Consider the following 230,686-nt stretch of genomic DNA (forward strand, 5'->3'; position numbering starts at 1 on the left):
GAAAACAAAAAAGTAAAGGGAACTTTCGATAAAAATCTAGTTCTTGATTTTGGAACTGTAATTCTTCAAAAAGTTCCGGGTCTTACCTTTAAAGATAAATATAAAATTGTCTTCTGGAATCCTATAGAGAAGGTGAAATCTTTGGAAAAAAAGATCCAGGTTGATCTTCCGGATCAAAAGGCTATGCTTATGGACATTAAGATCGTAGGAACTGTTCCTGAAAAATCAGAGGCTATTCTTAATGAGGTAACCAAACAGTATAATCTGGATGGGCTAAGAGATAAAAACTTACAAGCTCAAAATACTCAGGAGTTTATCGACAAACGATTAGAGGTTATTTCACGAGATCTTTCCGGAGTGGAGAATCAGAAAGAAGATTTCCAGAACCGTAACCGAATCGTAGACTTACAGGCGCAGGCACAGCTGGCGCTTCAGAATACAAACGATAACACAAAACAATTTCTTCTGCAACAAACCCAGCTGGATCTTCTTAACTCTCTTCAAAATGAAGCTTCAAAAGGAGATAATCAGCTTATGCCTTCTAATTTAGGACTTAATCCTTCTTTGGAACAGGCTATTTTACAGTATAATAATCTTGTTATCACTAGAAATAAAACTTTGAAGCAGGCAACGAATGAGAACCCTGCAGTGATAGAAATGAATAAAGAAATTTCTTCACTAAAAGAAATTGTAAGAGATAACATCCGTCAGCAAAAAGCAACTGTTCAGGCTTCTATCGCACAGATAAACAGCCAGATTTCTGCCAGCACAGGCATGATTGAAAAGGTTCCCGGACAGTCAAAAATCTATAGAGGTATCGAACGTCAGCAGAATCTTAAAGAACAGCTTTTCCTTTTCCTTTTACAGAAAAGAGAAGAAAATGCAATTAATCTTTCGGTAAATGTTCCGAAAGCTAAAATTGTAAACCCTGCTTATACTGATGATATTCCGGTTTCACCTAAAAAAAATATTATTCTTTTAGCAGCGGCTTTATTAGGATTAATGTTACCGTTGGGAGTATTCTATCTTTTCTTTATGTGGGATGATAAAATCTACAGCCGAACAGATATTACGGAAAATTCGCCACTTGGAGTGTTAGCAGATATACCATCGTTGAAGGACAATCAGAATCATTTGGTACAGAGAAATGATTTCTCCGAATTGGCGGAATCGTTTAGAATACTGGTTTCCAACCTGAAATTTCTACTTCCTAAGAAAGATTCGGCGAAAGTCATACTGGTAACTTCTTCAGTGAAAGGAGAAGGTAAAACACTGGTTTCAGTGAATCTTGCTCTGACATTGGGAAGCAAAAACGGAAGATCATTACTAATTGGTTCGGATGTTAGAAATCCACAGATACAGAGATATGATGATGAGCGTGTTAAGAATGCAGGTCTTACGGAATATTTATACGATGAAACAACAGATGTAGAAGATCTTATACATACTTCCGATACCAATCCTGAATGTGATGTAATTTATGCGGGATCTATTCCTCCAAACCCCCAAGAGCTTCTTTCCAACGGTCGTTATCAGAATCTTATCAGTGAAATGTCGTCCCGTTACGAATATATTGTGATCGATTCTGCTCCACTGATGCTTGTTTCAGATACATTGAGTATTTCTGACACAGCAGACGCTTCTTTATACGTTGTGAGATCGGGAGTGTCAAGGAAAATATTAATAGATTTCGCAAATAAACTGGTTAAAGAATCAAAAATATCAAACGTCTCTTTTGTAATCAATGATGTTTCTAAAAATGTTGGTGGTTATGGGTATGGATACAACTATGGCTACGGTTACGGATATACCACTGATAAGGAGAAAAACTGGTGGCAAAAGCTTTTCAATAAATAATCAATTTATCTTCAAAATATACATTAAATAAAGTAAGAACATCACATATAATATGAATATACAGAATAAAATTGGGGTAATCGGATTGGGGTATGTTGGATTACCTCTGGCCCGTTTATTTGCAACAAAATACGCGGTAGTTGGTTTTGATATCAATCAAGCCAGAATTGCAGAACTTAATAGTGGAAAAGATTCTACTTTGGAGGTAGAAGATGACGTATTGCAGCCGGTTTTAGTAAAAGAGAATCCCTTTTCAAGCTCATCAAAAGGATTATTTTGCTCATCTAACCTAGAAGATATTAAAGATGCTAACATCTATATCGTAACTGTTCCTACACCGGTAGACAAACATAACCGTCCAGATCTAACGCCTTTATACAAAGCGTCTGAAACAGTGGGAAAAGTATTGAAAAAAGGGGATATTGTTATTTATGAATCTACTGTTTATCCCGGCGTTACAGAAGAGGAATGTATTCCTGTGCTGGAAAAAGTTTCAGGACTGAAGTTTAACGAAGATTTTTTTGCAGGATATTCTCCTGAAAGAATCAACCCGGGAGATAAAGAACGTACTGTAGAGAAGATTTTAAAAGTAACTTCAGGTTCTACACCAGAAATTGGTGAAAAAGTAGACGAATTATATAAATCTGTAATTGCAGCAGGTACACATTTGGCACCAACCATCAAAGTAGCCGAAGCATCAAAAGTGATCGAAAACTCACAGCGTGATATCAATATTGCTTTTGTGAATGAGCTTGCAAAGATATTTAATCTCTTGAATATCGATACACATGCCGTTTTGGAAGCTGCAGGAACAAAATGGAATTTCCTGAAATTCAAGCCCGGTTTAGTAGGAGGGCACTGCATCGGGGTAGATCCTTTCTATCTTGCCCAAAAAGCGCAGGATGTAGGATATTATTCTGAGCTTATCCTTACAGCAAGAAGATTGAACGATTCTATGGGGCAATTTGTAGCCTCCGAGGTTGTAAAAACGATGATTAAGAAAAGAATCAACATTCCTGATGCCAAAGTGCTGAATCTTGGGATCACATTTAAGGAAAACTGTCCGGATGTAAGAAATACAAAAGCAGCAGATGTTATCAAAGCACTGGAAGACTATTCTATCGAAGTTACAACATACGATCCGTGGGCAAATCCGGAAGAAGTAATGCACGAATATGGTATAGGATCTACAAGTTCTCTGGAAGATGTGAATGAAAAATTTGATGCAGTTGTTCTCACTGTTTCTCATAATGAGTTCCTGAATATTGATCTTTCTCGTTATCTGAAGGAAGGAGGAATTGTATATGATGTTAAAGGAATTTTAGAGAAATACGATAATCGTTTATAAAAAAAGTAGAAAATGAAAATAGCAGTAGTAGGAACAGGATATGTAGGTTTGTCTAATGCCGTCTTATTGGCCCAACATAATGAAGTTGTAGCTTTAGATATTGTTCAGGAAAGAGTAGAATTGCTTAATTCTAAAAAATCTCCTATTGAAGATGAAGAGATTAACATGTTTCTAAGTACTAAACCACTTAATTTCAAAGCCACTTTAGATAAAAAAGAAGCTTACGATAAAGCTGAATATATTATTGTTGCTACACCCACAGATTATGACCCTACTACTAACTATTTCAACACAAGCAGTGTTGAAAATGTAATAAAGGAAATTGCAGAGTATAATTCTGATGCTGTAATTATTATTAAATCTACAGTTCCGGTGGGTTATACCGCAGAGTTAAAAAGCAGAATGCAGCTAGATAATGTGGTGTTTTCTCCTGAATTTTTGAGAGAAGGTAAAGCTTTGTATGATAATTTATATCCTTCCAGAATTATTGTTGGGGAGCAAAGCGAGCGAGCAAGGATTTTTGCAGAATTACTGAAAGAAGGAGCGGTAAAAAAGGATATTCCTGTTTTGTTTACTAATCCTACCGAAGCAGAAGCAATTAAATTGTTTTCAAATACCTACTTGGCATTGCGAGTTGCCTATTTTAATGAATTAGACAGCTATGCGCAGATCCATGAACTGGATACCCGCCAGATTGTAGAAGGTGTTGGTCTGGACCCAAGAATTGGTTCGCATTATAATAATCCTTCTTTTGGATACGGAGGATACTGCTTGCCTAAGGATACCAAACAGCTTTTGGCAAATTATAATGCAGTTCCCAATAATATTATTCAGGCAATTGTAGATGCCAACAGAACCCGTAAGGATTTTATAGCAGATTCTGTACTAGCAAAAAAACCAAAAAAGGTAGGAGTTTACCGTCTTATCATGAAAGCAGGCTCCGACAACTTCAGAGCATCTGCCATACAGGGAGTAATGAAAAGAATTAAAGCTAAGGGAGTGGAAGTGGAAGTGTTTGAACCTGCTCTTAATGAGGAGTTTTTTTTCAGTTCCAAAGTGGTAAAAGATTTAGAGCTTTTCAAAAAAGAATGCGATGTCATTATTTCTAATCGTAATGCGTCTGAACTTGCTGATGTACAGGAAAAAGTGTATACAAGGGATCTATTTGGTAATGATTAAAAGTAAATAAATTGTCAAGTACAAAAAAGATCGCAAAAAATACAATATTACTCTACATAAGGATGATAATCAATATGGCTATCTCCTTATATACTTCAAGGATTATTTTACAGAAGTTAGGTGTAGAGGATTTTGGGATATATAATTTAGTAGCTGGAGTAGTTGTATTATTTTCTTTTTTAAATAATGCCATGACAAGTGCTACTCAACGATTCTTAAATATTGAACTGGCTTCAAATATTAAAGAAAAAGTTAATAGAGTTTTTTGTATGAGTCTCAATATTCATATAATTATCTCAATTATTGTATTGATTTTGTCTGAGACTATTGGATTGTGGTTTTTAAATTACAAATTAAATATACCTGCTAACCGGCTTAATGCTGCAAATTTTGTATTTCAGTTTTCTATTATTACAACAATAATCAATATCATTAGAATACCCTTCAATGCTACCATATTGGCGAATGAAAGAATGTCATTCTATGCCTATTTGGGTATAGTGGAGACTGTACTAAAACTAGCTATTGTATTTTTATTATCGCTTTTTGTTGAATATGATCAGCTCATAGTTTATTCATTTTTGTTATTACTGGTCAACCTTATAGTGAATATAATTTATAAAATTTATTGCTATAAAAACTTTAAGGAAGAAACTGCTTACCACTATTTTTCTGACAAAAAACTGTTCAGAGAATTATTATCCTTTTCTGGTTGGAGTTTATTCGGGCAAGTTGCCGTTTTAAGTTCAACACAAGGATTGAATATGATTATGAATATATTCATCGGTGTTACTGTAAATGCAGCCTTAGGTATTGCGAATCAGGTAAACAGTGTTTTGTATAGTTTTGTTTCAAATATGCAGGTAGCATTTAATCCACAAATTACGCAAAGTTATGCCTCAAATGATTTAGAAACACATAAAAAATTAGTGTTAAATACTTCGAAATATTCAGTATTTCTATTTTTAATTTTATCAGTACCGATTTTATTACATACAGAATTTATTTTAAAACTATGGCTTGGTGTTAATTTACCTCAATATCTTGTAAGCTTCACTCAAATAGTTATAATAGGCTCTATTATTAATGCTATAGTGGGACCATTCTGGATGTCTGCTAATGCCATTGGAAATATCAGAAATTATCAATTAGGGGTTTCATTGATATTATTATTAAATCTTCCACTGGCATATATATTTTTAAAGTTAGGTTTTTCTCCTGTATACATTATGAGTTTAAATGTTATTTTAAATTTATGCACATTCGTATTTCGTTTTCTTTATGTTAATTATAAATTGAAATATGATTTGCAAGATGTACTGCTTTATTTAAAACAGACATTCTTAGTTATTTTCTCTTGTTTTGTTCTGATATGGCTCATCAAAAAAGTAGAGGTTAACAGCTACTTCTTTGCAATATCTTCAACCATTGGTTCTGAGATTATTTTGTTTGTATTAATTATTCTTATTGGTATTAAGCGGGAAGAGTATTTACAGTTTAAGAAAAAAATCATTAAAAAAATAAAGAAATAAATATGGATTTATTTAAGAGAATAAAAAATAAAACAAATTCAATTATTAATAATATACAGAATAATGCCAGAGTAGACAAAATTGCTAATGAAATTAATAATTGCAAGTCGAAGCGATTATTTTTGTTTCAAACTCCTACCCATACTAATATTGGAGATCATGCTATTGCGGAAGGGCAGTTGAAATTTTTTAAAGAAAATTTACCCGGGCATCACGTTTTCGAGATCAATCAGTCTCAAATGAAGTATTTTATTGAAAAGTACAGTAATACTATTAATCCTGATGATTTGATATTCATTCATGGTGGTGGTAATTTTGGGAATGAATATATGAGGGAAGAAAATTTAAGAAGAATGGTAATTCAAAACTTTCCTGAGAATAAAACGATATTGTTTCCACAAACTATCTATTACTCTAATGATCAGATTGGTGAGTCTGAATTAAAAAGGACACAGGATATTTTTGAAAAGCATTCAAATTTGATTTTGACAGCCAGAGAGGAAAAATCATTTGAATTAATGAAAAAATATTTTCCAAAAAATAAGGTAATTCTGACTCCTGATATTGTTCTATACACTGAATATAGTTTTGAAAATGAAAGAGAGTACGCATTAGAAGTAATCAGAAATGATCAGGAATCAATACTAACAGCAAACGATAAAGATAAAATTACCCAAATTTTAGAAGGTAAATTTGACAAAATAATTAAATCTGATATGCATTGTGATAAAATAACAGATTTAGATATTGAGTCAGTGAGAAAAAAAGTATTGACTAATAAGTTATTACAATTTTCTAAGGCAAAAATAGTTGTCACTGATAGATTACACGGAATGGTTCTTTGCATCATTACAGGAACACCGTGCGTCGTTTTTTCAAATTATAATCAAAAAGTTATAGGAACTTATAATTGGATTAAGTATTTAAAATATATAAAGTTTGTTAAAAATATAGATGAAGCAAACAAAGCAATAGATGAGTTATTAAGTAATGATAACTATGAAAAATATAATCCTCAGGAGATAAGGAAGTTTTACCTACCATTAATAGAGAATATAAATGAATGATGTTTTTTTATCAATTATTGTCCCAATATATAATGTTGAAAATTATATAGAAAAATGCATTGCCAGTATAGTGCAAAATACTTCTGCTAATTTTGAATTGATCCTGGTAATTGATGGCTCTCCAGATAATAGTATCAGTATTTGTAATAAATATAAAAATGTAGATAAAAGAATTGTCGTCCTGGAAAAAGAAAACGGAGGGCTTTCTGATGCCAGAAATGCGGGATATAAAATAGCGAAAGGGGAATATATTTGGTTTGTGGATGGAGATGATTATATTGAAAGTGAAAGTATTGACGTCTTTTTAAAAAAAATTAATACAGAAACAGATATTTTATTATTTAATTATCAGGAAATTTATGAAAATAAAATTGTCAAATTTGAAAAATTTGAAAATGAAGAAAAAATCAGTGGTCACGATTTGTTGTTAAAATATAATAACTATGGTATTCAGGCGTGGACACAGATCTATTCAAAAAAATTCTTAGATAAACATCAGATTATATTTGAAAAAGGGGCAATATATGAGGATGTATTATTTAATACACAAGTATATAGTAAAAATCCTGTTCTGCAGGTTATTGACAATATCTTTGTAAATTATGTACAGAGGGGAGAGTCAATTATGAAGAAAAAACAAACTATAAAAAATATAGAATCAGTATTAAAAATTTTAGAACTCTATAATAAGAAAGATATAATAGATTTTTTTCCAAAAAAGTTCATAATAAATAGACATCACTATTATTTTAGCCTGTTATTCATTTTTTTACATAAGAGTAATATGAAAAAAGATGAAATTATGGATCTCTTGAATAATATTAGTACCAAAAACTTTTTTGTTTTTACAAGGCAGTATGATTCTTTTATTGTGAAATATATTAAAAGAAAACTATTTCCTTCCCAATCGATTTTTATTTATAAGAACTGGAATTTTATTTTCCTTCTGATAAGGTTGGATAATTTGATTAATAGATGAATTACTTAAAGAAAAATATAACCCCAATATTAATCATTTCACAAATATTTGGTTTATACGGTGGTATGCTACAGGCACCGAGACTTCTTGCTATTTTATTTTTACCATTACTGATACAGGATTTAAATAAAAAGCTTATTAAAGGGAAAGAGTATTTATTGTTTTTCTTTTCTTTTATTATGTATTGTGTATTGTCAATGTTATTTTTAACATTTAATAATGACCAATCATTAAAAGAGTTTGCATATGCGCTGATAAATTTTATCATTTTCGTTGAAATAGTAAATTTTAGCAAGTATATAAGTTTAAATAAACTGATAAATGGCTGGGTTATATTTGTATTACTAAGTATTCCAATTGCAATTATAGAAATTAATTTCAATTTACATTTTTCTAATTCAAAGTTTGGAGATGATACGGTATTAGGAGGTGTGGGAACTCTTAGAAAATATGCAGCTATTACTTTTGGAAATTATAATTTGTATAATCACCTTTTGGCGATTTCATTTCCATTTATTTTAGCTAAACTTAAATTTATTTCAAGCAAATTATTTAAAATATTTTATATCCTTTTTATTTTAGCTATTGTTTGGGTTGTATTAACCAATGCAAGTCGTGGTACTATGCTGTGCTTATTAATATCTACTATTATATATATTATTTTTTATTCCAGCAAGTCAATCAGCAAAACCATTATGTACACATTCATTTCAATAATAGCATCTGTTGCAGGGTATATATATGTAATGAATAATGCATCATTTTCTTATTTAAAGACAAGAATAGAACAAAAAGGACTGGAAGATAATTCTAGGAAGGAAATGATTAATGTGGGTATCGACATGTTTGTGGACTCAAAATTTTTGGGTGTAGGAGCTGGAAACTTTTCTGATACAGCTAGTAAAATGACAAATAATCCTATCCTGGTACCCCATAATTTATTTATAGAATTACTCTCTCAATACGGGATTGTTGTATTCTTTACATTTCTTTTATTGTTATTTAAAATTTTTAATCCCAAAAGGATTTTTAAAAAGCGTGAAATTCCAAACTATATTTTATTAGGATCATTACTGGTAATGCCATTAGCATTTACAATTAATAGTGTTTATTTAAATAATCCGTACATGTGGATTTGGCTGGCAAGTCTTTATTGTATATCATCATTTTATAAAACGACAACTAAAAATGTTAATTGATTATATAGATAGAAAGTATTCATCGTTAAGAAAAATTTCTAAGGCTCAGTCTTTAGCAAGATTTTCTATAAGGAAGTTTTCAAATTTTGTCTTCCCGATATATCTTAAAAATACTATAAAAGAAGTAGTACTACCCGAAAAAGTGTCGGAAAATATTATCGTGTCACTTACAACATTTCCAGGAAGGATATCCAAATTATGGATGGTTGTGGAGTGTATGTTACGCCAAAGTCTGCTGCCAAACAAAATTGTATTGTATCTGGCAAAAGATCAATTTCCGAATGAGTTGAAAGATATACCAGATAATCTGATCGGTTACTATAAAAAGAAACAATTGGAAATAAGATTTGTAGATGAAGATTTAAGGTCTCATAAAAAATATTACTATGCCTTTAAGGAATATCAAAATGATGTTATCATAACCATAGATGATGATATTTTTTATCCGTCAAATATCATTAAAGACTTAATGGATTTACATGCAAAATTTCCTGATGCAATTTGTTGTCATAGAGCCCATAAAATCGTAAGAAATGATGATAATACAATAAGCAAATATTCCAACTGGAAAAAAGTTTTTGGAAATTTTGGACCGGCATTTGATCTATTTCACACAAGTGGGGGAGGAACTTTGTATAAGACTAACTTTTTTAGTGAAGAAGTTTTAAACAAAAATGCTTTTGTCAGCTTATGTTTTATGGCAGACGATGTCTGGCTGAATACGATGGCTCAGTTGAATAAGACAAAGACCGTGAAATCCAATTATTTTTCAAACTTAATTCCCATTGAAAATAAAAATTCCCTCTTTAAGCTAAGTCAGGAAAACGTGGCGGATGGAGGTAATGATAAGCAGTTACAGAATCTGATTCAAAATTATAATATTAATAATTATGAAATATTTAAGTGATTTTATAAAGCTTAGTGCGTTATTATTATTTAGCTTTTCTTTTGCTCAGCAAAACAGAGTAAGCAGGTATAATGCAGATATGCAGGCATCCAAAAGTTATGGTTTGCAGAAAATGGAACTGTCATCGAAGAGTAAAAATACTTACGATTTCATGGCATTAGGATATTTTATCAATGCAAATAACAATATGTATCTTAAAACAAAAGATAAAAAATACATTGATACTAATATTTCTGTCATAAAACCAATCCTGATTGATACCAATTCAAATACCTCATACCAAAAAAATGGCTGGGTGATGAATGTAGCAAAAGGAAATCAGAATGCAGCAGTGAACGGGCAGGAACATTTAATTTCAGAAGGCTATTTTTTCAGATACATCGGTGAGTTTTTGGATATTCTAGCCAAGAATAAATTATATACGAATTATCAACCGGCGATAGAAAGTGGTTTAAAATATTCCTTCGATAAATGGAAAGCCAGAAGCTTCAGTCAATATGGAGATTATTCATTATTGTTTCATCAAAGGCTTCATACAGGAGCAAACTGGGCTGTTGTTGCACTCTATCTCATGAAATATGACGAATCTGAAAAAAATTCATATGCCTTATTTGTAAATCAGTTTGATCAGCAGCTGAAAAAAGCGTTGGTTTTAAACAAGAGCGCAGGTAGCGTTTTGTATTACACGTGGAACAGTACATATCCTGATACTTTTTGTAAGGCGTTACAGAAAATTAAAAATTATAAACCGGTTGTACAGGATGTATCGCATGGAAATCATGTCGTATTATATTTAATAAAGGCAAAAGAACTGGGAAATGCCAATTGGGCTGACTTTAATTTCAGTTACCTCTGCAATACCTTGAAGCTTAAGATTCTTAAAGGAAGCAGTATTGCCGATAATGTAGATGGCTCTACAGATCCAAGTGTACAGAATACGGGATGGAAAATATCGGATGGCTGGATGAAACTTATCTATTTTGATACAAGTTTATATCCTTTAGTCGAAAAAAACCTTGCAAATTATAGTAATAAAATTAACAACTCTTCTTTAGAGCTGCAGTTTAATTCAATTTATCCATAATGATACTTCACATTACAAACGATTACTCAGGATCTACAGTTTATAAAAATTTAGTGAGGGAGCTGGATAATAACGGGCTAGAGCAGATTGTATATAATCCATTTCGAGAATCTTCCAGAATAGGGAAAAATAAAATAGATTTTAAAAGTACCCGCTCACAGATTATCTACAGCCATATTTTATCAAAATATGCAGATCGGGTTTTGTATAAGAAAAAAATTAAAAAAATAGTACAAGACATTGAAGCAAAAGTAGACCTCAAGACCGTCAAATTTATTCATGCTCACACATGGTATAGCGATGGCGGAGTGGCCTATGAGCTTCATAAAAAATATAATATCCCATACATATTGGCAGTGCGCAATACGGATCTTAATGTGTTTTTGAAGTATTTTCTTCACGAAAGAGGCTACGGACAAAAAATACTTCAGAATGCAAATAAGATCATAACCATTTCTGCAGTCTATAAAAAAAGAATGCTTGAAGATTCACGCCTGTCTCATATCATGAGCGATGTACAGCAAAAACTAATGGTAATTCCAAATGGTGTAGACCCTTTCTGGATAGAATCAAAGGTTATGAACAGGAAAATTGTTGAGAATGAAAAAAGCATTCAGTTGCTTTATATAGGGAAATTCAATAAAGGCAAAAATGTCTTTAACCTTATTAATGCTGTTAAGAATCATAATCACAAAATTCAGAATAGGATAAAATTAACACTGATTGGAGGAGGAGGAAATGACGAGAAAAGAATCCTGGATTCTATTAAAAACGATCATTCCTTTGAGTTTGTAGGAAAAGTAGACAGCCTGCCTGTTCTAAAATCCTATTACGAACGAAGTGACTTCTTTACAATGCCTTCCAAAGCAGAAACTTTTGGCCTGGTCTATATAGAAGCGCTTCTGCAGGGCTTACCGGTAATGTACACGCAAAATGAAGGGATCGACGGTTTTTATGATGATTCTATTGGAGAAAAAGTGGAAGACACCTCTGTTTCTGCTATCGAACGAGGGCTTGAACGGTTAATCCAAAAACGAAATCATTATAGTTTTGATATTGAACAATTGTTAGAAAATCATGACTGGAAGAGAATAGCTGAAGTATATCAACAATTATATATAGAAAAAAAATAATGAATATATTATACATCCACCAATATTTCGTAACTCCTCAGGAGCCAGGAGGAACAAGATCGTACTGGCTGGCACAAGAACTTATTAAAAATGGGCATAAAGTTACCATGCTCACCTCATCATCCAAATTTTCAGAGGATATTAAAATTGTAGAAATTGATGGTATTGAAGTCGTTTATATAAAGGAAGACTACGACCAGAATATGAGTGTTTCAAGAAGGTTAAAGGCTTTCTTGAAATTTATGTACAAATCATCTGTGCTAGGATTGAAACAGAAAGATATCGATTTGGTGATTGCTACATCTACTCCTCTTACAATAGGTATTCCGGCACTTATATTAAAGTGGTTTAAAAAGAAGCCTTTTGTTTTTGAAGTAAGAGACCTCTGGCCGGAGGTGCCAATACAGATGGGAGCCATAAAAAACAGTTGGACAATAAAAACGACACGTCTGCTGGAAAAAGTGATTTATAAAAATGCTTCCCGTGTTATTGCACTTTCTCCCGGTATGCAGGCCGGAGTGGTAAAATATATTCCAAAAGAAAAAACATCCATGATTCCTAATATGGCTAAAATGGACGAATTCTGGCCTAGGGGAAAAAATGATCAACTGATGGAAAAGCTCGGCTTAAAAAAAGATTCCTTCAAAATAGTTCACTTTGGTTCTCTGGGATTGGCAAATGGTGCTCAGACAATTGTTGAATCCGCCAAATTATTAAACAATAGAGAAGATATAGAATTTTTGTTTGTAGGAGGAGGGTCTACCGAAAAAGATTTGGTAGATGAAGTAGAGAAAAACAACCTTAAAAATGTGAAATTTCTCGGAAAGTTCCCTATGACTGACGTATCCGAGATTGTCAATTTTTCGGATGTTTCGATGATTTCCTTTTTGGATATCCCGATTTTGTATACCAACTCTCCAAACAAGCTTTTCGATTCGTTGTCTGCAGGAAAACCAATTATTGTAAACTCTGCAGGATGGACGAAAGACATAGCCGAAAAATACCATTGCGGATATTATGTAAATCCAAACCGTCCTGAAGAGCTTGTACAAAAAGTACTCTATCTGAAAGACAATCCTGAATTGGTAAAGGAAATGGGACAGAATGCAAGGGAATTGGCCGAAACAGTTTATGACAAATCCATTTTGTGTAAAAAATTTGTTGAAGTTATCGAGCAAACAGAATAAATGATCAAGAGAAAGAATCTATTGATGTACAAATGATAGATAACGGGTCATCTTAGAATTTAAAGTAACAAGAATGTTGATTTTGTGTGTGTTTTTATAATCGACTTTCCTAAATTTTCTAAGTAAAATAGGGCAGAATAGTATTAACTGCAGCTATATATTGAAATTTTTATATTTGACAATCTGTATCTTAACAATAGCTTTGAAAGAAAAGAAATACGTTTCTTTGGAAAATTTAAAAAAAGCTATATATTTGCACCAGTTAAAAAGCAAATGCTACCTTAAAAATTGATCCGGTAGTTCAGCTGGTTAGAATGCCGCCCTGTCACGGCGGAGGTCGCGGGTTCGAGTCCCGTCCGGATCGCAAAAAGTCTTCTAGAAATAGAAGACTTTTTTATTTTCCCTTATTGATAAACAGATTGGAAATAATAACCGATTCTTATCAGAAGGGATGCAGAGGTGGTGCAAGATGGCATCAGGATGTTTATCGCTTTGGTAAAAACGGGACTTTAGAATGGATTTCTACAAAAGAAAATACGGGCGAATAATGCTTTTTTTAATTCTGGGAATACCTTTAAAACCTATGTTTTTTTTGAAATTGTAAATTATAACTCCTCATTTACAGTGATAAAGCCTCCGTTTTTTTACGGTATTTTTAAGAATGTCTTTTAGGATTCAAATTTAGGTCTGATATTTGTACTGGGTAGCCAAACTAAATGGCCGATTTATTTATGAAAAACATATCTGTGAAAAAATTCTTTTTTTATGCCTGTTTATGTGCTTTTTCTCTGGTTTCCTGTAAAAAGGAAATAGAAAAAATAAGTGATACTTTTAAAGATACCGTTTCTTCTTCGGAAGTTCCGGAGGTAGAAAAGGATTCTATAAAGAAAGATTCTGTTCCTGTCGTTAAAAAAGAATCTGTTCCGCCTGTCATGCAGGAGAACGGTTTTTATAATGCCTTTGTTCTTCCAAAAGATAAAAAAATGCGTGATTCTATTTACGCAGAATTCAGCAAGAAATATAGTGTAGAAGAAAGAACAGCTATTTTAGCCTTAAACAGATTAGATTCTAAAAGTAAATGGAATGCCGACACCTTGGTAGTTCCTGCGAAAATAGATACCACACTGATGGCCTACTCACCGTTTCCAATGCAGCTGGATGTATTAAGCGGAGTGAAAAAGTTTGTCATTTTCTCATATCCTATACAGGCTTTTGCCGTATACTCTAATGGAAGCCTTGTAAAATGGGGCCCAACAAGTATGGGTAAAAAAGCAGCCCAAACTACAAGAGGACTTACCTTTGCCAACTGGAAAAAGAAACTGGCTATTTCCACCGTGAGCAGCGAATGGAAACTTCCTTATAACTTTAATATTCATAACATTGGCGGAATCGGATGGCATGAGTATACGCTTCCCGGATATCCTGCTTCACATTCATGTTTACGATTGCTGAGAAAAGATGCCCAATGGTTGTATTCCTATGCAGATACCTGGATTTTGAATCCGGGTGGTGCTACTACTAAAGCCAGAGGTACAGCAGTAATGGTATTCGGAGATTATAAATGGGGAGGAAGAAAACCATGGAGAAATCTTTTGGATGATCCTAATGCCAACAATATTTCCGTTGAAGAATTGACGAAACTCTTAGAACCGGATGTTCCGAAAATGCTAAAAGAACAAAGCAACAGAGAAAAAGTAGCGGATTCTATCAAAGCAGCAAAAGCAGCAGCTCCTATTCAAAATGAAAAGCCTGCAGAACCCCTGTCTAATTAATTTTTTTTTCAAATTGTAAAGTAGATTCTTCAGCAAACTTTCTAAGTTTAAGCATTTCCTCTTTACCTTTATGCTGGCCGAATCTGGCGGCAATATAAGTAAGAAGAATAAATAATAACATGATAAAAGAAGCGCTCAGTGCCCAAGGGTATTCGGCGCTTTTTATTTGCTTTTCTACGTAATACATCGTGAAAAAGGTCATCCAGAGAATAGAAAAAGAAAAATACAGGAACATAAAGAATGTCCATACAGCAGAACTAGGACCAAACACTCCACGTATTGCTATATGCTCATCCTCCATTTCTATCCGTAAAGCAAGGCTGGGTTTCCAGTAATTATCATATTCTGTTTTTACCCAGATAGTAGCCACTTCTTTATTGATATTGCCTGAGAATTCATCTTTATGCTCTTCCATATATTTTTTCAGATTTTCAGCATACTCTTCCTTGGTAAGATGAGTAAACATTTTAAACCGGGGTCTGGTTCTTATCCTGTCTAAAGTGGTTTCTTCGGTATTCATATTGTTATTCTTGATAAGGAATAGGATCCTGAAGGGTGAAACTTAATATGAGTTTTTCATTTTTTCTTTGAATGAGCATATTGATAGTTCGGCCTTCATTAGATTTCATAAGTTCTACAATTTTTTCCAGTGTCATCTCAGAAGTAGGGTCTCCATTAATACTTAGAATTCTGTCTTCCTTTTTCAGACCTGCTTCATAAGCCGGTGAATCTTTTCTTACTCCGGCAATAGAAAATATAGGTTTCAAACTGAATTTATACTGGAAAGCATCTTTATAAGCACCGTTTACTATGGTTGTAGATTTTTGGGTTTCTATATTTATTCTATCCTGCTGCCATTCCAGCCCATCCTGTTTGAAATCCAATCCACTCATATTAAAGTGAAAAGGATCATTAAAGTATCTGTTTCTTTTCAGATATAACTTTTTGTTAGAATAATCAAAAATCACTGTAAACCTGCGCATAATTTCACTGCCTATAGAGCCTTTCCTGTTTTCCACTAAATTGACGTGTTGTATAGAGAATTCATCCGGCATAGAAGTGAGAGGTTTTTCAAACTTAAAATTTCCAAGGTAAAAATTATGAATACGGCTTCTTTTACCATAAATATCTCCATTGAAACCACGACCAAGAAAATCGTCAATATTAGGTCTGTTATAAACAAAATTTTTAATCAGCGTGGGGAAGAGCCATATGGCATCACTATTTCCAAGATCAATCAGCAGTTTTGAGTCTTTCTTTTCATTTGTCATTTCTACACCTGCATACAGATAGGGCTTATCTCTTTCAATGGTAATGGGGAATTCTTCAAATTTTCTCATTTTCTTTTCTAAAAGAGCAGCATTTTCAAATACAGTTATTTTCTTTGATGAATAATCTATATAAATAGGATGGTTTTTGAAGAAATGATAGCCGATTACTCCATTTACGGGAATTCCTACATGAGGCGAAATATTAAATTCTTCATCAATAATGATATAAAGAGACATAGAGGTATTGATAATCCCATCACCTATTTTGCCTATATTACGTTCAGACTTCAGCCCATCAATACTTAAACTCCCTCCAAGTCCTGAAAATTTTACTTTTTCAACATTGCTTAACTTCACTTCCTTGTTTTCCAGGCTGAAAAGAATGGTTTCAGAAACCCCCGTATCCAGAAGAAAGGTGAGCTCAGCACCATTAACATTGATCGGAATAAAGATAAGATTGTTGATAAACTGAAAAGGAATAACTGCTTTTTTAGTATTGATCAGTTCAAAAGTATTCTGGGCATTTACAAAAATGCTTAGAAATAATCCCAGTAAAAGCAATTTAAAATTCATTTACTGAATTTAGTGAATTTATCTATATGATAATAAAAAAAACATTCCAAAAGCTGGAATGTTTATATAAGTTACAATGAAGTAGTGTTTTTTATTGAATTTGTTCTAAAATAGGTTTTATTTATTTTGAAAAGAAGTCCATCAAATCCATATAATTCTTTTGATTTACCCCATGTCCGCTCATATATTCTCTGAACGTAAAGTAACAGCTAAGATCATAAAGAAGATCTGCCGCTTTTCTTCCCCATTCAAGCGGGATCACAGCATCATCCGTACCGTGAGAAATGAAGAAACGAAGTCCCTCCAGTTTCTTTTTATCTTTTACAATACCGTCCAGAATTTTATCTTCAGGATAACTGCTCATACAGGCAACACGATTGAAAAGATCAGGATGTTTTAAGGCTAGTGCATAACACAATATTCCTCCCTGGCTGAAACCACAAAGATGTGCTTTGCTTTCTGTAAGTCCATAGTGGTTGATAATCTTTAACATACTTTCCAGAACTGCATGTAAAGATTCATTGGCCTGGGGAACATCAATGAAGTTTTCGGGATCATTAAAGTTGATATCATACCATGAATATCCTTCAAATTGAGTATCACGCGGAGCCCTGAAACTTACAATGATCCAGTCATTGGGAAGAGTTTCTCTAAAACTGAAAAGATCCTGTTCATTGCTGCCATATCCATGAAGCATAAAAAGAATGGGAGTTTGGGAAGTAATATTTTCCGGCTCTCTTACTAGATAATCTAAATTCATACAGCAAAGATAATTAAATTACCTACAGAATCTTAACTTTTATTATTCATACAATGAACTTCCGTTGCATGATAGTTTATGTGTAATGATTAATTATTTGGAGTATATTTTTGAATTTTTCCGGGACTTTCTGTTTTTATTAATTTGATATTATTTGGAAATCTTTATTGGAAATTTTTCATAAAAGTTATTTTTATATTAATAAAAAACTTATATTTGAAACATTAAAAAATCTATTTGGAGAAATGAAGCAATTTTACAATTCAAAAAGTTTACTTAGACTTTCTTTTTTATTCGTTTTATTATTTTCTGTAATCACCGTTGTTAATTCTTGTAAAAAAGATGACGATGAAGAATTTCAGGATCATGTGGTTCAATTCGAAGTGAAAACCACTGCCGGAGGAAACATTATAAGTGTTGTAACACAGGTAGGTACAGCTCAGAATACCATATACAATACTCCGCAGTCTCCTGTAACTTCACCATGGACAAGTGGAGAATTCTTTGTGAATTCCAGCCAGGCACAGCTTAATCTTGATGCTAACGCTTCAATGCCGGATGATAATTCTGAATTGACAATCAATCTTTACATTGATGGTGAGATAGCAAGAACAGTGAAGAAGAAAGGTAAAGGGGTTTTGGTTGCTTCTATTGATTATAGCTTCTTAGAACCTTAAATTACTTTAACAATATAAAAAAACCGCTTTCAAAGCGGTTTTTTTTATTCTTCAATCATATGTTGCTGTATAGCTAGGTTGATCAATTCTGTTGAGTTCTTTGCATGAAATTTCTGTAGAAGATTCTTACGGTGAGTGTCCACGGTAAGAGGACTTAAAAAAAGTTCTTCAGCAATTACATTACTTGTTTTTCCCTGTGCTACCATCTGTAGAATTTGTTTTTCCCTTTTAGTCAGTCTTGGAATAGGAAGATTAGTCTGAGACGGAAGACTGATAATCTGTTTGGTTTCATTGCAGAAAACAATATCTCCCGAAAGTGCTCCTCTGATACCTATCACAAGATCATCAATAGAAGTATTTTTGAGAAGATAACCGCTTGCTCCATTTTGTATAGATTGCATAATAATGCTTCGTTCCGAACGGTTGCTGAACATTATTACAGAGGTATTTGGCGATATTTTTTTAATTTCTCTGCAGAGTTCTGTTCCATTGGAATCTGGGAGCGTAATATCCAGAAGAACAATATCTACTATTTCTGAACGGATGAAACTCAGTGTTTCTGCACCGGATGCAAAACTTCCTGCGACATTGAAGAAAGGCTGGCTTCTCAGCATCATTCTTAATCCTTCAATGACAATAGGATGATCATCTACAATAACAATATTTATTTTTTCATTCTCCATGGATGTTGAGTTCTATATTAATTGCTGTTCCTTGATCATCAGAATTGATTTCCATTTTTCCTTTCAGGTAGTTGACTCTGTTTTTCAGATTACGAAGTCCCAGACTTTTAGTGGTGTTTTCTATATGTTTATCAAATCCTTTTCCGTTATCTTCAATCGTTATCAGAAAATTTTCGCTGGCTTGGGAGCATTGAAGCAGAATATTGCTGGCTTCGGCATGTTTTACAGCATTGGCCAATAACTCCTGTACAATTCTGTAAATATTAAGCTGGATATTTAAAGGTAATTTTTTGTCAATATCAATAGCCTGAAAATCAATTTCAAGGTTTTTTCTGTTGTAAAATTCACACAGGTCGAGTATAGCAGTTTCCAAGCCAAAATTAAGTAATGATTCTGGCATTAAATTTCTCGCTACATGCCGGAGTTCACTTACAGAACTGTCCAGCTGACCCAATATCTTATAAAACTCCTGATCTTTTTCAGGGTTTAAATGGCTGGAAGACCATGTAGAAAAGTTGATTTTTACGCCGGCAAGCATTCCGCCAAGACCATCATGAAGATCCCTTGCAATACGTTCTCTTTCTCTTTCTTCACCATCAAGAATAGCTTTGGTTAATGATAGTTCTTCCTTTTGCTTAATATCATTGAGTTTCTGCTCGTTTATTTTTTTGTTTTTTCTGAAAATAATAAACAGGAAGATCAGAAGACTTAACGCCAGCAATAAAACAAGTCCCATTCCCCATAAATAAGAGTTTTTCTTGTTGACCTCCAGATCTTTTTGGTTTTTCTCAGCATTTAAAGTTGCTATTTTTCTTTCTTTTTCGGCAGTATTGAATTTAGATTCCAGTTTGTTGATTTCAATTTTTACATTCTCTGTATTAAGGCTGTCATTCAGCTTGGAATAATTCTTTTCCCATAGAAGAGCTTCTCTGGTATCTCCTAATTCTTCATTGAGTAAAGAAAGCTGTTTATAAAAAGTCTTTCTGTTGTTAACATCTATGGCCAGAGATTTTTCTGTTAAAACATTTTCCAAAGTAGTTTTGGCTTCCTTATATCTTTTAAGTTTCTTTAAAATATCATATTTGTTGAAATAAAACATTTGAGCCAGAAGATTCTGATTGTACTTTCTGGTATAGAAAATTCCTTTTTCTATCACAGGAAGGGCTTCTTCATTTTTCTGACGGGTAATATATAACAGTGTTTTACTGTAATAATAAAAAGCATTGGATGAAGATTCCGGATAAACCTTGATGAGTTTTTCGGCTTTATTTAAAAACTTTTCAGCTTCATCTCCATTGGCCTGGTAACAGAAATTGTTGGCAGAATTAAGATAGGTAAAAAACAATTCTGCAGAATCCGGATAGTTTTTTTCAAGAATTTCCAGGGCTTTTTTATTGTATTCTTCAGCTTTCTTAAACTGAGCATTATACGTAAGAATAACTGCAAGTTGAGTATATAAGAAACCCAGATTTCTGCTGTTTTCATATTTTTTAACCAGTGGGATACTTTTTTCAAGCATTATCTTGACCAAAGGAATATAGCCCTCTTTATCCTTTTGAGAAACTCCGTAGCTGTACCAGGCAAGAGCTTGAAAAAAATCGGACTCTTCATTTTTGAATTTCGATAAAGACCGAATAGCCTGTTGATAGGAAATTGCAGCTTTCTTTTTATTCCTATCCAGATGATATTGTCCTTCGTAATAATAATATTTTGCTGAAATAAATGAATTATTTTGAGCCAGTATTTTTCCTTTTGCCAGATATTTTTTACTCAAAACAGAATCACTGTTCCTGTAATAATTTGATAGAAGGAAAGAGGCTGTTGCTTTTGAAGTATCCGGATGGTTATCCTTTGTAATACTTTGTAAACTATCTATATAAGCTTTCTCATTAAGCGGAATGATTTGTTGGGATTGTAAAGCAAAAGACAAAAATAGACTTAACAGGACAAGTAATCTCTTCATTATGGATCAATTCTGTAAAATGTTTTTTAAAACGTTCAATTTAATTAAAAATTTTAGCATAAAAAATACCTGAATTTAGGTAGAAAAAATTACTGGTTTTTAAGGATTGATAGACGTAGGTGATGCTCATAGCTTTGCAAATATCAAATCATGAATCATAGAATATTCAATATAGTAACTAAAATTTAAACAAAAAGATTATGAAAAAAATGAGAATGAATCAGCTGTTAAGAGGAGCATTGGTTGCAGTAATAACAGCAATGTTTATTGGATTTACGGCTTCATGCAGTAAAGATAATGACGACAATGAGAATGGAGCAGGGAAAAGTCATAAAGTGGTTTTTAAAGCAATCGCTTCTTCGGGAAGTAATATTGACGTAGCGGTGTACGGAATTGACGGTAACCCAACTACAGCATCAAGTCTGAGTGGATCAACATGGTCCAGCCCTGAGGTGACATCAGAATCAGGAGCATACAGTGCCAATGTTGCCGTAAACGCAGTTGGACCGAATGCTTCTGCAACGTTGAAGGTTCAGATCTGGGTAGACGGAGAATTGAAGAAAGAAGGAACTTCCAGCGGACAGTACTTGTCAGCTTCTACAAGCTATACATTTTAATATTAAATTATTTTAGGACATAAAACGGGCGCTGAGATTCATCTCAGCGCCCGTTTTTATATGTATCTTATACTAGTTTGCTCTTACAATAAAGTAGCTTTTTTTACCTTTTTGTAATAATAAGAACTTACCATCGATAAGGTCAGCTTCATTAGCTGTAAAAGTATCATTTACTTTTTGCTTGTTGACAGAGATTGAATTTCCTTTAATCTCTCTTTGAGCTTCACTCTTAGATTTTAAGAATCCTGATTTTTCAGAAAGAAGATCAATAATATTCACTCCTAAAACATCAGCTTTTGCAATTTCTTTCTGAGGAACTCCGTCGAAAACTTCAAGGAATATTTCTTCGTCAAGACTTACAAGATCTTCAGCAGTAGAACGACCGAAAAGGATTTCAGAAGCTTTCAATGCTTTTTCATACTCTTCTCTTCCATGCACCCAAACCGTAACTTCTTCTGCAAGTTTCTTCTGCAATTTTCTTTCGTGTGCTGCAGTTTTGTGCTCTTCAATTAAAGCATCAATCTCTTCTTTTCCTAAGAAAGTGTAGAATTTAATGAATCTCTCAGCATCTTCATCAGTAGCATTCAGCCAGAACTGGTAGAATTTGTAAGGAGAAGTTTTCTTTTTATCCAGCCAGTAATTTTCTCCGCTTTCAGACTTTCCGAATTTGGAGCCGTCCGCTTTGGTAATCAAAGGAACCGTTAATGCAAATGCTTCACCCTGCGCTTTTCTACGGATCAATTCTGTACCTGTAGTGATATTTCCCCACTGGTCAGAACCTCCCATCTGTAGCTTTACATTATTGTTTTGATATAAGTGAAGGAAATCATATCCCTGGATGAGCTGGTACGTGAACTCTGTAAAACTCATTCCGTCTGCACCCGATTCTCCTGAAAATCTCTTCTTCACAGAATCTTTAGCCATCATATAGTTGACCGTGATATTTTTCCCGACATTTTTAGCAAAATCAAGGAAAGAAATATTCTTCATCCAGTCGTAATTGTTCACTAATTCCGCTTTGTTGGGCTCGTTTCCTTCGAAATTTAAAAATTTTGAAAGCTGATTTTTTAAACAGTCAACATAATGTAAAAGAGTTTCCTCATCCAAAAGATTTCTTTCAGCAGATTTCCCGGACGGGTCTCCGATCATTCCTGTTGCTCCTCCCACCAATGCAATCGGCTTGTGGCCATGAAGCTGGAAGTGAGCTAAAATTTTTATCTGGATAAGACTTCCGATATGTAAAGAATCGGCAGTAGGATCAAAACCAATATATGCAGTAGTTACCTCTTTATTCAGTTGTTCATCGGTTCCTGGCATCATATCGGCAAACAGACCACGCCATTTAAGTTCTTCTATAAAGGAATTCATTGATTTTTAACTTTAAAATTTTAAGATGCAAAGATAGTAAATTCATAAGTATTAAGGGTAAAAGCGAAACAGCAAAAATGTAGAGAAAAGAAAGTCACAAATCATGAAAACCTTTGTTAACCTTAAGAATTGAACAAGTTCAGACTTTTGCCCTTTTACTCCTTTGTTTTTCACCCCAAATAATCTATATTTGTTATTAATGAACGACGAACAGCTATTCCTGCTCATCCAGAAGGCCAAAGATAAAGATCAGAAGGCCCAGACTAAACTCATCAATATTTTTTGGGTAGATGTTTTCTCTTTTGTCATGAAAAAGGTAAGAGATGAAAATGATGCGGATGAAATTACCGTGAATGTTTTTTCAAAAGTACTGTCGAAACTGGATATGTTTGATCCTCATTTTCAGTTTAAAACCTGGATATTGACCATTGCCCAGAATACCGTTATTGATTTCTGGAGAAAGAAGAATCGTGATAATGAAGATGCTGTTGAAAACCTTGATGAGGTCAAAAACCAGTATGCAAAATCTCCTGAAGAACTTCTCATTTCTGAAGAAGAACAAAAGAAAATCATCAAAACCATAGAATCTCTGGATGCTAACTATCAGGATATTATCAAGCTGAGATTTTTTGAAGAAAAAAGCATCAAAGAAATTGCTGATGAACTGGGAATTTCTGTTGCCAACACCAAAGTAAGGGTAATGCGGGCCAAAAAAGTCTTAGCAGAACTCCTGAAAAATAACGAATTTGATGATCATTAAGCTAAAATTCAATATATACTATTCAATAGAAACGGGTTTTAACCCGTTTACTAAAAATACAAATTCAAAATTGGCTTTAGCCAAAACTTAAAAATAAACCTCTTCTTTTGTTTTCGGAAGAACTATTTTTTGCTGCTTTTCCTGATTTCTGTTCTGCAGATTAATCTTCAGCCCTTTTTTAATATAAATTTCTTTTAAAGATTTACCATATTCAGCAGTATTTTCTACCTCTTTTGAATAGTTCAGATGCCCTGTTGAGAGGTTGAAATCTACATCTTTCCAGTAATCTCCCGGTCTTCCCGAAGTAGAGGAGGTTCCTATAAGTTCAAAATGCCCGTTCTGAAATCTGTATTTGTCTGTAACATCCCATTTCCAGCTGCTTCCACCGTTTTGAGAAATGATCAGAATACCTTTTTCTATTTTAGTTTCTCTGTAAGGATCACCCATCATGCCTCCACCATTGCTTTCCATAACAGCATTTCTGGATTTTTCAAGAACGGTCCATGTGCCACCTGCCTTTTTCAGAATCTGAATTTCACGGATGTTTCCCATATCTGTGGTGTCCTTTGTATTGTAAATAATTACTTTTTCAGGAATTTTATCTCCATCAAGATCTCCATCTACTGTTTCAATGATTGTAGAACCTGTGGGTTGAAATTGTTTTTGGGCAAGACAAAATGTTCCGCATATTGCGAATAAAAGGAAGAATATTTTTTTCATAAGAATATTTTGAAGAGATAAATATACAAATGAAATTTCGAATTATAAGTTTCATCAATATATCCGGTTGATGGTTTCCATTAAAAAATCCTTAACTTTGAACTTCAATTTTAGAAATGGAAAATTCAGTTCAAGACACTACCGTTCAAAAACCAAAATGGATCCGCGTAAAACTTCCTACCGGAAAGAATTACAGAGAGCTGAGAACTTTGGTTGATAAATATAAATTAAATACCATTTGCCAAAGCGGAAGCTGCCCGAACATGGGAGAATGTTGGGGTGAAGGTACAGCTACTTTCATGATTTTAGGAAATATCTGTACAAGAAGCTGTGGATTCTGTGGTGTAAAAACAGGAAAACCACTTGATGTAAACTGGGATGAACCTGAAAAAGTAGCAAGATCCATCAAATTAATGAAGATCAAACATGCCGTTCTTACTTCTGTAGACCGTGATGATCTGAAAGATATGGGTTCTATTCTTTGGGGAGAAACAGTGAATGCTGTCAGAAGAATTTCTCCGGGAACGACAATGGAAACTTTGATTCCGGATTTCCAGGGACTTACAAAACACCTTGACAGATTAGTAGATGTAGCTCCTGAAGTGATCTCTCACAACATGGAAACTGTAAAACGTCTGACCAGAGAAGTAAGAATTCAGGCTAAATATGAAAGAAGCCTTGAAGTATTAAGATACCTGAAAGAAGCCGGACAAAGAAGAACCAAAACAGGAGTAATGCTTGGATTAGGGGAAACTAAAGATGAGGTTTTCCAGACGATCGAAGATATCAGAAATGCCAATGTAGATGTGATTACACTTGGACAATATCTGCAGCCAACTAAAAAACATCTTCCGGTAAAGAAATTTATCACTCCTGAAGAATTTGATGAATTCGGGGATTTTGCAAGAAGCTTAGGTTTCAGACACGTTGAAAGTTCTCCTCTTGTAAGAAGTTCTTACCACGCAGAAAAACATATTCATTAAAAATACAAACCGTTCAGCAATGAACGGTTTTTTGTTTGTTAGGGATCAGGTAGCAGATTACAGGTGACAGGTATCAGCTGTGAGAAATTAGCCTGTGAGGGATTAGCTAATGAATGTGGCAATCTTTACAATAACGGCTGCCATCATTCCCATCCTTTGAAGGGGTGGCAAAAATTCAAAGAATTTTTGACGGGGTGGTTCATAACACTCATCAAAGCCTACTTAACAAGTCGTATCCTTTTTAATCACTCCAATCCTCCCATTAATTTCAATCGGTCTGAAATGTTTCTTCTTAAACTCAGAAGGCGTTTCTCCTGTATGCTGTTTGAAAAGTTTATTAAAATAAGAAAGACTTTCAAAGCCCACCTGAAAACAAACTTCTGTCACAGACTGATCTTTCAGCAGGAATATTTTAGCCTGATTAATCCTGTAATTGTTGACAAAATCTGTAAACGTCATATTCGTCTGCTTTTTAAAATACCGGCAGAAAGCAGGAGTACTCAAACTGACAACCTTGGCTACTTCGTTTACGTTGGGTTTTCTGTCGTAATTTTCATGGATATAATCGTAGATGGTTCCCATTCTGATTTTATCATTCAAAAACCATTTAATTCTGGTATCATCTTTATTAAGTTCTTTTACTTCAGTAGAATCGGCCAGGATTTGTAGTATTTCAATCAATCCCATCAGGGATTCAAAAGAGCCTTTATTTTTAATAATCTGTAGTTTTTCAATAACAGTATTTTTGGTTTCTCCGGAGAATGAGAGCCCAAGATATGAACGTTCTAAAAGGGTTTTAATATTTTCAAATTCAGGAACAGGAAGGATGATATCCTGAAGGAAACTTTCCCGCATCTGCAATACAAGCTGCTTGCATTCGGTCTGAATCCCATAATCAAAATTAAGATGGGGAACATTGGAACCAATCAGCAAAAGATCACTGTCTGTAAAACCTGAAATATTTTTTCCCACATGCCGGATTCCATTCACCGCTTCTACATAGACCAGTTCAATTTCCGGATGATAATGCCAGAAAAAACAGTTTTTCAGAGAAGGAGCAAATAGTTTAAACGATTTCCCTTTTTCAAACTCGATAATTTCTTTCTGGATCTTCATTTTGTTCTTATTTGATTGTTTCTGAATTTAAAATTAAGTAAAAAGGTTAATACGGAGCAAATTTTTATCATTCAAAGAGGTGTGAAATTCAAACTTTCTTTCGATTTTTGCACTTTCAAAATAAAGATACTCAAGTGATCCTTTAATTTGAACAGAATTAATTCAGAAAAAGATTTAGATACAATGAAGATTGATAAAAGAATAATACCACTGGCTATCGGTGGTTTAGGGATAGGAACTACGGAATTTACCGTCATGGGACTGTTGCCGGATATCGCAAAAACATTACAGATTACCATTCCTCAAGCCGGACATTTAATTTCTGCTTATGCCATGGGAGTGGTTATCGGAGCTCCAATTTTGATTGGATATTCCGTAAAGTTTCCACCGAAAAAAGTGCTAATGGCTTTTATGATCCTTTTTACATTATTTAATGGGCTTTCTGCTATTGCTCCCGGGTACAATAGTATGTTGGTTATCCGCTTTATGTCCGGACTTCCTCACGGAGCATTCTTCGGTGTAGGAACAGTAGTCGCTTCAAGAATGGCCGGAAAAGGAAAAGAAGCATTTTATATATCCATGATGTTTACAGGGCTCACGGTTGCCAATCTGGCAATGGTACCTCTGGTCACCTATATCGGACACACTTTCCACTGGAGGCTGTACTTTGCTATAGTAGCAGTGATTGGGCTTTTTGCCATCTTATTTTTAAAACTATGGCTTCCTGCAATGGAATCCAATCAGAATACCCATTTCATGGAAGAGTTGAAATTTCTTAAAAATAAACAATCGTGGCTGGTATTGGCCATTACAGCGATAGGATTTGGAGGATTGTTCACATGGTTAAGTTATATTACTCCTTTAATGACCGTAGTTGCAGGAATCAAAAGCAGCCAAATGGCTTACGTAATGGTTCTTGCCGGAGCGGGGATGGTTGTTGGAAACCTGGTTGGAGGTATTGTTTCAGATAAATTGGGCCCGGAAAAAACCTGCGCTCTTCTGATTTTCCTGATGATGATCTCTCTTGGAGGTGTTTTCTTCCTTGCAGAGTATAAAAATATAGCTCTGGTACTGACATTTATGTGTGGTGCTCTATCCATGTCTATTGCTTCACCTATCAATATTATGATGATGAAAGCTGCCCCAAGAAGTGAAATGATGGCTGCCGCTTTTATGCAGGCAGGTTTTAATATTGCCAATGCAATGGGAGCTTTCCTTGGTGGAATTCCTCTAGAATACGGCTACTCATTCAATTATCCATCATTGGTAGGAGTAGGGATGACTTTTATTGGAGTGGTTATCAGTGTAAGATATATGTATCTGTACGGCTCAAAAACTCAAAATGAAGAAGAAGTAGCCGCTGAATGTGTATCATGTGATAAATAAAAAATGTAATTAATTCATTTAAACATACAAAATAGCCTGTTTCACACTGAAACAGGCTTTTTTTATAACATAAGTTTTTACGCCTCTACTTCATCTCCGTTTTTGCACCAATAGAGGGCATTATATAAATTTTCTTTGGGGAAAGATTTAAACTCTCCCGGCATCAGAACACTGAAAACACTGGTGAAATTGCGTATTCCTTCTTTATCCGTAACAATAGCTGAACGATTCCAGTTCGTAAGATTTTTCAATCCTAACAGCAAATCTTCAAGCCATGCGCCCACAGTAAAATTATCCAGATCGGTATCCAAATACAATAAATAATTCAGTTCACCGAATTGCTCTACCTTCTCTTTTACACGCGGAATTACCAGTCTTTCAAAATCCTCTTTCGTTACTTCTCCCGTTGCATTAAATGCTGCAACATTCTCCGGAGCTTCTGGAATAATTGTTATCATAAAAAATATTTTTTGGTGGTTTGAGTTTATAATAACAACAATAATTACACCATTATTTGGTGAATAATTGTTAAAAAAGGTATAAATATTGTTATTTTAAATGTAAAATAGTAATATGAATCTAAAATCAAATGAACCTTTTTGGCTTTTAAAAAATGGATTGTTAGCATCTTACCCTTCTCTAAAGTCGAATGAAGAGTGCGATGTTCTAATTATAGGAGGTGGTATTACAGGAAGCCTTATTGCTCATCAGATGATAGAAGACGGCTATAAAACAATTCTTATTGATAAAAGAGAACTCTGTAACGGAAGCACTTCTGCTACAACTTCAATGCTGCAGTATGAAATAGATGTTCCCCTCTATGAACTGATAGAAAAAATAGGAGAGAAAGGTGCTGTCTTAAGTTATAAAGCCTGTAGCAATGCTATTGATATAATAGAAAAACTGACAAAAATAATAGGATCTAAAGCAGGTTTCAAAAAAAAGAAATCACTGTATTTTGCTTCAAAAAAGAAAGATGCAGAATGGCTGAAGAAAGAATATGAGGCCAGAAAACAAAGTGGATTTGAAGTAGAATGGCTGGAATCAGAGGATATTTTTGAAAAATTTGAATTTGAAAATACCTACGGCGGAATTTTATCAGAACAAGGAGCAAGTATTGATGCTTTTCAGTTTGCGCATGAGATGTTCATGTATAATGTGAAGAAAGGACTGAAGATATTTGATAAGACTGAAATGGTAAAAGTAGAGGAGCACAGGGGATTTAATGTGATTACTGTAGACAGTGGATTTGAGATTAAAGCAAAAAAAATTATTTACTGTATAGGCTACGAAAGTAAAAATCTGCTGAAAGAAAGCTTTGTCAACCTGAAAAGTACCTATGCGGTAGTTTCTGAAATAGATGAAGAGAAGTTCAAAAATATCAGCAGCACCTTAGTATGGAATACCGATGATCCTTATCTCTACATGAGAACTACCGATGATGGAAGACTTCTGATTGGAGGAGGTGATGAAGATTTTTATGATGCAGAAAAACGTGATGCAATACTCCATAAAAAAGAAAACGAGATTCTCAAGAACTTAAACAAAATAAAACCTGATTATCATTTTTATACAGATTTTGTATGGGCAGGAACTTTCGGAGAAACCAAGGATGGTTTACCTTATATCAGCGAACATGAAAATTTTAAAAACTCCTATTTCGTACTGGGCTTTGGGGGAAATGGAATTACTTTTTCAATAACAGGAATGGAAATGGCTTCATTGTTTATGAAAAATAAAAAACATCCACTGTCAAGATATTTTAAGTTTGGAAGATGATTATGTTTTTACCACAATTTTTTTAAATAAGAATAAAGGTTATTTACATTCCTACGGAATGACAACTGCCTGGATAAATCGTTATTCCAATTGTGTCATTCCGTAGGAATCTAGGTTAAACTCTTTGTTGGATAAAAAAAAGGATAAAATAAAAGCGGGCCTCAACCCGCTTACACTACAAACTATACCCATTCTTTTTCGCAAGTTCAAGAATTGAACTCTCAATGGCTTTCCCAAGATCATCAGAATCATCAGTTCCTCTTTTTTTCATTTCGGAATCTATATAAGTCTGGCGTTTTTTGGAAAGTTCCTCTATTTCTTTTTGAATTTTATCACGTGCTGCTGATTTGGCGGCAATTGTTTTTTGAATTTCTTCTTTACTTTTTCCTTTCAACTCCGCTGGAAGTTCACTTTCTTTGACATTGTCGATAAATCCCGCATCTTTTTCAGCTTTATCTACCAGATCCCAGTGGTCATTTTTGTAAGCATTCTTTTTAGATTTGGCAACTGTTCTTTCCACTAAATTGGATGCTGATTGTGCTTCTGCATTCTTATCCTGAGTGATCTGCTTAAGCCGGTATTCCGAACCGTGATTTCCGTAGTAGATATACGTATCATTCAGTTTTGCATTACATTCTGAAATTCTGATATCATAAGGTGTTTCAATATAAAGAACCTTTCTGTCACTGTCGATATTGAAAAACTTTCCACCTCCTAATGAAGCTCCGTTTTGCCAGAAAGTCTGGATTCCTTCCTCCCTGCTTCCACAGAAAATGGTGTTGGTGTAAATATTTTTACCTTTTGCTTTCGAAACAACATCTTTATAATTTATTTTCCCCTGATCAAATGCTTCGTTACCTGCAATGTAAATCAGCTTCATACTTTTTTCATTTCCGTCCCAGTTGAGGTTGGCAGAGGCATCCCGAATGACAGCACCACAATATTCACTACCACCGTTGGTTCTTAAGGCAAACAGCTTTTCAGAAACCAGGTCGAGATCCTGAGTAAGAGGAGTGACCTGACGGATGTAGTTTTCATCACGGATTCCGTCATTGCCATATTCATAAAGGGCAATTTCAATCTCAGGAGCCTTTCCGTTGTACTTAAGAGTGGTCAACGTATTCACAATATTCCAGAGTCTGGATTTTGCCTGATCAATCAATCCGTCCATACTATTGGAAGTATCCAGTAAAAGAGCGACCTGAATTTTATTATCCTTTACCGTTGAGTTTACCGGAATCAATGTCGTTTTTTCTACGGGTAATTTATTGTCAGTATTACTATTGGAGCGGTTATCCGGAATATTACCAGAGCTTAAGAAAGCTGTACCTGCTGCAAGTGCTAAGATTTTTAAAGTTGTCATATTGTTATTTTTTTATAAGTTATAATTAGGGAATAGTGTTTCGTTGTTTATTATTTTGAGTTCCTAGAAGTAAAATTATCTCTATTTAAGGCTGGAAATCGGGAAACTTGGTGAAACAGAAGTTTGACTTGGTGGATGACAAAATAAGGAAGGCTCTAATTATATGTTTAGTGTGATAGTACTAATCTAATGTGTAATTTCAATACTGTCGGAATTGTCAGGCTGAGCGGAGTCGAAGCTTTTACCATTAATCATATTTTAATAGATCGGTATGTATTGTCTTCAGTCGGAAAACCAATAACCTAATAGTACAAAACAAAAAAGCTGCCCCAAAGGCAGCTTTCTTAAATCTGTTATTTTAAAGGATTTCATATTTTGTTTTGATGCTGTATTTCAGCTTGATGTTTTCGATATTATCAAAAGAAAAATCTACCGGAGCATCAGCCATTTCCAACTGAATATTGCTTGCTCTTCCTTTGTAAGCTACCGGCATGATCATATCGCTGGTGTAATCTTCTATTTCTACAATTTCAAGAGCATTTCCAGTTTTTTTACCCATGCTTTCCAATAAGTAGTCTGCTTTTTCTTTAGCGGCTTTCAAAGCATTGATCTTAACTGCTTTTCTGAAATCTGCAATTTTAGTATTCTTTACTTCTGCAATGTTCAGGCTGCTTACCCATTTTTGATTCAGATCTTCAAAGATTTTGCTAAGGCTTGATTTTGTACTGGCTTTAAACTGATAGTTCTTAGAAAACCTAGCTGTCTTAGAATAGATATTCTGGTACATGGATTTGAACTTGATATCCTCGTTCTTTACTCCTGCGTTTTTTAAAATATCAAATAACTTCTTTTCATTATCTGCCAGATCGTTTTTATTATCAGCTTTTATCCCGATGCTGAAGATAATTTCATCCGGTTCTACTTCCATTTCGGCAACACCTGTAACTTCAATTGCATTTTTCTTTACTTCCTGAGCATTTACAAAGCTTCCAAGGGTTAAAATTCCGATTAATAAAAAATGTTTCAATTTCATAATTTCCTGTTTTAAATTTTTAATTCTGATGTAAAATTACACTGACTGGAAACCAGATTCCGGGAGACTTGGTGAAATGGAGGTTTCACTTGGTGAATAGTTTTTGAGCAGACTATATATATGTATATCTTTGTTTTATGAAAATGCTTAAACTCTTTACGACCTTTTTACTTGTGCTTTTGGGAAATATAATCTATTCCCAAACCACTACTAACAGCCCTGCTGCTGTGGAAGAAGTACAGGTAGAAACGAAGAAGCTGAAAAAAGCAATGGACAAGAAAAATGAACCTGCCCAGGCGGATTCTTATTATAATATCGGAGAAACATTCTTCAATGGCGGAAACTTTGCGAAAAGTGAAGAATATTATACAAAAGCCAAAAAGCTGTATGAAAAGCTTAACGACAAACCCAATATTGAAAAAGCTACCCGAAGATTAGCCCAGTCACAGGAAAAGCAGAATAAAATAACGCCTGCGATCAGCAATTACAGCATGGCAGCGCAAGTGAGTTACAGTGAAAAAAGCAAAGCTGTCAATGCTAATGATGTGGCAAGACTTTCTTCTCCCACACCGGAGCTTAAAGCAGAAGCCATCCAGAATAATATCAATCTGACCAAAAAAGAAAACGAACAAGGCGATCTTGCAGAAAGTTACAGCCAGCTTGCAGATGTTAATTTGAAACAGAAAGACGTTTCCAGCGCCGAAGAAAACCTGAATACAGCCTATAAAATTTCTAAAAAAGAAGCTCCTCAGCAAGCCCTTGCCATTAATCAGAAACTGGCAGATCTTTATGTGGAAAATAAGAATTTTGAAAAAGCTATTGAAGCCAAAAAGAAAGTTCTGAAGGAGGATTTTGTGAAAGAAAATTCTCAGGAGAAAGTCAACCAGATTCAGGAATTGGCCGATATCTATATTAAAAAGAATGATCCTAAAGAAGCTGTGGACCTTTTGAAAAATGCCTACGGAATTGCTTTGGACAAAGGTCATACGCTGGAAGCACAGAGAAGTGTAAAAAAACTGGATAGCCTTTATGCGATTTCAGGAAATGTGGATGCTTCAGTTCAATTGTACAGAGATTTTTTGGGAAAACTTCCGAATCTTGTTTCCAAAGATAGAAGTCTTGTTGATAATAAAATTCTGGAAGACACAGAACAGCGAATCTCACAGCTGGAAAAAGAAAAAGAACTTAAAGACGAGCTTATACGAAAGAAAAATGTGTTTAATTATGGACTGATCGGAGCTTTGATTCTGTTGACAGGATTAATCATTTTCATTTTCAGAACCCTGAAAAAGGTTCAGACTAAAAATAAGAAAATTGCCCTTCAGTCGTTGCGTCGTGAGATGAATCCTCATTTTATCTTTAACAGTTTGAATAGTGTCAACCACTTTATAGCAACCAATAATGAACTGGAAGCCAATCAGTATCTTACAAAATTTTCGAAGCTGATGCGTGGTGTAATGGAAAATTCCACTGAAGATTTTATTCCCTTTCAGCAGGAACTGGATCTCCTTCAGAATTATCTTGCCCTTGAGAAAACACGTTTTGCAGATAAATTCGATTATGAAATTGAAGTAGATGAAAGCCTGAATATGCAAAACCTTCATGTTCCGGGAATGCTGATACAGCCGTTTCTGGAAAATGCTGTATGGCACGGACTCCGCTACAGAACTGATAAAGGATTTTTAAAACTAAGCTTTGAAAAAAATGAATCACATCTGAACATCCTTATTGAAGACAACGGAATAGGTATTGAAGAAAGTAAAAAGCAGAAAACCCAGCACCAAAAAACGAGAGAGGGCAGAGGAATGAAAAATACGCTGGAAAGAATTCAGCTTCTGAATGATCTTTACAAAAAAGAGATCACCTGCTCCGTAAAGGATCAGGAAAATAACAGTGGTGTTTTGGTAACCATCCAGATTAATCTGAAGTAATTGAATCCAGATTGATCTGTGTTTTTATTTGATATATTTTTTCTCCAAAACAGAAAAATTCTTTTTGATATAGTTCAGTTCATAGTGGGCAGGAATGATTTCAGTACCTGAACGGTTAATAAAACCATACGTTCCCGTTATATTTTTTACAAGCGCCAGATCATCGGAATACTCACCGAATTTATTAATCTTGGAATATACAGGCTGGGTGATGATTCTTCCGCTTATATCTGAAATTCCATACGTTCCGGCATTGGTTTTTGTAAGTCTCCAGTTTTTATTGATCTTACTGATATCCTCTCTTTCTGAGATTTTCATCTGTGAAAAAGAAAAACTGAATACACTCATGCAGCAAAGAATTAGAAGTTTTGATTTCATATGATTTTGTCTGGTTTATTAATTTTAATCTCTAAAATAATTCTTTTGCATCTTTCTTGCAATAAAAATGACCAAAAGTATGGTTGGAGAACTTGTGTCGGCAAATTGTAAGGTTGATTAAATATTCCTAATTTGCACCTGCAACCTAATTATCTGCCACCTAAAATCTGATCTGATGAAAATAAAATCTGTAATTGTAGATGATGAGCTCATAGCAAGAGAAGTTTTACGAAGTTATCTTACCAAATACTGTCCGCAAGTGGAAATTTTGGGTGAAGCTGAAAATATTAAAGAAGCTGTTCCATTAATCGCTGAAAAGCGACCTCAGCTGGTATTTCTGGACGTAGAAATGCCTTTTGGAAATGCTTTTGATGTTCTGGAAGCTACCAAAGATTTCTCCTATGAAACTATTTTCATTACAGCATTTTCACAATATTCTTTGCAGGCTTTGAACAAGTCGGCAAGTTATTACATTCTAAAACCTATCGATATTCAGGAACTGATTCTTGCAGTCAATAAAGTGGCTGAAAGTCTTGAGAAAAAAGATGAACTCAACCGAAATAAGATCCTTCTTGAAAACCTGAAATTAAAACCTGAAAAGCAGCAATTGATTTTGCCAACTTTACAAGGGTTTGATGTGGTAAAAACAGAAGATATTGTAAGACTTCAGGCGGATGGAAATTTTACTCAGGTGTATCTTACAGACGGCTCAAAAAAGATGGTATGCCGTTTTCTGAAACATTTTGATGATCTTCTGGAAAATCCGTTTGTGAGGGTTCACCGTTCCCATATTATCAATACAGGTTTTGTAAAATCCTATCATAAAAGTGGAACAGTGATGCTGTCTGACGATACGGAAATTGAGGTTTCAGGAAGCTTTAAAGATAATTTCCTGAAAGTATTTTTATAGAATTTATTGTACCTTAACAGACTTAAGGCATTATTTTTGACGTTTTTATAACAACCACACAAAATCTTTCTGTCATGAAAACTATTCATAAAATTATACTTCCTGTTTCGTTAGGAGCATTGGGGCTTATCGTTTTCAATTCCTATTCTGTAAGGATTCCCAGAGGAGCATCTGCCGTAAAGAATTTTGATCTAAAAAAATACCTGGGCAGATGGTATGAGATCGCTCGTTTTGATTACAGGTTCGAGAAAAATATGGATAATGTTACTGCAGAGTATACAGAGAATCCGGATGGAACAGTTCAGGTCAGAAATAAAGGGTATGATTACGTTAAAAAAGTATGGAACGAATCAATCGGGGAAGCAAAATTTGTAAAAGACCCGACAGAAGCACGTCTTAAAGTTTCATTTTTTAAACCGATATGGGCGGGTTATAACATCATAGATATTGATGAAGACTATCAGTATGCTCTGGTAGCTGGAAGCAGTTTAAAATATTTATGGATACTTTCCCGTACTCCCAATATTCCTGAAAGTATTCGTCAGCGTTTCATTCAGAAAGCAAAAAAAATCGGCTATAACACCGAAGAACTGATCTGGGTAAAGCATAATTAATAAAAAACAAAATCGCAAAAGGGTCAATTTGTAAATCAGCCATTTTGCGATTTTATCTTTTCATTATTAGCTATTAATGTATTCTTTCCATTCTTCAAAACGGTGATCAATAACCTGTTTCATCAGATCGTAGTTTTCGTAGGTATCTTCGATGTGATAAAATGTCTCATATTCATAGTCACTTTCTTCAGCTTTAGCATCAAAAATATTCACATAATCATCAGCAAATGAGCTGTAGCGGTTACCGAAATCTGTGTCATCTGCATAATAGTCTTTGGCAAAAAGATTTCCCAGTTCATTCAGATCATATTCAGAAAATTTTCCGTCGCAGGTATCCATGACAAACTCTGCCCCGGTCATCTCTCTTCGTTTTACTTTTTCTATTTCTTCTGCAGCATCTTCTTTCAGTTCTTCGGAAATCAGATCGTTATGGATACACCAGTTCAGGAACATTCCTGTATGTGTTGCCCCATTTTTCTGAGGAAGTCCTTCCGGAAAATCACCACCATAATGCCATGAAGCATCATCATATTTAGACATAATTTGTATTGTAGTTTTTGATAATTCAGGCAAAAATAGAAAAAATCAATTTATATTGCCGCTGCCACAGAATTTTCCGTCATTTGCATAGAATTTTTTTCAACAAAAAAACATATGGAAAAAGCTGTTCTGATTACTATCGGTGATGAAATCCTTTCCGGAAATACGGTAGATACCAATTCTAACTTTATTGCTACCGAACTTAAAAATATAGGAATAAAAGTTACTCAGATTCTTACGATCTCAGACGAAATTGAAACCATTAAAAATACATTGAGCACGGCCTTTGAAACTGGCGATTTAGTTATTACAACAGGAGGGCTCGGGCCAACAAGAGATGATAAAACCAAAAAGGCACTGGCTGAATATTTCAATGATGAAATTGCCTTGGATGAGGTAACCTTCAATCATTTGAAAGGCTATATGGAAAGAAGAGGACGGGCAGATATTCTTGAAAGAAACAAAGAACAGGCTTTTGTACCTACCAAATCCATCGTTTTTCAGAATCATTACGGAACGGCACCCTGTATGATGATGGAGCAGGATGGAAAACTATGCTACAGCCTTCCAGGTGTTCCTTATGAAGTGAAACCACTGATTAAGGATCAGATTATTCCTTATTTACAAAAAAGATTCAGTCTTCATTATATCCATACCAGAATTGTTTCTGTAGTGGGAATTCCTGAGAGTATTCTTGCAGACAAGATCGAAGACTGGGAACTGGCACTTCCGGAAAATATTGCATTATCTTATCTTCCGGTAGGAACACGAGTGAAGCTTCGTCTGACGGCTTCCGGTGAGAATGAAGAACAGTTGAAGCAGAGAACGGAAGAAGAAATTCAAAAATTGCTGCCTTTGGTAGAAGGTCACGTCATTGCAGTATCTGAAGATAAAATCGAGAATATTCTGGCAGAAATGCTTACGGAAAGGAATCTGACAATTTCTACAGCAGAGAGTTGTACAGGAGGCGAGCTGGCCAAAATGATCACTTCGGTTTCCGGAAGCTCAAAATATTTTCTGGGCGGAATGGTGGCTTATGCTACAGATAAAAAGATTAAAATTTTAAATGTTTCCAGAGAAACCGTTGATGAGTTCACAGTAGTGAGCGAGCAGGTGGCCCAGGAAATGGCAAAAGGCTGTCAGCAATTGTTTGAAACCCATATTTCCCTTTCTACAACCGGTGTTGCAGGACCTGGAAAAGGAGAAGATGGTAAAGATGTAGGAACGGTTTACTACACGATCAGAATCAATGATCAGGAAGTAACCTCCAAATTATATATGCCTCATCTGGAAAGAGTAGACTTTATGGATTTTGTTTCCCAAAAGGTGATTCAGGATTTGGTAAGCCTTCTTGTAAACAGTTAAATATGAGCGTGTTTTTTTAATTTTTTTTTAATTAATTTTTGTACAGTTTTTCACGCTTTTTGAAAGCCCTACAATAAATTTCAAAAATCGTGGAAAATTCCAAACAGATTTTTCAGACCAGCAGCAAAAAACGCTGGAAAAGTGTACAATGGGGAAGCCGTGTTTTTATTTTTATAGGAATACTGCTTCTGCTTGCTTTAGGTCTGATGATGACTCTGGACAGAAGTCCTAAAATACCTTTTAAAGAAGATTATAAAGCGGTAATTACAGCCAATAAACCTTATCTTCAGGAGAATAAGATTTCCAAAGAATATAAAGGCTTCAGAAGCTTTATCTCCGAAAAAACAATCCATACCAGCCTCGACAAAATTGAGAAGGCAAGAGCAGAAAGATATCAGAATCAAAATCGAAACTGGGCTCAGTTTCCGGGAGGAATCCGTTCTGCATTTTATGTAGCCTGGGATCCTCAGTCACTGATGTCTTTGAAAAGAAATATCAGACACGTCAATCTTGTTTTCCCTGAATGGTTTTTCCTTGATCCCAAAACGGGTGACCTGAAAACCAATGTAGATCCGGAAGGATATAAAGTGATCAAAAGAACAGGGGTTGCCGCAATGCCGATGTTGAGTAATAACTCAGACAGAGAATTCCGCTCCGAAGGGCTGGTGAAAGTTCTTAATGATCCACAAAAAAGAACCCATCTGATTCAAAAGATCACCCAGCAATGTAAAAAATATCATTTCAAAGGAATTAATATTGACTTTGAGGATATGAACCTGAATTCTGATGATAATCTGATTGCCTTTATGAAAGAACTTTCAGAGACCTTCAAAAAGAATCAGTTGCTGGTTACCATGGATATTATGACGGATAACGATGATTACAATATCCCAAGACTGAATCCTTATGTAGACTACTTTGTGCTGATGGCTTATGATGAGTATTCTGCAGGAAGTGATGCAGGTCCCGTTTCTTCTCAAAAATGGATTGAAGAGCAGGCGGGAAAAATTGTAAAACAAACCTCTCCTCAAAAGATTATTTTAGGGTTGGGAGCTTACGGTTACGACTGGAGTTCCAATAAGGATGATAATACCTCCGTTACTTACATGCAGGCGATTACAAAAGCAAGTGCCAGTAAAGCAGTTATTGATTTTAATGACAATACTTTTAATTTAAATTATTCTTATACCGATTCTAAAAATTTAACCCATACTGTATTTTTCAATGACGCTGCTTCTATTTTCAACACAATGCGTTTCTCTTCAGAATATCCTCTGGCCGGAACAGCGCTTTGGAGACTGGGAAGTGAAGACAGCAGAGTCTGGAATTTTTATGATAAAGACCTTACGTTTGCAGGACTTTCCAAAGTGAATTTGAAATCGCTTGAAAATGTAAAAGGGCAGACCATGGTGGATTACATCGGAGACGGAGAAGTACTGGATGTTCTGAACACCCCTCATGACGGAAAAATTGCACTGGAAATTGATCCGAAAGAGAAAATTATCACAGACGAAAATTATGTCACTTACCCAAGTTCTTATGAAGTAAAAAAATATGGAAGTGCTCCTCAGAAAGAGCTTGTTCTCACTTTTGATGATGGGCCGGATGAAACCTATACACCACAGGTGTTGGATATTCTGTCCAAGTACCACGTTCCGGCAGCTTTCTTTTTAGTAGGACTCAATGCCGAAAAAAATCTTCCGCTTGTGAAGAGAATTTATCGCGAAGGACATGAAATAGGAAATCACACCTTTACTCACGAAAATGTAGCAAAAGTAAGCCCTGAAAGAGCATTGTTGGAAATGAAGCTTACAAGACTTCTTATCGAATGTATTACAGGGCACAGCACAATTTTGTTCAGAGCTCCCTATAACGCAGACTCTGAGCCTACCACTTCAGAAGAGATTATTCCGGTAGCTTTGGCAAGACAGCAAAACTATCTTGATATCGGGGAAAATATAGACCCTGAAGACTGGCAGCCGGGAATAAAAGCAGATGAAATTGTAAAACGTGTAATGGCTGGAATCAAGCAGCAGAGAGGAAATATCATTCTTCTTCATGATGCAGGCGGAGATACCAGAGAAGAAACGGTAAAAGCTTTAAAAATTCTGATCCCGACTCTTCAGAAACAAGGCTATCATTTTACGAACCTAACGAATATTCTGCACAAAAGCAGAAGCGAGCTGATGCCTGAGGTTCCTAAAACGAGATCGTATTATATCATGCAACTGAACCTTGTGTTGGCAACGGTTATCTATGGAATAAGCCACTTCCTGGTTGCCTTGTTTACTATTTTCATTGTGCTGGGACTGATCAGACTATTGCTGATGGCGTACTGGGCTTTTAAAGAAAGAAAAAAAGAAAAAAAACTGGGAGGATTTCCGGTGTTGGAATCCTATCCGAAAATTTCCATCATAGTTCCTGCTTACAATGAAGAAGTGAATATTGTTTCTTCCCTGCAGAATTTATTGAAACAGACTTACCCTAATTTTAATATCATTATGGTAGATGACGGAAGTAAAGACTCTACTTATGAAAAAGCATTGGAAGCATTTCCGGATCATCCGAAACTGAAAATCTTTACCAAAGGAAACGGTGGGAAAGCCACTGCATTGAATTTTGGGATATCTCAGACGGATGCGGAATATGTAGTATGTATTGATGCCGATACCAAATTACAGCAGGATGCCGTGAAATATCTTATTGCAAGATTTTTAAACTCAAGTGCGGAAGAAAAAATTGCAGCCGTAGCAGGAAATGTAAAAGTAGGAAACATAGTCAACTGGCTTACCAGATGGCAGGCTATAGAATATACAACAAGTCAGAATTTTGACAGACTGGCGTATGCTCATATCAATGCTATTACGGTTATTCCGGGAGCTATCGGAGCATTTAAAAGATCTGTAATTATTGAAGCTGGAGGTTATTCATCCGATACTCTGGCAGAAGATTGTGATATTACGGTGAAAATATTAAAAGCCGGCTATACCGTAGCGAACGAAAACAGAGCAATAGCAGTAACGGAAGCTCCTGAAACTACGAAGCAGTTTTTAAAACAACGTTTCCGATGGACCTATGGAATCATGCAGATGTTCTGGAAGCAGAGACAAACCTTCCTTAACCCCAAATATAAAGGATTGGGACTTTGGGCAATGCCAAATATTTTATTATTCCAATACATCATCCCATTTTTCTCACCATTGGCAGATGTGATTATGTTCTTTGGAATCCTGTCTGGAAACGGAGATAAAATATTCACCTATTATCTGATCTTTCTTTTGGTGGATGCCTCATTAGCATTAGTAGCATTTATCATGCAGCGGGAAAAACTGATCAATCTCCTGTATATTATTCCACAGAGATTCGGGTATAGATGGCTGATGTATATAGTATTGTTTAAAAGTTTAAGAAAAGCATTGAAAGGTGAAATGCAGTCCTGGGGATTCCTGAAAAGAACCGGGAATGTAAAAGAGATCGCAACTTCTTAATGAGGTTGGAGGCTGGAAGAGTGAGGCTGGAGGTTGTTTTCTCAGTTATCATTTTTTTACGATTCTTATAACTTCCAGCTTCTACCTCCTATTGTCCGATTTATCCAGTAAAGATTTGGACTAAAAAAATATGATCATGTAGCTGGAGCCTGTTTTATGACTTTAATAACTTCCGGCTTCCTATTCCCACCTTCCCATTTGTAATACTTTCATGTTATTTATTTAAATTTGTTTTCATATTAAAGTAACAAATACGAAATAAATCATACATATTCTAAAAATTGTTATCATAATGAAAAAAATAACGCTTTCTTTGTTTTTAATAGCAGGGATCTGCACTCAAACTACGATGAGTGCACAAGCTAAAGCTGCTAAAGTAGCAGTGAATAACACAGACAAAGGTTTAGACCTTAGCTTGATGGACACTTCGGTGCGCCCTCAGGATGATTTTTACAACTACGTAAGTGGAACTTGGATGAAAACAGCCAAAATTCCATCTGACAAACCAACTTGGGGAAGCTTCAACAAACTGGCTGAGGATACGGATAACAATTCCATGACAATCCTGAACTCTCTTCTGAAAGATAAATTTGCTGACGGAAGTGAAGGGAAAAAAATTCAGGATCTGTATGCTACTTATATGAACATGCAGAAGAGAAATGCTGACGGAATTAAACCAATCCAGGAAAACCTGAACAAGATTGATGCTATTAAAAATATGGCTGATCTTCAGAACTACCTTACTTCTGTAACGAAAGAAGGGGAAAACGTTTTCTACGGATGGGGAGTAGATGCAGACCTTAAAGATTCTAAAATGAATGCGGTTTACTTAGGTAATGCTTCTCTAGGTTTAGGAAGAGATTACTATCAGAAGGTAAATGAAAAAAATACTGAAGCTATTGCTGAATATCAGAAATATGTAGCTTCTATGCTAAAAGAATTAGGATACAAAAATGCTGATGAAGCAGCAAAAGGTATCGTTAATTATGAAAAGAGCATCGCACAAACTTACCTGACCAATGAGCAGAGCCGTGATAATACGCTTCAGTACAATCCTAAGACGATGGCTGAACTTTCTGCTTTGGTAAAAAATGTTGACCTTCCGGGTTATCTTAAAAAAGTAGGCGTAAATTCTGACAAAGTAATTATCAGCGAATTAGGATTCTATAAGAACTTCGATAAATTGGTAAACGCTCAGAATCTTCCTGTAATCAAAGATTATCTGAAATTCCACATGATCCACGGAAGTGCTTCTTACTTAAGTGAAAACTTAGGAAACATGAAGTTTGCTTTCTATGGTAAATACCTGAGAGGACAACAGGAACAAAGAGCTCTTAACAAAAGAGGATTTGAGTTGATTAATGGTTCTTTAGGAGAGGCTTTCGGAAAATTATATGTTGAGAAATATTTCCCTGCTGAAGCAAAAGCTCAGATGGTGGAATTGATCGACTACTTAAAGAAAAGTTTCGCTGTTCACATCAACAACTTATCTTGGATGTCTTCAACAACGAAGGAAAAAGCAATGCAGAAGCTGAACAAGTTCACTGTAAAAGTAGCTTATCCGGACAAATGGAAAGACTATTCAAAATTAAATATCGTTTCTGAAGCTAAAGGAGGAAATCTATATCAAAATCTTCAGAACATCGGTGAATGGCAGTACAACAAAGATTTGGCTAAAATCGGTAAGCCTGTAGATAAAACAGAATGGGGGATGACTCCACAGACTGTAAATGCATATTACAACCCGGTAAACAACGAGATTGTATTCCCTGCAGCGATCCTTCAGCCGCCATTCTTCAACCCTAAAGCTGATGCAGCTGTAAACTTCGGAGGTATTGGTGCAGTTATCGGTCACGAAATGAGCCACGGATTTGATGATTCAGGAGCACAGTTTGATGCAGACGGTAACTTAGTAGACTGGTGGACTCCGGAAGATAAAGCGAACTTCGAAAAAGCTACAAAAGCCCTTGCTTCTCAGTATGACAAATACGAGCCTGTAAAAGGAACTTTTGTAAATGGTACTTTCACAAACGGTGAAAACATCGCTGACTTAGGAGGAGTAAACATCGCTTATGACGCTCTTCAAATGTACTTAAAAGACAAAGGAAACCCAGGGAAAATCAGTGGATTCACTCAGGATCAGAGATTCTTCTTAAGCTGGGCAACCGTTTGGAGAACATTATCAAGTGAGAAATATATGGTGAATCAGGTGAAAACTGACCCACACTCTCCAGGATATTTCAGAAGTTTTGGTCCGCTTATCAACGTTGACGCTTTCTACAAAGCATTCGATGTGAAACAAGGAGACAAATTATACAAGACTCCGGAAGACAGAATCAAAATCTGGTAAAAATAACAACCGCTCAGCAATGGGCGGTTTTGTTTTTTTAGGTGGCGGGTGATGGGTAGTAGATGGTAGGTAATAGGGATTAGGGATTAGGGAAAATAGGTAATAAGTAATAAGGAACCGGAGGAATAATAGCTATAATAACGGCTTCCATCATTCCCCTCCCTCGGAGGGGTGTCAAAAATTCAAAGAATTTTTGACGGGGTGGTCTAACCCATAACACCAAACATTAAACTATGAACTTTAAATCTTAAACTTTTAACCCAAATCTTCAATTTTTCACCCATATATAAATATCATTCATAACATATCATTAAAGTTTGTATATTTGATAAGTTTGTGTAAAATCAAAAATTATCTTTAATGAAAAAGCTAAATATTGGAATACTTGCCCTTTCGGGAATTGTGTTTCTTAATTCGTGTGGAGCAGCTAAGACTGCAGGGACAGAGAATAAAAAAGAAGCTACAGCAAAAGTGGCTGAACCGGTAAAAGAAGAAGGGATTAATTTATCGTATATGGATACCAGTGTCCGTCCACAAGATGACTTTTTTAGCTATGTGAACGGCAATTGGGTGAAGACTACTCAGATTCCTTCCGATAAAGCAAACTGGGGTTCTTTCAATGCATTGAGAGAAAATGTGGATGATGCTTCATTAGATATCTTAAACAAAATTCTTACAGAATCATATCCTGCCGGATCAGAAGGACAGAAAATCCAGAATCTGTATGCCTCTTTTATGGATACCAATAAGAGAAATGCAGAAGGTCTGGCTCCTATCAAAGCTGATCTTGCTAAAGTAGATGCTATTAAAAGTCTTGGTGATCTTCAGAAATATCTTTTGGAAGCTACAAGATTAGGGGATAACTCTTTCTACGGATGGAGAGTAGGTGCTGATATGAAGAATTCCAATATGAATGCGGTATATCTTGGCGGTCCGGATTTAGGTCTGGGAAGAGATTACTATCAGAAAGTAAACGATGCCAATACTAAAACACTGGCGGAATATCAAGCCTATGTTGGAAAGTTATTCGGAGTTTTAGGATATAAAAATACTACTCAGGCTGCACAAAATGTAGTTGACTTTGAAAAACAGCTAGCCAATTATTTATTGACTCTTGAGCAAAACAGAGATGCTAATTTAAGATACAACCCTAAAAATGTATCAGAATTATCCGGTCTTGTTAAAAATGTAGATCTTGCAAAATATCTGAAAGATGCTGGCGTAAATACAGACCGAGTGATCATCGGTGAACTGAAATACTACCAGAATATGGATCAGTTCATTACCCAGAAAAACCTTCCTTTACTGAAAGATTATCTGAAATACCATATCATCAACGGAAATGCGAGCAATCTGGATGACAGTTTAGAGCAGATCAGATTTGATTTCTATGCTAAATATCTACAAGGGCAGAAAGAACAGCGTCCAATGAACAAAAGAGGGCTTACCCTTGTCAATGGTGTTCTTGGTGAAGCTTTCGGAAAACTGTATGTAGACAAATATTTCACTCCTGAAGCTAAGAAGCAGATGGAAACGTATATTGATTATCTTTTAAAATCATTCAAAACACACATCGCAAACATAGACTGGATGTCTCCTGAAACCAAAGTAAAAGCTCAGGAAAAGCTATCTAAGTTTACCGTGAAAATTGCTTATCCGGATAAATGGAAAGATTATACTCAGTTGAAAGTAGAATCACCAAAAGAAGGTGCTACCCTATATTCTAATCTTCAGAATGTTGCTGCATGGCAGTATCAGAGAAGTTTAGATAAAGTAGGAAAACCTGTTGACAAAACAGAATGGGGAATGTCACCTCAAACTGTAAATGCTTATTACAGCGGATCAAACAACGAAATTGTATTCCCTGCAGCCATTCTTCAGCCACCTTTCTATAATCCTTTAGCGGATGCAGCAGTAAACTTCGGAGGTATTGGTGCCGTTATTGGTCACGAAATTTCTCACGGATTTGATGACAGTGGTTCACGTTTCGATGGAGATGGTAACCTAAACAACTGGTGGACAGATGCTGACCGTAAAAACTTTGATGCAAAAGTAGGTCAGTTAGCCGCTCAGTACAGTGCTTATGAACCTGTAAAAGGAAGCTTTGTAAACGGTAAATTCACAAGTGGTGAAAACATCGGAGACTTAGGTGGTGTAGCAGTGGCTTACGATGCCCTTCAGATGTATTTAAAAGATAAAGGAAACCCAGGAAAGATCAGCGGATTCACTCAGGATCAGAGATTCTTCATGAGCTGGGCTACTGTCTGGAGAACTAAAGCTACCGATCAGTATATGATTAATCAGGTGAAAACAGACCCGCACTCTCCTGGAATGTTCAGAGCCTTTGGTCCATTGGTCAATCAGGACTCATTCATCAAAGCATTTGATATCAAACCGGGAGACAAATTGTATAAAGCTCCTCAGGACAGAATAAAAATCTGGTAATTTTACCCGAAATTGTTAGAAAAGAAAGAATCCGCCTCAATATGAGACGGATTCTTTTTTAATATTCTTTCTTATAATTCCGGAGAACAAACTTTATTCCGGTTTCCATTATGTCTCCCATCGTTTTACAATACTTGAAATTGATATCGTAGGTAAGTTTTTGTAGAGCGGTCCTTAGTTCTATGACATTGGCTTCTGGTGCAAGATTGTCTTTTTTCATAATAGAAATGAGTTCATCAAATCTGTTTTGACTGCTGGTTACTCTTTTTACAATTTGTGAACGTACCTCCTTGCGGTATTGCTCTATAGAACTTGGCTTCAGTTTTTCCAATACCATGGTCACCATTTGATTGTTTTCTTTGAAATACTGTGGAAGATAAACTTTCAGATTTCCCTCATACGTTTGCTGGTCAAAATCGATAGGGCGGATTCTGTAAATAACCTGGTCGAAATCATGGATGGGAATCACCACATAATTATAAGAACGCATGTCACCAAGAAGTCCAATGAGACAACGCTCATTAAATTTCACAAATTCTTTGGAAATCTGCGCCTTTTCAAGATCTGAACAGTTGGATAAATGTTTCTGAATAAAAACATCTCCGGGAATTCCTAAAATATGTTCCTCTATCAAAGTATTTTTATACACCAGAAAATTAATCCGGTTAGGAGAAAGCAGATCTTCAAGCTCCAATCCGAATATCCGGGAAGCATCGGCCTGTTTAATATAAAAATAAGTATAATTATCATTCAGTACATTTCTCACCCTAATTCTGAAAGGTTTAGAATTTCCGAAAGTACAAAAGTCGATGGTGTCCACTTTCAGGTAGGGTAAAGTAGCGGTATCTCCATCAGAATGAAGAAGGGTATAAATTTTATTTAAATTGGCCTCTATTTCTTTAAACTCATATTCAGAATACAGCACCCCAAGCCATAAAGTGTCTTTGCCATCTTTATCCAGAATTCTCACACTGTCACTAAACCTTAAAAGGTCTTCATACAGAAACTTAATCTTGGTAGTTCTGTTATATTTTTCCAAATATTGTTGTAATGCTTCTGAAACTGGAAATATCGGTTTTCTGAACGCTATTTTTACATCTTTCATGACACTGTTCACTTTGTTTAAATATAAAGAATATTTTTTTGTGAAATTTTAGGAATTCTCATTTTAACATTCATCAGGTATCTTTATAAAAGAGTAGAGTGAACAAAAATTTTATTTTATTTTTCTTGGAAGACTTTATTTATTTTTTCATAGCTTAGTGATATCGTAATATGGTGATTTTATGTTGAATAAATGTAAATAGATTTAGATGATTCAAGAAAAATCTTAGTAAAATTTTGTATGTTACAGTTTTTTTTTAAATTTAAACATTGGATTGGTAATTTATTTGATTCATCGGTAAATTATTCAAAGACAGATCCAAACCAAAATAGTAAATCTCAAAATAACAATAATATGGCAATGTTTAATTATGGTGTTGGCGGAAACGAGGTAAAAGTAGACGCTAATGAAGCTATTCAGGAAATACAGGAAAATAAATCACTGATAGTAAGCCAACTTACAACAGACGAGTCTTATACCCCTGAAATCGTAACAGGATTAAAAACAGTGGAAGACGTTTTCAAACATTTTCAGCCTTCAGTATCGGTACAACACGAAACAGAAGATGGTGGAATGGTAGAAGAGGAATTCCGTTTTCAAAACCTTGGAGACTTTACCCCTAAAAGCCTTACTCAGAAGTCAGATTATCTGCAGCAATTGAGCATGGAACAGGAGCAGTACAATAAAATCGTACGTCAGCTGAAAACAAACAAAATTCTACGCAATATGCTGGAGAACGATCAGACAAGAGCAGCGTTCATAGAAGTATTGAAAGAAGTGGCACAAGAACTTGAAAAATAATTAAAGACTTACATTAAATCATGGATAGCAAATTACAGGCACAAGAAAGCCAGCAGCAGGGGCAGCAGCAACACGCAGGGCAGCCGAAGGGTAACCCGCTTGCAGAGCTCAATAAAATGGGAGGATTTGGCTTTGTTGAATCCGTTGTAGACGGTATTGCCAATATGAACCCAACAAGAAAGGCAAGAAAAGAAATCTTCCTGAACGACAGCAATAAATCCGACGAAAGAAAAGAACTTCTTCAGAAGATCAATCTTTGGGTAAACCTTTTAGAAGGTAGCGAATCTGCAGATAAAATGGCCGATACTTGCAAGAGTAAAGCACAACAGGCCGACCAAAACCTAAAAACAAACTTAAAAAATACACTGGACGCTGTTCGTATGTTGGAAACCAACTACAGAACAGTAGCACAATTCTACAAAAATACAGAATTGGATAAAGTGGACAACGTAAGTATCGTCAATGCAAGCCTTGATCAGGTTTCTGATCTGGATAATCCTTTGTTCATTGATGCGATCTCAGAAGAATTCAAAAACTATTACGACCGTCTTGATCTTAGAGATAACTATTCAATCCTTGCAATACCAGGATATTTAGGATCAAATAAGGTCATTGAGAAATGGGCAAAAATCTGTAACGAAAACAAAGTAATGATGGTTACAGACTTCGCCAACCTTGATAAACCGGATGATGTGGTAGATTTATTTCACTCTGCAAACCTTACAGGAGGTGAGCTTCACAGAAGTAACGTTATTATGACGTGTAACTGGCTGGTAGGACGTGGTAAAGCTGAAGAAGTAGGGGAAGAAGAAAACGTAGAACTTCCACCTTCCACTTCATTAGCAGGAAAGATCCACAAAACACTGATGTCTCAGGTAGCAGCAGGTAAAAAGCACGGTAACATCAACGAAGTAGACGCTGTAAAATTCGAATTGAAAAAAAGTGAAATTTCTCAATTGGAAAAAATGGGTCTTGTACCAATGGTTAACGAATATGGAAAAATTATGGCTTTCTCGGCGAAGACCTTATTTACAGGAGACAATATTGGTCTTCAGACGTATTCCGTAGTTCGTGTATTCGACTATGTAACCAAGGTATTACTTGACTTCCTTAACAGAAGAGCTTTCGAAAACTGGAATGCTAAAAACGAAGACGATTTGAGAAGACAGATTGTAACGTTCCTTGACAATATCAAAGGACCGGACAAGTTGATCGAGAAATTCAAAATTGTTCGTTTCGAGCAGGATAGAGTAAACAAAGACAGAGTATGGCTGGATATCCGTATGACCCCTTATTTCCCTACAAAAAGTTTCGTTATTAAACTGGATGGACACAAAGGAGATGATGGTAACGAATGGGATGCAGAATACACTCAGGAGTAGCATAAACGTACTTTATATAACAAAAACCGATGCAATATTACATCGGTTTTTTTTCAACCAACACCTATGAAATTAAATATGAATAAAACACTTATTATTGGATTGCCCTTTATGTTAATCATCCTTTTGATAAGTTGTGAAAAAAAATACCAAAGTCCAGGCACTTACGAAAATGATCTTTTCGCACAGGAACGTCAGGAAGGAAAAGCATACATCATGAATAGAGATGAATGTTTTGATGGCAGTGAACTCGTACTTGCAAGTTCAGAGGTAAAATTAGCAGACAGTTCCAAAGGCCGTGGAAAATCTTTCTTTCTTTATAAAGTAAAATCAGGAAAAGTATTGAAAACAGTAAGGGATTCTACGGTAGAAATGCCAATGATGTTTTTATCTCAATACAAACTAAAGATCAAAAATACGGATTCTATGTATGTGTATCTGAAAAAGCTTGAAGGATACCGTTTTATAGCCAAAGACAGAAATCTTAAGTACCAATGGTTGAAAGCTGCTCCCGTATATTCTGTTGAGAAAAATTAACTTTAAATTCAAACTTTTTATATCACTGTATTATGATTTTTTTTATTTTTGTTTTTGAACCAACACAAAAACACGATGAAAAAAAATGTAAGCCTGTATGAGGATATAATCCTACATCCTCTCCAACCATTTAATCTGAAAAGTAGTACCTGTCTCAATAGCTTCCGACTGGAAGTTCGTTAAATTCTATCAGCCATGACAGGGAATATTGCCGGGGATCAGAATCCTCGGGTTGGAACAACATGTTCCTACGAAATAAAACCTTCAGGACTTTCATTTATACTGAATGGAGACTATGAATGGTATCTTTTTAAGAAACAAAAGAACGGAAGCTGGAAAGATATCACCGGAAAGCCCAAGACCGGTGAAAAGGTAACGTACAACTTTGGGGAAATAGCACTGGGAATAGAGTTTCAAATGAAAGTCTATGAGATTAAAAAAGGTATTTTACCTGGTCTTCCCTCTACCAGAGAACTGGCTGGCAGCCTTATAATTATTCCTGTCAGCAACAAGGTTCCAAAGATCGATAAAGTAGTACTCTTCAACAGAGGAGTAAAAGATTTCAATACAGCCAGTTATCATGATACTCTTATTGCGCAGGCTCACTGCATCGCGATGTTTAATAAAGAGATTGAGTTTCATCTTTGGGAAGATGACGCTCCTGGAAAAGGCCACGATGCCAGTATTAACAAAAACAACCGTCACACCCGCAGCTATAAGGCTCGCGTCAATGAAAAAGGGATTGCAGAAGTGTCAATACCTCTGATGTCTGATGAAAAAATCCTTCGTCATATGGCCAATCAGTTTCTGATGAAAGGTGACAGGAATGAAGGTGCGAATCATGAATATTATATTACAGCCACCTACTCCGGGAAAATTCAGGGAGCCAGCCAGGTGAATGTAGATGTGGCCAATCCGGATTATAAAGGACAGCCCCAAAATCAGCCTAAACCCAAGCCGCAACCTGAGAAACACACCCCAAAATTCCCGGCCGGACAAGGAGGTGGTCTCAAACAGCCGGATCCCAAAGGCAATATTATAGAAGCTGTTTTCATAGATGATACAGGAAAAGAGCTTTCCAAAGTCGCTGTAGGTGATAAAGTAAGGGTAAGAATCCACTCCAAAAATATGGTGGGAAAACACATCCAATATGTCATCTGGGAATCTGATTCGGTATTCCACGATGAAGTCTACCGAAGCAGAATGATTAAAATACCCGCAGATATATGTGACACTTCAGGATTTATCATTACCAAAGATATTTTTCAAAAAGGAACAGGCTCTCGTACCGGCGGTCCGGACTCCTATACACAAAACTATTTTATAGAAATTATCTCCAAAGATCTTTCTGCGGAATCTCAGAAATTTGGGGTAAATTCGGAAGGGCTGATGGAAGTGGAGAAGGTGAAGAGTGCGGTGGGGGTGCAGAAGCAGCCAGAACCGGAGAAGCCAACTGATGGAAAGTGTCCTAATTGTGAAAAAGATATAACTGTTGAACAATTACAAAGGATATATTCAGAGGTTAAAGATAAAACTTTATTATCTGAACTTGCAGAAACTTTAAACAAATACAAAAAGATCTATAAATTAGATACTTGTGCACGGAAAGCTCATTTTTTTGCTCAATCGATTGAAGAATCTGGGCTAGATTTATCGGGTGCAATACATGGAGAAGGATTAAATTACTCAGCAGAAGCATTACCAATTCAGTTTAAAGCATTTAGAAAAAGAAATGCTCAAGGAAGAGCAGTTGATAAACATGGAAATCCAACAGATGATAATTCTAAAACAGTTCCAAATGATCTAGCCTATGAGTACGGAAGAAGCTCAAGGAATGGATATGTAGCGAACCAAAAGAAAATTGCAGAAATAGCATATGGAAATCGGCCAGAGTTAGGTAACAAATCTGCTGAAGACACTTGGAATTATAGAGGAAGAGGACTGCTCCAAATAACAGGTAGAACTACATATGGCGAAATTCAAAAAAGGATTGATAAATTTGCCTCATCTGAGAATATTAAAATAAGTGATGGAATTGATAGAGACTATACTCCAAAAGAGGCAGCCTTAACAGGTATGGCAGATTGGTATAAAGAGGATATGTTTGATAAGGCAGATGAAACAGGAAAATTAAAAGATGATGATGTTGTAGATTTGATTGTTAATATTATAAATAGAAATACCAATTCAAGAAAGAAAAGAAAGGATCATTATAAAATAACTAAAGTAGTTTTTGAAGTTGATAAATGTCCGGAAGTTAAGCCACAAAATAAAACTGATGATGATAAAAATGCTATCTGGAACAACCCATTAGAGAATCCCCAGATTACTATATATACGTTCGGTGGATTAAAACGACCATGGCGATCTGCTTTCGGAAGAGTAAGAACAGATATGCCTGGAAGTGACAATGGAAAAAGGCCTCATCATGGCATTGATTTGTTTGCAGAAAAGGGAACTCCCGTATATGCATGCCTACCTGGCAAAGTAGTTAGCTTGTCTCCTGGAACTGGATACGGAAAAGGTTTAGTTTTAAAAGTAGATTCTCAATATTTAGAAATATTTAAAAAACAACGTCAAGCTTACGAACCATACTATGTAAAATCGAAAAGAACTTATGATAAAAACAAATATGATATAGAAGGATATGGTGATTTTGACGAATATGAAGGAATTACAGAAAGTAAAGATGTTTATTTGATGTACGCACATTTAAGTGAGCTAAATGTCTCACAAAATGAAGAAATTGCAATTGAAAATTATAAAACAAAAAGATTAGGAAAAACTGGCGATACTGGAGCAACTGGCACTAAAGGGCCACACCTTCATTTTGAAATAAGAAGTGCTCAAAATCCATCTGGATATTCCGAACGTTATAATCCAGCTTTCTATGTTAATTATAAGAATGAGACTCAGCTTTCGGAAACAGAAAGAAAAAAACAAGATAAAACAGCAGGTAAGTAATATGAAAAATTTAACAAATCTATTTATACTATTATTTTTCTTTAATCTATTATCATGTAAGGGAAATAACCCTAAACAAGAAAAGATAGATAATCTCACAACATTATATTCTATTGATTTTAAACAAGAACCAGTAGACTGTACTGGTGAAAAGTATAGTTCAAATAAGTGTGTTGATAAAAATAAAAACTTATCAATTTCTTTTGATAAAAATTCGATCCTATTTACCTATAATAATCAAAATTACATTGATAAACTGAATAATTCAAGTGATCTTGGATATGAAACTTTTTTATTTGGAAGCAGCAATGATGAAAAAATTATTTTAATAGATAATTTTTTAGAAAATGGACACCTATTTCTTGTCTATTATGCTAATAATAACAATATAAAGTTCTTAGGAAAAAATGAAGTAATCAACAATACCGAAGAGAACAATGCATATAATTTTAAAATAAAAAAAACAGACCGTAAAGTTGATATATTCTTAAATCCTCAGCTTGGCAACTTTTCACTTGATATAGGAAAAGCAGTTAATCTTAATAACAATGATGGTAAGAAAGCTATCTTAAATATTAATTTTCTTAATGATAATATTGCAACTCCAGATAAGATTACCAATGAATTAATTTTCACAAAAGACAAATCGGGAAAATTAATAATTAATACTGATATTCTAGATTATATACAAAAAAACACAACTAATAGTAATAATTCATACTCCATGTCATTATCGAAATATGTAACCCAACTTATTATTAATTTTTATGATAATGAGAGTACAGAATGGAGGGAAGAAGACTTATTTAGAATAATTGGATATGCTGCAAATACCACAGATCCATTGTTTAAGAAATACTGGAAAAATAATCCTGGAAAATGGAATAATGGACAAGAGGGGTATATTTTAGGTTTTTGTAATGTTGCATATCATGATCAAATCTGGGCTAAACTAACTAATAATTTCAAAAAAAACAAATATTATAATTTACCTTATTTAGAAGAAATGGTGTGGTATGGAAGCGATTTTGATAAAGTAAGAGCGCCTTAAGATTAATCCATAAAGCTTCAACTAATGATGAAACCTTTTTTAATTCTTTTAATATTATCATTCCACGCCTTTTGGAGTTGTAAAGAAAATTCTACTCAAAATAAGGAATCGTCTACAAGTATAAAAAAAGAAAATATAATATACACTGAAATTTCTTTTGATAAACAAGAATTTGTTTTATATCAAAATGTAACACAAAATGAATCTGCTGATTTTTTCCCTGCATTATATGTAACAAAACTAGATGAAGAACCAAAAACATTTTGTTTAACATCAACAACCGAAGAGTCCTTCACGGATAAAATTATTATTAATGACAAAAAAATCATACTTAGAGAAAATTATTGGGATCCAAATGAAGAAAGGAGAAAAAATGATAGACTAAAAGAATATAATTTTGATTTTGTTGAAGTGAATTCCAGTTTTCCTAAAAAAGAAATAAATCATACTACCAACAAAGATCAGAGGATTATGTTTAATACTGCTGACAGCCTGATCCTAAGTAAAGAATGTGATCTAAATATGGATAATATAAAAGACAAGATTCTTATAATTTCACCTAAAAATTCAAATACAGAAAACAGATTTTCAAGCGTTTATGTATTGATTTATAACAAAAAAGGAGAATTTAAAGAATATCATAATAATAAAATTATAAACTCATTCAATCATAGTTCTTATGCAGAAGGATTTCAAAACTTAACAATTAAAAATAATTTTTTTACTATTGAAGAAAACATTTCCTCACAACCCATACAGGATAAATACACAACATTCATTTTTGATAAAAAAAACAATTCTATTTATTTGCATAAATTAGGATTTTCAACAACATATCCTGATTCTAACCAAGATAATAGTATAACTTATTCATCTAAAGATTTTGGTATAATTAAATTTGAGAAATATGATCCAAAAACGGTAAAATATTGACATTTCTATACATGATGAAACCCTTTTTAATTCTAATATCCCTATTTTCCCTCAGCTGTAAAGAAGATAACTCAAAACAAACACAAAACATTTCAAATTCTCAAAAGACAAATGTAGAAATTAATAAATCTTTTGTTATTAGTTGTGGTTCCGGTTGTGCATTGACTTATACTGCTGAAAATATTCTACAGAATGATGATACTTCAATAAAAGTTAAATTCAAAGTAGAAATGCATACTGACGAGAAGCTATCAGATAGCTATTATGAAAATTATCTTTTTTCTTACGATAAAAATAAAGAAATTGAAAAAATAACTATTGAAGGAAAGAATGAAAACATTCTAAGCAATCTTATGCCTGATGCGCAAGATTCTTTTAGAGAGTTTGCCGCGGAAATTATTAATAGAAGCATTCATGTTTCACAACAAAAGGGAAAGCCTGCAAATAAAACAGATCTTTCAACAGCTAAATCATGTGAGTTCAAAAACCTGTCAAATAAGTATAAATTTATTTTAGAAGCCGAAGAATATAAAAATGAGAAGGAACAAAAATATCCAACTTCAGCGTGGATTATTGTAACAAATAAAAAGAATGGTAAATCACAGGAGATTCATTATGAACCAAATTCATGGACGTCTTATCAAGATTTGCCGTGTACCAACTTTTTTGTAAAAGATTTTAATTTTGACGATTTAGAAGATTTTGCAATTGTTTGGGATCAGGGCGGTGTGGAAAAGTTATATGAATATTATCTCCAAGATAAAAATGGAAATTTTTCTGCTGTAGAAACTTTCCCTTTACAACATGGAATTTTAGCAGAAAATATTGATGTAGCAAACAAAACAATTACAACACAAAGTATTATAGGATGTTGTCATATTAATATAAATAAATATAAACTTAATTCTAATACTACCTGGGATATTTCTTCGGAACAGCAGGAGCTAAAGAAAAAATAATTTAGAATAGATGAAATATGATTAGCAACTGATTAAGTCCTTTTTACCTTCATGATTATTTTTTTTTTCATACGCAAGTAGTAGGAAGAGATAAGAGCAGAAAAATAAATTTATACAATAACGGATTCACAAAAAACTCCTTCAACATCAAAAACAGGAAAAATAAAATAAACTTATCTTTGCAGTATAGAAACAATGTTCAGGATGAAGAGAAAATTATCTTTTCAATGATTTAAAACAAGATTGGTTTTTGGGAAAAAATAAAACAGCCTCAGATTTTTTGCATATTGGCATCAAAATCCTGGAATGGTATAAAAATAACGCAAGAGATCTGCCCTTCAGACAGACAAAAGATCCGTACAAAATCTGGATCTGTGAAATTGTATTTCAGCAGACAAGGATCAATCAGGGATTAAACCATTATAATAATTTTATTAAAAGATTTCCCGATGTAAAAACATTGGCAGAAGCTGAAGAAAATGAAGTTTTATTATATTGGAAAGGATTAGGCTATTATTCAAGAGCCATCAATATTCATAAAGCTGCTCAGCAGATTATGAGTGATTATCAGGGCGTCTTTCCAGATCAGTATGAAGAAATTTTAAAATTAAAAGGAGTTGGAAAATATACTGCTGCAGCTGTTTCGAGTATCTGTTTCGGTGGAAGAATGCCAGCGGTTGACGGGAATTTCTACCGTGTTCTGAGTCGTCTTTTTGCCGATGATTTTGATATTTCAAATTCAAGAGCATTTACGTATTTTTCTGAGCTGGCTGCTTTGGTAATGCCGGAAAATGTCGGAGATTTTAATCAGGCTATGATGGATATTGGTTCAGAAATCTGTAAACCCAAAAATCCACTGTGTGAAGAATGTCCTGTGAATAAAGACTGTCTTGCATTTTCTATGCAGAAAATTTCATATTATCCCGTTAAAACAAAAAAAGTAAAAGCAGAAGATCTTGCGTTGACTTATTATTTTGTTCACAGAAACGGACAATTTCTGATCCGCCAGAGAGCAGATGACTTTATCTGGAAGAAATTATTTGAATTTCCCACAGCGATTCCTGCTGATATGGAAACTTATATTACGGGATCAAAAACGGTTACTCATAAACTGACCCATAAGAATTTAAGCATTGAAATCTGGAATGTTGAGGTTACTTCTGAGAAGATATGGAATGATTTTATCACTGAGAATCAATACCTGATTACAGACGTTGAAGGCTCTCATGAAAAATCGTTTCCGAAGCCTCTGGAAAATTACATTCAAAACTCTCTGAAAGACTGAAATTTGTCTTCCGAAATCTAAAATCTAATTTGTACTTTTGCAAAATGATTAAAAAAGTCATTTTTATTTTTGTATCGCTGCTTTTAATTTCATGTGGAAAAGACCCTTCACCAAAACCTTATGGAGAATTGCGTCTTGAATATCCGGCACCGAAATACCAAAAGTTTGAAAACGATTGTGCGTATACCTTTGAATATTCGGACTTTGCTTCGATTGCACCAGCTAAAAAACCTTGCTGGTTCTATCTGAACTATCCGAAAATGAAAGCGAAGCTTTTCGTTACCTATTATCCGATACAGAACGACTTTGCTGACCATATCAAGGAAGCCGAGAAAATGGTATATGAGCATACCATCAAAGCCAGTTCCATAGATACGAAATCCTTCGAATACCCTGAAAAGAAAGTCTACGGGAACTTCTATGAATTGAAAGGACAGAGTGCTTCCAACCTTCAGTTTTACATTACAGACAGTACGAAACACTTCGTGACTGCTTACTTATACTTTAATACGAGACCGAAACCGGACTCTCTTGCTCCTGCAGTAAACTATATCAAAAATGATATGAAACATCTGCTGGACACTTTTGAATGGAAAAAATAATTACTTTTAATATACATTGAAAAATATATGAAACTTTTAGTTGTAGGAAGTGTTGCATTTGATGCAATTGAAACACCATTTGGTAAAACGGACAAAATTTTAGGAGGTGCAGCCACGTATATCGGAATCACTTCATCAATTTTAGGCGTTAAATCCGGAATTGTTTCTGTAGTAGGAGGAGACTTTCCACAGGAACATCTTGATATGTTCACAGACAGAGATGTAAATATCGAAGGAATTGAAATCGTGAAAGAAGGAAAAACATTCTTCTGGTCTGGAAAATACCACAACGATCTGAATACAAGAGATACTTTGGCTACAGAAGTAAATGTGTTGGAAAATTTTGATCCGAAAATCCCGGATTCAATGCAGGATGCCGAAATTTTGTTACTTGGAAACCTACACCCTGGAGTTCAGTTATCTGTACTTGAAAAAATGAACAACCGTCCTAAACTGGTTATTCTTGATACCATGAATTTCTGGATGGATTCTGCATGGGATATCTTAATGGATATGATTGCAAAAACAGACGTGATTACCATCAATGACGAAGAAGCAAGACAGCTTTCAGGAGAATATTCTTTAGTAAAAGCAGCTAAAAAGATCCACACAATGGGTCCTGAATATGTAATTATCAAAAAAGGAGAGCACGGAGCTTTACTATTCCACGACAATAAAGTATTTGCTATTCCGGCACTTCCGTTAGAAGATGTTTTTGATCCGACAGGAGCTGGAGATACTTTTGCAGGAGGATTTGCTGCATACCTTGCTAAAAAAGGGAAAATTGATTTCGAAACGATGAAGTCTGCCCTTATCGTAGGATCTGCAATGGCTTCATTCACAGTAGAGAAATTCGGAACAGAAAGAATAGAAGAAGTAAACGAAGCGGATATGTTCAGCAGATTGAGACAATTCAAAGAATTAACAACATTTGATGTTGAACTGCAGTAAATAAGTCTTTTTAAGAAATATTTATAATAAAAAATTGAGTGAAATTCGTTAAGAATTCTAAATTTGCAACTTGTTAAAATAGTAAAATGACAAATAAACTAAAAATCACTTTTCTTCTTGGGATTTTCATCATGATATTCTCTTCAAATATGATGAATGCCCAGCTAAAACAAGGAGATTTGGTGGATGGTATTGCCGCTGTTATCGGGGATGAGATTGTATTGGAATCTGATGTCCTGGAGCAGATGAATTATGGTAAACAACAGGGAGCTGCCAACACAGACAAATGTGAGTTCCTGGAAAATCTTATCAGCAATAAGCTTCTTGTATACGAAGCAAAAAAAGATACCTTAATTGAAAATCGTTCTGCAGCAATAAAAGAACAGGCAAATGCAAAATACCGTCAGATGCTTTCTCAATTTCCGGATGAAAAAACAATGCTTGCAGCCTATAAGTTCAGAAATGCTTATGAACTGAAAAATGCTATTGAAAAAATAGATATTGACCAATATTACGGACAGGCAAAGTACCAGAGAATAACTGATAAAGCGGACGTAACTCCTAATGAGGTAACTGATTTTTACAATATGTATAAAACACAGCTGCCACAGGTAAAAGATGAAGTTACTTTAGCTCAGATTATGATCTACCCGTCACTTACGGAAGCTCACAAACAAGAACTTATCAACAGGTTGAAAAAAATCAAACAGGATATTATCGGAGGTGAGACTTTTGAAAGCCAGGCAAGAATTTATTCTGAAGATGAAGGATCTGCTGCTAATGGAGGATTATATAAAAATATCAATAAAGGGCAGATGGTGAAGCCATTCGAAGCTGCTGCATTGAACCTTCAGGAAAATGAAATTTCAGACCCTATTGAATCTGAATTCGGATTCCATATTATTCAGTTAGTGAAAAGATCAGGTAAAGTATATGATGCAAGACACATCTTGTTGAAAGCTGTTCCTACTGATGACGAAATTAAAACTGCAAAAGCTAAATTAGACAGTATCAGAGGTCTTATCGTTGATGGTAAAATGACGTTTAAAGATGCTGCTTTTAAATACTCAGACGATAAAAGAACAAAATTCAATGCAGGAATTATTCCTGGAGCAGACGGTTCTGATAAAATTGAAAGAGAAAGTATCCCTGGAACAATCAGTTATGAATTAGCAGGATTAAACAAAGGTGATATCACTACTGCTTTTGAAGACGAAGAAAACAAGAGAAAACAAATCAAGATCATCAAAGTTGAAGATGTGATTCCTTCTCACCAGATTACCCTGGAAACAGACTTCAGCAGAATCAAGCAGATGGCGCTGAATAAAAAGAAAAGTGAAATGGTTGAAAAGTTTGTCAACTCTAAGTTGCCGACAACCTTTATTTCAATTGACGGACGTTACGACAGTTGTAACTTTAAGTCTAACTGGAAGAAACAATCCATGACAAAATAAAATCAAAACCTTCAGAATTTCTGAAGGTTTTTTTATGATTAGTAGTTTTAAAGAATGAAAGGCAATGATAGAAAATATTGACATATTTTCCCCGGAAAACCGTTGTTTTTATTATTTTTACACATGAGCAATTTTATAGATTTTAACGCTGCAAAAAAACTTCATGACATGGAGGGAACACAAAATAGAATTTCACACCTTTTTAATATTAAATACCCGATTATTCAGGCAGGGATGATCTGGCATTCGGGATGGAGACTTGCTTCTGCAGTTTCCAACTGTGGGGGATTAGGAATAATAGGAGCGGGAAGTATGTATCCTGATATCCTGAGAGAAAATATCCAGAAATGTAAACAGGCAACAGATAAACCATTCGGGGTAAATGTACCGATGTTATATCCTAATATTGAGGAAATTATTCAGATTATTCTTGAAGAAGGAGTGAAAATTGTATTTACGTCAGCCGGTAACCCGAAAACCTATACGGAAACCCTTCAGAAAGAAGGAATAAAAGTAGCTCACGTCGTTTCATCCACCAAATTTGCTGTAAAATGTGAAGATGCCGGAGTAGATGCCATTGTTGCAGAAGGTTTTGAAGCCGGAGGCCACAACGGAAGAGATGAGACAACAACATTCTGTCTTATTCCTAATGTTAAAAAACATATTTCCAAGCCGTTAATTGCTGCCGGAGGAATTGCTTTAGGTTCACAGATGAAGGCTGCTATGATTCTTGGTGCAGATGGTGTACAGATTGGTTCCCGTTTTGCTGCAACAACTGAAGCAAGTGCCCATGAAAACTGGAAAAAGAAAATTACAGAATTACAGGAAGGAGATACGCATCTTACTTTGAAAGAACTGGCACCTGTGAGAATGGTTAAAAATAAATTCTTCAAAGAACTGGAAGATATCTACGTGAATGGAAGAGATAAAGAAGCATTGATTGCTTCATTAGGAAGAGCCAGAGCAAAGCGTGGAATGTTTGAAGGAGATATGGAAGATGGCGAGCTGGAAATAGGCCAGGTTTCTGCTTTAATTGACGAGATTCTTCCGGTGGAAACTGTTTTCAGTCACCTTTTAAAAGAATTTGAAGCAACAAAAATGCCTGTTTTTTAATATAATTTTATTTGATGGAAGGAAGAATAATTGATGTAAAGGGACAAAAATTATATATTGAACACAATAATCAATTTCAAGACAGACCTACTATTGTTTTTCTGCATGATTCATTAGGTTCAGTACAGCTTTGGAGAGATTTTCCAGCCAAACTATCCGAAGCCACACATTGTAATACTTTGGCTTATGACCGTTTAGGTTATGGGAAATCATATCCAATGTCTACTCATATAAGACCGGTAAATTATATGGAGCTGGAAGCAGATCTTTTGAATGATGTATTGACTGAAATAAATATTGATAAGGTGATTCTGTTCGGGCACAGTGATGGGGGAACAATAGCTTTGATCACCGCTGCGAAATATCCTGAAAGAGTAGAAGCTGTCATTTGTGAAGCAGGTCATATTTTTGTAGAAGAGGTAACTTTAAAAGGGGTTTATGATGCCTGGGAAGCTTACAAAACGACCAATCTTCCTGAACGTTTACAGAAATATCATGGCGATAAAGTAGAAATGCTTTTCAAGGCCTGGACAGAGACCTGGACGCGTGAAGATTACAGAACCTGGAATATTGAATATCTCTTAAAAAATATTACTGCTCCATTATTATTTGTTCAGGGAGAAGCTGATGAATATGGTACATTGGATCAGGTAGAAAAAACGATTACTCAGGTGAGTGGAAGTGCGGAAAAATACATCATTCCCGGAATAGGACATACACCACATAAAGAATCTCCAGAGCTTGTATTGGAGAAAGCAGCAGAATTTATTGGTAAATATTTTTAATCTGAACCTATAAAATATAGAAATAAGACACCTTGTAATCAGGGTGTCTTATTTTTATGTGAAAATTCTAATGTGAAAGCTTAAAAAATTACAGTAATTGAAGTTCTGCTGCAATGTTTTCCTTTGCCTGAACCTCATATTTTTCCTTAAAATACTCTGTTTTAAAGATACTCTCTAGCTCGAGAAAATGCTTAAGCACTTTTTTTCGTCCCGGTTTATAAAGGAAGTCAGGATAAATGGAATACTCTTTTCTAATATTCTGAGTATATTCTGAATAAGTTTTAAAATCTTTGCCCAATACAGAAAGGTCAGCATCCAGAAGATAATTGGTATCCTCATCATCAGAGCGTTGGTGAGATTTTGTAGCCAGAATCTGTGCAGAAATTAATGAAATTTTATCTTGATTGATATGAAGTTCGGTAAGTCTTTTTTCTGCCTTGGCAGCACTTTTCTCTTCATTGGATTTTGAAGAAGCATCATAGATAATGTCATGGTAGAATACAGAAAAAGAAATCGCTGTCACATCTGAGATATTACTTTTTACATATTCAAGTTCATTCAACATGTTTTCAAGATGAAGAAGATTATGATAGTATCTTCCTTTTTCAGAATATTTAGTTTCAATCTCCTTCCACAGATCACGGATGAGTTGAGGATCTTCTGTAAACGAAGAGCAAAGCTGTTCAAATTGATTTTTCAGATTCATAGAAATAAAGATATAAAAAAAGGAACTTTTAAAAAGTTCCCTGATTTGCTTCCAGTACAGCCTTTAGATCAGCCCAGCCTCCGCCGTTATAGCCGTCCTTTAATCCCTGAGCGTTAAGATAATCCAATGCTTTTCCGCTTCTGTTTCCACTTCTGCAGAATAAAATTACTGGTTTTTCAACAGATAGAATTTCATCCTGTCTGTCTTCTACTTCACCTAGAGGAATATTCTTAGCACCGTCTATATTACCGTCCATTTCAAGCTCCATTGGCTCACGAACGTCGATTAATTCATAGTTTCCGGATTGTATTACTTCTATTAAAGACATAGTTGTTGGTTTAAATATTAAATTATAAACGAAATTACGTAATTTTTTTTTGAAAAAAATCCTAATGAAAACATAATTTTTCAGAAAAGAAACCAGTTGTACTGCGAACTTACTCCAAAATCAGAAGATTGATAAAATAATCTTAATTTTGCAGTGTGAAATTAATGAATGCCGGTGCCGAAAAATATTCCCAACTGATCAAGTCCAAAGCAAAAAGTTTTGGATTTCAGAATTGTGGCATTTCCAAAGCTGATTTTCTGGAAGAAGACGCTCCTCATCTTGAAAAATGGCTGAAAAATAATTTTAACGGCGAAATGAAGTATATGGAAAATCATTTCGACAAAAGACTTGATCCGAGGCTTCTGGTGGAAGGTTCAAAATCTGTGATTTCACTTTCTTATAATTATTTTCCTGAAGAAAAAATATCCATTCTGGAGAATTTTAAAATCTCAAAATATGCCTACGCAGAAGATTATCATGAAGTAATTAAAGAAATTCTCCGTGAAATGGTTGCCGAACTTCAGGAAGAAATAGGAGAGTTCGGATTCCGGGTTTTTGTAGATTCTGCACCGGTTTTAGAAAGAGCCTGGGCCAAAAAATCAGGAATAGGCTGGGTAGGGAAAAATGCCAATCTCATCACCAAGCAAAGCGGTTCTTTTTATTTTCTGGCAGAAATTATCTGTGACCTGGAGCTTATTCCCGATCATGCAACCACAGATCATTGCGGAAGCTGCAGGAAATGTATAGATGCCTGTCCCACGGATGCCATCGTTTCTGAAAAAATTATAGATGGAAGCCGCTGCATTTCTTATGCAACCATAGAACTCAAAAATGAAATTCCGGATTATTTTAAAGATAAAATGGAAGACTGGATGTTCGGATGTGATATCTGTCAGGATGTTTGTCCCTGGAACAGATTCTCAGCGCCTAATAAACAGAGCCGTTTCCAACCCAATGAAGCACTGAAAAACTTCAAAAAAGGAGAATGGAAAGAACTTACCCAGGAAATTTTCTCGGAAATCTTCAGAAAATCTCCTGTGAAAAGAACCAAATTTGCAGGACTCAAAAGAAATATTGAGTTTTTGCAGAAACCTTCTGACTGATTTTTCTTTAAACTTTTGGTGACAATCCCTCTTTTGGAATTTTTTGAAGTTCCAAACCAGAGCTGATAGTTGACCATTCCTTAAATTTTTCGCTTTAAGGAGGTGAAGATTTACATCAATAAGTTTCTTAAAAAGCTTTTCCTATAAAGAAAAATTGATTTTCAGGAGATCAAAATCTCACCGAAAATCAACGTCTTTTTTGTATTCTTTTAGGAGCAGTTTTTACTCTTACTTTAAACCTTTTTTGGGATTTAGTATTTTTACGCATATTTGTGAATATTTCGTAACTAAATATAGTTAATTTTTCGATTAAAACAAATACTTTTACTAAAAATTAAAGATTAAATTTTATTAAAAAACATGACTGTGAAAACGATATTAATGTATCTCCTGAAAGTGGTAGGAATTATTGTAGGAATTGTGATTATTTATGTGATCCTTGGGTTGTTGATTCCCTATATTCCCGTTTCTGCAAAAGATGACGGACAAAAGAAAGAAATTCCCATCTATATTTATACCAACGGGGTGCATACCGATATTGTAATGCCTGTGAAAAATGATTTGCAGGACTGGAGCCAGAAAATTCCTTTTGCCAATACAAAATCAAAAAAAACAGACTATCAGTATATAGGAATAGGATGGGGAGATAAAGGTTTCTATCTTGATACACCTACCTGGGCAGACCTGAAATTTTCAACAGCTATAAAAGCAGCATTCTGGCTAAGTGATTCTGCTATGCACTGTACTTATTATAATACAATGAAAGAAGGGAATGACTGTAAAATGATCATGATCAGCAGAAGTCAGTACGAAAATCTGGTGAAATATGTGGAAGATAAATTTGACAGAGATCAGAACGGAAATTTCATGTTGATCCCTACCAATGCTGTTTACAGCGATAACGATGCCTTTTATGATGCAAAAGGAACTTACAGCTTTCTGTATACCTGCAATACCTGGTCAAATAACGCTTTGAAAGCTGCAGGACAGAAAGCTGCACTTTGGACACCTTCTGATTTCGGAATCTTTCAGCATTATAAATAAAATATGAAAAGGATTTTTTGGTTTTTCGCCATCTTTTGGATCTGCTCATGTTCTCAGGAGAGGAAAAATAATTCAATAAGAACAGTAGAAACATCAGTAGTCGAAGAAAAGAAACCTGAAACTGATTTTTCTAAAATAAAATTAAAGGCAGAAGAAGCCTTAAAATTCTGTGCTTCAAAGAATCTTAGCAAAGATTTCTGTATTCTCATTGATATGAGCCTTCATTCAGGCGTTAACCGTTTTTTTGTCTGGGATTTTAAAAATAATAAAATCTCAAAAAAATATCTGGTAGGGCATGGGTGCGGTTCCAATTCCTGGAGTAAAGATAATTCTAAAGCCAATCCGGGCTTCAGCAATGAAGACGGAAGCCATCTTTCATCTTTAGGGAAGTATAAATTGGAAGGAAGAGGCTACAGCGACTGGGGAATCAATATAAAATACCTGATGCACGGCCTTGAAGAAACCAACAGTAATGCTTTAAAAAGATTTATTGTCTTTCATTCCTGGAATCTGATGAGTGATACTGAAACTTTCCCTAACGGATCTCCTGAAGGTTGGGGTTGTCCCACTATTTCCAACAACGCTATGAAGGAAATTGATCCGATGATTCAAAAATCAGAAAAACCGGTACTGATGTGGATCTATAATTAAACCTTTGTTATACCTTTGTTTTCATAACAATCCTGTTAACTGATTTTGCTTTATGAAACATACCCTTTTCCGTGAACAACAGCTCAATTGTGATATAGAAACAGCCTGGAAGTTCTTTTCCTCAGCCAATAATCTTTCAGAAATTACGCCGAAGGATATGGGCTTTATTGTATTAACGGAAATGGAAGATGATGAAATTTATGAAGGAATGATCATCGATTATTATGTTTCTCCATTATTCGGTATTAAAATGAAGTGGCAGACCGAAATCACCCATGTTGATTTCCAGAAAAATTTCATTGATTTTCAGAGAAAAGGGCCATACAAACTCTGGAATCACCATCATGAATTTATTCCCAATGAAGAAGGTGTTCTGATGAGAGATACCATAGATTATGAACTTCCTATGGGATTTTTAGGTGAAATTGCTCACCACCTTTTCATCAGAAAGAAACTGGAACATATCTTTGATTATCGTTTCAGAGTTCTCAGCAAATTGTTCTAGATATTCAATAGAAACGGGCTTTACCCCGTTAATAATAAACCAAAATTCATCTGGCTTTAGCCAAAACCTAGTGCCATTTTTCATTCAGAATTTTAGAAGTTTGATTCCTTCGGAATGACAGACTGCATGAATAAACTTCGCGTTCTATTTGTCATTCCGTAGGAATCCCAATACGAATGAATGAGTAGAATTATTCCTCTATTGTTTAAGTTTTTTTAACAGTTCAATGGCTGGATTTCCCAGTAAAAATCACTAATTTTGCCAGATTATCGTTTTTTACTGAAAAACTAATGTGTTCTGGTTGACATGGCAAGTCTGAGGTCATTTTTCTTATTCTATATCATACTGGTTTTTTCCCTTTTCAATTCGAATTGGGCAGAAAAATCATTGAGAAATATCCCTCATGTTCCTCCTGTAACAAACATTCATGTTCTGGATGTTTACGAAGAAGCAGATATGAATACGCATGCATTGCCTGCAGCTGCCAAAATTGTAAAACATTCGGTTAAAAAAAATGATCCTGCCATTGCAGATTTTTCAGGAATTTTAAAAGTTATTCCAAAAGTTACGCTTCCTGAAATCGCAATTTCTATTATTTGTGGAGTTAAATCTTTTCTCCATCTCCTCCAGTTGTACTAGGTTTAAGTTTCTGAATACCAAATCATTTTAACGGAAATTTTATAACTTAAACATTTAAAAATGTATTTTAAAACTGTAATAATTTGCCTTATGGCAACATTATTCGCTGTGTCATGCAGTAAAGACAAAGAAAAAAATAATCAGAAAGATAAAGAAGTTCCCGTACTGGAAATCAAAGAAAAAGATACATTGGTGAGCAACCAGTTTGTGACCGATATCCAGGCTAAAAAAAATGTAGAAATGCGTTCAAGAATCGGAGGTATTATACAGCATATTTATGTAAATGAGGGACAGTTTGTCCATCAGGGACAGGCTTTATTCAAAATCAATGATGCCGAACTTCAGATGGAACTCCTGAAAGCCAATGCGGCGTTAAAGCAGACTGAGGCAGACGTTCGCATTGCAGAGGTGGAATTGAAACAGATTCAGAGTCTGCATGCCAAAAAATTTGTGGCTAACAATGAGTTGGAAATGGTAAAGGCAAAACTGTCTTCTGCCAAAGCAAAACATGCATTTGCCGATGCAGAAAAGAGAACGGTTCTTCAGAAAATAAGCTTTACAAGAATTACAGCACCTTTTGACGGAGTAATTGATGTCATTCCCCATAAAGACGGAAGTTTGGTGGAAAATGGAACCCTATTGACCACACTTTCCCAATTGAATGAAGTGTATGCCTATTTCTCTATTCCTGAAAACTTATATTTTGAGCTTTTAGCTAATGATAAGATCGGAAGTCATCAGAAGATTGAGCTAACACTTCCCAACGGAGTTAATTACCAGTTCAACGGAGCTTTGAAAACAGCCGAAGGGGAAATCGACAGAACCACAGGTTCTATTCGTTATAAAGTGCTTTTCCCGAATCCGGACCGTTTGATCAAACACGGTACTTCCGGGAAACTTATCATTTCAGAGCAACAGAATAATGCGATCCTTATTCCACAAAAATCTACCTTTTCCATTCAGGATAAGACCTATGTTTTTGTAGTAGATAAACAGAATAAAGTGAAAATGACCAATATTAAGATCGGAACTACCTTAAGAGACTCTTATATGGTAGAAAGTGGTCTTAAAAAAGGAGATTTAATCATTTATGAAGGGACTCAGTCTTTGAAAGATGGTGATATTATCAAAATCAAAAAGAAGTATTAACCCTTCATAATCTTTAAATCAACTAACTATGGTAGAAATGTTTATAAGACGAAAGGTTCTTTCGTTGGTTATTTCCATATTATTTGTATTGCTGGGAATCATGGCGCTGCTAAAAATGCCCATTACCCAGTTTCCCGATATTGTACCGCCTTCAGTAACCGTTACAGCAAAATATACAGGAGCAAACGCCGAAGTATCTGCCAATGCGGTAGCCCTTCCTTTGGAACGTGCAATCAATGGAGTTCCGGGGATGACTTATATGTCAACAGTAACCTCTAATGATGGTCTTACGCTTATTCAGGTTTTCTTTGAAGTAGGGACAGACCCTGATGTGGCAGCGGTAAACGTTCAGAACAGGGTAACAACAATTCTTGATGAGCTTCCTGAAGAAGTAATCAGAGCCGGTGTAACTACTGAAAAAGAGGTGAACAGTATGCTGATGTACCTTAATATCACAAGTACAGATCCGAGCCAGGATGAACAGTTCATTTATAACTTTACGGATATCAACGTCCTTCAGGAACTGAAACGTATTGATGGAGTAGGGCGTGCTGAAATCATGGGGCAGAAAGAATATTCAATGAGAGTATGGCTGGATCCTCAAAAAATGGCAGCTTACAATATTTCAGCAGATGAAGTAATTACTTCCTTGCAAAAGCAGAATATTTCTGCTGCTCCTGGAAAAGTAGGTGAAACCTCAGGTAAAACCTCAAGCCAGCTTCAGTATGTAATCAAATATAAAGGAAAGTTTTTTGAGCCTAAACAATATGAAGAAGTTCCCATCAGATCTGATGTGGACGGGACTATTTTAAAGCTTAAAGATATTGCGAAAGTAGAATTCGGAGCGATGAACTACGGAATGGTTTCCAAAACAGACGGAAGACCTTCTGCATCCATCATGATGAAACAACGTCCCGGTTCCAATGCTTCTGAAGTGATTGAAAGCGTAAAGACAAAAATGGAAGAATTAAAAGTTACTTCTTTCCCTCCCGGAATGGAATATAATATGGCTTATGACGTTTCCAGATTCCTGGATGCTTCTATCAGTGCGGTACTGACAACCCTTATCGAAGCCTTTATTCTGGTAGGAATTGTAGTATTTATCTTCCTTCAGGACTGGCGTTCTACATTAATTCCTGTACTGGCTGTACCGGTAGCATTGGTAGGAACTTTTGCCTTTATGAATATGCTGGATTTCTCTGTTAACCTTTTAACATTGTTTGCGTTGGTTCTTGCGATAGGTATTGTAGTGGATAATGCCATTGTCGTCGTTGAAGCCGTTCACGTGAAAATGGAGGAAGGAATGAATGCGATGGATGCCACCATCAGTGCCACCAAAGAAATTGCGGGAGCTGTAGTAGCGATTACCATTGTGATGTCTGCTGTATTTATTCCTGTAGCATTCCTGGATGGTCCGGTAGGAGTTTTTTACCGTCAGTTTTCATTAACGCTGGCCATCAGTATCGTAATTTCTGGGGTGAATGCATTGACGCTTACTCCGGCACTTTGTGCGATTATTTTAAAACCTCACGATCACAATAAAAAGAAAACCATTATTGACAGGGCTTTCCAGAGTTTCAATACAGGATTTGAAAGACTGACGAATGGTTATGTAGGTATTTTATCAAAATTTGCCACAAGAACTACAGTAACTTTCGGATTACTGTTTTTATTCGTTGGACTTACTTTTGTGACCAGTAAATTCCTGCCAACCGGATTTATTCCCATGGAAGATCAGGGAATGGTATACGTAAGTGTGACTACTCCACAGGGAGCAACAGTAGAGAGAACAGAAAAAGTACTGGATGAAGTGACGGTTATTGCTAAAAAAATTAAAGGCGTAGAAAACGTAACCACTCTTGCTGGGTACAGCATCGTAACAGAAATTGCAGGTTCTTCTTACGGAATGGCGATGATTAACCTTAAAGACTGGAAAGAAAGAAATATTTCAGTGAATGATCTGATCGCAGAACTTTCAGACAAAACAAAAAGCATTGCAGATGCCCAGATTGAAATTTTTGCTCCGCCAACGGTCCCGGGATTCGGTAATACCAGCGGTTTTGAATTACGTTTATTGGACAGAACCGGAGGAAAGATCGAAAATACAGATAAGATCACTAAAGACTTTGTTAAGAAATTAAACGAAGCTCCCGAATTGCAGAACAACTTTACCAGCTTTGATGCTACTTTCCCTCAATACATGATCAATGTAGATTATGATATGGCAGCGAAGAAAGGAGTATCGGTAGATAACGCAATGTCTACGCTACAGACCATGCTGGGATCTTATTACGCCACGAATTTTATCCGTTTCAGTCAGATGTATAAAGTGATGGTGCAGGCAAGTCCGGAGCACAGAGACACTCCGGAAAGTATTCTGAATTTATATTTAAAAAATGATAAAGGAGAAATGGTTCCGTTCTCAACTTTCATCACTATCGAGAAGGTATATGGCCCTGAAGTACTGACAAGGTACAATATGTATATGTCTGCGATGATCAATGGAGAACCTGCAGACGGTTACAGTTCCGGAGATGCCATTGCAGCCGTAGAACGTGTAGCTAAAGAAACCCTGCCCAGAGGATTCGATATTGAATGGTCAGGAATGACAAGGGAAGAGATCTTATCAGGAAACCAGACTGTTTATATCTTTGCAATCTGTCTTTTATTCGTGTATCTTTTATTGGCGGCACAATACGAAAGTTTCCTTCTTCCAATGCCTGTATTATTAAGCCTGCCAACAGGAATTTTCGGTTCTTATATCGCTTTGGTACTGATGGGATTGGATAATAATATTTATGCACAGGTAGCATTGGTCATGCTGATTGGCCTTTTAGCTAAAAATGCCATTCTTATTGTAGAATTTGCAGTGGCAAGAAATAAGCAGGGATTTGATATTATTCCGGCCGCTATTGAAGGGGCGAGACAACGTCTAAGACCGATTCTGATGACTTCTTTTGCATTCGTAGCAGGGCTTATTCCTCTATGTATTGCATCAGGAGCGGGAGCAATCGGTAACCGTTCCATTGGTACAGCAGCAGCAGGAGGAATGTTGATAGGAACTATTTTCGGATTAGTAGTCATTCCGGGACTGTATATATTCTTTGCAAAACTTGAAAATAAGAAGAAAGATGAAAAGATTAAATCATAGAAATATATTGTATGGAATAGCGTCACTGAGCTTGGTTTCTTGTGCTGTTCCCAAAGTAACGGACCTGAAAAAAGCCCAGGAATTACCAGAAGAGATCATCAAAGCTGACAAAAGTAAATCGACGGATGAATTCCAGCAGATCAATCTGAAAGCGTATTTTACAGATCCTCAGCTGCTTGAGCTTTTTGATAAAGTAGTTCAGGCTAATCCGGATTTTCAAATTGCCCAGCAGAGAGTGGAAATTGCCAATAGCTTCCTTCAAAGATCAAAGATGGATTTATTGCCATCTCTTGAAGTGGGAATACAGGCTTCCGGTGACCGCTACGGAAAATATACAATGGAAGGCGTTGGAAACTATGATACCAATCTTTCCCCTAATATCACGGAAAATCAGAAAATCAACAGAGATTTTACTCCTAATTACTGGCTGGGAGCAAGAAGCAGCTGGGAAATTGATGCCTGGGGAAAACTGAAAAATAAGAAGATTGCGGCTCAGAAGAAATATCTGGCTTCCACAGAAGGATTAAGATTATTACAGGTAGAGCTTTTCACAGATATTGCCAATCTGTATTACCAGTTGGTAGCGTTGGATAATCGTCTTGCCATTTATCAGAAGAACTATAAACTTCAGCAAAGAGCCTTTGAAATTGTTCTGGCTCAGCGTGAAGTGGGAAAAGCCACGGAGTTGGCAGTTCAGCAATTCAAAGCTCAGAATAACAACTGGTTGGCAGAGATTGAACACATCAGGGTAGAAATAGTTACAGTAGAACAGGCGATTACAACATTAACAGGAAGCTATGGCGGAGATGTTAAACGTGGGAAAATACTGATGCCTACCAATATGGAAGTTTTGAATAAAACCATTAATGTAGAAAATGTGATCCATTCAAGACCGGATGTAGCCGCAAACTATTATGTGTTGGAAGCTTCTCAGGCTGATGCGAAAGCTGCAAGAGCCGCTTTTTATCCTAAAATTGATTTGGGTGCCGGTTTTGGACTGAATTCCTTTTCCGTAGAAACGTTCTTCAAGCCAAGTTCACTGGCAGGGCAATTGTTGGGGGGATTAATGGTTCCTGTATTCAATAAAGGGCAGTTGAAATATGAATTTAAAGTAGCGAGCAAAGAGCAGGAAATTGCCTTTTTAAATTATCAGAAAAGTATTACCACTGCTTTTAATGAACTTCAGTCTATTTTGAAACAGACGAAGATCTATGAACGTGTTCTGAAACTGAAATCAGAAGAAGTAGGTTTCCTTGACCGTGGTGTGGAGGTTTCCAACGATCTGTATCTCACAGGCTACGCAAACTATTTTGAACTGATCAATTCTCAGAAAAGCAAACTAACTGCTGAGCTGGATTTACTGCAGTTTCAGCACCAGAATACCAGAAATAACGTCCTGTTGTTTAAAGCATTGGGAGGGAAACTGGATTAATTTTTTACTTTTTTTTACGATGAAGGAAGCTGTCTTTTTAGGCAGCTTCTTTTATGTTTTAACCGGATTCTACGGATTCCCGTAATGCTAATTGAAATAATTCCAGGATCTTGCATTAGAATCTAACTTTTTAAAAGTTGAGTTAACTTTTTTTATATGTCCCTAAAAAAAGAGACTGTCCTAACGGGCAGTCTCTTTGTATATGGTTTAAAATGAATCTGCTTTTAAGACAGAAGTATTTTATAAGTACATATTATTTAACAATCTGAATTTCAACAGCAGAAAATCCTTTAGGAGATTTCTCTTTTTCAAAAGATACCTTATTCCCTTTTTTCACCGGTTCTGCACAGTTGTTGTTGTGGAAGAAGATGTTTTCTTTGGAATTATCTTCCGTAATGAAACCATATCCTTTTTCGCTCAGGAAAGTAACAATTCCTGTTTTTCTTGGATCTTCTTCAATAATAGGTGCAGCACCCAATTGAATATCATCAAGATTTACTTCCTGTCTTTGTTCAGGTGGAGTAGATGTTAATCTTCCAAATTCGTCTACATACATGAAGACATCCTCCGCTCCTTTGTTGTTGTTCGTTTTACGTTCTTCGCGTCTTAGCGCCTTTTCTTTTTGCTTTTGAATTTTTTTCTTGAAATTTTCCTTTTTAGAAAAAGAATCTGCCATAAATTATTTTTAGTATTTAGTTTCTATAAATTAAATTGGTTCAATCTGGTCTGCTTCAGACCTATAAAGCCTGCCGATGTTTCCTGTTTTGGATATTTCCAATCATACAGAGCTTTAAAATTCCGACAAGTATTGTTCTTTAATAGAAGAATAAAAGTTAAAAATATGGCTGCTCAAGAGGCAAAGACTGAATAAAAAATATTCGGGTCGTTACAGAAAACAAAGTAATGACTTGGTTAATAATATGCAAATATACAACAATAAAATGAATAATCAGGTTTTAAATGATTGATTATCAGAAATGGTTTTAAGTGATATTTTATATTCGTAAGGAAGGGGTAAAGAAAGTTGTAATAATTGTATAAAAAAATCCTCAGAAGCCTGAGGATTATAAAAAAATATATTAAAAATGAAGTGGTGGTGCATAATACGGGAGGAAGGTATCAAATGTTATGCCTAAAATTGAAGCGAGTTTGTGAATTATCCAAAAGTGTTTAACTGAAAAGGCCCGTATCAAAGCGTATCTGGTTGGTAAATAACATTCTATTGAAAAATATTGTTTATATAAAATAATAAACATTTTTCCTTCGGTTTAAAAATAATAAAAAGAAATTCCGAAAATTTCACCATGTTGAAGCGGTTTTTATGATTGATCTTTGTCTCATTAACATTTAAATATAAAAACATGTCAACACAAAATGTACAGGGAAAAGTTGTTTTAATTGCCGGAGGAGGTAAAAATTTAGGCGGATTATTAAGCAGAGATTTTGCATCCAAAGGGGCAAAGCTGGCCATCCATTATAACAGCGAAAACTCAAGAACTGAGAGTGAGAAAACACTGGCTGAAGTGCAGGCATTAGGAGCTGAAGCATTTTTATTTCAGGGAGATCTTACCAAAGTAGATCATATCACGAAGTTTTTTGATGAGACCATTTCCCGTTTCGGAGGAATTGATATCGCAATCAATACCGTAGGAATGGTACTTAAAAAACCATTTTCAGAAACTACAGAAGCTGAATATGATACCATGTTCAATGTCAATTCAAAATCTGCTTACTTCTTTCTTCAGGAAGCTGGTAAGAAGTTAAACGATCATGGGAAAATCTGTACCATTGTAACTTCATTATTGGCGGCCTACACCGGATTATATTCCACATATGCAGGAGCAAAAGCACCGGTAGAGCATTTTACAAGAGCCGCTTCCAAAGAATTCGGGGCAAGAGGAATTTCCGTCACAGCTGTAGCACCCGGACCAATGGATACTCCTTTCTTCTACGGGCAGGAAACAGACGATGCCGTTGCTTATCATAAATCTGCATCTGCATTAGGAGGACTTACGGATATTAAAGATATTGCTCCGCTGGTAGAATTTCTGGTAACAGAAGGCTGGTGGATTACCGGACAAACCATTTTTGCCAACGGTGGCTATACAACGAGATAGCATATTATAAAATCCATTCAAAAAAGAAACTCACTGAAAGTTGTTTTCAGTGAGTTTTTTATGGTAAAAGAAATAAGAAAATTAAGTAGTTTTAATCTTTCTTTTCTCCAGGATACTTTTGATGATAAAGAATAATCCAAGAAGAACAAATGGAATACTCAGAAGTTGTCCCATATTCATACTCATTCCGTGCTCAAATTCTACCTGATCTACTTTGATAAATTCAATCAGAATTCTCATAATAAAGATCAATAGAATACTGATTCCAAAGTAAAACCCTTTTCCGATCTTAAAAATATTCTTCCTGTAAATAAAATAGACAGCAAGGAAGATAATAAAATAAGAGATAGCTTCGTAAAGCTGGGCAGGATGCCTCGGAAGATCATCTACCTGACGGAAGATAAAAGCCCATGGAACATCGGTAGGAATTCCTATAATTTCAGAGTTCATCAGATTGGCAAGCCTGATAAAAGTACCACCTAACGGAAGTACAATCGCTATGGCATCCAGAACGGTCATGAACGGGATAGAATACTTTCTTGCATAGATGAGAAGCATAATTACCAGACCAATACCGCCACCATGACTCGCAAGACCCGCAAATCCTGTGAAATGGTAGGCTCCATCCGGCCCTTTCTGAATTGGTAAAAAGATCTCAAGCGGGTGCTGCGAATAATAATCAAAATCATAAAAAATACAGTGACCTAATCGGGCTCCCACCAAAATTCCTATTAATGCATAGGAGAATAAAGCTTCGTGTGCCTGTGAACTAAGACCTTCTTTTTTATAAATTCTTTTTAAAATATTGAGAGATAAAACAAGTCCCGCAAGGAATAGTAATCCGTAATATTTTATGGGAAGTCCTAAGATATTGACGATTTCGGGATTAACATCCCAGTTGATATATAATAAATTCATTGCTGCAAAGATAAGAAAATAGGATTTTCTGAACAGAATGGTGTGCTTTGAAGAGGTTATATATTGAACTGTAATCTGTTACCCGAACTTTTTGCCATTTTACAATAGACTATAAATGCCATACTATCAAAATTGAGAATCATTTAAGTAGAAGCTCTGTAAATGAGTTCTGCATCCATCAATACTGCTCTGCTTGGGAGACTATTGTTTTTGATCTTTTCCAATACCAGCTCTGCGGCAGTTTCACCCATTTTTTCCAAAGGCTGCTGTACACTGGTCAGCTGAGGATACACCATCGTTGATAATTCCGTTCCGGAAAAGCTTGCAATAGAAACTTCGTCCGGGATTCTTACTTTTTGTTCAAGAAGAAAATTCATAGCTCCCATGGCGAGGGTATCACTAAAGGCAAAAATACTGTCGAACACTATATTCTTATTTAATAGTTGCTTAACTGCTTTTTTTCCATGCTCGAAAGTCATTCCATCGGTCTGTACGATCAGGTTTTCATCAAAAATATTGTATTTCATAAGAATGCGCTTATAACCATTTACCCTTTCTACAGCATTTCGGATGGTTGAAGGTCCCATGAGATGAATGATTCTTTTTCTTCCTGTCTTAATTAAATATTCTACCATTAATGAAGCTTTAATAGCATCATCAATAATAACCTTCGATACATCCAGAGATTTGTGAGGAATCCTGTCGAAAAAGATTAAAGGAGTTCCTCTATCCATAATACTTTGATAAATATCATTATTAGAGGTTTCATGACACAGGTTAATAATAATAGCATCCACATTAAACTCTTCCAGAAGCTGAAGATTTTTTCTCTCAATAAGAGGATCTTCATCAGACTGAGTAATAATGATACGGTATCCGAGAGGGTAAAGAATATTCTGAATTCCTTTCAGTACAGTGGAAGAAAAAGGAGTAATCATTTCTGGCACTACAAAGCCAATTGTCCGAGATTGTCCCGATTGTAAATTCAAAGCGGTAAGGTTCGGTTTATAGCCCAATTTCTCTGCAGCATCCAGCACTCTTTTTCGTGTCTCTTCATTCACATTTTTATCATGAAGCAGTGCTCTGGAGATGGTAGAGGTAGATAATGACAAAAATTTGGACAGATCTTTAATCGTAATACGTCTCATCAGCCTTGTTTTTGGACTAAAAATAATAAAAAAATAGACAATTGGGAACGTTCCCTGATTTTTGGGAACGTTCCCAGCTTGAAATTTGTAAAAAAAATATCCGGTTAACCATTTGTTAATATAGTTTTAACGAATCGGTTAATATGATAACAATTTTATGTTTATAAGTATGATTTATTACAACTATGATGTATCGGAAATCCACACTGGAATTTTACATATTGGAGTAGGGAACTTTCACAGGGCGCACCAGCAGTTTTATACCAATATGCTGCTTAATGACAAGGATCAGAAAGATTGGGGAATCTGCGGAGTATGTCTGCTGCCTTCAGATGAAAAGATCGTAAAGAATTTAAGAGCTCAGAATCTTCACTATTCTCTTACCGTTTGCGGAAGAAACGGAAATGATGAGGTGTATAAAATAGGCTCTTTGAGAGAGTTGATCTGGGGAATAGAAGATCCTGACGCTGTGGTGAAAAAAATTGCAGACAGCACTGTTAAGATCATCACTTTAACCATTACAGAAGGTGGTTATAACCTTGATAAAGAAACGGGAGAATTTATATTGGAAGATGAAAAAATACAGCATGACCTGAAAAATCCTTCCATTCCTAATACTGTTTTCGGCTTTGTTGTAGAAGGACTGCGCCAGAGAAAGATTCAAAATGCAGGACCAGTTACAATTCTTTCATGCGATAATCTTCAGCATAATGGAAATACGGCAAAGAGAGCTTTCATCTCATTTATAGAAGCTCAGGATGCAGAACTGGCAATATGGGTAAAGGAAAATGTAACCTTCCCAAACAGTATGGTAGACCGTATTACTCCGGCCACAAATCCGGAAGATGTGGAAAGATTAAATAAGTTGAATGGAACGGATGATCATGCTCCTGTATACTGTGAAGACTTTACACAATGGGTGATAGAAGACAACTTTATTGCAGGAAGACCGGCATGGGAAAGAGTAGGGGTACAGTTTACCAATGATGTAACTGCATTTGAAAATATGAAATTAAGCTTATTGAATGCTTCCCACACCCTTTTATCCTATCCGGCTTTCTTAATGGGTTACCGTAAAGTAGATCAGGCTATGGAAGATGAAAATCTTGTGAAATTCATCAGAGATTTTATGGATACAGACGTTACCCCTTTCGTCCCGGCTCCTGAAAAAACAGATCTGGAAAAATATAAACAGACATTAATCGAAAGATTTGCCAATCACAGTGTAAGTGATCAGGTAAGCCGTTTGTGCTTCGATGGGATTTCAAAATTCCCCGTTTATATCATTCCTAATCTTGGTAAAATGATCAAAGGATGGAAAGATCTTACCAGACCGGCTTTTCTTATTGCTTCCTACAGACATTATCTTACATATAAAAAAGATGATCAGGGCAACACCTTTGAGACAGCAGAACCCTGGATTACCGAAAATGATCAGAAGCTTATTACCAGTGAAAATCCACAGGACTTTCTGGAATTGTCAGCGTTTAAAGGAATTCAGCTAAAAACTTCTGAATTGTTCATCAAACAATACAGCCGTTTTGTAGAAGATATAAAAAACTCAGGAACCGCTTCGGTTTTACGATCCATCATAAAATAATTCAGCCATGCAGATAAATCCAGGGATAACCTCTTCAGACCATAAAACAAACAATGCTATACTGCCGTTTGTCATCATTACGTTTATCTATTTTATTGTAGGTTTTCTGACCACAGTGAATGAACAGTTACAGGCTCCTCTGAAATTTACTTTTTTGAGTCATGCAGGCAGTCTTAAAAATACATTCACTACCCTGATTTCCTTTTTCTTCTTTTTAGGCTATCTTCTGAATGGAACTCTGGGAAGCAAATGGGTGAATGCCTTTGGATATAAGAATACAATCCTGCGAGGGCTTTTCTTTATGATTTCAGGTCTTTTTATGTATCTGTGTTCATCATGGGTTGGTGACCATTATCCTGATTTGAAATTTAATATAAAAGATGCTGTTATTCCTTATGGATTTATCGTCTTTGTTATGGGGTCCTATTTAATGGGAACCTCAGCGGCAATCATTCAGGTAGTTGTCAATCCTTATGCAGCATCCTATGAACTGAAAGGGACACAACCTGTACAACGTCTGAATATTCTGACTGCAATCAATTCTATCGGAACAACTTCCGCCCCTTTTTTTGTTACCGTAGTGATGTTCAGTGGGATTTCCATTGAAAATATAGAAATCAGGCAGCTTTTGTTTCCACTTTCTATCTTGATTGTCTGCATTCTTATGGTCATGATCATTACAAAAAGACTTCACCTTCCTGACCTTGCTCATACAAGAGTGGTAGGAGAAGAAAAACTGGAGAGAAGCATTTGGTCATTCAGACATTTTGTGCTGGGCGTTTTGGCCATCTTTTTTTATGTAGGAACCGAAGTGGCCATTGGTGCTAATATTAATCTGTATGCTTTTGAGCGCATGGATTCAGGGTATCCAATTACATTTTTTGGCAAAACAGATATCATTGTCGGAGGGATGGATTTAGGAATTCATGCATTGTTGTCTACATTATATTGGGGTGGTTTTCTGGTAGGAAGAGCAGTGTCCAGCTTCTTCAGTAAGATTTCTGCAAGAACACAATTGATGGCAACCACAATACTTGCAGCAATACTTGCTTTAATATCGATGATTACCCAGAACCTTTGGTTTCTTGTAGCAATCGGCCTTCTGCATTCATCCATGTGGAGCTGTATTTATACACTTTCTATTAAAGGTTTGAACAAATATACCTCAAAAGCATCAGGTATTTTTATTTCTGCCGTATTTGGTGGAGCTGTATTTACGCTTATTCAGGGAGGTTTGGCAGATATTTTAGGCTCATGGAGATGGACGTGGTGGCTTACCGTAATCTGTGAACTGCTTATGCTTACCTATGCGCTGTTCGGATCGCGTATAAGAGAAAAAGACCTTATTCACTAATTATATAGTTTCTTTCAATTCATGTAAATATCCTGTAGACTATTACCGGATGCAGGATACTTACTGCCTTAAAAAAACACTTGAATCATGGTAAAAAACTATTTATTACCTTGTTTCCTGATTATAGGAAATTGTCTGGGTGCGCAGGAAGTGCATTCAGCGTTGCAGCTTCGCAACAGCCATTTATGGCGCGGAATTGAAGTCTCAGCAGGGCTTATTTATACCGGAGATCTACATCTTGACTATAAGAATTTTTATGCAGGATTCTGGGCAGGTGGAAATGTTGATGGTTCTTATAAAGAATTCAACAACTATATAGGATATAAGAATAAGTATCTTACACTGGAGGTATGGGATATCTATAATTTTTCACCGGGAGCGGCCTATAACAATAAGGAGTTTTTTAATTATTCTGCGAGAGAAACCGGACGTTTTTGGGATTTCAGGTCTTATTACACCATAAGTGAGCAATTTCCTTTAGTACTCAGCTGGAATACAGTTATTTTCGGAAGAGACCGAAACAGTGAAAATACAGGGAACAAGTATTCTTCATTTGTTTCGGGAGAATATCCTGTATACAAGAAGGATAACCTTGAAATAAGAGGAAGAGTAGGTTATGCTTTTGCTTTGGACAGTCATGGAGAAAAGAATAATTTCTTTGCTAAAGATTCTGGTTTCAATGAGATAAGTCTTATCGTTTCGAAAAGTTTTACCATTGAAGGCTATAAAATTCCTATGGGAATATGGGGAATGTGGAATCCGGTTAACAATAATGCATTTCTTCAGTTTTCTGTGCAGGTTTATTCATTCTGAAGCAAGGAGATTCAAAGAGTAAATTTTTTATAAACTCAATACATTTAATTACTTTTATATAATGGAATACAAAAAAAATAAAGCAGTATGTTTTGGCGAAGTGCTCTGGGATATTTTTCCGGGAGAGCAGAAGAGAGTAGGAGGTGCTCCTTTTAATGTAGCCTACCATCTTTTCAAAATGGGCGTAGAAGTCAATATGATAAGCAGTGTGGGAGATGATCAGCTTGGGCGTGATCTTTTGGATAAAATGAAAAACTGGAATATTCCCGCAGATCATGTTCAGATCAATACAGAGTATCCAACAAGTACAGTCATTGCTACAGTAGATGAAAATAACGATGCTCATTATGATATTGTGGAAGGAGTAGCATGGGATTATATTGAAACAACCCCGGAAAATATGGAAATCTTTAATACAACAGATGCGTTGGTATTTGGAACGCTGGCAGCCCGAAATGAGAAATCCAGAAATACCCTGTTTCAGCTGCTTGAACTCAGCGATTATAATGTCTTTGATATCAATCTCAGAGAACCTTATTATGAGGTTGGAATGATAAAAGATTTGCTTCACAAAACCCATCTCGCTAAATTTAATAAAGCAGAAATGCGAATGATGCTTGATTTTTTAGGAAAAGCATACACTACAGAAGAAGACGGAATGAAATATCTTCAGGATCAGTTTGATCTTAAAGAAATTATAATCTCCAAAGGAAGCAAAGGCGCTCTGTATGCCTCAGAAGACCATTTTTATCTGTATCCTACCATACCGGTTACTGTAAAAGATACTGTAGGGAGCGGAGATTCATTCCTGGCAGGATTTCTTTCCAAAAGATTGGAAAAAGGAAGTACCATCCCTGAAATTATGACTCAGGCTGTCTCTCTCGGAGCATTCATCACCTCACAGGAAGGAGCATGCCCGGAATATTCATTAGAAGATTTTATCAGATTTAAGAACGAACATCCAGTATCAGTTGTAAGCTAAGATGGTAGAATCTCATGTTAATTTAAATTGATTCTTGATGAAATATTGGGTAACTTTAGCCAACCACCAAAACAAAAGTTATGCATCATCAGCTGGAGAAACATTATGTAAACAGAGTAGGCTGGCTTCGTGCAGCTGTGTTAGGAGCTAATGACGGATTATTATCCACCACAAGTATTGTTATAGGAGTTGCAGCTGCGGAACCGGATCGGCATATTATTATTCTTGCAGCACTGGCGGGTATGATTGCCGGGGCAATGTCTATGGCAGCCGGTGAATATGTTTCCGTAAGTTCACAGGAAGATACAGAGAAAGCAGATTTGATCCGCGAAAAGCGTGAACTTGAACAAATGCCGGAGGTAGAACTTAGAGAATTGGCCAAAGTGTACGAAAAAAGAGGCTGTACCAAAGAAACAGCGATGCAGGTAGCCATTGAATTGACAGAACACGATGCACTGGGAGCACATGCCCGTGATGAACTTGGAATTAATGAAATAACACAGGCTAAACCTTTACAGGCAGCAATGGCTTCTTTCGGTTCATTTGCTGTAGGAGCTTTATTACCATTTGCAGTTTCTCTTTTGGCTCCAATTAAACAGATGGTGTACTTCCAATATGGATTCTCCATCATATTCTTGATGCTTTTAGGAGCAATTTCTGCCAGAGCGGGAGGTTCAAGTATCAAAATAGCTGTATTGAGGATCTGTTTCTGGGGAACTGTTGCCATGGGAATTACAGCATTAGTGGGAAGGCTTTTTGGAGTGAGTGTAGCGTAAATTTTTATTTATATATGAATAATTGTTAGAAGATTATTCAGTAAGGTTGCAATTCCGTATTGCTATATTCATCTGGACAAGAATTTTTGATGACTTGGTTTTTCTTATTGATTTTCAGGTGTTTATTTTTAGTGATGTATATGTGATGTACCCTTAGTGTATATTTGATGTATTCCTTATCTCGTAGTAAGGCTTGTTTTGTGTTTATTTTTGACGAATCGAATTTAGAATTATCGAATTTAGAATTGTTAACATTAAAACAAGAATTTATGAAAAAAAAAGTATTACCATTGGCCATATTACTGCTTACTTTTTGCAAAGTGCATTCGCAGGTAGGTATTAATACGACAAGCCCTGCAGCTACTTTGGATATCACTGCCAAAAATGCTACAGGCACCTCTACCAGTGTAGACGGAGTTTTGATTACCCGGCTAGACCGTCAGAGAGCCCAAAGTATGACCGGAGTTCCTGCTTCCACCTTAATTTATGTCAACAGTGTAGCTACCGGATCACAAACGGGAACAGCTGTCAATATTGATACCGTGGGGTACTATTATTATAATGGAAGTGCATGGGTAAAACTGCATAATCCCACCAATTCAGCAACGGGTAATATCTACAATACAGATGGTACTCTTACAGGGAACCGTACCGTTTCGCAGGGAAGCAATACCCTGGCATTTACGGGAACACAACCCAATGCGTTTTCTGTAAACGGAAGCACTTTTTCTGTAGATGCAGCCAATAGCCGTGTTGGGGTTGGTACAGTATCACCCGCTAATAAATTTGTGGTAAAAGGTTTTAATGCACAACCTTCAGCGTTAGGCTTAGAACCTACCAATGCTACACTTAGAGTTGACGGGGACAGCAACCATGCTATGGATTTTGGAACCTATCTAAACGCTCCTTATGGGACTTATATTTCCAGTCAGAACAAAACTTCTGCTACAGGTCTCCCTTTAGTCTTAAATCCAGTGGGAGGAAATGTGGGGGTTAACACAACTCCTAAAACAGCACTGGATGTGAATGGGGCTATTACCAATCGTGAAACCGTAGTTTCCGTTTCTGGCAATGCAGCTTCCGTACCTTCCAATGTAAGCCAGATACAGCTAACAGGTTCTGCAACAGGAACAGTAACGATTACAGCCCCCGCAGCTCCTAATGCAGGGCAGCGTCTTATTGTGTTTAATAATACAACAGGAGGATTTGGGGCTACACTAGGTGGAGTTACTGTTCCCAACGGGAAAGCCCTGGAATTTGTTTACAGTAATTCGTCCTGGGTCTCTACGGAAGGCGGTCTCTTGGGAGCAGCTCCGGTGAATATCTACAATACAGATGGTACTCTTACAGGAAACCGTACTGTTTCGCAGGGAAGCAATACCCTGGCATTTACGGGAACACAACCCAATGCGTTTTCTGTAAACGGAAGCACTTTTTCTGTAGATGCAGCCAACGGCCTTGTTGGGGTGGGTACAACCACACCTAGTACTAAGTTGACGATCAGTACCCCTGATAGTAATTTCGGGCTGAGTCATACCAACGGTACCATCAGTCTAAGAACGTATATTGGGGGAGGAGCTGGTTTTGTGGGAACCAGTACGGCAAATGATCTGAAGTTGATGACTAATAATACTGCAAAAATGGTTGTTACCTCTGGTGGTACTGTAGGTGTTAATGTGTCTTCTCCAAGTGCCGTGCTTGATATCATGAGTAATGGGGCTACTAATGCAACCAAAGCCCTGGAGATTAATGACAATACCAATAAGGAATTGTTACAGGTAGCAGACGACGGAAGCGTCCGGCTTGAAAAATACAAAAATATCGGGGTATTAGGTACAGATGCTAATGGATTTTTGGTGGACGGAAGCGCATTGAATATTCCTGCTATTTCTACAATAGGTTTTTCCAATGCTTCTGCTGATCAATCGGCAAATTCTGAGTATACTGTAACTTTTAGTATCAATAAAAATAATGCAGCGAATATTACGTATAGTAATGGCCTTTTTACCATCAATAAAGCGGGATATTATAATTTTTCAGTATATGTACGTTATGATATCTCCATGAACTCATCCACCGGAGGAACAGCCATAACACGATTATATAAAAATAGTTCTTTTTTTACATATTCTATTACGGGGCATGGGGACGGAACACTAGATGTAGGGCATAATCTGTCAGGAACCCGGTTTTTCAATGTAGGTGATGTTGTTAAAGTTGGAACAGTGTATACCAGGACTTTTAAAATAACTGATGGATCAATTTCTATTGTGTATTATGGTACCTAGTAATACTATTTTGTTTGTAGTATAATAAGGGAGGTTTGGGATGTATTCCAAACCTTTTTTTATTATCATCAGTGAATTTTAATGATAATGAGGTTGTTACAGAGAAAATATGAGCTGTTGAAAAAGAAAACCTCTGAAAATCAAAAGATTTCAGAGGTTTTGTACCCATAAACGAAGAGATATCGAAACATTTAGTGGAAGATTTAGAAAGAATCGTAGAATTAAATAATCCTTTAATGTGACCAAGACTAGCGTATCTTCAAACACTTTTATCAATGATTTGCTACGTTTGAGGCAAATTAAACAAGAATTATATTGCAATAGTAAGTCTTTATTTGGCTGTGCTTTTCTCTATATTAATTGAAAATAAAATAGAGGTATTTGGTATGAGAGTTAGAAAATTTTTGACTTCCAAATAAAAAGTAAATAATTATTGTGATAACAGATTTAATTCAAACTTCTATATTCATTAGGAGTGACACCCGTTCTCTGCTTGAAAAGTCTGATAAAATGCTGTGGATATTTGAATCCTAATTCACAAGCAATCTGAGCAATAGATTTATCAATGTTGAAAACTCTTTCCTTGGCAACATCAATAATTTTATTCTGAATATATTCCTGCGCAGTTTTTCCTGTTTCTTTCTTAATCAGATCTCCAAAATAGTTGGGTGAAAAATGTAATTCATCTGCACAATAAGCCACAGATGGAAGCCCTACGGTATTAGGTTTCTCAGATGAAAAGTAGTTGTTTAGTAATTCTTCAAATTTTTCTAAAATACCCTTATTTATATTTTCCCGCGTAATAAACTGCCTGTCATAAAAGCGGTCACAATGATTAAGAAAAAGCTCAATATTTGATGTGATGACTTTTTTACTGTGTTTATCTACTGGTCGGCTCAATTCAGATTGAATATCAACGAACATTTCCAAAACCATTTGCTGCTCTTTTTTAGAGAGGTGCAATGCTTCATTGGTTTGATATCCGAAGAAACCGTATTCAGAAATACTTTTAGCTAAAGAAGTTCCCTTGATTAAATCCGGATGAAAAACTAATCCGTGTCCCAAAGGCTGATAGATGTCAATTTTATTTTCTACATCAACAATTTGTCCCGGAGAAACAAAAACCAACGTTCCTTCCTGGTAATCATAAGTTGCCCGACCGTACTTGAGGTCACCGCATTTCACATCTTTTAAAAAAATACAGTACAGATTAAAGTACATTTTAGACCCGGTCCTTTTATGCGCTTTTGAAAAATCTATCACACTTACCAAAGGATGTAAAGTTTCGTGATTATTAAATTGATTATAATCATCCACTGTCTCAAAATTGATGGAATTGCTCATTGCTGTATCATTTTCTAATGCAAATCTAAAGATAAAAATAACCTTTTTTTACAATCAGAATCAGAACAGTAATATTGGTTATCAATTCCGTAATCTGTCTACCAATATGCTTGTCAATAGGTTGGAAATTTGCAATAACAAGTTGATAAACAATATTAACTTCTTTATGAAGCAATAATTTAAATTAAAATCAAAAATGAAAAAAGTAATATTAAACAACGGATTAGAAATGCCAATTTTAGGATTTGGAGTATTTCAGGTACCGGATCCTTCGGAATGTGAAAAAGCTGTTATTGATGCTATCGACACTGGATATAGATTAATAGATACTGCTGCATCTTATGGAAATGAGCAAGCTGTTGGTAATGCGATCAAAGCCAGCCAGGTTGCAAGAGAAGATTTATTTATAACAACAAAGCTTTGGGTGCAGGATGCTGGATATGAAAATACATTAAAAGCTTTTGAAACATCATTGAAAAAACTTCAGTTGAATTATCTGGATTTATACCTTATTCATCAACCTTATGGAGATGTATTTGGTTCTTGGAGAGCAATGCAGGAATTGTATAAACAAGGAAAAGTAAGGGCTATAGGTGTTTCCAATTTTCATCCAGACAGGATTGCCGATTTAATTGCCAACAGTGGATTTACACCGGCAATCAATCAGGTAGAGACACATCCTTTCCATCAACAGGTTGAAACACAAAAATTCCTAATTGAAAATAATGTACAGATAGAATCCTGGGGACCCTTTGCAGAAGGAAAGAATGATATTTTTAATAATGAAGTTTTAAAAACAATCGCAGAAAAATATAACAAATCTGTAGCTCAGGTGATTTTGAACTGGTTAACAAGCAGAAATGTTATCGTTATTCCAAAATCGGTAAGAAAAGAAAGGATGGCTGAAAATTTCAACATTTTCGATTTTGAACTTTCTTCTGAAGAGATGAATGCTATCGCCACTTTAGATACTGCTTCCAGTCTTTTCTTTGACCATAGAGATCCCAATATGGTTAAATGGCTTAGTGAAAGAAAATTGGACTTTTAATCAAATTTCATTAGTAAAAATATGATCAAATGAATAGAAGAGATATAATAAAGACAGTTGGTTTAGCAGCCGTTGGAAGTACATTGCAAACTTTCAATTCCATACTTAAAGCAAATACAATTGATCATAAATTGTCAGAAGGAATATCACCTTTTGTACAGCAATTTTCCGATGTGGAAGCGCCTTTAAAAACAAAATAAAATTTAGTAAAAATGGAAAAAAGATTATTAGGAAATAACAAATTAGAAATTTCCGCATTAGGATTAGGATGTATGGGATTAAGTTTTGGTTATGGAAAAGTAACCGAAAAACAGGAAGCGATTCAGTTAATAAGAACCGCTTTTGAAAATGGAGTAACTTTTTTTGATACAGCCGAATGTTATGGTCCATTCACTAACGAAACATTGGTAGGAGAAGCATTGAAACTCTTTAGAAAAGATGTTGTAATTGCCACCAAATTCGGATTTGAAGATGGAGATTCTACAAAGGGCTTAGACAGTAGTCCTGCAAGAATCAGAAAAGTGGTAGAGGATTCTTTGAAAAGACTACAGACGGATTATATTGATTTATTTTATCAGCATAGAGTTGACCCAAATATTCCGATTGAAGATGTTGCCGGAATGGTAAAAGATTTAATTACGGAAGGTAAGGTCAAGCATTTTGGTCTTTCGGAAGCAGGTGTGGAAACGATTCGCAGAGCACACAAAGTACAACCGGTAACCGCTTTACAAAGTGAATATTCTTTGTTTTACCGTGAACCTGAAAAAGAAATCATTCCTATATTGGAAGAATTAGGAATTGGATTTGTTCCATTCAGCCCATTAGGTAAAGGTTTTTTAACGGGAGCAATTAATGAAAAAACAAAATTTGAAGACTCAGATTTTAGAAATATTGTGCCTAGATTCTCTGAAGAAAATAGAAAGGCAAACCAGGCTTTAGTAGATTTGGTAAAATCAATTGCAACAGAAAAAAATGCTACTCCTGCTCAGGTTGCTTTAGCTTGGCTTCTTGCTCAAAAGAGCTTTATTGCTCCAATTCCGGGCACTACCAAATTACATCGTTTAAAAGAAAATATTGGCGGAGCTGATTTAAAACTGAGTTCTCAGGATTTATCTGAAATCGAAGATGCTCTTTCTGTAATTAAAGTTGTTGGAGAAAGATATCCGCAGCATTTAAAAGAAAGGGTCGGAAAATAAGAATATACTAAAATCAATCAAGTGTAATATTTTATTCTTACCAAAAGAAAAGTGTATTCATTTTCTTTTCTAAATTATTGATAATTAAATTTAAAAGAATGAGCAATGACAAATAAAACAATGAAATATTTAAGCTTAATCACCTTAATTTTAGTCTCCAATTTTTTTGTTAAGGCACAAAATCAGGTGGCACAAAAACCAATTACTATTGCATCACAAGGCAATTTTTCTGCTGGAGGTTCGGTTATCAAAAGTGATGGCGTTTTCGATCCTTTAAAACCATGGAATGTTCCCCAAGGTGGGCAAACAAGACACGGAGATCACGCTGATGTTTTTTACCAAATTCCTGTAAAACCTAAAAAACTTTCGATGGTTTTTCTGCACGGTTATGGACAATCTAGACGAAGCTGGCAGACTACAGCGGATGGAAGAGAAGGTTTTTCCAATCTATTTTTAAGAAAAGGTTATAGCGTTTATCTGGTTGATCAACCAGGTCGTGGAGAGGCAGGGCAAACTACAAAACCCGGACAAATTAGCGGTACGCCAGATGACCAGACTTGGTTTACCCAATTTCGAATGGGTCTGTACCCCAAATTCAATGAAGGAGTTCAGTTTCCAAAAGACAGCGTTTCTATGGATCAATTTTTCCGTATGATGACACCTAATACGGGAAATGTAGATGAAACAATAATTGTTAATGCAATGTCTTCGGTTATGGATAAATCCGGAAACGGGATTCTTTTCACACATTCGGCAGGAGGCTCACCCGGATGGAAAACAGCCATTAAAAATGAAAAAATTAAAGCTGTCGTTGCCTATGAACCCGGAGGATTCACCTTTCCGGAAGGAGAAGAACCTGAAGGAAACCGAGGAGGAAAAGGTGTTCCCATACAAGATTTTATGAAGCTAACCAAAATCCCAATTATAGTTTACTATGGAGATTATATTCCAACTGAAGAAACTACTGCAGCATCACTAAATTTTTGGAGAACCGTTCTGAAAACGGCAAGGCAATGGGCGAAAGTTGTCAATAGTCACGGTGGTGACGTTACTATTGTTCATCTTCCGGAATTGGGTATCAAAGGAAATACCCATTTTCTAATGTCTGATCTGAATAATGCAGAAGTTGCAGGATTATTATCAAAATGGTTGAAAGAGAAAGGGTTGGATAAGTAATATTGGTTGCATTATCCGTAATCTGTCTACCGATTTTAAACTGCTATTTTCTGAATTTTGTTAAACAATAAATGATATATGGAAAAGTTGAAAAATTTTGGTGTATGGTTTTGTGCAGTACTTCTATTATTATCATCTTGCTCAAAAGCTCAGAAATCAATGTCTGAAAAAAAGGAGATGCCTAAAGACAAAAATGTATTGATTGTTTATCTATCTCGAACAAAAAATACAAAAACAATTGCCGACATCATTCATCAAAATACCGGTGGAACCTTAATTGAGTTGGAATTACAGAATCCTTATCCCGAAGATTACAAAGCAATTGTAGATCAGGTGGCGAAAGAAAATGACACTAATTTTTTACCTCCGCTTAAAACAAAGATTGACGATATAGAAAAATATGATGTGATCTTTTTGGGGTTTCCAACCTGGGGAATGCAATTACCACCTCCGATGAAAAGTTTTTTGTGCCAGAACAATTTTAAAGGGAAAACAATTATTCTTTTTAATACCAATGCAGGTTATGGTATTGGAAACAGTTTTGACACCGTGAAAAAGCTAAGTCCTGGCAGCAAAATATTAGAAGGCTTTACCATAAAAGGAGGGGTTGAACGGGATGGTATTCTGTTCGTAATGGAAGGAAAGAAGAAAATTGAAGCAGAAAAGAAAGTAAAAGAATGGCTTATCAGGATCGGAATGCCTAAATAATGTAGTTGAATTAAACTTTAAAAGTAAAATAATGAAACAATTGAAGTATTTCATTTTAATAATCCAGATAATGAGTGTTTCACTTTTTGTAACTGATATGAAAGCACAACAATTAACAACACCAAGTAATCATTTAAGTGAAAAAGATAAAAGTACCATTGCTATTTCCTCATTTACAGCGCAAGGTAAATTGAAAGAATTAAAAGGTAGTTTAAATTCCGGTCTTGATTCGGGTCTGACTATTAATGAAATAAAGGAAATTTTGGTACATACCTATGCTTATTGTGGTTTTCCGAGAAGCATAAGAGGTTTACAGACTTTTATGGAAGTTCTTGAGGAAAGAAAGGCAAAAGGTATTAATGATGTTGTTGGAAAAGAAGCTTCTATTGTTGATAGTGAAAACAACAAGTATGAACGTGGAAAGGAAATTCTTGGTCAACTTACCCAAGCAAAGCAACCTGACAAACTTTCGGGTTATTCAGCATTTGCACCGACAATAGATACATTTCTAAAGGAACATCTGTTTGCAGATATTTTTGATAGGGATGTTTTGACTTATGCACAAAGAGAGTTGGTGACGATTTCTGTAATCAGTGCTATTGGTGATGCTGAACCAATGTTGCACTCTCATTTAGGGATTTCGTTAAACGTTGGATGGTCACCACAGCAGTTGAAGGAATTTGTTACTGTTGTCAGCTCTACTATTAATAAAGAAAAATCAAATGCAACCAAAATGGTTTTAAATCAGGTTTTAGAAAATAAGCCTAAATAAACGATCTAAAATAAAAAAATGAAAAAGATAATAATGTCAATGACAGCATTAATTATTATAGCAACAAGCTTTAGTATTAATGCACAAACAAAAAAAACAAAAATGGAAAAAATTGAAGTTGTCAAACATAATAATCCTTTCGGGTTGGCTTATGATGATGCAATCAAAGAAAATGTAACAGGAAAAGTAAATATTTATCCTGTAAAGTATAAATTGAATGGAATTGATATCGCTGCCAATGTTTACACACCGGCAAATTATGATCCTTCAAAAAAATATGCTGCGATCACTGTTGCACACCCAAATGGAGGTGTTAAGGAACAGACAGCAGGACTTTATGCACAACGCTTAGCGGAAGCTGGTTATATTACCATTGCTGCAGATGCATCTTATCAGGGAGCAAGTGGGGGAGAACCTCGTCACACCGATAGACCTGTCTATAGAACAGAAGACATTCACGGAATGGCAGATTTTATTTCGCAATATCCCGGAGTTGATATTAATCGAATCGGAGCATTCGGTATCTGCGGCGGCGGTGGTTACACATTGAAAGCTACTCAATCGGACAAAAGATTTAAGGCTGTCGCTACTTTAAGTATGTTCAATTCTGGAGAAGTAAGACGTAATGGATTTATGAATTCTGGTTTGAATACTATTCAGGAGCGTTTGAAACAAGCTTCCGACGCAAGGGCACAGGAAGTAGCGGGTGGTAAAATAATATATTCAGGTGTGGCAAGTATTACCGATGAAGAAATTCAGAAAACAAATACGGATCTCTATCGGGAAGGTTATATTTATTATTATCGCACCAATGCTCATCCCAACTCTACTTTTTTATATCCCACCAGCAATTTACTGGATTTAATGACCTGGGATGCTGCGGACAATATGGATTTGATTAATCAGCCTTTATTGATGATAGCTGGAGGTAAAGCTGACACCAAATATATGACCGATGAAGCTTTTCAGAAAGCAGTAAATGCAAAAGGGAAAGAACTATTCATCATTGATGGTGCCACGCATATCCAAACGTATTGGAGACCTGAATATGTAGAAAAAGCAGTGAGAAAACTGACTGAATTTTTTGGAAAAAATCTATAAAAACATGAAAGTTCTACCATTCGTTACGGTAGAATAAATTATAACAAGCCCTGTATTTATTAAAGAATTAAGATTAAATATATAAATATGAAACAAATAGTTACATTACTTTTATCAATATTAATTGTATCAAGCTGTTGTAGTAAATCCACATTGGAAAGAGCAAGGACTAATATTTTTCCTAAAGGGGGAAAAGTAACCAATAACAATTTTACAGGCAATGTTTGGCTGCAAATGCTTGGGCAATACCAGCAGACACTTAATACGGGTGTGGGTAATGTAACTTTTGAACCCGGAGCGAGAACCAAATGGCATCTCCATCCCGGTGGGCAGATCATCCTCGTAACCGATGGTGTAGGATATTATCAGGAAAAAGGGCAGCCGAAAAAGATTTTACACAAAGGCGATGTTATCAAATGTCCGGCAAATGTTGAGCATTGGCACGGTGCGAGTAAAGATTCTTATTTCGTTCAGGTTGCCGTTACTGATAATAAGAATGGTTCGGTCGAATGGTTACAACCTGTGACAGAAGAAGAGTATCATAAGTAATGGAAATGGGGAAGATTCTTAATAGATAATTATTAACCAATCAAAAATAAATTTTATGAAAAGCAAACCTAAATTATTTTCTGTAGCCATTATAATATTCAATTTGGAAGTTTTTAGTCAAGTAAAAAGATATATTATTAATAAAATATTTTGCGATTGATAACCAGGAGTATTCCTAGATTTTGCAGTTTTTTAATTGTTCTTATAACAGTTTCCACTCGTAATCCTGTTAGCGATGCAATTTGCTGTCTGGTGAGAAATACTTGATAAGAATCAGTCGGAGGTTTTGATTTTTTTAAGTAGTTGAATAGATTCGTTATTTTTTCTGACGGGCTTTCTGATGCAAATCCTTTCATCAGGTAGGTATAATGTATATTTTCTGCGGTATATTTGTATAAATCTAACAGTATTTTGGGATTATCTTTTAGCATTAAATCAAAGCCCAATCTTTCCAATTTGATTATCCTAGAGTTCTCCATTGCAATGGCACTTACAGAATATGGATGTTTTAAGAACAGGAAAAGTGCTCCTAGACAATCACCTTGAATAGAAATGTTGTGAATAAATTCACGACCCGCTTTTTTCTCACTGACAATCTTCACAGTTCCTGTTGAAATTTGAAAATAAGAGACTACGTCATCATTTTCTTTAAATACATATTTTCCCTTTGTAAAATTTACAATTTTAGCTCCATAGTTCATCAAAAGCTCCTCTTTTATCAGCATCAATTTTTATTTTAACTATTCATATGAAACTACCTTGTGTACAGTTCCTAATTTATTTACAAGTGTACAAAGTTTTCTTAAGACCATTTGTCGTCGTGATCATTTCTCTTAAGTTCTCTTTCAACTTCATTAATTTCAGGTAAAGGAAGAAGATAAGTGTCATTAATATATTTTAGAATATTTTTATTTGTTTTATCATCTATTTTTCTAATGAAAAGGTTATTGGAGGATTTTAGAGTTTCGATGAAGTTGTCAGCATATTGGTCTTTACTAAAAAAAGTTTTTTCAATGACTGCTCTTTTATCATCATTCACAATAATATCACTAAAGGCTGTGTTGAGGAGTACTGTCTGGAAAAATGATTCAGCTGGTAAAAGAGTGTGAAGGTAATAATCTTCAAAATCCATTACCCTTTTATTATTGGTTAAAAATACACAGGTTTCTCTTGTAAGGATAAACCACTTCCCACCAATATAAGGTATAACTTCCTTCATAAATTCTCTTTTATAAATAAATGAAGATATTTTATGGGTCAGCTCTGTAAAATGATTTTGTATCCTTTGCAGTGTATCAGGCCTGTAAAATTTCTGGTCATAATAAAAAAGATAGTTTCTTCCGTTATTAACGGTAAGGAATTGACGTATAATATTTTGTGACTTGAGTGGGAAGTCTTCACCACTCAGGTTGATAAAATAATCCCAGTCATGACTTACATTCAAAAGATATTCCATCGCATTAAGTTCAGCCTGGATCATACTAAATCCTCCGGACACAATATTCATGCTTTCCAAAATATACACATTGGGGAAATGTATTAAATATAATTGTATTTCTTCTGTAAATTCTGCTTTTGCTTTCCGGTCGATATGAATAAGGTAAAACTGATCCCTTGTATAAATTTTTTGAAACATTTCTTTAAATGTATCAGGTTTATGATGGATCATAATAAAATAAGCAATCCTCACCTGCGGAGCTGAATGCAGGTCTGTAGTTTGGGAATGGGGATGAGTTATGGGAAATGAAGTTTGCATGGGAGTAAAATTTAAAATCATCCGCAAAGGCAAACAATTCAGTTTATGTGCGTAAGCTACGAATATATTTTTGATAATCAATTAATTAAATTTACTGTTGCCTAATTGTTTTGTTGTATATTTGCAATGCATTTATAAAACAGGTTTCTGCCTTTGCCATTCTGTAATAGTTTAAACTCACCATTTTTTCTTTCAGTTTTTGCTTTTTCAGCCACCCAATTATCAATCGGGTTTCGAATGTGAAAACACTCCACAAGTCTTTTCATCCTAGAAGGATACGTTATTGCAGGCTCATGAATACTACACAGGTAATTTATCGGAAGTTAAGCAAGTAAAATGATGAAGAAAAAAGATTTTTTTATTCATCATTATGATACACCAATTCAAATTCTGAAAAGGGAATTTGCTTACAAAATATCGGGAAGACCGAACATTATGATGAGTTTCAAAAATTTAAATTTAATCAATCCCATTATCCGTGCTGTAACAGAAGCAGGGTATTCTAAGCCAACTGAAATACAGTATACAGCAATACCCCATATTCTTGCAGGAAAAGATATTATAGGATGTGCCCAGACAGGTACAGGAAAAACGGCAGCATTTGCAATGCCTATTCTTCAGTTGTTAAAAAAATATACCCCTGATCATAAAGAGATCAGAACATTAATACTTACACCGACCCGGGAATTAGCAATACAGATTGAAGAGAATTTTGCTGTGTACAGCAAATATTTACCTTTATCACAACTCTCTGTTTATGGAGGAGTCCCAGCGGGCGGACAGCTTGCGGCTCTTAGGAAAAGAGTAGATATTCTGGTGGCTACACCTGGCAGATTGCTGGATTTGGTTAATCAAAGACATATTGATCTTTCTAAAATAGAAATATTTGTTTTGGATGAAGCAGACAGAATGCTTGACATGGGGTTTATCAATGATGTCAAAAAAGTTTTAAAGCTGATTCCCCAGAAAAGGCAGACCTTATTTTTTTCGGCCACAATGCCTTCAGGTATAAGAAAATTTGCGGAAACAATTCTGAATAATCCTGTAGAGGTTACTGTAACTCCAGTATCTTCAACCGCACAAACGGTGAAACAATCCGTTTATTTTGTGGAAAAAAGAGATAAGACGGGTTTGTTGATTGATTTATTGCAAAATGAAAATATGAGGCGTTCACTGGTTTTTACCCGTACTAAGCATATTGCCAATAAGCTGGTACAGCAATTGGAAGGAGTAGGGATTTTTGCTGCTGCGATTCATGGGAACAAATCTCAGACCGCAAGACAGAATGCACTTGATGATTTTAAAAGCAGTAAGATTAAAGTATTGGTAGCTACAGATATTGCAGCCAGAGGTATTGATATTGATGATCTTCCACATGTAGTAAACTATGAGCTTCCCAATATTCCGGAAACGTATGTCCACAGGATCGGAAGAACCGGAAGGGCAGGAACGGAAGGTACTGCTATTTCATTTTGCGATACCGATGAGCGCTTAGATCTTAAAAATATTCAAAAACTGATAGGATTCACAATGCCGGTCAGATCATTTTATAAATAAATCTGTAGAGTTTACAGAAAACAATAAATAATTTTTTAATAATAATTACAATGCAACAAGGCACAGTAAAATTTTTCAATGAAGCAAAAGGCTTCGGATTTATTTCTCCTACAGACGGGAGTAAAGATATATTTGTACATTCTTCAGGATTAGACTCAAGATCAATCCGTGAAAATGATAAAGTCGTTTTCGATGTACAAAAGAGTGATAAAGGTTTAAATGCGGTTAATGTAAAACTGGCATAATTAAGCTTTAATATCATCTGTTTGAAATAAATATTATTTTCAATTTCAGTATTATATTTTTATATTTTTTTACAATTCAAAGTCCAGTAATCTTTGGAATTTGAGTATATTGTTTGAAAGAACATTGGTGTAAGTTAAATTACTTTTTATTTTCCATTATGTTCATTTACCTCTCACATCGACGTGAGAGGTTTTTCAAGGAAGAATTTCAATCAGTCTAAATAAAAAAGACAGACAAACATGATTATCATTAACAATTTTAGAGAGTATAAGGCTTTCGAAGGACAAATGGTCGGGTTTTCTGATTGGCATACCATAGATCAGAAGCAGATCAACAGGTTTGCAGAGGCAACCTTAGATGACCAGTGGATCCATATTAATAAAGAAAGAGCTGAAAAAGAAGGCCCGTTCAAATCTACAATTGCTCATGGCTATTTGCTTTTATCGCTGATCCCTTATCTCTGGAAACAAATTGCTGAGGTGAGAAATGTAAAAATGGAAATCAATTATGGGATTGAGAACCTTAAATTTGGCCAGGCTGTTCCTGTAGAGACTGACGTAAAACTACAGGCCACTGTGAAATCGGTGACAGATCTCAGAGGAACTATAAAAGTAGTAGTGGAAGCTAAACTTCTTATAAAGAATCATTCGAAACCTGCCTATACAGGGGATGTAATTTTTCTATATCATTTTTATAGTAAAAAACCAGATTAAAAAGATTAAAATACGGGAAGTCCCCAATATATTACTGTTTGGATTGTGATTCTAACATCTGATTAAATAACTTTTTCATATAAAATCATAGTGATCCAGTCTTATCACAAAATAATGTTCAATTGTTTTTTGAGCTTTTTTGCACATTGATAAAAGATCATTTCCTGATGTATTGTCAAAACTAAAGTCATCATGAGTTTTTACGACATATTCGGTTACTATTTCAATATTCATTAAATCAATTTCCGTTACATCGGTTTTCAACCTATGCTCTTCTTTGAAGAAAGGAATTTTACGGAAAATAGAATCGTTAAACCGAAAGAGATGTATTGTTTTCATTTCAAAAATATTTAATAAGATAAAAAATTTAGGTGGAGGTTCATTAAGAAAACTTATCTTTCATTTTTCTGCTGATCTCTCTTTTGGATAAGTACGTTCTGATGGTAATGGGCACATACCACCTGAAAGGATGTATAATATGCTGTTCCAAAAATTATTTTTTCTATAGAACCCATGACTGTAGTTAGTTAATACTTTTAAGTATTCATGTTCATATTCCTTTGCTTCCTGTAATGTGTAATTTTTTGGAATATTTTTAATAATATCCATAGCAGTTTGGTTGAAGATTTTAGGCGAATATTTTTCTATAAAGTTCAATTCAATCCTGCACATCCCGATAAGTGGAATGAGTAAAGAAAAAATTTCATCGTAAAAGTTACAAATATTTACTTTCCATGATGATCTTTCTTCTTCCGGTAAAATCTGAGTAGTCAATAGAATGAGTTTTTTATGGGTTACTTCCATTTCATCTGTATAGACTTCGTTTTGCTGCCAGAATATAGATGCATTGATTTTATTTTTTTTAGTAATATTTTCCAGTATATATTCAAACTGGATTCTAATATTCTGTATGTTCCCGCTCAGGTCTTCTAAAACAGACTGCCACAGGTTATGCTGGCTTAAACTGCAATATGTACTAAATACCAATCTTGATCTGTTGATAAGCTGCTGTAATTCTTTTAACATTCTTATAATCTCTTTAGCATCTCTTTCTAAGGTTATGTTTGTATTTCGTAGATAGAACAGCGAGGTAAACTGGGAATAATAGGATCTTCTTGAAATATTTTTTTTATTTCTGAGCCCTAATTTACTCTTTGGATGCTTAGTTAACTTTTTCATCAGAATTTTATTGTAAATCATTTTTCATGATAGCCCTTTTTTCAAAGGCCTTTTGCTGTATTATAAGGGAAATAAGATACTGTCTTAGATCTCTGATTGTTATATTTTTCTCTGTAAAAGAAAAAAATAGTGGTGTCTCGTCTAAAAGCTCATAGAGTTCAGGAAATTCTTTTTGAATTTCAACTGTTTTTTTTAATATCTTTTTTGTTAAAATAGATAGGGTATCCAGATTATTCATAGCCGCTTTTTATTATTGTTACGATCATCTTAAAGCGCTTATTTCCTTTTATAGAATGAGATTTATGGGCAGGAACGATAATGCATTCACCTTCTTCCATAAAGTAAGAAGCTCCGTCTATAATGATTTCAGCTTTACCTTCAATGATCTGTGCAACAGTATCGAAATGAGAAATCTTTTCAGATAACCCTTCTTTGTCATCAAAAGATAAAACACTGATATTGCCGGTCAGTTTTTCCAGTATATTTTTACTCACTACAGAATTTGGAATGTAATCTACAATCTGGCTTGTAATATATACTTTCGATTTTTCAAGTTCTCTATGATTCATCACTGTGGGTTTAAACATAAAAAGAGTAGATGGTATTGTAAATAAAAGGGATAGAACTGTCTAATATTCCATCCCTTTTTCCAGTGAAAGCGTTTGATAAATATATCTTTTCATTGGCTTTAATTGTCCCTGAAAACAATTTATGAAAGATTGATTTCTTTGATAATATTGAGAACTTCTTCACGGTTTTTTCTTAATCTGTTTCCGATTCTTTCCAGCATTTCCCTTTCTTTCCCTTCTTCAAGCTTCAGATCGTGGTCCGTTAATGTTGAAAATTTTTCTTTCAGTTGTTTTGACTGCTCAATCCAAGCTCCAGGAGTTTTGAAAAATTTGTCGCCTTTGTTTTGGTTTGTGTCCATAAGGTGGATTTTAGTGTAACTTCATTGCTACCATACAAAGATGGGTGTTTAATAATCTATTGTATTACAGATTGTTTCTTTTATGTTGTACATATCACACTTTTACAAAATTCCAGCTTCTTTTTAAGAATATGTAAGACGGTTGATCATAAAAACAGTTGCTTTGATGACTATTTATGAAGTAATGGAGATTTTTGAGCCTTAGGACATGATTACAAACCTAAAATACTACTATATAATTCCAAATAAGTGATTAATTAATCGTATCTTGCTGAATAACTACATTGAACTGATGATCCGGACTTTAAGTTCCGGCCTATTCACTTTTTTCATTATTTGATATTTCCAGTATAACCTCTCTAGTCTGCTTCAAATCATTTATAGAAACTGTTTTGAAAAAGGGAATATAAATCTTGTGATTTTCTCCAAAGGACAATTCAATTGTAAAAATTATTGATGCTTTTATGTATATAAAAAAATATTTATGGATGTGGACGTTTTTGGTTCCTATTCTGGCGTGGTTATCTTATGTTGGCAATTTTGTTTTCTCATCAGGGTATTACTCTGTGATTCTTGCTTTATTTTTGATGGGGAGTGTTTTGGCAGCGGTGTATCATTCCGAAGTTATTGCTCATCGCTTGGGTGAGCCATTTGGAACCTTGCTTCTGGCATTTGCCATTACGGTTATAGAAGTAGGACTTATTATTTCTATTATGATGGGAGCAAAAGGCTTAGAAACCATTACCCTTGCCAGAGATACGGTTTTTGCTGCCGTAATGATAATCCTTACCGGAATCATTGGGAGCTGTATTGTGATAGGTTCCTTAAGATACAGAGAGCAGAGCTTTACATTACAGGGGGTAAGTACGGCACTCATTACGCTTACTTCTGTGATTATTTTTGTGCTTATTCTGCCTAATTATACGGTGAGTCATCTCGGAGGGGAATATACCTCCTTTCAATTGCTTTTTATTGCCTTAATTTCTTTAGGACTTTATCTTGGATTTACTATGATTCAAACGTTTAGACATCGAAGCTTTTTCATTTCTCCAGAGAATAAACTGTCCAAAAATCAGCCTGTACAAGATAATCATGAACTGATTTCCCGAAAACAATTGTATATCAGTTGTATATTGTTACTATTATCCCTGGGAATAGTCGTTTTACTGGCAAAGCTTCTTTCAAAGGATGTTGAGCATATAGTGGTTTCCGCGGGTGCCCCAAAATCTCTTGTAGGTATTATTATTGCAGGTATTGTTCTTCTTCCGGAAGGACTGGCTGCATTCAGGGCTGCAAAAAGTGATCAGATCCAAACCTCATTAAATCTGGCGTTTGGTTCTGCTTTGGCCAGTATCGGACTCAGTATTCCTGCCATAGCTATCATATCTGTAATAACCGGTATAAGAATGACATTAGGAATAGATATTAAATCAACCATACTTTTAGGGCTGTCGCTTTTTATTATTACTGTTTCACTGGCAACGGGCAGAACCAATATTATGCAGGGAATTGTACTGATTGCTATATTTTTAATTTATCTTTTTATTACAATCGTACCATAAACTTATTTAAGCTATGTATTATATAGCTTGATATAGAATATATTTCATCAACTGAATCCACAAAAACTTTTGAAGACTCAGGGAAATAATTTTTCCTTACCAAACAAACCGTTCTTTTAATTAACCACCGTCGGAAATCAAGTTAGAAAAAAAAGTACTCAGAAAATAATAAAAAGATTTTGCAATAAAAATTATTTATCGATATGACTAGTAAAAAATATTACTTCCAAGATAAAAGTCAGAATATTATATCAGAAGATCAGTTAATTGGAAAAAAGATGGATGAGATAGAATGTTTTCTTGCTGATTATCAATTACAAAAACTACATACAATAGAGCGTGTTTATATCCTGAAAAAAACATTTTTCGGAATATTTAAAATAAGACTTTATTTATATCTTAGTGAAGATACAGTATATAGTTATACTATTCAATAAACATAAACATTGTTATACTTTTATTATTCTTCCCATTATAGCTTGATGTTAGAACTCACATTTCTTTGGGATACCGATACTTGTTTTATTTTGCTTTGATGGTCTTTGAAAGCTATAATGTTATATTTTGTTGTTTCCTGTACGGCAGAGCCCCTTTGTAATTGTTAAATCATCTATTTCATTATAAGATTTTTATGTCTTGTACTAAGCTTTTTAATAAGAGTTCGGCAGTTTTGGATATCTTTCTGGAATTTTCAAACTAACGGTTACTTTCTACTCGATAACTTTTTTATTACAACTGGATTCTTGGATAATAATAAATAAATTGGCTGATTTCTTTTGGCTACCTGTGGTTTTTCATAATTATTGCTAATTGTGCACCTCAGTTAGTAATTATGATTTCCTATATGAAAGTCTTATTAGCCTCCCTAATGCCCTATAGTAGATTATATAACAAAAACCCTCCTTTTTAGGGGAGAGTCAATTGTACTAATGAGAATGTACAACTATTATGAAAAGTAAATGTAGGTGTTAATCAATTACATTTATATGCTGCAAGTCATACGATTCTATTTATTTTTGTCGTATTTGCAGTAGAATTAATACAGTTATTTTAACTCTTCTTAGGGAGTTTTTTTTATGAATAACTTTTTAATATGTCATTTCTGTGGATAAATGACCAACATCAGTGTTTGATCAGAAGTTTGACTGTTGGTTGGAATTACCAGTAAACTAATACTTTGCAGGCTATTGTCATGAATGCTATACTTATTTTCATTACAATGGATTACAACATTAATTATGCTATTACTTTTTAAAACAAAGCCTTGCCATGAGGTAGCTTACCGTGGATTCTGCTCCCTGATTAAGATTAACATTTTTCTCTTCAAGCCCATCATAACATCCACCTGTTGCAGGGTTATAAATAATCTGATGCAAATGATTCTTTCCTAAAAACCAACTAAAAGCATTCCTCATCATCTGCAAATATTTTTCATCATTAAAAACCTTGTAGAATGTAGATAAGGTTAGTATGGTATAAGCAACGTCAATAGGCTGTTCACCACCAATTGGTTCAGGACTATTAATCGTTTCTTTCTGCAGCCATCCTTTGTTAGATATTACTTTAATGCCTCCCTTACTAAATGTTTTAGAAAGCAAAAACTTGAATGATTCATTGGCAACCTGTTTATACATTTCGTCCTGGGTTGTAATCCACGCACACAATAAAGCTTCAGGGAGTACGCTGTTTCCGTAAGTAAGATAGCTTTCAAACCAATGCCAGTCTTTATGTTTCTCATGCTGATACATTTTTACCAGTCTGTTAGCCAGTTTTTTCAATAATGGAATATTGTTTTCAGAGTTTTGATAATGCAATCCCTTTATAATAAAAGCCATTGCACGTGTAGAATAAATTTTATCACTAGACGGAAGACTTTTTTCAATGATGGACTCTGCTTCATCAGAAAAAAGTCGTGGTAAGATTGCTTTTATAGAAAGAAGGTATCCCAATGCCCAGATTGCCCTGCCATTGGAGTCTTCAAGGTTGGTTTCGTAGTTCTGTTGTGCAAATTCCTTATCTTTATTTACATAGTTGAGAAAACTACCATCCGGTTGTTGACAAAACTTTATTACATTCAGGTAGGTTGAGATTAAGTCAAGATCAGATTCATCTCTGCTTACTTCGTAATGTCTGCAGGCTACAATCAAAGCACGGGCATTATCGTCCAAAGTATACCCGGAATTGATATCAGGTTTGTTGATTTTAGAAAATTGGATCATTCCAAAATCCGTTGTCATATTTTTGATATGGCTAAGATTGATGATCGGGAATGTATAGTGTAATGTCATTTTGTCTTTGTTGTATTGTTGAAATAATAAGGCGTGTGAAATAGATGAATTCTCCCAGGCTGTGGGAGCCATTTTTTCCAGACTATTTGATCGTAATTTTTCCTGTGCGGTTTCATTTTTCAATAATGTATTCACGGCAGCAGCAAGCTGTTCCGGAGCTTCAAAATCAATAATAATTCCCAGATCTTCATTTAAGACTTCCACAGCATGAGGAATAGGGGTAGAAACAATAGGGCATCCACAGCTGATGGCATAGGAAAAAGTACCGCTTACTGCCTGATTTCTGTCTTTTGAAGTGAAAAGATAGATATTGGTAAGTTGAAGATAATCTAGCAACTCATTCAAAGGCAGATATTGATTGATAAAGTATGTATGTTTTTCCAGATGAAGCCTCTTAATGGTATCCTGTAAAAAATCACGGTACTTTTCTCCTTCATATTTAATGATTCCGGGGTGTGTCTTTCCGATAATCAGGAACATTACATCCGGATTTTGGGAAACGATTTCAGGCAGAGCTTCTAAAGTGGTTTCAATATTTTTCCCAGCACCCAGTAAACCAAATGTTGAAAGTACCTTTTTATCTTTAAGTCCGTATTTTGTTTTCAGTGAAATTTTATCGATAAATGGCAGCAAATGGGTACCGTGGGGTATCACTTTAATTTTATCAGATGAAATATCATAATCATTGGTAAGGATATCCGCAGAAATACCGGTCATGACAATAATAGATTTTACGAAACTGCTGATTTCTTTTACTTTTTCTTTTAATTCCGGATCGGGTTTCGGCAGAACAGTGTGAAAAGTAATGATGAGGTCTTTCTGTAAATTTTGAAGGAAAAGGAGTAATCCGTCTGGGGTTTCGTTGAAAAATCCAAATTCATGCTGGAGCATAACCAGTTGAATCCTGTCATTTTTGTTGATTTTATCAGCCAGCTCTAAATAAGATATGGCATCGGATGTATTTAAGCGATATTCTGGATCTGCTTCATATTGATAATGCTCATCCTCAGTTTCCATCGGACAGATGATGATGGTAAATGATTCATTGAACTTTATCTGAAGAGATTGTATTAAATCCTGACAATAGGTTGCAATACCGCACACCTTAGGAGGAAAAGTGCTTATAAAGATAATTTCAGGCTTATGATAAATTGTGTTTTTTTTACTTTGTACAGATCGTCTTTTTGTCTTTTCCTCCACGTCTGATTTTATATTTTTATTCATGATGATATCTGTTTTAAAGTCTGACATCCTGTATTGAATCGTCAGTTATGATGTGTACCGTAGTAATTCTTTCAGTAATTCTGAAAGACTTAAAGAGGTAACAGCAATTCTTTTATCCGCTGCTCCATAGTAAACATGGAGTGTATCTCCTTCTACGATGGCTCCGGTAGGGAAGCAGACATTGTTTACTTCTCCCTTCTGTTCCCATTCTTCTTCAGGTTTGAAAAGAGGGTAAGGAAGTCTTGAAATTTCCTTTTTGGGATTATCAAGATCCAGTAAAGCAGCACATGCACTGTAAACATACCCTTCAATGGTATCATGTACCCCATGGTATATCAAAAGCCATCCATGCTTGGTTTCTATAGGGGGACATCCTCCGCCAATATAGCTTACCTCGTGTTCATATTGGGGAGATAATACAATATGTTCTTTAAAGTGAAGGAAATAATCTTTCCAAAAATCAGGATTCAGATCTTCAATGTTTTGTATGCTTGCAATTTGGATATCAGGTCTTATTCGATGAAGAAAATAAAGCTTACCGTTAATTCTTCTTGGGAAAAATATTACATTTTTATCCCAAAGGAAGACCTCTTTATCCTTTTTATGAGCAGGCGGGAGTTTGTTGAAGCGTCTGTACTTTTCTCCTATTTCACCTTGGGATTCTGTCAAAAGTTTAAACTTTTTGTACAGAATTTTTGGGACAATAATCCCTACTTTTTCCCATGATATAAGATCCTTCGATATGGCAAGTGTTCCCAATGCGTTAATTCCGTCATAACTGGTATAGGTAAGATAAAATAATTGATCAATTTTTACGACTCTTGGATCTTCAACTCCATGTTTTTCGTATTCAAACTCGGGGATGATAACCGGGTTGCTGAACCGGGTTTCTATGGTCTTATAATCTGATAGTATACAATGACCAATACTGGAGAAATTATTCTTTGCAAGAGCCCTGTACAATAAATGTATTTTTCCATTATCCTGAATGATTGCTGGATTTAAAACACCCTCACTCTCAAAGTCTAATGTCGTTTTTCTGAGTATAATTCCGTCTTTTTTCAGTGGGACCATTTAGCTGCCGGTATTTCGGGCTTCATTTTCCCTGTATTTTCTTTTGTTCATTTTATCCTCCCGTTTCTCTTTTGCGGATTTTGCGGGTGGAGTTTTATCTGATTTCTTTTTTCCGTCTTTTTCTTTTGACATTGTGAAAATATTTTTTGTTACCTGTAAATTTCAATCATTAAAAAAGGAAAGCTTTGCAATTGTCTTTTAATTTGTTGTATAAATCATAGATATTTCCGATTGAATAGACTAACTTTGAATAAATGGCTGTTAATGAAATAATTGGCCGGTATAAATCGTAAGGGAGATGAAGTTGTATATAAAATATATGGTAAGTTTGCGCTGCAAAATGGTTGTCCATCAGGAACTGGAAAAACTGGGCATTAAAAATGCTGTCGTCGATTTGGGAACAGTAGAATTGTTGGATGATATTAGCTCAGAAAAAAGACAAATCCTTAAAGAAAATTTACTTAAAACAGGACTTGAGGTATTAGATGATAAAAAAAGTATCCTGATAGAGAAAATAAAGAATGTAGTGATCGAAATGATTCATTATTCAGATGAACTTCCAAAAGAAAATTTCTCAGATTATATAAGCGAAAAATTAGGATATGACTATACTTATCTTGCGAATACCTTTTCTGAAGTGAAAGGAATGACACTCCAGCATTTTATCATTATTAATAAAGTGGAAAAGGTAAAAGAACTGCTGTTGTATGACGAACTGAATCTTACAGAAATCTCTTATAAACTCAATTACAGCAGTGTGGCTCATCTCTCTAACCAGTTTAAAAAGATCACGGGGCTTTCTCCTTCATTTTATAAGCAGTTGAAACAAAGGCGTCTTGGAAACCTGGAAGACTTATAAAAGTGGGATATATGTAAGATTATTCCAGATATATATAGTGTAGTCTATACTGAAACGGCCATCTTTGTAGTATAATAATCAGGAATTTATCAGATCCATTAAAGTTTATATCACTATAAATAATGCAAATTTTAGACTGGAAAATATAGAGAGCAGTTGAAAGTATACATCGTACATAATGCTTGTCTCTGGTATTAGAAAACATTGTAGTAGTAAAAAAAGACTGGGAAAAGCGAAATTAATAGACTTACGGATTCTCAACTTTAATAATGAGCTTATTAAAATCTCTATAAAATAGGTAAATCTGTTTTCAGAAGGTTTTAATTAATTAAGGATAGGAACCTCTGGTTTCTGTCCTTTTTAACCCTATTGATATATAATATATTTCATCAACTGAATCTACAAAAAGAAATCTGTTTGAACATTAATGAGTAAACAACTTTTTTTATACAAAACAGACTTTTCTTATTATCATCCTAACGCTGGAAGCCATGAAAACAATACATCTTTTTCAATTTAAGAATTCCATTTCCCGAAAACAACCTTTTTTTAAGGAAGAATGCAGATTAGAGAATTTAAATGATTTAATGGCTTATGATCTGATGAACACTGAAAAAGTAACTGAGTTCATTATTGAGGTTCATGATGATTTTATTTTTGAAGATATGACCAGAGAAGATCTTTTATCAATGTGCAGCAATGCCAAGGAAATGATTGAGCATTATTTTGTAACAACCATGAATGACTATGACGTTATCTGAGCATGATTTCAGCAGTGTAAAAAGTTTTTTAGATTAACATTAAATTTTAGATGCAATGAAATTTCAGCAAAACTTACTTGATTATATCAGTACTTCACTTATTACAATGAATGAAACAGTATCTGTAGCAGAAAGTGTCACTTCGGGATTAATACAGCTTGCTTTTTCCCAGATGCCTAATGCAAAACTGTTTTACAAAGGAGGAGTAACAACTTTTACAGTACCTGAAAAATTTAACTTTTTAGATATCAACAGTATTGAAGTTGAGGAAAATGGTTTTGAAACCCAAAAAATGGCTGATACAATGGCTATAAAGGTTGCTGAATCATTTGGAACAGATTGGGGGATTTCTTCTACGGGATATGCTGCATCTGTAAGAAATTCAGGATTTAAAGTGTATTCATTCTGCTCATTCAGTTACAAAGGAGGGATTGTGCTTTCCAAACGCATAGAACTTCATGATAAGACTCAGGCATTAGATGCACAGTTATATTATACGGAATTTATTTTAGGATGTTATAAAAGTGCACTTAATCAAATATTAATTTAAAAGTATTTATGCTCAGTTCAAAGGAATACATTTCAATCTTTTATCTTCATCAATTATTTGTCGTATGATAGTAATTAATTTGTCTCCAGGAAAATGAGAAAAAAGCTAAAATTGTACTGGAATTTATTTAGTATCAATAATTTATAATAAGCTAAAAGAGAAAATTAATCTCTGCATAAAAGCTTACAATTTTTGAATAAATAGAATTGGCAAATATCCGATTCTATTTTGTTTTATTGTGCCCCACGATATTCCATTGTATTGTTGAGTCCAAATGAGTGCATAAATTTAGTAACTCAACAGTAGTAGGCTCGTCACCCTCATCCATAACATCTAACCCCAACACTTTTTAGTTCTTTGGATATGTAAGGAAAGAGCGATTTAAGTTGTTTTTTTGATACTGTTCTTATCCCTTATATCGGTTGGCGGAGTCTCGAATAAATCATCTAAATATTCATCACTCAGCTCTATCAGCTTATCATATGTAAGTTGGTGTTCATGGAACAGGCTAATATACTTTTTGGCTGTATTGCGTGAGGTACCCAGTTGTTTGCTTATCTGCAATTTACTTACTCCCTGGGTGTATAATCGTAATAATTGTTTGATGTTCAACATGTCTATTCTTTTGTTAGCCATTGGTATTTTTTGGCTAAGTTATTCAAGGCACGTTTTCTGACTTTTTTGGGTGGTCAATTTGCTCAGGAATCAACTGATCACTTTCGCAGGATTAACATGGTCAATTTTGAAGAATTCTATACTATACCGCTTTTAAGTAGAAATGCGGTGTAACACCAAGAGAAATCTTAACCAACCTAAAATAAATGAGCTTTTTAGAAAGTGATTTTTGAGCTTTGTAGAAAACAAATTAAAAAAAGACATTATTAATTTTATTGTCATAAAATATATGCAAAAAAATGACAAAGACGATTTTAATTACAGGCACATCTAAAGGAATGGGGCGCATAGCAGCAAAGTTTTTCGCCGAAAAAGGCTGGAATGTAATAGCTACTATGAGAAACCCTAAACAGGAAACCGAATTAAGCAGATATCCAAATGTATTAGTAGCTGAATTAGACATAACAAAAGAAAACACAATTACTGATGCAATACAAAAATCTATTGAAAGATTTGAACAAATAGATGTTTTGTTAAACAATGCTGCGTTCGGACAATTTGGTTTATTTGAAGCTGTTGAACCTGAACAAATAGAAGAGCAGTTTCGTGTAAATGTTCTTGGGACTATGAATGTAACAAGAGCAATCCTACCTCATTTCCGTCAAAATAAATCTGGAATAATTACTACTATTTCATCTGCTGCGGGGAGAATCGGAATGCCAATGGTTTCTCTTTATGCTTCTTCCAAATTTGCTATTGAAGGATTTTTTGAGTCGCTCTATTATGAATTGTTTTCACTGGGAATAAAAGTGAAACTCATCGAACCGGGAGGCGTAGATACCACGTTTCATCAGACAGCAGAAGAAAAATTTGGAATTAATGAAGATCTGAAAGATTATAATTCTTTTACAGAAAAATTCATGGCTAAATTCGAAAAAATGCATGATGGAATGGCTTCCGCAGAACAAGTGACAGATGTTATTTATCAGGCAATTACTGACAATACCAATCAACTGCGCTATATCATTGGTAACGATGCCACTTCATGGATTGGCGCAAGAACTGGCCTGAAAGAAGCTGACTACATCAGTTTTATGTCCAATATATACGAATTATAAAACCATAAATAAAATTCAAAAATCAGCAGAAATGAATACAGAATAAAAATTTCAGGAATCAGAAGACCGCTTGGCAATCCGGGAATTGATAGACAGTTATGCATACTGTGCAGATACAAGAGATTCGCAGGGACAGATGGAGCTATTTACGGAGGACTTATTGTTTGAGGTTTATTATGACCCAAAATCGGGAATACCTTCGCAGGTCATCAACGATAGGGGTGATTTGTTCCCCGTGTTTGATCATCTGAGTACTTATAATGCGACCATGCACTTTAACGGGCAAAACACTGTGAAGCTAAACGGACATACGGCAACGGGAATTGCTTACTGTATGGCACACCATCTTACTATTTAAGAAGGGAAACAAAAATTAATGGTAGCAGCAATTCGTTACCATGACAAATTTGTAAAGCTCGAAAACAAATGGCTTTTTGCCGGGCGTAAATTGTCCGTTGATTGGATTGAAAATAATTAAATAACTTTTTGAAAAAAAGCCGGCTTGGATATATGAAGCCGGCTTTTTATTTCCGGTTTCACAAATCTCTATTGCATTCTTTTTTCATGAATATCTGCAAACTGGTTGGGCGATTTTCTTCCGTTTAAAACTACGATCACTAATGTTTCGTGCCCCCAAAACATTAGTCCTCCGTAAAGGTAAATGGAGATTTACTCTTAAAAATCGTCTCATTTGCCAAACCAAAAGGCGAAATGGTTTTTTAGATCTTTTGCGCTTTATACTCTCCATTCTTCAATATTGACTCAATAGACCAACAAACTTTGTTGTCAAAGTTGCTCTTGAATGTTCTCCATCAGGCCAAAAATCGACTTTTTGGGCTCTATCTGCAATATGGTTATCCTTTCTATTCGGTATATTCTTTAATTTTCATTTTTGCTAAAGCCACTTTCCTCCAAGGACTATGGTAAACTCGAACCTATAATTAGAAAGAAAAGTAAATTTACTCTTCATGTAAAATGGCTTTAATGTTCAATTAAAGTTTTGAGAATTGCTCATTCTTAATATAACTAAATTCTAGTATTTAATATTTTAATAGAATTAAAAAAAACAAATATTTCTGGAACTAAATATACTATTGTGGACTTTACTGGAGTAAGTTCAAAGTAGATGACAAGCGGTAGTGTAATAAAATAAAGGATAAGTATGATTCCTACTATATTTTGGATTATGATTTTTATTGTTTTTTTATGAATAGCAAGTGTTCTTACTTTCTTTAATGAAACATTTTCATAAGTGATTTTTTCTTTAATAAGTCTGGCTTTTGCAAGCATTTTGACCGCTGAAATAATTAAATCAAAATCTGGTACTGAAAAAAAAATTAATAGAATAAGCGTTATTCTAATATTGCCGGTTATAATAAAAAATTCACCAATAATCAATAGAAACAATACAGTTAGCCAGCGAAAGTGTATATTTATTTTTTTTTCAAATAAAAAAACAATTTCAGTATTTTCTCGAAGTAGGTTGATTAGTCTTGACAATTGATTGTCTTTTAGTGTTTTAATGAGGATGATTGTTAGAATAGCAGAACCTGTTAGGTACTCTTTATAAAGTAAACATAACGTAACCGCAATAGCTATAAAAAACTCTAAGCCTATATAATTTTTCTTAATAAGTTTTGCAATTGCTGTTTTTAATAATATTAATAATCCCCCTAATATTGTTGGTAATAAAAATACGACAGAAATAATTTCCCAATAGTATAATAAATTTACAAAGATAAGAGTAAATATTGTAGTAATTTCTAATGTAATTTCTTTTAATAACTTTTCATTTAAACCGTCCATATCTTTTATTTATAAATTATATTATAGTTTTTGATGCGATAAAATGTTTTGAATCATCCTATTGATTCGATAGAGAGATGTATATATTGAGATGTTTTTTATATTTTAAAACCACCATTTAGTTAATAAATGGTGGTAGAGAAACCATAATTGAGGAACAAGTAAAGTTGTAATAAATTAGTTATATATAGTTTCTTTAAATATGTGCTTAATTTTGTTACTTATTAGTCATACACTACTAAAGATCATATATTCTTTTAATTAATAGTAATGCAATATTAGTAAAAGTATAGAATGTAATATTATTTTTACATACAACATAGATATCACATTAAATTACCAGTCCTAAATAGGTGTATTTTAATTAAATAGTTTTCAAATAACTTAATTAAAGTAGGACATAGTAAGTCCTAATGTATTAAAGAGGAAGTATAGTTTTTAGAGATATACGTATAAGTTATTCTGTAAATGTTTATTTACAGATAAATAGATGCTATGATGTATAAGCCCTGAAGGACTAGATTGAAAGTTCATGTTGTAGTTTGGCTCTATTGATGGAAAAATTCATCGTAGATTAATTATGATCAAGCTGGTACTTGTTACTATTACGATTATTATTATTATTATTATTATTATTATTATTATGTCTTTATATGTTAATGGTCTGTATTTTAATAGTTTTTTTTAAAAAACTAGAGTAGTTGTTGAGTACTCCTTTTAAGTCAATTATTTTTGATAAAATAGTTGAAAAGAAATAAAGCAGGAAAGTATATCTTTCTGTGCAAACCTTTTTTAATCTAGATCAGTATTATGATTTTTAGTATGTTCCTGTATCCAAATTGACAAATCTTTTTCTGATTTGATATTGATTTTTTTTCTTAGATTATATCTATTATTTTCTACAGTTTTAACGGACTTAAAGGTATATTGTGAAATTTCCTTTGTAGTTAAGCCTAGGTAAAGATATGCAGATAAAGTAAGTTCTGAAGTTTTTAAATGAGGATTGATTTCGAGCATTCTTCGTGTGAAATTTGGGAATTTTTGCTGGAAATGGCTCCAAAAATGTGGAGAATTGGCTTGTACCATGTTTATAAGTGCAGGGAGTGAGTTATTTGCTTTTTGTGTAAGAAAATTAATAGTTTTGTCTTTTGCTATTAAATCCATTCTATTTTTATAAATTATAAGATTGAACTTCTGTATAATTTCATATTTATGGTTCTTTTCTTTATTGAATTTAAATAAAATAATTGTACTGAATCCTAGAGATGCAATGCTTGATAATAATATAAATGTATGTTTAAGCTTAGTAATTCGTGTTTCCTCAGATTCTTTTTTCAAAAATACTTTTGCTAAATACATGAAATTTCTAATCTTTGGTATTTTAAAATATATATCAGAATGTAAGTCAAAATAAGCTGGTTGAATGTGGGTAGCTTTATTTTGGAAAGTAATAGTATTTTGATATTGCCCCTTAAAAAAAAACTGATCATTATTGTATATTTTCTTTGTTACAGTTTCACCGTCAGTCTGATTAAAAAATAGCGGTGTTTGGGTGAAGATGTCTTTTAGAATATATATATTATTTTGACAAATAATTGATTTTGAAATGTCGTAATTGTAAAGTTTTATCAACGTGCCTATTCTGCTTTCAGCTGCATCTGAAGCAGGGAAAAAAAGAGAAAGGAATAATAAGAATAATTGAATTGTGATTTTCATTGTTTAAAAACTTTAATTTTTAGGGATTTTATAAAGAATTTATTTAATTTTTTTAAAAATAAGTTAAATAAATCTTATTTACAATCTTTTATTCAAAGGTTTTAGCACTAATTTAAAATAGCTCAGTATATATTAATTATCCTGATTTTTTGATAAATCTTAGATGAAAATCTTTTTAACTTGACCCCCTGAAAAACCTACTGCGCCCTCTTGCAGATAAATACATTGATTGAATTGGTAAATTTCCAATTGTAATAAACGTAAACAAATCATTATTCTTCCTTAGCTAAAATAACAATATGATGCTGATTGAAATTAGATCTTATGCCATTTAGTGTACCAACCAGTTTTTCTTTCTGTAGTATATGTTTCTAGGGGGGATGCTGCTAATTTCCTTTTAATGTGATGTGAAAATAAGTATTGCTAAAACCCAATTTTAAGTTCAATGTGTGAGGGTGCAACCCTAAGTGTTACAATAAAATAATTTATGAAAGAAGGTAATTATCCGGTATAAAATTAATCAGATTTGGCAAGTTCTTTGCATATACAGAATACCTTTCTTTAAAAATAAGTAATACAGTATATTTAATAACGAACTTCTATTAGTTGTGTCTTTGTAAAATATTAGCAAAAAATAGTAAAAAAATCATAAAATGAAATTATGTTTTATTGTACTCTTTTTAATAGCCAATAACTTTTATTGTCAATCAGATTTACAGGCAGAGGTACGGTTGCTTCTTAATAATTCTAATAAAGAATTTCTTAAAATGCAATATGTGGAATCTTTAAATAGTGGTAAGAAGGCTCTTACAATTTCAAAAAAAAGGAATTATTCTGAAGGAATTACAAAATCGTCTATTTGTATAGCTAAAGTATTATTAGAAATAGGATTATACAAGCAGGGACTTGATTATTTAGCAGATTCAGAAAACCAACGTTACTTTCAAAAGTCTTTGCAGTGTCATATTGAAGTAGCGAGGCTTAAAGGCAGAACCTACGGAAATCTTCGATTGCATAAAAGATCCATTGAGCAATTTCAAAAGCAATTACTACTTTCGAATAAACTTACAAATGATAGTGAAAGATATCGATATCTTTTTCTAGCACATCAAAATTTGTCAGCTATTTTTCAAATTCAGAATCAAACCGATTCTGTCGCGAAACATTTAAAACTTCAAGAGAATATATTGCGAAAACTACCTGAAAGATATGCATGTGTAATGCTATCCACTACGTATGTTCAGAATGCTGAATATAAAATGTCACGAAAGGATTTTGTAAATGCCCGTGCTTATCTGGATAGCTCTCTATCTATTCTAAGAAAGTATAATATTGCTTACTTACATTATACCTGGGAAGGGATTGGAGATCTCGAAAAGGTCCTCAGGAATAAAGAAAAAGCTGTATACTCTTATGAAATGGCTTTGAAAAATGCGATTCAATTGAATAATTCCGGTGCAAAGAATCACTTGTATAAGGTTTTGGGAGATTATATGACGGAAAATAAAATGGATATTGAGAAGGCAAATATGTATTTGTACTATTATCAAAAGTCACATGATTCACTTGAAAGCGGAAATAAAGCGGTAATAGAACGTGCCTTTAATGAAATATTAAATAAGAATAAGCGTGAGCATGATGATAAAGTGCAGCAATATATATATATAATATCGGTCATTTCAATAATTACATTCCTATTGGCTTACTTTTATTACTCAAGAAGGAAAAAGAGTGAGACTTTAAAAAAGGAAAAACAAAAAATTATTATAGAAAATGAAAATTTAAAAACCGATTTAATAGAAACTAATAGCAAAAAATTAGAAGAACTTATTACTTTAGCTAAAAATAACAGTCCGGATTTTTTGATTTTATTTAAAGATCTTTATCCGGATTTTGTTATTAAAATGACAGAGCTTGATCCTTTGATAAAGAGTTCAGAACTATATTTTTGTGCGTTGGCTTATCTTAATTTTTCTACCAAAGAAATTTCTCAATATACATTTGTAACAGTTAGAGCTGTACAAATTAGAAGGAATAGATTGCGAAAAAAGTACAATATTCCATCTTCTGTTGATTTTAATCAATGGATCTATAATTTATCTGTTGAAGTTAATAGTCGGAATAACAGTGATAAGTAACCTTTGAAACATAATATTGGTCGTAGAGAATAATTGACCTGACAATTAAGGTTTATTATGAATCTACACAATTGACAAATCATCATTTGTAATACCAATCGACTATTTTCAAGTGGGATAGCCCGAAGGAAATCTTAGATGCTATGGTATAGTTTTTTATTCTTTTCTATCTCATAAAAATAAACCTATGGACTACTTGTTATTTTTCTTCAAAGATTATAAATTCACTTTGCTTTACACTCAGAAATCCAAACTTTCATAAGATGTTAGTATTCAATCTCGTATAGTACTTTAACCTTGCACTGTCGGTCACTTTTTAACTCGAAAATTTTCACACTCAAAATTCTATTTTAAAATGGATACAAAATAAAGGCGTCTGCTTTTGATACTATAGGTTTGGCAAATTGTATGTGGATGTGTTTAAGTGATTGACTTCCATTTTTTTTAAAAATTATGATAGGTGTATGATAGGTGAAAATAATTTTTACATGACTATAGTTTTACTTTTAAACCGTATGTAAAAATAGTTTTGAAAATGTCATCATTTTTAGTCATATGAAAATTAAGAAATAGATGCAGTGATATCAAAAGGTCCTAATTAAAAGATATCGTCATGAAATATACTGTATTGATAAGAAAGATATTAATAGTTGTAAGCACTGTATAGCATTTTATAAGTAAAAATAGGTGCTTATTCTCCGATATCAATTTTATGGTTTTATAGTAGAAGCTAGGTTAAAACTGGTCATGTGAGGTTTGTGGGTTAAGTAAAAAAATATAATAATAAATACATAATGATATGGTAAATGAAAATATTATTAATTTGTTTAATAGGGCAGGAATATCTGCAAATACACTTAAGATATGAAGAAAATTAAAACAAGAAAAAGTACGGGATACAAGATTATCTTTCGTAATGCTTTTATTGTGTTCAAAAATATAAAAATGAGCAGGATATTTCGGATTTTGCAAGTGGAAGTAAAAATGATGTTCCTGAGAAAATTAGGAAAATATGAAATGACTCTAAAGGTCATTAATTAATCCGGGATGTACTTATAATAAGCTCTAAAGCCACCGATTTTATTGGTGGCTTTTTGAGCTTATATCAAAAAATAAATAGGGATCAATTCTCATAACCGGGTTGAAGCCATTATACGCCTTTTAAAGCAAACGCTTTTACGAAATTTTTTCTCGGAAATAATGGTATGATAAAGACATAAAAGAGTAACGGTTGTAAGTGTTGGCTGTTTTAGGGAAAACAGATAGTAGATTTCATAATCAAAAATTTTAATTCACGTATTTTAGACTTATTTATTTTTGGATTTATTTTTTAATATATTGATTATTATATGATTGCGCAAATAGAGGGGTTGTTAGGGGGTTGTTTTTTTTCTTGTTTCATATATTCTGATTTGTTTTGTGAAAGCTTTTTGAACTTTTAATTTTTAATATGCTAAATACATTTAATCTATGAAAAAAGTAATTTTATTGCTTCCCATAATACTTTGTGAAGCTATCTATGCCCAGGTTGGTATAAATACGTCAAATCCTCAGGGAACTTTCCATATCGATGGCGCAAATGATAACTCGCCGACAGGTATACCGGCAGTATCCCAGCAGAATAACGACTTCGTAGTAACTTCGGCAGGTAATACGGGTATTGGTACAGTGGAACCTACAACAAAACTGGATATAAGAAGTGATAGTCAAGGGGCCATCAAAATCGTAGATGGAAGTGAAGGAGCTGATAAAGTTTTAATGAGTGATGGAAATGGAGTAGGTACCTGGAAAATTCCCGCATCTATAAGAGCAACGGCAAGTGGTGTCTTCCCATCACCAACAGCAAGTACAACTTCGGACGGCGGGTCTGGCAGACCTTACTCAAAAGTTTATATTGATCTTACACAAGGAAAATGGGCAGTGAATGCGGGTTTAACCATAAGTAATAACACTAATCCAAATAAATTCTGGCTCCATGCTTATCTTTCTACTTCTCAAACCAGTACTGTGCGAACAGGTTTTACTCATTTAGGTCCTGCGGGAGCAAACACTGCCTATGCTTCTGTCATTTCTCCCAATACCGGCACTGGTAATGATGGAACCTTGAGTATGCTTACGGGTTCATCTGTTATCGATGTTACCGCTCCGTCTGTTAGAATATATTTACTGATTGAAAATAAATCTTCAGGAATGTGGACTTTCGGTACGGGGGCCTACGAAAACTATTTTTATGCAATACCATTAAATTGATTATGATTAATGTTCTGTTAAACAGTAAAATACCCTGCCTTGTAAGGTGTATAAAAGAATAGAACATTATTAAAAATTATACAGTTAAGAATGAAATCATTTATTACCCATTAATTGTTCCCCAATTAATAGCATGTTTTCACACCACCGGATGTTATGCAGCATCTGGTGGTTGTTTTTTATTGAAGAAATTTCTTATGTATACTTAAAACTATTTCTAAAATCAATTTTTTGATGGTATTAAATAGAAGGTGTAAGATAGTAATTCAGTAATAGTTAACCTTTTGCTGTTTAGGAAATTCTTTATAAAGTAAGTCACAGGGAGCAGATTTCGCATATAAAGCTGTCTGTAAAATACTTCATAGACAGCCTAATGTTTTGTTAAAGATTATTGAAGCAGGATAAAGTTAAATATCCGATTTCACTAACAATATTTATCTGTTTTCTATCCAGTCTACCAATAATTTACGCTCTGCAAAAAGCCATTTTCCATTTTGTTTCACGTAACGGTCATGGTATTTGATAGCTGCTATCATCAATTTCTGCTTACCCTCTTCTATAGTTAAATGATGGGCAAGACAATAAACGATTCCCTTTGCATGATCACCGCTGAGTTCTAAAGAACTTTGTCCGTTAAAATGCATCGTTCTTGTATAAGTATTCAGATGATCAAATACAGGAAACAGATCTGCTCTTCTACTTACAACCTGTGACGGGATTGCAGATTCTGGATCATAGTAAACTTCAAAATTAGTGTCTTCTGTAAACAATGCCATTTGTCTTTGGGCTTCTCTTGTATCAGCGCAAAAAGCGTAATTGTCTACCAATTCACGAATAGCTATACGGTCTTCCGATTCTTGTATTGTTTTTTCGTAATTCATTTTTTATTATTTTTTGAGGATTAAACTTTTAGTTGGGGTAACTCCATACTTTTTTTTGAATGAAGTATAAAAATGGGACAGATTTTCAAACCCCAGTTCCATATATATATCTGATGATTTTTTATTTTCAAAGTGAATAAGCCGGTACGCTTCCTCAAGTCTTTTTTCTTTCAGCCATTTTGCCGGAGAAATATTAAAAACCTGATAGAAATCTCGTTTGAATGAAGCTAAACTTCTTCCTGAAAGCTTAGCGAAGTTCTCTATAGGAGTATTATAGTGATAATTATTCAGCATGAAATCCTCAAGGTTGATTTTGTGTGGTTCATTAAAATTAAACAAAAAGTTTTTAAATTTGGGATTAATTTTGAGTAATAACTCCACTGCTTCTGAGATTTTGGAAAATACCATTCCATTACTTCCATCTTTAGGTTGTTCTAAGTAGGGTAGTAGAGATTGAAAATAGCTTTTGAGAAAATTATCTGGAGGTAATAGTATATTTTTTTTTTCAAAATACTTTTTATCAGCAGCAATACTGTGCATTGTTGCTATTTTTTTTAGGGTATCTGCTTTGAGAATAATCGAAATTGCTTTATACTCTTTGGCAATCCCCGGGATTTTTAGTGTTTTGGCTAATTGATTTTTATGTGCTAAAAGAATACGATTCTTTTTCAATACAAAAACTCCGTGCTGATTATAGATATGGGTTTCACCAGATACTTGGAACGCTAAAATATGTTCAGATATAAATTGTTCGTATCCCCATTGATCTTGTGAAGTACATGAATAAACAAATGAATTTTCTATTTGTGGAATAATGCTTTTCATAACATTGTAAATGTTAACAGTTTTTCATGATAGGCTTTATTTCTGGCTTCTGTATTGATATCAACAATCATTAAAAAACAGGAAGTAATCATAACGGTAATCGTTATTGCCTTCCAGTTAGCTGATGTAGAAAATAGGAATAGAATAGTGGCTGCGATAATAATGAGGGGGAGTATTTTGAATACTGTTTTAAAATCAGCCTGAGATTTTGATGTTCTTGCAATTTCTTTTTTTACAAAGTTTTTACTATCGGTATTATAATCATTTTTGAATTGCTCTAAACGAGGTTTATTAGCCACATACAAGCCAATTCCAACAGTTGCAAGAAAAGATCCCGCAATGATCATCGGAATTACAAAAGCTTTGGCAGTAACCGATGTACCCCATATGGCAAATCCGGCAGCACTACACAGGCCTATGATACTAAATAAGCCAACAATTTTTGCTGAAAATAATTCTGCTAGTGCCCACTCTGTACTGATTTTTAAAATGTCCATCAATAAAGTTTTATATTACAAATTTAGAATGATACAAGATACTTCAAGTTTCTATAAAGCTCATTTTTTACTTTCTGTATTGTTCATTGTATGTTCAGTGGTTACGTTTTTTTATATAATTTAAAGGCATTGAAACATCAAGTCTGGATCGTAAGTCCCGATAATACTATTTATTTTCTCTGTGAGATGTTATTTTTGTTCTTATGAGGTCTGCAAGCCAGATTGTAAAAGTTCAAAATAGATGTATAAAAAATATTAACTGAATAAATTTAAGATATAATTTTGTTTTTTTCTCCTTGAATATCAGGAGTTATCTTTAGTAGAGTACCTTTTGAGGGGTACTTTTTTTTGTAAAATGGTGTTTTTTGTATTGTTTTACAATTGTCTTTAAGAAATCAACCAATAAAAATAAATTTATGAGAAAATTAATGATCTTATTGCCTAATGGTTTTATTCCTTTTGCATCTGTGAATGCAGGCATACATGGTTTAAGTACAATTACGAAAAGGCAGCATTGAGCTTACTTAAGGTAAATGCAGAGTAAATGCAGGCTGTAATAAGTAATTCTTTTTACATAAATAGATTTTAGCTACAGAATGTTTATCTAATTATCAATTGACTATTCGCTTTGAAATGGTTTCATATACTGGGATTATCTGGAAGGATTACCAATTTGTACTTTAATATATGATCAGCTCATGAGGATACTTTAGCATACTTTTCAGAATTGTCATTTATGGAGCTTATATCGCCCTGATTAATGATATATCTGCGTATTTAAAATAAATTTAGAGATTCCCTGAACTCACAAAAAATATCTATATGCAATTCCACTAAATTAGTGTTATTGCAGAAGTAAAGATCTACCTTCCCTCATCAGGTACATAAATGTGAAATTTAATAAGGCTATCTCAAAATGAGGTAGCCTTATTTTGTTAAAAAACATTCCAAGCAATAGGATATCATCTCTTATGCTATTTCACGCCTATTATTAAGTTTCTTTTGTGAAAATTTTTCCAGTTTTCAGGAAGGAAAAAATGAAGCGTAAATGCTCCTATGTAAGCTAACAATTTAATAATAGATATCATATACACAAGATTTATTACCTTATAAAGGAGTGTAAATTATTGACATTATTGCAGTGTTTTCATTAAAAGGATTAGGGTCTCCAGTATTAATATTGCATTTAATAGTATTTCCGGGCTGTAGTTTTAATGATAAAACTTGGCTAACTGTATATCTATTACCAGTTAATACAATTCCACCTGAATTTTGTACATATCCGCTTGTTACGACAGCAAAATTCGCGCTGGTACCATTAAAATTAGATAAAAGAATACTTGCCGATATCTGATATACACCGGGAGAATTTACTGTAAATGTATTTGTAGATGGATTCCATGTTCCGAGACTAGATGGCGGATTGATATCAACAGTATCAAAAATAACAGGACTAACAACATTTCCACCCGGGAATGGGGTAGGATTAGGGGTGTTAAGTTTCACACTTAATACTGTTTGAGGGATTTTTAGATTGGCTGTTAATACATTAGGATTAATTTGTGATACATTACCGTTAGTATCAGAAATCAGAAGATTTGAATTGTTTATTGCAGTAGCTTGAGGCAATACTCTGATTCTTGTTTCTCCGTTTACATCCAACGTTTTCGTTGGTGCATTTGTATTAATTCCAATTTGTGAATGGAGCATATTAACAAATAATAATGTTAATAGTAAAATAAGATTTCTATTCATGACATGTAAAAATTTTAATTAGCAAAATTGAATACAAAAATCAATTGATTTTTGTATGTTGAACTTTTTTTAGATTATGACTGTTTCGTTTAAATAATTAGTAATTGGCTCTCCAGGTAGGTGCCAGATGTGGAACGATTGCCTATTCTGACCGTTGATATTTAAAGTTTTTGTTAAAGGATAACTGATTGCCTGTGTGACATAAACAATAGCACCAGTTTGTTTGGATGAATAAGCATTATCTTTTGCTTTCAACTGGTACCCTGATAATCGATGGGAGCAAAACCTTTGATTATAGTTGGGCTTCTAGCTTTTGCTTTCATAGCTAATGTAGCGTACGACATTTGGGTACAGAATCCTATTTGAGCATGCAAAGCGTATAAGAATAATACAAAGAATAATAAAAATTTTCTCTTGGACATAACCAATCTTTAAATTAAAAAATTAAACATATACAGCTGTATCCTTCGTAGTCAATACCTAATGCTTATTTGATTCGAACTTATAGGTATAGGCTTACATCATGAAACAGGGAGATGTGAAATTTTTTTAATTACAAACTAGTTTGTAATTAAAAAATTCATCTAATAATTTTTGGTTATTAATGAGTCAATATTAAATTTTTTTAAAAAAATCACAAAATTTTAAAGTACTCAATTACTACTCTATAATCCATAATTAAAAATAAAAAGTTAGTTTTCAGATCATTATGGAAACTGTATTCAAATTGTCCCTCTGTATTTCTATTTATTGGTAAAAATGCATGTTTTGAGTTCATCAGTTATTTACACATAGCTATGTAGTTAAAAAAAGCTTTTTTTCCGTTTTTCTTAAAATGAATCCGATGACGATATATAAATTCGGTTGAGGTCAATATGATTTTATAAATGGCGAAGAGTCGTAAAAGAATTACTACTCTCAGATTAAAAGGGTACCGTCTTTAAAATAGTAAAAACTCTCATAATAGTATATGAATTAGTAATACTGTTATACTAAATTTACCCATATCACGTCCTGCAGATGATGAATAGGACGAAATCTGGACGTGTAAAATTATAGAGATGGATTATCAATAGCTGAAATACAGACGGAACTTATACAACACTCTAAAAAGATTTTTAAATATGCTTATTTCTTCACTCTTTTTCTGCGCAATCTGGCAAGGGTTTCAGGTGTAATTCCGATGTATGAAGCAATCATATGCTGAGGAATTCTGTTGACAATATGCGGATATTTTTCCAGAAAGCTTTCATATTTTTCTTCCGCGGTAAAACTCATATTTGCAAGGATTCTACTTTGGGAGACAATCAGACTTCTCTGGATAATCTGGCTGACCAGCTGGCCTAATTGAGGAATTTCCAGGCAAATCTCATCAAAATCTGTCTTCTCTATTAGAATTAATTCTGTAGGTTCTATGGCATCAATATTAAATCGTGAAACAGTTCCGTTTATTATACTTTCCCGATCTCCTGCCCAGTAGTTTTCAGAGGCGAAATTGATAATGTGCTGTGAGCCATTTTCTGCAACGGAAAAAGTTTTCAATAATCCGCTGCACACAAAAGCATTGTATCGGAAAACATCCCCTTCCTGCAATAAAAATTCCTTTTTTACTAATTTTTTGGGACTGCATACAGATTCTATCAAGTGAATTTCTTTATTTGAAAGAATAATTTTATCGGTAAGATATTTAATAAAGATTTCGAACATCGTAATGATAGTTTAAGTTCTTAAATATGATTCACAAATTAAATACAAAGAAATAGAACTTTTTTGGTTCTAACCGTATTTTTCATCCATCAATTACCCTGTTATATGGAAAAATCCATTAACAGATATCTGCTAATGGATCAATCAAATGTCTATGCTTTTAAAGCTGCTGAATAAATTTTCAATTTTTAAGCAACCTAAATTTTTGGAACAAAGGTATCTCTCAGGACATTCATATAGTTTTCATCAGTTCCTCCATTCCTGATATCAATGAGTGGCTGTAAATCTGAGCCTATAACGTAACGCAGTGTATTGTTTTCATCTGTAGCGGCTTTAAAAATTGTTTCTGCTACATCAGTAGCCGTAGAACCTCCACTGCTGTAGATATTCTGAAATACCTCATCCATCTGTTTCAGATAATTGGTGTAATCAGTTAATGTCTGATTATCTGCAAAATTTGCTTTCGTAGTTTGTTCAAAATTAGTCGCAATATTTCCGGGTTCAATGATTCTGACGTTGATATTCTGGGAAGCCAATTCAAATGAAAGGGATTCAAAGAACCCTTCCAAAGCAAATTTAGATGCTGCATAAACCGATACAAGGGGAACCGTTACACGCCCCACTCCTGAGGTAATGGTAATAATATTTCCACTTTTCTGCGCGCGGAAATAGGGCAGTAATGCTCTTGTCATTTCCATGGTTCCAAAAAGATTTACTGAAAACTGCCGATGAATCTGTTCTGAAGTAGTGGCTTCAAAAAGCCCATGCTGACCATAACCTGCATTGTTCAGGAGGACATCAATTTTGCCGAAATGAGAAACGGCGGTATCTCCTGATTGTTTTGCATTTCTTGAGAAAGCTTAACGCTATCCACAACAATCTCCGAATGAAAAATCTTCTGCTGAATCCTTTCATCAAAATTATCGGATACAGCACCAACAAAAAATCCCTGAGTCAAGGTAGAAATTTTCGAAGCTGGAATCAAACTATCCAATTGGGTGGAGATGGAGGTAGAGGTATCATTCCTATTGATAGATATACTTTGTCTTTTTTGCAGCACTTTTCCAAAGCGTTCGGATAAGGTTTTTGCTGTTTCCCCAACTACCTGACCGCTGAAAATATTGCCGACCGTATTCTGAATCACTTTACTCTCCTTGTCTCCATAATCTCTTGTCAGCTGGGAAAAATCCTGAAACCCAAGACATACAGAAACTTTATTACTTCTGGCGGTAGCAATTAAATTATCCAAGCCCCTGAAATAAATAGTGGGAAGCTCGTCAATAATGACAGAACTTTTTAACTGTCCTTTTTTATTAATCAGCTTAACAATTCTTGAATTGTATAACCCCAGAGCAGCAGAATAGATGTTCTGACGATCAGGATTATTACCGACGCACAATATTTTAGGTTCATTGGGATTATTGATATCTAAAGAGAAGTCGTCGCCGGTCATTACCCAATACAATTGTGGTGAGATCATTCTTGACAAAGGAATCTTAGCCGATGCGATTTGTCCCTGTAGTTGATCCTGGGCACCTCCTTGCCATGCATCCATAAAAGGAGAGAGGTAGTTCTCTAATTCAGAATAAGATGTTAATATCGTAAATACCTCCTCATATTTTTTGTTTAGCAGTTCAATAGCGTGGGGAAAAGTACAGTATTTACCGTTTTCATAAATTTTTAGAAACCATATGATTGCCGCTAACAATATAATGGGACTTTCGACAAAGAAATCACCCTGTTTCTGGATCCAACTTCTATTAAGATTCAGCATAATGGTGTAAGCAGCTTCATATGCATCTGAAATATCTGTCATAAAATTAGGATTTAAGGGGTTACATCGATGGCTTTTTCTAGGGTCGTCAAAATTGATGATATAGAATTTCGGCTTTACTGTATAAGCATCGGAATAATTTAAAAGATGATTATACGCAATGGTTGATAAGTCATCGAATTTAAAATCATAGATGTACATGGAAAATCCTTTTTCGATATGCTGTCTGATATAGTTGTTGACAATGGCGTATGATTTTCCTGAACCTGGTGTTCCCAAAACAATGGTCGCACGAAACGGATTGACTACGTTAATCCATCCCTGATGCCAGTTTCCCTGATAATAGAATTTTGTGGGAAGATTAACCGAGTATTCATTATAGAGTAATTTAGTTTCTTGCTGAAAACTTTCATTCTCACTGTTAAAAACATCAGTCATTAAGTTATGCTTCAGAAGACGGCTTATCCAAACCCCTGCCTGCATCAGAAGAATGTATCCGGATCCAGTAAATAGAATATAAAGTACAGAAGTAAAGCTGCTGGCAGATTGTAAGAGGATTGCGTTTAAAAAGAATAAGACAAAACCGATAGAAAAAACAACACTAATTTTTTTCCAAGTGATCTTTTCATTTTTGACTCCCTTTGTTCCGAGGCAACTCAAAGCCAGTAAAACTATTGCGAACAGCTTAGAATAAATAGGTTGCGAAAAAAGGCCTGCTGTCTTATTAAAATTATGAAGTATTTTATTGATGAGTTCCAGTGTCCATTGTTGCTTTGCAAAAAATCCGTAACAAAACCAATAGAGGTGCATTAGTACTAGAATAATGCTTACCGCTCGCATAAACGCCATGATTTTGGCAAGTCCTCTTAAATCGTCTTCACCCTGCATTTCAAATAGTTTAAATTAACAGGTTGAAAATATTAGGTGTATGATCTTATCAAAAAAAATGGCAGTATGTGGCGCTTGATAGCATTTATTTTCTTCGATATTTATTTTTTACGTTTTCCCGTAAAAGAAATAATATACTAGGTACTAAATTTACAACAATTTAAAACTAAAATAATATGGCAGAATTTACAGAAGATGATTTACTGTATGATGATTACGAGAAGACAACCACTGCAAGTGATGATCCTAAGTACATAGGAAAGAAAGATAGGGATAGGGTAAATAAGAAAGAACTTTATGAAGTCAAAGATTTTTGTAATGCATTTTTAAAAAAGCATAATTTAGAAAAAAAGGGTAGTTTTCAAAAAGTTGAAGAATTAATTCGCCTGCCTGAAGCCAGCAAAATTGTTATGAGAGATGAATTAATAAAGTTCGTTGAAAAACATTGGAAATAGTTGAAAAATATAGTAAAGCTCTTAGATTGTAGCTTTACTATATTCTAAAGATTGTTTTTTTTCTTTTTTCTCTGTTTCTTTTTCATTTGATATGCAAAAACTTGTTCCTCCTGATCCGTATTTGTATCTGAAGACAATAAGCTGGAAAAGAATCCGCCAAAAGCTCCGCTGATGCTATCCGTAAGAAATTGTTCTGTGCATATTTCCTGAGATAAATTAACGTGATCATTATGATCATATTTTGTTTCACGCTTTATTTCTAACTCATTCCACAGTGTATTGAATGAGTTGGCTGATAGTTCTTTACTTAGCTGCGAGCCATTCCAGACTAATTTTGAGTTATGATCTATGAATATAATTCCATATATTCTTCCCTGATTATTTTTTCTAATAACTGTAGCAATTCCCTGCTCCAATAGTTGAGACTTAAAAGAAGCTTCCGATTTACTCGTGCTGAGTGCAGTTTCTACTGTTCTTTTAAGAATATGTTTTGAAGGATCATTTTTCATTTTCACTTTAGATTTCTCAATGAGCATCTGAATATTTTCTACTCCTGCATGCTTACCAAAAAGGGATGATTTAAAAGGATTGCTTATTTTTTTTCCATTTTCATCCGTTGCAAAATAGACGATTCCTTTTCTCATCTTTCCATGCAGTTCTCCGTTAACCTCTTCACAGGAAATATTAAATTGAGAGAGTAAAGCGTTATAAGCACCTACACTTTGAAAGCCATAGGTTTTAGAGATATGCCTTATTACGGATGATAATTGTGTTTTGATATTTCCCTTAGTATAATCTACAGTTTTAAAAATAGAGCTTTGATTTAAATTTCTGTTCTCACCAGCGACTTTCAGGTTATATTGTTTTTCCAGTTTTCTGCAGGCTTCCATTGATCGCGGGTGATCATAGCGATCTGATATTTTCTTCCCATCGATTTGTACACAGGTGGTGACGATATGGATGTGAGTTCTGTCGATATCCGTATGTTTAAAAACGACATAGGGTTGGTTGCCATACCCCATTTCCTCCATATATTGTTGAGCCATTTCTCTATAATCTTTGTCATCAACCTTATCGTTAGGGTCAGGATTAAGGGAAATATGTCTTACCGCTTTTTCAGTTTTGTTATTGGCAATCAAGTAGGGTTCAAAATACTGATGAAAAAATTTAACCGAATAAGGTCGATCCCACAAATCGGAAATCTTATTAGTGAATAAAACCGTTCCATTTTCGTTGTCTACTTTTTGCTGATTGTATGTGAGGGCACCCCAAAGATTTTCACCTTTTCCAATTTTTGCGATCATTTATCAGTAGTTTTTTGAATATGGTTTTGTTCAAATTCTTTCGTAAGTTCTATCACCTGTTTACAGATTACAGCTAGATTTTTAGTATGATTTTCCAGTTTAAAGAGATAGAGAGAAGCTTTTTTCTCAGTAAAGTTTCGATATAAAATTTTTACAATCTGATTATAATTGTTTCCAATCGACTGAAACTGGTAAAAGAATTTAGTGAGTTGAGTATGATAATCCATCGTTGAAACATCCACTTTTATAATTTTTAATTCTCTCTGAAGCAAAATTGTTGTAATAAATTTTGCTTTGTTGCTCATGCCTGAAGCTTCAAATAATTTTAGAAAACCAACATTTTCTTCATCTGTCAATCGAAATACATATCTGTTTTTGCTTGGGTTCAGCTTAGGCTTACGCCCTCCTTTATTGTTTCTATTCGTTTCCATATTCTCTAATTTAATGTTAAGAAAATCACGACTTCGGAGTGGTTTTTAAAGCCCCAGCCAGGGCAAGTTGTTTTGAGGCACGAAAAAAGTTATGAGGCACTCAAAACATAACTTGCTCCTTTCGGGTGAAAGGAAATTTCAGTAATAAAGTAGATGTAATACTGATCGCATTCATAAAGTTCAATTTCCCAAGACCTCCTTAGTCTTCTGAAACAAAGTAAACCACAATCATTTGTAGGGACAATATTAGAAAGAAAGTCAAAGAAAGTCACTTAAAGCCAAAAACGACCATTAGAAATGTTTTAAAAAAGAAATACTATTCATTTGTATCAGATTGAGGGCGGGATTTCCTGACTGCAGATCTGATAGAAATCCTGAATAGTGGAAATCCAGCATGCCAGCTTTCCGGAATTCCAGCGGTCAAGATAATCTCTGTGAAAGATAGTCTTCAGGAAAGCAATTTTTCAGGATTGCAGGATAGATGGCATTCAGCCAGAACTGATTGAAGTCAATACAGCTTTAGGGAATTCCGTCCAGTAGCACTGAAAGCTGTACAGGGAACCTGATATATGTATTGGTCCAGGGGCTGTCAATCAGTCTTTATTCCCAATTATGTATAACCAAAATCAAGCAAAATGAAAACAAAAAAACAACCTACCATCATTGCATTTTCCACCCAAAAAGGAGGCGTGGGAAAAAGCACTTTTACATCACTTCTAGCAAGTATTCTTCATTATCGGATGAGGTATCATGTTGCCGTTTTTGACTGTGACTTTCCACAGTACAGTTTACTCCAGATGAGAGAGCGGGATTTAAAAATGGTGATGCAGAATGAGATTTTAAAAAAGATCGCTCACAAACAATTTACGAGTATTAATAAAAAAGCATATCCCATTTTCCAGAGTAAAGCCGACCAGGTTTTAGAGGATATAGATGCTTATGTTGATGGATCTGAAACAATTCCTGATGTTATATTTTTAGATCTACCGGGAACTGTGAATACCGCCGGTATTTTAAAAACTTTGACGAAAGTCCATTATATTTTTTCTCCCATTACTGCGGATCGTGTTGTGCTGGAAAGTACGTTAAGTTTCACCGATGTTCTAACCAATGTGTTGATGAAAGAAACTCAAACGGGAATCCGGGCAGTCCATCTTTTCTGGAATCAGGTGGATGGAAGAGAACGGACGTTGCTCTACAAAAACTACAGTAAAGTGATTTCAGATTTAGGGCTGCCACTTATGGAAACAAGCATTACAGACAGTAAAAGATTTAGAAAGGAAGGAGAGGCTATTACAAAGACTGTTTTCCGATCGACTTTACTGCCTGCAGATCCTAAATTGTTAGCTCAGTGCAGGCTGGATCAATTTGTAGAAGAATTTTTAGGAATTGTAAAACTATAAGAGTATGGAATATGAAAAAAATAACAATGATGATAGGGGGATCGATGAACAATATCTGATGTCCATTATGGCAGGAAGTCCTAAGAAGGAAGTTATTTCAAAAACTGATGATCCTCCAAAGGAGAAGGGTGAAGCAAAAAATAAGTTGAAGAATAAAAAAACATCAGATTTAAGTTATGTTGAGCAGTTTCTTACTCATCATACAATGACTAAGCGGGGTGATAAAAGTATCTATATCCGTCCTGAATATCACGAGCGCCTCTCGCGTATTATTCAAATCATTGCCGATGACCAGATTTCTCTGTATGCTTATCTGGATAATATACTGGCGTATCATTTCGAAATGTTTGAAAAGGAAATTACTGATGATTTCAATAAAAAATACCGTCCCATTTTTTAATATCATTTTATGGAAAAAATAATCATTACAGGTTTATTAATCGCTATCATTCTAATTCTTCTCGACAGAAGATTCCCAGTCAATGTCCGTGCGAAAGATAGGGGTAATACTAAGAAAAGTTCTCCACCGATAATGGGAGATATTAAGCAAACAAAAAGAAAAGGTTGGCCAGTTGAAGCCACTGAAAGCCACCTTGAATTTACTTCATTAGCAGAAGATAATTTTGAATCAGAAACCAGAGAAGGGAAAGCTGAAGATGTAGCCGAGAATAAAAATCTTGATGATATCCTAATCAAGGATAATTGGGGGCAGGAGGAAGAAGATTGGAAGTATCAGGACTCTAATATCGAAAGCGGGTTTGCTACAGGGGTTACCTTTCAGGAATTGAGTACTGCGGGTCAGCTGTTACAGCGGAATATGCTGGAACCTGATTTAGAACAGCAAGCAGTTGCTATAATTCAAAAAATTCATGGGACCGAGCTTTTTGATCTTTTGGAGAATTCGTTGGGGGAGGCTTCGAAGCGTATTTCAAATTTGTTAAGTCAGAGCATTTCGAATGATGTTCAAGGCATATCTTCCAGTTACAAAGATGGTGTTGAAGGTTTCGATATTGGGGAGTTTGTTTAGGCAAATTCCCCTTTTGTTATTAAGAAGTTTCAACTAAGATCTGTTATCAAACAATTCATGCAGTTTTTTCTGCAGAACCTTTTTGTCGGGAAGCTGCGTTTTGTATTCAGAAACCATTGTCGGAGAAAGACTTCTACTCAGCGCATATTCTACTACTTCGCTGTCTTTGTCTTTACAAAGCAGTACGCCGATGCTTGGATTTTCGTTCTGACGTTTAACATCCCTGTCCAGCGCTTCCAGATAAAAGTTAAGCTGACCCAGATGTTCGGGTTTGAATTTATCTGCTTTCAGTTCGAAAGCGACAAGGCATTGCAGCCCCCTGTGGAAGAATAAGAGATCGATATAAAAATCAGAATTTCCGACCTGTACTTTGTACTCTTCGCTGATAAAAAGAAAATCCCGTCCTAACTCCAGGATAAAATTTTTCATCTGCTCAATTAAACCTTTTTGGAGATCATTTTCATTGAATGTTTCAGGCAGATTTAAAAAGTCAAATACATAGCTGTCTTTAAATGTATTGACTATATCAGCGTTAGTTTCTCTCAACACTGTTGAGAGTTTTGAATTTCCAATCATCGTTCTTTCAAAAAGGCTGCTGGATATCTGTCTCTCTAACTCCCGGAAGCTATAATTTTCCTGTTTGGTCAACTTGATATAAAATTCCCTTTCTTCGATTGATTTACATCTGGAGAATATGGACAGATTATGAGACCAGCTGATTTCTCTCAACAGTGTTGAGATTTTTGGAAATTCCTTGTAAGTCTCATAAAACTGCTTCATTCTCCAAAGATTCTTATCCGAAAAACCTTTTAGTTCAGGTTCATGAGTCTGGATAAACTGAGAAAGTTCTTTAACCACAGATTGTCCCCATTCACTCAGCTCTACCTTTTTGCTGATATACTCACCAATATTCCAGTATAGATCGATGAGTTCCTCATTGACTTTTCTTATCGCATTGTTACGAGACTGTTTGATGAGCTCAATAATATCTGTGAACCTTTTATCCATGATTTCTCTTTTTTGAAATTCCTTGCAAATTTACAATTATTTATACAGGAATTCTGACTGGCGCACGGTTCTTTAACAGCCAAAAGAGTCCATCCAATGCCATTCCTGTTACTGAGTACCTAGACTCGGACATCTTTGTCTTCAAGCCCGTAAAGTGCGGGTTTAATAATCAAAAAATCTATTCATTATGAAAAAACAAAGAAAAAAATTGCTGTACGCAATTTTAACATTCGTAACAATTAATTCGGTATTTGGTCAAGGCAATGGTTCAGCCGGAATCAATGAGGCTACACAGATGGTCACTTCTTATTTTGAACCCGCTACCCAATTAATTTACGCCATCGGTGCAGTCGTCGGACTCATCGGAGGCGTAAAAGTCTATAACAAGTTCAGCAGCGGTGACCCTGATACCAGTAAAACTGCTGCCAGCTGGTTTGGAGCATGTATCTTCTTAATTGTTGCCGCAACCATTCTTCGCTCATTCTTCCTTTAAATGACGACTATGAATACCTATCATATCAATAAAGGAATAGGAAGGACGGTAGAGTTCAAGGGACTTAAAGCACAATATCTCTTTATCTTCAGTGGAGGACTCTTAGGAATATTGATCTGTATCATGGTTATGTATATGGCAGGCGTCAATACCTATCTGTGTTTAATTCTCGGAGGAGTCAGCAGTGGACTTCTTACCGGGCAGACTTTTGCACTGAATGGAAAATACGGGGAACATGGTCTGATGAAATTAGGCGCACGCAAGAGACATCCAAAATACATCATCAGTCGAAAGAGTATTTATCGGTATTTGAGAAACAATCGTAAAAGAACAGAAGTATGAGAAATTCTTCCAAAGCAGCAACCTTGGAAAGTAAATTCCCATTGCTTGCGATTGAAAATGACTGTATCATTTCAAAAGACGCTGATGTTACGGTTTGCTTTAAGGTCAGACTCCCCGAACTGTTTACTGTCGCTTCCGCTGAGTATGAAGCCATGCATTCCGCTTGGTTTAAAGCGATTAAAACACTCCCGGATTTCACCATCGTTCACAAACAGGACTGGTTTATGAAAGAAAACTACAATCCTGATTTGTCACAAGAAGACCAGAGTTTTCTTTCCAAATCATTTGAAAGGCATTTCAATGAGAGGCCCTTTTTAAATCATTACTGCTACCTGTTTATCACAAAAACAAGTAAGGAGAGAATGCGGATGCAGAGCAATTTTTCTTCTCTCTGTAAAGGAAAACTGATTCCAAAAGAGATTAAAGACAAAGAAGTCATTGGTCGTTTTCTTGAAGCGGTCGATCAGCTGGAGCGGATTATGAATGACAGCGGTTATATCCATTTGGAAAGGATGACAGAAGATGAGATATCAGGAACTTCTGAGAGATCAGGACTACTGGAACAGTATCTGACTCTGTCCCGTGAAACCCATCCATCATTGCAGGACATCAAATTAGGCTCAGAAGAAATGCGAATCGGTAATAACCGGATCACTATGCATACCTTATCGGACACGGAGGATTTACCAGGCACTGTCTCATCACATAGTCGGTATGAGAAGTTAAGCACCGACCGTAGTGATTGTCTTCTGTCATTTGCTTCTCCGGTGGGACTTCTGCTCAGTTGTAATCACATTTATAACCAATATCTGTTCATCGACAATAGTGATGAGAATCTTCGCAAATTTGAAAAATCTGCAAGGAATATGCACTCTTTAGCAAGATATAGCAGAGCCAATCAGATCAATAAGGAATGGATTGAAAAGTATTTAAATGAAGCGCATTCTTATGGTCTGCAATCTGTTCGTGCACATTTCAATGTGATGTCTTGGTCTGATAATCCACTTGAGCTAAAGCAGTTAAAGAATGATACGGGGAGTGCGCTAGCCTTAATGGAATGTAAGCCCCGTCATAATACCACGGATACAGCTACCTTATATTGGGCAGGAATTCCCGGTAATGCAGGCGATTTTCCTAGTGAAGAGAGCTTTTACACATTCATCGAACCTGCTTTGTGTTTTTTCACAGAAGAGACCAACTATCAGGATTCACCATCACCTTTTGGGATCAAGATGGCTGATCGCCTGACTGGAAAGCCTATTCATTTGGATATTTCAGATCTGCCGATGAAACAGGGGATTATTACGAATAGAAATAAGTTTATCCTTGGTCCATCGGGCAGTGGTAAATCATTCTTCACCAACCATATGGTGCGACAATATTATGAGCAGGGAGCGCATGTTCTTCTTGTAGATACCGGAAATTCCTATCAGGGATTATGTGAACTCATTAAAGGAAAAACCAAAGGAGAGGACGGGGTTTATTTTACTTATACCGAGGACAATCCTATCGCTTTCAATCCATTCTATACTGATGACGGCGTTTTTGACATTGAAAAAAGGGAGAGTATAAAAACCTTGATTCTGACCCTGTGGAAAAGAGACGATGAACCACCAACCCGTTCAGAGGAAGTGGCACTCTCCAATGCAGTCAGCGGATATATCGAAAGAATTAAAACCGATGACCAGCATCCTTCTTTCAACGGATTCTATGAGTACGTCAAAGATGATTATCAGAAAGTATTGGAGCAAAAGAAAGTCAGGGAAAAAGACTTTGATATTGCCAACTTTCTCAATGTGCTGGAACCTTACTATAGAGGAGGAGAGTATGACTATCTGCTCAATTCAGAGAAGCAGCTGGACTTGTTATCCAAACGTTTTATTGTCTTTGAAATCGATGCTGTTAAAGATCATAAAATTCTGTTCCCTATTGTAACCATTATCATAATGGAGGTCTTTATCAATAAGATGCGGAGACTCAAAGGAATCAGAAAACTCATCCTCATCGAAGAAGCCTGGAAAGCCATTGCCAAGGAGGGGATGGCTGAGTATATCAAGTACCTGTTCAAGACCGTCAGGAAATTCTTCGGAGAAGCCATTGTGGTAACTCAGGAAGTCGATGATATCATTCAGTCACCGATTGTGAAAGAAAGTATCATTAATAATTCGGATTGTAAGATTCTTCTTGACCAAAGGAAGTATATGAACAAGTTCGATGATATTCAGGCGATGCTGGGATTGACTGATAAAGAAAAGTCCCAGGTGCTGTCGATCAATATGAATAATGATCCACGAAGACTTTACAAGGAAGTTTGGATTGGACTGGGTGGAACGCACTCTGCAGTCTATGCCACTGAAGTTTCAACACAAGAATATCTGGCATATACTACAGAAGAAACGGAAAAGATGGAAGTGATGAATCTTGCATCGGAACTTGACGGCAATGTCGAACATGCCATCAAGAGGATTTCTCTTAAGAGAATCAAATCGAATAGAAAAGACCATTAAATCATTTAAAAATGTACAACAATGAAAAATTTAATCATTAAAACCTTAATGGTAGCATTCTTTGCTACCGTAACCTATACAAAAGCACAATTTGTCGTAACAGACCCTGCAAACCTAGCTTCGGGAATTTTGAACTCAGCCAATGAAATTGTACAGACTTCTTCAACGGTATCTAACGTTGTTAAGAACTTCAATGAAGTTAAGAAAGTATATGAACAGGGTAAAGAGTATTATGACCAGCTGAAAGCCATCAATAATCTGGTCAAAGATGCCAGAAAGGTTCAGCAGACTGTCCTTTTAGTGGGTGATGTTTCTGAGATGTATGTCAACAATTTCGGTAAAATGCTGAATGACCCCAATTTTAATACTCAGGAACTAGCTTCCATTGCCAATGGTTATTCTGCGCTTCTTACGGAGAGCACGGAGCTATTGAAAGAACTCAAAGAGATCATCACTTCTAACGGTCTTTCTCTGAATGATAAAGAAAGGATGGATGTTGTTGACCGGGTTTATAAAGAGGTCAAAGCGTATCATAATCTGGTACGATACTATACCAATAAAAATATTTCGGTTAGTTATCTCAGAGCAAAAAAACAGAATAACACCCAAAGGGTGTTAGATCTTTACGGAACCTCTAATCAAAAATACTGGTAAGATGGAACCAAGCAACTTACATGAAGTCCTACGTTCCGTTTATGAGGAAATGATGCCGATGTGCGCTGATATGGCTGCTGTGGCAAAAGGGGTCGCAGGATTAGGCGCTTTATTCTATGTAGCACTAAAAGTCTGGCAGTCATTGAGCCGTGCAGAATCGATTGATTTGTTTCCCATGCTGAGACCTTTTGCCATAGGCATCTGCATTATGTTTTTTACCACATTGGTTTTAGGAAGTCTTAATGGGGTAATGAGTCCCGTCGTTCAGGGAAGCCATTCAATGCTGGAGAATCAGGTCTTGGATATGAACGAGCTGCAGCAGAAAAAGGATCTTTTAGAACGAGAAGCGATGCTTAGGAATCCGGAGATGGCTTACCTTATTTCAAACGAAGAATTTGACAAGAAGCTGGAAGAGCTCGGATGGTCACCATCGGATTTGGTCACGATGTCCGGAATGTATATTGAACGGGAAATGTTTGCCATCAAGAAAGATATCAGAGATGGTTTTCGTGAATTTCTTGAAATTCTGTTTCAATCGGCAGCCTTAGTTATTGATACCATCAGAACCTTCTTTCTGATTGTCCTTTCAATATTAGGACCTATCGCATTTGCCATTTCTGTATGGGATGGTTTTCAGACGACGTTGAGCCAATGGCTGACAAGATACATCAGTGTTTACCTATGGCTTCCTGTTGCTGATATTTTCAGTGCCATTCTTGCCAAAATACAGACTTTGATTTTAGAACGGGATATCGAGATGCTCGCAGATCCCACTTTCATTCCTGATACCTCCAATACAGTATACATCATCTATATGGTAATCGGCATCATCGGTTATTTTACGGTACCGACGGTAACTGGCTGGGTGATTCAGGCAGGAGGTGCAGGCAACTTTATGCGTAATGTGAACCAGACTGCTACGAAATCAGGTAATGTCGCAGGAGCGGCAGTAGGTTCTGCAACAGGAAATATTTCGGGAAGATTATTAAAATAAAAATTACTGTTCTATGGAATTTAAAACGTTAAGAAATATTGAGAGCAGCTTCAAGCAGATCCGTTTGTTTACATTCGTTTTTGCGGTGTTGTGTTTTGGAGTAGTAGGTGTAGTTGTCTTTAAATCCTACCAGTTTGCCGAAGAGCAGCGTCAAAAGATCTATTTGCTGGATAACGGCAAATCATTGATGGTAGCCCTTTCGCAGGATATGTCAATTAACAGACCTGTAGAAGCAAGAGAGCATGTGAGACGATTTCACGAATTGTTCTTCACCATAGCACCTGATAAGAATGCTATTGAAAGTAATATCAAAAGGGCTTTCAATTTGGCTGACCAATCTGCATTCAACTACTACAAAGACCTTCAGGAGAAAGGATATTATAACAGGATCATCTCTGGAAATATCCAACAAAGAATTGAAGTAGACAGTGTTGTCGCCAATTTCGATAGTTATCCATATGTCGTAAAAACATATGCAAGACAGTTCATTATCAGATCAAGTAATTTGACCACCAGAAACTTAATTACGAACTGTTCATTGGTTAATTCTGTAAGGTCTGACAGCAATCCACAAGGATTTACAATTGAAAAATTCAATGTGATTGAAAATAAAGATGTCGAAACGGTTGAACGCTAATATGACCACAATGAAAAAACTAAGAGATAAAATCGAACATTACATTCTATGGGCAGAAGCTCATTGGAAAGTTCTTCCGGTATATAGACAAAGATTTTTAACCAAGGTTTTCTTTGGTAGTTATGTTTTGATAACTGTCATCGTCATTGTCAATATCTGTATTTCTACAACTCGAAGAAATAATACCATGTCTATCAATCATATTGACGGCATTTCTAAGAAACCTATCGAAAAAGAATCGAAGCATAATGAAATAGTAAACTCATCCACTAAAAAATAGAATATGAAAGATTCAGAGAAAATTAGAGTGACAGAAAATGATCTCTCACAAAATTCTAACGGAGTGAATGATCATCCCAAGGCTCAATGGGAAAGACTAAAGAAACCTTTCATCTACTTTTTGATGGCTACTGTATGTGCATCTTGCTTTTATCTCATCTTTAAGCCCAAAACCGATCATACCATTATTGAAGAGGCTGGCTTTAATGCAGCTATTCCACAGGCAAAAGACGGTCAATTGCAGTCTGATAAGCAAAAGGCTTATGAGCAGCAGTTATTAGAGCAAAAGAATGAAGAAAAGAGAAATTCAATAACAACTTTATCAGATTACTGGAATGACCAGAACGGTGTAAACTATAATAGCAACCCACCTTCTTCAACATCCACTAAAAGTGTACTTCAGCAATCCGATCAGAATGCTCTGAACAGTTATCGAAATGCACAGCAGACCTTAAGCTCTTTCTATAATCGGGATAATCAGGAGGTCAATAATCTGAGGAAAGAAATTTCAAGGTTAAAGAATGAGTCAATGCAAAATCATGCCGTTCCTGCGGGTCTGGGAATCAACGACCAGTTAGAGCTCATGGAAAAATCGTATCAAATGGCTGCTAAGTATCTTCCAACGATGCCAAAGCAGGAAAAACCAGCAGAAAAAGAAGAGATCGAAAAGCCAACGGAAAAGAAGGTTAAACTGACTTCAGCAATACCGGTACGTTCCAATGTTGTTTCCTCATTATACAGAGACCAGTCGGATAGTGCTTTTGTCGCAGGTTTGAATCAGAATCGATTTTATGACAGTCAAAATGATTCAGAAAACTTAGTTCAAACAAAAAACGCAATAAGAGGTGTGGTCTATGAAACTAAGACTTTGGTCAATGAAAGTACATTATCTATAAGGCTTTCAGAAGCGATGAAAGTCGGAAGAGCTGAAATTCCAGCGGGGAGCTTACTGATTGCAGTAAGCAAATTTCAGGGTGGGAGGCTTCAGTTAAAAATATCTTCCATTCAATCTCAAGATAATATCTATCCTGTAGAAATCAATGTTTATGACACTGACGGTCAGATGGGATTGTATGTTCCTTATTCAGCGGAGCAGAATGCGGTAAGCGACATTGTAGCTAATATGAGCCAGACTTCAGGCACTAATATTATGATGACCCAATCAGCAGGACAACAGATTGCAGCTGATCTGAGCAGGGGAGTAGTACAGGGATTGTCGGGCTATTTTCAGAAAAGAGTCAGACAATTGAAAGTAACTGTAAAAGCTGGCCATCAGGTCTTACTCTTACCTAAAAATAACTAATCAAAAAAAATAAAAATGAATACACAAAAGAGTCATTATATTCTCATTATGCTATTACTTTTATTAGTAAGCAAGGCATTTGGGCAGGATTCCGTGACAACCTATTATTCCTTGGAAGAGGGAAAATTAGAGCCTTTCAGGATACAAGTTACCTACAATAAAACCAGCCATTTGATATTTCCTACATCAATACGATATGTTGACCTGGGAAGTGATCTCTTGGTTGCCAATAAGGCAGATCCTATAGGAAACGTTCTTCGGGTTAAGTCAGCCGTCAGGGATTTTGAAGAAGAAACTAATTTTTCGGTCATTACTGAAGATGGAAAATTTTACAGTTTTGACGCATCCTACAGTTCTTATCCCGATATACTCAGCTATGATTTAGTAAAACTTCAGAGAGGTATGGAGCGACAGTATGCTGATGTATTATTTGAAGATCTTAAAGGAAGCTCAACTTCTCTCATCTGGCTTTTTATGGAAAATCTTTACAGGAAAAGCAACAGAACTATTAAACATATTGTTTCAAAAAGCTACGGAATTGAGTTTTCAGTCAGGGCACTGCACGTTAATGACAGCAAGTTTTATTTCACATTGCAGGTTAAGAATCAAAGTAATGTGGGGTATGCTATTGAATGGGTCAATTTTAAAATTGTCGATAAAAAGAACTTAAAGCGAACGGTCGTTCAGGATAAGATTTTAAAGCAGGTTCGTACCTATTTCCCGGAAAGGATAATAGCTGATCATTCAGACAGTAAAGGGATTTATATGCTTGATCAGTTTACACTCTTAAAAGATCAGGTTTTGGAGATTGAAATTCTGGAAAAGAATGGGGGAAGGCATCTGAAAGTACAGCTTGAAAATGAAGATCTTGTTCATGCAAGATTGATAAACAGTTTAACCATTAAAACGGAGTAAGATGCACAAAATATTTTTAACAGTCATCTTCATGATGATAATGGGTAGCAAAATATTTGCTCAACAGATGATTCCTAAGCAAATTGGTGTTGAATTTACCTATTCGGTATTTCCAAAATCTCCAGAAAAACAAAATTATATGTTAAGTACTGGGCTTGTTTCTTACTCGAAGAATGGTAATTACTTTTTTGGACTGGCAGAATATGGTAGAAAATATTATAAATACACAAGCGGCGATATCCCGATAGATAGTTTCCTGCTGAGCAGTGGGTACAGTTTTTATGTTTGGGGAGACTTCATGCGAAATGTCAATTTTAATCTGGGAATTGGAGGTCTTGTTGGTTACGAGCAGATTAATAGAGGTGATGAATTGTTGTATGATGGATCAAAGCTTAACTCTACAGGTAATTTTATTTATGGGACGAACGGTAAGCTGTCTATTGAAAGCTATCTGACTGAGCATTTAGTTTTCCTGGTCAACGGGCAACTTCGCTTTTTGAAAAATAGTCAAATGGTTAATTTTCACTCTCTGCTGGGGGTAGGAATAAGATATAATTTCTAAAAATAATGAAAAATGAAAAATATAATTAATACAGCTAAAATACAACTAAAGTGTTTCTTGCTACTATTTGTGATTGGACTATTTGTACAATCATGTGAAAAAGATGATTTGGAAATTCAGCAGAATTATCCTTTTAAGGTGTCGGTTATGCCTGTTCCTAAGGATATCGCTAAAGATGAGTATGTGGAGATCCGTATCAAAATTATTCCTGAAGGTAATTTTGCTGACACCAAATATTATCTTCGATATTTTCAGTTTGAGGGAGCAGGAAAGCTGCAGTATTATAACACTCAACCTTACTTTCCTAATGATATTTATCCTCTTTATGAGAAAGAGTTCAGATTGTATTATACTTCAACCTCTGAAGTTTCACAATCATTTACGGTATGGCTCTCAGACAGTTTTGGAAATGAGGAGAAAATTGAATTTCAATTCAACAACAAAAAGCTAAACGGATAAATACTATTTCTTTAGCTTACAAATATATATTTCCACTTCAAATAAAACCATCTAATTTGAGAAGTATTGTTTAGTATTTGCGGAAAGATGGTTGGCCTCCTAAAGGACAAGCATCTTTCCGCGACGCCACAAGAATCCAGACCGGGAACCGGCTCTGGATTCTTATTTTTAGAAATTTAAGTCCCTTATAAAATACCTTCATCGGAGAAAGAGAAGGAGTCGGTTGAAGTTATTATACAATGATCAAGCATGTTAATATTTAATAGTTGGGCAGCCTCCTTTATTTTTTGTGTGATGCCTATGTCTTCGCGAGAAGGTGTAAGGTTTCCGGAAGGATGGTTATGGGCTATAATAAATGATACGGCATTACATAATAGAGCTCCCTGCATGATGATTCTGATGTCAACAAGAGAAGAGGTAATTCCAGATTCTGATATTTTTTGTATTCCTAAGACCTTGTTAGCCTGATTCATATACATTGAGTAAAATGACTCTCTGTAGTCGATCTGATCTGCATCAAAATGTTCCCTGAAAATATCTGTAGCATCCTGGGAGTTCAGTACTTTTTTTTCAGCATTTCCTTTTCTTGTGTAGATCAATTTGATCTCATTTACAATATTATATTTCATTGTTATTGCTCTGAGTACGGCAGAGCCTTTTGTTTCCCGTACTTAAGTTAAAAAAGCATTTATTTAAAACATTATTTAAAACACTATTTAAAACACTATTTAAAACATCTTTGAAATGTTATGTATCTTTTCTGGATCAAAAGCCTTTTCAATCTCTTCTCCATTCTATTTCTTAAAAGCCTTTCAGGCTTCGCTGAATATTTTTCAAAAGAAAAACCGGAAAAAAGAAAGCAGATATGAAGTGTTGACAATGAAAAAAAACAAAAGGAAACGGAATAATTGGAGGGTACCTTTAGGGAGGAAACCGTTTATGCCGTAGTCTTTTGGTTGGATTAGCAAGACGGCTGGCAACAATACCTTAGCTGCCTTTTTACCGGTTTATTATGGAAAATGTTTCGTGTAATAGCAGTCAATAACCTGTTTTTGTATATGAAATGAATGTTTAAATTAACAATGTTGATTTTATTTGTATTTTAGTTGAATCTAAGAATGATGAATTTCTTTGCATCAATTTTCTCTTGTTGCACCTAAAAAATAAATTTAAACGTAATCACATCTTTTATAAATAAAAATTTTTTCCGCCTGATGGTTGATGTTAAGTGTTTCGTTTGATTTTACATGTTTCAAGCGTTAGACATTTATATTTAAAAGCCAAATACATCGCATAAGTGTCTGGGTTTAATTTCAGAACAGTTGTCCAATACTTTTATTAAAAAAGTATTGGTATGGAGAAGAAAGTTGAAATTAGTAACATTACCATAGAGGAGATTATCAAGATTTTTAAAGAAGAGGAGGGAATTGAATTGAGCATTGAGGAGGCGAAAAATATTTTAAGCTTTCTGACGATGCTCTTAAAAATTACCATTAAGAGTTTTTTAGAACAATAATATTTTCTAAGATTTATATATGAAAAAAGCCGATTTATATATCCGTGTGTCAACTGATGAGCAGGCAGATAAGGGATACTCGCAAAGAGATCAGGAGGAACGATTAAAACGTTATTGTGAAAACAATAACATTAAAGTAGGTCAAATCATTTATGAAGATTACTCAGCCAAGACTTTTATCAGGCCAGAGTGGATTAAATTACTGGATACGCTAAAGAAAAAAAGCTCAAAAACGGATCTGCTGCTTTTTACAAAATGGGATCGCTTCAGCAGGAACGCTGGCGATGCGTATCAAATGATTAACATACTTAGGAAAATTAACGTTGAACCGCAGGCCATTGAGTAACCTTTAGATCTTTCAATTCCTGAAAATAAAATGATGCTGGCTATATATCTTGCTGCACCGGAAGTTGAAAACGACAGGCGCGCTCTGAATACTTATTATGGAATGCGCCGTGCTAAAAAAGAAGGCAGATTAATGGGAAGGGCACCTTATGGCTACGCTAACAGAATAACGGAAAACGGGAAAAAGTATGTAATTCCGAAGGAACCGGAAGCTTCCAATATGAAATGGGCATTTAATGAAATGTCCAAAGGCATTTATTCAGCGAGCCAAATCATGGATATGATGAACAGAAAAGAAGGAAAGTCAGTTAAGATAAGTGCCTTTCTTGCAAGTTTACGGAATACCGCATATTGTGGGAAAATTTACGTGGAGCAATTCAATGAAGAGGAGGCTCATTTTGTTAAAAGTATTCATGAACCTTTGATCAGTGAAGAACTATTCGAAAAAGTTCAATGTATAATGGATGGAAATGTGAATCCAGCCAGACCTAATGTAAAAGTACTGTCTGACGATAATTTGCCATTAAGAGGTTTCCTTGTGTGTCCGGAATGTGGTCATTTGATTACAGGCAGTGCCTCTACGGGACGTTCTGGAAATAAATATTATTACTATCATTGCCAGTCCCCGTGTTCATACCGTTACAAATCTGAGATTATTAATTCTAAATTTTTAGAGATATTGCAGTCATTGGAAATGCGCATATCTATAAAAAATTATTTGAAAAAAGTACTGAGGCAAAATTTTGAAAAATTAATCAATAATCCCCAAAGAGAAAGGAAAGCAATTCTATTAGAAATAGATCGTTTAAACAGTAAATTGAAACAGGCAAGAAATAAACTGATGGAGGAAGTCATTGATGATGAAGATTATCTTGAAATTAAGACCGACTGTAAAGCACAAATTGAAAAGCTCGAAGCTAAATTAACTAAAGGAAAGGATAATAAGAAAATAGATTTTCAAAAACTACTAGACCAAGCATTATCGAACCTAGTAGACCTTGCGAAAGTCTATACTGATGGGGATATCGAGGTAAAACGTAAAATAATTGGTTCGATATTTCCTGAAAAATTGCAATTTTCAAAAAATCATTATCGAACCACCCGACCCAATGTTTTGCTCTCTTATATATACCAGATAAACAATGAGTTAGGTATGAAAAAAAACCGGAAAGAAAGTGAATTATCACCTCTTTCCGGTCTTGTACCCACAACCGAAGAAATATCGAAATATTTGATTGAAGATTTGGAAAGAATTTCTGAAATAACTAATCCATCATGTTTACCTTAACGAACGTGTACGCAATATTTTTATTTTTGGTTTTATTTGAGCTAATTTAAGCAAAAACTTTAAAAATTCATTGCTACTTCTCTATTAATGAAATAGACTTAAACAATTATAATGTCGATCAAAAAATGAACATTGTTCAAAAAATATTATATCTTTGCATAATAAAATATTATAATGAGTATCAGCGAAAGAAAGCAGAAGGAAAAAGAGGCCTTGAGATTATTGATTCTAAATGCAGCAAAAAAGCTTTTTGTAGAAAAAGGTATCGAGCATACAACCATCCGTAATATAGCGGATGAAATTAATTATAGTGTCGGAACTGTCTATGTCTATTTCAAAGATAAGAATGCTATTTTCCATGATTTGCATTCCGTTGGTTTTAAGGAGCTGGGAAAAGCCTTTAAAGAACTTTTTGAACTTGAGGATCCTATGACAAGGCTGAAGAAAATGGGTTCCGTATACATAAAGTTTGCACTGGAAAATTCAGAGATGTATGATCTCATGTTTAACTTAAAGGCACCGATGGATTACCTGGAAGAGCAGAAATACGATCTATGGCCGGAAGGGAGCGAAACGTTCGGATATGTTAAAAAGACAGTGGAGGACTGTATGAATCATGGACATTTTCAGGATCATAATTCCGAAGCACTGTCTTTTATGATTTGGAGTCTTGTGCACGGGATGTGCAGCCTTGAAATCAGTCAAAGAACCAAAGGGGTTAAATTTAGTAGCCCCGACACTATTATGTCGGAAGGCTATAACGAGTATTTAAGAATGTTGGAAAAATTGTAATTTTTTTAGTAAAAAATGAACGTTGTTCAAAATTTATCCAATAAAAATATAATAGTTTCAAAATTGAAAACATTGCTATGACATTAACAAACAAAAAATTGTACGACACAATTATCGTCGGTGGCAGCTATGCAGGACTTGCTTCTGCCATGACATTGGGACGTTCTCTAAGAAATGTCTTAATCATCGATAGTGGAACTCCCTGCAATAAGCAAACTCCACATTCGCATAATTTCCTGACCAGGGACGGGCTACCGCCCGGAGAGATCGCGGCGATTGCCAGAGAAGAGGTTTCAAAATATCCTACTATTGAGTTTTATGACGGTTTCGCAGTCCAAGGAAGCAAAATATCAGAGGGTTTTTTGGTCAACATTTCAGATGGTAAATCATTTAAAGGAAAAACATTGATCTTCGCAACAGGCCTATCTGATACGATGCACGACATCAAAGGTTTCACAGAGTGCTGGGGAATTTCTGTCATCCATTGTCCCTACTGTCACGGATATGAGTTCAGGAATAAAAAGACAGCAATCTTAGCAGAAGGAGACCGTTTGATCTATTTTACCTCTCTCATCAAGAATCTGACCGATGATGTCACTTTAATTATCTCAGACAAAAATGTAGGCAATAAAGACAGCTTTGCTACACTTCAAAAAAATGGTGTTAAGATTATTGAAAAGAAGATCGTTGAAATACAGCATCATAATGGCTATGTTGATCAGATCATCTTTTCTGACGTGACATCAGAACGGTTTGAAGCCGTATATTCGCCAGTACCATTTCGCCAGCAGTGCAATATTCCTGAGAAATTGGGTTGTGAGATTACTGAGAAAGGTCTGATCAGTATAGATACCCTACAGAAAACAAGCGTGGATGGTGTATATGCCGCCGGTGATAACTCTAACACATTACGTGCGGTTTCATTGTCTGTATCATCCGGAACTGTAGCTGGCGTTGGCGTTAATGCAGAGTTGTCTTTGGAAGCGTTCAACAAATAAATCAAAGGTATTAAATCTTTAAAAGGCAAAGTAATACATTTGATTGAGTCAAAATTCTGAATAATAGTAAACAGTACATTGTATCAGTGTGGTAAGTTTACCGACTGTTGGAATAGTAGTTTGCTAAATGCAACAGTAATTAATTAATAAACAAGACAATTTTTTTGTCCTAAAAAATGAACAATGTTCAAAATATAAACAATGTATATAAAAATTAAAAATCTATCACTGGTTCTGCTGCTGTATCTCGGCTTTTTAGGCCACGCACAAAATCATCTGGACCGCTATATTAAGATTGGTTTGACCAACAATGAGGTCATTAGGCAGAAAAGCTTCGACATCAACAAAAGCCTTTTTGCTCTTAAAGAAGCACAATCGCTATTTTATCCTAATGTTGCTTTGGTGGGCAATTATACCATTGCTGACGGTGGAAGGACCATAGATATTCCTATTGGGGATATGCTGAATCCAGTGTACAGTACTTTGAATCAGATCACCAATTCCAGTACTTTTCCGCAGTTGCAGAACCAGTCGGTCTTGATCAATCCCAACAATTTTTATGATGTCAAGCTTCATACGACGATGCCGCTGCTGAACTATGAGATTATTTACAACAAAAGGATTAATATGCAGCAGACAAATTTACAGAAGATTGAGCTGGAGGTCTATAAGCGTGAGCTCGTAAAAGATATCAAGATTGCCTACTACAAATACCTACAGCCCGTAGAAGGAATCAGAATTTATGAAAACGCACTGTCTATCGTCAAGGAAAATCAAAGGATTAATAGATCACTTTTTAAGAATGAAACATTAGTTCTTGTAATTAATTCTATCACCATATGATTCTCTATTCTCTTGGTTTAAATCCTTGTTACTTACTATATTAATGAATTGTTGTTCTGTTTTGTTTCCTGAGTTTACGACTTTTGTTATGCTTTGAAAAAAAAATGATAAAATTACATGCGAAATAATATCTTTGTAATAACAAGGAATGTGACTACATATGTTTGGTAAGTAGATTAATCTCGTAGAAGTGAATTTTTAATGATATATTTATAAAAAATATATTTAAGATTAGAATTATGATTTTAAACTATAATAAAGGATGTATAATTGCCCTTTTACTTTTAATTTTCACGATAAAATTAAATGCACAGATATATTCCACATTAGATATAGATAGTCTGCAAACAAAGGAGACAAAAAGACTAATGGAAAATGGTGATTATAATGGAGTAATTACTATGGAGAAGAAATTGCTAAAGCGGTCTAAGGAACTAAATTATACAAAAGGTGAGATCAGAGCATATATTGATTTAGCCAATTATTTATGTGGGGTAAACAGGAATCAAGAGAGTTTTTACTTTCTGTCGATTTCAGAGAAAAAGCTGAAAGAATTTAATGATCCAGTTCTGATAACAAGGCTTAATATAATTTACGGTAAGAACTACCATGGTTTGGGCTTATATAAGGAATCGTTATTAAGTTTTAATAAGGCTATTCGTCTTGCCTATCGTATTCCTGATGCCGAAGAAAGAAACCGGAAACTCAATTATATTTATAATCAGAAAATGATTGCTTTCCAGGAAAAAGGTATCATAGATTCTGTGTATGCTATGGAACGCAAATTACCTGTGAATTCTGCATTATACGTCTCTCTTGCTGAAAGAAATCTCAAAGGCAAAAAGTTAGATTCAGCAGAGTACTATCTGAATAAAGCTAATTCTTATTTCAATCAGATGCCTGCCGAAAGAAAATCTAGAATATTGCTGTCTTATGGAGGAATTTACTTTGAGAAGAAAAAATATGAGGAAGCGTTGAAATACTATTTCCAGTCGCTACAACTAGTCAAGAAAATTGGATTGAAAAAGTCTGAACGAGTAACTTATCAACATATTTATGAAACCTATAAAAAACAAAATGATATTGAAAGAGCAAATAAATATTTGGAAAAATATATTGCATTAAATGATAGTCTTAATAATGTGGAAAGAAATATCTTAGATATTCCGATAAGAAAAATTCTCGATGAGAATATTGAAAATGAAAAACATAAGAAATATTTTTTTTATTATATATTTGTTGGTATCGTTTTACTAAGCATCACATTATTTGTAGTTTTACATAAAAGCAGCAAAAGGAAAGAGAAGCAGAAGGATGTCCTTATTATGGAGAAAGAAAGAGAAACGGAAATTCTTAAGAAGAAATTATCTTCATCGATTGATGAATTGGTACAACTGGCTATCCATAATGATCCTGCATTCCTGGGGAAATTTGAAGAGGCATACCCTCAATTTTATAATAGTTTGTTACTGCAATGTCTTAACATTACTCTTAAAGAATTCAAGCTTTGTGCATTAGTAAGGCTTAATTTTTCTAATAAAGAAATAGCCCAGTACAACCATATATCTGTCCGCACTGTTGAATCACAGAAATACAGGCTTAGAAAAAAGCTTGGGATCGCTGCTGATATTGATTTTAACAAATGGATCCTAATGCTGTAACAAAGAGGGTTATTATGATTCTTAGGTAACTGCATTTATACTGCAAATAAATGTAATATGTTGTAAAATAGGATTTTGTATTTTTGAGTGCGAATGCAGTAAGATCTTTTTTATAAGATTGTTGTAAATTTGCTGTAATAATACTATATAGGAATTATCATTAAAAGATGACCCTGATGTGTGATTTTGTTTTTCAAATTAACGCAATTCCAATTTTGATTTAATTCATCGCAAATCGAGACTAATTGAATAATGTAACAGACTCAACTATTATATGATTCTTTTTTTTATCACGTTAGTGCTCAAATAGGAATTGGTTCATAAGAATAAATGCTAGAGCAGAGTCCCATTGCTTGCGTTGAGATAATTATGATTATATTTTGCTAAAGAATACAACAGAGAAAAATTCATTTATGATTAAAAAAAAATTATTGGTACTGTTCTTCGTTCCCCTTTTCTTTACAGCCAAGCTTCCGACTAAAAAAGAAATAGACAGCCTTATCCTGGTTGCGTATAATAATCAGTTTAATGTTGATGTCGTAAAATTTGTAATGGATTCAAAAACTGTACTTTCTAAAAGCGAGCAAATAGGTTACTCAAGAGGAAGAACTACTTCCTGTGTATTTATAGCAAGTGGATTGTATGATTTGGGTGATTATCAAAAAGCCCTGACATATCTTTCTATTGCGGAAAAGGAAAAATTCGCACAATCTGATTTTATAGTACTTTCAGAAATATGCAGAATGAGGGGAAGGATATATAGTAGCATGGAGTTTAAAGATACAGCTATTAAATTATTCAAAGAAGGAATTGGATACATCGATAGAATAAAGGATGATGGTAAGCGAAAACAGGCTTTGTCTCTGGCTTTTCAGAATTTAGTTGAATCTTATGAGAAAGCCAAAAAGTTTGATTCAATGTATGTATATTTAAAAAAGGAAAAAAATGTTTTAGATAATTCCAATGAAAAAAATGTTTTTCCCAATGCAATTAATTTTTACTCCTCGCTGGGTCAGTATTATACATATAAAAGCAAATATGACTCTGCAGCATATTCTTTTGCTAGAGCTGAAAATCTGATCAGGAAGTACAGCTTTCCTTACACGTCTGCCAATGAAAAGGGAAGAGGACTTATGGAGATGAGCAAGAATAATCCAGAAACAGCATTAAAACATTATTTTCTGGCCTTAGACAATGCAAAGAAAAACAAATTTAAGTCTGAGGAAGTTGAGCTTTATTCTTTGATAGCATCTGCATATTCAAAGAGTGGAAATATATCAACATCAAAAGAATATGATCAGAAGGCCTTACTACTAGCAAGTAGGTTAAATTTAGAAAATAAACAATCTATTGAATATATTTCCAATGAAATCCTCAAAGATAAGATTAAGAAAGCATCTGAGAAGAATCACACAGTTTTAATTGTGTTTTCCATATTTTTCTTTGTTATATTATTGGGGGTGACTGTGGTGTATCTTCGTACATACAAAAGAAATAAAAAGTTAATTTCAGAAACAGTTCAGACGCTGTTGCAAAAAGAAAATGCTTTGTTGATGAAGGAAAAGGAAACAGAAATTCTTCAGCAAAAACTGGGTGGATCTTTTTTTGAAGTTGTTCAGTTAGCTAAAGAAAATTCACCGGAATTTTTTACCCGTTTTAATGAAGTATATCCTGAGTTCAGGAATAAATTGCTTGAAATTTCCCCTCGCTCGAAAACAAGTGAACTTACCTTTTGTGCGTATTTATTTCTGAATTTTTCCACTAAAGATATTGCAGAATTTACTTTTACGTCTCCCCGAACTGTTCAGACCCGTAAATATAATATTCGTAAAAAATTTAATATTCCTACTGATGAAGATCTGTATATATGGATTCAGAATATTGCCAGAAAATAAAGTACGCTCTGCTGCCTTTTATTATTGCTAATTTACGTATCTTATACGTATCATATTTGGAGGTAATCTCCTGTTTTTTTTTGTTTCTTTATTTATTCAATAATTAGATCGTAGATCAGACGTAAAAGGTGTATTGCCATTAACAATTTTTATACATTAGCAATCTCAGAAGTCAGATTTACTCTCTTTGTAGAGAGGTTTGTCGATATTAAAGGGGCAGTATTTGATGGGCCTGCATGGTATATGCTGGATGGAAGAAATTTAACCTTATTGTCCACAGGAGTTCAGGCCAATGCAGCTAAAATTGGACTGATAAATTAGCCTCCTAATGCCACAGACCATTATTTGAAACAAAAAGGATTGTCTGCATTGTTAAGTATAGGAGGTACACAAACAATTACTCGTGTACAACAGAACTTACCCAATATTAATTATACCGGTACATCTTCCAGTAACGGGGCACACAGTCATCAATATGATGATAGAGGCGATAAGCCTTGGCGTCACGGCAATGGGGGAGTTCAGCTTGCCAATACAGCCCAGCTGAACAATCAAAATATAGGTTCGGCAGGCAGCCATTCTCATACAGTCCAGGTAAGTTCTGGTGGATCCAGCGCAAGCATTGATATGGAACCAAAGAATTTGGCGGCCAATGCTTTTATTTATTTAGGTTTTTAGTTTTAAAAAATACACGATGAAAAAGAAATTATTTTATTTTTATTCAGGTTCTTGTCTCAATTACTGTTCAGGGACAAGTGGGGTTGGAACGAGTACCCCAGTTCCAATTCTATTTTAGATGTCACGTCTGCAAATAAAGGAGTACTGCTTATGAGAAACAGTCTCACCAATACTGCATCTCCCATACCTTTATCTGCTCATGTAAAAGGAATGATCACCTATAATCTTGCCAATTCTAGCAATGTTTCTGAAGGTATATATGAAAATAACGGAATCAGCTGGTATGCTGTTTCTTACGATTATCCTTATTGTACAATTTCAAACAGTTTTGCATCAGCAGATCATAAAGGATGGTATTTATTTGGTGGAAGAGGTGTTTCTTCACTTCCACAAATATACAGGCAAGAGCAGTAAGTCTTGGATTTACAGTCAATCTACCCAATGCAAATGATAGAATTATTAAAACAAAGGATGTATCAGAAACGTTGGGCTCTCTGACAGGAAATGCTGCTATAACTCTTGCACAGTTCAATCTTCCAAATGTTATTTTTGCGGGGAGTACAACTATGGTGGTACCCATATAAATACCTATACTGACAGAGGAACAGGCGTTTCTGTAAATAGTGGAAGTGGAGCCAATAATCCAGTAGCATATAATACATCAGGGACCTACAATACAGCCGCTGCCGGAGCTCATACCCATAGTTTGTCATTCGGCTCAGGAGGTATTTCTCAACCCATAAGCATTACTTCCGGTTATTTGGTGACCAATGTTTTCATTTATTTAGGAAGTTAATAAACGATGAAAAAAATAAAATTTATAATAGTTTTAGTGATGATTATTTGTAATTATCATACTATAAGCGGACAAGTGGGAATCAATACTCCTACACCGGATCAAAATGCAATACTGGAAATGTATACCAATAATAAAGGATTGTTACCTTCTCGGGCATCTCTGGTCAATATAACCAGTGCTTCTCCACTTTCTCAGCATATTAAAGGAATAATTGTCTATAATAAATAATGCCAGTGTAAGTGAAGGACTTTACGCAAATAACGGAACCCAGTGGTTTCGCTTGTCTACAGAAGATATGCCTTTTGGATATATAAAATACAGTGTTTTAGCAGGTGACCACAGCGGTTGGTACCTGTTGAATGGAAAAGCTGTTTCTTCTTTACCCGCAGTGGCTCAGGCAAATGTGGCATCACTTGGCTTTACTGCCACAATTCCGGATGCTGCCAATAGATATTTGAAAGCAAAAACCGGAACAGAAGTTCTCTGGGAACTACACGAGGTAATTCTGCAGTTATCCTTGTACAAGCTAATCTGCCGGCGATGACGTTTTGCGGTACCGCTCTTTCGGTAGGTAATCACTTTCATAGCCTTACAGATAGAAGAAAATACTTCAGTCAATGCCGGAGGTCTTGGCAATGATAATGCCGATGATACTGCCGGAATATATACTACAAGCAGCGCAGGAGCCCATTTCCACTCCTTTACTATAAATACAGAAGGAACAAGTACACCTGTACCTATTGATCCAGAGCATCTTAATCTTAATGTTTTTATCTAATTAGGACGACTCAATCATAATTTGAATTAGTGTCTATGTTTCCAAGTTGAACACCAGCAGTGACCTGATATATACCCGCCTTGGCAACATTATGGTATTATTGACTGCATTCCAGGTACCTCCTCAAGCTGTATTAATATTAACCAATCGAAATACTACTGTATTTTGAGCCAGGTTTACTGGTAATTTGTTAAAATGTTTGTCGTTTGTTAGACATTAAAATATTTCCCGGTATTTTCAGGGAATCCCACAAAATTATTGGCAGAAATCTGTGACACAGCACCAATTCCAGCTGCAAGTAATAGTCCTGTTACCAGCATTAGTGACAGAGGCAACTGAACGGAGCCTCACATTACCATTCACATCCAAAGTGGGATCAGGGGCGGATGTACCAATACCAAAATTGCCTGCTGAAGTAATGGTCACATTAACAGAATTATTGGTATCAAATTTATCATTTGGAGCAACTATACCAAGATAAGCTTTTCCTCCTCCAATATACGATTTCAGGTTAATTGCTCCATGAGTATAATTAATTCCATACTGGATCTATCCCTATCCAGTGATTGGCAGCATCAACGGATAAGGTATTTCTATCAACTGATATAGTAAGGTTACTGGTAAGGCTGCTGTATGCTCTTTCATCTGGAATTACTGTATACATGCATCCACTTTTTTCCATAAGCCGTAAATTTAGACATGTTTGTAGGAAGTGTTTATAGCTATAAAATATACTGCATATACACTGCATATGCTATATATTCTTCATTTTAAAGGTGAATATATAGCATATTTAAATAAGTACATAATACGTATTATGTTTTTTAGTTACTTTCTGAGCTTATTTGTTCCTTTGGGAAAGAATTTTAAAACGATAAAAAATGAAAAAAATTGTATTACTTTTATTTGTCTTGCTTTGCTCGATAGTGTATTCGCAGGTAGGAATCAACACGACAGCTCCCACACGCACCATTGATGTAAATGGAGATGCAAGAATCCGAAGTCTGCCCACCCTTACCAGCCCAACTGTTTCTCCGCTGTTTAGTGATGAAAATGGAGTTTTAGGAAAGGCAACGATTTCTCTTCAATCCCAGATTGCTTTTTATACTTCCAATGACACTTTTACTTTTGTAGCTTCAAGCTATAATGCAGGAAATGATCAGATAGTTCCAATATTATCTTCGCATGCTACTCTAAATACAATAGGTGTTACAGTTCCAGCAACAGGGAATATCAATATAAGTCAGACAGGAACCTATATGTTATCAGGATCTATAACGCCAATTCTGGCAATAAGTAGTGGCGGCGACGGATATGCTTACATGGCAGTAAACCTTGAGGTCAGCACTAATGGCGGAACATCTTGGACTTCTATATCAGGAGGAAGATCAATGTTTCCTAGAGTAACTACTGGAGTTGATAGAACTTATAGTTTTGTAATTCCATCAGTACTTAAACAATTAAATGCTGGTGACTTAGTTAGGATTAAGTTTTACAGAACATCCACAGATCCTCCTGCATCAACTTTACAGGGATCTAGTGTATCCGGTATAACACTAGCAAATGGTTTTGGTGCACCATCATTCACATTTGCAATAACAAAACTATAATATTTTTGTAAATCTCTTCTGTTGGATTTATCTTTCTTATAATTATAGGGAGCATTCGAAAGAATTATTTTTTTAAGAATTTAAATAATGATAAGAATTTAATATAGTTGCTATTTAATGAGAAAACCGGTTTCCCTGCCGGTTTTCTTTTTTTATTATTGAAAATATAATTCATTTCAAATTTTAGTGGGCAAGTATACGCTATATTTCTACTGCATGGGAATAATTTTTTGTTGTTAATGAGGTGAGGTAGTTCCATTTCAATACGTACGTATTATGTAGTATTATTTTGTTTACATCCTAAATTTAGGACTTTCTTTGAAGAATTTTTAAAACAACAAAGAATGAAAAAAATTGCACTACCTTTAGCTGTTATTTTTACCTCAATAACACACTTGCAGGTAAGAATCAATACAGCGAGCCCTACACAAACCTTTAATGCTGCTGAAGATCTCACTAAAGAAACTTCGATATAATCCTATAATACTTATTTGGGATTTAGTCCTATGGCTCCTACCCATACCCAAACGATCCCGTTGATTTTAGAAAACGGATATCTTACTAAACTTACTGGGACCTCTGTAGGTACTGTAGGCGGAGTTATGGTAGATTTATTTATTTTATAGGAACTTCCTATTTGGGGGCTACTTTGCAGGCAAGAGCAAAAACTGACAATACTACCTATGCAACAGTGACGTTGTCTAGCAGCCAATCTGTTTTCGGAAAACCTCTCGAATGGCTTGCCAATGCAGGAAATAACCCTAGTTTTCCGACTGCCGGACATACATTGAGCTATTCTAACGGACAGATTAGTGTGACTTTTGTAGATTTTCCCATCTATTATCCTAACGCAGGCTTATTCGTTATTTATACTACAGATAAGATAAAGCAGACCAGCTAATCATAAGTCAGTATTAGGTATAACAAAAAACTATTTTTTTGAATTACCATTATTTTAGAAAAAATGTAGAAGAGGAGAACAATACTTCCAGCGGGTAGTAAGCAAAGAATTTAGTTGAGCTCAAAATTTTTTAAGATTAGAGACTCAGGTAACACTTTACACGGAGCTAATGCAGGATGTGCAGTGTGCTCCAACCGCCGCCATTCATATTGACAAATGCAGGATTATAATATTTTTGCAAATCTGTTTTGCTGGATTTATCTTTCTTTATAATACAGTTGCAATTTAATGAGAAAACCGGTTTCCCTGCCGGTTTTTTTAGCAGTGATAGTCATTTATGGGGACAGAATATTAGGCGAGCTGTCTTTATAAATTAGAGTTCACACAATGGTCTAAAAATAGGATAACAGATTCTTAAATGATAAAGAGGGAAATAGCTTCCTCAATATTCTTTTTGGTATGTATAATTGTAATCTACCAGCCTGGTGCAGGAGAGAGAAAGGTAATCCCATCCTGTAAGTTTTTGAAGATCCAGCCTAGGAAATAAAGTCCTTTACTTGTTGAGCTGATATTTGGTGTTACAACAGTATCGGGAGAAATTGTTCCTACTCCTACGTTTCCGATTGAGGTAACCAAAATCATTGGCTTATTGTACTCCTGTTGGAGGATTACCTTCGTTTTTTTCATGTGAAATATTCCATTGAAGGTTATGGGTATTGATGCCCACCTGGACCTTACTATATAAGAGAGTTAAAGCGTAGTAAGTATTATGATTTTTTCATTTTAAAGTGAATTTTATAATTAATTAATGTCATGTTTGTAATGCAGAGGAAACGTGAAACACAGTGTGAAATAAGTATATGTACGTATTTAAGAATAAATAATATTTTTGATAAACAAAACTCTTTTAGTGTTTTGTTTATTGAGTAACGGGTAATATTAACAATATTTCAGGGAGATAATAAATAATTGATAATTAAGAAAACTGAAGCTTTTATAAGCAGGTACTTTATATTAGTATAGCAGCTTTTTTGTTTTATAAGTAGGTATTACGTATTTCTATAGTTGTTAACTTAATGTTTTTACATGAAATTGCATGAAATAAATTAGAAGATTAGCACTGTTTTTACTCATATAGTAAAATTCAATAAAAAGAGAGAAATCTACTATTCCTCCGATCATTTTTTTTTCAAAATACTTTTTTTATTCATTTTTTCCCAGGTCGGAGGAATTATTAACCACAAGGATTCGTAGTTTCTTATAGTTTAAATGAACGACCCTGCTGAATAAACAGGCTTTCATAAAAAAAGGAGGAGGTTTTTATTGTGCAGAAACAGATTATTGTGTAAGAATAAAAATATAATCATAATTAAAACAAACATAAGATGGAAAAAGAATTTAATCCTGTGATAAAAGCAGTTCAAGGTTTAAGAAAGCTGGCTGTAGAAATTAAATTTACGAACCAGGAGATGCGCACCAGTGATCATCAGATAAGGCTGAATATTGGGGAATGTGGAAAATTAATTGCGTCTACAAATAATGGTATGGTTATTAATTTGTGGATAAGAGAGAAAGAACATTTATTGGAAAATTTGGATCACCAGCTTAGAATCCTCGAAAAAATTGAAGAAAAGTTTAAAAACAGAGATGCTGCCAATTTGGTAGAGGACTGGGAAATGACTGAATATTATAAAGATTTGATTATGAATAGTATTGGAGGGCTAAAAGAAGCTGGGGATGTAATTTTTGTTGGTGAAAGCCTTGATAAATGGAATGATATCTGGACAGAAGTTTTTAAGACCTTAGATAATATCTTATCAATAACTGAAACTTATAAGCTAAAACTCAAACTGATGGAAACATTAGATCCGGGAGAAGTGGATGTTTTAACGATGGATATCATTAAGCATATTCCGTTACATTATTCTGATGAAGATGCTCTGCAATATGAAAAGGAATATTTATTGGCTTATCATGAATTAAAAGAATCTCAATCTAAGAAAAAAAATATTTGGGATAAAGTGATGGATATTCTGGCTGGAGGTATTGAAGAAACGCCAGCTCATAGAGTTCAGATGAAGAGATGGATGGAAGGAGTTTAGGGTACTTTTTAATCAATTTAAATGTCTTTGAATAAGCCGCAGAATTTTTCTTCGGCTTTTTTTGTAAGATTTTTGGAATGAGCAAAGAAGAGATTCTGGATTTATTAGGTGTCCTTATAAATTTTCCAGAATGTGTCTATTGACTATTATTTTTATAATCTATAATCAGGCAGATTCAAATTTTAGACTTTCTTATTGACAAGATTATTTTTTCTATCTATAAATACCAGTAGCAGAAATGATATTTTTCTGGACCTGTAATGTATAAATACATAGAATAATTCAATTTACATCAGTAAATATTTATATTTATTGGTTTGATTTATAGGTGTTTATGTTGTTTTAGTAACAATACGCATATATTACGTATTGCTGTTTTATGTGAATATCTTATTTATTCATTCTATTTGTTGAACAAAAACATGTTATATGAAAAAATTATTTTTAATGGCTGCATCGATTTGTTATCCAATTGCTTACTCTCAGGTAGGTGTCAATACAAACATGCCTGATGCTACTTTAGATATTAAAGCGCAGAATGCTACTGGTTCTATGAGAAGTGTAGACGGATTATTAATCCCCAGGGTAGACAGGGAAAGAGCTATGAACATGTCCCCTGTTAAGGCTTCTACGCTTATTTATGTTGATAATATAAGTACTGGTACTGCAACGGGTCAGGCTTCTAATGTTGATTCGTTTGGATTCTACTATTTTGATGAGAATCTGGGTAAATGGATAAAATTAAATGGAGGAAGTAGTACAAGTGCTACACAGCAACCATTTACTGCGATGACCAATCTTTCATCAGGTACTTTTAATATGTCCGCAAATAACAACCAGCAAGGGGTGACTCTTTTTGAATTCAATATTTCGAATGGCAATCTGATGATGCCTCCGGCAAATGCCTATAAGGACAGGACCATTTCAATAAGAAATAGTGCAGATGCAGCATTTGGATTTACATTTCAGGAAGCATATGTTACCAATCAGATCGCCGTATCGTTATTAACAACCCGATCAATTATGTTTCACAGTGATGGAACCAGATGGTATCAGACGGCTGGCTTTTAATATAAACTAGATAAAAAATAAACAATACAATGAAAAAAATATTATTAGGCATCGTACTGATGCTATCAGGTTATTTTGTACAGGCACAAATAGGCACCAATCAGAATGTTGAGAATACATTATCAAATTCCAATTTTTTTATGGATGCAAGTAAATTTAACAACTATGCAAACAGCATTGGAAAAGGATTGGGCTTTCCCAGGGTGGATCTTACGAAGTTTAAATTTGATGTATCAGTAATCAATAATGTACAGATATTATCAGATTTTGATGGAATGATGGTATATAACTACGGTAGCGGAAGTACAATGTTAAACGAGGGACAGCAGGTTGCAGTGACTCCCGGATTTTATTATTTTTCCAATCCTGCAGCTTCGGGAACTATAAGTAATGGAAAATGGGTGCGTCTACTCACAGATATTAAATCGGTTGTATCAGATCTTAAGATTCCCACAAATGTTTTGTATGCCAGAGGAACTTCTACCTCATGGAAGGCAGGATCCAATACTCGAAACCCACTCTGGTTTGATGTAACGGATCATATCAATAATGAATATATCACCAGAGTGAATCAAGAAAAATTTTTGATAAATAAGGGAGGATTATATACCTTTGATGTTCGGGCGAACTTTTCAGATATTCCTGAGAGAGCAGTTTCGTTTACATTTGATGCTTCAGGTACAGGCTTCACACAGGCTTTGCAGAATACATTGAAGCTTTTTGCTAAGGCAATACAGATGACAGCGGATTACGGGTCCTCAACTAGTGGTGTAGCATTGGGGTTGGACGCAGGAGTTCAAAGTTTAAGTTTTGCAGGTAGCCGATTTCTAGAATCAAAGGGATATACTTTTATAGCTACAACAATCAAATTAAACCCAGGGGATACTTTTAATCTGTCAACAGTTATGGCTAAGCCTGGATACTACAGAGAAGCAGGATGTTATATTTCTGTAATGTATACGCCAATACCATAGTTCGAAAAGGTTCTAAAAACTATATAAATGATGAGAAAGATTAATGTAGAGGCCATCCAAAGAAAATCAGTTTCCCTGCTGATTTTCTTTTTTAATCGGTTTATGCAATCGGATTGGTGCTATCTTTTCAGATCATAAATAGTGCGAACGTATGAATAGAACATAAAAGATTTGAATAGTAGATTTAATTGGTCAATCCGTAGGTGATACATGATAATCTTTAACTTTAATAAGCGCTCAATCAAAACGGTAGAGATAAAAACTACAAGGACAATTGATTCACTATAATGTTAGGTTTTGTTGATCTTAAATTATTTCCACTGCTGATGGATATATAGAAATAGCGTTCTTATAACTTGTTATAATCAATCCGATGAGAAATAACTTATAAAGAATGCTCTGATATTATTGTGGCTCCTACCACAAAAGATATAGAATTATGCTGAAGTTGTGTAGAAAATGCTGGCAAAAAATTAGCAGTACAAGTTTTGTTTAATACTGGTTACTCTATATCTACTGCGTTGATGTATTTTTTAATTCATATCGGCTTAAGTAGATTATACGCATGTTGTTTTTTGACTTCTAAAGTAATTTTCACGTAGCTTGCTTCAAATAAATCACAAAAATGAGAAAATTAAAAATTCGGGTTGCTATTTTCATAGCCATCATTCCTTCAGTTGTATATGGACAGGTGGGTATCAATACAAAAGATCCCAGTGAATCGCTGGACGTAAATGGAAAGGTGAAAATTCGTAATCTGCAAACGCTGGCAAGTTCTACGGTTTACCCGTTGCATGCCGATGAAAATGGAGTTATAGGAAGGGCTAATCTCTCACCACAGTCACAAATAGCTTTTATACATCCAGTGATGAATTTTGGTTTCCAAAACAAATTATAATTCCGGGGAGGAGCAGATTGTACCCATACAGTCTTCTCATGCATCACTGAATACATTAGGGACTGTGCTTTCATCAGCAGGAAATGTCTTAATTAATCAAACAGGGACCTATATGATTTCAGGATCAATTACTCCACAGCTGACCATCAACAATGATGGAAATGGATTTTATTTACATGGCTGTTAATATTGAAATCAGCTCCAATGGAGAAGGGTTGTGGTCATCTGTATCAGGAGGGAGAGCTATATATATTTACAAGAGTAGATCCGGGGCTAATGAGAAACTATGTATTTACCATCCCTTCAGTAACAGTACAATTAACTGCCGGTGACAGGCTAAGAATTAAGTTTTATAGAACTAAAGCATCCAATACGTTACAAGGGTCAACGGTAAGTGCTATAAGTTTGGGAGCCGGGTTTGGAGCACCTACTTATACACTGGCGATAACAAAACTGTAGTTTCATAAATCATTGTCTTATTCTTGCAGAATATTGACAGATACGTACTTTATACGTATCATCGTTTTGTTTGAAATGAAAAATTAGTGGTAATTTGTATTTGTACTTAATTGGGCGATTATAACCAATTTAAGGACGAAGAAATTGTTGTTATTTATTGGTTTGTAACTAATAGTATGCTATTGAAAAACAGAAAAAGAATTGAAATTTTAAGAATTTATTTGTTTGATTTTGTACGACCTCAAATCACTAAATAACTGAGAAATTTAACATAAAACATTAAAACATGAGTGTTAATTTTAAAAATATTCATATTGGTTCAATGGTTAAGCAAAGGACCATTGAGCTGGACATCGATATTTCGCGTATTTGTAATTTCTTTAAGTGCAGTGCTGATGAAGTTGAAACAATGTTTCTGCAGGAGGATTTACCTACCAATATCTTGTTGAACTGGAGTAAATTATTAGAGTATGATTTTTTTAGACCATATTCACAACACCTGATTTTATTCTCACCACCAGCAAAAAAAAATGACAGTGACATAGAAAAAAGTAGCACTCAGCTGCCTCAATTTAGAAAGAATCTATATACTAAAGAAGTGATTGATTTTATTTTAGAACTTGTCAATTCACACCAAAAGACAAAAAGACAGATTATTGATGAGTATAGAATTCCTAAAACGACCCTTTATAAGTGGATTATGAAATATAATAAAAAGGAGATAGAAGAATAAAAATAAATTGATTAAAAGTCGATTTGTCTGCCATTTACTTCATCCAGGTAGTAGGTTTTTATGATGGGATGAAATTTTTTGGTAGTTATAAACAACCTATAAAAAATAACATGAATAATTTACAACCTAATTATAAGTTAATTTATCAGGATATTATAGCTAAAAAATATCCTGATAAAAAATCCAAATGTGATGGTATCCTTAATAAGAATGAACTGTCTGTGCTGGATGTTATCAAATTGAATAATATCATCTTTGATAATATCAATAATGAACCTAGTAAATCAAATCAAAGACTACGCTCATATGATAAGATAACAATACTTCAAATATTGGATTATCAAAAAATACATCGGTTGAATAACACTGAAATTGCAATGAAGTTTAACATGAGTAGAAATACGATCAGTAAGTGGAAGAAATTTTTTTAATAAACCGGTAATTTTGATTTTGGAGGATGTTCGATTAGTTTTGAAAAAAAATAATAAATAGTTAAACAGTTTTAATAGAAAATAAAAATGTATGGCTGATACGATCAAATCATTCGTTTCTTCTCAAAATAATGATCCAATTATTCGGCATACCCCGTTAAAAAGATTGGGTCTTATTGGAGGGATTTCGTGGCATTCAACTGTAGAATATTATAGTTACCTCAATCAAATAGTCAATAATTATTTTAATAACAATACAAACCCTCCTCTTATATTAGTCAATCTTGATCAGTATAATATACATTCTTTACAACGGTTGGGCAGATGGGATTTAATAGCCAAAACGCTGATTGAAGCTTGTGATAAATTACAGCAAGCGGGAGCTTCTTCGATTATTTTTTGTGCTAATACACCCCATAAGGTATATGATGAGGTACAACGGCGCAGCGCAATTCCTATACTACATATTGCTCACGCAATAGGAATGAACATTAAGAAAAGAGAACTTTGTAAGGTTGGGTTAATTGGGACGATATTTACTATGGAAGAATCGTTTATTACAAAAATATTGAAAGATGATTATAATATTATGGTGATCGTACCTGAAAAAGAAGAGAACAGGAAAAGACTCCATACAATAATACAAAAAGAATTATCTCGCGGGATTATAAACCCTGAAACAAAAAAATATATACTGGATCAGCTTATGTTACTGGAAAAAAAAGGAGCAGAAGGGATAATACTCGGATGTACAGAGTTTCCACTTATTATAAAGCAAAATGATTTGGAAATTCCAATATTCAATACAACATTAATGCATGCTCAAATGGGAGCAGACTTTATACTTGGACTTTAGTACTAACATTATAGTATTTTAAGGGTTTACTATGTTAATTTTAATATTCAAATAATAATGAAGAAAAAGATTTTATTTGCGGTGATTTATCCGCTGGTTTTATTGATGTTTATGATGAGCCCAGTTATCAGAATGACCGCACAAAACAGCAAAATTGATTCAGACACCTATAAAACACTTAGAATAAAACCCAGCGATGCTGATCCCAGTGTACGAAATTGGGATAGTGTGCACGTTGTGTACTATGATAGAGCCATTAAAAATAATAAGATATTATTATGGCTTACCGGCACCAATGGATCAACTAATCATATGCCACAAAGTTTTTTTAAAACAGCATTAGATCAGGGATATAGAATTATAGCCCTTTCTTTTATCAGTACACCCGGGGTTTCACAGATCTGTGTTGGTAACAAACTCGATGAAGATATAAACTGTGCCGCTGAGTTTCGTAGAAAACGAATTTATGGTGACAATATTTTCTCATCTATTCCGGATCAATATCAGGATGCTATTGTACCTCGCTTGATCAAGCTTCTACAGTATCTGTCAAAAAACGATAAGGAAGGAGATTGGTCGCAATATTTAGATCAGAATACCACTAAACCGATATGGAGTAAGATTGCTATTGCAGGCCAATCTCAAGGTGGTGGCATGGCTGAATTTATTGCTCAGCATGAATCAGTTGCGAGAGTACTTAGCTTTTCCGGAGGGTGGGATTATAGCAATTCAAGAATGAAAAAAATTGCCGGATGGTATTCTCAGAAGCTGATCACAGCGCGTGAAAATATTTTCGCAACTTATCATGTACAAGAATTGGCAGCTGTACAGCTGGCTGAAATATGCAAAACATTAAATATACCTTCAGACAATGTTTTTGCCTTGGATGAGCCCCTCCAGAAACAAAAAAAAGGCAATAATCCATTTCATACTGAAGGGATTGCAAATCCTGTATATAAAAATATATGGATAAAAATGCTTGGTTCAGGATTGTAGGGAATTCCTCCTTTGAGCTAAATTTTGAAAGTGAAAACAATTAACATGGAAAGCTTTAACCAATAAAGGATTCGGTGTGTTGGAAACTATATAAATGACAAAAATTGAGACTGTTCCAAATGTCTATATGATGTATTGGAAAAAAATCGGGGGCACAGTAACCCGCTTGGTAGATTTTGAAATGGGCTTGTCATATAGTAATATTATCAGTCCTTAGCATAATTCTGAATTTAAAAGGAACATTTTTCATTACTAGGTAAAATATAGGAAATTTAATAATTAACAAATAATAAAAAATGAACAATAAACAAAAAGTAGCAGAATTACTAAAATCAATCGAAACAGATGCAGCAGAGCCAATTTCATACATTAATGGCGATAAATACAAACAACATAATTTAGCTGTTGGTGACGGATTAGCAGGCTTTGGTGAAATATTACAGATGCTTCCACCAAACTCTGCAAAAGTAAATACCGTGCGTATTTTTGAAGACGGTAACTATATTTTTTCACATACTGATTACAATTTCTTTGGGCCAAAAATAGGGTTTGATATTTTCCTTTTCGAAGATGGAAAAATTGTAGAACACTGGGATAATTTACAAGAAACTTCTGGACCCAATCCAAGCGGACATACAATGACGGACGGTGAAACTGAAGTTAAAGATCTTGACAAAACTGAAATCAACAAAATATTGTCCGGAAATTTTGTGAATGATATTTTGGTAAACGGAAAAATGGAAAGACTTTCAGTGTATATTGATGATAACAATTACATACAGCACAACCCTCAAATTGGAGATGGACTGTCAGGTTTAAAGAAAGCTTTAGAATATATGGCTTTGCAAGGTATTATTATGAAATATGACAAAGTACATAAAATTTTAGGCGAAGGGAATTTTGTACTAACAATTAGTGAGGGATCGTTTGGAGGCAGACAAACTTCGTTTTATGATTTGTTTCGGATTGAAGATGGAAAAATAGTTGAACATTGGGATACCATAGAAACCATTCCAGCAAAAGGGAACTGGAAAAATAACAACGGAAAATTTTAACAGGTAGCTACAGCTAACAAGTATGACGTAGTACAGCTGATTAATTTGAGTAGGATATTCTCTAAATTAATTTATCCTATAGTCAGAAGATAGCCCTATAGCAATTTTTTTATATTGTGGAACTTAATTTATACAATGAAGAAGACACTACAATAAATCTTATACAAGTCATAAGACTCTGATTTAAAATCAAAATTGGGGTGTAGGAATGATTATTATCGCTGAGTCAAAATAATCATAATATTGCAGCGTTATTTTTTATAAAGTTTATTAATAATATTAATAAGAAATTCTAAAACATTGAAAAAAAAGTTTTACCGCTAAGCCTTATGGTCCCTGTATTGTTTTTCTCCCAACAAAGGAAAAAAATAGCAACCACTAAAATTATCGATATAGAGGAAGTTATCGTCCGGAAAAAAGCAACAGGAAGAACCAATGACCTTAGTAACGTAAGAATTTTAGTGAAAGAGGCAAAATCAGTAGCTTCTGATAATGGTGGGATTGAAGAACTGCTTAAAAACATTACCTTCTGTAAACTCCAACTCTGAGCTGTCTTCACAATATATGGTCCGTGGTAGAAACTATGATGAAAACCTGATCTACATTAAGAATATTGAGATCTACAGACCTTTTCTGATCAGAAATTCACAACAGGAAGGAATGAGAATCATTAATACTGATATGGTCTCTGCAGTGAATTTCTCTGCTGGGGGATGTAAAGCTAAATATAGTAATAAAATGTCTTCTGCTTTAAATATCTATTACTGTGAACCTGAAAAATTTAAAGTTTCAGGTGAGGCAAGTTTAATTGGAATAAAGCATATTAAAATCAAGTATCTGTTGTCTCTTCTGGATATTTGAAAAATTTATGTGCGAATTACAATTGTACATAATATTCAATTGTTTTGGGGCTAATATCTAATCGATCAGTAATTTTGCTGATTTTAGAATATAAATGTTTAAAATATTGGTAGTCTTTTATATTTTCTCTGATATCCCAAATCGTAACGTTTTATTAGGGGGGTAAGCTTTGCTAAATAATAAACATGAGATTCTTGTTCTTTAATAAATAATTTATTTAACAAGTCCACCACACTGGGGTAAATGTAGGTGAACAATAAATGATACTCATTATCTAGGCTTTTACCGGCCTGTTGTATTATAATTGATAAAGCATTGTAAGTTGGAATTTCAATTCGATGGTCTTGAAGGTATTCTATTAATATCCAAAAAATACTGTCAGAACTTTTTTGTTTTTTAAATAGTCGGACAGCTTCATTCATTAACTGTTGTTTTTCTTTGTGCCTAAAAAAACTAATCCCAAAATGTTCGATTATTATTTTCTTATAGCGATGATTAATTGCTTTATGATAGTTTCACCAATCCAATATTTTTATATCAACTTCATTCCACTTACAAATGGTTCCAATATTTTCCTTATAAAATGTATTGATGAAGAAAAATTTACTTGATATTTTAAAATTAACCATATCGCAAAATAAACCCAACAATATTCATAGGGGGCATCTAATGTTTTGAAATAGCTTGGGATCCCCAAAACAGCACGCCTATCTTTCCAGTCAATTTGGGAGGATGGTCATATGATAACTGTTGTTTTTTAGGCAATATTTCTGCTCGCATTATACTTTAACGCATGTAATAAATTTTCAATATCAAATTATGACGTTACTTTGAAACAGAGTGTTCATTTTCGCAAAAATCCTAAGTTTTCAAAAGAATTTAAATTTTAATGAAAATGGTTCTATGAACAAACTTCATTTTTCGCAAAAGTTATATGCATATATAGCGTGTTTTGCAATAACTTTTGTGAAAATTAAGTTATAAAATGAAAATAGGATATGCCCGGGTTTCTACCCAAGATCAGAACTTAAATATCCAGTTACAAGAACTGGAGAAAGCGGGCAGCAAAAATCATTTCAGGAGAAAATCTCCGGAATGGACTGTAAGAGAATAGAATTGGAAAAGATAATGGAACAACTTCGAGAAGTTATCAGATTATTATTTTGAAACTTGATAAGTAAGCGAGGTCTACCAAAGGACTTTTAAATATTTGCGAAAAAATTAATCATACAGGAACTTCTTTCCAATCCTTATCGGAGTCGTGGGCTGATTCTGCTAATCCTGGAGGAAAAAGTTTGAAAGAGAGTTGATTATTGAAAGAATTTCAGCTGGCAGAAAGCTTGCACAAGAAAATGGAATTGAATTTGGAAGATCCAGGAAATTTACTTCTGAACAGATTAAGACTGTTAAAACTCTTATTAACAGTGGACGTTCTGTTAAAAAGGTAGCTGAAGCATTCAATGTTCATTCTGCTACAATTTATAGAATTTTGCAAAAACTGAATGAGGAGCAAAAGGTAAAGTATGTTCTGATGTTTTAAATAAGATTTAGTGCTTGGCTTGGCATTTATATCCAATTCTAAAACAAAGGATGATTCTTTCTCCCTGAATAGATCAGTATTTTATAATGTAAAATGGTTGAAATTTATAGAGGCTGGTTGAAGTGGTAGCCTCTATATGATAATTGTTTCACATTTAAGCTAAGCCATCATAAAAATCTGTATTGTTATTTCTTTGCACAATACCATTCTTTCTTTTTTCAAAGATATAATCTTCATTAAAAATTAAATAATATTCTTCATCAGGATAAATATTATTAGCTATTTTATAAATCAGAAAGGAAACCTGAAATAAGGCAACTCCAGTGTTTTGTAAAGATTACCGCTTGAAAATTTAATGAAGTGATTTTAGAACAACCATCTTTTAAATAGTCTTGTTAAGTTAGGCATTAATACTCATGTTAGTAATGAAATGATTGTCAGGCTTACAAAAAGCACTTTTATACTTAGTGGAAGTGATGGTAAAAGCCTTCCTTAAAATTCTAATAATAATATTTCCATTGGAAATACAGTAACTCAGGTAAGGATTGCCATTTTCCATTTTGGAGGCCTTTTGTTTCTGTCTCAGGTGTTGTAAATCAAAAATTTATTCCTTCTTGGTGCTCCATTTCATTTTCTGAAATTGATTTTATCTCATTTAATGCCAATTTGCTATCGTCAGAATTCATCCCAACTAATAAATTATTTGATAGACCGAATTTAAAAACAAGATGTATTCTTTTACAAACGTAGGAGCTCGTTTATTGTCTTAACATTCAGCTTTTTATTGTAGTCAAGTCAACTTACGTACATAATACGTATCATGATTTCAGGTAAAAGCTCTCTTTTTTTTCAACTTGTAGTGAATAATTAAAAATACAAATCAATGAGAACTCTTATCTTATTAGCCATGGGGCTAACTTTCACAAACGTTTACTCACAAGTGGGAATTAATACAGGAACTCCTCAGAAAACTTTTCATGTTAATGGATCACTACAAGTTGTGAATGAATTAAATGTAGGGGGTACATCTTCTACAGCTGGTTCAGCTGGTATTGCTGGTCAGGTACTTAAGTCCAGTGGACCGGGCGCAGCCCCCACCTGGCAAAATATTGCCGGTGTACCTAATTCTACGGGAACTGTAATTGTAGTGAACGGAGAATTTATAGTCGCTCAGGAAATCGTTGTACAGTTAACTGCTGATTATACAATGAGTGGTGCAACAGCATTTCCGATCGGAAACCTGTCTAATGAGATTATCGACAATGAAAGTCGATATTTCGGAAATGCGGCGGCTAACTCGTTTACAATACCTGCGGATGGAATCTATCAGGTTACTATGAATGCGCAGTTATCAACAACCAATGGAACGAGCCCTGTTATTGGAATTTGGAATGATACTACCAATAAGTGGGTTGCACGGGTCAATGATTACTTTACAGCTCCGAATGGAGATTTACAAACCTATACACTGTTAACTTCCATTTCTATGATGGCTTCTCATAAGTACTCATTTAGGATTGCTAATACAGCTAATACCACTGTAAAATTTATTAGTAGTGGAACTACGGGATCCGGACCTATTACTCAAATGTCTTTGAAGCGATTAAGATAGAATACGTAACTGCATTAGACTACCTGATGTAGAAGTATTTAGAAGAGATTGATATGTTCTGTTTTCAGCAGCCTATAATAGCATTATCCTAAAATTCTTAAGAAAAACAAAGATTTAGAACTAAATCATATCACATCAGATACCTAAGTTTATTAAAGACAAAATTACCTTTAACCTATAAAAACATAAATGATGTCTACAAAAATTTTATGCTGGAATATTGAAAGATTCGGATCACAGACCCTATTAAATAGCTATGCAAGAGAGCCTTCAACTTTACAAAGATATAGACGTGATTATATTTTATCAAACTGTTATATGCTTGATCCTGATATTTTTATTGTAATTGAAGTGGTTACTAATAAGGGGTTAGCCGGCAGTCTGATTCCGTATGGTCGCAGTGCTTATACCGGACTGACAATGATATTAGACAGGCTTAAAAGGCTCAATACGAACTGGTGTCTTGTACCACCTTTGCGGCTGAATGAAAATTTGCAGGATAAATTCTCATCTTATTCTGAATCAATTGGTGTTTTTTTCAGGAATGACAGGCTTGATTTTATAGGACCCTATATTTGGCCGGCTGATCATCATCATGAAGCAAAAACTTCAAAACGTGAGGGATCGGTTAACCGAGGTCCTTATCCTCCTGGTTTTGATGATTTTTTGCCAGACCGTAATTATTTCGCTGCAAAAGTTGAGTTTCACGATAAAAATAATCAACTCATTACTTTTCCTGACGCGCCATCAAGAAGACCTTATCTGACTCGTTTTCATGAGCGCCAGGGTGAATATCGTAATATATCACTATTTAATATTCATCTTCCTGTTATTCCTGATATTGCCGAAACAGCATTAAAAAGGCTTTTGAAGCATATTGATCAGGAGCCTGCCTATAATAATGATATAAAAGTAATTGCCGGTGATCTTAATATTGATCTTGCAGAAAATTTTGGACTCAACGGGCAAATTTCAGATTTGGGGTATAAAATTGGTATAAATCCCCGCTCACACGAAAAAGATAAAATTAAAACGACTTTTAAGAAAAGAAATGAAGCAATTCCTTTAATTCCCCCTTTGATAAGTGGATATACAACCAGCTTTGTAGATAATTTTATAATCAAGGGGACACTAAATCATAATCCCAGCATACTTTCAAAAACAATAAACAGAGTATTTACGGGAACTGATAAAAGGATGCATGATACTTTAGAAGATATTATGCGTATCGGTGATATTCATGCAAGGTATGAGAAATTCCGGAACTATGAAAATTATGGACATATCAGACATACCAGTGATCATATGCCCATCTTGCTAGAAATATAATAGCTGATCTAGTGTTGAAAAACTATATAAACAAAAGAAGAACTGAACTTCTGTTCTATGTAAATGATCAAATCAATAAACTAAAAAGAAGATTCATGCGTCACTATTATCTGAATAACTTAATTCATAAACATTTATAATAATGAATTTATCCCAAATAATTATAGAATTACAAAAACAAGCTGCTAACACAGGGAAAATAATCCTTGCTGACAGTTTGTGGAATCAGGGTTTCCTTTTCTCATCTTTAGTTAAGGAAGTTTTGCGTAGGTCTAAAGGAAACATTATTCTCTCTGTATCTTCAATTCCTGATATTAAGGATGGCAAGGTATCTTTTATTGCAGGGGTGCCTGATTCTGCGGACGATACCTTTCTGTCTTTAAATGAACGCAGGGCTACAGTAGAACTCCATGAAAAAGAGTCTATTGTTCATTTAATTTTATCTATAGAGCTAAGAACAAAATATATAGAAAGTGCTGCTATTGAATGGGAGTTTGGAGACAGTTTCCCGGAGTTGGATGTTAATATGATTAATAACCTTTCTCTATCCAATCAAAAGCTGGTATTTCAATATGACGATGCTAATGCAGACCCATCCAGGGAGCTTGGATTCTCGGCAGATTATACTTGGAATGGAATTCTTGGTGTTTATAAAAATATTATCACAGCTTTTAATGGAACTCCTGCAAATGGGGTCTTACAAGGCAAGATTTACCCCACCAAAAATAAAGTTAAATCTTTGTTTTATGCTCCGCTTTCCTTACCGGAATTCGATTTAGTGAAGCTAAAAGTTAACAATTTTTCTCTGGAGGTCAATCAAATGTGGTTGGAAGAGGATAGAGGTAAATACCCGTGGTTAGAAGAACCAGAGCCATGGACTGAATTCTCTTTAAAAGGGTCAACAATTTTGGACGGAGTACCTGGTTCTATTGACACCTTTCTGTATGCACTTCCCGGTGATTATGCACCCGATAAGATTGGTGTTTCCGTAAGACCTGCTGAAAACAATATAAGTACTTCACTGGCCAATTTGGCTAAATGGATGTCAGGAAATCGGGAAGAAGTGGATAAAATTATTAAGAATACTCCCTTTGAAACATTTTTTGAAATGGTAGGTTTTAAGTCATTCTCATTTGAGTTTGATTTGAAGACGGAGACTTATCTTTCTTTGTTGCGCTTACAAACAGGAACCCTTGATCAATGGCATATTTCAGAACATTTAACTGTAATCGACATTACTTTAGATTGGCTGTTGCTAAACCCTCTGGATAAGCCTATTCATATAATAGAACTCAGGGGCGGGCTGAAAATGAAATCAGGAGATAAGGAACTTTTATTTTTAGGGCTGATAGAACTTCCCGGTCCTAACTTAAGTATGATGCTTAAAACAGAACAGAAACTGACTGTACCAGAATGGCTGGAAATTATCATTATTTCTTTTGGGGGATCTCCTCTTCCTGATCATATTAAAGCTTCGTTAAAGGAGTTTAAGCTAAAATCTATGGCGTTCAGTTATCAACATCCCACCAATAGTGGAACGTTTACGTTATCGAGTACCATTTTAGCAGGAGATAAGATCATTGATTTTGAGGTTTATCTTCATGTGAATTTTGCAGAAGGTACATATGATGTGCAGGTAGCTTTCATATTGGGTGATATTACAATTTATGGAGAAATTACCAATGAAAAAATACCAGAACAAACTATTATATTCTGCGATGTAGAAAGCGAAAATCAAATTCTTGGCTTGGATTATCTTCCGTCTTTAATGGGATATGGTCCATTGGGAATTCCTTCGGAATTAGATATTGCTTTAAATAAAGTGGGGATTATCTATGATTTCACAGATAAGAGTTTCGCAATGGGAGCTCATTCTATCAACTATGGAACGGCCGATCTTGTTGTTTTTAAACCACAGGAGAAACCAAATCCTGCCCTTTTTGCAGGGGTTCATATTGACAAACAATTAGACCTTACCCGGCTTCCGTTAGTGGGAAAAGTATTGTCTGCCCTCCATACATTACAAATTAATGAGATTGAAGTTTTTATCACTTCCCGACAGTTTACTTCATCAGAAGCGATCCCGTTAAAAGATTATGTTTCATTGTTAGAAAACCAATTAAAGGGGAAGTATCCATCTTTTCCCAATGACGGAATGACCTCTTCCATAGGAATTTCTCTTAACCTTGATGTTGCTGGGTATATTATTCCTATTATGGCTGGATTGGGAGGAACTTCCGATTCAGGGATGCCTTCTGATAAAAGTGGCCAGCTAGGGATTCCTGAAGGTGATACTTCAAAACCAGTTCATGCTGCTCCTCCTGACCAGTCGGATGGTAGTTTCTGGATCACCATTCAAAAGTCAATAGGCCCGTTATCATTCCGCAGGGTTGGAATAAAATACAATGAGGGTAAAATCTGGCTGGCATTGGATTGTTCTCTTAATGCGGGCAGTCTTAAGATTGATCTTATAGGAGCTTCTCTGGGAGTTCCTTTATCAGGATTCCATCCAAAATTTGAAATTGAGGGATTAGGAATAGAATTCAAGGGACCAGGGCTGGATATTGGCGGATCGCTTTTAAAAGTTTCCCATAAAGTTGAAGATCAGGTAGAATGGGAATATGCAGGCGGGGCCATTATAAAAATGATGGATTATTCTTTATCAGCTTGGGGTAGCTATGCCAACATCTATAAAGATACCAGTCATACTAAGACCATCCCCTCCATGTTTTTGTTCGTCCAATTTACGGGAACGTTGGGTGGGGTTCCTTTCTTTATGGTAACAGGACTTTCAGGTGGATTCGGATATAATTCAAGACTTCGCCTGCCCCAGATTGATGAAGTATATCAGTTTCCCTTTGTTGCGTATGCAGGTTCTCCGGACTCAAAGGATTCCCTTGTAGGTTCTCAATCTCCTGCTGAAGTATTGCGTAATCTCTTTGGTATTAACGGCGGGAAGCCATGGCTGTCTCATGAAGCAGGACAATACTGGCTTGCGCTGGGCATTATGTTTACATCTTTTGAACTGATCACGACCAATGCTCTCCTTATCGGTGAGTTTGGTAACAGTTTTAAACTGGCACTTATAGGACTCAGCAGAGGAAAGTTTCCGACTGTTGGTCCCAAAACCTTTGCATTTGTTGAGCTTCAAATTGAATTGATCATAGACGTTGAAAAAGGATCTGCCGGATTAAGAGCTCAGCAAAGCTCAAATTCATACATTCTGGATCCTAATTGTAAAATTACAGGCGGGTTTGCATTTTATACATGGTTTGCTCCAAGTCCATATGCCGGTGATTTTGTGCTTACAATCGGAGGATACCACTCTCAGTTTAAGCCTCCAAAATACTATCCTGAAGTACCCCGGGTAGGTATAAACTGGCTTCCGGATAATTATACTTCAATTTCCGGAAGCTCCTATTTTGCCATTACTCCTGCTGCAATTATGGCAGGAGGGATGCTGAATGTGAATTATCATAAAGGCGACTTTAAAGCATGGCTTAAAGCTTGGACAGATTTTCTGATGTATTGGCATCCGTTCCATTTTGATGTGAGCATTGGGGTAACGGTAGGAGCTTCCTATCGCTTGAATCTATGGTTCATTCATCATACTTTCTCAGGGGAATTTGGAGTTGATCTTAACTTATATGGACCTAAAACCGGAGCCAGGCTTACAGTCCACATCTGGAAGGTAAAAATAAATGTAGACATTGGCCCTGATAAGACAAGTTCAAAACCTTTACCTTGGAAAGAATTTGCTGAGACCCTTTTACCTCCTAAGAAGGATCTTCTGAAATTTATTCCTAAAGAGGGAATAATAGCCTCTGATAAGAATGTTGAAAAATCTTCTTCCGAAGCAATTCATACTAGAGTTTCAGGATGCCGGATTCAACTCATTGCTTCTATACCTTGCTCAAAATTATTGATCAATGAAGAACCTTTGGAGACCAACTCCAAAATCTATGTAAGACCAATGGGAGATGAATCCGGGACTCCTTCCTTCGATTTCATCTGTAACCTAGAGATAAGGGATCAATCGGGGAATCTGGTATCAGATCAATGGACAATTACCCCCAGTTATCAGAATGTTCCTAAAGCATTGTGGGGAAAATATGTTGGACATATTGAACAAGGAGATGAGCAGCTTCTTAAAAAACAGCTCACAGGATATGATATTGAATCGCCTTATGAAAATAATGAGACAGTAGGAATTTATGATACTATCTATAATGTATATCCAGATCCGTTTGAAGGGATAATGCCTCTTAAAAACCTTGATCCAATGGAGGCATCTGCTAAAACATCTGAAACTGTTATTTCTATTATAAAATCCGAAATAGCCTCTCATACTGTTGATCTAAAGCGTAACGCTTTATTTAATGATTTAAAACAATTCCTGTCTATACAGGCTGAAAATGAAAAGATGGACACCTATGCAAAAAATGCATCAACTCTATTAAGAGATTTTCCACTCATAATTATTTAACCCATAATGACTTAAAAATGAAAAAAAGAACACTCCCGGCTACCGATAAAGTTATTTTCTATGAAAATGAAATTCCCAGTCTGGCAGCCGGAACATATACACTGAAGGCTGCTTTGACACTTGGCCCTCATGAAACAATTGATTCCGGCCAGCAATTAGTTGTAAATGCCCCACAGGTTGTTATTGATCCTGCAGAAATTCATGCTATGTCACCTGGCATGAATGAAGTAGATCATTTTCAATATATTATTCCCAGTATTGTTCTGAATAATCCTCAGCTTCCCTGGGAGCGAAAATTAAAAACAAAAATTTCTTCTGCTCCATGGATGGCATTATTGGTTTTTACAGAGGAAGAACTATACTGGAAATATCAGACCCATTCTCCTGTGATGCATTATACAGCTGCCGATTTTTTAAAAAAAGAAGAACAAATTCATAAACCGGATATAGCATTATCAGATCTTGGAACAGACTCTATCAACACAATACGCATCCCGGTACATTCCGCCCGAAGCATTCTTCCCCGTGTGGAAGAGCTTCCACTATTAGCCCATGTCCGTACGGTTAATCCTGAAAACCAGGTGCTGGAAAACGGAACTGCTGACCATACGTATGCTGTTATTCTTTCCAATAGAATGACCGTAATGCCTGCTGAGACTTCTGCCAATGGAGTTCGCAATTATGCTTTTCTTGTTTCTTTAGAAGGTTGGGAAAACCCATTAGAAAATAATTTTAAAGACCTGAAAGATAATGATTTTTTACAGCTCATTGTATTGGCTAACTGGAGCTTTACAGCCATTTCAGAAATTTCTCATCATGTATTGCCCGTTAATGCGGAATATAGTAAAGTGTCGAATCAGTCGAATCTTCTTAGAATTCCTGTAGCGGATAACGGATCCGATACAGCCAAAAAGATATTGGAAGGCTATACCGCCATAAGCTCCGAGATGAGGGATGGAAGTAAAACGTTTGCATGGTACAGAGGGCCTCTTTGTGCTGGAGCATACAGAAAACTTCCTAAAGATCTTTTGCCCTGTTATAATAGTGACAGTGCCAAAATTTACCTTCAAAAAGAAGGAATTTTTGATCATTCTTATGCAGCAGCCTGGACATTGGGCCGATTGATGGGATTAAGTGATCCGCTATATACTGATCATCTTCAGATTTTAGCCCGGAAAACTCAAAAGCTTTCTATACAGCTTCTGCAACGCTCCCGGTTAAAAATATTTTCAGATCAAGAAAAAAAAATCAGTTTATTAAAGAATGAGTTAGGCAAAGAGGCTTTTATAAAACAGCTTAGGAATGGACTCTTACAAGAATCTTTTGACAATTTAAAAGCTCCTTTCCAAGACAATTCTTTACCCCAAAAAACTGATGAAAATTCAAAAGCTCCTTTTACTACAGAAGATGTTGTAGAGTTTCTGGATAATGAAATATTGCAGGACGTTATTAAAAGTGAGATCAAAGAAACTCTGGATGCCATTGCGGAATGGCTTGCAAAAACGGCCTTACTTTATAATGTACCATTCCAATATCTGGTTCCTGATCAACGCATGCTGCCGGTAGAATCCACGCGTTTTTTTTATGTAGACAAGGGATGGCTCACAATGTTGATGGAAGGCGCTCGTCAGTTAGGAGTACACAGCAGTGTTGATAAAGCGATAAGGACAATACTCAACAAGGTCATTGATGAGACCATCTGGTTTAAAACTTCAGGAGTAAGACCGCAATTTTTCAGTGTGAAAAAAATAATGTCTCAGATTCCGGGCATTCCTACATGCGGCTTGCTTATCCGCTCTTCACTTGTCTCACAGGCCAAGGCCCCGGTAATCGAAGCAAAACTGAAAAATGGGAAAGTGATCCAACCACTCAGAATGGATAAGCTTTCGTCTGATGTTATTATTGTTTTATGGGATCAGGTGCCTGATCATGTGAGTGTCACTTACCCCAATCAAAATTGGCTGTATGGCCTTACTGATGCCGGGAAAATTGAGCTAAGCAATATTTCAAAGGATATTCCTTTTGGAAAACCATTGGGAAAGAATTTTCCGGATGATCATTTTTCGAAATTTTTGAGGAAGGATGCAGAGGGAAAAATGAATAATGTCATCAATATATATGCTGAAGGGGCAGAAGGAGTTACACTTGCTTCGGAGATTGGTAAGCCCCTTAATGTCTCATCATTAATTAACGGAGCCCAATTAGCGATTCAGCTCAAGAAACATACCAGGAAAATGATTTTTCAATCATCAATTTAACATTTAAAACCCTCTATCATCATGGTATATGAAACTTTACATATTCCCATTAAGGTTGACGCTTTTGTAGTGAATAAAAACGTTTTAAATAACCGGGAAGTCCATATCAGAAGAAATTATTTTAATTATTCTGTTTTTGAGAAATATTTGCAAAATCCAATGCCTCCTGCTTTCAATGCAGGTAAGCCATTTCGGGGGACCGGGGTAATTGTCCATTGGGATCTGCCGGAGAAATTAATGAATGGTGAAGTAGACAAAAACGGACAACTGAAATTTCCTTTAGTCCCTAATAGATGGGTTATTTGCAGAATAAGCGGTCCCCTTACCGCCAGAAAAGCTCATTATTGGAGAATTAATAGTGATGTTATTGGTAATAATGACCCCAAATTCGGAGGAGCAGATTTTTTAGATCCTCATGGTTCTGTTATAAAAGCAACTAAAATAGGGGAGTTAAAAGAAGCAAACGAGGCTGTTCCGGAAGAGTATACACAGGAAAAGCACAATTTTTTAACTGCGATGGGACCAGGCAATGATTTGTTTGCCACATTTCAACCTTACAGTGAGAATGTATTTTCACTGTTTGATCCTCTTGATCATGTAGATGACCAAGATCTTCTCACCTACATTATTTTGGGAGAATACTCTCACTCTCAGAATGATATCGTTTCCAGTTGGATCGAAAAAAAATTACCATTTGAAGAGTTTCTGCAAAATATGAATTGGAAACTGCCGGAAAAAAGTTCACTGGAAGCCAATAAAGGAGCTTTTTCAGGATCAGTTAATAATGTTGTGTGGGATCTTCATGGAGTTGCTGCCACCAGCCATATTCCGAATCCGGACAGTGTAAAAATAGTATTGGGCGAAACTACAGCAGACGCTATGGACACCCTCCAGTCTTATCAGTCCGGAGATTCAGAGATTTATAATGCTTTGCTTCCTGCCTGGCAGAGAGGCCTGCTGCATTATTACAATGACCTTGATGGGGCTGAAGCGCTGGAAAAAGAAAAAGAAGACTATCATTTTACTTCATATAACGGAAGTTATTATTGGCGGATTGAGGATATTCCAGAAGAGAACATTTCTTTTAACGAAAAAAACACCCATAAAAACAACAACAAAGTAACTCCCGAATGGCTGCCACAGCTTAACAGAGATCAGGACCAATATGACAAAGAATCCCGGAATCTGGAATATTTAAGAAAAGAATTGTACGAAACCTGGTGGAAATCAAAATATATTGAAGCCAACCAGATAGATCCATATCCTGATGGAACCTCTTCCGGGCAGTTCAAACAAGCCTTGGATCCTAAGAATAACGAAAGTTTAATTTACCGTGTAAAGTTACAGATGGATACTCTTATTAGTCTTCAGAAAAAAATTCCTTTTGGAAAGACGGAAGAAGAATTGGAGATCAGTATTCTGGCTTTTGCAAGAGAGAAGGGACTTGATGCGAAGCAACAGCTGAAAAGGCATAGCCGCAGCCTTTTTAGAGCTGTGAGTGAACCGGTTATGTTCTTTCATGGATTAAATAATAAAGAACCTTTGTCGATAGACCGCCCTTTACAGGTAAGGTTTAAAGAGCACCACCTGCAGTCATTTAGTTTTGACGGGAAAAATATAAAGATATCAGATGTATTGACTTTAGTAAAAGATTTGCAGCCGCTATTTGCATTAGAAGAATATATCCTGCTGGATCCGTCAATGGCAACAGCTATTGCAAAAGAAGTTTATAAAAATAGTGATCCGGCGTTTATAAAAAGACTGGAGACCGCAATCTCGGAACGTAAAGATTACAAGGGACATGTCCCCGAATATACCACCCCGGGGTGGTCACAACCCTGGCGTCCCGTAATGGCCCAGTGGCATATCGCCTGGTATCCTTTCTTTAAAGGGAAAAACGGAAAGTCCGTATGGAAATTTGATGGGAAAAATTTTTACTGGGAAGGAGAAAAGCCTGATCAGAAAATATATCCCAAAGAATTTAAAACAACCTCAAACCTTCTTCCTTTATCCGGATTTACTTTCAGATCCCGGGTAAAACAAATGATGGAGCACAATCCGAATAAGGATGAAGTACAATTATTGACAGATTTCTATAATAGTCTATCATCTGCAGATGATCTATTAACAGCTTCAATGTCTGGGCTAACTGATTTTTTCACACAAAGAACTCATGGCCCGGGGCTATCACATGCTTATGATACCAAGCAATATTTTCCGGGGTATACTTTGTCAGCTTTACTGGGGGACCAGGTCAATAGCACCCCTGATGGAGGAATAATGTATAATAGTAAAGACTCGGTATTTCTTCCGTACCGTGCCGGTCAGTTTTATATTAGAAGATTACATATTATTGATACTTTTGGGCAGGTTTGTGAACTCATTACCCAAGACAGGCCAATGGATCATCAGATCATTTTGTCCCCTGGGCTTAAACCGGAAATGCCTGTTTTTGATAAGGGATATACCTTCTGCCAATTGCAGCCCAGGATGTTGCAGCCTTGTAGACTAGATATTCACCAAATATCATGTAAAGATGATCATGCCATAGTGGAGCAGACCCATCTGGCGAATCCTGTTTGCGGTTTCCTGCTGCATAATTTTCTTGATGAAAATATTGCTTGTTACCATCATTCCGGAGCTCTTTTAGGAAATTTACATATAACTACCTCTCCGGAAGTTGTATGGGCGGCGGCCCCCGGAAGTCCATACAAAACCGTTGATGATATTGTTAAAGTACCGGAACTGGAACATATGGGATTACTTCTGAAGGGAATTCTCCGTCGTGGTGTTTCTGCGTATAAGCTGCTTCTTGAATCCATCGATAAAGGGAACACAATGGCTGATGGAGACCAACCAATGCCGGACAGTAAATTCCCCTATATTTCGGGGCTTCCTATTGCTCTTGTCAGGGTAAAACTCCAATTGGAACTCTATGGAACGAATATCAAAGATCCTTCATGGAAATATACATTCAAGAAGGCGCAGAATCATCTTGAAGGTATTACATTTCCCGCAAGAATCGGAAGTAAAGAAAAAGCAAATGATGCTCTTTTCGGCTATTTTCTGGAGAAAGACTATGATACCTTCTATACAGACGCTGTGCTGGATACTGTTTCAGAATATATCAAACCTATTGGAAATGGGGATTCGGTTTCTTTGCCACTGGATAATAAAAATGGGGTTTTAGTGTCTTTATTAATGCATCCAAGGCTGCCTGTAACTATAAAAACCGGCATATTACCCGCTGCTGAATACCAGATTTCAGAACAATTTATAGGTTCTGTTTTTGAAAATATGGAAGTGTCATTTTCTACCGGTCCTGTACTTCCTGAAAGCCTGATCGAAGAGTCTGGGACAGGCGTTAAACATTATCTTAAGATCCCATTCTCTAAGATTGAACAAGGAAACTGGATGTGGCAGCAATGGAATAAGAAAAACAAAGCCTGGGAGGCATTCCCCATAATGAACCCGGGAGATCAGGCATCCATAGATAATGCTCCTCTGATCTACAGAGAAGGCTATCTTCATTTTTACAGTAAAGATGTTTCCGATAAGGAATAGACAATAAAATTAACTCTTTTATACACTTTAAAATAATATATTATGGATAAAAAGAAAACTTCTGTTTTTACAGAATCCCTTTTAAATTATCAGTTATCTACTGATCCCAGTCCTGTTTTGATCAGCCCGCAGCCGGGTGAAGGTGCCGAACTGTATGCTTCATTTCAAATAAGGGTAACGCCGAAAAGCACAGATGCGGTAGCGGTAAGTAAACTTTATTTCATTCTTTCCCTCGGAAATAGTGAAACTGATATTTCCTCTTCAGATGAAGCTTCATCATTTTCAGTAAGCGATGATAGTAAGTGGCAGTTTATCCGCCTTAGCCCGGGTTTGTATCAGGCGTCGCCTGTGGGAGGTAAAGACAGAGAGCGGATAGAAAAAGAAGGAATTGTATTCAACATCTACAACCTGCCTGTTAATCCTGAAGTACAATCAACGGTAATTACAGTAAAGGAAGAAAGCTACGGAACATCAGGCAGTCTTATAAAATCCATTGTAGAACTGCCTATCGGTACCTCATCCTTCGTTAAGGATTTTTATTTTGAAAACTTCATTGCCGAAAAACCTGTCGTTGAGTTACATGGAAAAGCAATTCTGAAATGGATAGGTTCAGACAATGCAGGCTATCTGCTTTATTCCAGCAATGAGCCCTGGAATCCGCCGTTGGATGTTTCCAAACAACGAACATGGACTTCTCCACCTCTTACTCAAAATACAATTTTCGTTTTAACAGCAACTCAGGTAGTGAACGGAGAAACCAAAAGAAGGGATCTTTCTTTAATGGTGATTGTAAAAGGAGGAAAAGATAACAATAATATTTACACTACCGACGGAGCGATTTCAAGTATAAGGACAGTGAAAATTGAGCCTGACCAACAATTGAAATGGATAGGGTCTACAGAAAACATATTCTCGGTAGACGGAACTACATTCTCCGTGGATGCGAAAAACAACAGGATAGGCATTGGAACAAATAGTCCCACAACAAAATTACATGTAGAAGGAGGTCAGTATCTGAATGCTGTAAGATCATCTTTTAGTACAAATGCCTTAGATATTAATATAGGTGAGGATGGATATGGTTATGGTAATCGTAACGCTAATTGGGGGATTAATATGAAATCGTCTTCATCACGATATCCAGGACCTGTTTCCCGCATTAACTTTGGTGATACTGCTACATCAACAGCATCAGGTACTCGTTATCTTTCTTTCAGTGTAGGATTAGTTTCTAATGAGTTAATGTACCTAACAGACGAAGAAGGTGGGAAAGTGGGAATTGGAACAATAACGCCAACGAATGTATTACATGTGAACTCATCAACCAGAGGAGCGCTAAGAATTGTAGATGGAACACAAGGTACAGACAAGGTTTTAACGTCAGATGCCAGTGGTGTCGGAACATGGAAAAGTCTTCCGGAAAAAACTGTAGATACCAATATTTATAAAAATGACGGAACCCTTACAGGCAATCGTACTGTTACACAAAATACCAATACATTGGCCTTTAAAGGTTCAGCTATTAATGCATTCTCCGTGGACGGAACTACATTCTCCGTGGATGCGAAAAACAACAGGATAGGCATTGGAACAAATAGCCCCGCAAAAAAGTTACATGTAGAAGGAAGTAGTTTGCTCAATGGGAGAGCGCAAATTGGAGAGCTGCAAGTATTAAGTTCGGATAATAATCCTGGCAGGATAATTTCTCACAGAGGCTTAAGATTTACAACCGGAGCTACTGAAACGGCGACTGATATGATAATAAAACAAGATGGAAAAGTTGGTGTCGGAACTACAAGCCCTACAGAAAAACTTGATGTGGAGGGAATCATCAAAGCTTCCGGACTTATTATAGAAAAAGGGCAGGTAAAGATGTTTGGAAAAGCAATTGAAATGGGAAAAAACGAGAGATGGAAAGCCAACACTGATGGTGTTTTTATAGGAAAAGTTTGGCCAAGAAGTGTAATAGGAATGACAGTTATTTCGGGCTATGTCGAAAAGATTTTGATGGGTATTGGATATGTTACAAACTACCGTAAAGGCAAATTTTTTGCTTGCAGTGGTGGGACTTTTAGTTTCCCTGTAAAAAAAGGGGATGAGTTTTCAAGTAAAGTAGATAGTTTTGACGGGTCTATAGCCGATACTAACTTTTATTGGATCCCACTGGGAAGTAATGATCTCAATACTTTTGAATATATAGGAGAGTTTACAGGAGGTGATGATGTGGAAAATGATATGATCGTTGTTGAAGAAGATTCCTTTTCCTATTTATTTTCCAAGATTATGAAAAAGCTAATGAAAGATGTTCCTAAAGAGCAGAGAGAAGCAAAAATGGAAAAGATGGTAAAAAAACTTATGGAAGTCTAAATTTTTACCGGTCCCGTCCTTCCGGAAAACCTGATCGAAAAATCCGGGACAGGCGATAAACATTATCTTAAAATCCCGTTCTCTAAGATTGAAAAGGGAAACTGGATGTGACAGCAATGGAATAAGAAAAACAACTCCTGGGAGGCACTCCCCATAATGAACCCGGGAGATCAGGCATCCATAGATAAATCCGGAGAAATTTTTTTCTTCGGATTTTTTATACACTATATCCGGAGTTTGCATTTTAAGACTTAAATATGGTCTTTTTGTATTATAAACCCAAACACGTTCTTTTAAATAGATTTCCTGAAAGATAAGGGGTATAGGTATACTATTTTTACTGCAATCTTTAAATCAGAACTATAAAGAAGATGACAGAAGATTATATTATTACATTACACAGACGGAAGATAGTTTTATTTATTTGATTGCTGATGCTGAATATTACAGATATCAGATTTGATAAATATTTACTTTATTATAAAGAGTTAGATTCTAATGAAATTTAAAGTACTACTAAAGGACGATACTAAGGAAGGCAAATGTAATTGTATAAACCTTCTTTTGAATTTTATTTCAACCTAAAAGTAAACAATTGTTTATCAATTGATTATATTATTTGGTTTCAACGCTGTTTGCAAATTTATGAGCAAATCGACTAAAAAAATTAAATCTTTTCATTACTACAAAAAGTAATGACTTTAATGGTTTCTGTTGTTTAATTTTTACACCACCAACAATCATACAATTTCTATAGAAGTATCGGAAGAACAGAATTTGTAGATTGGGTGAGAGGGTCATGGTAAAAATTGTATATTAAAAGACTAAATAATCAAGAATCAGTCCAGATGTACAGAAATAGATGGTGAGCAGGTCTTGGATCGCAGGGATGTTGAAAAATATGCTCAAAATTATTACAGAGCTACATACTGATAAAAGCTTCCTTATTATACCATTAATGGAAAGCTATACTATAAGCTTTTTGATTGTACATCGCTAAAGTTCCCACCAATAGATGACACTCCTTGGTCCAATAATTTCTCATCTCTAATATACTTAAAATCCTCTCAGTGGGGTCCATATTTCGTTTCATTAAATAAGAAATAAATGGATGATGGAATTCTTAGTCATCCCCTTTTTATTAGCAGACAGAGTCGAGATTCGTGCTTTTGTATAGCTTACATTAAAAACATATTAGAGACGTATTAAAGTTTGATTATAATTTTGCAACATAGTTGCATTTTTAGAAACGGTAATCTACATTTGCCTGACAAATTTTTAAAAAATATTATGAACAGCAAAATTAAGATTACAAGTACCCTTAAAACAATTAGCGTGAGTTTTCTCATTGTATTTTATGTTTCGTCTTGTGCGGAAAATGAAAGTAACGATAATATGAAACCTGCTTTAGTATCCGAAGGTGTTGAATCAGAACTAAAAAGTTTTAAAGTTACTGAAGAAGACTTGCTAAAATCCGGGTGGAAATTAGTTAAAAATGCTAAATCTCCCTTTATATCAAAAAATACGAATGAGTATTCCACCTCGCAAAATAACACTACAACTTTTACTGAACAAAGATTTAAATTAACTGCTGATCACTTAGATCAATTAGGTTACAATGTAAATGATTCAAGAAGAATTAAGGAAAAGTTCATGTTTAAGGGTATACTTGCAGATGGACTTAATTTTAATCCAGGTCTTAAGGTAGGTGGTGTTTCTAAGCAACCCGACGGAGATGCTTATGTCCTTCTGGGGAAACCATCAATAAAAGTGATAGATGATAATTTACAAATGCCAGATGAAGTTTATACAACTTATGTGGAAAATAATACCAATAAGGATGCTATCATTAAAAAAAAATATACATATAAACAAGGCTATCAAACGTCTTGGCAGCGTACAATAAGCGGATCTCTTTCGGTAAATGCAACATGTTCAATTGGAATTCCTATAGCTGATGTTGAAGTGAGTACGTCGGTAACAGTTGGTGGAGAAACTACGAATGGTACTAATACATCCACCGAAAAAACTATTGAAGATGAAATAGAAGTATCAGTGCCAGCTCACTCTAGAATAAAGGTTGCCATTGTAACAAAAATAAGTAGATCCACAGTAAACTATTCTGTTCCTATGTCTCTTCGCGGAGACTGTTGGGCAAATTTTTACACAACAATTGAAGGTCATTATTTCCATTATTTTCCTGCCTCGGGAATAAATAATGATGGAAAAGGCAATAATGGTTTAACGAATGGGGAATTAACTTCGGAAGCAGGTAAGGCTGAATCTGTCAATCGTGTTGAAACTAAAATTTTCCTGAGCGAACCTGAAGTATTAAAAATTTAAAAGCAAAAAGAGTTTCATCACTCTTAAATTATTAGAATTAAAATTTTTTTAGACAATTACTCAATAATAGTTTTAATTTACTAAGAGCTTTTAAAGAAAGAGTCATAAGAGGAATCTAAATAGAATTTTAATCACCGAATATTAAGAATGGGTTCGATATAAAATCGAGCTCATTCTTATTTTGTAAAATATCAATAGATCTGCTGAAAAATGGTTTAAATTTATGGCGTAAAATTTAAAATTTTTATACATGAATAAATAGCAACAACAAGTCAAGGCTCTCCAAATTTTATCATATATTGCTAAAATGTAAGTATTATTTTCTTTGTACATGATTGAAAAGATGGTTAAATATACGTTTTTATTTCTGTTGTTTATAAATTAAAATATTTAAGCTACGTGTTTTATTGCAATATGAATATATTTGGCAACTGTATTTCTAATAATTTAATTCTCTTAAAACATCTTCTGCCTTGGTAGCCTTATTTCATGTTCCTGAGGATAAGGCTTTCGCCAGGTCATACTAACATCTTCATGTAGATTACGTTGAGCTTCCAAGGACTTTTCTTTATCCATAGAATATCTTGGATCAGGAATAAAAGGCATTTTAGCCATTTTATGAATAGTAACAGTAGGAAAGTGAAAATCTACTTCTACCGTTCCCAATAATAGATAGCAGCCACCACCCTGAAAAGGATATTCTTCAAGGCAGTTTGGAAAGTGAGCGGTATCAAAGTATTCTCCTTCAGCATCAATCCAGGTTCCAAAGTACATCGTTCCTTTTTTGGTAGGTACATGCTTTCTTGAAATCAGATAGGCCAGCATTTTAACCTGTTGTTTATGAAACTTCAATAAATCTTTTACTAAAACGGAACCTCTGTATCGGGTCTGTAATAAATCAAAAGGACTGAATGAAACCGGAAAGCCTAATATTTCTATTTCATCAAAAGCATCTTCAAACTTGTTTCTTTCTATAGTGGGAAGCTGATAATCTTTCTGAGGTTCTTCCAGTAAGGTCAGGTGTCTGAAAGCAACTTTAGTATTTTCTAACAGAAATCTTGATTCGATCAAAAGTTCATGCTTCTGCTTTCCGGTAAAACGGAATGCTCCTATAAAGATTAAAATTTGCAGTGTTTCAATACCAATAGGAATTCTTTTAACAAAGTTTTCCAGGGAAGTATACTCACCATTCTGAGTTCTTTCTTCAGGAATCAGCTGCGCTAATCTTGTTTCCAGCCTTTCAATATGCATCAATCCTAAATAAATATCAGAATCATAAACAGTCGTCTGATACTCACTTAAATTAACACAAGGATTATGGATTGAAGCTCCGGACATCCGGGCTTCATGAATATAGACTTCGGTTCTGTAGAATCCTCCGCCATTATTGATGGCTGAAACCATAAACTCAATAGGGAAGTAGACTTTCAGATATAAGCTCTGGTAGCTTTCTACGGCATAGGAAGCAGAATGTGCTTTACAGAATGAGTATCCTGCAAAAGATTCGATCTGCCGGTATACTTCCATAGATAACTTTTCGGGGTGTCCTAATCTTTTACAGGATTTAAAGAAGTTATCTTTTACTTTTTGTAATGCAGATAAAGATCTGCCTTTACCACTCATTGCTCTTCTCAGGACATCACCATCAGGAGCTGATAATCCACCGAAATGCAGTGCAATTTTAATAACATCCTCCTGGTAGACCATGATACCATAGGTTTCCCCCAGTTCTTTTTCAAAAACCTCATGGAAATACTCAAATTTTGTGGGATTATTATGCCTGAAAATATATTCCCGCATCATTCCGCTTTGAGCCACTCCGGGTCTGATAATGGAAGAGGCCGCTACCAATACTTTGTAATTGTCACATTTCAGTCTTCTGAGTAATCCTCTCATGGCTGGTGATTCAATATAAAAACAACCGATGGTTTTTCCGGAACTTAAGAATTCATTACATTGGGCTTCGTCTTTTGAGAGAGATGTATCCCATATATCGATATCAATTCCTCTTTTTTCCTTTACCAGCTTTACCGTGTCGTTAATGGTACCTAACCCTCTTTGTGAGAGAATATCAAATTTTTCAAGGCCAATCTCTTCAGCAGTGTACATATCGAACTGTACAATCGGAAAACCTTTGGGAGGCATTTCCAATGCTGAATAATTGATGATAGGTTCTTCTGAGATCAGAATACCGCAGGAGTGCATGCTTCTCTGGTTAGGAAATTTTTCTAAGAGTTTTCCATAGTAATGAACCTGTCGGGATACCGAATTATTATCATGTTCTTGGATAGGCTTTGTTGCCAGATTATCAAGTTCCTCTTTCGGAAGTCCGAATACTTTTCCTACTTCCCGAAAAATAGAGCGATATTTAAATTCAACATTGGTTCCGCAGAAAGCAACATGGTCTTTACCATATTTATCAAAAATATATTCCAGGATAATATCCCTGGCCTGCCAGCTCCAGTCTATGTCAAAATCCGGAGGTGTTTTACGGTTGAGGTTTAAAAACCTCTCAAAATAGAGATCCAGTTCCAGAGGGCATATATCAGTAATACCGATACAATAGCTGACAATGGAATTGGCTCCACTGCCTCTTCCTACATGCATAAATCCCATTCGATTGCTGTATTGGATAATATCCCAGGTGATTAGAAAATAAGCACAGAAATTAAGCTGATCAATAACCGCTAATTCTTTATCCACCCTTTCTTTTGCCTGTAGATTGTCTTCGGAGTATCTTTTTGAAAGGCCCTCATACGCTAACTTCTTTAAAAGCTCAAAATCATTTTCCCTGCTATCAGTGAAATGCTTTTTGTTTTTAGGGATTGAAAAGTCAAAATCAAAGTGGCAGCAATTAACAATATATTTTGTATTCTCAATGATTTGAGTAAAATTTTTAAATTGAGACAGAAGCTTTTTTTTATCAGTAAACATTTCATTGTCTTTACAGTAACGAGCTTCTGTAAGTTTACTGATCAATGTATTGTGATCGATAGCCCTTAGTATTTTATGAAGCTCATATTCTTCAGGAGTTGTAAAGGTAACGGGATGCAGGATGACCATTTTATGGATGAACGGTTTCAATTCAGGTTGAATTAAAAGGTTGAGCTGATCCTTTCTGATCCCAATAAATTCATGATCCGATAACTTTTCAGGAATATTTTCCAGTGGATAAATAACAAAAGTATCTTTGAAATCAGGATTTACTTTAGGAATTTCAATGCCTTCACAGTTATATGCGGTTAAAAGCCTGTTAACTTCTGCAATGCTTTTTTGATTTTTAGCGAGGCAAATATAATACAGTTCATCCTGAACCCGTATTTCCACTCCGACAATCGGTTTGATATTATACTCCTGGCAAAGTTTATAAAAATCATAGATCCCGGTAATGGTATTGATATCTGTAAGAGCTAAGGTTTTAATATTAAAATGTACAGCCTGCTGTACCAGATCTTGAATAGAAATAGTCCCATACCGAAGGCTGTGATAAGAATGACAATTCAGAAACATCTTATACTTATTTTAATAAACCTGAGGCTCTTCCTACACTTGAAGTTCCAAATCTGTTCTTGATTTTATCCATTGTCTGATACAGTGATATCAACTCTTCCGTATCTTCAAAGAGATCCATTTGATGGCATCCGTGAACCAGTCCGGTAAACTTTACTCCAACTAACCTGATTCTCATACGTCTGGTATATACTTTTTTAAAAAGTTCTAAAACATACCTGAGCAGGGTATGGTCAGCTGAGGTGTAAGGAATTCTGCATTGTTTGGTTTCCGTATCAAAATTGGCATAGCGGAGTTTTACCACTACTACCGATACCAGCCATTTCTCTGCCCGGAGCTGATAACAGAGTTTTTCAACCATTCCTGAGAGTATACTTTGAATCCCCTGAATATCTATAGTATCCTGAGTAAAAGTATCTTCTGTAGAAATGGATTTTCGTTCAGAGTAGGGAACGACAGGGGTTTCATCAATTCCGTGTGCTTTTTTCCAGAGTTCATTTCCGTTTTTACCAATCAGCTGTCCAAGCACATCAACAGGCATTTCAGAAAGGGTCTGTATCGTTCTGATCCCCAGTCTTGAGAGTAGCTGAAAGGTTACATCGCCGACCATAGGGATCTTCTTTACCGAAAGCGGGTTCAAAAATGATTGAATGTCAGGCTGTTTTACTTCAAACCTTCCGATAGGCTTCGATTCTCCCGTCCCGATTTTGGAGACGGTTTTATTGGCAGACAAGGCAAAACTTATCGGTAATCCTGTATTTTTCTGCACGCTTTCCGCTATTTCATGCGTCCATTTGTAACATCCAAAAAACTGATCCATTCCGGAAAGATCCAGATAAAATTCATCGATACTTGCCTTTTCAAGAACAGGTACTTTTTCCTGAATAATCTCCGTTACCATATGAGACATATTGGAATACATTTCCATATCTCCTTTAATCACTTTAGCTTCGGGACATAACCGTAAAGCCATTTTAATCGGCATGGCACTTCTTACTCCGAAAAAACGGGTTTCATAAGAGCAGGACGCCACTACACCACGGTCTCCACCTCCTATGATGACAGGCTTTTTCTCCAGTTCAGAGTTTTTCAGCCTTTCACAGGAAACAAAGAACGTATCCAAATCCATATGTACAATTGCTCTTTCCATGTGACAAAATTAGTTACGTTTTGAAACATATTTTGTATTTTTGTTGTCTAAAATTGTAACAATGTCAAAATTCTCTGATAACATCGTGTTTTTGAGAGGAAAGAAAAATATGACTCAGCAAGAGCTGGCAGATGTATTAATTCTTACCCGATCCAGATATGTCGCCTATGAGTATGGAAGAACAGAACCTCCTATTGAAATATTGCTTAGAATTTCAAAATTCTATAACATTAGCATCGATCTATTGCTAACTGTAGATGTCAGTAAATTTTCTGTCGATGAACTCATGGAGCTTCCTGAAAATAGGATTGTTCTGCCTATAAAGGTAGATCAGGATGGAAACAATCAGATTGAGATTATCCCCCAAAAAGCTTCTATGGGTTACTTGAATGGCTATGGAGATCCGGAATACATAGAAAGTCTGGAGACCATATCATTACCTTTTTTAAAAGGGGGTAAGTTCAGGGCATTTCCAGCTGACGGAGATTCAATGCCCCCCTATAAGAACGGAACCTATATCGTCGGAAAATATGTAGAAAATCTTTCGGATTTGAAAACGGACAGAACGTATGTTTTCATTACCACCAATGATGGTATCAGTTACAAAAGGTTTCAGTTTCATGAAGCAGATGGTATATGGGTGAAGGCTGACAATCAATTTTATGAGCCTTATAAAATTCCATTGCCTGAAATTAAAGAGATCTGGGAATTTGCCTGTAGTATTAACACCAAAGAATATGAACCTGATGAATTTTCAGAACATCATATTCAAAATTTTATCACAGAAATTAAAACCGATATCAAACAGATCAAAGAAAAAATGGGAGATAGGAATTGAAACTATTTTGAGTAAATGGGCATAATCAAAAACTTCCCCGAAGGGAAGTAAAAACACAAATGATGAAAAAAATCCCGTAGTAACGGGATATTGCTAAGATAGATATTTTAATATAAACTGATCATGACTCAATTGAGCTTATTTAATACAGAAGAGTTATATGAGTTTCCAAAAGATCTTTTGGAATACAAGGAAAACTTCCTGAATAGGGAAGAAGCTGACTTGCTTAAAAACAAATTATTGGAAACCGCTCCCTGGGAACAGCGGACGCAGAAAATGTACGATAAGATGGTACTTACTCCAAGATTAACGGCCTGGTATGGTGATTCAAAGTATAACGATTCTGAAGCAGATAAAAAGCCAACGAATCCATGGACTCCTGAATTGTTTTCATTAAAACAAAGAATTGAGAAGGAATTCGGCTGCCAGTTCAATGGCGTTTTGCTAAACCTATATCGTGATCATAATGATTCCGTTGCCTGGCATCGGGACAAGGAAAGCCGTTATGGTAAACGACCTGTTATTGCATCCATAAGTCTTGGACAAACCAGAAACTTTGATTTCAGAAAAAAAGACCATCACCAAAGCAAATACAGTTTACCACTCCCTCATGGTTCCTTACTTATTATGAAAGGTGATCTTCAGGAAAGTTGGGAGCATCGGATCGCTAAGTCTACTGTTCCAATGAAAGAAAGAATTAATCTCACATTTCGTTTAATATTAACCAATCTTTAAGCTTTTGAAGACGGATTGATAATCGTTTTTAAGAGTTTCTTCATTTAAATGATATTTTCCAAAATTCAAATAAGAAAAGAAATCTTCATTTTGGAAATCTTTCAGGGCTTTGGGATAAAAATCATCAGTATTTAATATTTCAACAGTATCAGCATGTGTATTGAAATCGATAGTTTTATTAAAATTATTTTGATTACCATAAAACCATTCTATACGAAGGGAGCCATTTATAATACTACCTGCAAAACCGGTATCATTGCCTTGTCCAACATAGATAGTTGATCCGAACGCAATATTGCTTCTATACTTATTCTTTTGATCAAGCTTAAGATAATCAGTATAATCTTTAGTGGTCTTATTAAAGTATATCTTAATATAAAAATTACTTATATGTTCCTGTCCTAAGATGAAGAGTCTCAGTTGAGAAATATCTACATAATCTAGTAAATCACTTGTCATAATTTTGCATCCTGCATGCTTTGCAAAATAACGGTACAGATTCATTTTAGACATCTTCCAATCATTACCAAAGATTTCTTGATAGTTAATTTGGTTTGTGGTTTCTATCATATTATTGATGAGATCAGTGCTCTCAAAGAATTTGGTATATGCAATATCTGCATTTCTTGTCTGGTTATTGTTACAGTCAATGCAGATCACTTTTGGAAATTTGATCAGTTTATCTTTTGGTGAGTTGAAAGGATGGGAATTTTCTCCATCATAATAGATAGCATCAAATGACTTACCGAATTGACGTCTGATATCAGATGCCTTAAATTTATGTTCCTCAGAATTCGCTTCATTATTTTGACATATCCAACATTTCATAGTTTTTCAAGGATTTTAAGAGGTTTGATTTTTTCGTTTTAAGTCTAAGATTTCTTTTATATTAGGAGGATATTCTCCATTAAAATATTCATAGATCAAGGGATTTCTAGAAAAAAAATGACCTGTCAGGTCTACCCAAGTTTCGATGGGTATTGTACCATTTATTTTAAACAATTTTTTTGACTTTGACTTAATTTGTGAATGATCTTTTCTATTATAATTAAGGTCAGAATCTCGTCTTCGGAGATATTCTTCTTCAGTATAGAAATGAAAAGCTCCATCGAAATGTCTAAAACTAAGGGTGTTCATATCAAATTCTGCATGGATATATCTAACAGGAAAATAAATAATATCATCAATTTTTACTTTGATATGTTCACTTTTAAATTCTTCCGCCTGAAACGTTTTAATATTTTTTGATAAAGCCCATTTGATATCAAGAGAGTATGTATCTGCAAAGAAAAAATTAATTTCAGACTCATTAAAATCCGGTGATGGCCTTAGTTTTACCAATTGATCAGAAATGCTTTCTACATTTTGATTAAAAACAGAACCATACCAAGTATCTAGCTCTAAGATAGCCGCATTATTTACATCAATTTTTAAATTGTGCTGATCCAAGCTTATTTTTATTTCATCATAAACGGTAGGGTCTATATCCCAGAATTTATTAATGAATCGGGGCTGGAAACCATTTAGCGAGGAGTAGCTACGTCGAAATAAAGGGTTAGCCATTGTTATATAATTATCTGCAAAAAAATAGCCGTCAGAGAATATTTGCTTTTTAAATTTAGAATTGAGCAGCTTATAATCTAAAAGACCGTCTTTATCAGGAAGTAGATCTTCATTTAACTTCAAAAGAATATCATGTGATTCAACAACAATGCCTGATATTTGGGTGTACCTAAAATCTTGAGTAGTTAATTCTATATTTTTACTCGCTGCAAAACGGATAAAGTCAAGAATTATTTTTTCATTGTCTTTCAATGCCTTTTCTGCTTCTTTTTCCAGTTGCTTAATATAATTTTCTCTAAAATCAGACATTTCACTCATAATCGGTAGTCCTTACTATTAAATGCTTTGTAAGTTACGATGCTTTTGGTTAAGATTCCATCATTCAATATTCTTTTTTCGTAACTACGAAAAAGTAGTGATTTTATATGATTTCTCTTGTTCAATTTTACATCACCAGAAATCATAAAAATCACAGTTATGAATATTGAAAGAACAGAATTTATAGCCTGGATGGAGAAAATCATGGAAAGATTTGACCTACTGAAAGAGCAAATGCTTAAGAACCAGTCCAGATTTATAGAAGTAGACGGGGAACAGCTTCTGGATAACCAGGATGTTTTACAGCTTTTAAAGATAAGTTCCAGATCATTACAGCGGTACCGGACTGATAAAAAGCTGCCTTACTATACCATCAGCGGAAAGCTGTACTATAAGCTTTCTGATGTCCATCAACTGATCAGAGAATGTTTAAACTCTTGATGGTAATAAGACATCAACAGCCAAATTATTCATCATCATTCCAACCTTTAGAATACTCTTAATTGAGCCAATATTTTGGTTCCATTAAATGAAATACAATGGGAAATGAATTGATAAACCATCAGGAACCTAGTGAACTCAAACCGGCAACAGACACACTCCTTGTCCTGAACATTCATACCAATCAGGTTGAGATGGTCAAAGGTATAGATAAAGAAGGAAATCTTCAAAAGGTTCTTCCACAAGAAAAAAAGGATAATGAGCCGCTGGTCAGGGTAGATAAACATGGCGATATTTTCTCCAACTTCTTTTCTAATTTCTACCGACAGCTTAAAAATCCCACGCATTTCAACTTTTTTAAAGTTTCAGAATATGATGCTGTTAATACCGCTAAGGATCTTCAGAAATATGTCGATCAGGCATCACCTGAAGAAAAAGAAAAGCTGAAAGACTACGAAGTTTTACCTCAACATAACAACAATCCAAAAAATAAAAATACAATGGACAACAACACAGACAATCAGGAGTACCGTTTTCAGCCGGAACAAATCGACTGGAAAACGATGGAAAAATTCGGACTTAATCAGGAGAAGCTTGAAAAAATGAATGCGATGGATGCATTACTCAGAGGTTTTAAAACCAATACACTAATTCCCATCACTATTAATCTGGGAACGGCGGTCAGTAAGATGGATGTCCGATTATCCCTTCAGACAGGGAATACAGGACAGGTTGCCGTTCACCTGCATGGTATCCGAAAGGAACCCAACCTCAATAATACATTCTTAGGTCACCAGTTCACGGATGAAGACAAAAAGAATCTGAAAGAAACCGGGAATATGGGTCGGGTAGTAGATCTTGTCAATCCTAAAACTGATGAAATCATTCCATCAGTGATCAGCCGTGACCGTTTAACCAATGAATTGGTTGCTTACAGAGCGGAGTACATGAAAATCCCTGATGAAATCAAAGGAATTAGGCTTGATGAACATCAGAAACAAACCCTATTGGAAGGAGGACCATTGTATCTTGAAGGGATGACTTCTAAAAAAGGAGAATTGTTCAATGCCACCGTACAGTTTAATGCGGATAAGCGGTATGTGGAATTTCTGTTCAATAATAATCAGAATCAACAACAAAGTCAATATCATCATAACCAACAGCAAACTCAGCATTCGGCTCAAGAAGCACCCAAAATATTCAGAGGAAAAGAACTGGATGATTCACAGTATGAAAAATTCAAAGCCGGGCAAACTGTGTACGTTGATGGTCTTACCGATGCTAAAGGTAAATCCTATCAAGGTTATATTACCTTCAACAAAGAGACTTCCAAAACCGATTTCTCCTTCAATCATCCTAATAAGCTCAAAGAAGAGGCAAAGCCTACAGAAGATCATAAGACCCAAACTGCTGTTAATACGCAGGGTAAAACCAATGAAGCTACTAAAAATGTGAAAGAGCCTTTAGAATCCAAACAGCAGCAGCCTATTAATAAACAGCAGGAAGACCAGCAAAAAAAGGTCAGAAAACCAAGAGGACCCAAACTATAATAAACATCTAAATCCATCATATGAAAGCAATCATCGCAGAAAAACCCAGCGTTGCAAGGGAAATAGCCCAGTTATTAGGAGCCCATGAAAAGAAAGATGGTTATCTATCCGGTAACGGATACTGTGTCACTTGGGCATTGGGACATCTGATCGCATTAGGAATGCCGGAGGATTATGGTATAAGAGGCTTTAACAAAGCCTCTTTGCCTATCTTTCCCAACCCTTTTATTCTGACTCCCAAAAAACTAAATAAAGCAAAAGGCTATGAGCCTGATCCTTCGGCTTTACAACAGCTCAATACCATAAAACAAGTCATCAGTCAATGCAGCAGTATCATTGTCGCAACAGATGCAGGAAGGGAAGGAGAGTTGATCTTCCGTTATATCTATCACTACCTACAATGCAATAAACCTTTTGAAAGATTATGGATCAGTTCCCTTACCGAAAAAGCAATACAGGATGGTTTTAAAAACCTTCAGCCAGGCGATGCCTTTGACGGTTTGTATCAAGCAGCAAAAGCCAGAAGTGAAGCGGACTGGCTTATAGGAATCAATGCTACCCAGGCATTAACCATCGCAGGAAACCAAGATGTTTATTCTTTAGGCAGAGTGCAGACCCCAACTCTTGCATTGATCTGTCAACGATTTCTTCAGCATCAAAACTTCACCAGGCAAGAGTACTTTCAAATCCAGCTGAGCCACAGAAAAGAATATACAGATTTCACCAGCCTTTCATTATTACAGTGGGAAGAAAAAAAGCAGGCAGAACACATCCAAAATTCTATAGAGCGGGAGGGAAGAGCTGTTGTAGAAGATGTATCCGTTAAAACAGTACAGGAGCAATCTCCCTTACTTTTCGACCTCACGGAATTACAGAAAGAAGCCAACAGGAAACTGGGGCTTTCTGCTGATGAGGTTTTACAAACAGCCCAAAGCCTCTATGAGAAACAGTTCATCACTTATCCCAGAACCGGAAGCAAGTATATTCCTGAAGATGTATGGACTGATATTCCTGAGCTGGTTAGAATACTGAATCAAACCGAACCCTTCAAAGCCGCCATAACCCATTTAAAATTCGGAAACTTCAACAAGCGGATTGTGAATGATCTAAAAGTTACCGACCATCACGGATTACTCATAACCACTAAAACACCTTCTGCACTTAGTGCTACGGAAAAAGCCATTTACGAGATGATTGCTTATCGCTTATTGGAATCCCTATCCCACACCTGTATAAAACAAGTCACCCAAATGCAGATAAAAGTCCATCATTATGAATTCCAGATCAAAGGCTCTACAATCCTAGAGAAAGGCTGGCGAGCCATCAAAGGGATTCTTTCTGACAATGAAAATTCTAATAATAAAAATGAAGTCCTTACAGAACTTCCGGAATTCAAAACAGGAGATGAGCTGAAAATCTCAAAAACAGAATTATTAGAAAAAATAACACAACCTCCCAAACTTTATACAGAAGCTGACCTCTTATCAGCGATGGAAAATGCAGGCCGATCTATTGAAAATAAAGAAGAACAAAAAGCACTCTCCAATATCGGCATCGGAACCCCAGCCACCAGAGCTTCCATTATTGAAACCCTGCTCAATAGAAACTACGTCACCAGAAAAAGTAAAACATTAATTCCCACCGATAAAGGCTTACAGGTTTACCACCTTGTCAAAGACAAAAAAATAGCCAATGTCCAAATGACCGCAGAGTGGGAACTCGCACTGGATAGAATTGAAAAAGGTGAACTCAATAAAGACCAATTCATGAACGACATCCAACACTATACAACTGAAATCACTAACGAACTCTTATCACTTCATATTCCCCGAGAAAATATTCCCCAACTAAAATGCCCCAAATGCCAACAACATACTCTTATTATAAAAGAAAAAATCATAAAATGCCCAGATGAACAATGCAGTTGGATTCTCTTTAGAACCATATGCGGAGTACAACTCAATAGTAAAGATCTTACTTTACTGTTAACTCAAAACAAAACATCATTAATCAAGAATATGAAAAGCAAAAACGGTAAAAAGTTTGATGCTTATTTAACTTTAGATGATAAAGTAAATTTGATTTTTAAATTTTGCTAGATACTTAAAGATTAGATTTTTAATCGTATTACGTTCCGAAATCAACTTTAAGCTAATTCCTTGCACAAACTTTTATACTCCTGAAATGAATTTGCAAACTCTTGGGCGAACTCAAAATTACTTATTTGATATTCCTCATTAACACCACTGCTGGAAGAAAATCTCAGCCTTGCGTATTGAACAACAGGTATCTGATAATTGCTCTTGAATCTTTTGTCAGGAGTTCCGTTTTTATTGACTTTCGCCCATGTTTTTCTAATAACTTTTGAATCACGAGGAACACTGCTGGTTTCGGTAAAACTTACAGAAGAAAATGTAACATTAAGTTCATCAAGCCCAATAATTGCAAAGTTTTGATCATTTTTATACATCAGTACAAATGTTGGATAAAAATATAAATCTGCTCCGTTCACATTTTGGAAATATAGGGCTTCATAGTTTGATGTAATGATGGGAAGTGATTTAAAACCAATTCTTGCATCTTTTCTGTTAACCAATGTGCTGGCACTAGACCGGGCAGCCACACGATCCTGAAAATGCGCTCCGGTAATATCCCATACTTTATGAGCTGTGGTTAGATTTTTAAAAGAATGTCGTAATTGTTCATACTTTCTCTTAGAAGGATCATCGAACTTTATGTCAATACTAACAGCCGAGTTATCAATTACAATTTGGGTTTCTTTAAGTGCTTCTTTTTGTGCATTAATATCCTCATTTATATGTTGAACAATATTTTTATTTACCAACCCATAAATAAAGACATAACTTGCAACTTTCTTGGTCTTCGTAAAGGTTAGCGCTTTTTTTATTCTCTTCAGATCCGTTTTTAATTCCGATTTTTGCTGTTGAGCCATGAGGATAGATTCTTTGATACCTGCCATATTTTGAGATGTGATCTCATGAATATCGGCACTAAAAATGTTATCTGATAACTCAGTGTAAAAAGGTTGTGGATTAGGATAAGATTGAGAGGAAGTCCTTAGTGATGAAGAACCGGAAAGTTTGTATGAATTTGAAAAACCTGAAAAATTGGTATTGAGTCTTGTGCCTGACGAACTAAAATTTACACTCATACCTTTAACCCCAATACTCGTTGAAATTCCTCTTTTGCTGAAATTCAAATGGACACCGGGAATTATTTTGATTCTCTTTCTGTATGACCAAGCCATGATATAGTTTTTAAGATAATTGTAGTCACAAATCTAAACTACTACAGACGGAAAAATTTACGGAAAACCGTAATCTTATCAAGAATTATTCTTCCCTATTTTATTGAGCTTGCTAATTAACCTCTCTTTCTCCCCACTTCCCGTCGTCGAAAATCTTATCAACGGAATTCCATACTTTTCCAAGATTTCATTCTTCATAACATCTCTTTCGGCTTGACGGCTTTCTATTTTATGATATTCATACCCATCAACTTCTATGGCTAATACAGGATTTTTTCCCAGCTTATTGTAAATAAGAAAATCGAGATGCGTTGCGTGATGTCTGGCGTATCGTTCTTCTTCAGCAGTTAATTTGGAAAAATCTAACAGTAAATTTCTCAATGGATGATGCAGAATAACGCCATACTTTGAAAATTGATCGTCGGACAAAACTTCCTTAATTAACGCATACATAAGATTCTCACTGTCAAAAACAGATTTCTGTTTTTGATCCGATAAAAGGGCTCTTCTTTTTTCTTCATAGCCTTTGTACAGATAATCAAAAATAGAATGTACCTCACTGTTGATCGTGGTGAAATTATTGTAATCAATATAACGGATCAGATCTGAGATATTCGTTTCATTATCACTTTCATTTCCGTTCACCAATAGAATCAGCTGATCTTTGGCTCTGGAAATGGCTACATTCAGTCGGTTCGGGTTGTCGGTAAATTCAGAGATCTCATTATCTACTGTAGAAAGAATGATCACATCATTTTCCCTTCCCTGAAATTTATCTACTGTATCTGCTTTGATATCTGTTCCCTGAAAGGTTCTTTGCAGTGCGATGGTCTGATTTCGGTAAGGTGTTACAATTCCGAGATTCACACCTTCCAGCTTTTGCTGTGGAATGATTTCCTGAATAATCACATCAATCTGCCGCTGATTCTCTCTTTGTCGAGCATGGTTACCTTCGGTTGTTTTATAGACTAATAAAGGTTCTCTTTCCGTCTGTCCTTCCGAAAGTATGACTAACTGATCATTATAAAACTTACGGTTACAAAAATCAATGATTTTAGGATGACAGCGATAATGTTCTTTTAACAGTGTTTTTGGTACTTCCGGGAATACTTCTGTGATAGAAGAAAGCAGGCTATGATTGGAATACCGATAAGGTTCCGGGATATCATAGTTTTTAAAGATCTGATCTGTATTTTCTGCTGTTTCAGAATCCACTACATTAGGAAGCTGTTTTAAGTCTCCTACAATCACGGCCTGTTTTGCGCACGATAATGCGAGTACACCTGTTGCAAGATCCACCTGTGAAGATTCGTCGACAATTACATAATCGTAGACTACATTTTCAGCAAGGCTTCTCCTTAATGAGTAGGTTGTACTCATAATGACAGGATAATCTTTAATAAATTCTTCTGATTTAAAACGGAGATCCCATTCGGTATATTCTGAACGTTCCTGTCCTTTATATTTTTGGTAGAGTTTGTTTTTAAACAGCTGCATAGATCCTTCCGTATATTCTTTCATTTTATCATGGAAGGAAAAATGTTGTAACGTATTGTGCAGCTCCTGCTTTCTGAGAATAAGCTCTGAAATTTTTACCCCATAGTATTTTGACTGAACAATCCTGATCATCTCTTCATACGATAAGGTATAAAAAATCTTATCTCTTAATCCATACAGAAAAGGAAATATGAGTTTACGCCACCAGTAAAACCTTTTACCACTTTTCTCATAGTCTTCCAACGTAATCCATAAAGAAAGCAGCTGATCTGAACTCACATTCTTTTTAAAACGGATTTCCGTTGCCAAAGTGACATCATCTGTAAAATGCTGATGTTCTGTTTTGATCTTATCTATTTCCAGCGTAAGTAAAGCCAGTTCATTCTTTAGTTGCAACTTTTCAGCAAGTTCAGTAAAAAGAAGGGGAGTAGACTGCATAAGGGATTGTTCCTGTTCCTCTTCCAATCTAAAATCTGATAGGTCGCGGATTTCAGTCTGGGCATCGATAAATTCTTTTTTATTCTGGCTGCTTCCTAACAATGCCGCTATAAAAGAAACCCCATTACTCTCAAGTTTCTCAAAAACATTTTTTGTCGCTGAATTATTGCTTGAAACAACAGCCACACTTTGATTATTCATCACCGCATTGGCAATAATATTAAGAATAGTCTGGGTCTTTCCTGTTCCGGGAGGGCCTTCAATAACACTGAGAGGATTTGAAAACGCATTGTCAACTCCTGTTTTCTGGCTTAGATTAAAACCAAAAGGAAAGATTTCAATAGGAGAGGCGTGGTAATTCTTTTCGGGTTCTTTCCCATTAAGATAATTGTACAGAATAGAAGTCTCAGGAATAAAACGAATACTTCCATAGCTACTGGCAAGAATATTATTGCTTTCCTCTGTCTTCAAACCCACACTTGCTGCAATCGCCTTTAGATAAGAAAAAATATTTCCTGCTCTCTCACTCTGAATGGCAGATCTTACCAGCTTAATTCTATGTTGAGGATAAGAATAGGTTTTACCACTGGTTTTATATACTACTACACACTTATTACCCTCAAAAGAATAAGATTCTATCTCGTCGGTTCTTTCTTTACTATCAATGTAGATGGCCTGAGATTTAAGATGTAGAGTAGCGTTTTTGTTCATTGGTTATTAGTTCACTACAAATATAATAAACTGTAGTAAAAAAAATGTGAAGCCATGAGGTTTGGACAATTATTAAAATAAATGAAAAAAATACTCTTGAATGAGGATTCCCGTAAATGATATTTTGATTTAATGACCATTTTTACGGTGCTAACAAATAAATGAAATAATTATGGAAAAAAACAACAGCTTTTCATCGTATCAAACAGAACGTATACCACAACAGTAATACTTGTACAGAAGGTAATAACATTGAACAAGAAAACAAACGCAGCGGAACTGGCGGTAAACTATATGATACATGAAAAAGGTTTTACACATATTGATACTGAATTATCAGACGGTTATAGATATGGTGAAGGAATACAATATGGTAAGTGATGAAAATTGTGAAAAAATATTCAAACTAATATTTTTCACAATGCATTAATATAATAATGAAATTTAACAGAATACAGTATTTTTCAATGATTTTTTATTTTGTTAAATTTTGTAATAAATTTTTATTATTTTCACTAGCTTATATTAATTGCATAGAAAATTTTATAATAAATATTATATGATAGTAATTTAAATGAATCTGAAAATTTTAAAGGCATTTAATGGCGACTGCATCCTAATAGAAACTCTTGATGAAAATCAGGAGAAATTTGTTATTCTTATTGACGGAGGTACAGCTTCTACTTTTGACTACTCTTTAAAAAAAGAGCTAAAAGATATACCGAAAATTAATTTATTAATTTTAACTCACATTGACTCTGATCACATAGGTGGCTTAATAAGATTCTTTAAAAATAGTTTAATTGATCGAATTGAGATTGACGAGATTTGGGTTAATCATCCTGAGCTAATTGATATATCAACTGGTAGCTTAATTAGTTATAAGCAAGGAGATGATTTAAAAAAACTTATCCAACAAAAAAAGCCTAAATCTATCATTACTCCATTAACTAGTTACACTCCTCAGCTAACCCGACGAGGAATACAATTCGATATATTATCTCCAACTTTAGAAATTATAGAATTATTATATAAAAATTGGAAGCCGGAATTATTTAAAGAAGAATCTGAAAATAAAGATATTTCCAGTTCTATCGATATAGAAAACCATAATTTGAGTCTTGAAGAATTGAGCAAAATACCATTTAGTTCTTCTAAATTATTACATAATGATTTGGCAAATGCATCTTCTATTGCATTTATATTAAAAACTGTGGATGGAAAAACACTTATGTTTCTAGGAGACTCCAGATCAGAAATTATCGAATACGCCTTAGAACAAAGGGATTACACCTCTTCTAACCCAATTGAGTGTGATTTTGTTAAAATATCCCATCATGGAAGCAAAAACAACACTTCTCAAGGTTTATTAGAAAAAATCAAAACTAACCAATATATAATCTCTACTAATGGAGGAACATCAAAAGATAAACATCCTTCAAGAGAGACCATTGCTAGGATAGTTTGGAATTCCAGAAGAGATTTAAACCAAGAAACGATTATATTTACAAACTATTCCATAGAGGAAATAAAAAATAAAATTGGAAATTTTATCTCAGATATAGATTTTGAATCTGGAAACTGGAAATTAGAATATAAAAACGAATTCATTTTAGAATAGATGCCTGAAAGAATAATAGAGCAAGCCTGTGTTAAAATTAGTATTAAACAAGGCGAAGAGGTTTCAAAACAAGGGAGTGGCGTTTTAATAGCGGGTGAAAATAGCTTTTTTGTCTTAACAGCTTGTCATTGTCTAGGTAATGAAAGACCTGATTTAGCAAATATTATTATTCAAAAACAAAAAGACTATCGATCAGAATTTAATCATATAAAGGTAGTTGGTATCGTTAGGTTTGAAGTAGAAGATGATTGGGCGCTATTAGAAATCGACTTTGAAGTAGAAGAAGATTTGCTAAAAAAGTATCAGTGTGCAAATAATTTTGTCAGAGAGCAACCTGTAAAGTTTTGTGGATATCAAAAAATTGTTTCTAATTCTTTTCGTCCATTTAATGCAAAAATTTTAACAATTACTGATGATCAATCCTATTTTCAAATTACAATTTCGGAAGACTCATTTGATCAAGCAGGAGAAGATGGAAAAACAGTTGCCGAAGGTTTGTCTGGAAGTGGTGTTTTTGTAATAAGAAATAAGGCACCATACCTAATAGGGATATTAAATTCAGTAAAAACTGAAAAAGCCTGGAATGATGATATTAATTGTAAAGCTATTGATTGCCTCCAAGATTACATTAAAGATTATACAGATTTATCAGATCAAAATATTGTTGAACTTTGGGAACAAGAGTTAGAAAAAGAAATAACAAGAGATGATATTCAGGCATTTAGAGCAACGAACCAAGAATTCTTTGAAAACATTGATAGAAAAAATAAAGTAATATTTGATACTGAAGAACAAGCAAATGAAGTAACTTCAAAAAAAATAAAGAATTATTTATCTTTTCAATATAAAATTAAAGAAATTGAAGCTTATAATCCTGAAATTTATCAAAAATTCATTACACTCATTAATAATTTTCGGGACGCTGTTGCTTATGAATATACTCGAAGTGTCGACAATAACAATGAAGCAAAAGATACATTAATAAAATTACGAAATGATTTCCAAGATGAAATAATTAAAATATTTCCGGACGAGCTAAAGTTTAATATTGCAGAATATCAAATCACAGAATGGTTATTGGACTGTTCTTTAAATTTTACTAAGAGAGTATGATAGAGATTCATTTCCAAAACAAACCTATTTCAGCTTCCATAAAGCATAATGCATTTTACAAACTTATCATTCTAATGGCGATTCTTAATTATTGTGCCAGAGGAAAGAAAGCATCTTTGTTATTAATTCATTTGGTTTTCTGGGCTTTAAGAAATTCGGATAATTATAAAATATTATACGATTTCTCTAAAAATTGTAGAGAAACCTTAATTCCTTGGGCCTTTGAAACAGGAATAGATCAAGTACTATCATTAGGATATATTTATGGTTTTCTTGAGAAAGAAATTGTTACTGATACTTTGGAAATCAAACTTAATGCTGAAGGACAAAGTTTACTAACCAATATAATGAAAGAAAAACTTTTTGAAGAAGATATAAACAGGATAAAAGAAATTGGACAGCTTCAAAAAGGAAAAACAAATAAAGCAAATAGTAATTGGACACTAATATAGATTATGTTTAATATTTCCAGATTAAGAGTAGAAATACTTACCAATAAAAGTGAATCCATAGAAGATTTATTTGGATTTGATTTTAACTTCCGAAAAGGTCTTAATATTATCGCTGGTCATAACTCCAGAGGAAAAACCACAATCAATTCTTGTATTTATTACGCAATAGGATTAGAAGAATTATTAGGAGGGCATAATGAAAAAGCCTTGGATAAAGCACTGAAAGACAATTTCACTATACAGGAAGAAGATTATAAAGTCAGACATTCGAAAGTATTTTTGGAAATCAAAAATTCTCAACAACAAACAGTCACTTTACTTAGGTATATAATTCCTGAATCAGACGGTAAAAAAACATCTAACATTGAAATTTATAATGGGAGTTTAGAAAATATAAAAGAATTAGAGGAATCAATCCTTTTCATAAACGGTAGGGGTAATAATGAAGACGAAAATAGTTTTTATCCGTGGTTCGCATCTTTTATCGGAATTGAAATTCCTCTGGTTAGTAATTCATCTAAAACAAGTAATTATAGCCCTCTTTATCTGCAAACCATATTTTCTGCACTTTTTGTAGAACAGACCAAAGGCTGGGCAGATTTTCTCTCTACAATCCCCTATTTTGGCATACCTGATAATAAGCAAAAAGTTATAGAATTTCTTTTAGGACTTAATGAATTAGGGTTAGCTACTAAAAAAGATATACTTAATAAAGAGAAAAATGAGTTAACTAATAATTGGCAAAAGAATTTAAGATCACTAACTCTTGTAGAAAAACAATATAATGGAACTTTACGAGGTATTCCTGAAGAAATTACTACTGATAAAGGTAAGATCGAAAAGATACAGTTATTCTTTACTGTGTCTGAAGAAGAAAGTCAAACATTAGAAGAAAAATTAACTGCAAAGGAAAAAGAGCTGGCAGATCAAGATCAGAATGTTATCCCTACTATACAGGAAGCACGTGAAGAAACGATAGAAGAATACAATAAAAACAAAGATGAATATGATAAACTTCGCAGTAATGTGAGGGAATTCGAGAAACGTTTAGGTTTAGAAAAACTACAATTAGAAAATTTAAAAAAGCAAGAATATTCTGTTGAAAATGAGATTAAAGAGCATTTAAATTTAAAAAAAGTTTTTGATGAAAATATAATTAATAAAGGAGAGAATCATTGTCCTACATGCAGCCAGGAAGTTTCTTCAGATCTATTATCAACTAAAGATTTTAAAATACCAATTCTTTCTGTTGAACAAAATATTGCTTTTTTAAGAAGTCAAAGAGAATTAATTAAAGTTTCCACTCATTCTTTAAAGAAGACCACAGAAGAAAAAAACGTCATCCTTACTTATTATAAAAATATTTTGCGAAAAAGAGAAGTAATGATCAAATCTCTTTCAAGGGATTTGATCGCAGATGATAGAGCTTTTTCAGAAGCGACAGTTTTAAAAAGATTGCAAATAGAAAATGAGATAGAAAGTCTTAATTTTATTAAAACTTCTTTAAAGGAGGTAAAAGAAAGTTTGATAGAATTAGCCAACAAACTCAACAATATTTTAAATGAAATAGATAAATTAAAAAATTATGAAACTGAAGATGAAAAAATTTTAGTTAGTTTTCAGAAATTTTATCAAGATTTATTAAAAGATTTTAAATATGACAGTAATCAAATATGGCAAATAACAATAAACAGGTCAAGTCCATTCAAATATTTTCCAACTTACAGGCCTTTTAAAGATGCTTTACCTCAATCAATTCGTACAAACTCCTCTGCTTCAGATTTCATTAGAAATCTTTGGGCATATACATTGGCATTGGCTGGTGGAGTTAATCATCCAGGAATTGTAATTTTTGATGAACCGGGACAACACAGAACAAATATGCAGAGTATAAAGGCTTTATTTTTACAATCTTCATTATTTACAAATCATCAAGTAATAATATTTACTTCAGTGGATAAACAAATTAATGAAAATGAGAAATTAGAATTAGATGATTTAGTCTCCGATTTAGAAGAGGGAACTTATCATTTAATAAGTTTAGATGAGGATAATAAAGTTATTGGAAAACTTGCAAATTCTTAGATATTGCTAGTCTATTGAATACTTTTTTAAATGGCATATATAAACCATAACATCTTAATAATAAATGAACATTTATTATTATTATTATTATTATTATTATTATTATTATTAAGGTGTTATTACTACATTGACCGTTATTTTCATTAATCTATTTTTTAAATCAATAAAGGGATGTAGGATAGATATTCGAGACTATTAAAATATAACTCTAATTATGATGGGTTGTAACATTAGGTTATATAAAAGCATTATTTGGTAATACAGGAAAAAAATTAAATTACCAATCTCTTGAATCATCAAACAAATAAAATAAATCGTCATCATCTTCATTATCATCTTCATCAGACTCCGAATCATAGCCATATTTTGAGCTACTAATGGCTTCTTTTTCACTCTGTGATATAGAAAGCATATGCTTTTTAAAGTTTATTAATTTGACTTTATTGTTAACTAAGGCTTCAAACTCTGCCGCATACGATCCTGAAAATTTAGCCTTTGAATATCCCGATGAACGAGCTACCAAATGATGAAGCCATTTCTCATCATCAGTGGAAAGGCGATCTCCTAATTTTAGAAAAGATTTTACTTCACAATATCCAGCTTGATGTCCAGCGATTAATATTGATTTTATATGTGAATTTTCATTTGTAGCAAGTTTTCTGATTAAATTTTCGGATATTGAAATATTACAGACGAATGCAAGCCATATTAACCAAAGCATTTCGTGATGATGATTTGCACCAATTGCGCTATCTAAAACCAGTTCGATAATACTTTTCCAATTTTTTCTATCTATAGTTTTATTGATCGCAACTCTTTTTGCAATCAATAGACATAAGTAATCAAGACAATGTGGAAAATGAAACAAAATTCTTTGAAGCTTTTGTTCTACATCCACCCAAGAATTATCCAAGTAACATTTTTCCTTATCAAGTCTTCTTAATGTCATCTTCATAGGGCTCTCAGATCCTAATGCTTGGCTCAAATCGAAAGCTTTATCTAAGATGTAATTGAATCTATTCTCGTGCAAGTAACCATCTGGAATGATAATTTGTCGTAATTCTTGAGCCCATACATCGTCTGTAGGATGAAGCCCCGAAAGTAGTTTCGTTTTATTGTCATTAATTTGTAGTTCAAAATTTTGTAAAACATCCCTTAGGTGTGAAAGAACAATAGAGCTTTCCAACTGAGATCGAACTCCTAGGTAAAAGTCATCAACATGTCTAACGCCACCGACTATAGAATTGCCAGCTTTTTCTTGAAGAGATTTATCAATTTCGCAAGCAATAAACTCAGCAAGAACTCTAAACGCATCAGGTCCTACCACCACACCTCTTGTCTGCCCCTGTTGACATTGTTGTATATAATAATCAAGTTGATTAAAATATACTAGTTTAGATTCTTTTGATGTATCGCTTTTGGATGATTTAATACCATGAGCAACCCAAGATAAACTGTGAGTATAAATACTAGGAAAAAACTGTGCAATATCTGTCTTTACGATATATGGTGCAAATTTAATTTTTGCAGACATTTTTGGATAAATTTCACTTAAGGATGGTATAAGCAATGCTCTGTCATCAGACTCTCCACCTAAACTATATGGACTTAAACTAAAACTTGACTGATCAAGTTTATCAACAAAAAGATTCCAGTGCTTGCCAATGAACTGACAGATATAAAAGTAAGGAACAGGATTAACAGAAGCATAATAACGCCTGTTTCCGTCGTGCTTAGTTCCGCTGTATCTAATGTACGCTGACGATCTTCTATGATAGCGTTTTGTGTCAATCGATTTTACCATTCCTTTAAAACTTCGCGCCAAATTTGTACTATCAAAACAAGGTGGCAATACTTCGGGAAAGAAACCTTTCCGTAATAAAGCATCACGAACATTAATGGCTTTGCTCATTTAATTTTTGGAATTTTTAAATTTCAATTAAGTTTCAAATGAAGTTCATAAATATTAAATTTACTTTCCGGAAAACTGTCTTCTATAACTTTTTCTCTAACAAAAGTTTTAACCAATTTACTACATAAATTTAAAATTATAGCTTTTTTATCCAACGAATATTTTCATTTATTAAAAAAATTCTTGGAAATTATAAAATTTTTTATGGATCTTCATTAAGAAATCTATTTGTAATATAAAATACGAGCTGAAAAATCTTTGGCTCGAGGTCTGTTAGTATAATAGTACGACCAAGGCGATTAAATTAATGAAGGTTTAATTTGTAATTGTATGTGAATTTTTCACAAAAGTATCATTGTTATTCGAATGTTGATTACTTAGCCATAAATGTAAAATTCCAATTATAATAAAAGCGTAAGAAATCAATTTCAAAATTATTTCTAAGAATTTTATAAACAGATTTTTCAAAACTCGAAAATCTTTTAATACCTGACTTATTTCTTCGATAAATTTCTGTGGTAGATTCAATATTTTAATATGACTTCTCGAGTAAGGCAACTATTTCCATTATTAAAAGCATATTCATATTAGAGTGATTTTTGTTTGGACATATTAACATCTTAAAAATAATTATATTTAAGAAAACCACAAATATGAAAGCATTAAAAATCTACAGCATAGTACAAACATTGGTGATCTTAGGACTTCATTTAACTAAAAAAAGAATTTAAAGAAACGGAAGAAGTTCTAAAAGAATATTCTGATTGTTATTATGAAGAAATTAGTAATAAAAAAAGAATCCTACCTTCTTTAGATAGGATTTTTTATTCGTCAATCTTATATTTCTTAATATCAAAATCAAAGTCAAAAAGTTCTTTGGGATTAATACCAAAAGCTGATGACATTTTCAACATCGTTTCTATAGTTGGATTGCCCTTACCATTTTCAAATTTATTGTAATTGCTTGAATCAAAATTTGAATTCTGCGCAACCTCATCCATTGAGTTATATTTTGTAGCTCGAATCTTCTTCAAATTTTCTGAAAACTCAAGCATAAATAATCTTAAGACTTCTTTGCTATCCATAAATAATGTATTTATGAGCAATTTTGGATTTTTGATTTAAAAATTCATGGTAATATATCACCATATTATAAATAAAATTACTATATTTGTAAAATAAGTTACAATAAATGTAACTTTGCGATACTTCAAAGAATAATAGAAGCTATTGCTTAGAATCTCGCTTAGAAAACTGGTAATTTACGGAACGAGAGGATAAGTATTAAGCTCACGACCTAGGCGTGGGCTCTCTTATCTGTTCCAAGGTATACCAGTACCCCTAAGCTGATAATGTTGAGTCCCATGCCGTTTTTTTTAATGCAGTTCGCTTTATATCTACATTACAATCTAAGCCCGCTTCCTAAACATAGTATCAGACTACACGATACAATAGGAATGTACAACCTATTGCGGCTTTAAAAGCTTACACGGGAACACAGATTTCATTCATATTAAATTCTTTCCGGTGCCTTGCGGTCACTGATTGCAGAACCTCACCAGTCCTTTTTCATACCAAAGGGCATCAGGAAAGTCTTTATCTAAAAAATGAATCAAAAAAACTACTCAACTTAAAATCAGAAGAAAGAAAAAAGCCCCTTCCCATAGAGTTTGCAGACCAACGGGAAAGAGCGTAGTTCAGTAATTAATCTTTAAAAATTAAAAACCTTTACAAATCTATGAAAAATTCCTATTACCATATAGGAGGCATTTTCTTTGGGCTCATGTTGACCACTGTAAGCATTCATACGAAAGCCCAGACACGCACCATTTCCGGTACAGTAACCTCATCTGGTAAACCTCTCTCAGGAGTTGTAATATCCCAAGAGGGTAGTGATCAGGTAACCATGACCGGCAACAACGGAACCTATACTTTGCAGGTTTCAGCAGAAAATCCCATCCTATTGTTCAGACACCCTGATTATGCTGAAGAACGAATCACAGCCACCAATCAGACCGTCGTTAATATCAGCTTAGAACAAAAAGTAAAGGGAATCGAAGAAGTTATTCTCAACGCTGGCTACTACAAGGTTAAAGACAGAGAAAGAACCGGTAGTATCGCCAAAGTTTCAGCAAAAGATATAGAAAATCAGCCTGTCACCAACGTACTGTCAGCAGCACAGGGAAGAATGGCAGGAGTCAGTATCGCCCAGAATTCAGGAACTCCCGGAGGTGGATTTGATATTCAGATCAGAGGCAGAAACAGCCTTAGGACCCGAAGTAATTCTGTCATTGATGGCAATCAGCCGCTCTATATTATTGATGGTGTTCCGGTAGGTACAGGAATGAGTTCCTCCTATGCCGGAAGTATCCTTCCCAATGCAGACATTAATCCGTTAAACAGCATCAATCCTAACGATATTGAAAGTTTCGAGATCCTCAAAGATGCTGATGCTACTGCCATCTATGGTTCAAGAGGTGCTAATGGAGTAGTGCTGGTGACCACCAAAAAAGGAAAAAAAGGAAATTTAAAACTGACCCTGAACTCTTCCTATGGTCTGAGCCATGCCATTTCAAACCTTAAAATGATGAATACTGCTCAGTATCTTGACATGAGAAAGCAGGCATTTGCCAATAGCAATATCTCTGTCTATCCTGCTAACGCCTACGACATCAACGGAACATGGGATTCCAACCGTTATACCGATTGGAGAAAGGAACTGATTGGTCATTATGCCGCTTTGTCTAATACCCAGCTTTCACTTAGTGGGGGAAGTGAAAATACTAATTTCCTGCTCAGTCTTGGTCATAATGAACAAACCACGGTATTTGGCAGGGATTTCAGGTACAGAACCAATACCATTTCAGGAAATATCAGCCACAGGTCTGCTGATCGAAAATTCAGTTTTAACTCATCCAATATTTTTACAGCAACAGACAATAACCTGATTACCTCTGATGCGACAAGACAGTCGTATATTCTGGCTCCCAATGCACCCGCTCTTTATGATGCGGAAGGTAACCTTAACTGGGAAAACAATACGTTTACGAATCCCGCAGCGGCTTTTGAGAACTCCTATTCCAATAACAATCTGCAATTCCTCAGCAACATCAGTATGGAGTATGAAGCTTTTGACAACTTTAAGCTCAAACTCAATGGAGGTTTAACCTATCAGACTTTTGACGAATGGTCACTTCGTCCGAGTACGGCGTATAGCCCTTCTGCTGGGGCAACACCTCTCAATTCCATGTCTTCAAAATCCAACCAGTACAGACTGTCTATGGTGATAGAACCCCAGATAAGCTGGATGTACAGAGCAGGTAAACATAAATTTGATATCCTGGTGGGAGGTACTTATCAGAGAGATGTTTCAGACCGAGGTGAAATTCAGGGGTCAGGTTTTGAGAGTAATGCCTTTATCTATAATATAGGTGCTGCAATCAATAAAGTCGTCCTTGACCAGATCAGTACTGAATACCGATACGGTGCTTTTTTCGGCAGAATCAACTATCAGTACGATAAAAAATATATTCTCAACATCACTGGAAGAAGAGACGGCAGCAGCCGATTTGGTCCCAATAATAAATACGCCATGTTTGGTGCTGTTGGGGCAGCATGGTTGTTTTCGGAAGAAGATTTTATGAAGAACATCTCATGGCTCAGTTTTGGAAAGCTGAGAGGAAGTTATGGTTCATCGGGAAGTGATAATATCGGGGATTACCAGTACCTTGATACCTTTGCCACGGCTAATCTCATCTATAACGGCAGTACCGGACTGGCTCCAACAAAACTCTACAATCCTGATTTCAGCTGGGAAAGAACCATCAAAACAGAAGCTGCTCTTGAACTGGGATTGTTCAACAACAGGCTTAACCTAAGTGCTGCCTATTACCGAAACCGCTCAGGAAATCAACTGGTAGGCTATCAGCTTTCCTCAGTAACGGGATTCAGCAGTGTACTTGCCAATCTGGATGCTGTTATTCAGAATACAGGATTTGAATTTGAGGCCAGCGGAGAAATTATCAATAAGGGAAATTTTTCATGGAAAAGTTCTTTCAATATCACTATTCCACGAAACAAGCTGATTTCCTTTCCTGGACTTGAAGGTTCATCCTATGCTAATACTTATGTGATCGGACAGCCTGTGAACATTGTTAAACTCTACCAGCTTCAGGGGGTAAATCCCACTACCTTGGTGTATGATTTTACCGATTTCAATGGCGACGGAAAGATCGCATCACCGGATGACAGACAGGTGATCAGAAATCTTGGACAGCAGTTTTACGGAGGACTAAGCAATGAATTACGCTACCGAAACTGGAACTTTTCATTTTTGTTGCAATTTGTAAAGCAGCAGAGCCGAAACTATAACTCAGCAATGTCTTCACCAGGTATTATGGCGAATCTCCCGGTGGAGGCATTGAATGTATGGTCGCCTTCAAATCCCAATGGCCTTTATATGCCGTACCGCTCTACGTCAAATTCTTCGCACAGCCTTTTTCAAAATAGTGATGCCAGTGTTTCTGACGCTTCATTTATAAGGCTTAAGAATGTACAGCTTACCTATAATCTCTCTTTGGACTCAGGTCTTTTCAGGGAAGTAAAACTTTATTTTCAGGGGCAGAACCTCTGGACGTGGACGAAGTTTTTTGGAATTGATCCCGAGATGACCTCTTTTGGATTCCTGCCTCCTTTGAAGACGTATTCATTGGGTATTCAACTTACGCTGTGATGAATGCTTAACGGCAACCAAAGACCGTCATATTATTTAACCCAATACAAAAACAATGAAATCAATATTTAATAGTATAATAATGGCAGTGCTCATCTATCTGATGAGTACCGTTATATCGTGTGAAAAAATGCTGGAAGTGGATTTGCCTGACAATCAAATGTTGTCAGAAACCGTTTTCAGTGATACTCAGACTGCCAACGCCGTATTATCTGGACTGTATGCCGGATTGTGGGAATCATCACCTGTTACGGGAGATCAAAGCGGAAGGCTTTTGGGGCTTTATACTGATGACCTGACCTACTATGCAGTCAATGCCACTAATGGACTGCCCGAATTATCCAATAATACACAGATTGATTCCAACCAGTTTGTCAGTTCGTTCTGGAATGCTGCGTATCAGAAAATATATGTCAGCAATTCCATACTCGAAGGGCTGGAAGGAGCAGATCATATTCCGGCAGCTGATAAAGCAAGGATAAAAGGGGAGACCCTGGTTATCCGCTCTTTGCTCCTTTTTTACGTTCAGCAGGTTTATGGAGATATTCCTTTTCCTGTGACCACCAATTATATGATCAATCAGAGTATTTCAAAAACACCTTCTGCAGAAGTGCTGATGAGAATTGAATCTGATGTGAAGGAAGCTATTGAACTGCTTTCTGATACATACCAAAATAATGAACGCATCTATATTAATAAAAAAGCAGCCCAGCTTCTTCTGGGCAAAGTTCAGATGCAGCAGCTGAAATGGAGTGAGGCAGAAGCCACCTTGAAAACAGTTGTTCAGAGTCCGTTGTATCAGTTTCAAAATGATATCACCAAGGTCTTTCTTAAAAACGGCAGCCATATTATCTGGCAGCTCAAGCCTAAGAACAATGGGGATGCGGTAAAGGAAGCAACGATTTACTATTTTGTCAATGCTGCTCCTACTTCCATGGCACTTTCCACATCTCTGGTCAGCTCGTTTCAGAATGATCTTCGGAAGCAATATTGGATGGGATCTGTTACAGTTGGGGGCAACACCTGGTACAGAGCGGAAAAATACAAAGCAAGGTCTTCCAACTCCACAGAAAATTCCATTGTCTTCAGACTGGAAGAGGCCTATTTACTGTTGGCAGAGGCTCTGGCTCAACAAAATAAAATGTCAGAGGCCCTACCGTTTATTAACCCGATCAAACAAAGGGCAGGACAGCCATTGCTAGGCAGTTCTGTTACACAACAGCAGCTTCTTGAGGAAATCCTTAATGAAAACAGGAAAGAGTTTTTTACAGAAATGGGACATCGATTTCTCGATTTGAAAAGAGCAGGAAAGCTTAATGAACTACAGCAGACCAAACCCAACTGGAAAGATCAACATAAAGTATGGCCTCTTCCGCAACAGGAACTGCTGCTCAATCCCCATCTGAATCCTCAAAATTTAGGGTATTAATGAGAGTATATTGTTTAATTATTCTGCTGTTTTCTCTGCATTGCTTTAATGCACAGAGGTCGATTAAGGAATTGGACCAGTGGATGTCGCGATTCTCAACGATGATAGGTCAGATGAAGGTATCTGATGATCAGCGATTCGTTTTGGTGACTAAAATGTACGCGAATAATTCTGATTCAGTTCTTGTGTTTGACCGCCAATCAGCAGTCATTCCATCCGATACCATTTTAAAAAAGAGCAACATCAGTTTTCTGAACAATTATACGGTCTTTACTTCAGGACCGGGCAGGGCTGAATTAATTGAGCTGAAGTCCAAAAAAAGAGAAATTTATGATAGTGTACAGCGATGCAGTGTCAATGAAACCCTGAAGCAATATGTCATATTGGGTACTGATAAAAACCTGAAAATCTATAATGCCAAAGGAAAAGTACGCCACCATGAGGCGGGAACATTGAACTATACTATTTCGGAGCAGGGACAGGTTTATATTCTTGCTGAAAGTGGAGGATTTCATCAAATATTGAAATGGAATGGAAGCACTATGAAATTGCTTTATTCCACTGCAACTAACATTGTTGCGATGGATCTTTTAGAATCAGAGAGATTTATTGTTGTAAAAGAAAAAATAGATCCCAATGGAAAGATCAGGATCAGATTGTTAAGAGTATCAGACGGGCAGCTGTTTCATAACAACCGGATCAGTCTAGGAGAAGCCCAAAATATGAAATTAACTGAAGCAGGTCATTCTGAAACTTTTTTGATTGATATTTCCGTCAGGAACCTCCCTGAGAAAATTGGAAAACTTGAAATATGGTATGGAGGAGATAAATATCTGCGCAATAAGGACCAAGAGCTGATTGAGCATCAGTATATGGTATGGAATGTTAAAAATAATCAAATTCATTCAATCCCTTCCAAATCAATGCAGGTTTATATAGCGACAGACCATCCACGTTATTTTTGGAGGTATAATGCCAGGGAGGACAATGATTACCGTGGATTTAGAAGCCTGAATGTATATCGATATGACCTTTTAGAAAACAAATCTGAACTTGTTTTTGAGAATGCTTCAGAAATGGTCATAGGAAAAGACAGTCGTTACACCATCGGATTTCTGATGTATAAGAATCAATGGATGGTCTACGATCATCTGTTAAAGCAGACAAAAATGATCGATTATAATGGAACATTAAGCTATCCTATCTTTGTGCCTGATGGCAGTTTGCTCTTTACGGCAGGAGACCGACTGATCAATTATCACCTGGAAACAAGTGTGTTAAAAACAGCATTTAAACAAGAGAACAGCAAAATCAGCTTTTATGAATACAGTGGAAAAATGATTCATCAGATGGAATCTTTTAAGATAACACAACGAACTATTGAAATGTCTCAACCGTTGATGCTGCATATCAGGAGAGAAAATCATAATGATTCCGGATATTATTCTTTTTATAAAGGTAAGCTCAAAGAAATAATGCCGTACAGCAGCAACAGGATTAAAATGTTCTCGCAAAAGGACAAGTATGATTTAATGTATTCGATCGAAGAAAACTACAACATGTCTCCACGGTTGTACAGCAAAAGCAAGTCATCAGGTCAAAAGAAGGTACTTTATACAACCAACCTTCATGATAAAGAAGCGATAGACTTGCAGCAGAATGTTATTTCATACACCAACAGTGAAGGTAAGGACCTGAAAGGAGTTCTGTATTATCCCATCAAATTCGACAAGACAAAAAAATATCCTTTGGTAGTGCAGGTATACAGTATTCAGCATAATGAGTTCAACAAATACCTGTATCCCGCCTGGGGACCCAGTGGATTCAATATTCGACTGCTTCTTGAGAACGGTTATATGGTTTTTCAACCGGACATTGTTTCAGATAACAGGGGGCCGGGAATTTCGGCGCTTGATTGTGTTCATTCCGGATTAGATGCGATTCGGGAAAATGAAAATATTGATTTCAGACGCATGGGTTTGACAGGACACTCATTTGGTGGTTATGAGACCAATTTTATTGCTACCCATTCAGAAAGGTTCGCAGCCTATGTCTCGGGGGCAGGTCTTAGTGATATTATGAATACTTACTTTTCATTTAATGAACTGTTTAAAATAGCAGACTATTCAAGATTTGAAACCGGGCAGTTTTCAATGGGAGTTCCTTTTTCAAAAGATAAGGACCTGTATTATAAAAATAATCCCATCAATTTTATTGAGAAAGTCAACGCACCTGTATTGCTTTGGGCAGGTAAGAAAGACACGAATATTCCGCCAACGCAAACCATGAGCTTTTATATGGGATTATTAAGAAACAGAAAAAAGGTGGTGGCACTGATGTATGCAGATCAGGAGCACACGTTCAAGAAAAATTCCGAAGACATCAGGGATCTTAATACTAAAATCATAGAGTGGTGGGACTATCACCTGAAAAGCCGGAAAGATATAAGATGGATTGATAAAGAAATGAAAAGGGACGCTGAATAGCGTCCCTCATTTAATTAATACTTTATACAATGCACTAAGGAATTTTATAAAGTGGTGTTCCACACATCGTGCCTGAACCGATTCTATGCAGTTCAACGCTGGTATCCAGTGCCCATTCACAGACATCACCGGAAACGATATTGCTGCATTCCTGATCAGCATCCTCACATTTGAACTGACCACCACCTAAGCTAACAATTCTGTAAGCCGGCTCTAAAGCTCGTGTACTCTTCTTTGCCAACATGGTGGCAAAAGCTGACCCTGTTCCCAGTGCTACCAGGATGACAGGAAAAAGAAATTTTTTCATAATAAAAAAATATTTGATTTGCTGCCTACTCTGAAACACGGTTTTCGGCTTCCCCGTTTTTAAAATGTTTTTTCAGGGGCTGGGTAAGTTTATATTGTACCAGCTGATTTCCAATAATTGCGTACAAATGCTCATCGGTGACTCTAAAATCTGACATGCTGTTATTTTTAATATTGTCGATGTACATGCTGCCAATATATTCCTGAGATTCGGTATTATAGATGTCAATAACTTTGCTTTCCTTCCATCTGTTTAAAGATTCATGTCTTCCTCTTAATTGAGCAGGGTTAAATAACAGACCTCTGTATACGATCGCATGCCCATTAACTTTTAGTGCAGGTTTAGACATTTTAGATTTTCCATTGGATAGCGATGTTACTTTAATCTGTGCGATTTTAGTCGTATCAATAGTTCTCCATCTGTGAATAAGTTGCATTGAATGATTCATGACAAGAAACTGGTTTCTATAACTGTAGATATAGCTGACAGTCGGTCTTATAGGATCAGATGAAAGATAGCCGTCAGAATCAAAAAAACCATCCAACTGCTTTTCAAGTAAATCAGGATGCAGTGTCACATGATTTTTGCCATTGTGATTGATTAAAATAGTTGCCAGCGTTAAATTCCTGGTTTGAGATGAGAGGGTGCGAATGGCAATTTTATTACTGTCAATAATTTCAAGCTGGTCAAAGAATGCATCGTTAGAGCTGATTACTTTGCTTTTTACATCACCTAATTTGCCTTTTAATATGATGGGTACATTTCCATCATAGATATAATAATGGTGATCTTTAACTTTAATCTCTATTTTTTTAAATGGATATTTGCTGAGTTCCAGATCAATCTTTGTATTTACAGCTTTCTTTAAAAGTGAATCAACTGCTAATAAGTTTTGAGGGAGGCTTCGGTTAGCTAAGTAAAGCTCTTCATTTTTAGCACCAGCAAAATAAAATGAATGGTTCTCCAGATCCATACTTTTTACTTTTAAAATAGGATGCATCAGAAACCTTCTTGTAAAATTGTTTTCCTGTTTTATAATGTATTCTGACTTAAAAAACAAAACAATGACAAGAATACAACTCAAAATATTGGAAATTCCTAAGATCAATGCTGTTTTACGGTAAGTCTTATGATTTGCTCTTCCCATGATGAGAACAGATAGACCTCCTATAACTACACACAAAATATTAAAAATCAGATGTTCAGTCCATCCCAGTTTTTCCAGGATTCCTCCACATGAGCAGGGAACAAAGTCACTGTAATTTAGAATGAGAAATATATAGATCGTAAATGCTGACATTAAGGCAGTTGATAAGTATAATCCGATTAATCTCCTGCTTGGAAAAGTTAATAACAGTACAATAATTAATTCTACAATAATAACAGCATAAGAAATAATACCTGCATAAGCACTTAGTAAAGGTGACTGAGCAATCTGTACTTGAAAGTTTTCAAAATCAAGCAATTTGCTCACACTTGCATATACAAACAACAGAATAAAAAAGCAGGAAACAGTTTTGATAAAGATATTTTGTACGTTTTTCATGGTATGTCATTATTGGGTTTAACAGACCTGAACCAATCTCCATTTAATCTTCCATCCGCAATATTCAGGCATCGGTTCACCCTTAAAGAGGGTTACAGTTGTTTTGAAATTCCCCATACTTTCCCAGATGCCACTCTTTGGACATGGTAAGCCTGTAACAACTGATATGGAGGTATGAGGAATCATAATTTTATTTGAAGTTTTTAATCTTTGGCTAGCCGCCAATTATCACCGTCTCTGACAGGAGGATCTTTTGTTCCAGGATCTTCAATGACTTCTACGGATTTAGCAGAATCCTGTTTCATTACTAAGCCATTTATTGTGGGCTCTGATTTTTCAATATATTCACTATTTGAAATCATATCTTCATCTCGATGGGTGCAGTTTTGTAGACAAACTGCTGCGATGATTATGCTAAAAAATGGGATAAACTTTTTCATTTTGATAATTTTAATTGGGTTATCCCGGCCGGATTATAGTAGAATTCTGATGTCAAAATTATCCGGCTTATGAGCTAAAAAAAACTGTTATATGGCTCTATTTTAAAATTATTACGTCTCAATTTTAAAATTACTACATGAGAATATCAGAATGTAAGTGGCTGTATTTGCATGTTTTACAGGGTTTTTGCCTTTCTGTTATTTAATTCATTAATATTTGATTTATTTAAAACATAAATGTTTATTTTTGAAGTAGTGAGGTTCTAAATATCAGTCTATGAAAAAGTTTTATTGCTTTCTCATCTTATTTCCTGTTTTTTCACAATTTTTATTTTCACAAAAGAAAGATGAAAAAACTTTCAGTGAAATTAGAAAGCCTTATGAAAAAATGGCAATAGATGACATTCATGCAATGCCTTATGTAAAACTGTACATTGAGAAAGCAAAAAACGAAAATAATTTTTCAAAGCTGATTCAAGGGTATAGAGATGCAAGACAGTTTGACTATAAAAACAAGATGAAGTATGCTGACAGCGCACTCACTGTCAGTTTGCAGCATGGAAGCCAAGATGACATCAGTAAAGAATATTTAAGCAAGGGAATCATCTATTATTTTTATCAAAAAAAATTTAAGCTGGCTTTAAATGAATACATTAAAGCCTATACGCATTCAAAAGGCTCAAAAGATGAGTACCATAGATATAAAGTCCTTTATCATTTAGGAATTGTAAAAAGTCATTTGGGCTATTATGATGACGCCATGAAGCATTTTCTTGAATGTACTTCATTTTACAGGTCAAAGCTGAATGAAAACCATCATGAAAATGAACAGTTTAACTATGAGAAGGCGTATCTCAACTGCTTACATCAATTGACTGTCCTCAACAGATATCTGCATCATTTTGCCAAGAGTGATAGTCTAAGCAATTTAGGTTATCAGCTAACTGCCAATAATAGTGATTTTGTACTTGAAAAAAGCTATTTCCTAAAATGCATCGGAATTTCCAGATTTCATCATAAAGATTATGTTGGTGCTCAGGATCACTTGCAAAAATCTTTACCCAATATTCTAAAGAGAAATGATTTCGCCTGGGCTTCTGTAGTATATTATTACCTGGGTAAAACATATGAAGCACAGGATAATGTAAATAAGGCTGTAGGATGTTATAACAAAATAGATTCTATTTTCAATAAACATGATTTTATACTTCCAGAGGTCTATAAGAGTTATCACTATCTTATCGATCATTATAAAGATAAAGACCTAGAAAAGCAACTGTACTATACCAATCAGCTTTTAAAAGCTGACAGTTTAATCAGTAAAGATTTTCCCTATTTATCTTTGAAACTTCATAAAGATTTTGACCGACGTACACTGATGGATGCAAAAGAAGAAATCGAGAGATCCAGTACTAAAAAAATAGTATTGGCTCAGATACTGATTGCTTCAGGAAGTGTAGTTCTTGGTTTTTTTATTGTCCGGTATCGAAGAGATCAAAAGATAAAAAAACAATATCAGCTTCTTCAAAAGAGAATTGCTGAAGGAAGATATAATATGAATGATATTTTAAGAGAAGAAATGATAGAACTGCCTGTAAGAAAGACTTCTCTTACCCCGGAAATGGCTTTAGAAATAAAAGAAAAGCTTCAGAAGTTTGAGCAGGAGCAACATTTCAAAAAGAAGGGGATTACACAGAAAAGTATTGCTTTAAAGCTGGGAACCAATTCCCACTATCTTTCGGTTTATATTAATGAACAAAAAGGGATTAATTTTAATAAATACATGGCTGAACTGAGAATTAACTATATCACTAATTTACTTAATACCAACAGTAAATATTTGAATTATACTATCGAGGCGCTGGCTGATGAATGCGGTATAGCGGCACGCCAGAACTTTTCAAATCTGTTCTTTGATATCAATGGGATCAGACCTACTGATTATATAAAGAATCGAAAAAAGGAATTGGGTATTAGTTGATTAAGTCGTGCTTTAGGTAATTTTTGTAAATTCCTTAAAAAAGGACATGGTAACAAAAACTATTTTTAAAAGGGCTTCGAAGTTATTGGAGGATCTGGATCTAAAGATTAACGAAGTCAATGCTGACGGAAATGATCTGATTAAAATTTCAGAAAAGGTATTACTTATTATTGATGAGTCGATAAGGAAATTAAAACTTTTGGTTTCCAACCATCATTTTGATCATATTGCTGAAGAAGTATTCTTTTTTAAAAAACTGAAACCGCAGTTTATCTCAAAATTTATTTATTATTCAGCAATACTGGATATTGAATCTCATAAGCCGGCTGCCGGAAATAAGACCTTAAAAAAATATTATGAAGCAGAACAGGAAAAATTGAAAGGCTTTTATTTAGAGCATTCTGAATTTTACAGTTACTATAAACGGGAAGCAACCTATCTTGATCATAAAATATTTGTTCGCAATTCCTACGACCTAAAAATGAAGCTATCATCCGGATTTTATAATTATGATCCGAGTTTTACAACTTCCCACGATCATATGATCGCCAGATTTATTTCCAATGAGCAGTTCGATCAGTATTTAAAAAAGCAAATTGAAAATTCGAATGATAACTTTACGGCAAAAGTATTTTCTCCTTTGAGCTGGTCGGGGTCAAAGGTTGGTCTTATAGAGCTTATTTATGCGCTTTACCAGATGCGTTGCTTTAACGGTGGTAATATAGAGTTAAGCGAAGTGATAAAATTTACAGAAAAGTCATTGGATTGCGATTTAGGTAACTTTCATAAAACCATCTTTGAAATCCGTAACCGAAAACAAGGACCAACCAAATTCCTTCAATTGGTGAGTGACAATTTGAATCAATATTTTATGAACAGCGATGCTGAGTAACATACATATAAATAGAAACCTCAAATACCACACGATTTGAGGTTTCATTCTTTAATCCGATTTCAATAAATGCTGTAAATCAGGATCATTTTTTATCCGATCCATCTCATTCGTGATGATGCTAAGAATATCAGTCTTAATTTCTCTGTAATTCTCCCGGATCTGTTTGGTCATCGAATCATTCCCATCTTCATCAATAAAGGATCGGATCGGTGGTATTTGCTGAAAGCTTTTCATTTCTTGAGAAAGCTTAATATTGTCTACGATAATCTCGGAATGAAAAATCTTCTGCTGAATCCTTTCATCAAAGTTATCAGATACAGCACCGACAAAAAATCCCTGGGTCAGGGTAGAGATCTTCGAAGCAGGTATCAAACTGTCCAATTGGGTAGAAATAGAGGTGGAAGTATCGTTCCTATTGATGGATATACTCTGTCTTTTTTGAAGTATTTTTCCAAAACGGTCAGATAAGATTTTTGCTGTTTCCCCAACCACCTGACCGCTGAAAATATTGCCGACCGTATTCTGAATGACTTTACTTTCCTTATCTCCATAGTCTCTTGTCAACTGAGAAAAATCCTGGAATCCAAGACATACGGAAACTTTATTACTTCTGGCAGTAGCAATTAAATTATCCAGTCCTCTGAAATAAATGGTAGGCAACTCATCAATAATCACCGAACTCTTCAACTGTCCTTTTTTATTAATTAACTTAACAATTCTCGAATTGTACAGCCCAAGAGCAGCAGAATAAATATTCTGACGATCAGGATTATTTCCTACACACAGAATTTTAGGCTCATTGGGATTATTGATATCCAAAGAAAAATCGTCTCCGGTCATTACCCAATACAATTGTGGTGAGATCATTCTAGACAAAGGAATCTTAGCCGATGCGATTTGCCCCTGCAATTGATCCTGGGCACCCCCTTGCCATGCATCCATAAAAGGAGATAGGTAGTTCTCTAATTCAGAATAAGAGGTTAATATCGTAAAGACTTCTTCATATTTTTTGTTCAACAGCTCAATAGCGTGTGGAAAAGTGCAGTATTTACCGTTCTTATATATCTTAAGAAACCATATGATGGCAGCTAGCAGTATGATAGGACTCTCAACAAAGAAATCGCCCTGTTTTTGTATCCAGCTTCTGTTCAGGTTTAACATAATGGTGTAGGCAGCTTCATATGCATCCGATATATCCGTCATAAAATCGGGATTTAAAGGATTACATCGATGACTTTTTCTTGGGTCGTCAAAGTTGATGATATAGAATTTCGGCTTTACGATATAAGCATCAGAATGATTGAGAAGATGGTTATACGCAATAGTAGACAAATCATCGAATTTAAAATCATAGATATACATGGAAAATCCTTTTTCGATATGTTGTCTGATGTAGTTATTTACCACGGCATAGGATTTTCCTGAGCCTGGAGTTCCTAAGACAATGGTGGCACGAAAAGGATTCACCACATTAATCCATCCCTGATGCCACTTCCCTTGATAATAGAACTGTGTAGGAAGGTTAACAGAATATTCATTATAGAGTAATTGGGTTTCCTGCTGAAAGCTTTCATTCTCATTGTTAAAAACATCGGTCATTAAGTTTGTTTGGAGTAAACGGCCTATCCAGACTCCTGCCTGCATCAGGAAGATGTATCCGGAACCGGTAGATAGAATATAAAGTACAGGAGTAAAGCTGTTGGCAGATTGTAAGAGGATTGCGTTTAAAAAGAATAAGACAAAACCAATAGAAAAACCAATACTAATTTTTTTCCAAGTGATCTTTTCATTTTTGACTCCCTTTGTTCCGAGGCAACTCAAAGCCAGTAAAACTATTGCGAACAGCTTAGAATAAATAGGTTGAGAAAAAAGGCCTGCGGTCTTATTAAAATTATAAAGAATCTTATTGATGAGTTCCAGTGTCCATTGTTGATGTGCAAAAAATCCATAACAAAACCAGTACAGATGCATTAGAACCATAATAATACTGACCGCTCGCATAAACGCCATGATTTTGGCAAGTCCTCTTAAATCGTCTTCACCCTGCATATCAGATTTTAGACGCATAAATACAGGATTGCACATTCTTAATTATGAATGTGCCGTTGCAAGAATACAATGGCTGACTTTGGCTGTTTGAGCATCGTTATAAGACCGTTTTTGCAAAAGAAGATTATTTTTTTCTTCTTTTTCTTTGTTGCTTTTTCATTTGTGATTCAAAAATTTGTTTCTCCTGATCCTCATTAGGACCTGAAGATAATAAACCGCTAAAAAATCCGTCAAAAACTCCGCTGATGCTATTCGTAAGAAATTGTTGTGTGCATATTTCCTGAGATAAATTAAAGTGATCATTATGATCGTATTTTGTTTCAGGCTTTGTTTCTACATCATTCCATAGTTTGTTGAATGCGTTGGCTGAAAGCTCTTTACTCAACTGTGAGCCATTCCAAACAGATTTGGAGTTATGGTCTATGAATGTAATTCCGTAGATCCTTCCCTCATCATTCTTTCGTATGACCGTAGCGATTCCCTGTTCCAAAAGTTGAGACTTAAAAGAAGCTTCCGATTTACTCGTGCTGAGAGCGGTTTCAATAGTTCTTTTAAGAATGAATTTTGAAGGATTATTTTTCATTTTTACTTTTGACTTCTTGATGAGCACCTGAATATTTTCTACTCCTACATGCTTACCAAAAAGAGATGATTTAAAAGGGGAACTTATTTTTTTTCCATTTTTATCTGTAGCAAAATAGACCATTCCTTTTCTCATTTTTCCATGCAGTTCTCCAGTAACCTCTTCACAGGAAATATTGAATTGAGAGAGTAAAGCATTATATGCACCTATACTTTGAAAGCTGTAGGTTTGAGGAATATGTCGTAGTATCGAGGATAATTGTGTTTTGATATTCCCCTTAGTATAATCTATAGGTTTAAAAATAGAGTTTTGACTTAAATTTCTGTTCTCACCAGCAACTTTTAAGTTGTATTGTTTTTCCAATTTTCTGCAAGTTTCCATTGATCGGGAATGATCATAGCGATCTGATATTTTCTTTCCATCGATCTGGACACAGGTGGTCACAATATGAATGTGCGTTCTGTCAATATCAGTATGTTTAAAAACAACATACGGTTGATTTCCATAACCCATTTCCTGCATATATTGCTGGGCCATTTCCCGATAATCTTTGTCATTAACCTTATCTTCAGGATCAGGATTAAGTGAGATATGTATTACCGGTTTTTCAGTTTTGTTATTGGCAATCAAATAGGGTTCAAAGTACTGATGAAAAAATTTAACCGAATAAGGTCGATCCCACAAATCAGGAATCTTATTAGTGAATAAAACCGTTCCTTTTTCGTTATCCACCTTCTGTTGATTGTAGGTAAGAGCACCCCATAGGTTTTCACCTTTTCCAATTTTAGCGATCATTTTTCAGAATTTTTTTGAATATGGTTTTGTTCAAATTCTTTGGTGAGTTCTATAATCTGCTTACCAATTAAAGCTAGTTCTCTGGTATGATTTTCCAGTTTAAAGAGATAGAAAGACGCTTTTTTCTCCGTGAAGTTTCGGTATAAAATTTTTACAATCTGATTATAATTGTTTCCAATCGACTGGAATTGGTAGAAGAATTTGGTCAATTGGGTATGATAATCTATTGTTGAAATATCAACTTTTACAATTTTTAATTCTTTCTGAAATAAAATTGTTGTAATAAATTTCGCTTTGTTACTCATTCCGGAAACCTCATATAAATTTAAAAACTTTATATTTTCCTCATCCGTAAGTCTAAATACATATCTGTTTTTACTTGGATTCATCTTGGGCTTACGCCCGCCTTTGCTTTTTTTATTTACATCCATCGCATTTAATTTAATATTAGTAAAATCACGACTTTGGAGTGGTTTTTAAAGCCCCAGCCAGGGCAAGTTGTTTTGAGGCACGAAAAAAGTTATGAGGCACTCAAAACATAACTTGCTCCTTTCAGGTGAAAGGAAATTTCAGTAAGAAAATATATTTAATACTTTAAAGCATTAAAAACAGTCCAACTCCAAAAAACTCCTTAGTCTTATGAAACAAAGTAAACCAGAATCATTTGTAGGGACAATATTAGAAAGAAAGTCAAAGACAGTCACTTAAAGCCAAAAACGACCATTAAGAATATTTCGAAGAAGAAATCGTATTCATTTGTATCAGATTGAGGGCGGGATTTCCTGACTGCAGATCTGATAGAAATCCTGAACAGCAGAACCCTTGCATGTCAGCCTTCCGGAATTCCGGCCGTCAAGATAGTCTCTGTGAAAGATAGTCTTCAGGAAAGCAATTTTTCAGGATTGCAGGATGAATGGCATTCAGCCAGAACTGATTGAAGTCAATACAGCTTTAGGGAATTCCGTCCAGTAGCACTGAAAGCTGTACAGGGAACCTGATATATGTATTGCCCAGGGGCTGTCAATCAGTCTTTCGTCCCAATTATGTATAACCAAAATCAAGCAAAATGAAAACAAAAAAGCAACCTACCATTATTGCATTTTCCACTCAAAAAGGAGGGGTAGGAAAAAGCACTTTTACATCACTTCTAGCAAGTATTCTTCATTATCGGATGAGGTATCATGTTGCCGTTTTTGACTGTGACTTTCCACAGTACAGTTTACTCCAGATGAGAGAGCGGGATTTAAAAATGGTGATGCAGAATGAGATTTTAAAAAAGATCGCTCACAAACAATTTACGAGTATTAATAAAAAAGCATATCCCATTTTCCAGAGTAAAGCCGACCAAGTTTTAGAGGATATAGATGCTTATGTTGAAGGATCTGAAACAATTCCTGATGTTATATTTTTAGATCTACCGGGAACTGTGAATACCGCCGGGATTTTAAAAACTTTGACGAAAGTCCATTATATTTTTTCTCCCATTACTGCGGATCGTGTTGTGCTGGAAAGTACGTTAAGTTTCACCCATGTTCTGACCAATGTATTGATGAAAGAAACTCAAACGGGAATCCGGGCAGTCCATCTTTTCTGGAATCAGGTGGATGGAAGAGAACGGACGTTGCTCTACAAAAACTACAGTAAAGTGATTTCAGATTTAGGGCTGCCACTTATGGAAACAAGCATTACAGACAGTAAAAGATTTCGGAAAGAAGGGGAGTCGACATCAAAAATGGTTTTCAGATCAACATTACTGCCTGCGGATCTTAAGCTGCTGACTCAATGCAGGCTGGATCAATTTGTAGAAGAATTTTTAAGAATTGTAAAACTATAAATTATGGAACAGGACAATAACAATGAAGAGAACGGTATCGATGAACAATATCTGATGTCCATTATGGCAGGAAGTTCCCAGAAAGAAGTTTCTGTACAAAATGCAGATTCCCAAAAACAGAGAGTTGTAACAAAAAATAAGTTGAATACTAAGAAATCCTCAGATATAAGCTATATGGAGCAGTTTCTTACTCATCATACCATGACTAAGCGGGGTGATAAAAGTATCTATATCCGTCCTGAATATCACGAGCGCCTCTCACGCATTATTCAAATCATTGCCGATGACCAGATTTCTCTGTATGCTTATCTGGATAATATACTGGCGTATCATTTCGAAATGTTTGAAAAGGAAATTACTGATGATTTCAATAAAAAATACCGTCCCATTTTTTAATATCATTTTATGGAAAAAATAATCATTATAGCTTTATTAATCGCTATCATTCTAATTCTTCTCGATAGAAGATTCCCAGTCAATGTCCGTACGAAAGATAGGGGTAATACTAAGAAAAGTCCTCCACCTATAATGGGAGATATTAAGCAAACAAAAAGAAAAGGTTGGTCAGTTGAAGCCACTGAAAGCCACCTTGAATTTACTTCATTAGCAGAAGATAATTTTGAATCAGAAACCAGAGACGGGAAAGCTGAAGATGTAACCGAGAATAAAAATCTTGATGATATTCTAATCAAGGATAATTGGGGGCAGGAGGAAGAGGATTGGAAGTATCAGGACTCTAATATCGAAAGCGGGTTTGCTACAGGGGTTACCTTTCAGGAATTGAGTACTGCGGGTCAGCTGTTACAGCGGAAAATGCTGGAACCTGATTTAGAACAGCAAGCAGTTGCTATAATTCAAAAAATTCATGGGACCGAGCTTTTTGATCTTTTGGAGAATTCGTTGGGGGAGGCTTCGAAGCGTATTTCAAATTTGTTAAGTCAGAGCATTTCGAATGATGTTGAAGGCATATCTTCCAGTTACAAAGATGGTGTTGAAGGTTTCGATATTGGGGAGTTTGTTTAGGCAAATTCCCCTTTTGTTATTAAGAAGTTTCAACTAAGATCTGTTATCAAACAATTCATGCAGTTTTTTCTGCAGAACCTTTTTGTCGGGAAGCTGCGTTTTGTATTCAGAAACCATTGTCGGAGAAAGACTTCTACTCAGCGCATATTCTACTACTTCGCTGTCTTTGTCTTTACAAAGCAGTACGCCGATGCTTGGATTTTCGTTCTGACGTTTAACATCCCTGTCCAGCGCTTCCAGATAAAAGTTAAGCTGACCCAGATGTTCTGGTTTGAATTTATCTGCTTTCAGTTCGAAAGCGACAAGGCATTGCAGCCCCCTGTGGAAGAATAAGAGATCGATATAAAAATCAGAATTTCCGACCTGTACTTTGTACTCTTCGCTGATAAAAAGAAAATCCCGTCCTAACTCCAGGATAAAATTTTTCATCTGCTCAATTAAACCTTTTTGGAGATCATTTTCATTGAATGTTTCAGGCAGATTTAAAAAGTCAAATACATAGCTGTCTTTAAATGTATTGACTATATCAGCGTTAGTTTCTCTCAACACTGTCGAGAGTTTTGAATTTCCGATCATCGTTCTTTCAAAAAGGCTGCTGGATATCTGTCTCTCTAACTCCCTGAAGCTATAATTTTCCTGTTTGGTCAACTTGATATAAAATTCCCTTTCCTCGATTGATTTACATCTGGAGAATATGGACAGATTATGAGACCAGCTGATTTCTCTCAACAGTGTTGAGATTTTTGGAAATTCCTTGTAAGTCTCATAAAACTGCTTCATTCTCCAAAGATTCTTATCCGAAAAACCTTTTAGTTCAGGTTCATGAGTCTGGATAAACTGAGAAAGTTCTTTAACCACAGATTGTCCCCATTCACTCAGCTCAACCTTTTTGCTGATATACTCACCAATATTCCAGTATAGATTGATGAGTTCCTCATTGACTTTTCTTATCGCATTGTTACGAGACTGTTTGATGAGCTCAATAATATCTGTGAACCTTTTATCCATGATTTCTCTTTTTTGAAATTCCTTACAAATTTACAATTAATTATACAGGAATTCTGACTGGCGCACGGTTCTTTAACAGCCAAAAGATTCCATCCACTGCCATTCCTGTTATTGAGTATCTAGACTCGGACATCTTTGTCTTCAAGCCCGTAAAGTGCGGGTTTCATAATCAAAAAATCTATTCATTATGAAAAAACAAAGAAAAAAATTGCTGTATGCTGTTTTAACATTGGTAACAATTAATTCGGTATTCGGCCAAGGCAATGGTTCAGCCGGAATCAATGAGGCTACACAGATGGTCACTTCTTATTTTGAACCCGCTACACAATTAATTTACGCCATCGGTGCAGTCGTCGGACTCATCGGAGGCGTAAAAGTCTATAACAAGTTCAGCAGCGGTGACCCTGATACCAGTAAAACTGCTGCCAGCTGGTTTGGAGCATGTATCTTCTTAATTGTTGCCGCAACCATTCTTCGCTCATTCTTCCTTTAAATGACGGTTATGAATATCTATTATATCAATAAAGGAATAGGACGGACGGTAGAGTTCAAGGGACTTAAAGCGCAATACCTCTTTATCTTCAGTGGAGGGCTCTTAGGAATATTGATCTGTGTCATGGTTATGTATATGGCAGGTGTCAATACCTATCTGTGTTTAATTCTCGGAGGAATCAGCAGTGGACTTCTTACCGGGCAGACTTTCGCACTGAATAGAAAATACGGGGAACATGGTCTGATGAAAATGGGTGCTCAAAAAAAGCATCCAAAATACATCATCAGTCGAAAGAGTATTTATCGGTATTTGAAATCTAACCGTAAAAGAACAGACGTATGAGAAATTCTTCCAAAGCAGCAACCTTGGAAAGCAAATTTCCACTGCTTGCGATTGAAAATGATTGTATCATTTCAAAGGACGCTGATGTGACCATCTGCTTTAAGGTCAGACTCCCCGAACTGTTTACCGTTGCTTCCGCTGAGTATGAAGCCATGCATTCCGTTTGGTTTAAAGCGATTAAAACATTACCGGATTTCACCATCGTTCACAAACAGGACTGGTTTATGAAAGAAAACTACAATCCTGATTTGTCACAAGAAGACCAGAGTTTTCTTTCCAAATCATTTGAAAGGCATTTCAATGAAAGACCCTTTTTAAATCATTACTGCTACTTGTTCATCACAAAAACCAGTAAGGAGAGAATAAGGATGCAGAGCAATTTTTCTTCTCTCTGTAAAGGCAAGCTGATTCCAAAAGAGATTAAAGACAAAGAAATCATTGGTCGTTTTCTTGAAGCGGTCGATCAGCTGGAGCGGATTATGAATGACAGCGGTTATATCCATCTGGAAAGGATGACAGAAGATGAGATAGCAGGAACTTCCGAGAGGTCAGGACTACTGGAACAGTATCTGACTCTATCCCGTGAAACCCATCCGTCATTGCAGGACATCAAATTAGGCTCAGAAGAAATGAGAATTGGTAACAACCGGATTAGTATGCATACCCTATCGGATACGGAGGATTTGCCAGGTACTGTCTCATCACATAGCCGTTATGAGAAATTAAGCACCGATCGCAGCGACTGTCTTTTATCATTTGCTTCTCCGGTGGGACTTCTGCTCAGTTGTAATCACATTTATAATCAATATCTGTTCATTGACAATAGTGAAGAGAACCTTCGCCAATTTGAAAAATCTGCAAGGAATATGCACTCTTTAGCAAGATACAGCAGAGCCAATCAGATCAATAAGGAATGGATTGAAAAGTATTTAAATGAAGCACATTCATATGGTCTGCAATCTGTTCGTGCTCATTTTAATGTGATGTCATGGTCTGACAATTCTGCTGAATTCAAGCAGTTAAAAAATGATACGGGGAGTGCGCTAGCCTTAATGGAATGTAAGCCCCGTCATAATACCACGGATACAGCTACCTTATATTGGGCAGGAATTCCCGGTAATGCAGGCGATTTTCCTAGTGAAGAGAGCTTTTACACATTCATCGAACCTGCTTTGTGTTTTTTCACAGAAGAGACCAACTATCAGGATTCACCATCACCTTTTGG

Annotated in this window: 203 protein-coding genes, 1 tRNA gene and 1 pseudogene (2 of these 205 only partly in view); 144 read left to right on the forward strand and 61 right to left on the reverse strand. The window is 35.0% G+C overall.

Going from position 1 to position 230,686, the window contains the following annotated elements; translation table 11 throughout:
* The 14 genes from BUE84_RS05300 to BUE84_RS05360 all read left to right on the forward strand — a co-directional run.
* Nucleotides 1–1,857 carry the 3' portion of a GumC family protein gene (locus tag BUE84_RS05300; RefSeq protein WP_079240781.1) on the forward strand. 486 nt of this gene lie to the left of the window's left edge, so 1,857 of the gene's 2,343 nt are visible here — the last part of the coding sequence; its start codon lies off the left edge, out of view; it ends in the stop codon at nt 1,855–1,857.
* Nucleotides 1,858–1,909: 52 nt separating this feature from the next.
* Complete coding sequence (locus tag BUE84_RS05305; protein WP_079240782.1) at nt 1,910–3,205, forward strand: nucleotide sugar dehydrogenase; 1,296 nt, start codon at nt 1,910–1,912, stop codon at nt 3,203–3,205.
* A gap of 12 nt (nt 3,206–3,217) precedes the next feature.
* Nucleotides 3,218–4,384 carry a nucleotide sugar dehydrogenase gene (locus tag BUE84_RS05310; protein WP_079240783.1) on the forward strand — a complete coding sequence of 389 codons (1,167 nt, stop codon included), beginning with the start codon at nt 3,218–3,220 and terminating at the stop codon, nt 4,382–4,384.
* Between the two features lie 74 nt (nt 4,385–4,458).
* The gene (locus tag BUE84_RS05315; RefSeq protein ID WP_238594365.1) at nt 4,459–5,916 is read left to right on the forward strand and encodes a lipopolysaccharide biosynthesis protein; all 1,458 of its coding nucleotides are present in this window, start codon (nt 4,459–4,461) and stop codon (nt 5,914–5,916) included.
* 2 nt (nt 5,917–5,918) lie between these two features.
* Nucleotides 5,919–6,983 carry a polysaccharide pyruvyl transferase family protein gene (locus BUE84_RS05320; protein WP_079240785.1) on the forward strand — a complete coding sequence of 355 codons (1,065 nt, stop codon included), beginning with the start codon at nt 5,919–5,921 and terminating at the stop codon, nt 6,981–6,983.
* The gene (locus BUE84_RS05325; protein ID WP_079240786.1) at nt 6,976–7,962 is read left to right on the forward strand and encodes a glycosyltransferase; all 987 of its coding nucleotides are present in this window, start codon (nt 6,976–6,978) and stop codon (nt 7,960–7,962) included. The genes BUE84_RS05320 and BUE84_RS05325 overlap by 8 nt, the downstream gene beginning before the upstream one ends.
* Nucleotides 7,959–9,161 (forward strand): O-antigen ligase family protein, encoded by a 1,203-nt coding sequence (locus tag BUE84_RS05330; protein WP_079240787.1) that lies wholly within the window; start codon nt 7,959–7,961, stop codon nt 9,159–9,161. Before BUE84_RS05325 ends, BUE84_RS05330 begins: the two co-directional genes overlap by 4 nt.
* Nucleotides 9,151–10,068 (forward strand): glycosyltransferase, encoded by a 918-nt coding sequence (locus tag BUE84_RS05335; protein ID WP_079240788.1) that lies wholly within the window; start codon nt 9,151–9,153, stop codon nt 10,066–10,068. The genes BUE84_RS05330 and BUE84_RS05335 overlap by 11 nt, the downstream gene beginning before the upstream one ends.
* Nucleotides 10,052–11,152: a hypothetical protein gene (locus BUE84_RS05340; protein WP_079240789.1), complete on the forward strand. Its 1,101-nt coding sequence runs from the start codon at nt 10,052–10,054 to the stop codon at nt 11,150–11,152. The genes BUE84_RS05335 and BUE84_RS05340 overlap by 17 nt, the downstream gene beginning before the upstream one ends.
* The gene (locus BUE84_RS05345; protein WP_079240790.1) at nt 11,152–12,285 is read left to right on the forward strand and encodes a glycosyltransferase; all 1,134 of its coding nucleotides are present in this window, start codon (nt 11,152–11,154) and stop codon (nt 12,283–12,285) included. The genes BUE84_RS05340 and BUE84_RS05345 overlap by 1 nt, the downstream gene beginning before the upstream one ends.
* Complete coding sequence (locus BUE84_RS05350) at nt 12,285–13,472, forward strand: glycosyltransferase family 4 protein (RefSeq protein WP_079240791.1); 1,188 nt, start codon at nt 12,285–12,287, stop codon at nt 13,470–13,472. The genes BUE84_RS05345 and BUE84_RS05350 overlap by 1 nt, the downstream gene beginning before the upstream one ends.
* Nucleotides 13,473–13,762: 290 nt before the next feature.
* A tRNA-Asp gene (locus BUE84_RS05355) sits at nt 13,763–13,836 on the forward strand.
* A 55-nt stretch (nt 13,837–13,891) separates the two neighbouring features.
* Nucleotides 13,892–14,020 carry a hypothetical protein gene (locus tag BUE84_RS24910; protein WP_262487979.1) on the forward strand — a complete coding sequence of 43 codons (129 nt, stop codon included), beginning with the start codon at nt 13,892–13,894 and terminating at the stop codon, nt 14,018–14,020.
* A gap of 183 nt (nt 14,021–14,203) precedes the next feature.
* Nucleotides 14,204–15,244 (forward strand): L,D-transpeptidase, encoded by a 1,041-nt coding sequence (locus tag BUE84_RS05360; RefSeq protein ID WP_099049873.1) that lies wholly within the window; start codon nt 14,204–14,206, stop codon nt 15,242–15,244.
* On the opposite strand, the gene BUE84_RS05365 is transcribed toward BUE84_RS05360, so the two are convergent.
* The 3 genes from BUE84_RS05365 to BUE84_RS05375 form a co-directional block, all read right to left on the reverse strand.
* Nucleotides 15,237–15,764, reverse strand: coding sequence for a hypothetical protein (locus BUE84_RS05365; protein ID WP_079240792.1), 528 nt, complete (start codon nt 15,762–15,764; stop codon nt 15,237–15,239). The genes BUE84_RS05360 and BUE84_RS05365 overlap by 8 nt on opposite strands.
* A gap of 4 nt (nt 15,765–15,768) precedes the next feature.
* Nucleotides 15,769–17,088 carry a PDZ domain-containing protein gene (locus BUE84_RS05370; protein ID WP_079240793.1) on the reverse strand — a complete coding sequence of 440 codons (1,320 nt, stop codon included), beginning with the start codon at nt 17,086–17,088 and terminating at the stop codon, nt 15,769–15,771.
* Nucleotides 17,089–17,209: 121 nt separating this feature from the next.
* On the reverse strand, nt 17,210–17,848 hold the full coding sequence (locus tag BUE84_RS05375) for an alpha/beta hydrolase (protein ID WP_079240794.1): 639 nt from the start codon (nt 17,846–17,848) through the stop codon (nt 17,210–17,212).
* Between the two features lie 245 nt (nt 17,849–18,093).
* Between BUE84_RS05375 and BUE84_RS05380 the strand changes: the two genes are divergently transcribed.
* The gene (locus BUE84_RS05380; RefSeq protein ID WP_228432265.1) at nt 18,094–18,525 is read left to right on the forward strand and encodes a hypothetical protein; all 432 of its coding nucleotides are present in this window, start codon (nt 18,094–18,096) and stop codon (nt 18,523–18,525) included.
* Nucleotides 18,526–18,569: 44 nt separating this feature from the next.
* Here BUE84_RS05380 and BUE84_RS05385 read toward each other — a convergent pair whose 3' ends face one another.
* Entirely contained in the window at nt 18,570–19,208 is a 639-nt protein-coding gene (locus BUE84_RS05385; protein ID WP_079240795.1) for a response regulator, read from the reverse strand.
* Entirely contained in the window at nt 19,198–21,171 is a 1,974-nt protein-coding gene (locus BUE84_RS05390) for a tetratricopeptide repeat-containing sensor histidine kinase (RefSeq protein ID WP_079240796.1), read from the reverse strand. Before BUE84_RS05390 ends, BUE84_RS05385 begins: the two co-directional genes overlap by 11 nt.
* Before the next feature lie 200 nt (nt 21,172–21,371).
* Here BUE84_RS05390 and BUE84_RS05395 point away from each other — a divergent pair, with 200 nt between their 5' ends.
* Nucleotides 21,372–21,788 carry a hypothetical protein gene (locus tag BUE84_RS05395; RefSeq protein ID WP_079240797.1) on the forward strand — a complete coding sequence of 139 codons (417 nt, stop codon included), beginning with the start codon at nt 21,372–21,374 and terminating at the stop codon, nt 21,786–21,788.
* Between the two features lie 72 nt (nt 21,789–21,860).
* Here the strand turns inward: BUE84_RS05395 and tyrS are convergent, their stop codons facing one another.
* Nucleotides 21,861–23,156: a tyrosine--tRNA ligase gene (gene tyrS, locus BUE84_RS05400; protein ID WP_079240798.1), complete on the reverse strand. Its 1,296-nt coding sequence runs from the start codon at nt 23,154–23,156 to the stop codon at nt 21,861–21,863.
* Between the two features lie 199 nt (nt 23,157–23,355).
* Here tyrS and BUE84_RS05405 point away from each other — a divergent pair, with 199 nt between their 5' ends.
* Complete coding sequence (locus BUE84_RS05405; RefSeq protein WP_079240799.1) at nt 23,356–23,916, forward strand: RNA polymerase sigma factor; 561 nt, start codon at nt 23,356–23,358, stop codon at nt 23,914–23,916.
* Nucleotides 23,917–24,003: 87 nt separating this feature from the next.
* Here the strand turns inward: BUE84_RS05405 and BUE84_RS05410 are convergent, their stop codons facing one another.
* Entirely contained in the window at nt 24,004–24,636 is a 633-nt protein-coding gene (locus tag BUE84_RS05410) for a hypothetical protein (protein ID WP_079240800.1), read from the reverse strand.
* 116 nt (nt 24,637–24,752) lie between these two features.
* On the opposite strand from BUE84_RS05410, the gene lipA reads away from it, so the two are divergent.
* Nucleotides 24,753–25,619, forward strand: a complete 867-nt coding sequence (gene lipA, locus BUE84_RS05415; RefSeq protein WP_034692098.1) for a lipoyl synthase — start codon at nt 24,753–24,755, stop codon at nt 25,617–25,619.
* A 222-nt stretch (nt 25,620–25,841) separates the two neighbouring features.
* Here the strand turns inward: lipA and BUE84_RS05420 are convergent, their stop codons facing one another.
* The gene (locus BUE84_RS05420; RefSeq protein ID WP_079240801.1) at nt 25,842–26,735 is read right to left on the reverse strand and encodes an AraC family transcriptional regulator; all 894 of its coding nucleotides are present in this window, start codon (nt 26,733–26,735) and stop codon (nt 25,842–25,844) included.
* Nucleotides 26,736–26,918: 183 nt separating this feature from the next.
* On the opposite strand from BUE84_RS05420, the gene BUE84_RS05425 reads away from it, so the two are divergent.
* Nucleotides 26,919–28,121 (forward strand): MFS transporter, encoded by a 1,203-nt coding sequence (locus BUE84_RS05425; RefSeq protein WP_079240802.1) that lies wholly within the window; start codon nt 26,919–26,921, stop codon nt 28,119–28,121.
* Between the two features lie 77 nt (nt 28,122–28,198).
* On the opposite strand, the gene BUE84_RS05430 is transcribed toward BUE84_RS05425, so the two are convergent.
* On the reverse strand, nt 28,199–28,579 hold the full coding sequence (locus tag BUE84_RS05430; protein ID WP_079240803.1) for an STAS/SEC14 domain-containing protein: 381 nt from the start codon (nt 28,577–28,579) through the stop codon (nt 28,199–28,201).
* Between the two features lie 115 nt (nt 28,580–28,694).
* Here BUE84_RS05430 and BUE84_RS05435 point away from each other — a divergent pair, with 115 nt between their 5' ends.
* Nucleotides 28,695–29,900: an NAD(P)/FAD-dependent oxidoreductase gene (locus BUE84_RS05435; protein WP_079240804.1), complete on the forward strand. Its 1,206-nt coding sequence runs from the start codon at nt 28,695–28,697 to the stop codon at nt 29,898–29,900.
* 175 nt (nt 29,901–30,075) lie between these two features.
* On the opposite strand, the gene BUE84_RS05440 is transcribed toward BUE84_RS05435, so the two are convergent.
* Both BUE84_RS05440 and BUE84_RS05445 read right to left on the reverse strand, forming a co-directional pair.
* Nucleotides 30,076–31,263, reverse strand: coding sequence for a vWA domain-containing protein (locus BUE84_RS05440; protein ID WP_079240805.1), 1,188 nt, complete (start codon nt 31,261–31,263; stop codon nt 30,076–30,078).
* A gap of 358 nt (nt 31,264–31,621) precedes the next feature.
* Nucleotides 31,622–32,296 (reverse strand): SIMPL domain-containing protein, encoded by a 675-nt coding sequence (locus tag BUE84_RS05445; RefSeq protein WP_079240806.1) that lies wholly within the window; start codon nt 32,294–32,296, stop codon nt 31,622–31,624.
* Nucleotides 32,297–32,433: 137 nt separating this feature from the next.
* On the opposite strand from BUE84_RS05445, the gene BUE84_RS05450 reads away from it, so the two are divergent.
* Nucleotides 32,434–34,227 (forward strand): histidine kinase, encoded by a 1,794-nt coding sequence (locus BUE84_RS05450; RefSeq protein WP_079240807.1) that lies wholly within the window; start codon nt 32,434–32,436, stop codon nt 34,225–34,227.
* Nucleotides 34,228–34,251: 24 nt separating this feature from the next.
* Here the strand turns inward: BUE84_RS05450 and BUE84_RS05455 are convergent, their stop codons facing one another.
* Complete coding sequence (locus tag BUE84_RS05455) at nt 34,252–34,605, reverse strand: WG repeat-containing protein (RefSeq protein WP_079240808.1); 354 nt, start codon at nt 34,603–34,605, stop codon at nt 34,252–34,254.
* Between the two features lie 175 nt (nt 34,606–34,780).
* Between BUE84_RS05455 and BUE84_RS05460 the strand changes: the two genes are divergently transcribed.
* Together BUE84_RS05460 and BUE84_RS05465 are read left to right on the forward strand one after the other, a co-directional pair.
* Nucleotides 34,781–35,515, forward strand: a complete 735-nt coding sequence (locus BUE84_RS05460) for a LytR/AlgR family response regulator transcription factor (RefSeq protein ID WP_079240809.1) — start codon at nt 34,781–34,783, stop codon at nt 35,513–35,515.
* A 74-nt stretch (nt 35,516–35,589) separates the two neighbouring features.
* On the forward strand, nt 35,590–36,129 hold the full coding sequence (locus tag BUE84_RS05465; RefSeq protein ID WP_079240810.1) for a lipocalin family protein: 540 nt from the start codon (nt 35,590–35,592) through the stop codon (nt 36,127–36,129).
* A 66-nt stretch (nt 36,130–36,195) separates the two neighbouring features.
* Here the strand turns inward: BUE84_RS05465 and BUE84_RS05470 are convergent, their stop codons facing one another.
* The gene (locus tag BUE84_RS05470; RefSeq protein WP_079240811.1) at nt 36,196–36,669 is read right to left on the reverse strand and encodes a hypothetical protein; all 474 of its coding nucleotides are present in this window, start codon (nt 36,667–36,669) and stop codon (nt 36,196–36,198) included.
* A gap of 114 nt (nt 36,670–36,783) precedes the next feature.
* Between BUE84_RS05470 and BUE84_RS05475 the strand changes: the two genes are divergently transcribed.
* From BUE84_RS05475 to BUE84_RS05490, 4 genes are all read left to right on the forward strand, one after another.
* The gene (locus BUE84_RS05475) at nt 36,784–38,034 is read left to right on the forward strand and encodes a CinA family nicotinamide mononucleotide deamidase-related protein (protein WP_079240812.1); all 1,251 of its coding nucleotides are present in this window, start codon (nt 36,784–36,786) and stop codon (nt 38,032–38,034) included.
* A gap of 89 nt (nt 38,035–38,123) precedes the next feature.
* Nucleotides 38,124–41,522, forward strand: coding sequence for a polysaccharide deacetylase family protein (locus BUE84_RS05480; protein ID WP_079240813.1), 3,399 nt, complete (start codon nt 38,124–38,126; stop codon nt 41,520–41,522).
* A gap of 292 nt (nt 41,523–41,814) precedes the next feature.
* Nucleotides 41,815–43,872 (forward strand): M13 family metallopeptidase, encoded by a 2,058-nt coding sequence (locus tag BUE84_RS05485; RefSeq protein WP_079240814.1) that lies wholly within the window; start codon nt 41,815–41,817, stop codon nt 43,870–43,872.
* Between the two features lie 360 nt (nt 43,873–44,232).
* Nucleotides 44,233–46,317: a M13 family metallopeptidase gene (locus tag BUE84_RS05490; protein WP_079240815.1), complete on the forward strand. Its 2,085-nt coding sequence runs from the start codon at nt 44,233–44,235 to the stop codon at nt 46,315–46,317.
* A 58-nt stretch (nt 46,318–46,375) separates the two neighbouring features.
* Here the strand turns inward: BUE84_RS05490 and BUE84_RS05495 are convergent, their stop codons facing one another.
* Nucleotides 46,376–47,422, reverse strand: coding sequence for a hypothetical protein (locus BUE84_RS05495; RefSeq protein ID WP_079240816.1), 1,047 nt, complete (start codon nt 47,420–47,422; stop codon nt 46,376–46,378).
* Nucleotides 47,423–47,776: 354 nt separating this feature from the next.
* Between BUE84_RS05495 and BUE84_RS05500 the strand changes: the two genes are divergently transcribed.
* From BUE84_RS05500 to BUE84_RS05560, 13 genes are all read left to right on the forward strand, one after another.
* Nucleotides 47,777–48,223: a type VI secretion system contractile sheath small subunit gene (locus BUE84_RS05500; RefSeq protein ID WP_034692320.1), complete on the forward strand. Its 447-nt coding sequence runs from the start codon at nt 47,777–47,779 to the stop codon at nt 48,221–48,223.
* A 20-nt stretch (nt 48,224–48,243) separates the two neighbouring features.
* Nucleotides 48,244–49,605, forward strand: coding sequence for a DUF5458 family protein (locus BUE84_RS05505; protein WP_034692114.1), 1,362 nt, complete (start codon nt 48,244–48,246; stop codon nt 49,603–49,605).
* Between the two features lie 78 nt (nt 49,606–49,683).
* Nucleotides 49,684–50,142: a hypothetical protein gene (locus BUE84_RS05510; RefSeq protein WP_238594366.1), complete on the forward strand. Its 459-nt coding sequence runs from the start codon at nt 49,684–49,686 to the stop codon at nt 50,140–50,142.
* Between the two features lie 195 nt (nt 50,143–50,337).
* A complete protein-coding gene (locus BUE84_RS05515) occupies nt 50,338–53,106 on the forward strand; it encodes a peptidoglycan DD-metalloendopeptidase family protein (RefSeq protein ID WP_079240819.1) in 2,769 nt (922 codons plus the stop codon).
* A 1-nt stretch (nt 53,107) separates the two neighbouring features.
* A complete protein-coding gene (locus BUE84_RS05520; RefSeq protein ID WP_145953212.1) occupies nt 53,108–54,157 on the forward strand; it encodes a hypothetical protein in 1,050 nt (349 codons plus the stop codon).
* 24 nt (nt 54,158–54,181) lie between these two features.
* Nucleotides 54,182–55,090 (forward strand): hypothetical protein, encoded by a 909-nt coding sequence (locus tag BUE84_RS05525; RefSeq protein WP_145953213.1) that lies wholly within the window; start codon nt 54,182–54,184, stop codon nt 55,088–55,090.
* 11 nt (nt 55,091–55,101) lie between these two features.
* Nucleotides 55,102–56,049, forward strand: coding sequence for an XAC2610-related protein (locus tag BUE84_RS05530; RefSeq protein ID WP_145953214.1), 948 nt, complete (start codon nt 55,102–55,104; stop codon nt 56,047–56,049).
* A gap of 250 nt (nt 56,050–56,299) precedes the next feature.
* Complete coding sequence (gene mutY / locus BUE84_RS05535; protein ID WP_079240823.1) at nt 56,300–57,334, forward strand: A/G-specific adenine glycosylase; 1,035 nt, start codon at nt 56,300–56,302, stop codon at nt 57,332–57,334.
* A gap of 44 nt (nt 57,335–57,378) precedes the next feature.
* Nucleotides 57,379–57,936 carry a gliding motility lipoprotein GldD gene (gene gldD / locus BUE84_RS05540; protein WP_034692119.1) on the forward strand — a complete coding sequence of 186 codons (558 nt, stop codon included), beginning with the start codon at nt 57,379–57,381 and terminating at the stop codon, nt 57,934–57,936.
* Nucleotides 57,937–57,963: 27 nt separating this feature from the next.
* Entirely contained in the window at nt 57,964–58,887 is a 924-nt protein-coding gene (locus BUE84_RS05545) for a PfkB family carbohydrate kinase (RefSeq protein WP_079240824.1), read from the forward strand.
* Nucleotides 58,888–58,973: 86 nt separating this feature from the next.
* Entirely contained in the window at nt 58,974–60,341 is a 1,368-nt protein-coding gene (locus BUE84_RS05550) for a peptidylprolyl isomerase (RefSeq protein ID WP_079240825.1), read from the forward strand.
* A 123-nt stretch (nt 60,342–60,464) separates the two neighbouring features.
* Nucleotides 60,465–61,454, forward strand: coding sequence for an NAD(P)H-dependent flavin oxidoreductase (locus BUE84_RS05555; protein WP_238594367.1), 990 nt, complete (start codon nt 60,465–60,467; stop codon nt 61,452–61,454).
* A gap of 14 nt (nt 61,455–61,468) precedes the next feature.
* On the forward strand, nt 61,469–62,239 hold the full coding sequence (locus tag BUE84_RS05560) for an alpha/beta fold hydrolase (protein WP_079240826.1): 771 nt from the start codon (nt 61,469–61,471) through the stop codon (nt 62,237–62,239).
* Between the two features lie 88 nt (nt 62,240–62,327).
* Here the strand turns inward: BUE84_RS05560 and BUE84_RS05565 are convergent, their stop codons facing one another.
* Both BUE84_RS05565 and BUE84_RS05570 read right to left on the reverse strand, forming a co-directional pair.
* Nucleotides 62,328–62,945, reverse strand: a complete 618-nt coding sequence (locus BUE84_RS05565) for a hypothetical protein (protein WP_079240827.1) — start codon at nt 62,943–62,945, stop codon at nt 62,328–62,330.
* Between the two features lie 28 nt (nt 62,946–62,973).
* The gene (locus BUE84_RS05570; RefSeq protein ID WP_034692125.1) at nt 62,974–63,273 is read right to left on the reverse strand and encodes a rhodanese-like domain-containing protein; all 300 of its coding nucleotides are present in this window, start codon (nt 63,271–63,273) and stop codon (nt 62,974–62,976) included.
* A gap of 164 nt (nt 63,274–63,437) precedes the next feature.
* Here BUE84_RS05570 and queG point away from each other — a divergent pair, with 164 nt between their 5' ends.
* The 8 genes from queG to BUE84_RS05610 all read left to right on the forward strand — a co-directional run bounded on the left by queG (nt 63,438) and on the right by BUE84_RS05610 (nt 72,947).
* Nucleotides 63,438–64,376, forward strand: coding sequence for a tRNA epoxyqueuosine(34) reductase QueG (gene queG / locus BUE84_RS05575; protein WP_079240828.1), 939 nt, complete (start codon nt 63,438–63,440; stop codon nt 64,374–64,376).
* 360 nt (nt 64,377–64,736) lie between these two features.
* On the forward strand, nt 64,737–65,420 hold the full coding sequence (locus tag BUE84_RS05580; RefSeq protein WP_079240829.1) for a TIGR02117 family protein: 684 nt from the start codon (nt 64,737–64,739) through the stop codon (nt 65,418–65,420).
* A gap of 3 nt (nt 65,421–65,423) precedes the next feature.
* Nucleotides 65,424–66,071 (forward strand): murein L,D-transpeptidase catalytic domain-containing protein, encoded by a 648-nt coding sequence (locus BUE84_RS05585; RefSeq protein ID WP_079240830.1) that lies wholly within the window; start codon nt 65,424–65,426, stop codon nt 66,069–66,071.
* A 52-nt stretch (nt 66,072–66,123) separates the two neighbouring features.
* Nucleotides 66,124–66,576 (forward strand): SRPBCC family protein, encoded by a 453-nt coding sequence (locus BUE84_RS05590; protein WP_079240831.1) that lies wholly within the window; start codon nt 66,124–66,126, stop codon nt 66,574–66,576.
* 387 nt (nt 66,577–66,963) lie between these two features.
* Nucleotides 66,964–67,215 (forward strand): hypothetical protein, encoded by a 252-nt coding sequence (locus BUE84_RS05595; RefSeq protein WP_145953215.1) that lies wholly within the window; start codon nt 66,964–66,966, stop codon nt 67,213–67,215.
* Between the two features lie 60 nt (nt 67,216–67,275).
* The gene (locus BUE84_RS05600; protein ID WP_079240833.1) at nt 67,276–68,364 is read left to right on the forward strand and encodes an efflux RND transporter periplasmic adaptor subunit; all 1,089 of its coding nucleotides are present in this window, start codon (nt 67,276–67,278) and stop codon (nt 68,362–68,364) included.
* Between the two features lie 28 nt (nt 68,365–68,392).
* A complete protein-coding gene (locus tag BUE84_RS05605) occupies nt 68,393–71,515 on the forward strand; it encodes an efflux RND transporter permease subunit (protein ID WP_079240834.1) in 3,123 nt (1,040 codons plus the stop codon).
* The gene (locus BUE84_RS05610; protein WP_079240835.1) at nt 71,496–72,947 is read left to right on the forward strand and encodes a TolC family protein; all 1,452 of its coding nucleotides are present in this window, start codon (nt 71,496–71,498) and stop codon (nt 72,945–72,947) included. Before BUE84_RS05605 ends, BUE84_RS05610 begins: the two co-directional genes overlap by 20 nt.
* A gap of 253 nt (nt 72,948–73,200) precedes the next feature.
* Here BUE84_RS05610 and BUE84_RS05615 read toward each other — a convergent pair whose 3' ends face one another.
* Complete coding sequence (locus BUE84_RS05615) at nt 73,201–73,623, reverse strand: cold shock domain-containing protein (protein ID WP_034692134.1); 423 nt, start codon at nt 73,621–73,623, stop codon at nt 73,201–73,203.
* 685 nt (nt 73,624–74,308) lie between these two features.
* Between BUE84_RS05615 and BUE84_RS05620 the strand changes: the two genes are divergently transcribed.
* On the forward strand, nt 74,309–75,064 hold the full coding sequence (locus BUE84_RS05620; RefSeq protein WP_079240836.1) for an SDR family oxidoreductase: 756 nt from the start codon (nt 74,309–74,311) through the stop codon (nt 75,062–75,064).
* A gap of 81 nt (nt 75,065–75,145) precedes the next feature.
* Here BUE84_RS05620 and lgt read toward each other — a convergent pair whose 3' ends face one another.
* Nucleotides 75,146–75,982: a prolipoprotein diacylglyceryl transferase gene (gene lgt, locus BUE84_RS05625; RefSeq protein WP_079240837.1), complete on the reverse strand. Its 837-nt coding sequence runs from the start codon at nt 75,980–75,982 to the stop codon at nt 75,146–75,148.
* Between the two features lie 143 nt (nt 75,983–76,125).
* Complete coding sequence (locus BUE84_RS05630) at nt 76,126–77,130, reverse strand: LacI family DNA-binding transcriptional regulator (RefSeq protein WP_079240838.1); 1,005 nt, start codon at nt 77,128–77,130, stop codon at nt 76,126–76,128.
* 169 nt (nt 77,131–77,299) lie between these two features.
* Here BUE84_RS05630 and BUE84_RS05635 point away from each other — a divergent pair, with 169 nt between their 5' ends.
* The 6 genes from BUE84_RS05635 (at nt 77,300) to BUE84_RS05665 (ending at nt 84,943) form a co-directional block, all read left to right on the forward strand.
* Nucleotides 77,300–78,730, forward strand: a complete 1,431-nt coding sequence (locus tag BUE84_RS05635) for a mannitol dehydrogenase family protein (protein ID WP_167595383.1) — start codon at nt 77,300–77,302, stop codon at nt 78,728–78,730.
* Nucleotides 78,731–78,737: 7 nt separating this feature from the next.
* A complete protein-coding gene (locus BUE84_RS05640; protein ID WP_079240839.1) occupies nt 78,738–80,084 on the forward strand; it encodes an MFS transporter in 1,347 nt (448 codons plus the stop codon).
* A gap of 87 nt (nt 80,085–80,171) precedes the next feature.
* On the forward strand, nt 80,172–80,897 hold the full coding sequence (locus BUE84_RS05645) for a hypothetical protein (protein WP_079240840.1): 726 nt from the start codon (nt 80,172–80,174) through the stop codon (nt 80,895–80,897).
* A 61-nt stretch (nt 80,898–80,958) separates the two neighbouring features.
* Nucleotides 80,959–81,879, forward strand: a complete 921-nt coding sequence (locus tag BUE84_RS05650) for a carbohydrate kinase family protein (protein ID WP_079240841.1) — start codon at nt 80,959–80,961, stop codon at nt 81,877–81,879.
* Between the two features lie 80 nt (nt 81,880–81,959).
* Nucleotides 81,960–82,655 (forward strand): VIT family protein, encoded by a 696-nt coding sequence (locus BUE84_RS05655; protein WP_079240842.1) that lies wholly within the window; start codon nt 81,960–81,962, stop codon nt 82,653–82,655.
* A 269-nt stretch (nt 82,656–82,924) separates the two neighbouring features.
* The gene (locus BUE84_RS05665) at nt 82,925–84,943 is read left to right on the forward strand and encodes a beta strand repeat-containing protein (RefSeq protein WP_079240844.1); all 2,019 of its coding nucleotides are present in this window, start codon (nt 82,925–82,927) and stop codon (nt 84,941–84,943) included.
* A 447-nt stretch (nt 84,944–85,390) separates the two neighbouring features.
* On the opposite strand, the gene BUE84_RS05670 is transcribed toward BUE84_RS05665, so the two are convergent.
* On the reverse strand, nt 85,391–86,287 hold the full coding sequence (locus BUE84_RS05670; protein ID WP_079240845.1) for a helix-turn-helix domain-containing protein: 897 nt from the start codon (nt 86,285–86,287) through the stop codon (nt 85,391–85,393).
* Between the two features lie 196 nt (nt 86,288–86,483).
* On the opposite strand from BUE84_RS05670, the gene BUE84_RS05675 reads away from it, so the two are divergent.
* From BUE84_RS05675 to BUE84_RS05705, 8 genes are all read left to right on the forward strand, one after another.
* Entirely contained in the window at nt 86,484–87,335 is an 852-nt protein-coding gene (locus BUE84_RS05675) for an aldo/keto reductase (RefSeq protein ID WP_079240846.1), read from the forward strand.
* A gap of 29 nt (nt 87,336–87,364) precedes the next feature.
* A complete protein-coding gene (locus BUE84_RS24365; protein ID WP_156121966.1) occupies nt 87,365–87,535 on the forward strand; it encodes a hypothetical protein in 171 nt (56 codons plus the stop codon).
* A gap of 12 nt (nt 87,536–87,547) precedes the next feature.
* On the forward strand, nt 87,548–88,531 hold the full coding sequence (locus BUE84_RS05680; protein WP_079240847.1) for an aldo/keto reductase: 984 nt from the start codon (nt 87,548–87,550) through the stop codon (nt 88,529–88,531).
* Between the two features lie 105 nt (nt 88,532–88,636).
* Nucleotides 88,637–89,707 carry an alpha/beta hydrolase gene (locus tag BUE84_RS05685; RefSeq protein ID WP_007845917.1) on the forward strand — a complete coding sequence of 357 codons (1,071 nt, stop codon included), beginning with the start codon at nt 88,637–88,639 and terminating at the stop codon, nt 89,705–89,707.
* Between the two features lie 78 nt (nt 89,708–89,785).
* Nucleotides 89,786–90,415 (forward strand): flavodoxin family protein, encoded by a 630-nt coding sequence (locus BUE84_RS05690; RefSeq protein WP_079240848.1) that lies wholly within the window; start codon nt 89,786–89,788, stop codon nt 90,413–90,415.
* A 31-nt stretch (nt 90,416–90,446) separates the two neighbouring features.
* A complete protein-coding gene (locus BUE84_RS05695; RefSeq protein ID WP_079240849.1) occupies nt 90,447–91,187 on the forward strand; it encodes a carboxymuconolactone decarboxylase family protein in 741 nt (246 codons plus the stop codon).
* An 18-nt stretch (nt 91,188–91,205) separates the two neighbouring features.
* Nucleotides 91,206–92,288 (forward strand): alpha/beta hydrolase, encoded by a 1,083-nt coding sequence (locus BUE84_RS05700; protein WP_079240850.1) that lies wholly within the window; start codon nt 91,206–91,208, stop codon nt 92,286–92,288.
* Between the two features lie 87 nt (nt 92,289–92,375).
* On the forward strand, nt 92,376–92,837 hold the full coding sequence (locus tag BUE84_RS05705; RefSeq protein ID WP_079240851.1) for a cupin domain-containing protein: 462 nt from the start codon (nt 92,376–92,378) through the stop codon (nt 92,835–92,837).
* Between the two features lie 137 nt (nt 92,838–92,974).
* Here the strand turns inward: BUE84_RS05705 and BUE84_RS05710 are convergent, their stop codons facing one another.
* On the reverse strand, nt 92,975–93,562 hold the full coding sequence (locus BUE84_RS05710; protein ID WP_079240852.1) for a Crp/Fnr family transcriptional regulator: 588 nt from the start codon (nt 93,560–93,562) through the stop codon (nt 92,975–92,977).
* 77 nt (nt 93,563–93,639) lie between these two features.
* Nucleotides 93,640–94,593: a beta-1,6-N-acetylglucosaminyltransferase gene (locus BUE84_RS05715; RefSeq protein WP_167595384.1), complete on the reverse strand. Its 954-nt coding sequence runs from the start codon at nt 94,591–94,593 to the stop codon at nt 93,640–93,642.
* A 438-nt stretch (nt 94,594–95,031) separates the two neighbouring features.
* Here BUE84_RS05715 and BUE84_RS05720 point away from each other — a divergent pair, with 438 nt between their 5' ends.
* The 3 genes from BUE84_RS05720 (at nt 95,032) to BUE84_RS05730 (ending at nt 97,109) form a co-directional block, all read left to right on the forward strand.
* The gene (locus tag BUE84_RS05720) at nt 95,032–96,150 is read left to right on the forward strand and encodes a DEAD/DEAH box helicase (protein ID WP_047438315.1); all 1,119 of its coding nucleotides are present in this window, start codon (nt 95,032–95,034) and stop codon (nt 96,148–96,150) included.
* A gap of 50 nt (nt 96,151–96,200) precedes the next feature.
* Entirely contained in the window at nt 96,201–96,395 is a 195-nt protein-coding gene (locus BUE84_RS05725) for a cold-shock protein (RefSeq protein WP_002980989.1), read from the forward strand.
* A 240-nt stretch (nt 96,396–96,635) separates the two neighbouring features.
* Entirely contained in the window at nt 96,636–97,109 is a 474-nt protein-coding gene (locus BUE84_RS05730) for a MaoC family dehydratase (protein WP_079240854.1), read from the forward strand.
* Between the two features lie 75 nt (nt 97,110–97,184).
* On the opposite strand, the gene BUE84_RS05735 is transcribed toward BUE84_RS05730, so the two are convergent.
* The 5 genes from BUE84_RS05735 to BUE84_RS05755 all read right to left on the reverse strand — a co-directional run bounded on the left by BUE84_RS05735 (nt 97,185) and on the right by BUE84_RS05755 (nt 99,216).
* Nucleotides 97,185–97,448, reverse strand: a complete 264-nt coding sequence (locus BUE84_RS05735; protein ID WP_068944034.1) for a heme oxygenase — start codon at nt 97,446–97,448, stop codon at nt 97,185–97,187.
* Nucleotides 97,449–97,508: 60 nt separating this feature from the next.
* Nucleotides 97,509–98,288 carry a hypothetical protein gene (locus BUE84_RS05740; protein ID WP_145953216.1) on the reverse strand — a complete coding sequence of 260 codons (780 nt, stop codon included), beginning with the start codon at nt 98,286–98,288 and terminating at the stop codon, nt 97,509–97,511.
* 7 nt (nt 98,289–98,295) lie between these two features.
* On the reverse strand, nt 98,296–98,526 hold the full coding sequence (locus BUE84_RS05745; RefSeq protein WP_079240856.1) for a hypothetical protein: 231 nt from the start codon (nt 98,524–98,526) through the stop codon (nt 98,296–98,298).
* Nucleotides 98,519–98,857 (reverse strand): cupin domain-containing protein, encoded by a 339-nt coding sequence (locus BUE84_RS05750; RefSeq protein WP_167595385.1) that lies wholly within the window; start codon nt 98,855–98,857, stop codon nt 98,519–98,521. The genes BUE84_RS05745 and BUE84_RS05750 overlap by 8 nt, the downstream gene beginning before the upstream one ends.
* A 140-nt stretch (nt 98,858–98,997) precedes the next feature.
* Nucleotides 98,998–99,216, reverse strand: coding sequence for a hypothetical protein (locus BUE84_RS05755; protein WP_034692169.1), 219 nt, complete (start codon nt 99,214–99,216; stop codon nt 98,998–99,000).
* A gap of 464 nt (nt 99,217–99,680) precedes the next feature.
* Here BUE84_RS05755 and BUE84_RS05760 point away from each other — a divergent pair, with 464 nt between their 5' ends.
* Nucleotides 99,681–100,778: a calcium:proton antiporter gene (locus BUE84_RS05760; RefSeq protein WP_079240858.1), complete on the forward strand. Its 1,098-nt coding sequence runs from the start codon at nt 99,681–99,683 to the stop codon at nt 100,776–100,778.
* Between the two features lie 1,244 nt (nt 100,779–102,022).
* Here BUE84_RS05760 and BUE84_RS05770 read toward each other — a convergent pair.
* Genes BUE84_RS05770 through BUE84_RS24915 form a run of 3 tightly spaced genes read right to left on the reverse strand, consistent with a single transcriptional unit; the run spans nt 102,023 to nt 105,496 of the window.
* Nucleotides 102,023–104,290: a glycosyltransferase gene (locus BUE84_RS05770; protein WP_238594369.1), complete on the reverse strand. Its 2,268-nt coding sequence runs from the start codon at nt 104,288–104,290 to the stop codon at nt 102,023–102,025.
* Between the two features lie 45 nt (nt 104,291–104,335).
* Complete coding sequence (locus tag BUE84_RS05775; RefSeq protein WP_079240861.1) at nt 104,336–105,364, reverse strand: pesticidal protein Cry7Aa; 1,029 nt, start codon at nt 105,362–105,364, stop codon at nt 104,336–104,338.
* Complete coding sequence (locus BUE84_RS24915; protein WP_262487980.1) at nt 105,365–105,496, reverse strand: hypothetical protein; 132 nt, start codon at nt 105,494–105,496, stop codon at nt 105,365–105,367.
* A 166-nt stretch (nt 105,497–105,662) separates the two neighbouring features.
* Between BUE84_RS24915 and BUE84_RS05780 the strand changes: the two genes are divergently transcribed.
* From BUE84_RS05780 to BUE84_RS24665, 5 genes are all read left to right on the forward strand, one after another.
* Entirely contained in the window at nt 105,663–106,223 is a 561-nt protein-coding gene (locus tag BUE84_RS05780; protein WP_202971510.1) for a helix-turn-helix domain-containing protein, read from the forward strand.
* Nucleotides 106,224–106,714: 491 nt separating this feature from the next.
* Nucleotides 106,715–106,984 carry a heme oxygenase gene (locus tag BUE84_RS05785; RefSeq protein WP_079240862.1) on the forward strand — a complete coding sequence of 90 codons (270 nt, stop codon included), beginning with the start codon at nt 106,715–106,717 and terminating at the stop codon, nt 106,982–106,984.
* A 55-nt stretch (nt 106,985–107,039) separates the two neighbouring features.
* Nucleotides 107,040–107,534, forward strand: a complete 495-nt coding sequence (locus tag BUE84_RS05790) for a CinA family protein (RefSeq protein ID WP_079240863.1) — start codon at nt 107,040–107,042, stop codon at nt 107,532–107,534.
* A gap of 914 nt (nt 107,535–108,448) precedes the next feature.
* A complete protein-coding gene (locus tag BUE84_RS05800; RefSeq protein ID WP_079240865.1) occupies nt 108,449–109,267 on the forward strand; it encodes an SDR family oxidoreductase in 819 nt (272 codons plus the stop codon).
* Nucleotides 109,268–109,352: 85 nt separating this feature from the next.
* Complete coding sequence (locus BUE84_RS24665) at nt 109,353–109,625, forward strand: nuclear transport factor 2 family protein (RefSeq protein ID WP_202971511.1); 273 nt, start codon at nt 109,353–109,355, stop codon at nt 109,623–109,625.
* Nucleotides 109,626–110,293: 668 nt separating this feature from the next.
* On the opposite strand, the gene BUE84_RS05810 is transcribed toward BUE84_RS24665, so the two are convergent.
* Nucleotides 110,294–111,073: a hypothetical protein gene (locus BUE84_RS05810; RefSeq protein ID WP_079240866.1), complete on the reverse strand. Its 780-nt coding sequence runs from the start codon at nt 111,071–111,073 to the stop codon at nt 110,294–110,296.
* Nucleotides 111,074–111,865: 792 nt separating this feature from the next.
* Nucleotides 111,866–112,789 carry a helix-turn-helix transcriptional regulator gene (locus tag BUE84_RS05815; protein ID WP_079240867.1) on the reverse strand — a complete coding sequence of 308 codons (924 nt, stop codon included), beginning with the start codon at nt 112,787–112,789 and terminating at the stop codon, nt 111,866–111,868.
* A 653-nt stretch (nt 112,790–113,442) separates the two neighbouring features.
* On the opposite strand from BUE84_RS05815, the gene BUE84_RS24620 reads away from it, so the two are divergent.
* On the forward strand, nt 113,443–114,927 hold the full coding sequence (locus BUE84_RS24620; RefSeq protein WP_185117014.1) for a helix-turn-helix transcriptional regulator: 1,485 nt from the start codon (nt 113,443–113,445) through the stop codon (nt 114,925–114,927).
* A 1,470-nt stretch (nt 114,928–116,397) separates the two neighbouring features.
* Entirely contained in the window at nt 116,398–117,177 is a 780-nt protein-coding gene (locus tag BUE84_RS05825; protein ID WP_079240868.1) for a hypothetical protein, read from the forward strand.
* A gap of 434 nt (nt 117,178–117,611) precedes the next feature.
* Here BUE84_RS05825 and BUE84_RS05830 read toward each other — a convergent pair whose 3' ends face one another.
* The 7 genes from BUE84_RS05830 to mobC (BUE84_RS05860) all read right to left on the reverse strand — a co-directional run bounded on the left by BUE84_RS05830 (nt 117,612) and on the right by mobC (BUE84_RS05860) (nt 125,504).
* Nucleotides 117,612–118,058, reverse strand: coding sequence for a nuclear transport factor 2 family protein (locus BUE84_RS05830; RefSeq protein ID WP_079240869.1), 447 nt, complete (start codon nt 118,056–118,058; stop codon nt 117,612–117,614).
* A gap of 6 nt (nt 118,059–118,064) precedes the next feature.
* Nucleotides 118,065–118,883, reverse strand: coding sequence for a helix-turn-helix domain-containing protein (locus tag BUE84_RS05835; RefSeq protein ID WP_079240870.1), 819 nt, complete (start codon nt 118,881–118,883; stop codon nt 118,065–118,067).
* Nucleotides 118,880–119,380 carry a hypothetical protein gene (locus BUE84_RS05840; RefSeq protein ID WP_079240871.1) on the reverse strand — a complete coding sequence of 167 codons (501 nt, stop codon included), beginning with the start codon at nt 119,378–119,380 and terminating at the stop codon, nt 118,880–118,882. Before BUE84_RS05840 ends, BUE84_RS05835 begins: the two co-directional genes overlap by 4 nt.
* A gap of 1,107 nt (nt 119,381–120,487) precedes the next feature.
* A complete protein-coding gene (locus tag BUE84_RS05845) occupies nt 120,488–121,135 on the reverse strand; it encodes a hypothetical protein (RefSeq protein ID WP_145953217.1) in 648 nt (215 codons plus the stop codon).
* A 1,128-nt stretch (nt 121,136–122,263) separates the two neighbouring features.
* Nucleotides 122,264–122,842 carry a Crp/Fnr family transcriptional regulator gene (locus BUE84_RS05850; protein WP_079240873.1) on the reverse strand — a complete coding sequence of 193 codons (579 nt, stop codon included), beginning with the start codon at nt 122,840–122,842 and terminating at the stop codon, nt 122,264–122,266.
* 197 nt (nt 122,843–123,039) lie between these two features.
* Nucleotides 123,040–123,645 carry an SDR family NAD(P)-dependent oxidoreductase gene (locus tag BUE84_RS05855; protein WP_079240874.1) on the reverse strand — a complete coding sequence of 202 codons (606 nt, stop codon included), beginning with the start codon at nt 123,643–123,645 and terminating at the stop codon, nt 123,040–123,042.
* The gene (mobC, locus tag BUE84_RS05860) at nt 123,630–125,504 is read right to left on the reverse strand and encodes a conjugal transfer protein MobC (RefSeq protein WP_238594370.1); all 1,875 of its coding nucleotides are present in this window, start codon (nt 125,502–125,504) and stop codon (nt 123,630–123,632) included. The genes BUE84_RS05855 and mobC (BUE84_RS05860) overlap by 16 nt, the downstream gene beginning before the upstream one ends.
* Before the next feature lie 176 nt (nt 125,505–125,680).
* Here mobC (BUE84_RS05860) and BUE84_RS05865 point away from each other — a divergent pair, with 176 nt between their 5' ends.
* Entirely contained in the window at nt 125,681–125,959 is a 279-nt protein-coding gene (locus tag BUE84_RS05865; protein WP_079240875.1) for a hypothetical protein, read from the forward strand.
* Between the two features lie 44 nt (nt 125,960–126,003).
* Here BUE84_RS05865 and mobB (BUE84_RS05870) read toward each other — a convergent pair whose 3' ends face one another.
* Nucleotides 126,004–127,263 carry a conjugal transfer protein MobB gene (mobB, locus tag BUE84_RS05870; RefSeq protein ID WP_079240876.1) on the reverse strand — a complete coding sequence of 420 codons (1,260 nt, stop codon included), beginning with the start codon at nt 127,261–127,263 and terminating at the stop codon, nt 126,004–126,006.
* On the reverse strand, nt 127,260–127,694 hold the full coding sequence (gene mobA / locus BUE84_RS05875; protein WP_079240877.1) for a conjugal transfer protein MobA: 435 nt from the start codon (nt 127,692–127,694) through the stop codon (nt 127,260–127,262). The genes mobB (BUE84_RS05870) and mobA (BUE84_RS05875) overlap by 4 nt, the downstream gene beginning before the upstream one ends.
* A gap of 635 nt (nt 127,695–128,329) precedes the next feature.
* Here mobA (BUE84_RS05875) and BUE84_RS05880 point away from each other — a divergent pair.
* The 3 genes from BUE84_RS05880 to BUE84_RS05890 are packed head-to-tail and all read left to right on the forward strand — an operon-like array spanning nt 128,330 to nt 130,124.
* The gene (locus tag BUE84_RS05880) at nt 128,330–129,097 is read left to right on the forward strand and encodes a ParA family protein (protein WP_079240878.1); all 768 of its coding nucleotides are present in this window, start codon (nt 128,330–128,332) and stop codon (nt 129,095–129,097) included.
* 4 nt (nt 129,098–129,101) lie between these two features.
* The gene (locus BUE84_RS05885) at nt 129,102–129,497 is read left to right on the forward strand and encodes a DUF3408 domain-containing protein (RefSeq protein WP_034692228.1); all 396 of its coding nucleotides are present in this window, start codon (nt 129,102–129,104) and stop codon (nt 129,495–129,497) included.
* Between the two features lie 9 nt (nt 129,498–129,506).
* Nucleotides 129,507–130,124: a hypothetical protein gene (locus tag BUE84_RS05890; RefSeq protein ID WP_079240879.1), complete on the forward strand. Its 618-nt coding sequence runs from the start codon at nt 129,507–129,509 to the stop codon at nt 130,122–130,124.
* 33 nt (nt 130,125–130,157) lie between these two features.
* Here BUE84_RS05890 and BUE84_RS05895 read toward each other — a convergent pair whose 3' ends face one another.
* On the reverse strand, nt 130,158–131,132 hold the full coding sequence (locus BUE84_RS05895; RefSeq protein WP_002980937.1) for a YhcG family protein: 975 nt from the start codon (nt 131,130–131,132) through the stop codon (nt 130,158–130,160).
* A 187-nt stretch (nt 131,133–131,319) separates the two neighbouring features.
* Between BUE84_RS05895 and BUE84_RS05900 the strand changes: the two genes are divergently transcribed.
* From BUE84_RS05900 to BUE84_RS05950, 11 genes are read left to right on the forward strand one after another with little or no spacing between them, the layout of a single operon-like run.
* Nucleotides 131,320–131,625: a DUF4134 domain-containing protein gene (locus BUE84_RS05900; protein ID WP_034692230.1), complete on the forward strand. Its 306-nt coding sequence runs from the start codon at nt 131,320–131,322 to the stop codon at nt 131,623–131,625.
* A 9-nt stretch (nt 131,626–131,634) separates the two neighbouring features.
* A complete protein-coding gene (locus tag BUE84_RS05905) occupies nt 131,635–131,967 on the forward strand; it encodes a DUF4133 domain-containing protein (protein WP_079243862.1) in 333 nt (110 codons plus the stop codon).
* Entirely contained in the window at nt 131,964–134,474 is a 2,511-nt protein-coding gene (locus tag BUE84_RS05910) for a TraG family conjugative transposon ATPase (protein WP_079240880.1), read from the forward strand. The genes BUE84_RS05905 and BUE84_RS05910 overlap by 4 nt, the downstream gene beginning before the upstream one ends.
* Before the next feature lie 48 nt (nt 134,475–134,522).
* Nucleotides 134,523–135,128 (forward strand): DUF4141 domain-containing protein, encoded by a 606-nt coding sequence (locus BUE84_RS05915; RefSeq protein ID WP_079243863.1) that lies wholly within the window; start codon nt 134,523–134,525, stop codon nt 135,126–135,128.
* A 1-nt stretch (nt 135,129) separates the two neighbouring features.
* Entirely contained in the window at nt 135,130–136,122 is a 993-nt protein-coding gene (gene traJ / locus BUE84_RS05920; RefSeq protein ID WP_079240881.1) for a conjugative transposon protein TraJ, read from the forward strand.
* 13 nt (nt 136,123–136,135) lie between these two features.
* Nucleotides 136,136–136,759 (forward strand): conjugative transposon protein TraK, encoded by a 624-nt coding sequence (traK, locus tag BUE84_RS05925; protein WP_079240882.1) that lies wholly within the window; start codon nt 136,136–136,138, stop codon nt 136,757–136,759.
* Nucleotides 136,760–136,769: 10 nt separating this feature from the next.
* Nucleotides 136,770–137,039, forward strand: coding sequence for a hypothetical protein (locus BUE84_RS05930; RefSeq protein WP_238594371.1), 270 nt, complete (start codon nt 136,770–136,772; stop codon nt 137,037–137,039).
* Nucleotides 137,040–137,042: 3 nt separating this feature from the next.
* Nucleotides 137,043–138,341, forward strand: a complete 1,299-nt coding sequence (gene traM / locus BUE84_RS05935; RefSeq protein ID WP_079240884.1) for a conjugative transposon protein TraM — start codon at nt 137,043–137,045, stop codon at nt 138,339–138,341.
* 15 nt (nt 138,342–138,356) lie between these two features.
* Nucleotides 138,357–139,256, forward strand: coding sequence for a conjugative transposon protein TraN (gene traN, locus BUE84_RS05940; RefSeq protein ID WP_079240885.1), 900 nt, complete (start codon nt 138,357–138,359; stop codon nt 139,254–139,256).
* 1 nt (nt 139,257) lies between these two features.
* Nucleotides 139,258–139,818, forward strand: a complete 561-nt coding sequence (locus tag BUE84_RS05945; protein ID WP_047432732.1) for a conjugal transfer protein TraO — start codon at nt 139,258–139,260, stop codon at nt 139,816–139,818.
* Between the two features lie 12 nt (nt 139,819–139,830).
* Entirely contained in the window at nt 139,831–140,277 is a 447-nt protein-coding gene (locus BUE84_RS05950) for a DUF3872 domain-containing protein (protein ID WP_002980926.1), read from the forward strand.
* 185 nt (nt 140,278–140,462) lie between these two features.
* Here the strand turns inward: BUE84_RS05950 and BUE84_RS05955 are convergent, their stop codons facing one another.
* Nucleotides 140,463–140,906, reverse strand: coding sequence for a JAB domain-containing protein (locus BUE84_RS05955; RefSeq protein ID WP_007846375.1), 444 nt, complete (start codon nt 140,904–140,906; stop codon nt 140,463–140,465).
* Between the two features lie 725 nt (nt 140,907–141,631).
* Here BUE84_RS05955 and BUE84_RS24540 point away from each other — a divergent pair.
* From BUE84_RS24540 to BUE84_RS06005, 12 genes are all read left to right on the forward strand, one after another.
* A complete protein-coding gene (locus BUE84_RS24540; RefSeq protein ID WP_167348773.1) occupies nt 141,632–141,793 on the forward strand; it encodes a hypothetical protein in 162 nt (53 codons plus the stop codon).
* Between the two features lie 19 nt (nt 141,794–141,812).
* Complete coding sequence (locus BUE84_RS24765; protein WP_238594372.1) at nt 141,813–142,139, forward strand: recombinase family protein; 327 nt, start codon at nt 141,813–141,815, stop codon at nt 142,137–142,139.
* A gap of 30 nt (nt 142,140–142,169) precedes the next feature.
* A complete protein-coding gene (locus BUE84_RS05960) occupies nt 142,170–143,426 on the forward strand; it encodes a recombinase family protein (RefSeq protein WP_238594373.1) in 1,257 nt (418 codons plus the stop codon).
* A 174-nt stretch (nt 143,427–143,600) separates the two neighbouring features.
* Entirely contained in the window at nt 143,601–144,218 is a 618-nt protein-coding gene (locus tag BUE84_RS05965; RefSeq protein ID WP_047432865.1) for a TetR/AcrR family transcriptional regulator, read from the forward strand.
* A gap of 149 nt (nt 144,219–144,367) precedes the next feature.
* Nucleotides 144,368–145,216: an NAD(P)/FAD-dependent oxidoreductase gene (locus BUE84_RS05970; protein WP_238594374.1), complete on the forward strand. Its 849-nt coding sequence runs from the start codon at nt 144,368–144,370 to the stop codon at nt 145,214–145,216.
* 201 nt (nt 145,217–145,417) lie between these two features.
* Entirely contained in the window at nt 145,418–146,059 is a 642-nt protein-coding gene (locus tag BUE84_RS05975; RefSeq protein ID WP_052187025.1) for a TolC family protein, read from the forward strand.
* Between the two features lie 239 nt (nt 146,060–146,298).
* Nucleotides 146,299–147,720 (forward strand): tetratricopeptide repeat protein, encoded by a 1,422-nt coding sequence (locus tag BUE84_RS05980; RefSeq protein WP_047432860.1) that lies wholly within the window; start codon nt 146,299–146,301, stop codon nt 147,718–147,720.
* Nucleotides 147,721–148,133: 413 nt separating this feature from the next.
* Nucleotides 148,134–149,615: a tetratricopeptide repeat protein gene (locus BUE84_RS05985; protein ID WP_047432857.1), complete on the forward strand. Its 1,482-nt coding sequence runs from the start codon at nt 148,134–148,136 to the stop codon at nt 149,613–149,615.
* 345 nt (nt 149,616–149,960) lie between these two features.
* A complete protein-coding gene (locus tag BUE84_RS05990) occupies nt 149,961–150,293 on the forward strand; it encodes a hypothetical protein (protein ID WP_079240887.1) in 333 nt (110 codons plus the stop codon).
* A gap of 150 nt (nt 150,294–150,443) precedes the next feature.
* Entirely contained in the window at nt 150,444–150,707 is a 264-nt protein-coding gene (locus tag BUE84_RS05995) for a hypothetical protein (protein WP_047432852.1), read from the forward strand.
* Nucleotides 150,708–151,128: 421 nt separating this feature from the next.
* Nucleotides 151,129–151,320: a hypothetical protein gene (locus BUE84_RS06000; RefSeq protein ID WP_145953218.1), complete on the forward strand. Its 192-nt coding sequence runs from the start codon at nt 151,129–151,131 to the stop codon at nt 151,318–151,320.
* Nucleotides 151,304–151,636: a hypothetical protein gene (locus BUE84_RS06005; RefSeq protein ID WP_047432847.1), complete on the forward strand. Its 333-nt coding sequence runs from the start codon at nt 151,304–151,306 to the stop codon at nt 151,634–151,636. Before BUE84_RS06000 ends, BUE84_RS06005 begins: the two co-directional genes overlap by 17 nt.
* A 766-nt stretch (nt 151,637–152,402) precedes the next feature.
* Here BUE84_RS06005 and BUE84_RS24920 read toward each other — a convergent pair.
* Nucleotides 152,403–152,534, reverse strand: coding sequence for a hypothetical protein (locus tag BUE84_RS24920; protein WP_262487981.1), 132 nt, complete (start codon nt 152,532–152,534; stop codon nt 152,403–152,405).
* Nucleotides 152,535–152,751: 217 nt separating this feature from the next.
* Between BUE84_RS24920 and BUE84_RS06010 the strand changes: the two genes are divergently transcribed.
* The 3 genes from BUE84_RS06010 (at nt 152,752) to BUE84_RS06015 (ending at nt 154,381) form a co-directional block, all read left to right on the forward strand.
* Nucleotides 152,752–153,480, forward strand: a complete 729-nt coding sequence (locus BUE84_RS06010) for a hypothetical protein (protein WP_047432845.1) — start codon at nt 152,752–152,754, stop codon at nt 153,478–153,480.
* A gap of 344 nt (nt 153,481–153,824) precedes the next feature.
* Entirely contained in the window at nt 153,825–153,956 is a 132-nt protein-coding gene (locus tag BUE84_RS24925) for a hypothetical protein (RefSeq protein WP_262487982.1), read from the forward strand.
* Nucleotides 153,957–154,117: 161 nt separating this feature from the next.
* Entirely contained in the window at nt 154,118–154,381 is a 264-nt protein-coding gene (locus tag BUE84_RS06015) for a hypothetical protein (RefSeq protein ID WP_052187024.1), read from the forward strand.
* A 474-nt stretch (nt 154,382–154,855) separates the two neighbouring features.
* Here the strand turns inward: BUE84_RS06015 and BUE84_RS06020 are convergent, their stop codons facing one another.
* Nucleotides 154,856–155,068 carry a hypothetical protein gene (locus BUE84_RS06020; protein WP_047432841.1) on the reverse strand — a complete coding sequence of 71 codons (213 nt, stop codon included), beginning with the start codon at nt 155,066–155,068 and terminating at the stop codon, nt 154,856–154,858.
* 698 nt (nt 155,069–155,766) lie between these two features.
* Here BUE84_RS06020 and BUE84_RS06025 point away from each other — a divergent pair.
* The 11 genes and pseudogenes from BUE84_RS06025 to BUE84_RS06080 all read left to right on the forward strand — a co-directional run.
* On the forward strand, nt 155,767–156,483 hold the full coding sequence (locus BUE84_RS06025; protein WP_047432838.1) for a hypothetical protein: 717 nt from the start codon (nt 155,767–155,769) through the stop codon (nt 156,481–156,483).
* 429 nt (nt 156,484–156,912) lie between these two features.
* Nucleotides 156,913–157,554 carry a hypothetical protein gene (locus tag BUE84_RS06030; RefSeq protein WP_052187023.1) on the forward strand — a complete coding sequence of 214 codons (642 nt, stop codon included), beginning with the start codon at nt 156,913–156,915 and terminating at the stop codon, nt 157,552–157,554.
* A 29-nt stretch (nt 157,555–157,583) separates the two neighbouring features.
* Complete coding sequence (locus tag BUE84_RS06035) at nt 157,584–158,528, forward strand: hypothetical protein (protein ID WP_052187022.1); 945 nt, start codon at nt 157,584–157,586, stop codon at nt 158,526–158,528.
* A 625-nt stretch (nt 158,529–159,153) separates the two neighbouring features.
* On the forward strand, nt 159,154–159,426 hold the full coding sequence (locus tag BUE84_RS06040) for a hypothetical protein (RefSeq protein WP_047432836.1): 273 nt from the start codon (nt 159,154–159,156) through the stop codon (nt 159,424–159,426).
* Nucleotides 159,404–159,613: a hypothetical protein gene (locus BUE84_RS06045; protein ID WP_047432833.1), complete on the forward strand. Its 210-nt coding sequence runs from the start codon at nt 159,404–159,406 to the stop codon at nt 159,611–159,613. The genes BUE84_RS06040 and BUE84_RS06045 overlap by 23 nt, the downstream gene beginning before the upstream one ends.
* 17 nt (nt 159,614–159,630) lie before the next feature.
* Nucleotides 159,631–159,885 carry a hypothetical protein gene (locus BUE84_RS06050; RefSeq protein ID WP_047432831.1) on the forward strand — a complete coding sequence of 85 codons (255 nt, stop codon included), beginning with the start codon at nt 159,631–159,633 and terminating at the stop codon, nt 159,883–159,885.
* A 286-nt stretch (nt 159,886–160,171) separates the two neighbouring features.
* The gene (locus BUE84_RS06055) at nt 160,172–160,618 is read left to right on the forward strand and encodes a transposase (protein WP_047432828.1); all 447 of its coding nucleotides are present in this window, start codon (nt 160,172–160,174) and stop codon (nt 160,616–160,618) included.
* Nucleotides 160,619–161,140: 522 nt separating this feature from the next.
* On the forward strand, nt 161,141–161,905 hold the full coding sequence (locus tag BUE84_RS06065; protein ID WP_052187021.1) for an aspartate/glutamate racemase family protein: 765 nt from the start codon (nt 161,141–161,143) through the stop codon (nt 161,903–161,905).
* Between the two features lie 57 nt (nt 161,906–161,962).
* Nucleotides 161,963–162,901: a BPSS1187 family protein gene (locus tag BUE84_RS06070; RefSeq protein ID WP_052187020.1), complete on the forward strand. Its 939-nt coding sequence runs from the start codon at nt 161,963–161,965 to the stop codon at nt 162,899–162,901.
* Nucleotides 162,902–163,197: 296 nt separating this feature from the next.
* A complete protein-coding gene (locus tag BUE84_RS06075; RefSeq protein ID WP_047432825.1) occupies nt 163,198–163,956 on the forward strand; it encodes a nuclear transport factor 2 family protein in 759 nt (252 codons plus the stop codon).
* Nucleotides 163,957–164,285: 329 nt separating this feature from the next.
* Nucleotides 164,286–164,769, forward strand: a pseudogene (locus BUE84_RS06080) (TonB-dependent receptor); the annotation flags it as partial.
* A gap of 146 nt (nt 164,770–164,915) precedes the next feature.
* Here BUE84_RS06080 and BUE84_RS06085 read toward each other — a convergent pair.
* Nucleotides 164,916–165,317 carry a DUF4158 domain-containing protein gene (locus tag BUE84_RS06085; RefSeq protein WP_079240890.1) on the reverse strand — a complete coding sequence of 134 codons (402 nt, stop codon included), beginning with the start codon at nt 165,315–165,317 and terminating at the stop codon, nt 164,916–164,918.
* A 485-nt stretch (nt 165,318–165,802) separates the two neighbouring features.
* Between BUE84_RS06085 and BUE84_RS24670 the strand changes: the two genes are divergently transcribed.
* From BUE84_RS24670 to BUE84_RS06125, 9 genes are all read left to right on the forward strand, one after another.
* Nucleotides 165,803–165,931 carry a recombinase family protein gene (locus tag BUE84_RS24670; protein WP_238594375.1) on the forward strand — a complete coding sequence of 43 codons (129 nt, stop codon included), beginning with the start codon at nt 165,803–165,805 and terminating at the stop codon, nt 165,929–165,931.
* 192 nt (nt 165,932–166,123) lie between these two features.
* Complete coding sequence (locus tag BUE84_RS25035; protein ID WP_052187019.1) at nt 166,124–166,357, forward strand: helix-turn-helix domain-containing protein; 234 nt, start codon at nt 166,124–166,126, stop codon at nt 166,355–166,357.
* 883 nt (nt 166,358–167,240) lie between these two features.
* The gene (locus BUE84_RS06095) at nt 167,241–167,969 is read left to right on the forward strand and encodes a hypothetical protein (protein ID WP_047432815.1); all 729 of its coding nucleotides are present in this window, start codon (nt 167,241–167,243) and stop codon (nt 167,967–167,969) included.
* Between the two features lie 192 nt (nt 167,970–168,161).
* Nucleotides 168,162–169,298: a hypothetical protein gene (locus tag BUE84_RS06100; protein WP_047432812.1), complete on the forward strand. Its 1,137-nt coding sequence runs from the start codon at nt 168,162–168,164 to the stop codon at nt 169,296–169,298.
* A 142-nt stretch (nt 169,299–169,440) separates the two neighbouring features.
* Nucleotides 169,441–173,784: a DUF6603 domain-containing protein gene (locus tag BUE84_RS06105; protein WP_047432810.1), complete on the forward strand. Its 4,344-nt coding sequence runs from the start codon at nt 169,441–169,443 to the stop codon at nt 173,782–173,784.
* 17 nt (nt 173,785–173,801) lie between these two features.
* Nucleotides 173,802–176,042 carry a hypothetical protein gene (locus tag BUE84_RS06110; protein WP_047432806.1) on the forward strand — a complete coding sequence of 747 codons (2,241 nt, stop codon included), beginning with the start codon at nt 173,802–173,804 and terminating at the stop codon, nt 176,040–176,042.
* A 21-nt stretch (nt 176,043–176,063) separates the two neighbouring features.
* Nucleotides 176,064–179,606 (forward strand): hypothetical protein, encoded by a 3,543-nt coding sequence (locus BUE84_RS06115; RefSeq protein ID WP_047432803.1) that lies wholly within the window; start codon nt 176,064–176,066, stop codon nt 179,604–179,606.
* Nucleotides 179,607–179,648: 42 nt separating this feature from the next.
* Complete coding sequence (locus tag BUE84_RS06120; protein ID WP_047432800.1) at nt 179,649–181,973, forward strand: hypothetical protein; 2,325 nt, start codon at nt 179,649–179,651, stop codon at nt 181,971–181,973.
* A gap of 1,290 nt (nt 181,974–183,263) precedes the next feature.
* Nucleotides 183,264–184,316: an ETX/MTX2 family pore-forming toxin gene (locus tag BUE84_RS06125; RefSeq protein WP_047432799.1), complete on the forward strand. Its 1,053-nt coding sequence runs from the start codon at nt 183,264–183,266 to the stop codon at nt 184,314–184,316.
* A 456-nt stretch (nt 184,317–184,772) separates the two neighbouring features.
* On the opposite strand, the gene BUE84_RS06130 is transcribed toward BUE84_RS06125, so the two are convergent.
* A complete protein-coding gene (locus BUE84_RS06130) occupies nt 184,773–187,826 on the reverse strand; it encodes a DNA polymerase III subunit alpha (RefSeq protein ID WP_079240891.1) in 3,054 nt (1,017 codons plus the stop codon).
* A gap of 7 nt (nt 187,827–187,833) precedes the next feature.
* A complete protein-coding gene (gene dinB, locus BUE84_RS06135) occupies nt 187,834–188,976 on the reverse strand; it encodes a DNA polymerase IV (RefSeq protein ID WP_079240893.1) in 1,143 nt (380 codons plus the stop codon).
* A gap of 61 nt (nt 188,977–189,037) precedes the next feature.
* Between dinB and BUE84_RS06140 the strand changes: the two genes are divergently transcribed.
* Complete coding sequence (locus BUE84_RS06140) at nt 189,038–189,814, forward strand: helix-turn-helix domain-containing protein (RefSeq protein WP_079240894.1); 777 nt, start codon at nt 189,038–189,040, stop codon at nt 189,812–189,814.
* Between the two features lie 123 nt (nt 189,815–189,937).
* Nucleotides 189,938–190,549: an alpha-ketoglutarate-dependent dioxygenase AlkB family protein gene (locus BUE84_RS06145; RefSeq protein ID WP_079240895.1), complete on the forward strand. Its 612-nt coding sequence runs from the start codon at nt 189,938–189,940 to the stop codon at nt 190,547–190,549.
* On the opposite strand, the gene BUE84_RS06150 is transcribed toward BUE84_RS06145, so the two are convergent.
* Both BUE84_RS06150 and BUE84_RS06155 read right to left on the reverse strand, forming a co-directional pair.
* Entirely contained in the window at nt 190,535–191,377 is an 843-nt protein-coding gene (locus BUE84_RS06150) for a hypothetical protein (RefSeq protein WP_047432786.1), read from the reverse strand. The two genes, BUE84_RS06145 and BUE84_RS06150, sit on opposite strands and share 15 nt — an antisense overlap.
* A 15-nt stretch (nt 191,378–191,392) precedes the next feature.
* Nucleotides 191,393–192,430 carry a hypothetical protein gene (locus BUE84_RS06155; protein WP_052187018.1) on the reverse strand — a complete coding sequence of 346 codons (1,038 nt, stop codon included), beginning with the start codon at nt 192,428–192,430 and terminating at the stop codon, nt 191,393–191,395.
* A gap of 159 nt (nt 192,431–192,589) precedes the next feature.
* Here BUE84_RS06155 and BUE84_RS06160 point away from each other — a divergent pair, with 159 nt between their 5' ends.
* From BUE84_RS06160 to BUE84_RS06170, 3 genes are all read left to right on the forward strand, one after another.
* A complete protein-coding gene (locus BUE84_RS06160; protein WP_047432783.1) occupies nt 192,590–192,871 on the forward strand; it encodes a helix-turn-helix domain-containing protein in 282 nt (93 codons plus the stop codon).
* A gap of 98 nt (nt 192,872–192,969) precedes the next feature.
* Complete coding sequence (locus BUE84_RS06165; protein ID WP_047432779.1) at nt 192,970–194,421, forward strand: DUF3945 domain-containing protein; 1,452 nt, start codon at nt 192,970–192,972, stop codon at nt 194,419–194,421.
* Nucleotides 194,422–194,441: 20 nt separating this feature from the next.
* On the forward strand, nt 194,442–196,520 hold the full coding sequence (locus BUE84_RS06170) for a type IA DNA topoisomerase (RefSeq protein ID WP_047432776.1): 2,079 nt from the start codon (nt 194,442–194,444) through the stop codon (nt 196,518–196,520).
* Between the two features lie 47 nt (nt 196,521–196,567).
* On the opposite strand, the gene BUE84_RS06175 is transcribed toward BUE84_RS06170, so the two are convergent.
* Nucleotides 196,568–197,641, reverse strand: a complete 1,074-nt coding sequence (locus BUE84_RS06175; protein ID WP_238594376.1) for a DUF4236 domain-containing protein — start codon at nt 197,639–197,641, stop codon at nt 196,568–196,570.
* 126 nt (nt 197,642–197,767) lie between these two features.
* On the reverse strand, nt 197,768–200,335 hold the full coding sequence (locus tag BUE84_RS06180; protein ID WP_052187017.1) for an AAA domain-containing protein: 2,568 nt from the start codon (nt 200,333–200,335) through the stop codon (nt 197,768–197,770).
* A 574-nt stretch (nt 200,336–200,909) separates the two neighbouring features.
* Between BUE84_RS06180 and BUE84_RS06185 the strand changes: the two genes are divergently transcribed.
* The 4 genes from BUE84_RS06185 to BUE84_RS06200 are packed head-to-tail and all read left to right on the forward strand — an operon-like array spanning nt 200,910 to nt 205,606.
* Nucleotides 200,910–201,956, forward strand: a complete 1,047-nt coding sequence (locus BUE84_RS06185) for a ComEC/Rec2 family competence protein (protein WP_047432772.1) — start codon at nt 200,910–200,912, stop codon at nt 201,954–201,956.
* A complete protein-coding gene (locus BUE84_RS06190) occupies nt 201,957–203,069 on the forward strand; it encodes a trypsin-like serine protease (RefSeq protein WP_079240896.1) in 1,113 nt (370 codons plus the stop codon).
* Nucleotides 203,066–203,521 carry a hypothetical protein gene (locus tag BUE84_RS06195; RefSeq protein WP_047432767.1) on the forward strand — a complete coding sequence of 152 codons (456 nt, stop codon included), beginning with the start codon at nt 203,066–203,068 and terminating at the stop codon, nt 203,519–203,521. Before BUE84_RS06190 ends, BUE84_RS06195 begins: the two co-directional genes overlap by 4 nt.
* 3 nt (nt 203,522–203,524) lie before the next feature.
* Nucleotides 203,525–205,606 (forward strand): hypothetical protein, encoded by a 2,082-nt coding sequence (locus BUE84_RS06200; protein ID WP_047432764.1) that lies wholly within the window; start codon nt 203,525–203,527, stop codon nt 205,604–205,606.
* Nucleotides 205,607–205,883: 277 nt separating this feature from the next.
* On the opposite strand, the gene BUE84_RS06205 is transcribed toward BUE84_RS06200, so the two are convergent.
* Together BUE84_RS06205 and BUE84_RS06210 are read right to left on the reverse strand one after the other, a co-directional pair.
* Entirely contained in the window at nt 205,884–207,518 is a 1,635-nt protein-coding gene (locus BUE84_RS06205; protein WP_047432761.1) for an RNA-directed DNA polymerase, read from the reverse strand.
* Nucleotides 207,519–208,342: 824 nt separating this feature from the next.
* Nucleotides 208,343–208,603, reverse strand: a complete 261-nt coding sequence (locus BUE84_RS06210; protein WP_047432759.1) for a helix-turn-helix domain-containing protein — start codon at nt 208,601–208,603, stop codon at nt 208,343–208,345.
* Between the two features lie 653 nt (nt 208,604–209,256).
* Between BUE84_RS06210 and BUE84_RS06215 the strand changes: the two genes are divergently transcribed.
* The 3 genes from BUE84_RS06215 (at nt 209,257) to BUE84_RS06225 (ending at nt 216,165) form a co-directional block, all read left to right on the forward strand.
* A complete protein-coding gene (locus BUE84_RS06215) occupies nt 209,257–212,250 on the forward strand; it encodes a SusC/RagA family TonB-linked outer membrane protein (protein ID WP_047432755.1) in 2,994 nt (997 codons plus the stop codon).
* Nucleotides 212,251–212,305: 55 nt separating this feature from the next.
* The gene (locus tag BUE84_RS06220) at nt 212,306–213,679 is read left to right on the forward strand and encodes a RagB/SusD family nutrient uptake outer membrane protein (RefSeq protein WP_047432752.1); all 1,374 of its coding nucleotides are present in this window, start codon (nt 212,306–212,308) and stop codon (nt 213,677–213,679) included.
* Nucleotides 213,680–213,762: 83 nt separating this feature from the next.
* On the forward strand, nt 213,763–216,165 hold the full coding sequence (locus BUE84_RS06225) for an alpha/beta hydrolase family protein (protein ID WP_238594377.1): 2,403 nt from the start codon (nt 213,763–213,765) through the stop codon (nt 216,163–216,165).
* Nucleotides 216,166–216,199: 34 nt separating this feature from the next.
* Here BUE84_RS06225 and BUE84_RS06230 read toward each other — a convergent pair whose 3' ends face one another.
* The 3 genes from BUE84_RS06230 to BUE84_RS06240 form a co-directional block, all read right to left on the reverse strand.
* A complete protein-coding gene (locus BUE84_RS06230; RefSeq protein WP_079240898.1) occupies nt 216,200–216,472 on the reverse strand; it encodes a hypothetical protein in 273 nt (90 codons plus the stop codon).
* A gap of 25 nt (nt 216,473–216,497) precedes the next feature.
* Nucleotides 216,498–218,018, reverse strand: a complete 1,521-nt coding sequence (locus BUE84_RS06235; RefSeq protein ID WP_079240899.1) for a DoxX family protein — start codon at nt 218,016–218,018, stop codon at nt 216,498–216,500.
* 203 nt (nt 218,019–218,221) lie between these two features.
* Nucleotides 218,222–218,458: a hypothetical protein gene (locus BUE84_RS06240; protein ID WP_079240900.1), complete on the reverse strand. Its 237-nt coding sequence runs from the start codon at nt 218,456–218,458 to the stop codon at nt 218,222–218,224.
* 277 nt (nt 218,459–218,735) lie between these two features.
* Between BUE84_RS06240 and BUE84_RS06245 the strand changes: the two genes are divergently transcribed.
* A complete protein-coding gene (locus BUE84_RS06245) occupies nt 218,736–220,439 on the forward strand; it encodes a helix-turn-helix domain-containing protein (protein WP_079240901.1) in 1,704 nt (567 codons plus the stop codon).
* 46 nt (nt 220,440–220,485) lie between these two features.
* Entirely contained in the window at nt 220,486–221,331 is an 846-nt protein-coding gene (locus tag BUE84_RS06250) for an RteC domain-containing protein (protein ID WP_079240903.1), read from the forward strand.
* Between the two features lie 51 nt (nt 221,332–221,382).
* Here the strand turns inward: BUE84_RS06250 and mobC (BUE84_RS06255) are convergent, their stop codons facing one another.
* The 3 genes from mobC (BUE84_RS06255) to mobA (BUE84_RS06265) all read right to left on the reverse strand — a co-directional run bounded on the left by mobC (BUE84_RS06255) (nt 221,383) and on the right by mobA (BUE84_RS06265) (nt 225,192).
* Nucleotides 221,383–223,383 carry a conjugal transfer protein MobC gene (gene mobC, locus BUE84_RS06255; protein ID WP_079240904.1) on the reverse strand — a complete coding sequence of 667 codons (2,001 nt, stop codon included), beginning with the start codon at nt 223,381–223,383 and terminating at the stop codon, nt 221,383–221,385.
* A gap of 124 nt (nt 223,384–223,507) precedes the next feature.
* Nucleotides 223,508–224,761 carry a conjugal transfer protein MobB gene (mobB, locus tag BUE84_RS06260; protein WP_079240905.1) on the reverse strand — a complete coding sequence of 418 codons (1,254 nt, stop codon included), beginning with the start codon at nt 224,759–224,761 and terminating at the stop codon, nt 223,508–223,510.
* Nucleotides 224,758–225,192: a conjugal transfer protein MobA gene (gene mobA / locus BUE84_RS06265; protein WP_079240906.1), complete on the reverse strand. Its 435-nt coding sequence runs from the start codon at nt 225,190–225,192 to the stop codon at nt 224,758–224,760. The genes mobB (BUE84_RS06260) and mobA (BUE84_RS06265) overlap by 4 nt, the downstream gene beginning before the upstream one ends.
* Before the next feature lie 635 nt (nt 225,193–225,827).
* Here mobA (BUE84_RS06265) and BUE84_RS06270 point away from each other — a divergent pair.
* The 3 genes from BUE84_RS06270 to BUE84_RS06280 are packed head-to-tail and all read left to right on the forward strand — an operon-like array spanning nt 225,828 to nt 227,618.
* Nucleotides 225,828–226,595 carry a ParA family protein gene (locus tag BUE84_RS06270; RefSeq protein WP_079240907.1) on the forward strand — a complete coding sequence of 256 codons (768 nt, stop codon included), beginning with the start codon at nt 225,828–225,830 and terminating at the stop codon, nt 226,593–226,595.
* A 3-nt stretch (nt 226,596–226,598) separates the two neighbouring features.
* Nucleotides 226,599–226,991 carry a DUF3408 domain-containing protein gene (locus BUE84_RS06275; protein WP_079240908.1) on the forward strand — a complete coding sequence of 131 codons (393 nt, stop codon included), beginning with the start codon at nt 226,599–226,601 and terminating at the stop codon, nt 226,989–226,991.
* A 9-nt stretch (nt 226,992–227,000) separates the two neighbouring features.
* Nucleotides 227,001–227,618, forward strand: coding sequence for a hypothetical protein (locus BUE84_RS06280; RefSeq protein WP_079240909.1), 618 nt, complete (start codon nt 227,001–227,003; stop codon nt 227,616–227,618).
* Between the two features lie 33 nt (nt 227,619–227,651).
* On the opposite strand, the gene BUE84_RS06285 is transcribed toward BUE84_RS06280, so the two are convergent.
* The gene (locus BUE84_RS06285; protein WP_047432748.1) at nt 227,652–228,626 is read right to left on the reverse strand and encodes a YhcG family protein; all 975 of its coding nucleotides are present in this window, start codon (nt 228,624–228,626) and stop codon (nt 227,652–227,654) included.
* 187 nt (nt 228,627–228,813) lie between these two features.
* On the opposite strand from BUE84_RS06285, the gene BUE84_RS06290 reads away from it, so the two are divergent.
* The 3 genes in view from BUE84_RS06290 to BUE84_RS06300 are tightly spaced (at most 9 nt apart) and all read left to right on the forward strand, a layout consistent with a single transcriptional unit that may run on beyond the window.
* Nucleotides 228,814–229,119 (forward strand): DUF4134 domain-containing protein, encoded by a 306-nt coding sequence (locus BUE84_RS06290; protein ID WP_045495720.1) that lies wholly within the window; start codon nt 228,814–228,816, stop codon nt 229,117–229,119.
* A 9-nt stretch (nt 229,120–229,128) separates the two neighbouring features.
* Nucleotides 229,129–229,461, forward strand: a complete 333-nt coding sequence (locus BUE84_RS06295) for a DUF4133 domain-containing protein (RefSeq protein ID WP_047433372.1) — start codon at nt 229,129–229,131, stop codon at nt 229,459–229,461.
* Nucleotides 229,458–230,686: the beginning of a TraG family conjugative transposon ATPase gene (locus BUE84_RS06300; RefSeq protein ID WP_079240910.1), read on the forward strand. The gene runs 1,282 nt beyond the window's last position; only the first 1,229 of its 2,511 coding nucleotides appear in the window; it begins with the start codon at nt 229,458–229,460; its stop codon lies beyond the right edge, outside the window. Before BUE84_RS06295 ends, BUE84_RS06300 begins: the two co-directional genes overlap by 4 nt.

It is taken from the genome of Chryseobacterium indologenes (assembly GCF_002025665.1).
GTDB lineage: Bacteria > Bacteroidota > Bacteroidia > Flavobacteriales > Weeksellaceae > Chryseobacterium > Chryseobacterium metallicongregator.

Excerpts from the sequence above, each read along its gene's own strand:
- BUE84_RS24765 (WP_238594372.1), top strand. The coding sequence starts at position 141,813 with ATGAAAAAAGCCGATTTATATATCCGTGTGTCAACTGATGAGCAGGCA.
- BUE84_RS05605 (WP_079240834.1), top strand. The coding sequence starts at position 68,393 with ATGGTAGAAATGTTTATAAGACGAAAGGTTCTTTCGTTGGTTATTTCC.
- BUE84_RS06070 (WP_052187020.1), top strand. The coding sequence starts at position 161,963 with ATGAAGAAAAAGATTTTATTTGCGGTGATTTATCCGCTGGTTTTATTG.
- tyrS (WP_079240798.1), bottom strand. The coding sequence starts at position 23,156 with ATGAATTCCTTTATAGAAGAACTTAAATGGCGTGGTCTGTTTGCCGAT.
- BUE84_RS06195 (WP_047432767.1), top strand. The coding sequence starts at position 203,066 with ATGATAGAGATTCATTTCCAAAACAAACCTATTTCAGCTTCCATAAAG.
- BUE84_RS05700 (WP_079240850.1), top strand. The coding sequence starts at position 91,206 with ATGAAAAAGATAATAATGTCAATGACAGCATTAATTATTATAGCAACA.
- gldD (WP_034692119.1), top strand. The coding sequence starts at position 57,379 with ATGATTAAAAAAGTCATTTTTATTTTTGTATCGCTGCTTTTAATTTCA.
- BUE84_RS05420 (WP_079240801.1), bottom strand. The coding sequence starts at position 26,735 with ATGAAGATCCAGAAAGAAATTATCGAGTTTGAAAAAGGGAAATCGTTT.
- BUE84_RS05565 (WP_079240827.1), bottom strand. The coding sequence starts at position 62,945 with ATGAATCTGAAAAATCAATTTGAACAGCTTTGCTCTTCGTTTACAGAA.
- BUE84_RS05460 (WP_079240809.1), top strand. The coding sequence starts at position 34,781 with ATGAAAATAAAATCTGTAATTGTAGATGATGAGCTCATAGCAAGAGAA.
- BUE84_RS06065 (WP_052187021.1), top strand. The coding sequence starts at position 161,141 with ATGGCTGATACGATCAAATCATTCGTTTCTTCTCAAAATAATGATCCA.
- BUE84_RS05825 (WP_079240868.1), top strand. The coding sequence starts at position 116,398 with ATGAAAAAAGTAATTTTATTGCTTCCCATAATACTTTGTGAAGCTATC.
- mobC (WP_079240904.1), bottom strand. The coding sequence starts at position 223,383 with ATGCAGGGTGAAGACGATTTAAGAGGACTTGCCAAAATCATGGCGTTT.
- BUE84_RS06160 (WP_047432783.1), top strand. The coding sequence starts at position 192,590 with ATGAATATTGAAAGAACAGAATTTATAGCCTGGATGGAGAAAATCATG.
- BUE84_RS06295 (WP_047433372.1), top strand. The coding sequence starts at position 229,129 with ATGAATATCTATTATATCAATAAAGGAATAGGACGGACGGTAGAGTTC.
- BUE84_RS05670 (WP_079240845.1), bottom strand. The coding sequence starts at position 86,287 with ATGAGCAATTCCATCAATTTTGAGACAGTGGATGATTATAATCAATTT.
- BUE84_RS05720 (WP_047438315.1), top strand. The coding sequence starts at position 95,032 with ATGAGTTTCAAAAATTTAAATTTAATCAATCCCATTATCCGTGCTGTA.
- mobB (WP_079240905.1), bottom strand. The coding sequence starts at position 224,761 with ATGATCGCTAAAATTGGAAAAGGTGAAAACCTATGGGGTGCTCTTACC.
- BUE84_RS06075 (WP_047432825.1), top strand. The coding sequence starts at position 163,198 with ATGAACAATAAACAAAAAGTAGCAGAATTACTAAAATCAATCGAAACA.
- BUE84_RS05470 (WP_079240811.1), bottom strand. The coding sequence starts at position 36,669 with ATGTCTAAATATGATGATGCTTCATGGCATTATGGTGGTGATTTTCCG.
- BUE84_RS06150 (WP_047432786.1), bottom strand. The coding sequence starts at position 191,377 with ATGAAATGTTGGATATGTCAAAATAATGAAGCGAATTCTGAGGAACAT.
- BUE84_RS05450 (WP_079240807.1), top strand. The coding sequence starts at position 32,434 with ATGAAAATGCTTAAACTCTTTACGACCTTTTTACTTGTGCTTTTGGGA.
- BUE84_RS05995 (WP_047432852.1), top strand. The coding sequence starts at position 150,444 with ATGAGAAACAGTCTCACCAATACTGCATCTCCCATACCTTTATCTGCT.
- BUE84_RS05895 (WP_002980937.1), bottom strand. The coding sequence starts at position 131,132 with ATGGATAAAAGGTTCACAGATATTATTGAGCTCATCAAACAGTCTCGT.
- lipA (WP_034692098.1), top strand. The coding sequence starts at position 24,753 with ATGGAAAATTCAGTTCAAGACACTACCGTTCAAAAACCAAAATGGATC.
- BUE84_RS05835 (WP_079240870.1), bottom strand. The coding sequence starts at position 118,883 with ATGAAAAGCATTATTCCACAAATAGAAAATTCATTTGTTTATTCATGT.
- BUE84_RS06285 (WP_047432748.1), bottom strand. The coding sequence starts at position 228,626 with ATGGATAAAAGGTTCACAGATATTATTGAGCTCATCAAACAGTCTCGT.
- BUE84_RS05850 (WP_079240873.1), bottom strand. The coding sequence starts at position 122,842 with ATGTTCGAAATCTTTATTAAATATCTTACCGATAAAATTATTCTTTCA.
- BUE84_RS05950 (WP_002980926.1), top strand. The coding sequence starts at position 139,831 with ATGAAAAATATAATTAATACAGCTAAAATACAACTAAAGTGTTTCTTG.
- BUE84_RS06125 (WP_047432799.1), top strand. The coding sequence starts at position 183,264 with ATGAACAGCAAAATTAAGATTACAAGTACCCTTAAAACAATTAGCGTG.
- BUE84_RS06190 (WP_079240896.1), top strand. The coding sequence starts at position 201,957 with ATGCCTGAAAGAATAATAGAGCAAGCCTGTGTTAAAATTAGTATTAAA.
- BUE84_RS05585 (WP_079240830.1), top strand. The coding sequence starts at position 65,424 with ATGAAAAGGATTTTTTGGTTTTTCGCCATCTTTTGGATCTGCTCATGT.
- mobA (WP_079240877.1), bottom strand. The coding sequence starts at position 127,694 with ATGGAAACGAATAGAAACAATAAAGGAGGGCGTAAGCCTAAGCTGAAC.
- BUE84_RS05445 (WP_079240806.1), bottom strand. The coding sequence starts at position 32,296 with ATGAAATTGAAACATTTTTTATTAATCGGAATTTTAACCCTTGGAAGC.
- BUE84_RS06025 (WP_047432838.1), top strand. The coding sequence starts at position 155,767 with ATGGAAAAAGAATTTAATCCTGTGATAAAAGCAGTTCAAGGTTTAAGA.
- traN (WP_079240885.1), top strand. The coding sequence starts at position 138,357 with ATGAATACACAAAAGAGTCATTATATTCTCATTATGCTATTACTTTTA.
- BUE84_RS06200 (WP_047432764.1), top strand. The coding sequence starts at position 203,525 with ATGTTTAATATTTCCAGATTAAGAGTAGAAATACTTACCAATAAAAGT.
- BUE84_RS05845 (WP_145953217.1), bottom strand. The coding sequence starts at position 121,135 with ATGAATAGAAATCTTATTTTACTATTAACATTATTATTTGTTAATATG.
- BUE84_RS05810 (WP_079240866.1), bottom strand. The coding sequence starts at position 111,073 with ATGGACGGTTTAAATGAAAAGTTATTAAAAGAAATTACATTAGAAATT.
- BUE84_RS05890 (WP_079240879.1), top strand. The coding sequence starts at position 129,507 with ATGGAAAAAATAATCATTACAGGTTTATTAATCGCTATCATTCTAATT.
- BUE84_RS05325 (WP_079240786.1), top strand. The coding sequence starts at position 6,976 with ATGAATGATGTTTTTTTATCAATTATTGTCCCAATATATAATGTTGAA.
- dinB (WP_079240893.1), bottom strand. The coding sequence starts at position 188,976 with ATGGAAAGAGCAATTGTACATATGGATTTGGATACGTTCTTTGTTTCC.
- BUE84_RS24365 (WP_156121966.1), top strand. The coding sequence starts at position 87,365 with ATGAATAGAAGAGATATAATAAAGACAGTTGGTTTAGCAGCCGTTGGA.
- BUE84_RS05600 (WP_079240833.1), top strand. The coding sequence starts at position 67,276 with ATGTATTTTAAAACTGTAATAATTTGCCTTATGGCAACATTATTCGCT.
- BUE84_RS24925 (WP_262487982.1), top strand. The coding sequence starts at position 153,825 with ATGAAAAAAATTGCACTACCTTTAGCTGTTATTTTTACCTCAATAACA.
- BUE84_RS06270 (WP_079240907.1), top strand. The coding sequence starts at position 225,828 with ATGAAAACAAAAAAGCAACCTACCATTATTGCATTTTCCACTCAAAAA.
- BUE84_RS05330 (WP_079240787.1), top strand. The coding sequence starts at position 7,959 with ATGAATTACTTAAAGAAAAATATAACCCCAATATTAATCATTTCACAA.
- BUE84_RS05435 (WP_079240804.1), top strand. The coding sequence starts at position 28,695 with ATGAATCTAAAATCAAATGAACCTTTTTGGCTTTTAAAAAATGGATTG.
- BUE84_RS05905 (WP_079243862.1), top strand. The coding sequence starts at position 131,635 with ATGAATACCTATCATATCAATAAAGGAATAGGAAGGACGGTAGAGTTC.
- BUE84_RS06050 (WP_047432831.1), top strand. The coding sequence starts at position 159,631 with ATGGAGAAGGGTTGTGGTCATCTGTATCAGGAGGGAGAGCTATATATA.
- BUE84_RS05760 (WP_079240858.1), top strand. The coding sequence starts at position 99,681 with ATGTATATAAAAAAATATTTATGGATGTGGACGTTTTTGGTTCCTATT.
- BUE84_RS06155 (WP_052187018.1), bottom strand. The coding sequence starts at position 192,430 with ATGAGTGAAATGTCTGATTTTAGAGAAAATTATATTAAGCAACTGGAA.
- BUE84_RS06040 (WP_047432836.1), top strand. The coding sequence starts at position 159,154 with ATGAGAAAATTAAAAATTCGGGTTGCTATTTTCATAGCCATCATTCCT.
- BUE84_RS05365 (WP_079240792.1), bottom strand. The coding sequence starts at position 15,764 with ATGAATACCGAAGAAACCACTTTAGACAGGATAAGAACCAGACCCCGG.
- BUE84_RS05560 (WP_079240826.1), top strand. The coding sequence starts at position 61,469 with ATGGAAGGAAGAATAATTGATGTAAAGGGACAAAAATTATATATTGAA.
- BUE84_RS05550 (WP_079240825.1), top strand. The coding sequence starts at position 58,974 with ATGACAAATAAACTAAAAATCACTTTTCTTCTTGGGATTTTCATCATG.
- BUE84_RS05915 (WP_079243863.1), top strand. The coding sequence starts at position 134,523 with ATGGTAGCATTCTTTGCTACCGTAACCTATACAAAAGCACAATTTGTC.
- BUE84_RS06095 (WP_047432815.1), top strand. The coding sequence starts at position 167,241 with ATGAGAACTCTTATCTTATTAGCCATGGGGCTAACTTTCACAAACGTT.
- BUE84_RS05740 (WP_145953216.1), bottom strand. The coding sequence starts at position 98,288 with ATGAAAAAGTTAACTAAGCATCCAAAGAGTAAATTAGGGCTCAGAAAT.
- BUE84_RS05715 (WP_167595384.1), bottom strand. The coding sequence starts at position 94,593 with ATGCAAACTTCATTTCCCATAACTCATCCCCATTCCCAAACTACAGAC.
- BUE84_RS06185 (WP_047432772.1), top strand. The coding sequence starts at position 200,910 with ATGAATCTGAAAATTTTAAAGGCATTTAATGGCGACTGCATCCTAATA.
- BUE84_RS05335 (WP_079240788.1), top strand. The coding sequence starts at position 9,151 with ATGTTAATTGATTATATAGATAGAAAGTATTCATCGTTAAGAAAAATT.
- traJ (WP_079240881.1), top strand. The coding sequence starts at position 135,130 with ATGGAACCAAGCAACTTACATGAAGTCCTACGTTCCGTTTATGAGGAA.
- BUE84_RS05930 (WP_238594371.1), top strand. The coding sequence starts at position 136,770 with ATGAAAAAACTAAGAGATAAAATCGAACATTACATTCTATGGGCAGAA.
- BUE84_RS24670 (WP_238594375.1), top strand. The coding sequence starts at position 165,803 with ATGAAAATAGGATATGCCCGGGTTTCTACCCAAGATCAGAACTTAAAT.
- BUE84_RS05530 (WP_145953214.1), top strand. The coding sequence starts at position 55,102 with ATGATGAAACCCTTTTTAATTCTAATATCCCTATTTTCCCTCAGCTGT.
- BUE84_RS24915 (WP_262487980.1), bottom strand. The coding sequence starts at position 105,496 with ATGTCAAAAGAAAAAGACGGAAAAAAGAAATCAGATAAAACTCCACCC.
- BUE84_RS05430 (WP_079240803.1), bottom strand. The coding sequence starts at position 28,579 with ATGATAACAATTATTCCAGAAGCTCCGGAGAATGTTGCAGCATTTAAT.
- BUE84_RS06225 (WP_238594377.1), top strand. The coding sequence starts at position 213,763 with ATGTCGCGATTCTCAACGATGATAGGTCAGATGAAGGTATCTGATGAT.
- BUE84_RS24620 (WP_185117014.1), top strand. The coding sequence starts at position 113,443 with ATGAAATTATGTTTTATTGTACTCTTTTTAATAGCCAATAACTTTTAT.
- BUE84_RS06030 (WP_052187023.1), top strand. The coding sequence starts at position 156,913 with ATGAAAAAATTATTTTTAATGGCTGCATCGATTTGTTATCCAATTGCT.
- BUE84_RS05375 (WP_079240794.1), bottom strand. The coding sequence starts at position 17,848 with ATGAATTTAGATTATCTAGTAAGAGAGCCGGAAAATATTACTTCCCAA.
- BUE84_RS06140 (WP_079240894.1), top strand. The coding sequence starts at position 189,038 with ATGTCAAAATTCTCTGATAACATCGTGTTTTTGAGAGGAAAGAAAAAT.
- BUE84_RS06235 (WP_079240899.1), bottom strand. The coding sequence starts at position 218,018 with ATGAAAAACGTACAAAATATCTTTATCAAAACTGTTTCCTGCTTTTTT.
- BUE84_RS05580 (WP_079240829.1), top strand. The coding sequence starts at position 64,737 with ATGACTGTGAAAACGATATTAATGTATCTCCTGAAAGTGGTAGGAATT.
- BUE84_RS05955 (WP_007846375.1), bottom strand. The coding sequence starts at position 140,906 with ATGAAATATAATATTGTAAATGAGATCAAATTGATCTACACAAGAAAA.
- traM (WP_079240884.1), top strand. The coding sequence starts at position 137,043 with ATGAAAGATTCAGAGAAAATTAGAGTGACAGAAAATGATCTCTCACAA.
- BUE84_RS05830 (WP_079240869.1), bottom strand. The coding sequence starts at position 118,058 with ATGAATTACGAAAAAACAATACAAGAATCGGAAGACCGTATAGCTATT.
- BUE84_RS05555 (WP_238594367.1), top strand. The coding sequence starts at position 60,465 with ATGAGCAATTTTATAGATTTTAACGCTGCAAAAAAACTTCATGACATG.
- BUE84_RS05705 (WP_079240851.1), top strand. The coding sequence starts at position 92,376 with ATGAAACAAATAGTTACATTACTTTTATCAATATTAATTGTATCAAGC.
- BUE84_RS05635 (WP_167595383.1), top strand. The coding sequence starts at position 77,300 with ATGATTTATTACAACTATGATGTATCGGAAATCCACACTGGAATTTTA.
- BUE84_RS05710 (WP_079240852.1), bottom strand. The coding sequence starts at position 93,562 with ATGCTGATAAAAGAGGAGCTTTTGATGAACTATGGAGCTAAAATTGTA.
- BUE84_RS05425 (WP_079240802.1), top strand. The coding sequence starts at position 26,919 with ATGAAGATTGATAAAAGAATAATACCACTGGCTATCGGTGGTTTAGGG.
- BUE84_RS24540 (WP_167348773.1), top strand. The coding sequence starts at position 141,632 with ATGGAGAAGAAAGTTGAAATTAGTAACATTACCATAGAGGAGATTATC.
- BUE84_RS05545 (WP_079240824.1), top strand. The coding sequence starts at position 57,964 with ATGAAACTTTTAGTTGTAGGAAGTGTTGCATTTGATGCAATTGAAACA.
- BUE84_RS05755 (WP_034692169.1), bottom strand. The coding sequence starts at position 99,216 with ATGGACACAAACCAAAACAAAGGCGACAAATTTTTCAAAACTCCTGGA.
- BUE84_RS05395 (WP_079240797.1), top strand. The coding sequence starts at position 21,372 with ATGAAAAAAATGAGAATGAATCAGCTGTTAAGAGGAGCATTGGTTGCA.
- BUE84_RS05980 (WP_047432860.1), top strand. The coding sequence starts at position 146,299 with ATGATTTTAAACTATAATAAAGGATGTATAATTGCCCTTTTACTTTTA.
- BUE84_RS05745 (WP_079240856.1), bottom strand. The coding sequence starts at position 98,526 with ATGAATAATCTGGATACCCTATCTATTTTAACAAAAAAGATATTAAAA.
- BUE84_RS05885 (WP_034692228.1), top strand. The coding sequence starts at position 129,102 with ATGGAATATGAAAAAAATAACAATGATGATAGGGGGATCGATGAACAA.
- queG (WP_079240828.1), top strand. The coding sequence starts at position 63,438 with ATGAATGCCGGTGCCGAAAAATATTCCCAACTGATCAAGTCCAAAGCA.
- BUE84_RS05570 (WP_034692125.1), bottom strand. The coding sequence starts at position 63,273 with ATGTCTTTAATAGAAGTAATACAATCCGGAAACTATGAATTAATCGAC.
- BUE84_RS05465 (WP_079240810.1), top strand. The coding sequence starts at position 35,590 with ATGAAAACTATTCATAAAATTATACTTCCTGTTTCGTTAGGAGCATTG.
- BUE84_RS05320 (WP_079240785.1), top strand. The coding sequence starts at position 5,919 with ATGGATTTATTTAAGAGAATAAAAAATAAAACAAATTCAATTATTAAT.
- BUE84_RS05620 (WP_079240836.1), top strand. The coding sequence starts at position 74,309 with ATGTCAACACAAAATGTACAGGGAAAAGTTGTTTTAATTGCCGGAGGA.
- BUE84_RS06020 (WP_047432841.1), bottom strand. The coding sequence starts at position 155,068 with ATGAAAAAAACGAAGGTAATCCTCCAACAGGAGTACAATAAGCCAATG.
- BUE84_RS05690 (WP_079240848.1), top strand. The coding sequence starts at position 89,786 with ATGGAAAAGTTGAAAAATTTTGGTGTATGGTTTTGTGCAGTACTTCTA.
- BUE84_RS06105 (WP_047432810.1), top strand. The coding sequence starts at position 169,441 with ATGAATTTATCCCAAATAATTATAGAATTACAAAAACAAGCTGCTAAC.
- BUE84_RS05405 (WP_079240799.1), top strand. The coding sequence starts at position 23,356 with ATGAACGACGAACAGCTATTCCTGCTCATCCAGAAGGCCAAAGATAAA.
- BUE84_RS05965 (WP_047432865.1), top strand. The coding sequence starts at position 143,601 with ATGAGTATCAGCGAAAGAAAGCAGAAGGAAAAAGAGGCCTTGAGATTA.
- mobB (WP_079240876.1), bottom strand. The coding sequence starts at position 127,263 with ATGATCGCAAAAATTGGAAAAGGTGAAAATCTTTGGGGTGCCCTCACA.
- BUE84_RS06110 (WP_047432806.1), top strand. The coding sequence starts at position 173,802 with ATGAAAAAAAGAACACTCCCGGCTACCGATAAAGTTATTTTCTATGAA.
- BUE84_RS05695 (WP_079240849.1), top strand. The coding sequence starts at position 90,447 with ATGAAACAATTGAAGTATTTCATTTTAATAATCCAGATAATGAGTGTT.
- BUE84_RS05410 (WP_079240800.1), bottom strand. The coding sequence starts at position 24,636 with ATGAAAAAAATATTCTTCCTTTTATTCGCAATATGCGGAACATTTTGT.
- BUE84_RS06120 (WP_047432800.1), top strand. The coding sequence starts at position 179,649 with ATGGATAAAAAGAAAACTTCTGTTTTTACAGAATCCCTTTTAAATTAT.
- BUE84_RS06250 (WP_079240903.1), top strand. The coding sequence starts at position 220,486 with ATGGTAACAAAAACTATTTTTAAAAGGGCTTCGAAGTTATTGGAGGAT.
- BUE84_RS05520 (WP_145953212.1), top strand. The coding sequence starts at position 53,108 with ATGAAAAATTTAACAAATCTATTTATACTATTATTTTTCTTTAATCTA.
- BUE84_RS05500 (WP_034692320.1), top strand. The coding sequence starts at position 47,777 with ATGGCAATGTTTAATTATGGTGTTGGCGGAAACGAGGTAAAAGTAGAC.
- BUE84_RS06000 (WP_145953218.1), top strand. The coding sequence starts at position 151,129 with ATGATTATTTGTAATTATCATACTATAAGCGGACAAGTGGGAATCAAT.
- BUE84_RS06180 (WP_052187017.1), bottom strand. The coding sequence starts at position 200,335 with ATGAACAAAAACGCTACTCTACATCTTAAATCTCAGGCCATCTACATT.
- BUE84_RS05730 (WP_079240854.1), top strand. The coding sequence starts at position 96,636 with ATGATTATCATTAACAATTTTAGAGAGTATAAGGCTTTCGAAGGACAA.
- BUE84_RS05360 (WP_099049873.1), top strand. The coding sequence starts at position 14,204 with ATGAAAAACATATCTGTGAAAAAATTCTTTTTTTATGCCTGTTTATGT.
- BUE84_RS06035 (WP_052187022.1), top strand. The coding sequence starts at position 157,584 with ATGAAAAAAATATTATTAGGCATCGTACTGATGCTATCAGGTTATTTT.
- BUE84_RS05770 (WP_238594369.1), bottom strand. The coding sequence starts at position 104,290 with ATGAATAAAAATATAAAATCAGACGTGGAGGAAAAGACAAAAAGACGA.
- BUE84_RS05610 (WP_079240835.1), top strand. The coding sequence starts at position 71,496 with ATGAAAAGATTAAATCATAGAAATATATTGTATGGAATAGCGTCACTG.
- BUE84_RS05505 (WP_034692114.1), top strand. The coding sequence starts at position 48,244 with ATGGATAGCAAATTACAGGCACAAGAAAGCCAGCAGCAGGGGCAGCAG.
- BUE84_RS05880 (WP_079240878.1), top strand. The coding sequence starts at position 128,330 with ATGAAAACAAAAAAACAACCTACCATCATTGCATTTTCCACCCAAAAA.
- BUE84_RS06010 (WP_047432845.1), top strand. The coding sequence starts at position 152,752 with ATGAAAAAAATTGTATTACTTTTATTTGTCTTGCTTTGCTCGATAGTG.
- BUE84_RS05680 (WP_079240847.1), top strand. The coding sequence starts at position 87,548 with ATGGAAAAAAGATTATTAGGAAATAACAAATTAGAAATTTCCGCATTA.
- BUE84_RS06230 (WP_079240898.1), bottom strand. The coding sequence starts at position 216,472 with ATGAAAAAATTTCTTTTTCCTGTCATCCTGGTAGCACTGGGAACAGGG.
- BUE84_RS24920 (WP_262487981.1), bottom strand. The coding sequence starts at position 152,534 with ATGTATACAGTAATTCCAGATGAAAGAGCATACAGCAGCCTTACCAGT.
- BUE84_RS05340 (WP_079240789.1), top strand. The coding sequence starts at position 10,052 with ATGAAATATTTAAGTGATTTTATAAAGCTTAGTGCGTTATTATTATTT.
- BUE84_RS05305 (WP_079240782.1), top strand. The coding sequence starts at position 1,910 with ATGAATATACAGAATAAAATTGGGGTAATCGGATTGGGGTATGTTGGA.
- BUE84_RS05525 (WP_145953213.1), top strand. The coding sequence starts at position 54,182 with ATGATGAAACCTTTTTTAATTCTTTTAATATTATCATTCCACGCCTTT.
- BUE84_RS05865 (WP_079240875.1), top strand. The coding sequence starts at position 125,681 with ATGGCAGAATTTACAGAAGATGATTTACTGTATGATGATTACGAGAAG.
- BUE84_RS06205 (WP_047432761.1), bottom strand. The coding sequence starts at position 207,518 with ATGAGCAAAGCCATTAATGTTCGTGATGCTTTATTACGGAAAGGTTTC.
- BUE84_RS05590 (WP_079240831.1), top strand. The coding sequence starts at position 66,124 with ATGAAACATACCCTTTTCCGTGAACAACAGCTCAATTGTGATATAGAA.
- BUE84_RS05775 (WP_079240861.1), bottom strand. The coding sequence starts at position 105,364 with ATGGTCCCACTGAAAAAAGACGGAATTATACTCAGAAAAACGACATTA.
- BUE84_RS05390 (WP_079240796.1), bottom strand. The coding sequence starts at position 21,171 with ATGAAGAGATTACTTGTCCTGTTAAGTCTATTTTTGTCTTTTGCTTTA.
- BUE84_RS05800 (WP_079240865.1), top strand. The coding sequence starts at position 108,449 with ATGACAAAGACGATTTTAATTACAGGCACATCTAAAGGAATGGGGCGC.
- BUE84_RS06145 (WP_079240895.1), top strand. The coding sequence starts at position 189,938 with ATGACTCAATTGAGCTTATTTAATACAGAAGAGTTATATGAGTTTCCA.
- BUE84_RS05380 (WP_228432265.1), top strand. The coding sequence starts at position 18,094 with ATGAAGCAATTTTACAATTCAAAAAGTTTACTTAGACTTTCTTTTTTA.
- BUE84_RS05630 (WP_079240838.1), bottom strand. The coding sequence starts at position 77,130 with ATGAGACGTATTACGATTAAAGATCTGTCCAAATTTTTGTCATTATCT.
- BUE84_RS05350 (WP_079240791.1), top strand. The coding sequence starts at position 12,285 with ATGAATATATTATACATCCACCAATATTTCGTAACTCCTCAGGAGCCA.
- BUE84_RS05490 (WP_079240815.1), top strand. The coding sequence starts at position 44,233 with ATGAAAAAGCTAAATATTGGAATACTTGCCCTTTCGGGAATTGTGTTT.
- BUE84_RS05735 (WP_068944034.1), bottom strand. The coding sequence starts at position 97,448 with ATGAAAACAATACATCTCTTTCGGTTTAACGATTCTATTTTCCGTAAA.
- BUE84_RS06130 (WP_079240891.1), bottom strand. The coding sequence starts at position 187,826 with ATGTTTCTGAATTGTCATTCTTATCACAGCCTTCGGTATGGGACTATT.
- BUE84_RS05985 (WP_047432857.1), top strand. The coding sequence starts at position 148,134 with ATGATTAAAAAAAAATTATTGGTACTGTTCTTCGTTCCCCTTTTCTTT.
- BUE84_RS06290 (WP_045495720.1), top strand. The coding sequence starts at position 228,814 with ATGAAAAAACAAAGAAAAAAATTGCTGTATGCTGTTTTAACATTGGTA.
- BUE84_RS06280 (WP_079240909.1), top strand. The coding sequence starts at position 227,001 with ATGGAAAAAATAATCATTATAGCTTTATTAATCGCTATCATTCTAATT.
- BUE84_RS05650 (WP_079240841.1), top strand. The coding sequence starts at position 80,959 with ATGGAATACAAAAAAAATAAAGCAGTATGTTTTGGCGAAGTGCTCTGG.
- BUE84_RS05840 (WP_079240871.1), bottom strand. The coding sequence starts at position 119,380 with ATGGACATTTTAAAAATCAGTACAGAGTGGGCACTAGCAGAATTATTT.
- BUE84_RS05640 (WP_079240839.1), top strand. The coding sequence starts at position 78,738 with ATGCAGATAAATCCAGGGATAACCTCTTCAGACCATAAAACAAACAAT.
- BUE84_RS05665 (WP_079240844.1), top strand. The coding sequence starts at position 82,925 with ATGAAAAAAAAAGTATTACCATTGGCCATATTACTGCTTACTTTTTGC.
- BUE84_RS05910 (WP_079240880.1), top strand. The coding sequence starts at position 131,964 with ATGAGAAATTCTTCCAAAGCAGCAACCTTGGAAAGTAAATTCCCATTG.
- BUE84_RS05655 (WP_079240842.1), top strand. The coding sequence starts at position 81,960 with ATGCATCATCAGCTGGAGAAACATTATGTAAACAGAGTAGGCTGGCTT.
- BUE84_RS06170 (WP_047432776.1), top strand. The coding sequence starts at position 194,442 with ATGAAAGCAATCATCGCAGAAAAACCCAGCGTTGCAAGGGAAATAGCC.
- BUE84_RS05685 (WP_007845917.1), top strand. The coding sequence starts at position 88,637 with ATGACAAATAAAACAATGAAATATTTAAGCTTAATCACCTTAATTTTA.
- BUE84_RS05785 (WP_079240862.1), top strand. The coding sequence starts at position 106,715 with ATGAAAACAATACATCTTTTTCAATTTAAGAATTCCATTTCCCGAAAA.
- lgt (WP_079240837.1), bottom strand. The coding sequence starts at position 75,982 with ATGAATTTATTATATATCAACTGGGATGTTAATCCCGAAATCGTCAAT.
- BUE84_RS05510 (WP_238594366.1), top strand. The coding sequence starts at position 49,684 with ATGAATAAAACACTTATTATTGGATTGCCCTTTATGTTAATCATCCTT.
- BUE84_RS05455 (WP_079240808.1), bottom strand. The coding sequence starts at position 34,605 with ATGAAATCAAAACTTCTAATTCTTTGCTGCATGAGTGTATTCAGTTTT.
- BUE84_RS05815 (WP_079240867.1), bottom strand. The coding sequence starts at position 112,789 with ATGAAAATCACAATTCAATTATTCTTATTATTCCTTTCTCTTTTTTTC.
- BUE84_RS06240 (WP_079240900.1), bottom strand. The coding sequence starts at position 218,458 with ATGAAAAAGTTTATCCCATTTTTTAGCATAATCATCGCAGCAGTTTGT.
- BUE84_RS05515 (WP_079240819.1), top strand. The coding sequence starts at position 50,338 with ATGACAGGGAATATTGCCGGGGATCAGAATCCTCGGGTTGGAACAACA.
- BUE84_RS05495 (WP_079240816.1), bottom strand. The coding sequence starts at position 47,422 with ATGAAAGATGTAAAAATAGCGTTCAGAAAACCGATATTTCCAGTTTCA.
- BUE84_RS05790 (WP_079240863.1), top strand. The coding sequence starts at position 107,040 with ATGAAATTTCAGCAAAACTTACTTGATTATATCAGTACTTCACTTATT.
- BUE84_RS06275 (WP_079240908.1), top strand. The coding sequence starts at position 226,599 with ATGGAACAGGACAATAACAATGAAGAGAACGGTATCGATGAACAATAT.
- BUE84_RS06220 (WP_047432752.1), top strand. The coding sequence starts at position 212,306 with ATGAAATCAATATTTAATAGTATAATAATGGCAGTGCTCATCTATCTG.
- BUE84_RS05475 (WP_079240812.1), top strand. The coding sequence starts at position 36,784 with ATGGAAAAAGCTGTTCTGATTACTATCGGTGATGAAATCCTTTCCGGA.
- BUE84_RS05750 (WP_167595385.1), bottom strand. The coding sequence starts at position 98,857 with ATGAATCATAGAGAACTTGAAAAATCGAAAGTATATATTACAAGCCAG.
- mobC (WP_238594370.1), bottom strand. The coding sequence starts at position 125,504 with ATGCAGGGTGAAGACGATTTAAGAGGACTTGCCAAAATCATGGCGTTT.
- BUE84_RS05675 (WP_079240846.1), top strand. The coding sequence starts at position 86,484 with ATGAAAAAAGTAATATTAAACAACGGATTAGAAATGCCAATTTTAGGA.
- BUE84_RS05615 (WP_034692134.1), bottom strand. The coding sequence starts at position 73,623 with ATGGCAGATTCTTTTTCTAAAAAGGAAAATTTCAAGAAAAAAATTCAA.
- BUE84_RS05315 (WP_238594365.1), top strand. The coding sequence starts at position 4,459 with ATGGCTATCTCCTTATATACTTCAAGGATTATTTTACAGAAGTTAGGT.
- BUE84_RS06100 (WP_047432812.1), top strand. The coding sequence starts at position 168,162 with ATGTCTACAAAAATTTTATGCTGGAATATTGAAAGATTCGGATCACAG.
- BUE84_RS05385 (WP_079240795.1), bottom strand. The coding sequence starts at position 19,208 with ATGGAGAATGAAAAAATAAATATTGTTATTGTAGATGATCATCCTATT.
- traK (WP_079240882.1), top strand. The coding sequence starts at position 136,136 with ATGGAATTTAAAACGTTAAGAAATATTGAGAGCAGCTTCAAGCAGATC.
- BUE84_RS06210 (WP_047432759.1), bottom strand. The coding sequence starts at position 208,603 with ATGGATAGCAAAGAAGTCTTAAGATTATTTATGCTTGAGTTTTCAGAA.
- BUE84_RS05900 (WP_034692230.1), top strand. The coding sequence starts at position 131,320 with ATGAAAAAACAAAGAAAAAAATTGCTGTACGCAATTTTAACATTCGTA.
- BUE84_RS06115 (WP_047432803.1), top strand. The coding sequence starts at position 176,064 with ATGGTATATGAAACTTTACATATTCCCATTAAGGTTGACGCTTTTGTA.
- mobA (WP_079240906.1), bottom strand. The coding sequence starts at position 225,192 with ATGGATGTAAATAAAAAAAGCAAAGGCGGGCGTAAGCCCAAGATGAAT.
- BUE84_RS05970 (WP_238594374.1), top strand. The coding sequence starts at position 144,368 with ATGACATTGGGACGTTCTCTAAGAAATGTCTTAATCATCGATAGTGGA.
- BUE84_RS05345 (WP_079240790.1), top strand. The coding sequence starts at position 11,152 with ATGATACTTCACATTACAAACGATTACTCAGGATCTACAGTTTATAAA.
- BUE84_RS05310 (WP_079240783.1), top strand. The coding sequence starts at position 3,218 with ATGAAAATAGCAGTAGTAGGAACAGGATATGTAGGTTTGTCTAATGCC.
- BUE84_RS06165 (WP_047432779.1), top strand. The coding sequence starts at position 192,970 with ATGGGAAATGAATTGATAAACCATCAGGAACCTAGTGAACTCAAACCG.
- BUE84_RS05370 (WP_079240793.1), bottom strand. The coding sequence starts at position 17,088 with ATGAATTTTAAATTGCTTTTACTGGGATTATTTCTAAGCATTTTTGTA.
- BUE84_RS05725 (WP_002980989.1), top strand. The coding sequence starts at position 96,201 with ATGCAACAAGGCACAGTAAAATTTTTCAATGAAGCAAAAGGCTTCGGA.
- BUE84_RS05945 (WP_047432732.1), top strand. The coding sequence starts at position 139,258 with ATGCACAAAATATTTTTAACAGTCATCTTCATGATGATAATGGGTAGC.
- BUE84_RS05960 (WP_238594373.1), top strand. The coding sequence starts at position 142,170 with ATGATGCTGGCTATATATCTTGCTGCACCGGAAGTTGAAAACGACAGG.
- BUE84_RS05485 (WP_079240814.1), top strand. The coding sequence starts at position 41,815 with ATGAAAAAAATAACGCTTTCTTTGTTTTTAATAGCAGGGATCTGCACT.
- BUE84_RS05440 (WP_079240805.1), bottom strand. The coding sequence starts at position 31,263 with ATGACAACTTTAAAAATCTTAGCACTTGCAGCAGGTACAGCTTTCTTA.
- BUE84_RS06055 (WP_047432828.1), top strand. The coding sequence starts at position 160,172 with ATGAGTGTTAATTTTAAAAATATTCATATTGGTTCAATGGTTAAGCAA.
- BUE84_RS06245 (WP_079240901.1), top strand. The coding sequence starts at position 218,736 with ATGAAAAAGTTTTATTGCTTTCTCATCTTATTTCCTGTTTTTTCACAA.
- BUE84_RS05975 (WP_052187025.1), top strand. The coding sequence starts at position 145,418 with ATGTATATAAAAATTAAAAATCTATCACTGGTTCTGCTGCTGTATCTC.
- BUE84_RS05780 (WP_202971510.1), top strand. The coding sequence starts at position 105,663 with ATGAAGTTGTATATAAAATATATGGTAAGTTTGCGCTGCAAAATGGTT.
- BUE84_RS05645 (WP_079240840.1), top strand. The coding sequence starts at position 80,172 with ATGGTAAAAAACTATTTATTACCTTGTTTCCTGATTATAGGAAATTGT.
- BUE84_RS06215 (WP_047432755.1), top strand. The coding sequence starts at position 209,257 with ATGAAAAATTCCTATTACCATATAGGAGGCATTTTCTTTGGGCTCATG.